This is a genomic window from Streptomyces sp. NPDC048277 (assembly GCF_040652235.1).
In the GTDB taxonomy this organism is placed as follows: Bacteria; Actinomycetota; Actinomycetes; order Streptomycetales; family Streptomycetaceae; genus Streptomyces.
The window spans coordinates 342403-524179 of sequence record NZ_JBEZLQ010000005.1; the positions used below are offsets into that span (position 1 = coordinate 342403).

The following is a 181777-nucleotide window of genomic DNA, read 5'->3' on the forward strand; positions in this document are numbered from 1 at the left end:
GCAGGTGGACCCGGCGGTCCTGGCCGACGTGCGGGCCAAGGGGACCCCGTTCGGGCCGGCCGTGGCCCAGGGCGTGATGTGCGAACCGCCCGCCGGTGTGCCGGAGCTGGGCCCGGTGCTGACGGCGGCACAGAAGCTGGGCGTGGACCTGTTCGCGATCGTCGAGCAGGACATGTACCCCTGCGAGCCGGACAAGCCGCTGCCCATCGCGGTGCGTACGCGAAAGTTCCTGCGGTCCTGCGGCGCCTGAGCCGCTTCCCGGAACCGCGCGGAGAGATCCGCGCGGTTCCGCGCGCCCCGGCGGGTTCGGGAACACCCGCCGGGGCGCGCGCGTTTTGCTGGGTGACGAGTGACGTCCGATACGACGGGGAGGACGCGGGATGACCCACGAGGAGACGGCGGCCGACGTGGTGGCGCGCAAGGAGCGTTTCGGCGCGCTGCCCGAGCGGATACGCCAGGAGGACATGGTCGAGACCCGGCCGGCCGTCCCACACGACCCGGACCGGGACGCCTACGACCCGAACGAGTTCGCGGTCCGCTACGGCCTCTGAGCGCTTCGCTGGAAGTGCCGCGATACGTAGGTGATCGTCTGCGGCGCCGTCGTGGCTGGTCGCGCAGTTCCCCGCGCCCCTTCGGGGCGCTGTCGAGGCGCAGGCCGATGGGAGCCGGACGGCGCAGCGGACGAGGAGGCGCTCGGTGCTGTGCCGGTTGTGTCGGCCCGGCGCCGGGGTGATCTCCCGCAACGCGGGGTCGCGGAAGCGGGCCGCGGGGCGTAGAGCGAAGTCCGGCAGCCGGCGGGTGGACACCTGCCGCCCGCGCTCGCCCGGTCCCTCCCGCAGCACCCGGGTCGGCTCCGCCATCCGCGCGAACTCACCGGCGGCGAGGAACCGCTCGCCCGCCGTGGCGGGCGAGGTCATCGCCCTGAGACGGATGCCGACCGGATCCCGGACGTCCACGACCTCCGGACCGATCCGCGGCACCCCGGGCATCGCCCCGGAGAGCATCCGGGCCACGATCCCGACGGAGCCGGCGGTGTCCGCCGTCAGCACCGGCCCGAACACGGCCCCGGGCAGCACGGTGGCCGGCTCGGTCGGCCCGTCGTACCCCGTACCGTGGCGGATCGACCCCGCGCGCCGTGACGCTGAGGCACGGGCGGTGCGGATCCTCGGGCTGATCGTGGACGGGCTGCGGGCGCGGTGAGGGAATGACCGCGGGGCGGGCCGGGGCCGCGTGCTCGGCCCTCGTCCCGCCCCGCCGCCGTGCGCGGTGTCAGGCTCCGCGCACCTCTGCGATCGTCACCGGACGGTGCTCGTGCAGAGACAGGGTGCAGGCCTCGGCGATCCAGCCGGCCTCCAGGGCGTCCTCGACCGTGCAGGGGGAAGGCCGGGTGCCGGCCACGACCTCGGTGAACGCGGTGAGTTCGGCGCGGTAGGCGGCCGTGAACCGGTCCATGAAGAAGTCGTGCGGGGTGCCCGCCGGGAAGGTCACGCCGGGCTCGACCGAGCGCAGCGGGAGCTTGTCCTCCAGGCCGACGGCGATGGAGTCCTGGAAGCCGTGGATCTCCATGCGGACGTCGTAACCCCGGGCGTTGTGGCGGGAGTTGGAGACCACCGCGATGGTGCCGTCGTCCAGGGTGAGGATCGCGCCGGTGGTGTCGGCGTCGCCCGCCGCCTTGATGTAGTCGGCGCCCCGGTTGCCGCCGACCGCGTACACCTCGGTGACCTCACGGCCGGTCACCCAGCGGATGATGTCGAAGTCGTGCACGGAGCAGTCCCGGAAGATGCCACCGGACACGGCGACATAGGCGGCCGGCGGCGGGGCCGGGTCCAGGGTCGTGGAGCGCACGGTGTGCAGCTTGCCGAGCTCGCCGGCCTGCACGGCTGCGCGGGCGGCCACGAAACCGGCGTCGAAGCGACGGTTGTACCCGATCTGGATCGGCACACCCTTGCCCTGGACGGCCTTGAGGACCTCGACACCGTCATTCATGTGCTTGGCGACGGGCTTCTCGCAGAAGACGGGGATACCGGCCTCGACACCGGCCAGGATCAGGGCGGGGTGGGCGTCCGTGGCGGCGGCCACGACGATGCCGTCCACCCCGGCGGCCAGCAGCGCCTCGGGCGAGTCCACGACCTCCGCCCCGAACTTCTCGGCGGCGGCCTTGGCGGCGTCCGCGAACGGGTCGGTGAAGACGAGCGACTCGACGACGTCGAGCCCGGCGAGGGTCTCGGCGTGAAAGGCACCGATGCGCCCGAGACCAAGAATTCCAATACGCATGGGCGTGTTACTCCTTGATGTGTACGCGCCCCACAGGGGCGCGGGGCTGTGCTGATATGCGGCTACCGCCGCGTGGGCGCGACAAGCCAGGACGCAGCCGCAGACGACTGGCGACCTACCGTGGCAACCCTTCAGTCGAGACCACCCAGAACGTTCTGGTCCCAATCGATCACCGACCCGGTGACCACCCCCGACCGCTCCGACAGCAGGAACACCACGAAGTCGGCGATCTCGTCGGGCTGCCCCAGCTTGCCCATGGGCAGCCTCGCCGCGGCCTCCTCCCGCCAGCCCTCCTCCGCCCCGTGGAACGCCCGCTGCGTCGCGTCCTCCCCCTCCGTCGCCGTCCACCCGATGTTCAGGCCGTTGATCCGGATCCGGTCCCACCGGTGCGCGTGCGCCGCGTTGCGGGTCAGCCCGATCAGGCCGGCCTTCGCGGCGACGTACGGCGCGAGGAACGGCTGCCCGCCGTGCGCGGACGACGTGATGATGTTGACGACCGTGCCCGGCGCCTTGCGCGCGACCATGTCCGCGACCGCCGCCTGCATCGCGAAGAACGGCCCCTTGAGGTTGATCGCGATGTGCTGGTCGAACAGCTCGGGCGTGGTGTCGAGCAGGGTGCCCCGGGAGGTCAGCCCCGCCGAGTTGACCAGGCAGTCGATCCGGCCGTACGCGTCGATCACCTCGGCCGCCGAGGACCTGGCCTGCTCGGCGTCGGAGAGGTCGGCCCGCACGTACATCGCCTTGCCGCCCGCCGCGGACAGCTCGGCCACCAGGGCCTCGCCGGGCTCCGGGCGGCGGCCGGTCACGGCGACCGTGGCGCCCTCACGCGCCGCGGCACGGGCGATCGCGGCCCCGACACCCTGGCTGCCGCCGTTGACGAGGACGACCTTGTCGTCGAGAAGTCCCATGAGATCCAGTGCCCTTCAGCTCTCGCGCCGCGCGGCGGCGGCCCGCAGTTCGTCCCGCAGCACCCGCGGTACCCACCCCTCGCGCAGCGCCCGCCGCAGGAGGTCCGCCTGCGAGGGCGGCGCCATTCCGTCGACCGGCGGGTCGCTGTCGAGGTTCGTCGGGAACGGATAGCCCTCCGCGCTCGCGGCGATGACGTGCTCCAGCCACGCCTCGGACGCCCCCTCCGACCGGCGGCGGCGCAGCACCGGGTAGACCGCGTTGGACAGCGCCTCCCGGTCCACGCTCTCCATGGCCCGGCCGAACGCCGAGGACACCTGGAGCAGGTTGGCCATCCGGCGCACGTCGAGGGTGCGGTTGGTGCCGGCCGCGTGGAACACCGCCGGGTTGAAGAACGCCGCGTCGCCCTTCGCGAGGGGCAGCTGCACGTGCCGGGCCTTGAAGTAGTCCTGGAACTCCGGCCGCCGCCAGGCCAGATAACCCGGCTCGTACGTCTGCGAGTACGGCAGGTACATCGTCGGTCCCGACTCCACCGGCATGTCGCAGTGCGCGACCGCGCCCTGGAGGGTGAGCACGGGGGAGAGACGGTGCACCTGCGCCGGGTAGGCCTCGGCGGTCTCGTCGGAGAGGAAGCCGAGGTGGTAGTCGCGGTGCGCGGTCTGCGCCGCGCCGCCCGGGTTGACCACGTTGACCTGCGAGGTGACCTGGTAGCCGGGGCCCAGCCAGGCACCGGAGACCAGGGCCAGGATGTCGTTGGCGTAGTAGTCGGCGAACGCCTCGGGGTCGTACAGCGCCGCCTTCTCCAGGGCGTTCCACACCCGTTCGTTGGCACCCGGCTTCGCGAAGTGGTCGCCGGCCCGCGCACCCGACTCGTGCTGCTCCGAGATCAGCGCCTCGAACGCCGCCGTGGCCCGGTCGATCACCTTCGGGTCGGGGAACGCGCCCTTGAAGACGACGACGCCGGGGCCGTCGGAGAGGGCGTGCACGAGCTCGGTCCGCACCTCGTGGGGCGCGTCGGCGGAGCGCAGCCGCTCGCTGTCGTAGACGAGGACGTTGTCCTCGACGGCCGAGGCGTACGGGTAGAGGGCCGGGTCGGTGGTCCGCTCGACCAGCGCGCGGAAGGAGTCGAGGTCGCAGTCCTGCTGCGAGAGCCAGGCGCGGCCTTGTTCGGCGGCGAGGGACATCGGTGTCCTTCTTTCGGTCACGGTCACGGTCACCGTCACGGTCGCCGGGCGACACGGATGCGGTCACGGGGCGACGGCCTGCGGGCCGCCGGGTTGCGCGGCTCTGTCATTCTTGTCAGTACAAACCCCTCGAACAACCAGCAGCAGTCCATCAAAAACCCCTCAAGGAGCCAGACCGTGGGCCATCCCTTCCCGATCCGTGAGATCGCACGTCAGGCAGGGCTGAGCGAGGCCACCGTGGACCGGGTGCTGAACGGGCGGGGCGGGGTGCGGGAGAGCACCGAGCGGGAGGTGCGGCAGGCGATCGCGGATCTGGACCGGCAGCGCACCCAGGTCCGGCTGGTGGGCCGCACCTTCATGGTCGACATCGTGATGCAGGCACCCGAGCGGTTCACCACGGCCGTGCGTGGCGCGCTGGAGGCCGAGCTGCCGTCGCTGCACCCCGCGGTGGTGCGATCCCGGTTCCACTTCCGGGAGACCGGGCCGGTGGCGGAGCTGGTGGGGACGCTGGACCGGATCGCCCGCCGGGGTTCGCAGGGGGTGATCCTCAAGGCGCCGGACGTGCCCGAGGTCACGGCCGCCGTCGGGCGCCTGAGATCGGCGGAGATACCCGTCGTCACCCTGGTCACCGACCTGCCCGCCAGCGGCCGGCTCGCCTACGTCGGCAGCGACAACCGGGCCACCGGCGCCACCGCCGCCTATCTGATGGGCCAGTGGCTCGGCGACCGGCCCGGCAATGTCCTCACCAGCCTCAGCAGCGGCTTCTTCCGCAACGAGGAGGAGCGCGAGATGGGCTTCCGCAGCGTCATGCGGGCCACCCACCCCGAGCGCACCCTGGTGGAGATCGCGGAGGGACAGGGGCTGGACGCCACCCAGTACGACCTGGTCCGCGCCGCCCTGGAACGCGATCCGGAGATCCGCGCGGTCTACTCGATCGGCGGCGGCAACATCGCGACCCTGCGCGCCTTCGCCGAACTGGGCCGGGAGTGCGCGGTGTTCATCGCCCACGACCTCGACCACGACAACACCCGCCTGCTGCGCGAGCACCGGCTGTCCGCCGTTCTCCACCACGACCTGCGCCAGGACATGCGCGAGGCCTGCCACCTGGTGATGCGCGCCCAGGGCGCGCTGCCCCCGGCGGGCCCGAGCCTGCCGTCGGCGATCCAGGTGGTCACGCCGTACAACATGCCCACCTCGGCGGGGCGCTGAGCCGGGCCCCGCCCGGGGACCGGTTTCACAGACTGATCGCGTACGCCTTGCGCAGCGTCTCGTGCACCGTCCAGGTCGTACGGTCGCCCGCGCGCAGCACGGCCATGTCCCCGGGGCCCACGGTGAGCGTCGGCCCGCCCTCGACCTCGATCGTCGCCGAGCCGCTGACCACCACGAACAGCTCGTCCGCCTCGGTGTCGGTGACCACGCCCGGGGTGATCTGCCAGATGCCGCGGATGTGCCTGCCGTCGGCCGACTCCCAGACCACCTTCCCGGAGACCTCGGGCGTGCCGGAGACGATCTGCGCCGGGTCGAGCGGGTCGGGTTCGAGCTCGGCGTCGGGGATGTGCAGGGCGAAGCTGTGCGTCGTCATACGGCGACCCTAGCGAGTTCACCGGCCCCCTGGGCGTGGACAAGGTGTGGGGCATCGGGCCTGGTGGGAGGACACTTCGTCGGGCCGTACGGAGTGGCGCCCGGGCCCGGCCGGGGTGATCGTGGAGGGCATGGCTGACATGGCCGACTCCACGGCGACCGTCGACCGGCCGCGCCCGCACGACACCCGCGAGGCCGTCCTGTTCGGCGGGGTCTACGGAGCCGTGCTGGCCTGCTCGATGGTCGCCGCGCTCACCCAGTACGGCCACACCTCCGCCGCCAGCCGCCGCTACGACGCCCTCTGGCTCGTGGTCACCGCCTGCGCCTCCGCCCTGGCCCACGGCTACGCCCACTACATCGCCGAGCGGGGCCCGCACCGCCGCTGGGACGCACTGCGCTCCCTGGCCGACGAGTGGCCGCTGGTCGTGGCCGTCCTGCCCACGGTCTTCCTGCTCGCGGGCGCCGGCTGGGGCTGGTGGCCGCCGAAGGGCGTCGAGTACCCGGCGTTCGTCCTGAACATCGTGATCCTGTTCGGCCTCGGCATCGTCACCGCCCGCTGGGCGGCGCGGAGTTGGTTCGCCACCGTGCTCATCGGCCTGGTGGACGCGCTGCTCGGGGTGATCGTGGTGGTGGCCAACGCGCTCATCAAGTAGATCCGGTTCATTGAACGGTGAACGGGTTTACGATCACTCAAGGTCACTGTTCCTCCGGGCAAGGAGCCGGCATGACAACCGAAGACGCGGTCACCGCGCAAGCCGTCGACAGCCTCCAGGGCACCGGCGACCCCCGGCTGCGCGAACTGCTCACCGCGCTGATCCGCCATCTGCACGCCTTCGCGAGCGAGACCCGGCTGACGCAGCGCGAGTGGGAGAGCGCGATCGCGTTCCTCACCGCGACCGGGCAGACCTGCACGGACACCCGGCAGGAGTTCATCCTGCTCTCCGACGTCCTGGGCCTTTCCATGCTGGTGGAGACGGTCAACGGGCAGAGCGACCCGGACCGTACGGAGTCGACCGTCCTCGGCCCCTTCCACATGACCGAGTCCCCGGTCCGCGCCCTCGGCGACACGATCGACCTGGTCGGCGACGGCGAACCCTGCGTGGTCACCGGTGTCGTCCGCTCCGCCGACGGCACCCCGCTGCCCGGCGCGGTCCTGGACGTCTGGCAGGCCGACCCGCACGGCTTCTACGACGTCCAGCAGCCCGACGTCCAGCCGCCCGGCAACGGCCGCGGCCTGTTCACCGCCGACGAAGAGGGCCGCTTCCGGTTCCGCACCTGTGTGCCCAGCGCCTACCCCATCCCCACCGACGGCCCGGTGGGCGCCCTGCTGAAGGCGACCGACCGGCACCCCTACCGCCCGGCCCACATCCACTTCATCGTCTCCGCCGAGGGACACGCACCGGTCACCACGCACATCTTCGTCGCCGACGGCGCATACCTGGACTCCGACGCGGTGTTCGCGGTCAAGGAAAGCCTGGTCAAGGACTTCACCCCGACCGACGACCCGGTCCTGGCCGGGGAGTTCGGCGTGCCGAACCCGTTCCGGCACGCCCGGTTCGACCTCGTGCTGGAGCGCTCGTGAACCCCTTCGACTTCGTCCACGAGAGCCGTCCCGCCCGGGTGGTCTTCCGGCCCGGCGCCGCGCTCACCGCGACCGCCGAGGAGGCCCGGCACCTGGGTCTGCGGCGGCTGCTGGTGCTCAGCGGCGAGCGGGGCGCGGACACCGCACGGGCGGTCGCCGACTCGCTCGGCCCGGCCTGCGCGGGCCTGCACACCGGGGCCCGGATGCACGTCCCCGCGGAGGTCGCCGACCGGGGGGTGGAGGCGGCCAGGGCGGCGGGCGCCGACGGCTGTGTGGCCGTCGGCGGCGGTTCGGCGATCGGCCTCGGCAAGGCCATCGCGCTGCGCACCGGCCTCCCGCTGATCGCCGTGCCCTCGACCTACGCCGGCTCCGAGATGACCCCGGTCTGGGGCCTGACCGAGCACGGCGCCAAACGCACCGGCCGCGACCCCGTCGTCCTGCCGCGCAGTGTCGTCTACGACCCCGAGCTCACCCTCTCCCTGCCCGTCCCGCTCTCGGTGACCAGCGGGATCAACGCCCTCGCGCACGCCGTCGAGGCGCTGTACGCCCCCGACGGCTCGCCGCTGGTCGCGCTGATGGCCGAGGAGGGCGTACGCGCGATGGCCGGGGCACTCCCGGAGGTCGCCGCCGCACCGGACTCGGTACCGGCCCGCTCCCGCGCCCTGTACGGCGCCTGGCTGTGCGGGTCCTGCCTCGGTGCCACCACCATGGGCCTGCACCACAAGCTGTGCCACGTCCTCGGCGGCACGTTCGGGCTGCGGCACGCCGAGACCCACACGGTCGTCCTGCCGTACGCCCTCGCCTTCAACGCGCCGGCCGCGCGGGAGGCTGCCGCCGGCGTGGCCCGGGCGCTCGGGGCGGACGACGCGCCGGGTGCGCTGCAGCGGCTGGCCGGGCGGCTCGGCGCGCCCCGGTCGCTGGCCGAACTCGGGCTGAAGGAGGGCGACCTGGTGGTGGCCGCGGGGCTGGTGGCGGGGCAGGCGTATGCGAATCCGCGGGCGGTGACGGCTGAGGATGCGATGGGTTTGCTGCGGGCGGCGTACGAGGGCAGGCCTGCTGGTGAGGGGTGAGCTGCGGGCCGGTGGGGGCTGGTCGCGCAGTTCCCCGCGCCCCTATCGGGGCGCTCAGCGCAACGTTCGTACCCCGTCCAGGGCGATCGTCATCACGCGGTTTCGCTGGGTGTCGTCCTCGAAAGCCGTCGCCGCGATGCCCGAGACCATTCTCAGCAGGTCCCCGAACTCCATGTCCGTGCGGGCCACGCCCGCCTTCTGGGCTCTCTCCAGGAGCGGGCCGCCGGCCGCGTACATCGAGTCCCGGCAGGCCGAGAAGATCTCCGACTCGTCGTTGAGGGCCTCGCGGACCGCGCGCTTGGTGACCATGTAGCCGGTGAAGCGGTTCAGCCAGGACGTCAGCGCCTCCCACGGCTCCAGCTCGGACAGCTCCACGGCCGCCGCGCACAGCGCGTTGACCTCGTCCGCGTAGACGCTCTCGAAGAGGTCGCGGCGCGTGGGGAAGTTCCGGTACAGGGTGCCGATCCCGACCCCCGCGCGGCGGGCGACGTCCTCCAGGGAGACATCCGCGCCCCGCTCGGCGAACGCCTCACGGGCGGCCGTGATCAGTGCGTCGTAGTTGCGGGCCGCGTCCTTACGGTGCGGCCGCCGGGACGCGACGATCTCACTGACGGGGAAAGAGCCGACGGCCGTCACTGGTGCCTCCCGGGGGGACAGGGGTGAACCGGAGGGAATACTCGACTTCGGTTGAAGCGGAGGGTTGCCTCCAGTACAGTGGAGGGGTACCTCCACTTTAGCAGTGCGGAGCGGTACCGCCATGGCCGGACGCGACCCTGTGCCCGCCCTCCCGCACGCCCCCCAGACATCTCCTCCGTTCCGACCTGATGCCGGAGAGGCTCCTTCATGCCCCGGAACTCCACCCGCCTCACCTTCGCGGTCCTCGCGACCGGTGCCGGCGTGTTCTCCATGCTCCAGTCGCTGGTCGCGCCGGCCCTGCCGACCGTCCAGCACGCCCTGCACACCTCGCAGTCCACCGCGACCTGGGTGATGACCGCCTATCTGCTGTCCGCCTCGGTCTTCACCCCGATACTCGGCCGCATCGGCGACCTGGTCGGCAAGAAGCGCACCCTCGTCGCGGTCCTGCTGGCCGTCCTGGCCGGCTGTCTGGTCGCCGCGCTCGCGCCGAACATCGGCGTCCTGATCGTCGCCCGGGTCGTCCAGGGCATCGGCGGCGCCCTGTTCCCGCTCTCCTTCGGCATCATCCGGGACGAGTTCACCCCGGCCGAGGTCAGCGGCAGCATCAGCAACCTGTCCGCGGTGATCGCGGCCGGCGGCGGTGTCGGCATCGTGGCCGCCGGCCCGATCGTCTCGGCGCTGGACTACCGCTGGCTGTTCTGGATCCCGGTCGCCGTGGTCGCCGCGACCGTCCTCATCGCCGCCCGCTATGTGCCCGAGTCGCCCAAGAGGGCCGAGGGCAGCGTCAGTTGGCTCGGTGCCGGGCTGCTCTCCGCATGGCTGGTGGCGCTGCTGCTGCCGCTGAGCCAGGCCGGTCAGTGGGGCTGGGGCTCGGCCAAGGTGCTCGGCCTCTTCGGCACCGCCGTCGTGCTGTTCGCCGTCTGGCTGCTGACGGAGGCCCGCTCCGCCAGCCCGCTCATCGACCTGCGCGTGATGCGGCTGCCCGCCGTCTGGACCACCAACGCGGCCGCCCTGCTCTTCGGCGCGGGCATGTACGCGATCTGGTCCTTCCTGCCGGGCTTCGTCCAGACGCCCCGCTCGGCCGGCTACGGCTTCGGTGCCACCGTCACCGAGTCCGGTCTGCTCATGCTGCCGATGCTCATCGCCATGTTCCTCTCGGGCATCCTCGGCGGCCGCCTCGAACCCCGCGTCGGCGCCAAGGCGCAGCTCGCCGCGGGTGCCGCGCTCGGTGCGCTGGCCTGTGGCCTCCTGACCCTCTGGCACGACGAGCGGTGGCAGATCGGTGTCGTCGCGGGCCTGTTCGGCCTCGGCATCGGCCTGGCCTTCGCCTCGATGGCCAACCTCATCGTCGGCAGCGTCCCGCCCGGGCAGACCGGCGCCGCGACCGGTATGAACGCCAACATCCGCACCATCGGCGGCTCCATCGGCGCCGCGCTCACCAGCGTCCTGGTCACCGGCCGGCTGCAGCCCTCCGGACTGCCGTACGCCTCGGGCTACACCCACGCCTGGGCTCTGCTCACACTCTTCTGCCTCACCGCCGCCGGGGCCGCGCTCCTCGTCCCGGTCCGCCGCGCGAACCGTGTCACCGGCCCGGTCGCGGAGCGGTCGGCGGCAGCACCCGTACGCGTACGGTAGTGTTGACCTGCGTGATCACGCGGAAGTCTCCGCGTGACTCCGCAGCGGGACGTGGCGCAGCTTGGTAGCGCACTTGACTGGGGGTCAAGGGGTCGCAGGTTCAAATCCTGTCGTCCCGACTTGTGAAAGTCGCAGGTCAGGGGGCCTGCCGGAGGATTCCGGCAGGCCCCCTGACGCATTCCCCGAATTCTTCTTCTTCGAGACGCCTCGGATATCGCCCTTTCCCCGTGGGTCGTTGAATTCCGCGCAGCCGGCACCGGTGCATGATGGCGACCGAAGATCCGGAATGTCCATCGGTCACGGAACGCCTGTGAAAGAGAGACCGGGATGCACACGCGCTTCCTACGGAGGTGGTCCGCGACCGGATCCGTTCTCGCCGTGCTCGCTCTGGCCCCGGGCTGCGGAGGCGGCGCGCCGGACGATCCGCCCGTCCACGCGTCCCCGGTGTCGTCCAGGTCGGCCCCGGTATCCCCGTCACCGGCTCTCACCGGCCCGGCCACGGCCGGCCTGCGGGACCCGGCGCAGCTGGTCAGCGAGAACGGACTGCTGAGGACGCGCATCGTCGTCGAGCGGAAGAAGGTCGAACTCGCGGGCCACCGGCTGTGGGCCCTGACCTACAACGGTCGATTCATGCCGCCCACGCTGCGCCTCGGGCCGGGCGACCGGATGGAGATCGCGTTCGAGAACCGGCTGGACAGGCAGACGAACCTCCATGTCCACGGAATGCACGTCTCGCCGTCGGGAAGTTCGGACAACATCTTCCTGAGTATCGCCCCGGGCACGACGTACCACTACGCCTACCGGTTCCCCAAGACCCTCGAACCCGGCACCTACTGGTACCACCCGCACGCCCACACGCTCTCCGCGGCACAGACCGGCGGCGGGATGTCCGGCATCATCGTCGTGGACGGACTGGACCGGTACCTTCCGCCCGCTCTGCGCCACATCACCGAACACGTCATCGCGCTCAAGGACTTCCAGATCGTCCGCGACGAGATCAAGACCCAGAACCTGAAGATGGGGGCGCCGACCACCCGCACGGTCAACGGGCAGCTCAACCCGCGCATCACCATCCGGCCCGGTGAGACCCAGCTGTGGCGGCTGGCGAACATCAGCGCCAACATCTTCTACAAGGTGGCCCTGAACGGGCAGAAGTTCCACGTCGTCGCGCAGGACGGCTACCCCGTCAACACGGTCTACCCGGCCGACTCGATCGTCATTCCGGCCGGCGCGCGCTACGACGTACTCGTGCAGGGCGGACCACCGGGAACACGGCTGCTGGAGACACTGCCGTACAACACCGGAAAGGCCGGCAACCAGTTCCCGCGGGCGACGCTCGCCACGGTGCGGTCCGCGGGCCGGCCGATGACCGCCCAGCCCCTGCCGACCACGTTCGCTCCGGCCGACGACCTGGGCACGGCCCGGGTCGCCGCCCGCAAGACGATCACCTACACCGAGAACAAGGCGGGCACCAAGTTCTACATCAACGGCAGGCAGTTCGACCATCATCGCGTCGACTTCCGGGTCAAGCTGAACACCGTCGAGGAATGGACCATCCGCAACAACACCGACGAGGTGCACTCCTTCCATGTGCACACCAATGACTTCCAGGTGATGAGCATCAACGGGAAGCCGCAGCGGAACTACGGCTTCCAGGACACCGTGGACATCCCGCAGCGGGGGAAGATGGTGATCCGGACCCGGTTCCTGGACTACCCGGGCAGAACGGTGCTCCACTGCCACGTCCTCAACCACGAGGACCTGGGCATGATGTCGGTGCTCCAGATCGACAGGTAGCCCCGGACCGGACGTAGCGTGAGTCCGTCAACGTACGTCCGCACCTTGGGAGTCCCCGATGGCCCGCTCCGAAGCCCGCGTCACCACCGACCGCCCCGCCCGCTACGCCAAGCAGCTCGCCTCGCACCTCGGCCGTCGCGCACAGACCAGCTGGGACGAGGAGAGCGGCCTCGGCACCATCGCCTTCGCGAACGGCGGCACCGGCACCCTCACCGCCACCGAGGGCGCGCTGCTGCTCGCCGTGGAGGCCGACGCCGAGCACCTCGACCTCCTGGAGGGCGTCGTGGGCCGGCATCTGGTCCGCTTCGGCACCCGCGACGAACTCCTCGTCACCTGGCACCGCGACAACGGCCGGCCGGGCACCACCCAGCGCAACTCCGAGGACGAGCCGCCCCACTGATCCAGGGCCCGGCCGGACGGCCCCCTAGTCGAACTGGCTCGGCAGCGGTGCCGGGGTCTTGCCGGACAGGACGTCCTTGAGGCGCTGGGCGCCGTTCTGCACGGCGAGCTTCGTGCTGTCGTGGTCGACGCCGGACAGGCCGCCGTTGGTGACCGCCGCCCCGGACGCGCCGACGCGCAGCACCGCGACGTCCAGGGTGGTCGTGGCGGGCTGCCCGTTCGAGGTGCCCTGCACGGTGACCGTGACCGCCTCCAGCGCGTCGTGCACCTTCGGCGGGTTCTTGTACGCGACGACCTGCACCGTGCGGGGGCTGCCGTCCGCGCCGGTGGCCGTGAACTGGTTGCACTTCTCCGGCAGGGCCTTCAGCCAGGCCAGTGTGGCGTTCACGTTGGCCGAGCCGTAGTCACCGACCTGGTACAGCAGCCGGGAGTCCTCCGAGGTGAAGCCGCGCAGCCCGGAGGCGCCGGTGGCGCGGCCGAGAAGGGTGTCGGAGTAGAGCCCGTCGAGCAGCCGCTGGCAGTCGGCGGCATCGGTCTTGGCGGTGAGGAACTGCGCCACGTCGACCTTGCCGACCAGCATCGTGTTGCGCCAGGTCGCGGCGTCCAGGGCGAGCTGCCAGTTGTCCTCGATGTCGGCCGGCGTGATCAGCGCGGCCTGCGCCCCCGCCCCCGTGAGGGCGGGGGTCGCGGACGCGGCGGGGGAGCGCTCGGCGGCGGGTGAGATGGTCACGGCTTCGGGGGTGCCGCTCTCGTCCGCACAGGCCGCCGTGGCGAGCAGGGTCCCCGCCGCCAGGGCCGAGGCGAGAACACGCGCGGGTCGGGACGGACGGGTCATCGCGACTGCCTCCTCGGGAACGCGGTACGTCACTCCGGGGCGGACGCTGGCGCGCCCCTCCACCCGAGGACGTCGGTACGTCCCTCCACGCCACCATCCGGCACGGCCGCCGACCACCCGCACGTGTCATTCGGGTGAGCGCCCGATCCGGGAGCCTCATGCTCCGGGAGCCGTGATCCGTACCCGCCGGCTGCCGCAGCGCGGGCACAGCGCGTCGGCGAGCGGCGACCGTACGGCCCGGCCGGCCTCGTCGACGTACTCCTGGGTGCTCTGCAGCTCCGGGTCGGCGATCGGGTCGGTGAAGAAGACCGCCTGGAAGGTGGCCTCCCAGACCTTGCCGCAGTTCCCGCAGGCGAACGCGAAGGTCTCGGGCACGGCACCGGGCACGGGCCCGGGACCCGGGGGCTCGGTCATCGGCTCCGGCTCCTGTCGTTCGGCCTGCGTCTCCAGCGGACCGCCCCTCCGGGCCGGCGGCAAGTCGGGGCCGGGTGTCCCAGGCGTGGACGCCCTCTTGACGTCGGGCGGAGGCCGATCGACACTCCAGAAGGGAATCCTAGTGAAAAGGTAGGGAAAGATGGGTCGCCTGCGGACGGTCACCGGCAGACAGCGCCGAGAGAGCCGTACCCCCTGCCCGGCCCCCCTGCTCACCTCCCGCCTGCACATCGATCTGCTGCGTGTGTGCAGCGCCATCAGCCGCACGGTCTGAGTGCCCGCTCCACCGCACCGGCCGAGCGCCCACCCATCGACGAACGCTTCCGCCGCGCGTACGTCCGCGCGCCCGTACCCGGGGAGACGCATGTCCATCACTCCGCTCGCCGCCCTTCCGTCCGTCCGTACCGCCCCCGCCTTCCGGGGGCGCATCGGCCGGGACGCGCGCAGCGGCCACTACGCCGTGCCGCGCCGCTACCGGCTCCATCTGGCCACCGCCTGTCCCGACGGCCTCCGCATCGCCGTCGGCCACAGCCTCCTGGCGCTGGACGACTGTTGTCCGGTCACCTTCCTGCCCGCCGTCCCCGACTGTCCCGACGGCAGCCACACGGCGCTGCGCCCGCTGTACGAGGCGAGCGCGCACCGCTACTCGGGACCGGCCCTCGCGCCCGTGCTCAGCGACGACTGGTCCGGCCGGATCGTCAGCACCCACAGCCGCGACATCCTGCGCGACCTGGACCGTCACTTCGGCGACGGTGTCACCCGGCTCCATCCGTGCGGCGCCGAGGCGGAGATCGAGGCCGTCGAGCGGCTGTGCGCGGAGGGCATCGAGCGGTCCGCGCAGCGCGCCGGCCGCGAGGGCGGCGACCCGGCGGCGCTGGACACCCTGCTCGCCACCCTGGGCGAGCTGGAACGCCGGCTGACCGGGATGGAGTTCCTGATCGACGGTCAACTCACCGCCGCCGACGTCGAGTTGTGGGTCGCCCTGGTGCAGCTCGACACCGTGCACCGCAACCACCTGGACGCCTCCGCCGTGCACCGCATCGCCGGCCACCCGGTGCTGTGGGCCTACGCCCGGCGGCTGGCCGCACACCCGGCCTTCGGCGCCCACCTCGACCTCGACGGCATCGCCCGCCGTCACCACGGCCGTTGCCAGGGGCTGGAAGCCGCCGGCGCGGCTGTCCAGATCCTGGACTGGGCCGGTCATGCGGCGGACACTTCCGCAGGTGAGAGCGGCCCGAACCGTTCCGCCAACTGGACAGGCGTTGACATTCGTTCGGGCAGCTGACTTACTTACGGCTCAGAACGGTCAAGAGCGTCAGCATCAAGCCCTGGCTTGCTGACCGGCAACCCTCGCGTCGCGGTGGGGTGCCCCAGGTGACGACCGGACCGGATGACGACGTTCGGTAAGCGCGAGGCCTCCGGGCCACCACAACAATGACAGGTGACGGACATGTACGCAGTTTCCAGGACGGCCCGGCGCCGCCCTCAGAGCTGCGTACAGCCGTACCCGAGCCCGCTCGTCGCCGACCGTGCCGTCGACCTGCTCCGCGTCAACAGCGCCCTGTGTAGCGCGTGTACCGCACCGGGCCGCGCCCGCTGTCAGGTCTGACCGGGCCTTCCGGCCCTTCCCGCCTGTCTCGCCCGCACCCCGCAGCAGTCTCTCCTCGCCGCACGCCGCCTCCCCGGTGTGATCTCTTCCGCCCAGCCCCCGCATCCCGCGCGCCCCCGCGCCCCGTGCCGTGCCCGAACACGGTGCGGCCGCGCCTGCCCGCTCGTGGGAGGCGGGGTGTCCGACTTCGCCGGAGCCCGCCATGAGTGAACCCCCAGGCGCCACCATCGCCGCCCCCGAGGCGCCAGCCGCCGCCGACGAACCGTCAAAACCACTGACAGCACAGCGAGTTCTGCCCCTGCGCAGGCCGGGACGGTGGATCGCCACCGCAGTCGTCCTGGTCCTGGTCGCCCAGTTCGCGCACGGACTGGTGACCAACCCCTTCTACCAGTGGGACCGCTGGGGCTACTGGTTCCTGCGGCCGACCATCCTCGACGGACTGGTCATCACCCTCGAAGTCACCGCCTACAGCGCGGTGTTGGGCCTCCTCGGCGGCGTCCTCCTGGCCCTGGCCCGGCTCTCGGGGAGCCCGGTGCTGCGCGCGGTCAGCTGGACGTACGTCTGGGCGCTGCGCTCCATCCCGCTCATCGTGGTGCTGCTCTTCCTCTACAACTTCAGCGCGCTGTACAAGACATTGAGCGTCGGCGTTCCCTTCGGACCGGCCTTCTTCTCCTTCGACGAGTCGAAGCTCGCCACCGACATGGTCATCGCCGTCATCGGCCTCAGCCTCAACGAGGCGGCCTACGCGGCCGAGGTGGTCCGCGGCGGCATCCTCTCCGTGGACCAGGGCCAGCACGAGGCGGCCGCCGCCCTCGGGCTGCCCAAGGGCTACCAGTTCCGGAAGATAGTCTTCCCGCAGGCCCTCCGGTCGATCATCCCGAACTACGTCAACCAGCTCATCGGCCTGATCAAGAGCACTTCACTGGTGTTCTACGTCTCGCTGCTCGACCTCTTCGGCACCGCGCAGAGCATGGGCTCCACCTACCCCGGCGACATCGTGCCGCTGCTGCTGGTGGTCACCGTCTGGTACCTGATCCTCACCAGCGTCGTCTCCGTGATCCAGTTCTACGTCGAGCGGTACTACGCCCGGGGCGCCACCCGTTCGCTGCCGCCGACGCCCCTGCAGAAACTGCGGGCGGGCCTCATCGATCTGCGCGCCCGCCTCCGCCGGGAGGCCGCCGTATGAGCACCACCGACACCCTGGAGACGGCCCCCGCCTCCCTGGAGATCCACGACGTCCACAAGTGGTACGGCGCCCACCGCGTCCTCGACGGCGTCGATCTGACCGTCCGCCCCGGCGAGGTCACCGTCATCCTCGGCCCGTCCGGCTCCGGCAAGTCCACGCTCCTCAGGGTGATCAACCACCTGGAGAAGCCCGAGATCGGCCATGTCAGCCTGAACGGCGAACCGATCGGGGTGAAGCGCCAGGGCGACCGGCTCAAGGAGCTGAGCGAGCGCGCCATCCTGGCCCAGCGCAGCCGGATCGGCTTCGTCTTCCAGAACTTCAACCTCTTCCCGCACCTGACCGTGCTGGACAACGTGGCGGCCGCGCCCGTCGCCACCGGAAAGCTCGGCAAGCCCGAGGCGCAGCAGCTGGCCAAGGAACTCCTCGAACGCGTGGGCCTCGGCGAACGCGTCGGCGCCTATCCGCGGCAGCTGTCCGGCGGCCAGCAGCAGCGCGTCGCCATCGCCCGCGCCCTCGCCCTGCGCCCGGGCGTCATCCTCTTCGACGAGCCCACCTCCGCCCTGGACCCCGAACTCGTCGGGGAGGTCCTCGCCGTCATCAAGGACCTGGCCACCAGCGGCACCACGCTCGTCATCGTCACCCACGAGATCGGCTTCGCCCGCGAGATCGCCGACCGGGTCGTCTTCATCGACGGCGGAAAGATCGTCGAGCAGGGCCCGCCCTCCGAGGTTCTCGACAAGCCACAGCACGAGCGGACCAGGGACTTCCTCAGCAAGGTCCTCTGAAAGGTCCTGCGACCTTCCCCGCAACGCCCTCACCCTCATCACCGGCACCGACAAGGAACGGCCATGTCTACCCACTTCACCCGACGCAGCCTGATCAGAGGCCTCACCGCGGCCACCGCCGTCGCCTCCCTCGCCACCGGGCTCGCCGCCTGCGGTGGCAACAGCGACGCGGCCACCACCACCGACAGCGCCAAGACCGGGGAGGTCGTCGTCGGCCAGGTCTCCAACGGCGCCGCCACCCAGACCGCCATCAAGGTCTCCGAGGTCAAGTCGATCAGCGCCGAGCTGCCCGACTCCGTCAAGAAGAGCGGCAAGCTCGTCATCGGCGAGGGCGCCCTGCCCGCCGGGTTCCCGCCGCTGGCCTACGTGGGCAGCGACCAGAAGACGCTCACCGGCTCCGAGCCCGACCTCGCCCGGCTGGTCGCCGCGGTCTTCGGCCTCAAGGCCGAGATCAAGAACTTCACCTGGGAGAACATGTTCGTCGGCATCGACAGCGGCAAGGTCGACGTCGCCTTCTCCAACATCACCGACACCGAGGAGCGCAAGAAGAAGTACGAGTTCGCCTCCTACCGGCAGGACAACCTCGCCTTCATCGTGCCGAAGAAGAGCACCTGGAACTTCGACGGCAACTACGAGAACCTCGCCGGCAGGACGATCGCCGTCGGCTCCGGCACCAACCAGGAGAAGATCCTCCTGGAGTGGCAGGCGAAGCTGGCCAAGGAGGGCAAGAAGCTCACCGTCAAGTACTTCCAGGACAGCACCAGCACCTTCCTGGCGCTGAACAGCGGGAAGATCGACGCCTCCTTCGGCCCCAACCCCGGCTTCGCCTACCACAACAAGCAGACCGCCGGCACGCCCAACGCCACCCGCACCGCGGGCACCTACTCCGGCGCCGGCGCCGGCCTGCAGGGCCTGATCGCGGCCACCGCGAAGAAGGACAGCGGCCTCGCCAAGCCCCTCGCGGACGCCATCAACTACCTCATCAAGAACGGCCAGTACGCCGAGTGGCTCAAGGCCTACAACCTCTCCGACGAGGCCGTCGCCAAGTCCGAGGTGAACCCGCCCGGGCTGCCGCTCGACAACTCGTGACCATCCGCACCAGCACGCTCGCCGGCTCAGGAAGGACTCCGCCTCCGTGACCGTCCAGAACGACCTCCGCGGAGGCGGAGCCCCTCTCACCCGCGACACCTCACCGCTCGACAACCCCGTCTGGTCCGCCCTCACCGGCCCGCACGCCCACCTGGCCGAGCGAAGCGAGATGGGGGTCCCCCCGGCCGAAGGCTGGGGGAGGGTCGGCCAGGCTGCCCGCTACCTGGACGACATCTACGCCTACGCGGCCCTCGCCGACGCCACCGATCCGGCCGCCTGGAACGACCTGCACACGCTCGTCGGCCCGGGAACGACCGTGAAGATCAAGCCCGTCGAGCAGCCGCCGGTCGGCTGGGAGGTCATCGGCGGCGGGACGGGCGTCCAGTTCGTGGACACCGCGCTGCGGGCCGAGCCCGACCCCGAGGCGGTACCGCTCGGGCCGGACGACGTGCCCGAGATGCTGGACCTGGTTGCCCGCACCGAACCCGGTCCGTTCCGCACCCGGACCGTCGAGATGGGCAGCTATCTCGGCATCCGGGACCGGGGCCGGCTGATCGCCATGGCGGGGGAGCGTCTGCGGGTGCCCGGCTGGACCGAGATCAGCGCCGTCTGCACCGACCCGGAGCACCGCGGCCGGGGCCTGGCCACCCGGCTGGTCCGCGCGGTCGCCGCAGGCATCCGCGAGCGCGGGGACACCCCGTTCCTGCACGCCGCCCCGGACAACGCGACGGCGATCCGGCTGTACGAGTCGATCGGCTTCACCGAGCGGCTGCGCTCCCGCACCTTGCTGCTCCGCAGCCCGGGAACAACCGACCAGGCCGGGTTGTTGTGAGTCAGGACGAGATGCACGCGGAGCAGGCTGAGGAGGTGCGGGACATGACACGTGTCCTCAACCCGGGCCGCCGTACCGTCCTGCACTCCCGGCCGCACATCGATCTGCTGCGCGTGGCCGGCGCGCTCTGTTGTTCCTGACTTTCCTCCGCCGCGCCCCTCCCTCCGGCGCGCCCTCGTACGGACCTCAGGAAGGCACCACTGTGTCCTCGACTCCCGTTTCCCATCTGCACCTCGCCGTCGCCCTGGACGGCACCGGCTGGCACCCCGCCTCCTGGCGTGAGCCGGTCGCCCGCCCCCGCGACCTGCTCACCGCCGGCTACTGGGCCGACCTGGTCGCCGAGGCCGAGCGCGGCCTCGTCGACTTCGTCACCATCGAGGACGGCCTCGGCCTGCAGTCCTCGCACTACGGTGAGCCGGACGGCCGCACCGACCAGGTCCGCGGCCGCCTCGACGCGGTCCTGATCGCGTCCCGGATCGCGCCCCTGTCCCGCCACATCGGCCTGGTGCCGACCGCGATCGCCACCCACACCGAGCCGTTCCACATCTCCAAGGCGATCGCCACCCTCGACTACGTCAGCACCGGCCGCGCGGGACTGCGGGTCCAGATCTCCGCCCGCCCGCACGAGGCGGACCACTTCGGCCGGCGCACCTTCCCGCCGCTCGACCTGGCGGAACTGCGCACTCCGGCCGGGCAGGAGCGGCTCGCCGAGCACTTCGACGAGGCCGCCGACTACATCGAGGTCGTCCGCCGCCTTTGGGACAGCTGGGAGGACGACGCCGAGATCCGGGACGCCGCCACCGGCCGTTTCATCGACCGCGACAAGCTGCACTACATCGACTTCGAGGGCGGGAAGTTCAGCGTCAAGGGTCCCTCCATCACCCCGCGCCCGCCGCAGGGCCAGCCGCTCGTCACCGCGCTCGGCCACCAGACCGTCCCCTACCGGCTGATCGCCCGCCAGGCCGACGTCGGCTACGTCACCCCGCACGACACCGCCGGCGCCCGCGCGATCCTCGCCGAGATCCGCGCCGAGCAGGAGGCCGCCGGACGGGCCGCCGACACCGTGCACGTCTTCGGCGACCTCGTGGTCCTCCTGGACGACGACGCGACCGCGGCCGAGGCCCGCAAGGACCGCCTCGACGCCCTCGACGGCGGCGCGTACACCGGCGACGCCCGGATCTTCGCCGGGACCGCCGCCCAACTCGCCGACCTGATTGAGGAGTTCGCGGCGGAAGGCCTCACCGGCTTCCGGCTGCGGCCCGCCGTCCTCGGCCACGACCTGCCGCGCATCACCCAGGACCTGGTCCCCGAACTCCAGCGCCGCGGCCGCTTCCGCACCGCCTACGAGGCCGACACCCTGCGCGGCCTGCTCGGGCTCGCCCGCCCCGCCAACCGCTACGCCGCTGCCGCCACCGCCTGAGCCGGAAGGACCGCACCCCGTCATGAGCAAGCCGCTGAAGCAGATCCACCTGGCCGCGCACTTCCCCGGCGTCAACAACACCACCGTGTGGAGCCACCCGGCCGCCGGCAGCCACATCGAGTTCAGCTCCTTCGCGCACTTCGCGAGGACCGCCGAACGCGCCAAGTTCGACTTCCTGTTCCTCGCCGAGGGCCTCCGGCTGCGCGAACAGGGCGGGAAGATATACGACTTGGACGTGGTCGGCCGCCCCGACACCTTCACGATCCTCGCCGCGCTGGCCGCCGTCACCGAGCACCTCGGGCTGACCGGCACCATCAACTCCACCTTCAACGAGCCCTACGAGGTGGCCCGCCAGTTCGCCAGCCTCGACCACCTCTCCGCCGGCCGGGCCGCCTGGAACGTGGTCACCTCCTGGGACGCCTTCACCGGCGAGAACTTCCGTCGCGGCGGCTTCCTCCCCCAGGACGAGCGCTACTCCCGCGCCAAGGAGTTCCTCGCCACCACCAACGAGCTCTTCGACTCCTGGCACGGCGACGAGATCCTCGCCGACCCGGCCACCGGCACCTTCCTGCGGGACGCGGGCGCCGGTTCCTTCGTGCACAAGGGCGCGCAGTTCGACATCCACGGCCAGTTCAACGTGCCGCGCTCCCCGCAGGGCCGCCCGGTGATCTTCCAGGCCGGCGAGTCCGACGAGGGCCGCGAGTTCGCCGCGTCCAGTGCCGACGCGATCTTCAGCCGGTACGCCACCCTCGACGCCGGCCAGGCCTTCTACACGGACGTCAAGTCCCGCCTCGCCAAGTACGGCCGCCGGCCCGACGAGTTGCTGATCCTGCCCGCCGCCAGCTTCGTCCTCGGCGACACCGACGAGGAGGCGGAGGAGATTGCCCACCAGGTGCGCCGCCAGCAGGTCAGCGGGGCGACGGCCCTCAAGCACCTGGAGTTCGTCTGGAACCGGGACCTGTCGTCGTACGACCCGGAGGGCCCGCTGCCCGACGTCGACCCGCTGGTGAGCGAGGACCACATCTCGCGAGGCCGTGCCCAGGTCCGGATGTACCGCGACCCGGTCGCCATCGCCCGCGAGTGGCGGGAGCTGGCCGAGGCCAACAAGTGGTCCATCCGCGACCTGGTGATCAACACCGGCAACCGGCAGACCTTCGTGGGCTCCCCGGCCACCGTCGCCCGCACGATCAACGACTTCGTGCAGGCGGACGTCTCCGACGGCTTCATCCTGGTCCCGCACATCACCCCCGGCGGCCTCGACGGCTTCGCCGACACGGTCGTACCGCTGCTCCAGGAACAGGGCGTGTTCCGCACCGAGTACGAGGGCAGCACCCTGCGCGACCACCTCGGCCTCGCCCACCCGGACGAGCCGCGCACCGAACGGGCCGCGTCGTGAAGTTCCTCGCGATCACCCTGATCGTGCACCGCCCGGACCCGGTCACGGGCGAGCGGAAGTCCACCCACGAGCGGTTCCGCGAGGTCCTCGACAACGCCGTGCTCGCCGAGGAACTGGGCTTCGACGGCTTCGGGGTGGGGGAGCGGCACGAGCGGCCGTTCATCTCCTCCTCCCCGACGGTCGTGCTCAGCCATGTCGCCGCGCTCACCCGGCGCATCCGGCTCTTCACCGCCGTCACCACACTGAGCCTGCTCGACCCGGTCCGGGCGTACGAGGACTACGCGACCCTCGACCACCTCTCCGAGGGCCGCCTCGACCTGATCATCGGCAAGGGCAACGGCGCCGCCCAGCGCGACCTGTTCCACGTCACCCCCGAGGACCAGTGGGACCGCAACGCCGAGAGCTACGAGGTGTTCCGGCAGCTCTGGCGGCAGGACAAGGTCACCGCGGACACGCGTTTCCGCCCGCCGCTGACCGACGCCGAGGTCTGGCCGCGCCCCTACCAGCGGCCGGTCCGGGTCTGGCACGGCAGCGCCACCAGCAAGGAGTCCGTGGACCTCGCGGCCCGCTACGGCGACCCGCTGTTCTCCGCGAACGTCACCAACCCCATAGAGCCGTATGCCGAGTTGATCCGCCACTACCGTGAACGCTGGGAGTACTACGGCCACGACCCGGCGGACATCGCGGTGGGCGCGGGCACCGCCGGCATCCTCGTGGCCCCCACCTCCCAGGAGGCGCTCGCCGCGTACCGCCCGGTCTTCGAGGCCAACCTGGCCTTCTTCAGGAAGGCGGGGCTGCCGGTGGTCTTCGAGACCCTGGAGGACTTCGCCGAGCGCAGCTCCGCGCTGATCGGCAGCCCGCAGCAGGTCATCGACAAGGTGCACCGCTACCACGAGCGGTTCGGGCACACCGTGGTCCATCTGCACGCGGACGCGGGCGGTCTCACCGACACCCAGCACCGCGACTCCCTGGAACTCTTCCAGTCGGCGGTCGCCCCGACCCTGCGCAAGGACATCCCCGACCCGCCCTTCGACTGGGGCCCGGTCCTGCCCGCCGAGGAGGCAAGCCGTGTCTGACATCCCCCTCGGCGTCCTCGACCTCGTCCCGATCTCCTCCGGTTCGACGGCCACCGAGGCCCTGCGCAACTCCGTGGACCTGGCCCGGCAGGCGGAACGGTTCGGCTACGCCCGCCACTGGTTCGCCGAGCACCATCTCAACCCGGGGGTCGCCGGTACGTCACCCGCGGTCGTCCTCGCGCTGACCGCCGCCGCGACCTCCACGATCCGGCTCGGCTCGGGAGCCGTACAACTCGGTCACCGCACGGCCCTGTCCACGGTGGAGGAGTTCGGCCTGCTGGACGCCGTGCACCCGGGCCGCTTCGATCTGGGCCTCGGCCGCTCGGGCGGGCGTCCGCCGGGTGCGAAGGCGACCGCGCCGACGGCGACCCCCGTGGCCGACGGCCGCGCCCCGAACGGCCTCCTGATCCCGCCCCGCTTCTCCTTCGAACGTCTCCTCGGCTCCCCTCGGATCGCCCTGCAGCGCAAGCTGCTCCTGCTCCCCGGCGCCCAGTCCCAGGACTACACCGAGCAGATCGACGACGTCCTCGCCCTGCTGGCCGGCACCTACCGCTCCCCGGAGGGCGTCGAGGCGCATGTCGTGCCGGGCGAGGGGGCCGAGGTCGAGGTGTGGATCCTCGGCAGCAGCGGCGGCCAGAGCGCGGAGACCGCCGGCGCCAGAGGGCTCAGGTTCGCCGCGAACTACCACGTCAGCCCGGCCACCGTCCTGGAGGCCGTGGACGGCTACCGCTCCTTCTTCGAGCCCTCCGAGACGCTCGACAAGCCCTACGTCAGCGTCTCCGCCGACGTCGTCGTCGCCGAGGACGACGCCACCGCCCGCGAACTGGCCACCGGCTACGGGCTCTGGGTGCGCAGCATCCGCACCGCCGAGGGCGCGATCCAGTTCCCGACCCCGGACGAGGCCCGCGCCCACGCCTGGACCGACGAGGACCGCGAACTGGTCCAGGACCGCCTCGACACCCAGTTCGTCGGCTCACCCACCCGCGTCGCCGACCAGCTGGCCCAGCTCCAGGAGGCCACCGGCGCCGACGAGTTGCTGATCACGACGATCACCCACGACCACGCGGACCGAGTCCGCTCCTACGAACTACTGGCCGAGGAGTGGCGCCGCCGCTGAGGTCCCGCCGCCGCGGTCCGCTACCGGTGTGGCCGAGGCACGTATCCCTCCCCCGAAGGTTACGTGCCTCGGCCCCTTCCCCCGGTGCCGGACTGTGTGGTCCGACCTCCGCGTCGCGGCCGTGCCGTTACCAGCACATGACCGCTGTCTCCCCCGACCCCCACGTGGAATGGAGACGAACGCGGACGACATAGCGGCGGCCCTTGACGAGCCTGACCCTGAGTGTGGCGTTGTGCGGGGTGCCCCCGTCGTCGTGGCCGGCGAGGTAGCGCGGTTCCCCGTCGCGCTCCTCGAAGACCACGACGACGGAGTCGCTCTCTCCGAAGGTGCCCACGCTGTAGACGCGGGTCTCCGGCGGCTCCACGGCGAAGTCCCCCTGCTCGCCCGGCCCGAGACTGAGCGGCGCCGAGCGGAACGGCACCAGCGCGGCCGGCGTGCCGGCGGGCGGGTACCAGCGGAGGGCGAACTCCTTGTCCGCCGGGGACAGCGATCCCGGCGGGTACAGGCCGTTGTGGTACTGCTCCGGCTCCAGGATCATCCCCGGGCCGAAGGGGTACTGCATCACGGACTGCGGGTCCCACACCGAGCCGTTGGCCTCGGAGGGGTCCAGTGTGCGCAGGATGTTGAAGTGGGTCTTGTCCCGGCTCCAGTGGTTCGGCGGGCCGAAGAGGTCGGTGTAGACCGCCTCGTCGTCCCAGTGCAGGCCGGCGAACGGACTCTGGTGCTCGTGCCGCATGCCGAGCGCGTGCCCGATCTCGTGCAGCGCCGTCCAGCGCCCGCCGGGCTCCGTCACGTCCCAGCCCAGGTTCATCGTGCGCTCGCCCAGGCCGACCGAGAGCGCGTCCCGGCCGACCGCCGACCAGGAGCCGTCGCCGAGCTGGAAGCCGATCCGCAGTTCGGCCTCGCGCCGGTCGGAGACCTCGGTGAACGTCACCCCGATGCCGAGGTCCCGCCACTGCCGGAAGCCCTCGCGCACCACGTCGCGCTGCTCCTTGGCACCGGTCCACGGCACCCGGCGGGTCTCCCCGGTCCCGGGGACCGGGATCACCGAGGCGTCGGTGTCGGCGTCGAAGAAGTAGTAGTGCAGAACCGTGCCGTTGACCCACATCCGCCGCCCGCCGGTCAGCGCGCCGAGCCGCTCGGCGGCCAGTCCCGGCGGGAACGCCGGGGCCGCCTGCTGCGGAAGCGAGCAGTAGCGTCGGGTCATGCGAACAGACTGCCGTTTCGCCCCGCCGGGCGCCTGAGTCGGAAGCTACTCAAGTCCCCCTGTATCAGAGCTGAGTAACGCGACTCATACTCACGTGACGATTCACGAACAGGACGCGCGAACCCTCGAACTGCCCTGGCCGTTCACCGGCCGGGAGGACGAACTGGAGCTGGTGAGGCGGGCGTCGGTCGCCGGACGGCAGGGCGTCGTGGTGACCGGGCCGGTGGGCAGCGGCAAGACCCGGCTGATCACCGAGGCGGTGCGGGGCACCGACTGCGCCCGGGTGACCGGTACCCCCGAGACCAGTTCCCTCCCGTTCGCGGCGTTCGCGCACCTGCTCCCCGACCGGGCCTCCCTGGTCGGCGCGTTCCAGCAGCTGTCCGGCGTACGGCTCCTCGTCGTCGACGACGCCCACCTTCTCGACGGGGCCTCCGCCGCCCTTGTCCACCAGCTCGCCGTGCACGGCCGTACCCGGCTGGTGGTGGCCGCCGCCGACACGGCTCCGGTGCCCGGCGCGGTCTCCCGGCTGTGGACCGGGGAACTCCTCACCCATCTCGCCCTGGAGCCGCTGCCGTACGACGAGACGGCCCAGCTTCTCGCGGGCAGCGGTCCGGACCCGCTCACCGTGCGCCGGCTGCACCGGGTGTGCCGGGGCGATCTGCGGCTGCTGCGCGATCTGCTGGGCGCGCTGCGCGAGTCCGGCCGGCTGACCCGGGTGCCGGACACCGGCGAGTGGGCGTGGTGCGGCCCGCTGCCGCTCACCGCGACCGTACGGGACCGGATCGCGCCTCTCCTCGACCGGCCGGGCCCCGGCGAGTACGACGCGCTCGAACACCTCGCGTTCGCCGAGCCCCTGCCCCTGCACCTCGACGACGGCCTCGACCTCGGGATACTCGAACGGCTGGAGACGAGCGGCCTGATCCATGTCGACGACCGGGGCGCCGTCCGCCTCGCCCACCCCCTGCACGGCCCCGCGCTGCGCGCCCGCGCGGGCCGGCTCCGGGCCCGGAGGCTGGCCCGCACCCCCGACCAGTGCGAGCCGGCCCTGAAGGACGAGCAAGAGCAACTGGAAGACCGTATCGAGCAGTTGGACGTACGGGAGGCACCGGCCCCGGTGGGGGAGTGGCTGGTTGCGGAAGGCCTGCCCGTACCGGCCGGGTACGCGGCTGTGCGTGCCCGGTACTCGCGGCTTCGGGGGGAGCTGCGAGAGGCGGCGGCATGGGCGGGGGAGGGACTGCGGGCGGCGCCGGGCGACGCCTCCTGCCGTACCGAACTCGCCCGTGCCGCCGCCGAGTCGGGGGAAGGCTCCGTAGTGCGCGAGGACGGGGGTCTTGCGCACTACGGAGCCGTACGGCTCGGCGTGCCCGCGGAGGCCGCGGGGCGGCTGCACGGGGTGCTCGCGCGGCACGCGGAGGCCCTCGCCCGCGGCGACGGACCCGCCCTCGACCGGGCCGCCGAGGCGCTGGCCGGGCGCGGGCTGCTGCTGTTCGCGGCGGAGGCCCACGCCCAGGCCGTCCGCGCCCACCGCGACCCGCGCGCCGCCCGGATGTCCCGCACCCGCGCGGTCGCCCTCGCCCGCCGCTGCCAGGGCGCCCGCACCCCGGCCCTGTCCGGCCTGGTCCTCGGCGAACTCACCGCCCGCCAGCGGCAGATCGTCACCCTCGCCGCCGCGGGCCTCAGCAACCGCCAGATCGCCGAGCAACTGACCCTGTCCGTACGGACGGTGGGCAACCACCTGTACGGCGCGTACACCCGGCTCGGCGCCGGCGACCGGACCGCGCTGCCGTGGCTGGTGGAGCAGCCGGACGAACAGTCGGCGTAGCCGGACCCGCTCAGGCCGCCCCGAACGCGGCGAACGCCCACCCCGTCGCCTGGTGGAGCGCGTCGCCCGGCAGGGCGGCCCGGGCGTCCCGGAGCGACTCCGCCAACGACAGCCCGGCGCCCAGCCCCTTGTGCAGCGCCAGCATCAGCGGCACCACCGCCGCGTCGTTGACGGGTGCGCTGCTCGCCACCACCCCGGCGGTGCCCAGCGGCAGCAACGCCGTGACCAGGCCGAGGAGTTCGTCGGCGCCGACCGAGGCCAGCCGGGCGGTGTCGCAGCTGGACAGGATGATCCGGTACGGGCTGCGGTCGAGGCGTTCGAAGTCGTGCACGATCAGCGGGCCGTCGGCCATGCGCAGGGAGGAGAACAGCGGGCTGTCCGCGCGGAAGGTGCCGTGCGCGGCGATGTGCGCCAGCGCCGCGCCGTCCAACTCGCGCAGGACCCGGGGGACCTGGGCGTCGTCGTGTTCCAGGATCGTGGCCGTCGCGTAGTGTCCGGCCACCTCCGGCACCTCCGCGCCCCCGGTCGCCAGTCCCGGCCCGCGGACCAGCACATGCCGGCCACCCGGCGGCGGCTCGGTCTCCCGGGCCCGCAGCCAGCTCCCCGCCGACGGCGACACACTGAGCACCCGCTCCCGCAGCGAGGGCAGCAGGGCCCAGGTGACCCGGTGCAGCGCCCCCGGCGGCACGATGACGACAGGGCCCGACCCCAGATGGGCGGCGGCCCCGGCAAGGAGCAGCTCCTCCAGGCGCCGTCCCGCGGCCTCCACGACCGCCAGCCGCCCCTCCGCCCCCGGATGCGCGAGCCGCCGCAGCCCGGCCTGGACGTGCTCCGCCTCGTGCACCGCCTCCGCCAGCAGACCCCCCTCGAAGCGCCGCACCCGCCCCTGCCCGCACAGCAGGATGTGCACCCGGCCGTCCAGGACGGCGAGTTCGACCAGGCACGCGTCGCCGAGCCGGTCGAGCAGCCGGGCCGGGGCGAACCGGTCGCCGTCGCCGGGGGCGTCACCCCGGGTGTGGTGGGTGCGGGAGCGGATCTCCCGTTCCAGGCGCCGCTGTTCGCGCTCCAGGGCGGGTACCGGCCGGCCCTCCCGGCGGGCGTCCTCCGCGCGGGAGGCGATCTCCCGGAACGCGGTGAGCGAGCTGAGCAGCGCCGGGTCGGCGGGCGGCCGGGTCGGGGGAGTGGACAGGACCGTGGCCCGCAGACGCTCGCTCCACTCCAGCAGCCGGCGCGGGCCGCCGTGCGCGAGGCTCGCCTGCTGGGCCAGTGCGGCCAGCTCCGCGCCCTGGGCGGTGGCCCGGGCTCGCAACTCCGAGGCGCCCAGGGTCATCCGGTGGTCGTCGAGGACGTCGAGGCCGCGTCGGCACGCCTCCAGGACGCCTCGGCGCGAACCGGCCGCCCGGGCCCGGAGCGCCTGTGCGACCCAGCCGGTCATCCGGGCCAGCGGCGGCCCGACGTGCCTGCTGCGCGCGGCCACCGCGAGATGCCGTTCCGCGTCCGCCGTCCAGCCCAGCGCCAGCGCGATCCGGCCGGCGAGCAGCGAGGCCTCCGGCGCGGCCGGCGCGCCGAAGGACGCCAGCTGGTCGGCGACCGCCGCCGCGTCCTGCACCAGCCGCCCCGACGCGGCCCCGCCCGCCACCCGCGCCTCGATCAGCACCAGCCGCGCGTGCGTCTCCCACCAGCTCCGCCGCTGCCCGGAGAACAGCCGTACGGCGACGGCGGCACGGGCGGTCGCGGTCTGCGCGTCCCCGGTGGACAGCGCCGACCGGGCGGCGGTCAGCAGCAGTTCGGCCTTGCGGGTGGACTGCCCGCCGATCCGGTCCAGGGCCGCGATCGCCGCGTCCGCCTCGGCCAGCGCCTCCGGGGCCAGCCCGGCCGCCATCAGCACCTCGCAGCGCGCGATGTACAGCATGAACGGGGGCGTGCCCAGTTCGTCGTACCGCTCCTTGGCCTCGGCCAGCAGCCGCAGCGCCACCGGGATGTCGCCGGACCGGAACGCGGCCAGGCCCCGGCTCTCCACGGCGACCGCCTTGTCGTGCTCCTGGCCCGTCGTCTCCCACAGCAGCTCCGCCGCCGTGAAGTCCGCGTCCGCCCGGTCCACCGCGCCGAGCGCCAGATGCACCGTGGCCCGCAGGCTCAGCGCCCGCGCGGTCCAGATGACGTCGTCGGCCTGCCGCAGCACCGGTATCGCCCGCCGCAGGTCCTCCAGGGACTCCTTGTGCCGGCCCAGTACCCACCCGGCGAACGCCCGCCGGTACAGCACCCGCGCCCGGGTGTGTCCGTTGCCCCGGGCCACCCCGCGGTCCAGCACGGTCAGCCCCTGCCGCGTGCGCCCCGCGTGCACCAGGGCGACCCCGAGGGTGCCGAGGACGTCCGCCTCCCGCTCCGCCGACTCCGCGCGCGCCGCCCAGGTCCGGGCGCGCCGCAGATGGTCGAGGGCCACGGCCAGGTCCCCGAAGTCCCGCTGCCAGATGCCGATGACCTGGTGCGCGACGGACGCGTCCAGCGGCGACGGATCGGACCGAAGGACATGCTCGGCCCGCGCCAGGGCCTCGCCGGGGGCGGCGAACACCATCGGCAGGAGTTCCGTAACCGAATCGCGTCGCGCAGTCACCCCTCGGATGGTAGTGGCCTGGGCATACATGCCCCACCCGTTTGACGCTGTATCAAGCAACCACCTCGCGACTCTGACTGAAGAACGCCGTTTCTGGGGGAGGAGACAGGCCATGGCACCTCAGCGATTCCACGAGCAGTTCGACCAGATCCAGCGCTCCATGCCGCACGTTCCACTGGCGATGGGGCCGGACGACGCCGCAGAGTTCCTGTACGAGAAGGGGGTGGTCCTCGCCCGCGACGGCGAGGAGGCACGGATCGTCGAGGACACCGTGCGCGCCCACTTCACGGCCACCACCGGCCTGGTGGCCGACCAGGTGCGCAGGGCGAGCCCGGAGACCAACCGCACCGGGGTCACCCGTATCCAGGTCGGCGATCCGAGCCACGGCGACCGTACCGGCGACCACGCCGTCAGGCATGCGCTGCGCGCCCTGCGGGATTCCGAGGCCCGTGCCGGGCGCCGTCTGGTCAGCCGCAACCACGTGGTGTCCACCACGGGGAACGCCAACTCCTGCAACCCCTGCGAGCCGCTTCCCGCCCTGCTCACCCAGACCCCCAACCCCGACGCCGTGGCCGGGAGTTACGACCCCGACACCGCCGTCAGCGTGCTGGTGATGGACACCGGTCTGGTGCACGACTACCGCTCCTACCCCCTCCTCGCCCGCGTCCAGGGAGACCCGCAGCTCTCCGAGACCGACGCCGACGGAATCCTCCAGCAGTACGTCGGCCATGGCACGTTCATCGCCGGACTCATCGCCGCCCTCGCCCCCAACACCGACATCACCGTCACCAACACCCTCAACGACGCGGGCGCCATCCTGGAGTCCGAGTTCGGTGGCAAGCTCTTCGAGGCGATCGACCAGCACGGCTGGCCGGACATCATCAGCCTCTCCGCGGGCACCTCGAACGGCAGCGCCGACGGACTGCTCGCCGTCGAGGCCTTCATGGACGCTCTGCGCGAGCAGTCCACCCTGCTCGTGGCCGCCGCCGGCAACAACGGCAGCGCCACCAACTTCTGGCCCGCCGCCTGCGCCGACCTGGCCGGCTACGAGAACACGGTCCTCTCGGTCGGCGCGCTGCGCAGCGACGGCGAGTACGGCGCCTGCTTCACCAACCACGGCGGCTGGGTCAAGGTCTACGCCCCCGGCGAGCAGCTCATCGGCGTCATGGCCGGCTTCGACGCGCCCGTGCCGTACGTGTACCAGCACACCACCTATGACGCCTGCCGGTTCGGCTTCACCTACGCCTGCACCTGCCAGTACCCGCGCCACACCGGCGTGTTGACCGACACCGGGACGACCGGCCCCGGCAAACCGGACCAAGTGATGTTCGAAGGGTTCGCACAGTGGAGCGGAACGTCGTTCGCCACCCCCATCGTCGCCGGCCTCGTCGCCGACCGGATGACCACGACCAAGGAGGCCGACCCGCGCGTCGCCCGCGCGCAACTCCTGGAGAGCATCACGGAGTACGCCGAGGTGCGCGGCGCGCATGTACCGGCGCTCCGCCCGGCGACCTGGCAGCCGGTCCCCGTCGAATGGCCGGCCACCCTGGCCTGAGGTCCGGAACACCCCCCTCCACGGCGTACGATGACTTGCCGTACACGAGGGGTGGAACCGTGGACCGAGCAGAGGTCGGCGCGCTGGTCCAGTCCGCCGTCGACGGCGACGCGGCGGCCTGGAAGGCGCTCGTGGAAGGGCTGAGCCCACTGGTGTGGTCAGTGGTGCGCGCACACCGGCTCTCCGACGCCGACGGGCACGAGGTGTGCCAGACCGTGTGGTTCCGGTTCGCCCAGCACCTGGGCCGTATCCGGGAGCCCGACAAGGCGGGCTCCTGGCTGGCCAGCACGGCACGCAACGAGTGCCTGAAGGTCATCAGGAGCCAGACCCGGCTGCTGCCGACCGACGACCCGCAGGTCCTGGACCGGGTCAGCGACGACCGTACGCCCGAACAGTCGTTGATCGACGCGGAGGACGCGGCGGCCGAGGCCGAGCAGATCCGCCTGCTGTGGCAGGAGTTCGAGGAACTGGGCGACCGGTGCAGGCAGTTGCTCCGCGTCCTGATGGCCTCGCCACCGCCCAGCTATGTCGAGGTGTCCGGGGCGCTGGGCATCGCGGTGGGCAGCATCGGCCCGCTGCGTCAGCGCTGTCTGCGCCGGCTGCGGGCCCGGCTCGATGCGAGGGGAACGGTGTGAGCGCCATGGACCTGGGCGATGACGAGGGCTTCGACGGCACCGAGTTCGACGCCGACGCACTGGAGGAGGAGCTGCGCCAGGCGGCTGCCGTCCTCGACCCGCTCCCGGCCGGTCTGCTGCAACTGGCCATGGACGCCTACATCCTGCACGACCTGGACGCCCGGGTCGCCGAGCTGACCTTCGACTCCCTGGTCGACGCCATCCCGGTCAGAGGAGCGGAGGACCCGCCCCGGATGCTCACGTTCCAGGCGGGCGGGCTCACCGTGGACGTCGAGGTCACCGGCGACGGACTGCTCGGCCAGGTGCTGCCCCCGCAGTCGGCGCGCATCGAGGTGCTCGGCGGTCCGGCGGTGGCGCACCCGCTCACGGTCGACGGCATGGGCCGTTTCGCCAGCGACACCCCGCCCAGCGGCCCGTTCGCGCTCCGGCTGCGGACCGGCGGTGACGTGATCGTCACGGAGTGGCTGCGGGCCTGAACCCGACTGCCCGGTACGTGCCATGGCACTGCCCCTCACCAGGCGGCGGGCAGGGTCAGCGGTCCCCGGATCATCGTCTTGCGGCGCCACTTCACCTCCTCGGCCGGCACCGCGAGCCGTAGCTCCGGCAGCCGGTCGAGGAGGGTGTCCACCAGCAGCTCGGTCTGCAGCCGGGCGAGGACCGCGCCCGTGCAGTAGTGCGGGCCGTTGCCGAAGGCGAGGTGCGGGTTCGGGTCGCGGTCGGTCACGATGCGGTCCGGGTCGGCGAAGACGGCCGGGTCGCGGTTGGCGGCGAGATAGGAGACGTACACCGGATCGCCGGCCGGGATCCGCGTGCCGTCGCTCAACTCGACGTCCTCCAGGGCGATCCGGGCCAGCCCGACCGTGCTGCGGTGCGGGATCCAGCGCAGCAGCTCGTCGAGGACCGGCCCGCGCTCCACCGGCCGTTCGCGCAGCCACGCCGTCAACTCCGGCCGGGTGAGCATCAGGAACAGCATCTGGCCGCAGTTGTGGGTGACCGCCTCGCCGCCGATCTGCAGCGGACCGGCGAGCCCCACGGCCTCCTCCTCGCCGATCTCGCCCCGGGCCACGGCACCCCCGAGCAGCGAGTACACGTCGTCGCCCGAGCTGCCGGCACGCGCGCGTACCGTCTCGGTGATCCACCCGTACAGGCCCTGCTTGGCCGCGTCGGCGGCCTCGGCTCCGCCCGAGGTGGAGATGATCTGCCGGGTCCAGGCGTGCACCCGCTCCCGGTCGGCGTCCGGCACCCCCATCACCTCGCTGACCACGGTGATCGGGAACGGCTCCAGCACCCGCTCGATCAGGTCCGCGGGCGGGCCGTCCCGTACGACCCCGTCCACCAGCTCGTCGAGGATCTCCTGCGCCCGGGGCCGCAGCCGCTTCATCGCGGCCGTCGTGAAGGCACCGGCGATCGGCTTGCGCAGCCGGTTGTGGTCGGGCTGGTCGGCCCAGGCCAGCGAGCCCGGGCGGGGCCGGAAGTGCGGGGCCAGCCGGGTCACCTGCCGCCGGGTGACCTCGGCACGGCTGAACCTGGGGTCGTTGGTGACGGTCCTGACGTCCTCGTACCGGGTGGCCAGCCACGCCCAGCCCTCCCCGTACGGCAGCCGGATCCGGGTCACCGGCCCCTCCCGCATCAGGGCCGCGAGGACCGGGTCGAACTCCGTCCCCTCCAGATCGACCGCGGGCCAGTCCCGTACGGGCGCCACGGCCTCGCGGACGGGCGCGGCGGGCGTGGGTATGTCCGTCGTCATGGCTCCACCGTCGTACGGCCCTCACCCCGTGTCCTGTGGGAGTGCTCCAGGTGAGGTCAGCGGCCCACGGAGTCCACGAGCCCGGCGAGGGCGGCGGCGAGCCGGCCGAGACCGGGCCCGGCCGGACCACCGGGCTCGGCCATGTACACATCCCGCCGGATCTCCACCATCAGCGCGCTCACCCGCGCGTCCGTCCCGTAGAACTCCAGCGGCACATAGGTCCCGCCGAACGGGCTGTCCAGTTCTGTCTCCCCGCACCCCGCGAACGCCTTCCGCGCCGCCCGGGCCAGCGCGGCCGGGGTGTGGAAGCGGTCCGTGCCCAGACACACCGGCGGCCGCGGCCCCGCCCCGTGCAGCTCGTAGGGCAGCGCCCGGCTCGGATAGGAGTGCACGTCGACCACCACGGCCCGCCCGGTCGCGGCCAGCCGCCCGGCCACCGCCTCCGTCATCGCCCGTGCGTACGGGCGGAAGTACCGCGCCACCAACGGCTCGGGATCCACGTCCTCCTCCCGCAGCACGCCCCGGTGCGTGGTCCGCGTGTACACGGCCCCCATCCCGACGGCGAGCATCTCCTCCCGCTCGTCCGGAAACCGCTCGGGATCGACGACCAGCCGGGACAGCCGGTTGACGAACCGCCAGGGGGTGACCCCGGCGAGCCCTGCCGCCGCCTCCGCGAGCTGTGCCGTGTGCGCGTCCGTGATGTGGTCCAGCTCCCGCTCCAGCGCTTCGTCGTCGAGCACGATGCCCGCCCTGACGTCGGCCGGGATCGTCCGCGCCGCATGCGGTACATGCAGGAGCACGGGCGACTCGGCGGCACCGGGCAGGAGTTCGTACGACGGCTGGGACACGGGCGGCTCCCGGGGGCGTTGTCAGTGGCAGGGTGCAGGATCAAGGTGTCACATCGACGCCGTACGAGGGCGGGGCGGAGCCATGCCGATCAGCAACCCGAAGATGTCCGAGCACGAGTTCCTGGCGGAGCTGTACGAGGACGAGTACTTCCCCGACCACGTGGTGGACCGGGGCAGGGCGATCCTCGTCCGCCTCTGCGAGCGCATCGAGGCGGAGCGCCCCGCCGGCCTGCCCGCCCTGTACGCCCTCACCCACGCGGCGACCGAGGAGTTCAACGCCCTGGAGGCCGAGTTCGAGGCGGCCGGCAGCGAGATCGAGACCGTGGCCCGTGAGGAGATAGGCGGCGACTTCTGGGTGATCGCCCAGGCCTACGGCTTCGCGGACGCGGACGTCGAGGAGCTGATCGCGCCCCGGGAGTGGTGAGCCGTCAGCCGAGCAGTTCCCGCACCAGCGCGCCCACCTGCCCGGTCTCGATCAGGAAGCCGTCGTGCCCGTACGGCGACTCGATCAGCCGGAGCCGGTCGGCCGACGGGATCAGCGCCGCCAGCTCGGACTGCTGGGCCGGTGGATAGAGACGGTCGGAGTCGACCCCCGCCACCAGCGTGCGGGCCGTGATCCGGCCGAGCGCGGCGCGCACCCCGCCCCGGCCGCGGCCGACGTCATGGGCGTTCATCGCCTCGGACAGCACCACGTAACTGCCCGCGTCGAAGCGCCCCACCAGCTTGGCGGCGTGGTGGTCGAGATACGACTCGACCTGGTACCGGCCCCCGGCGAGCGGGTTCTCGGTGCCCTGCGGCGTCCGGCCGAAGCGGACCGCCAGCTCGGGCTCGCTGCGGTAGGTGACATGGGCGATCCGGCGGGCCAGGCCCAGGCCGGTGCGCGGGGCGCGTCCGGTGCCGTGGTAGCCGCCGCCCTGCCAGTCGGGATCGGCGCGGATCGCGGTGAGCTGCGTGTTCGCCCACGCGATCTGCTCCGCGCTCGTCGCCGCCGTCGTGGCGAGCAGCAGCAGCGCGCCGACCCGCTCCGGGTACGACACCGCCCACTCCACGGCCCGCATCCCGCCCATCGAGCCGCCCACGACCAGCGCCCACCGCCCGATGCCCAGGGCGTCCGCCAGCGCGGCCTCGGCGGCGACCTGGTCGCGCTGGGTCAGGAAGGGGAAGGCAGCACCCCAGGGGCCGCGCCCGTCGGCCCGCGGGGAGGCGGGTCCGGTGCTGCCCTGGCAGCCGCCCAGGACGTTCGGGGCGACGACGAACCAGCGGTCGGTGTCCAGCGCACGACCCGGCCCGACCACCCCGTCCCACCAGCCCGGGGCCGGATGCCCGGGCCCGGCGGGCCCGGCCGCATGGCTGTCCCCGGTGAGCGCGTGCAGCACGAGCACGGCGTTGGAGGCGTCCGGGGCGAGCCGGCCCCAGGTCTCGAACGCCAGCCGTACGCCGGGCAGTTCACCGCCGGCCTCCAGCGGCAGCGGCTTCTCCGCCGCGCACCACTGACGGCGACCGGGCGGATCCCCCTCCCGCCAGGCCCCGGTGGCCGGCGGAAGGGGGACCTCCGGACGTGTTACGGCGTTCAGGACGCCGCGCCCTTGGCCGCGCGGAAACCGGCCTCCAGATCGGCCTTGAGGTCGGCGAGGTTCTCGATCCCGACCGACAGCCGCACCAGACCCGGCGCGGTCCCGGTCGCCGCCAGCTGCTCCTCGTCCAGCTGGCTGTGGGTGGTGGACGCCGGGTGGATGATCAGGCTGCGGACGTCACCGATGTTGGCGAGATGGCTGAACAGCTCCACGGCGTCCACGAACCGCTTGCCCGCCTCGATCCCGTCGCGCAGTTCGAAGGAGACGATCGCGCCGGCGCCGTTCGGCAGGTACTTCTGCCCCGCCTCGTACCAGCGGCTGGACGGCAGGCCCGGATAGTGGACGGCGGCGACCTCGTCGCGCTGCTCCAGCCACTCGGCGAGGGCCAAGGCGTTGGCCGAGTGCCGCTCCAGGCGCAGGCTCAGCGTCTCCACGCCCTGCAGCAGCAGGAACGCCGAGTGCGGGGAGAGCGCCGGACCGAGGTCGCGCAGCAGCTGCACCCGCAGCTTGATGGCGAACGCGCCCGGGCCGAGCGCCGGCCAGTAGCGCAGGCCGTGGTAGCTGGGGTCGGGCTCGGTGAAGTCCGGGAAGCGCTCGGAGTGCGCGCCGAAGTCGAAGCTGCCGCCGTCGACGACCACCCCCGCGATCGCCGTCCCGTGCCCGCCGAGGAACTTGGTCGCCGAGTGCACCACGATGTCGGCGCCGTGCCGGAGGGGCCGCAGCAGGTACGGCGTCGGGACCGTGTTGTCCACGATCAGCGGTACGCCCGCCGCGTGGGCCACGTCCGCGACCGCCCGTACGTCGAGGACGTTGCCGCGCGGGTTGCCCAGCGTCTCCGCGAACAGCGCCTTGGTGGTGGGGCGGATCGCCGCCCGCCAGGCCTCGGCGTCGTCGGGGTCGTCCACGAAGGACACCTCGATGCCGAACCTCGGCAGCGTGTGCCGGAACAGGTTGTACGTGCCGCCGTACAGGGACGTGCTGGAGACGATGTGGTCGCCCGCGCCCGCCAGCGTCAGGATCGCCAGGGTCTCCGCGGCCTGCCCGGACGACAGCGCCACCGCCGCGACCCCGCCCTCCAGCGAGGCGATCCGCTGCTCGAAGACGTCCTGGGTGGGGTTGTGGATGCGGGTGTAGATGTTGCCGGGCTCGGCGAGCGAGAACAGGTCGGCGGCGTGCTGCGTGTCCCGGAACACGAACGACGTCGTCTGGTAGATCGGCGTCGCCCGGGCGCCGGTCGTCGGGTCCGGCACGGCCCCGGCGTGGATCTGCCGGGTCTCGAAAGACCAGGCCGGGGCGTCGGACCCGGCGGGCGTCTCCTCGGGCGTGTGACCGGCGGTGACGGAGTCGATGGGCTGGCTCATGGTGCTGCTCCTCGTGCGGGAAGGCAGGACGGCGCGCACGTGCGGGCACGCGTCGGCAGAACGAGGGAGGTGGCGGGGGACGGGCCGGGCGGAGCGTCAGCTCACGGCGGGACACCCCATGGTGGTGACGCGCACGAAGTCCACGTGGCGTCGGCTCACAAGCACCTTCATGCGCCGAGCGAACCACAGCGGATCAGGACGGACCAGGCACCCGGCGCACGTGACATGCAGACTTCACGAACGGGATACACACCGGCGGCCGCGCCGCCGGTGTGCCGGGCCCGGACATGGCTCCGCCCCGGCAGGCGGGGTGCCTGCCGGGGCGGAGACCTCGGGACTCAGAGCGCGGCGAGCGCCGCGTTCCAGGTGGCCGACGGGCGCATGACCGCGTCCGCCTTGGCCTTCTCGGGCTGGTAGTAGCCGCCGATGTCGGCCGGCGAGCCCTGCACGGCGAGCAGCTCGTCGACGATCTGCTGCTCGTCGGCGGCGAGCGACTCGGCGAACGGCGCGAACGCCTTGGCCAGGTCGGCGTCGTCCGTCTGGCGGGCCAGCTCCTGCGCCCAGTACAGCGACAGGAAGAAGTGGCTGCCGCGGTTGTCGATGCCGCCGACGCGACGGGTCGGGGACTTGTCCTCGTTGAGGAAGGTCGCCGTGGCGCGGTCGAGGGTGTCGGCCAGCACCTTGGCGCGGGCGTTGCCGGTGAAGTCGGCGTACTGCTCGAAGGCGGGGACGAGCGCGAAGAACTCGCCGAGGGAGTCCCAGCGCAGGTAGTTCTCCTTGACCAGCTGCTGGACGTGCTTCGGCGCGGAGCCGCCGGCGCCCGTCTCGAACAGGCCGCCGCCCGCCATCAGCGGGACGACCGACAGCATCTTGGCGCTGGTGCCCAGCTCCAGGATCGGGAAGAGGTCGGTCAGGTAGTCACGGAGCACGTTACCGGTGACGGAGATGGTGTTCTCACCGCGGCGGATGCGCTCCACCGACAGCTTGGTCGCCTCGACGGGGGTGAGGATCCGGATGTCCAGGCCCTCGGTGTCGTGCTCCGGCAGGTACTGCTGGACCTTGGCGATCAGCTGCGCGTCGTGCGCGCGGCCCTCGTCCAGCCAGAAGACGGCCGGGTCGCCGGTGGCGCGGGCGCGGGTGACGGCCAGCTTCACCCAGTCCTTGATCGGGGCGTCCTTGGTCTGGCAGGCGCGGAAGATGTCACCGGCGGCGACCGGCTGCTCGATCACGACGTTGCCGGCCGCGTCGACCAGGCGGACCGTGCCCGCGGTGGCGATCTCGAACGTCTTGTCGTGGGAGCCGTACTCCTCGGCCTTCTGCGCCATCAGGCCCACGTTCGGGACGGAGCCCATGGTGGACGGGTCGTAGGCGCCGTTGGCCCGGCAGTCCTCGATCACGGCCTGGTAGACACCGGCGTAGGAGGAGTCCGGGATGACCGCGAGGGTGTCGGCCTCCTGGCCGTCCGGGCCCCACATGTGGCCGGAGGTGCGGATCATGGCCGGCATCGAGGCGTCGACGATGACGTCCGACGGCACGTGCAGGTTGGTGATGCCCTTGTCCGAGTCGACCATGGCGAGGGCCGGGCCCTCGGCGATCTCGGCGTCGAAGGAGGCCTTGATCTCGGCGCCCTCGGGCAGGTTCTCCAGGCCCTTGAGGATGCCGCCCAGACCGTCGTTGGGGGAGAGGCCGGCCGCCTTGAGCGTCTCGCCGTGCTTCGCGAACGTCTTCGGGAAGAAGACGCGCACCACGTGACCGAAGATGATCGGGTCGGAGACCTTCATCATCGTGGCCTTCAGGTGCACGGAGAACAGGACGTCCTCCTGCTTGGCGCGCGCGACCTGCGCGGCCAGGAAGTCGTTGAGCTGCGCGACGTGCAGCACGGAGGCGTCGACGACCTCGCCCGCGAGGACCGGTACGGACTCCTTGAGGACGGTGGTGGTGCCGTCCTCGGCGACCAGCTCGATCTTCAGGGCGCCGGCCTCGGAGATCACCGTGGACTTCTCGGTGGAGCGGAAGTCGTTCTCGCCCATGGTCGCGACGTCGGTCTTGGACTCGGGGGTCCAGGCGCCCATGCGGTGCGGGTGGGTCTTGGCGTAGTTCTTGACCGAGGCGGGGGCGCGGCGGTCCGAGTTGCCCTCGCGCAGGACCGGGTTCACGGCGGAACCCTTGATCTTCTCGTAGCGGGCGCGGATCTCGCGCTCCTCGTCCGACTTCGGGTCGTCCGGGTAGTCCGGCAGCGCGTAGCCCTTGCCCTGGAGCTCGGCGACGGCGGCCTTGAGCTGCGGGATCGACGCCGAGATGTTCGGCAGCTTGACGATGTTGGCCTCGGGCGTCTTGGCCAGGTCGCCCAGCTCGGCGAGCGCGTCCGGGATGCGCTGGTCCTCGTTCAGGTACTCCGGGAAGTGGGCGATGATGCGTCCGGCCAGCGAGATGTCGCGGGTCTCCACGGCGACACCGGCCTGCGAGGCATACGCCTGGATCACCGGCAGGAACGAGTGCGTCGCGAGGGCCGGGGCCTCGTCTGTGTAGGTGTAGATGATGGTCGAGTCAGTCACCGGGTGCTCCGCTCCACGTCTGCAACATTGCTCGACATCAAGATATCTCGTGATCGAACCGGGCTCGACAGGGGTCCGCGACTCGGAAGATCCGATTTTCGGCCTTCGGGAAACCGGATCGGCCGGCCCGGTGGTCCCGGATCAGCGGGCCCGGTGGTCCCGGATCGGCCGGCCCCGTGGTCAGGGCAGGCGAGCGACCGTCGACGGGCGGCCGCACCGACCGCCCGGCCGCGCGAGTGAAGGGATCACGAGATGGCGCACTGGAGTGACGGCCCCGGCGGCCGACCTGCCCGGCACGGCGGCGCCGCCCGCCGATGAGCCCTCGCTCGGTCAGGCCGAACGCGAGCCGGCGGAGGCGCTGCGGGACGCGACCGTTGCCGCCACGGGGTCCCGGCCCTCGCCCGTCCTTTCTCCGCGGGGGAGGAAGGCGGCGACACGAGGTCCGGGGCGACACCGGCCCCGGACCCGGAGACCCTCGGTGACCCCGTCCGCCCGGCCCTGGGCGACCTTCCGCCCAGCCCTCGACGACGGCTACCGGGTCCTCGTCGCTTACGACCTCGACCTCGATCTCGCGTACGCCGGCGCGCCCGCCCGGTCGACGCCGCCGCGAACCCGCGCATCCGCACCACCCGGCACCTGAACGACGTCACCGTATGCGTGACCTGCTCGACCGCCCCACGCTGCACCCGCCGGTGAGGACGCCTTCCGCGATCGTTTCCGGTACCGCACAGCCGCCGTGGCGGCCGCCACCACGACGGCTCGGCCACGCTGTGAGCACGACCTCCAGGTGGTTCTAGTCGGGGACCGGCACATCCTCGGCGGTGCGCTGGTGCGGGATCACCACGGTCCCCTGCTGGAGCGCCACCGTGCGGGCCGGGGCGGGGATGCGGATGCCCTCCTCGCGGTAGCGGCGGTGCAGGCGCTTGATGAACTCGTGCTTGATCCGGAACTGGTCGCTGAACTCGCCGACGCCCAGGATCACCGTGAAGCCGATCCGGGAGTCGCCGAAGGTGTGGAAGCGGATGGCCGGCTCGTGCTCGGGGACCGCGCCGGCGATGTCCCGCATGGTCTCGCCGATGACCTCGGTGGTGACCCGCTCGACATGGTCCAGGTCGCTGTCGTAGCTCACGCCCACCTGCACCAGGATCGTCAACCGCTGCTCGGGACGCGTGTAGTTGGTCATGTTGGCCTTCGCCAGCTCGCCGTTGGGGATGACCACCAGGTTGTTGGAGAGCTGACGGACCGTCGTCTGGCGCCAGTTGATGTCCACGACATAGCCCTCCTCACCGCTGCTCAGCTGGATGTAGTCACCCGGCTGGACGGTCTTGGAGGCGAGGATGTGGATGCCCGCGAAGAGGTTCGCCAGGGTGTCCTGGAGGGCGAGCGCGACCGCCAGACCGCCCACGCCCAGGGCGGTGAGCAGGGGCGCTATGGAGATGCCCAGCGTCTGCAGCACCACCAGGAAGCCGATAGCCAGGACCAGCACCCGGGTGATGTTCACGAAGATCGTGGCCGAACCGGCGACCCCGGAACGGGACTGGGTGACCGACTGGACCAGTCCGGCGATCACCCGCGCCGCCGACACCGTCACCGCGAAGATGAGCAGCACCTGCAGGCACTGGTTGGTGTGGTGCTGGACCGTCTTCGTCAGCGGCAGCACCGCCGCCGCGGCCGACGCGCCGCCCGCGATCGCCGCCCACGGGATCACCGTGCGCAGCGCGTCCACGATGACGTCGTCGCCGCTCCAACGGGTCCGCTTGGCGTGCTTGGCCAGCCAGCGCAGCAGCCCGCGCGACAGAAAGGCCAGCAACAGGCCCGCCGCCAGCGCGATTCCGGCCAGGACCAGGTCATCGACGGTGAGCGCTCGGTTCACCGGGTACCTCCCATTCGAATGTGCAACCGCTCATCCTGCCGTATCCGCAAGCAGGTTCGTACCGGGCCGATCCGGGTGAGCTTGTGCTGCCCCTCGCCACTGCGGCAGGCTGTCGCGAGTGATCGCCAGGGGAGGCTCGATGACAGGTCCGGTGCTCGCCGTCGACCAGGGCACGTCCGGCACCAAGGCCCTGGTGATCTGCCCCGAACGGGGCGTCATCGGCACCGGATTCGCCGCCGTACGGCCCCGGCACCTGCCCGGCGGCCTGGTGGAGACGGACCCCGAGGAGCTGTACGGCTCGGTGCTCGTCGCCGGCCGCCGCGCGCTCGCCGAGGCCGGCGAACCGGTCACCGCCCTTGGCCTGGCCAACCAGGGCGAGACCGTCCTCGCCTGGGACCCCGGCACCGGCCGCCCCCTCACCGCCGCGATCGGCTGGCAGGACCGCCGCGCCGAGACCGTCTGCGCCGAACTCGCCGAACATACCGAGGAGTTACGCGCCCTCACCGGACTCCCGCTCGATCCCTACTTCGCCGCGCCCAAGATGGCCTGGATCCGCCGCCACCTCACCCGCGACGGAGTCGTCACCACCACCGACGCCTGGCTGGTGCACCGGCTCACCGGCGCCTACGTCACCGACGCGGCCACCGCGGGCCGCACCCAGCTCCTCGACCTGGACCGGGTCCAGTGGTCGCCCAGAGCCCTCGACCTCTACGGACTGTCCGCCGAACGCCTCCCCGAGATCGTCGACAACGCCCGGCTCGTCGGTACGACGGACACCTTTGGCCAGCACAACCTCCCGCTCACCGGTCTCGCCGTGGACCAGCAGGCCGCCCTCCTCGCCCAGCGCATCACCGCACCCGGCGGCGCCAAATGCACCTACGGCACCGGGGCGTTCCTGCTCGCCCACACCGGCGACACCCCCCGGCACGGCACCTCCGGCCTGGTCAGCTGTGTCGCCTGGCGCCTCGCCGGGCAGACCGACTACTGCCTGGACGGCCAGGTGTACACGGCCGCCTCCGCCGTCCGCTGGCTCACCGACCTCGGTGTCATCTCCGGGGCCGGAGACCTCGACCGGGTGGGCGGCACCGTCCCCGACGCCGGCGGGGTCACCTTCGTCCCCGCGCTGGCCGGGCTCGCCGCCCCCTGGTGGCGCGGCGACCTGCGCGGCTCGCTCACCGGCCTCGGCCTCGACACCGGCCCCGGGCATCTGGTGCGCGCCCTCTGCGAGGGCCTCGCCGCCCAGGTGGTGGAGCTCGCGGAAGCCGCCGAGACCGACCTCGGCGCCCCGCTCACCGCGCTGCGCGTCGACGGCGGCCTGACCCGCTCGTCCCTGCTCATGCAGACCCAGGCCGACCTCCTGCAACGCCCGGTCGAGGTGTCCACCCTGCCCGACGCCACCGCCCTCGGCGTCGGCGCCCTGGCCCACCTCGGCACCGACCCCGTCGACTTCCTGCCGGACGGCGAACCCTCCGCCGTCTACGAACCCCGCATCTCCGCCGCCGAGGCCGCCGACCGCCTCGGCGTCTTCCGCGCCGCAGTCGGCAAGCTCCTCGAAGGAGCCCCGGTATGACGGTCACCGCCGAAGGACCGCTGCCCTGCGTCCCGTACGACGTGACGGTCGTCGGCGCCGGAGTGGTCGGCAGCGCCGTCGCCCGCGAACTCGCCCGCCACCCCCGCCTCAGGGTCGCCCTGCTGGAGGCCCAGGACGACGTCGGCCAGGGCACCTCGAAGGCCAACACCGCCATCCTGCACACCGGTTTCGACGCCCACCCCGGCACCCTGGAGGCCCGCCTGGTCCGCGAGGGCTCCCGGCTCCTGACCGCGTACGCGGCCGAGTCCGGCATCCCCGTCGAGCCGGTCGGCGCGCTGCTGGTCGCCTGGGACGCGGAGCAACTGGCCGCGCTGCCGGGGCTGGCGGCCAAGGCCGTACGCAACGACTGCCGTGACACCCGCCAGTTGGACGCGGACGAGCTGTACGCACGCGAACCCCACCTCGGCCCCGGCGCGCTCGGCGCCCTGCACGTGCCCGGCGAGAGCATCGTCTGCCCCTGGAGCACCACCCTCGCCTACGCCACCCAGGCGGTCCGCCACGGCGTCGACCTCCACCTCAACTCCCGTGTGACACAGGTGAGTCGACACGAGGGCGTGCACACCCTGACCACCTCGCGCGGACCGCTCCACACCCGCCACCTGGTCAACGCGGCCGGTCTGCACGCCGACACCCTCGACCGGCTCCTCGGCCACCGTGCCTTCACCGTCACCCCCCGCCGGGGCCAGCTGATCGTCTACGACAAGTTCGCCCGCGACCTCGTCCGGCACATCCTGCTGCCGGTCCCCATCGCCCTCGGCAAGGGCGTCCTGGTCGCCCCCACCGTCTACGGCAACGTGCTGCTGGGCCCCACGGCCGAGGACCTGGACGACAAGGCCGCCACACAGTCGACCGCCGAGGGGCTGGCGGTGCTGCGCGAGAAGGGCCGCCGCATCCTGCCCGGACTCGTCGACGAGGAGGTCACCGCCGTCTACGCCGGTCTGCGCGCGGCCACCGAGCACGAGGACTACCGCATCTCCGCCCACCCCGACCAGGCGTATGTCACGGTCGGCGGAATCCGCTCCACGGGCCTCACCGCCTCGCTCGCCGTCGCCGCCCATGTCACCGGACTCCTGCGGGACTCGGGGCTGGACCTGAAGGACCCCGTCGACCTGGAACCGGTCCGCATGCCGAACCTCGGCGAGGCCTTCCCCCGCCCCTATCAGCAGGGCGGTCACGTCATCGTCTGCCACTGCGAGCGCGTGACCCTCGGCGAGATCCGCGACGCACTCGCCGACACGATCCCGCCGCGCAGCCCGGCGGGCCTGCGCCGCCGCACCCGCGCCGGGTCGGGACGCTGCCAGGGCTTCCACTGCGGGGCCGCCGTACGCGACCTGTTCGAGAAGGCCGGGGCCACCGGATGACCGCCGAACGCCGGGTCGACGTCCTCGTCGTCGGTGCCGGTCCCGCGGGTCTCGCGGCCGCCGCCCGGCTCGCCGTCGCCGGGGTCGCCCGGGTGGAGGTGCTGGAGCGGGAACAGCAGGCCGGGGGAGCGCCACGGCACTGCGCCCACGGCGGATTCGGCACGTGGACCAGGCCGTTGCGCGGACCGGCGTACGCCCGCCTGCTCGTCGAGGCGGCCGGGCGCGCCGGAGCGGTGGTCCGTACCGGGGTCACCGTCCTGGACTGGGCCGGCCCGCTCTCCCTCACCACCGTGGGCGAGCGGGGCCCGGAGACGCTCACCGCGCGGGCGGTGGTACTCGCCACCGGCGCCCGTGAACGCCCCCGTACGGCACGGCTGGTCCCGGGCACCCGGCCCGCCGGGGTCTACACCGGGGGAGAACTGCAGCAGGCGGTGCACCGCTACCGGCAGTCGATCGGTACCCGGGCGGTCGTGGTCGGCAGCGAGGACGTGTCGTACGCCGCCGCGCAGACCGTGCGGGCCGGGGGCGCCGAGGTCGTCGCGATGGTCACCGACCGGCCCCGCGCCGCCTGCGCCCGCGCCCTGGACGCCCGGCTCCGCTCCCGCATCCCGCTGCTCACCGGCACGACGGTCACCGAGATCCTCGGACACGGCCGGCTGTCCGGCGTCCGGATCCGGCACGAGGACGGGCGGACGGGGGTGCTCGCCTGCGACACGGTCGTCTTCACCGGGGACTTCGTCGCCGAGAACGAACTCGCCCGCCGGGCCCGGCTGATCCTCACCGACAACGGCTACGACACCTCACACCCCGGCGTCTTCGCCGTCGGCGCCCTGCGGCATCCGGGCCAGGACGCCCGCACCGCCACCCGCGAGGGAACCCGGGCGGCCAGGGCGGTACTGGAGCGGCTGGAGCGGGGCTGACCGGGCGCCCGGTCAGTGCCCTGCCGACATCCGGGACCGTGGCCTGCCCGCGGCCGACTCCGTGCCCTGCCGACGGCGCACCGGAACAGCGCCGGCGACAGGCCGAACTCCGGACCGGTCACGAGGAGCCCGGCCGTGTCGACGCCCACGAACAGCCCGGCCGTGCTGCCATCCCCGAAAACCCCGTCCGTGCCGCCACCCCCACGTGGTGCCCGCCTGTGCCGCCAACCCCGAAGAGCCCGGCCGTATGGCCACCCACGGGGAGCCCGTCGTGCGCGCCGTCGAAGCCGGGCGTCCGCGGAGGGTCAGCCGTCCGTGAAGGCGCCGTGGCGTCCGGAACCCGCCGCGAAACGTGCCGCTCCCTCCAGGCCCTCCGTCAGCACACCCATCCCGTAGCGGATCTCGGCGTTCATCGCCGTCGGCTCGTCGAGCCCCTCCTGTGCCAGCACCGACGCCCGGTCGCTGCGCAGGCAGGCCTGGGGGAAGCCGGCGATGGACGCGGCCAGTTCCTCGGCCGCCTCGCGGGCACGGCCGGTCGGGACGACCCGGTTGGCCAGGCCCATCTCGTACGCCTCGGAAGCCGGGACCGGACGGCCGGTGAGGATCAGGTCCATGGCCCGGCCGGTGCCGATCAGCCGAGGGAGCCGTACCGTGCCCCCGTCGATCAGCGGCACGCCCCAGCGGCGGCAGAAGACGCCGAACACCGCGTCCTCCTCGGCGACCCGCAGATCGCACCACAGGGCCAGCTCCAGGCCCCCTGCCACGGCGTGCCCGGCGATCGCCGCGATCACCGGCTTGGACAGCCGCAGCCGGGTCGGGCCCATCGGGCCGTCCCCGTCCTCCGCCACCCGGTTGCCGCGCTCGCCGCCCATCGCCTTCAGGTCCGCGCCCGCGCAGAACGTGCCGCCCTCACCCCACAGCACCGCCACCCGGGCCTCGTCGTCCGCCTCGAACTCCCGGAAGGCGGCGGCCAGTTCGGCCGCCGCCGGCCCGTCCACCGCGTTGCGCGCCGCGGGCCGGGAGAGGACGACCGTGGTGACGGGACCCTTGCGTTCCAGGCGGACCGGCATACGTCTCCTCGGGATCGGAGGTCAGATGACCTTCAGCCGTACCAGCGCTCCCAGTGTCAACGCTCCCGGCAGCAACGGCACCCACACGGTGATGATCCGGTACGCCAGGACGACGGCCGTGGCCAGCGCCACCGGGCCCCCGGCCGCCACCAGCGCCACGATCAGCGCCGCCTCCACGGAACCCAGGCCGCCCGGCGTGGGGATCAGGGCGACGGCGACCGTGGCCGCCAGATACGCCAGCGCCATGTGCGCGGGCGGCACGGACAGGCCCAGCGCCCGCCCCACCGCCACCAGACCGAGGGCCTGGAGCGCCGGGAAGGCGAGCGAGCCGCCCCACAGCGCCAGCGCGCGGGTCGGACGCGTGTGCACCGACCGGGCCTCGCTCAGGGCGGCCCGCACGAAGCGGAACACGGGCTCGCGCACCCGTCGTACGAGGAACAGCACGGCCACCGCCACGGCCACCAGCGCGCCCGCGACGGCCAGGACCGGTCCGACGTCCCCGGCGGGGAGCAGGCCGTCGAGCCGCAGCGCGTCGGGGAAGGCGACGAACAGCGCGGCCATCAGGCCCACGCGGGCGACCGACTCCGCGAGCAGATACAGCGCGAGCGCGGCCGAGGAGGTCGCGAGCGGCACCCCGCACACGGTCATGAACCGCAGATTGACCGCGCCCGAGCCCAGGCCCGTCGGCAGCAGATGGTTGGCCGAGCCCGCCGCGAGCTGGGTCGCCAGCAGCCGCCAGCGGGGCAGCCGCTGCACCACCGCACCCTGCCGGGTGAAGGCCGCGGCCACCCAGGTCAGACACGTGGCACCGCCCGCCGCCAGCAGCCAGGGCCAGGAGGCGGCGCGCAGATGACCGAAGCCCTCGACGAGGACCGGCCAGTGCTGCACCGCTATCACCGCCACGAGCATGAGCGGGACCAGGGTGAGGATGTGCCGCACGGGGATGCGGCGGGCGAGCCGGGGGAGACGGCCCTCACGGAAGCCGGGGATTCTTTCCGCTGTCACACCCGGAGAGGTTTTCCGCGCCGCCCCAACGGCAGGTGGCGGAAGAGGAGACGCCGGATGACGGTTCGGGAGGCTCATCGGGTCCTTCGTACGGGGGGACGGCGCGCGCACATTGACCTCAACGAACCTTGAGGTTCTACGTTCTCCTTCATGAGTATGGAGACCACCGCCTGGATGCAGCTGCACAGCGTGATGACCGCCCAGCAGGAGCGGCGCCCGTTCGACCGGGCCACGCTGCGCCGCATCGCCGCCTTCGCCCGCCCGCACCGCGCGGGCATAGTCCGTTTCGTCCTGCTGGGGGTGGCCACCGCCCTGCTCGCCGTCGCGACCCCCGTCCTCGCCGGCCATGTCGTCGACGCGATCGTGTCGGGGCACGACACCGGCACCGTCGAACGGCTGTCGCTGCTGATCGCGCTCGTCGCGGTCGCGGAGGCGGCGCTCGGGGTGCTCGGGCGGCGGCTCTCGGCGACGCTCGGGGAGGGACTCATCCTCGACCTGCGAACGGCTGTGTTCGATCATGTGCAGCGCATGCCCGTCGCGTTCTTCACACGTACTCGTACGGGAGCACTGGTCAGTCGTCTCAACAACGACGTCATCGGCGCCCAGCGCGCCTTCGCGGGCACTCTGTCCGGCGTGGTCAGCAACCTGGTCACGCTCGTGCTCACCCTCGCGGTGATGCTCACCCTGTCCTGGCAGATCACCCTGCTCGCGCTGGTGCTGCTGCCGGTGTTCGTGGTGCCCGCCCGCCGGATGGGCGGCCGGATGGCCCGCATGCAGCGCGAGGCCGCCGCGCTCAACGCCGACATGGGCACCCGGATGACCGAGCGGTTCTCCGCCCCCGGCGCCACCCTGATCAAGCTCTTCGGCCGCCCCGAGGAGGAGTCGGCCGAGTTCACCGCACGGGCCGCCCGGGTCCGGGACATCGGCGTACGCACCGCCACCTCCCAGTCCGTGTTCATGACCGCGCTGACCCTGGTCTCCTCGTTGGCCCTCGCCCTGGTCTACGGCCTCGGCGGCTGGTTCGCCCTGCGCGGCACCCTGCAGGCCGGCGCCGTCGTCTCCCTCGCCCTGCTGCTGACCCGCCTCTACGCCCCGCTGACCGCCCTCGCCGGTGCCCGCGTCGAGGTGATGAGCGCCCTGGTCAGCTTCGAGCGCGTCTTCGAAGTACTCGACCTCAAGCCCCTGATCGAGGAGAAACCGGACGCCCGCGAGGTCCCCGAGGGGCCGGTGGCCGTCGAGTTCGACGACGTCCGCTTCGCCTACCCGGCCGCCGACCAGGTCTCCCTCGCCTCCCTCGAAGAGGTCGCCGTCCTCGACTCGCGCGGCGGCGCCGAGGTCCTGCACGGCATCTCCTTCCGCGCCGAACCCGGCCAGACCGTCGCCCTCGTCGGCTCCTCCGGCGCCGGCAAGTCCACCATCGCCCAGCTGCTGCCGCGCCTGTACGACGTCGACGAGGGTGCCGTCCGCATCGGCGGCGCCGACGTCCGCGACCTGACCGCCGGCTCCCTGCGAGCCACCCTCGGCATGGTCACCCAGGACGGCCACCTCTTCCACGACAGCGTCCGCGCCAACCTGTTGCTGGCCCGGCCCGCCGCCACCGACGAGGAGCTGTGGGACGCCCTCGGCCGCGCCCGCCTCGACGAGGTCGTACGGTCGCTGCCCGACGGCCTGGACACGGTGGTCGGCGAGCGCGGCTACCGGCTCTCCGGCGGTGAGCGCCAGCGCATGACCATCGCCCGGCTGCTGCTGGCCCGCCAGCGGGTCGTCATCCTCGACGAGGCCACCGCGCACCTCGACAACACCTCGGAGGCGGCCGTCCAGGAGGCCCTGGCCGAGGCGCTGGAGGGGCGTACGGCCGTGGTGATCGCCCACCGGCTGTCCACGGTGCGGGCCGCCGACCAGATCCTGGTGGTGGAGGCCGGGCGGATCGTGGAGCGCGGTACGCACGAGTCGCTGCTGGCGGCGGAGGGGCGGTATGCGGAGCTGTACCGGACGCAGTTCGCGGAGGTGCGGTCGGTCTGAGGCGGCGGGGGGCGCCGTAGGGGTGCGGGTCGCTTCTGGGCGCGGGTGGGCTGTTGCTGGTCGCGCAGTTCCCCGCGCCCCTGCGGGGCTCTCCTCTTGACGCCGGTGGTCCGGACCTTTAGTTTCACGCCTTAAACAAAGCCTCACGGATGTGACCGTGCTGCATCCCCCCGCGTGAAAGGCCACCCCCCGCAATGGCCAGACCTCTCCCCACGGCTGTCTCCATAGCCGCTCTGACCCTGTCCGCAGGACTGCTCACCGCCGCTCCCGCGCAGGCCGCCACCGGCACCGTCGCCGGCCTCGCCGGCAAGTGCCTGGACGTCGCCGGGGCCGACTCCGCCGACGGCACGGCCGTACAGCTCTACGACTGCAACGGCACCGCGGCCCAGCAGTGGACCGTCGGCAGCGACGGCACCATCAGGGCTCTCGGCAAGTGCCTGGATGTGACCGGCAATTCGACCGCCGACGGCGCGCAGGCCCAGCTGTGGACCTGTACCGGCGGCGCCAACCAGCAGTGGACGGTCACCGCCGCCCACGACATCGTCAACCCGCAGGCGAACAAGTGCCTGGACGCGACCGGCAATTCGTCGGCCAACGGCACCCGCGCGCAGATCTGGACCTGCACGGGCGGCGCCAACCAGAAGTGGACCGCGCCCGCGGCCGGCGGCGGTACCACCCCGTCCGCGCCGATGGCGGTGGCGCCGTACCTCTACAACGGCTGGGGCGACCCGCCGAGCCCCACCACGATCACCAACGCGACCGGCGTGAAGTACTACACGCTCGCGTTCGTCCTCAGCAACGGCTACTGCAACCCGCAGTGGGACGGCAGCCGGGCGCTGACCGGCGGGGTCGACCAGCAGACCGTCACCACCGTGCGCGCCAACGGCGGTGACGTGATCCCCTCCTTCGGCGGCTACAGCGGCAACAAGCTGGAGAGCTCCTGCTCCAGCGCGGGCGAGCTGGCGGCGGCGTACCAGAAGGTCATCGACGCCTATGGCGGGCTCAGCGCCATGGACATCGACCTGGAGGCGGACGCCTACAGCAACGGGGCCGTGCAGCAGCGGGTCGTGGACGCGCTGAAGACCGTGAAGGCGGACAACTCCGGTCTGAAGGTGTACATCACCATCGGCACCGGCCAGAGCGGCCCCGACACCAGCCTCATCAACCGGGCCGCCTCCTCCGGGCTGACCGTCGACGCCTGGGCGATCATGCCGTTCGACTTCGGCGGCGCGGGCCAGAACATGGGCAACCTCACGACCCAGGCGGCCGAGGGGCTCAAGAACGCGCTGAAGTCCGCGTACGGCTACAGCGACGACACGGCCTACCGGGACATGGGCATCTCGTCGATGAACGGCATCACCGACAACAGCGAGACGGTGACCGTGAACGACTTCCGGACCATCCTCGGCTACGCCCAGCAGCACCACCTGGCCCGGCTCACCTTCTGGTCCGCCAACCGCGACCGGCCCTGCACCGGCGGCTCCGCCGACAGCTGCTCCGGCGTGAGCCAGTCGAACTGGGACTACACCCGCGTCTTCGCCGGATACACCGGCTGACCCCCCACTCTTCGGACCACTCTTCGGATCAGGAGAACCCGTGCCTCACCTTCCCCGGCGCCGCAGATCAACGGCCGCCGCGACACTGGCCGTTGTGGCCGCCTCCCTGCTGACCGCGACCGGCGCCTCCGCACCCGCGTCCGCCGCCATCCTGCCCACCGGCAATGTCACCCTGCTCAACGCGGCGAGCGGCAAGTGTGTGGACGCCAAGGCCGCCGCCACCGCCGACGGCACCGTCGTCCAGCAGTACACGTGCAACAACACCACCGCCCAGCAGTGGAGTCTCACCGCCACCAGCGGCGGCTACGTCCGGATCGGCAACGCCAACAACACGAACGAGGTCCTGGACGTCACCGACGTCTCCACGGCCGACAGCGCGCCGGTCCAGCTGTGGACCTACGGCGGCGGCAACAACCAGCAGTGGCTGCCCGTCGACGACGGCGGCGGCGCCTACCACTTCGTCAACCGCAACAGCGGCAAGTGCCTCGACGACCCCGGCGCCTCGACCGCCGACAGCGTGCGGTTCGCGCAGTACACCTGCAACGGCACCGACGCCCAGCGCTTCCAGGTCGTCCCGGTGACCCAGTCGGGCAACCCGGACCTCGGCCCCAACGTGGTCGTCTTCGACCCGTCGATGTCCGCGTCGGCCATCCAGAGCAAGCTGGACTCGATCTTCCAGCAGCAGGAGACCAACCAGTTCGGCTCCCAGCGCTACGCCGTGATGTTCAAGCCGGGCGCCTACAGCGCGGACGTCAACGTCGGCTTCTACACCCAGGTGTTGGGGCTCGGCCTGACCCCGGACGCGGTGTCGGTCAACGGCGCGGTGCACGCCGAGGCCGACTGGTTCCAGGGCAACGCCACCCAGAACTTCTGGCGCGGCGCCGAGAACCTCTCCGTCAACCCGACCGGCGGCAGCGACCGTTGGGCGGTCTCGCAGGCGGCGGCCTACCGGCGGATGCACCTGCGCGGCAACCTCGCGCTGGACGACGGCGGCTGGTCCAGCGGCGGCCTGATCGCCGACAGCCAGATCAACGGGCAGGTCAACTCCGGCAGCCAGCAGCAGTGGCTGACCCGCAACTCGCAGCTCGGCAGCTGGACCGGCGCCAACTGGAACATGGTCTTCGTCGGCAGCTCGGGCGTCCCGGCCACCAGCTTCCCCAGCCCGCCCTACACCACGGTGGCACAGAGCCCGGTGACCCGTGAGAAGCCGTTCCTGTACGTCGACGGCTCCGGCACCTACCAGGTGTTCGTACCGTCCGCCCGCTCCAACTCCACCGGCACCAGCTGGAGTTCGGGATCGGCGGCCGGCACCTCGCTCTCCCTGGACAGCTTCTACGTCGTGAAGCCGGGCGCCACCGCGTCCCAGATCAACGCGGCCCTGACGGCGGGCAAGAACCTGCTGGTCACCCCGGGTGTCTACCACCTCGACCAGACCCTGCAGATCAACCGCGCCGACACCGTGGTCCTCGGCCTCGGCCTCGCCACCTTCGTCCCGGACAACGGCGTCACCGCCATGAAGGTCGCCGACGTCGACGGCGTCCAGATCGCGGGCCTGCTCTTCGACGCCGGCACCAGCAACTCCGCCACCCTGGTGGAGGTCGGCCCGAGCGGCTCCTCGGCCTCGCACGCGGCCGACCCGACCTCGCTGCACGACGTGTACTTCCGGGTCGGCGGCGCGGGTGTCGGCAAGGCGACCACGAGCCTGGTCGTCAACAGCGACAACGTCATCGGCGACCACATGTGGATCTGGCGCGCCGACCACGGCAGCGGAGTCGGCTGGACCAGCAACACCGCCGACACCGGCCTGGTCGTCAACGGCGACAACGTGACCATGTACGGCCTGTTCGTCGAGCACTTCCAGAAGTACCAGACCGTCTGGAACGGCAACGGCGGCCGGACGTACTTCTACCAGAACGAGATGCCGTACGACCCGCCCAGCCAGGCGGCCTGGATGAACGGCTCCACCCAGGGCTACGCGGCCTACAAGGTCGCCGACTCGGTCACCAGCCACCAGGCGTACGGCCTCGGCAGCTACTGCTACTTCAACGTCAACCCGAGCGTGGTCGCGGCGCACGCCATCGAGGCGCCGAACAACGCGAACGTGCGCTTCACCGACATGGTGACGGTCTCCCTCGGCGGCACCGGCACCATCACCCACGTCATCAACAACACCGGAGGCCCGTCGAACGCGTCGACCAACGTGGCGAACCTCGTCTCGTATCCGTGACCGGTGCGTGGGTGCCCCCGGCGGGGCACCCACGCTCGTCACGACGGCGTGTTGTGCCGGGGCTGTGCCGTCCGCGCGGGCGGCCGGTCCTTCGGCTCCTGGTGGTCGTTCCCGGCCCCGTGGCCGCCGCGCAGGGCGGAGGCCACGGCGGAGACCAGGGCCATGCCCGCGGCCACGCCGAACACGATGCCCAGGCCGTGGTGGAACGGGCCGGAGACCAGCTGCGGGAAGAAGGTGTGCCCGGTCAGGACGGACCGCTGGGCGCTGGTCACATGGTCGAGGACTCCCTCCGAGGCCAGCAGGTGCTGGATCGGGTTGTTGCCGAGGAACGTCGCGAACAGCGTGCTCACCGGCGGCAGCGACGCGGCGTGCGCGGCGGAGCCGGCCGGCACCCCGTGCGCCATGAGCCCGCTCTTCAGCGTCTCGGGCAATGAGGACGCCAGTCCCGAGACCATCAGCGAGAAGAACACCCCGATCGACAGCGCCGTACCGGAGTTCTGGAAGGTCGAGCGCATGCCCGAGGCGACGCCCCGGTACTCGGCCGGCACGCTGCCCATGATGGAGGACGTGTTCGGCGCGGAGAACATGCCCTGGCCGAGCCCGTTGACCAGCAGCAGCGCCGCGAACAGCCCGTAGTCGAAGTCGACGGGCAGCGCGAGCAGTCCCAGGAAGGAGAGCATGACGACCACCAGACCAGCGGTGGAGAACAGCCGGGCGCCGAACCTGTCCGACAGATAGCCGGAGACGGGGCCCGCGATGAGGAAGCCGAGGGTGAGCGGGAGCATGAAGATGCCGGCCCACAGCGGGGTGTCCTCGAAGTCGTAGCCGTGCAGCGGCAGCCAGATGCCCTGCAGCCAGATGATGAGCATGAACTGCAGCCCGCCGCGCGCGATCGCGGTCAGCAGGGCGGCGAGGTTGCCCGCGGCGAACGCCCGTACCTTGAACAGAGCCAGGTCGAACATGGGCTCGGCGACGCGCCGCTCGATGACGCAGAAGGCCAGCAGCAGGACCACGCCGCCGATCAGGCCGGTCAGCACCCACGGGTTGCCCCAGCCGGTGGCGCTGCCGCCGTAGGGCTGGATGCCGTAGGTGATGCCCGCCAGCAGGATGCCGGCGCCCGCCGCGAAGGTGAGGTTGCCCAGCCAGTCGATCCGGCCGGGGCGGGCCGCCGAGGTCTCGCGCAGGCTCAGGTACGACCAGACGGTCCCCGTGATGCTGACGGGCACGCTCACCCAGAACACGGCCCGCCAGTCGACGGCGGCGAGCAGACCGCCCGCGAGCAGCCCGAGGAACTGGCCCGCCAGCGCGGTGATCTGGTTGATGCCCAGCGCCGTGCCGCGCTGCCGGGCCGGGAAGGCGTCGGTGAGGATGGCGGCCGAGTTGGCGGTGAGCATGGACCCGCCGAAGGCCTGCACGATCCGCCACAGGATCAGCCACAGCGCCCCCGCTCCCGCCCGGAACGGATCGAGCGACAGCGCGACCGAGGCACAGGCGAAGATCAGGAAGCCGAGGTTGTAGATCCGTACCCGCCCGAACATGTCGCCGAGCCGCCCGAGGACGACGACCAGCACCGCGGACACCAGCAGATAGCCCAGGATCATCCAGAGCAGATAGCCGATGTTGCCGGGCGCGAGCGGATCGAGGCCGATGCCCCGGAAGATCGCCGGCAGCGAGATGATCACGATCGACGCGTCCATCGTGGCGATCAGCACCCCGAGTGTGGTGTTCGACAGCGCGACCCACTTGTAGCCCGGCCCGACGGGAGTGTCCTTGTGGCGGGCCGAGCGCAGGGAGCCGGGCCGCATGCGCGCGCTCACAGCCGCTCCGCCATCCGGTCCAGGAGCGGTACGGCCGCGGCGAGCGTGGACCGCTCCTCGGCGGAGAACCCGTCGAGAACGGCCGCGAGCCGCTGCACCGACTCGGAGCGCCGCTCGGCCAGCATGGCCCGCCCGTCCTCGGTGACGGCCAGGATGCTCCGCCGCCCGTCCGAGGCGTCGGGAGTACGACGGACCAGACCGCGCTGTTCCAGCTGGGCGAGGGTGCTCGCCATGGCCTGGGGCCGCACCCGCTCCAGCTCGGCGAGGGACGTCGGGGAGCCCGGGCCGTCGGCGGCGAGCCGCGACAGCACGGACACCTCCGAGACCGACACATCGCCCACGGCGTGCGCCTGCCGCAGCCGCCGTGTCACCCGCCCCACCGCGAGCCGGAAGTCGGACGCGAGCCGGGTGACGTCGTTCAGATCGCGTATACCGCCGCCATCGGCGGCCATGTCTGCCTTCACAAGTACTAACAGTAGATTTATCAGTCTGAACTGCTCAACCTCTCATAAGTAAATACGGCAATCCCTCCACCTGCCGTTCGCTGATGTCGCCGCGTGCCACCAGGGCCTCGGCGTACAGCGTGCGCACCGACAATGGCGGCGCGGGCGCGGACTACGCGGTGTCCACAGCGACGGCACGGGGCCCGTCGGGTGCACAGCGGGCCCCGGGAGGATTCAGTACCGCATCAGCTCGTGCTGCCATGCGCTCGCGGGCTGGTTGTGCAGGTCGAGGTATGCCTGGGCGAGCACTGCCGGGTCGAAGCGCGCATCGCCGCCGCCGATGTCCCTCGTGATCGTGACGCACGTCGCGTGCACACCCGTTCCCGTCAGCTGGTCGTGGAGCGTGTGCACATACGCGCGCAGTGCGGCCTTGCCGACGGACAGGGACGCGTGGTCCTTGGACGGCGACAGTGCGTAGCCGCCGCCGGTGAACAGCAGGCTCCCGCGGCCGTCACGCAGTTCGGGCAGCACGGCGTCGGCCGCGACCCTGGCGCCCAGGACGTTGACGGCCGTGACATCGGCCCAGTCCCGGTCGTCACCGCCGAGGGGGGAGTCCTTGCGCCGCACGCCGGCGTTGTACACCAGCACGTCGGGAGCGCCCAGTTCGGTGATCGCGCGACGGATCGCGGCGCGCAGGTCGTCGGGGTCGCCGGCGTCCGCGACGTAGCCGCGGACCTCCTGGCCGGCGGAGGCGAACCCGTCGGCGTAGGCGGCCAGCTTCGCCTCGTCGCGGGCGAGCATGGCGACCGGGTGTCCGGCCTGGGCGAATGTGTGCGCGATCGCGAGGCCGATGCCGGGTCCGACACCGACGATCACTGCGGTTCCGAGGGCCATGGTGGTCCTTTCAGCCGTGGTCTTACTGGTCATGGCCTCAAGGCAAGCAAAGCTGCGGCCGGTGCGGCAGGACGTGTCGAAGGGGGTACGGGCAGGCCCTCTTTAACCGCTCCACCTGTGTTTACTGTGGAGGTATGGACCAGCGCAGCCAGATTCAGGAGTTCCTGGCCTCCCGCCGGGCGCGGATCAGCCCCCAGTCGGTCGGGCTGCCCGTGGCCGGACGCAAGCGCCGGGTGCCCGGCCTGCGCCGTGAGGAGGTCGCCGCCCTGGCCGGGCTCAGCGTCGACTACTACATCCGGTTGGAGCGCGGTGCGCTCACCAACGCCTCCGACAGCGTCCTGCAGGCCATCGTCCGGGCGCTGCGACTCGACGCCGCCGAGCAGGCCCACCTGGTCGACCTGGCCCGCGCCTGCCGACCGTCCGCCGCACCCCGTCCCCGCCGCACCTCGCCCACGGCGATCGCTCCCCAGGTGCAGACGGTCCTGGACGCCCTCGTCGGCGTCCCCGCGCTGGTCCGCAACCCCGCCCTCGACATGATCGCCGCCAACTCCCTCGGCCGCGCCCTGTACAGCGTGCTCCACATCGGTGCGCGCACAGCGCCGAACCTCGCCCGGTTCACGTTCCTCGACCCCCGCGCGCGCCAGTTCTGGCGGGACTGGGACGAGGTCGCCGACGACCTCACCGCCCAGCTGCGCGCCGCCGTCGGCGTCAACCCTTCGGACCGCGCTCGCACCGATCTCGTCGGCGAACTCTCCACCCGCAGCGACACCTTCCGCGAGCTCTGGGCCCGGCACGAAGTGCGCGCCCACGGGCGGGGCACCAAACGATTCCAGCACCCGATCGTGGGCGCGCTCGAACTACGCTACGACCTCCTCCACCTCGTCGCCGAACCCGGCCTGACGATGATCACCTACACCGCCGAACCGGGCACGACCTCGCACGACAGCCTGTCGCTCCTCGCCTCCTGGGCGGCAGCTCAAGACGAGGAGGTCGACCAGAGCCGGACCACGTCCTGACGCCGTCGCCGGTCCCGCACCACCCGAACCCACCACTACGACGTGGTGGTGGCCGTGCGGTAGAACTCGGCCGCGGTGACGGTGGCGGGGACGCCGAGTTCGGCGGCGACCGCGGTGATCGCCCTGTCGCCGACGGCCAGATCGGCTTGGCCGTCGATGGTGAAATGCGGTGCGATGAACGTCTTGTAGTGAGCTCGGGCCTCGTCCGTGGTGTGCCCGCCGAGGAACGTCTGGATGTGCCGCACCGTGGTGTCGGGGTCGTTGTGGATGACCTTCAGGGCGCGCCGGTGCGCTCGGAGGACGGCCTGGACCGCGGGGCCGTCCGGGTCGGTGTGGGTGGGGTCGACGGCCAGGCCCACGGTAGGGATCCGGAAGCGGTCTCCCATCCAGGCCAGTACCTCCCAGCCGTGCTCGGCGGCCACCGCCTCCGGTGCCATGGTGCTGCCCACCAGCGCGGCGTCGATGTCGCCGTCGCGCAGTCGGCGCAGGTCCATGCGGTAGTCGCCGGGCGGGCGGACGACGGTCCTGATGTCGCGGTCCGGGTCGAGACCTGCCCTGCGCAGCACGATCCTGGTGAAGCACCCCGGCGCGGTGTGCGGGGCATGCACCGCCAGCCGCCGGCCGGCCAGGTCGGACAGGGAGGTCAGGCCGGAGCGGGCGAGGAACCAGAACAACGGCCGGTGGGTGTTGACGCTGAGCCCGACCCAGGGAGTGCCGTCGGTCAGCCGGGACAGCAGCGCCCGGCCGAGCCCGATGGTGGCGCAGCGGCGCAGCCGCTCCTCGTCCCACGTACAGCCGTCGCGCAGCGCGACGTGGACGCCCTCGTCGGCGTAGAAATCCTCCTGGTCGGCGATGTAGGCGGCCAGTTCCTCGTGCAGGCCCCGCCCGACGTAGGCGAGATCGATCGTGTGCATGAGTGCTTGTCCTTGATCGTGTCACCGCCGTGCGGCCGGGCCCGCTACGGGCACCGTGGCGTCGGCGAGGCGTCAGTACATGGCCATGCCGCCGTTGACGGCGGCCGTGGTGCCCGTCATGAACGCGTTGTCCTCGGCGGCGTAGAAGGCGACCGCCTGGGCGACGTCGGCCGGGTGTGCCAGGCGGCCCAGGGGAGTGGCCGCCACCTGCCGCTGTCTTGTGGCGTCGTCCAGCAGGTCTTCGGTGGTACGGGTCTCCACCGGACCGGGTGCGACGACGTTGACGGTGATGCCCTGTGGGCCCAGTTCGAGGGCGAGGTACCGGGCGAACTGCTCCAGGGCGGCCTTGGACGTGCCCAGCGCGATCATGCCCTCCCGGGGCCGCCGGCTGAGGCCGGTCCCGATGTAGACGATGCGCCCCCAGCCCTGTTCGGTCATGGCGGGCAGGACGGCTTTGGTGACCGTGAAGGCCGCGTGCATCTCGGCGTCGATCTTGCCGCCCAGTTCCTCCCACGTCATGTCCTGGAACGACTTGACCGCGTACGGGATCAGTGCGTTGTGCACGAGCACGTCGACGCCGCCCCATGCGGCCCCGACCCGCTCCACCAGGCTCTCGACGCCCGCCGCCTCGCGTACGTCGGCCTGGACGGCCATGGCCCGGCCACCGGCGGTCTCGATGCCGGCCACCACGTCCTCGGCCGCCTTGGCGCTGCTGAGGTAGTTGACCACCACGCGCATCCCACGTGCGGCCAGAAGGCCTGCGGTGGCCGCACCGATTCCGCTGCTGGCCCCTGTCACCAGTGCCACTCTGCCGGCCGTCCCGGTCATGGGCCCACCTCCTTTTCGTCGTCGCGGGCCGTCGGAATGACCGCCCCGAGCCGTTCGTCGGCGATCGCGGGGCCGGTGGAGCGGATCGCCCCGTCCGGTCCAGTTCGTACGGCAGCCGGGAGGTGAACAGCCGCTCCAGGGCGCCGCGGGTGATCTCACCGAGCAGCTCGGGCGGCGCCGACAGCAGTCCCCGCCGGCGCAGCATCGGATCCCCGCCGCGCCCCGTGACGAGCTGTGCCGCGCCGATCCGCCCGACCTCGGTGCCTGCCGCGACCAGGAACCGCTGGACCCGCACATCGAACGGCTGGCCCTCCGCGTCCCCGGCCGACGTCACCAGTGTGCGCCCCACCGCCGCGAACGGCCGGTCCAGCACGGCGGCCAGCAGGCTGAGCGTGTCCGGGGCGGTGCCGCGCGCGGTGTTCGGCACGCGCCACCAGGCCGCGCCCGCGTGGACCTTGCCCTGCTCGGCGGTGATCAGCGCGGCGATTGCTCCGCGTTCCGTGTTGCGGCAGATCCGAGGGCCGGGGCGCGAAGTGCCCCCTCCCATCGCGACGTGACCAGGATCTCGGTGCGACCTCCCGGCTCCGGTCCATACTCTGACCGCGAATAGTCTGCGAAATTCGACCGGCGACCTGTCAGGAAAATCAGCAAGCGGTCAGTCCAAATCCACCCTCAGCGGCGGCCGTTAGGTGGAGAACGGCCCGTTATAAGCTGAGTGAACAGCCCTTGACCTGCACAAAGCAGGCAGGGAGCGAATTCCGGGAGTTCTGAATGCTTCGTACTCTGTTCAAGTCCAAGATCCATCGAGCCACCGTCACCCAGGCCGACCTGCACTACGTGGGATCGGTGACCATCGACGCCGACCTGCTCGACGCCGCCGATCTGCTCCCCGGCGAGCTGGTCCACATCGTCGACATCACCAACGGCGCCCGGCTGGAGACGTACGTCATCGAGGGCGAGCGGGGCTCGGGTGTCGTCGGGATCAACGGGGCGGCCGCCCATCTCGTCCACCCCGGCGACCTTGTGATCATCATCAGCTACGCTCAGGTCACCGACGCCGAGGCGCGTACGCTTCGGCCGCGGGTCGTGCACGTCGACCACGACAACCGGGTCGTGGCCCTCGGCGCCGACCCCTCCGAGCCGGTACCGGGCTCGGACCAGGAACGCAGCCCGCAGGCCGTGTCGGCCTGACCGGCGGACCAGGAGGGCGACATGAGCGACATCGAGATCCGCGACGACCGGGCGGCGGGCCGCCTGGAGGCGGTCGCCGGCGGCGAGGTCGTCGGTCACGTCGAGTACTTCGTGCTTGAGTCGCCCTCCCCGGCCCTCGTCCCGGTCCACACGATCGTGGAGCCGGAGCACGAGGGGAAGGGCATCGCGGGCTCCCTCGCCCGCGAGCTGTACGCCATCGCCGAGCGCGAGGCCACCCCGGTGGCCCCGCTCTGCCCCTACGTCGTCAGGTGGGCCGAGCGCCACCCCGACGTGGCCCCCACCCCCGACCCCGAGCTGCTGCGCGCGGCGAAGGAGTGGCTGGTGGCCCACCCCGGCCGCTTCTGAGGACACCGATGGCTCTCGCTCTCCTCCACACCTCACCCCTCCACGTCCCGGTCTTCGACGCCCTGCGCGACCAGGACCACCCGGGCGTGGAGCTGCGGCACGTGGTGGCACCGGAACTCCCTGGCCCGGGCCCGCCGGGAGGGCCCCGAGGCGGTGGCAGCGGACGTCACGGCAGCCCTGCGGCGGGCGGCGGCGGACGGTGTACGAGCCGTGCTCTGCACCTGCTCGACGATCGGGGAGGTCGCCGAGCGGGCCGCCGGCGAGCTGGCCGTACCGGTCGTCCGGGGTGACCGCCCGATGGCGGCGGCGGCCGTGGCGGCGGGCCCCCGCATCGCCGTACTGGCGACGGTCGAGAGCACCCTGGCCCCCACCCTGGCCCTGATCGAGGACGAGGCGCACCGCGCCGACCGCGCGATCCGCGCCCGCGCCCATGTGGTGGCCGACGCCTGGGACCGCTTCGAGGCCGGTGACCTCGCGAGCTGCGCCCGTCTGGTCGCGGCCGCGGCGGACGCCGTGACCGACGCCGATGTGATCGTCCTGGCCCAGGCCTCCATGACCCCGGCGCAGTACCTGACGACCACGACCGTCCCGGTCCTGTCCAGCCCGCGCCCGGGCCTCGCGGCGGCGGTCCGCGCCGGCTGACGGCCACCCGGGTGAGTGCGCGGGCGCCGGTCGGGTAGGTGGGGCAGTAGGAACCCAGAGGCGATGTCCAGCCACTGGCCGGAGGACACCATGACGACCCCACACCCCCCGGACCCCTACCCCAGCCCGGTACCCACCCCTCAACCACCCCCGGGCCCCGAACCGACCCCCACCCCATCACCCCCGGGCCCGGCCCCCACCCCACAACCCCCGGACCCCTCACCGTCCCCGATCCCCCCGGGCCCGGAACCAACACCGAACCCCGACCCGGGCCCACCCCTCACCCAACAAAAAACCCGCTGAAAACGCCCCAAAGAGGCGCGGGGAACCGCGCAATTTCCCACGACGCACCCGCACCCGACGGACGTCCTGGGCCCCGCACCGCCAGTGGCGCGGGGAACTGCGCGAAATCCCACGACGCACCCGCACCCGACCGACGGCCCAGGCCCGCACTCTCCGGGGGCGCGGGGAACTGCGCGAAAACCCACGACGCACCGGCACCCGGCCGACGTCCTCAGGCCCGCACCGCCAGGGGCGCGGGGAACTGTGCGAACCCGCAGCTCACCCGCACCTGACCGACGAGCTCAGCAACCGCTACGCCGTGACCTCACTCCGGTCCCCGCCCCACAGCGTGTGGAACGAGCCCTCCCGGTCCGTCCTCCGGTACGTGTGCGCCCCGAAGAAGTCCCGCTGCCCCTGCGTGAGCGCCGCAGGCAACCGCTCGGCCCGCAGCGCGTCGTAGTACGCCAGCGCCGCCGAGAACCCGGGCACCGCCACACCCTGCCGGGTCGCCGCGATGATCACCTCGCGCCAGTCGTCCTGCGCCCCCGCGATCTCCCGCGCGAACGTCTCGTCGGACAGCAGGCTCGGCAGGTCGGCGCGTGCGTCGTACGCCGCGCGGATCCGGTCGAGGAACGCCGCCCGGATGATGCAGCCGCCCCGCCAGATCGACGAGACGGCCCCGAGGTCGATGTTCCAGTCGTACTCGTCGCTGCCCGCCTGGATCTCGTGGAAGCCCTGCGTGTACGACACGATCTTCGACGCGTACAGCGCCTGCTCCACCCGGTCCGCGAACGCCGCCGCCTCCGACTCGGACAGCGCCGCCGGCTTCGGCCCGGCCAGCCCGCGGGACGCCGCCCGCAGATCCGCGTGGCCCGACAGGGACCGCGCGAAGACCGCCTCGGCGATGCCCGACACCGGCACACCCAGGTCGAGCGCGATCTGGACCGTCCAGCGGCCGGTGCCCTTCTGCTCCGCCTGGTCCACCACCACGTCCACGAACGGCTTGCCGGTCGCCGCGTCGACGTGCGCCAGCACCTCCGCCGTGATCTCGATCAGGTACGAGTCGAGCCGGCCCGTGTTCCACGTACGGAAGATGTCCGCGATCTGCGCGGGGGAGTACCCGGCGACATCGCGCAGCAACTGGTACGCCTCGCCGATCAACTGCATGTCGGCGTACTCGATGCCGTTGTGCACCATCTTCACGAAGTGCCCGGCACCGTCGGGGCCCACGTGCGTCACGCAGGGCGCGCCGTCCGCCGCCGCCTTCGCCGAGATCTTCTCCAGCATCGGGCCCAGCGAGTCGTACGACTCCTTCGGCCCGCCCGGCATGATGCTCGGCCCGTGCAGCGCGCCCTCCTCACCGCCGGAGACGCCCATGCCGACGAAGTGGATGCCCTGCTCGCGCAGCGCCTTCTCCCGGCGTCGGGTGTCCGCGAAGTGCGCGTTGCCGCCGTCGATGATCATGTCGCCGGGTTCGAGCAGCGGTGCGAACTCCTCGATCACCGCGTCCGTCGGACCACCGGCCTTGACCATGATGACCAGCCGGCGGGGCCGTTCCAGCGCCTCGACGAACTCCTTGGCGGTCTCGGCCGCGATGAAGTCGCCCTCGTCCCCGAAGTTCTCCACCAGCTCCTGTGTCTTGGACACCGTGCGGTTGTGCAACGCCACCGTGTAGCCGTTGCGTGCGAAGTTCCGGGCGAGGTTGCGGCCCATGACCGCGAGACCCGTGACGCCGATCTGCGCCGAAGTGCTCATACCGCCTGCTCCTCAAAGATGGTCGATCTGTACAACCTGAGCGGGATGCTGCTGCCAACGTCCGCCAGTATTGCCCACGGCCATCCTGACGTGCCGTTCGACCGGCCGCACATCCGCTCCGCGCTCGGCGGGGTTGTACAGGCACATACGGTTCTCGCGGTGCGTTTGGCTCACCGGGGCGGCGGGTTCCTGATCGGGTACCGGCACCCCGGTTCGCCCCGCATCTGATGCTGACGGACCGTCAACTCCAGTCCCTCTGGGAGGTTCAAGGGGCGGCGCGGATGTACGGCGGCGAAAGAGGCGGCTGATTGCCGTCTTGTCATGGCCTGTTCGGGGCGCTTACTTTTGGCCTTCCTGACGCGCGTGGCGAGGGGGGCTTCAGACATGGCCGAACGCGGCCGGCACCGCCGGTACCAGCCGAACAGGATCAACCGCGCCTCGCTCACCGTCACCGCGGGGGGCGCCGGGCTGGCGATCCCGCTCGCCGCCGCCGGGAGCGCCGACGCGGCCTCCGTGTCCACCTGGGACAAGGTCGCCGCCTGCGAGTCCAGCGGCGACTGGGGCATCGACACCGGCAACGGCTTCTACGGCGGGCTCCAGTTCACTCAGTCCACCTGGGAGGCCTACGGCGGCACCGGATACGCGCCGCGCGCCGATCTCGCCACCAAGGACGAGCAGATAGCCGTGGCCGAGAAGGTCCTCGAAGGGCAGGGGCCGGGTGCCTGGCCCGTCTGCTCGGTGCGGGCCGGGCTCACCCGCGGCGGCGACACGCCCGACGTGCACACCGAGAGCACCCGCACCCGCCCGGCCAAGAGCTCCGTACGGGACGTACAGCCGCACACCACGCCGCAGTCGCGGGCCGGCAAGGCCCAGATGTACACGGTCGTGCGCGGCGACACGCTCTCCGGGATCGCCGACGAACACGATGTCAGCGGCGGCTGGCACCGGCTCTACGCGGCCAACCGCGCCACGGTCGGCTCCGACCCCGACCTGATCCTGCCGGGGCAGCGGCTGAGCCTGACCGGCAAGGCCGCGAAGGCCGAGTCGGCGGCGAAGAAGGCCGCCGCGAAGACGAAGGCCAAGGCGAAGACCAAGGAGAAGACCGAGGCGAAGAAGGCCTCCACGCACTCCGGGCACACGCTCGTCGCCCCGGTCGACGCGCCCATCGGCACGCCGTACCACGCGACCGGCTCGCACTGGTCGAAGGGCTACCACACCGGTGTCGACTTCCTCGTGCCCACCGGGACCTCCGTCAAGGCGGTGGAGGCCGGGGAGGTCGTGACCGCGGGCTGGGGCGGCTCGTACGGCTACCAGGTGGTGATCCGGCACGCCGACGGCCGTTACAGCCAGTACGCCCATCTGTCGGCGATCTCCGTGCGGGCCGGGCAGAGCGTGTCCACGGGCCAGCGGATCGGCCGTTCGGGCTCCACCGGGAACGCCACGGGCCCCCACCTGCACTTCGAGATACGGACAGGTCCCGGATTCGGCACGGACATCGATCCGATCGCCTATCTCCGGGCGGGCGGCGTCACGGTCTGACCGCGGATCGCCTTCCGGCGGCGGTGCAGCCTCCGACCGCCGCCCCCTGCCCCGACGAGACGTCAGAATCCCGCCGCCCCACCCCGACCGGAGCGTGGCGCCGGGATCCGACCGTGGCCTCCCGGCGGGGCGTGCCGTCGGGATACTGCCATTACGGCCCGGCGCGGCAGGGAGATCAGATTTTCGCCTCGCGTTCCCGCTCCGGCGAGGTGTGGTTCGGTGTCAGCATCTCGTCGGCACGCCGCCGGCTCGGCGCGGGATCCTGCCGTTTCGGCTCGGCCCGGTGTGGCGTCGGGATCAGATTTTCGCCTCGCGTTCCCGCTCCGGCGAGGTGTGGTTCGGTGTCAGCATCTCGTCGGCACGCCGCCGGCTCGGCGCGGGATCCTGCTGTTTCGGCTCGGCCCGGTGTGGCGTCGGGATCAGATTTTCGCCTCGCGCTCCCGCTCCGGCGAGGTGTGGCCCGGCGTCGGCTTTCCGCCGTCACGCCTCCGGCCCGGCGCCCGGAACCGGACTTCGCGCCCCCCGCTGGGCGAAGCGTGCGGGGCCGGCCTTCGCGCCACGCTCGGCGGAGCGCGAGGGGCCGGCCTCTGTCCTCCGGGGCGGTCCGTCCGGGGTCAGGACTTGACCCTCGTGCGGTGTCGGTCGAGGAGCGGGGCGTGGACGTAGTCGGCTGCAGGTAGCAGTACCTCGGCCATCTCCGCCGCGGACGCGGTCCGTTGCTGGGGCATCTCGATCCGTGCCGGGCGCGCCTCGCCGTCCGTCGCCGCTTCGGCGAGCGCGCCGTCCTCCGCCGCACGGGCCTCCGGCAACCGGACCCCGGCCGCATCCGCATCCGCGTCCGCGAGCCCGGCCTTCGCCAGGCCCGCCTCCGCCAGTTCGACCAGCGCCTCCACCAGCGGCTCGGGCGAGGGCTCGGCCACGGGCCGCTCCGGCACCGGCTCCGGCTCCGCCGGATGCGGCGTGCGTTCCATGCGCTCGGTCGTCAGCAGGATCAGGCCGCCCGCCGCCACCACACCGCAGCCCAGCGCCAGCAGCGTGCCCGTGGCGCCGTAGCGGAACGTCTCGCCGAACATCGTGATGCCGACCGCGGCGGCCAGCACGGGGTTGACCACCGTCAGTGTGGCCAGCGGTGCGGCGAGGCCGCCGCCGCGGTAGGCGGCCTGGGATATGAGGACGCCCGCGACGGCGTAGGCGCCGATCACGCTCAGCCAGAGCACGTCCGCCGTGGCGATCCCGCCGTCCCAGTCGATCGCCACGACCTTGGTGAACACCGAGGACATGCCGAAGGCTATGCCGGACGCGGTGGCGAGCAGCACGCTGCGCACCGCCGGGTGCCGGTGCGCGGCCCGGCCCGCGATCATCAGCGCGACGACCGCCCCGCCGGTGACCAGCGTGACCCCGATCCGCCCGGCGGAGTCGAGGGAGTGCGCGTCGGAGGAGCCGACCAGGGAGAGCAGACCGGCCAGACCCACGGTGGCCATGATCGCGCCCCGCCAGGCGGTGGCCCCCGCCCTGCGGCCCACGAACAGGGCCGCCATGGGCAGCGCGAACACGATGGTGAGCGCGCCCAGAGGCTGGACCAGGCTCAGCGGGCCGTAGGCCAGCGCCACGACGTGCAGCAGGCCGCCGAGGCCGTTGAGCGCCATCGCGCCCCACCAGCTCGGGCGGCGCAGCGGCGCGTACTGCTCGTCGGGGGAGGAGACCGCGACCTGCTCCTGCACGATCGCTCCGCCGGCGTAGGCGACGGCGGAGACGAAGGACAGCAGCACGGACAACGCGAGGGCGCTCATGTACGGCTCCTCTGCGTCGGGCCGGACCTGTTGGTCCCGCGCGGTGATGGGTCGGCTTCCATGACCAACACTCTGCCGTTCCGGGTGCTTCCCGTCGTCGTACCTGAGCACCCAATGCGTCGTACTGCCGATGGAGTACTGAGGGACCCCGATCATCCCCAGGGTGGGTGACGCAGGGTGGAGGAGCAGGCGGCCGGAATCCCAAGAACCCTGGTACTACTGCTGTCCGTGGACCTGGACCCCGAACTCGCCGCGCTCCGCCCGCTCGGCGGCTTCTTCGTCCTGCGGACGGTCCGGTCGACGGCCGGGGATCCCGGGGCGGCGCGGATCGACGAGCTGCCGAGTCTCGAAAAGGCTTACGAAAAGGCCGGATCGGACGCTCCCCGAGATGTTCTGGCCTTCCGCGTGGAGTCGGTGGGGGAGCGTCTGCGTGCTCCCGAACCCCGGGTCGCCGCCTCCATCGCCCAGCAGGCGCTGGCCGCCCGGCTCTGGTCCGTCGCCCTCGGCTGCGCCGTTCGCTACGGCCGCCTGCCCGATCTCGACCCCCGCCTGCTGCGCTGGGACACGGGCGCCACCGCCCCGGACGACCTCTGGCTCACCGAGGTGCGCCCGCTGCCCGGCGGCGCCGACCCGGCCACGGTCGCGGACGCCGTCGTACACGGCCATCTCCAACCCCTGGGGGAGGCCCTGCGGGCCCGCTACGGCATCGCCGCCGGGCTGCTGTGGGGCAACGCGGGCTCCGCGCTGGCCGGAGCCGCCCGGGAACTGGAGCGCTGGGCGCGCGCCAACGGCCGTACCGAGGTGGCCCACCGCACCCGCACTCTCACCGCCGCACTCTTCACGCACCCCCTGCTGAGCGCCACCGGCATCCGCACCGGCCCGTCCTTCCGGCGCCGCAGCTGCTGCCTGTACTACCGCGTTCCCGGCGGCGGGGTCTGCGGTGACTGTTGTTTCACACAACCACCGCGCTCTTCCCCAGGCGCCGCATCTGGGTGACCATGGACCAACCGGGTGTGGAGAGCGAGGGGTTGCGGGTGCGAGTCGGACTGCTGACCCGGGAGTACCCCCCGGACGTCTACGGCGGTGCTGGTGTTCATGTGGAGTTCCTCGCCCGGGAGTTGCGGCCCCTGGTCGACCTGGAGGTGCACTGCTGGGGCGAGGGCCGCGGGGTCGGCGTCGTCCGGCACCGCCCCTGGTCGGCCCTGGACACCGCCAACGACGCGCTGCGCACCTTCTCCGTGGACCTCGCCATGGCCGCGGGTCTGGAGGGGCGCGAACTCGTGCACTCCCACACCTGGTACGCCAACCTCGCCGGCCATGTCGCCAAGATGCTGTACGGCGTCCCGCACGTGGTGACCGCGCACTCGCTGGAGCCACTGCGCCCCTGGAAGGCCGAGCAACTCGGCGGCGGATACGCGCTGTCGAGCTGGGCCGAGCGCAGCGCGATCGAGGCCGCCGACGCCGTGATCGCCGTCTCCGGGGCCATGCGCGAGGACATCCTCGGCTGCTACCCCGCCCTGGACCCGGCGAAGGTCCACGTCGTGCACAACGGCATCGACACCGCCCTCTACCGGCCCGACCGCTCCACCGACGTCCTCGCCCGGATCGGCATCGACCCGGGCCGCCCCTACGTGCTGTTCGTGGGCCGTATCACCCGCCAGAAGGGCGTGCCCCATCTGCTGCGCGCCGTGCGGGACATCGATCCGGCCGCGCAGGTCGTGCTGTGCGCCGGGGCGCCCGACACCCCGGAGATCGACCGGGAGTTCCGCGAGCTCTTCGAGGAGCTGAGCCGGGTCCGCGAGGGCGTGCACTGGATCCCGCAGATGCTGCCGCGCGCGGACGTCATCCAACTCCTCACCCACGCGGCCGTGTTCGCCTGCCCCTCGGTGTACGAGCCGCTCGGCATCGTCAACCTGGAGGCGATGGCCTGCGGCACCCCCGTCGTGGCGTCCCGGGTCGGCGGCATCCCGGAGGTCGTCGAGGACGGCAAGACGGGCCTGCTGGTCGATCTCGACGACGCCTTCGAGGCGGGCCTGACACGGGCGCTGGACACCGTCGTCGGCGACCGGGAGACGGCCCGGCGGATGGGCGAGGCCGGACGGGAGCGGGCCGTGGGGGAGTTCGGCTGGGACGCGGTGGCCCGGCGCACGGTCCGGCTCTACGAGGAGATCCTCAAACAGGCGTGACGGAGAACAAGCAGGCGTGACGGAGAAACGGAGAAGTCGTTCCGGCGAGGAGATCCTCGAACAGGCGTAACTGGCAGGCCGCCTGTTCGACGCGATGCCGGTGCAGGCTTAGCGGGAGTGCTCCGAGGGCAGGCATGGAGCACCAGGGTGAGGGGAGCGGCCATGCGTCGTGGTGGGCCTTCGGTACTCGGGATCGTGCTGGCGGGCGGGGAAGGCAAACGCCTGATGCCGCTGACCGCCGACCGTGCCAAACCAGCTGTGACCTTCGGCGGTACATACCGCCTGGTCGACTTCGTTCTGTCCAACCTCGTCAACGCGGACGTGCTGCGCATCTGCGTGCTGACCCAGTACAAGTCGCACTCGCTGGACCGGCACATCACCACCACCTGGCGGATGTCCAGCCTGCTCGGCAACTACGTCACGCCGGTCCCGGCCCAGCAGCGGCTCGGACCGCGCTGGTACCTGGGCAGCGCCGACGCCCTGCTGCAGTCCCTCAACCTCGTCCACGACGATCAGCCCGACTACGTCGCGGTGTTCGGCGCGGACCACGTCTACCGCATGGACCCGCGGCAGATGCTCCAGCAGCACATCGAGGGCGGCGCCGGGGTCACGGTCGCGGGCATCCGCATCCCGCGCGCCGAGTCCTCGGCGTTCGGCGTGATCGCCCCCGGCTCGGACGGGCAGACGATAGAGACCTTCCTGGAGAAGCCGGCCGACCCGCCGGGGCTGCCGGACGCCCCCGACACCGTCTTCGCCTCCATGGGCAACTACATCTTCACCACCAAGGCCCTCGTCGAGTCCCTGCACCGGGACGCCGAGGACGACGACTCGGTGCACGACATGGGCGGTTCGATCCTGCCCCAGCTCACCGCCCGCGGCGAGGCCCAGCTCTACGACTTCGGCACCAACCACGTGCCCGGCGAGACCACCCGCGACCGCGGCTACTGGCGGGACGTCGGCACCCTCGACGCGTACTACGACGCCCACATGGACCTGATCGCCGAGCGGCCCGCCTTCAACCTCTTCAACCGGCAGTGGCCCATCTACACCCACTCCAACCAGCTCTCCCCGGCCCGCTTCAACGCCGGCGGCATGGCGAGCGAGTCCATCATCAGCGCCGGCTGCCTGATCAGGGGCCAGGTCACCCGGTCCGTGCTGTCCCCGGGCGTACGGGTCGACCCGGGCGCGGTGGTCCAGGGGTCGGTGCTGCACGACAACGTCATCGTGGGGCGCGGCGCGGTGGTGCGCGGCGCGGTCATCGACAAGAACGTCGAGGTCCCGCCCGGCGCGACGATAGGCGTCAACCCGGACCGTGACACGGAGCTCTACACCGTCTCCAAGGCCGGGGTCATCGCCCTCGGGAAGGGCCAGTTGGTCTCGTAGCCCGCCGCGTACCCAGGGCCCGGCGCCGTCCTCGCGCCGGGCCCAACTCGTATGCGACGCGCCGGAAGTGAAAACCGCAATTTGCCGGGCTTTACGGCTTTTCCCCCTCACGATGCAGACAGCGATGCAGACATCGATGTCGATCCCGCGGAGGTCATCCGACATGAGAGGGACCCGGCGCACCCGGCTGTGCCTGGCCGGGGTGCTCACAGCGTCCGCGCTGCTCGGCATCCCCGCGGCACGGGCGGCGGAGCCGACCGACGGCCACCTCACCGACCTGGTGAACCCCTTCATCGGCAGCCAGGACGAGGGCAACACCTTCCCCGGCGCGGCCGTGCCCTTCGGCATGGTGCAGCTCTCCCCGGACACCGGGCACAGCACCGGCTACGACTACTCCCAGCACTCGATCCGCGGCTTCTCCCTGGTCCACCTCTCGGGCGTGGGCTGCGCCATCGGCGGCGACCTGCCCGTGCTGCCGACCACCGGGGACGTCACACAGACGGACTACGCCCGGTACGCCGCCGGGTTCCGTCACGCCGACGAGCAGGCGAGCCCCGGCTACTACCGCGTCGGCCTCGACTCGGGCGTCCGGGCCGAGCTCACCGCGACCGCCCGCACCGGCGTACAGCGCTACACCTTCCCGGCCACCGGCAAGGCGAACGTCCTGCTCAACGCGGCCCAGGCGCTGCACCGGCCGGTCAGCAGCGAGGTCCGGATCCTCGACGACCACACCGTCCGCACGAAGATCACCGGCCATGGCTTCTGCCGCGACAGCGCGCCCTACACCGTCTACACGGTCACCCGCTTCAGCCGCCCCTTCACCGCGTACGGCACCTGGAACGGCGGCGCGCTCACCCCCGGCGCCCGCACCGGAGCCGACGGCGCCTACGTCCGCTTCGACACCACCAGGGACCGTACGGTCGAGGCGACCACCGCCCTGTCGTACGTCGACGCGCACGGCGCCGAGGTCAACCTGCGCGCCGAGGGCGGACGTTCGTTCGACGAGGTGCGGCGGCGGGCCCGGGACGCCTGGGAGCGGCGGCTCGCCGCCGTGCGCGTCCGGGGCGGCGGCGCCACCCTCCGCCGTACGTTCTACTCGTCCCTCTACCGGACCTTCCTCGCGCCCACCGTCGGCGACGACGCCGACGGCCGCTACACCGGCTGGGACCGCCGCGTCCACCGGGCCGAGGGCTTCACCTACTACCAGAACTGGTCCCTCTGGGACACCTACCGCACCCAGGCCCAGCTGCTCGCCCTGCTCGCGCCGCGCGAGGCCCGCGACATGGCCCTCTCGGTCCTCAGGATCGACGAGGAGGGCGGCTGGCTGCCCAAGTGGGGCTACGCCACGGTCGAGACGAACATCATGACCGGCGACCCGGTCACCCCGTTCCTGACCACCGCCTACCAGATGGGCCTGCTCAAGGGGTACGAGGAGCGGGCGTACCGGGCGCTGCGGAAGAACGCCGACGGAGTGCCGCCGGCCGCCAACCCGGGGGTCGGCCGCGAGGCCAACGCCGAGTACCTCGCGAACGGCTTCGCGCCGTACATCAAGGGCCGCCCGCACACCAAGGTGGGCGACTCCGACTACGACCACGGCGCCTCCGTCACCCTGGAGTACGCGCTCGCCGACGCGATGCTCGCCCAGATGGCCCGGGACCTCGGCCATGGCGCGGACGCGGCCCGCTATGCCACCCGGGCGCAGAACTACCGCAACATCTTCGACCCCTCCACCGGCTTCTTCCGCGCCCGCGACGCCTCCGGCGTCTTCACCGGCGACCCCGACCCGGCCCGCGGCATCGGCTTCCACGAGGGCACCGCCTGGCAGTACCAGTGGCTGGTCCCGCAGGACCTGCCCGGCGTGATCTCCCTGATCGGCGGCGAGCGCGCGGCCAACCGGCGGCTCGACTCCTTCTTCGCCTACGACAAGCTGCTCGCCGACCCCGCGGGGACCGCCCGCGATGTGTGGGTGCACGGGAACGCGTACGCCTACTACAACGCGGCCGTCTACAACCCGATGAACGAGCCCGACCTCACCGCGCCGTACACCTACCTCTCCACCGGCGAGCCCTGGAAGACCACCGACGTGGTGCACGCGGCGCTGACCCTGTTCACCGACGGGCCGACCGGGATGACCGGCAACGACGACCTCGGCACCATGTCCGCCTGGAACGTGCTGTCGTCCATCGGCCTCTTCCCGGTCCAGCCGGGATACCGCACCTGGGGACTGTCCACGCCCGTCTTCGACCGGGTCGACGTCCGCCTCGACCGCCACTACTGGCCGAGCGGCGGCTTCACGGTGACCGCACCGGGCACCTCGGCGAGCGACCGGTACGTGCAGTCCTCCCGGCTCAACGGATCGGACTACGGTCGGACCTATCTGACGAACGGTTCACTGCGCTCCCTGCGGTCGCTGGCGTTCACGGTCGGCCCGCGCCCGTCAGAGTGGGGTACGTCACCCGAGGCGGCGCCACCGGCGCTGAGATGACCTCAGCTGTCCCTTGAGTCCCGCCTCTTTCGGAGGAGGCGGGACTTAATCTGCTGTTAACTGAGCGTAGCGTGATCGTACTTGACCGTAATCATGAGTCGGCGTTTGACTGCTGATCCACCCTCCGTCGACGCGAGGCGTCCCCTTTGATGAATGCGACTGACCTGCTCGCCCCTCTTGATCTGGCGTTCTGGAACATCGAGTCCGACCGGCACCCGATGCACCTCGGCGCGCTCGGCGTCTTCTCGGCGCACTCGCCGACCGCCGGCGCCCACGCGGCCGACCTGCTCGCGGCCCGGGCCGCCGCCGTGCCGGGACTGCGCATGCGCATCCGCGACGTCTGGCAGCCGCTCGCCTTCGGCGCCGCCGCCCGCGAGACCGACCCGGACTTCGACCCCCTCAACCATGTGCGGCTGCACGCCCCGACGGCCGACTTCCACACCGTCGCCGGCCGGCTCATGGAACGCCCGCTGGAGCGCGGCCGGCCGCCCTGGGAGGCGCATGTGCTGCCCGGCGAGGACGGTGTCTCCTTCGCGGTGCTGTTCAAGTTCCACCACGCCCTCGCCGACGGTCTGCGCGCCCTCAAGCTGGCCGCGGGTGTCATGGACCCGCTCGACCTGCCCGTGCGCACGCCCCGGTCGATCGAGCCGCCCCGCCCGATGCTGGCCCTGCCGGACGTACGCAAGGTGCCCGAGCTGGTGCGCGGCGCCCTCTCGGACGTGGGCCGCGCCCTCGACATCGGCGCCTCCGTCGCCCTGTCCGCCCTCGGGGTGAGCTCCTCGGCCGCGCTGAAGTCCGAGCCGACCGGCACCCGCAGCATCGCCGGGGTCGACCTCGACATCGATGACGTGCACCGGGTCCGCAAGGCTGTCGGCGGCACCGTCAACGACGTCCTGATCGCCGTCGTCGCCGGCGCGCTGCGCCGCTGGCTGGAGGAGCGCGGCGAGGGCACCGAGGGGGTCGCCCCGCGCGCCCTTATCCCCGTCTCCAAGCGCCGCCCGCGCAGCGTCGCCCCACAGGGCAACCGGCTCTCCGGCTATCTGATACGGCTCCCGGTCGACAACCCCGACCCGCTCGCCCGCCTCGATCGCGTCCGAACGGCGATGGTCCGCAACAAGGACGCCGGCCCCAACCGGGGCGCCGGTGCCGTCGCCCTGCTCGCCGACCACGTGCCGGCGCTCGGGCACCGGCTCGGCGGACCGCTCGTCGGCCAGGCCGCCCGGCTCTGGTTCGACATCCTGGTCACCAGCGTCCCGCTGCCCGGCCTCGGCCTGCGCCTGGGCGGCCACCCCCTCACGGCCGTCTACCCACTGGCCCCGCTCGCGCCCGGCCAGTCCCTCGCGGTCGCCATCTCCACCTACCGCAACCAGGTCCACTACGGCCTGGTCGCGGACGCGGCAGCGGTCCCGGACCTGCACGTGCTCGCCCGCGCGGTGACCGACGAGGTGGACTCACTGATCGCGGTCTGCGACGGGTGACAGAAGACACGTGAGGACGAGCCCAAGGGCTGTCCGGCGGTCGTCCGCGCTCGACGGAGGCGGGCAGGAGGGTCGTCCGACGGCCGTACCAGATCGGCGGCGGTGAGCAGGAGGGTTGTCTGACGGTCGCCCGCGTTCGGTGGCGGTGGATGGGAGGGGGCTGTCCGACGGCCGTCCCTGGTCGGTGGCGGTGGGTAGGTAGGGTTTTCCGGCGGTGGTTCGCGTTCGGTGGCGGCGGGGTCGGGCTGCCTGATGGCCGTCCGCGTTCGGTGCTGGCGGGCCGAAGGGGCGTCTGGCGGCTGTCCGCGGTCTGCGGTCCATGGCGGGGTGGCGGGGTGGCGGGCCGTCTACGTGGCTGTCCGCGTTCGGTGGCGGGCGAAGGGTAGTCGTGCGGTCGTCCGTGATCGGTGGCGGCGGGATCTGCGCTCCCGCGGGCTGGCTCGCCGCAAGCACCCCCCGGACCTGGTGGCGGGGGCTTCTGACGGCCGTTCGTGATCGGTGACGGCGGGCTTTTCGGCACCGCTCGCGATCCGGTATTCGGGCGGGTTTGGTTCTGCGGGCCGGCGATCCGTAAAATTCCCTGCTCGAAAGCGGGCGCGAGTCGGAGCGCCGCTGGTTGACCAGGGAAGCGGCAGCGCGATGACGGTGACACAGGACGGCTCGACGGCCGAGGACGTGGTGGACGCGGTGGTCTACGGCCCCGGCATCGACCCCGAGCGGCTCGCCGTCTGCCTCAGCGTGCTCGAGGAGCTGGACGGGCTGGAGGTCGACCACCCGGACGCCATCGCGGTGCGCCGGGCCACGGCGGGCGTCTACCGCACGGTGAAGCAGCGCCGCAGGCAGGAGCGCCGGGCCGCCAAGACCGCCCACGACAAGGCGGTCACCGAGGCCACCGCGACGGGTTCCGCCCAGCGCATCGACGACGAGACCGAGGGCATCCTGCCGTCGTCCGTCACCGACGCGGGCCAGATCGCGGGGATACTCCAGCGCCCGCGCTCCTGCTACACCTGCAAGACCCGCTATGTCGAGGTCGACTACTTCTACCACCAGCTCTGTCCTGACTGCGCCGGCCTGAACCGCGCCAAGCGCGACGCCCGCGCCGACCTGACCGGCAAGCGCGCCCTGCTCACCGGCGGCCGCGCCAAGATCGGCATGTACATCGCGCTGCGGCTGCTGCGTGACGGCGCGCACACGACGATCACGACAAGGTTCCCCAAGGACGCCATCCGCCGGTTCAAGGCGATGGACGACTCCGCGGACTGGATCCACCGCCTGGAGGTCGTCGGCATCGACCTGCGCGACCCGGCGCAGGCCGTCGCCCTGGCCGAGCGGATGACCGAGGCGGGCCCGCTCGACATCCTGATCAACAACGCGACCCAGACCGTACGCCGGCTGCCCTCCTCCTACGCGGCCCTGGTCGACGGCGAGAGCGCCCCGCTCCCCGCCGGCGAACTCCCCGCCCACCACGTCATCGGCGCCTTCAACTCCGGTGCCGTGGACGGCATAGCCGCGCTGCCCATCGGCACCAGCGGCCTGGACGCGCAGAAGGTCGCCGACCTCGCGCTCGTCGCGGGCAACGCCAGCGTCGCCCGGCACCTCGACGGCACCGCCATCGACGCGGGCGGCCTCGTCCCCGACGTCGTCGACACCAACACCTGGGTGCAGACCATCGACCAGATCTCGCCGGTCGAGCTCCTCGAGACCCAGCTGTGCAACTACACGTCGCCGTTCATCCTGATCAGCGCGCTGCGCCCGGCGATGGCGGACGCCGCGAAGAAGGCCGGCAGCGGCCGGGCGTACGTCGTCAACGTCTCGGCGATGGAAGGCGTCTTCGGCCGCGGCTACAAGGGCGCCGGGCACCCCAACACCAACGCCGCGAAGGCGGCCATGAACATGGTCACGCGGACCAGCGCGACGGAGATGTTCCAGACCGACGGCATCCTCATGACCTCCGTCGACACCGGCTGGATCACCGACGAACGCCCGCACTTCGACAAGCTGCGCCTCGCCGAGGAGGGCTTCCACGCCCCTCTCGACCTCGTCGACGGCGCGGCCCGCGTCTACGACCCGATCGTGCTCGGTGAGCACGGCGAGGACGTCTACGGGGTCTTCCTGAAGGACTACACGCCGGGCAAGTGGTGATCCGGGGTTAATCGCCGGCGGCCCCGGCCGCCGGCGATCTACTCTCACGGCAGTGCTCGGTGCGCCGGTCACGCGTTCTTCGTGGTTCGATCCCATACGGGTCCACACATGGGCCCGTCGCCCGTCGGGGGCAGTCGCGTTGCCGAAGTGATCTCGGGCATCAACGATCGGTGGTCGGGCGCGGGTCGTCGGCGCTGGTCGCCCGGTTCCCCGCACCCCCTCCGGCAGGGAGGCGCGCTGCCTTCACCCTCGTACCGCCATCCACCACCAGGTCTGCTCCCGTCACCCACTCCGCGGCGTCCGAGGCCAGCCACACCACTGCTCCCGCCACGTCCGCCGGCTCCCCGATGCGCCCCATCGGCAGGCCCTCGGCGATCTCCCGTTCCCGCGGCTCCCACATGAACCTCGCCATCTCCGTGCGCACCAGCCCCGGCGACACCGAGTTCACCCGCACCCGGGGTGCCAGTTCCCCCGCCAGCTGCTGGGTCAGATGCAGCAGCGCGGCCTTGCTGGTGCCGTACGCGCCGACGTTCGGGCCGACATGCGCCGCGCCCTCCGTGCAGATGTTGACCACCGAGCCGCCGTGCTCGCGCATCCAGCCCCGCCACGCGCACTGCGTCAGCCGCAGCGGTGCCTCGACGTTCACCGTGAACGCCTCCCGCCAGACCCCGAGGTCGGCGTCCATGAGCGGTCCGTACGGACGGTTCGTCGCCGCGTTGTTGACGAGGATGTCGAGCCGCCCGAACTCGTCGAGCGCCAGCCTGGTCAGCTCCCGGGCGTGCTCCGGCTCGGCCACACTGCCCGGCAGGCCGATCCCGCCCAGCTCCGCGGCCGTACGCCGGACCTCGGCCGCGTCCCGCGCGCTCACGCACACCAGCGCACCGGCCGCCGCGAGCGCCTCGGCGACCGCGCGACCGATCCCGCGCGTGCCGCCGGTGACGACGGCTGCCCTGCCCCTGAGCCCGTACGACGACATCATCGCCGTACCGTCTCATGACGGACCGTCAGTCGACAGCCCCCAGGCGGGAGTTGCGGGCCGCGACCAGTTCGAGCACGGTCCGCCAGTCCTCCAGGACGCCCGCGTCGAAGCCCGCGGTGCGGCTCTCCTCGTCGGCCTGGCGCAGCCGCAGCGCATCGTCGTCGGCGGGGGTGCCGTCCCCGCGCACGAGACGGTAGACACGTTCTCCGAGCAGGTGCCGTACGGCGTGCGCGGCGCCGTCGGCGGGGCCCAGCAGTTCCTCGATGCCGTGCACCAGGCCCGCCACCTGGAGCTCCTTGTCGGCGGGGCGGCTGCGGCGCAGCAGCGCGGCGGTGCGCAGTGCGCGCTGGTGCCGGCAGGCGTACAGCAGATCCATCAGCTCCTCGACGCTGCGCAGCTCCATGCGTCAGTCCTTCCGCGAGACAGCCGTTGTCCTGCGCCATCGGATCATGTCGAGTTTTCGACCCGGCCAACGCAACCTGAACTGCACAGCCTGTGAAGGGGGCGGCGGACCGGCGTATCGAAGATGTGTTCGTTTCTGCCGGCCGAGCGAGGGATTCGTAAAAGGGGCATCATGTTACGAACGGGTGTATTTCCGGGCTGCTGAAGTGCGGAGCGACTCGCGATAGTTACACCTTGTTTGCACTCCCTATCGAGCGGACCGGCGCTCATTTGGTTAATCTGTAGGGGACGGACAGCAGTACGGGGTCCCACCCACACCCACGGTCCGTCCCGGGACAAGCCGGCAGACAGCGGCCTGCTCTCCTGTGAGTTACCGGCGCCACCGCGTCCGAACTGGCCTTCCATCCAGACCCGCGCGGGCGCCGAAGCACCGGAACGCAGACTGTCCGGTACGCCCCGAGGGTGACCGACACATAAGGAGTGCGCGGTGACACCTGAGAAGACGAATCGCGAGCAGCGCCCCAAGGAACGCACGGAGCGCGTGGGCAATCGGCCCGGACAGCTCGGAAACCTCGACGTGTGGGCCCGGTCCGCCCCGATCCGCCTCGCGGGTTACGAGGACGACCTCGCCGAGCCCCATATCCTCCCGAGCGTGGACTGACCGGCCGGTCAGTCCCGTCGCGATCGCCGACGCGCATGGGCGTGCGAGACTCACGCCCATGCTGATCAGAGAAGCCACCGCGGCCGACTGGCCGCAGATCTGGCCCTTCTGGCACCGGATCGTCGCCGCCGCCGAGACGTACGGCTGGGACCCCGACACCCCGGAGGAAGCGGCCCGCGCCCTGTGGATGAGCCCGGCGAAGCGTGTCTACGTCGCCGAGGACCCCTCCGGGGCCATCGTCGGCTCCGCCTATCTGACCCCCAACTACGGGGGTCCCGCGGCCGGTGTCGCCAACGCCGGTTTCATGGTCGATCCCGACCGGGGCGGCCAGGGCATCGGGCGCGCGCTCGCCGAGCACATGCTCGCCGAGGCCCGGGCGCACGGCTACCGGGCGATGGTCTTCAACGCCGTCGTCGAGACCAACCCCGCCGTGGCCCTGTGGACCTCCCTCGGCTTCACGATCCTCGGTACGGTCCCGCAGGCCTTCGACCATCCCAAACACGGGCCGGTCGGCCTGCACATCATGTACCGCGCCCTGTGAGCCCGGCTGTTGTCCCGTATGTCAATAACCGGATAGTCACTCGCTAGGGTGCTGTGCATACCACGGGACTCCAGTGCCACCAAGGCCCGGCTGCTCGACGCCGCCTTCACCGAATTCGCCGCCTACGGCATCGCCGGTGCCCGGGTGGACCGGATCGCCGAGACGGCCGGGGCGAACAAGCGGCTGATCTACGTCTACTTCGGCAACAAGGAACAGCTCTTCGACGAGGTGCTGCAGCGGGCGATGACGGCCGGCGCCGATGCCGTCCCGTTCGACGTCGAGGACCTGCCCGGATACGCCGGCGCGGTCTTCGACCACCTGGTGGCGCGGCCGGACCTGATGCGCCTGCGCCTGTGGAAGCTGCTGGAACGTCCCTCCGTCACCGGACTCGAACAGGACGCGTTCCGGAACAAGGCCGTCCTGGTGGCCGAGGCCCAGCGGCGCGGCGACCTCGATTCGGACATGGCCCCCGGCGACCTCCTGGCCATGGTCCTCGCCGCGGCCCAGGCCTGGTTCTGGGCCGCCGAGGGCGTCGCCCCCAAGGGAGGCGGCGAGTCCTGGCCCGAGGAGCGGCGTGCCCTGCACCGCACGGCGGTCGTCGAGGCGGCCCGTCGGATGACCGCGCCCAAGGGCTAGGCGGGGGATGTGCCCAGGCCGGATCGTCCCTGCCTGGCAAGGGCTCCCTCAAGTGGCCGGACGCGGCACGGCAATTGAGGAACGATCGTTCTTGACCGATCGTTCCTCAACTGTCTACTGTGGCGGTCATGGGCAGGCCGAGAGCATTCGACGAGGACGAAGTGGTGCGTGCCGCCGTGGCTCTGTTCGGCGGACGGGCGTATGACGGCGTGTCCGTTGACGACCTCGTCAACCACCTCGGCGTGCACCGCAACAGCCTCTACAAGACGTTCGGCAGCAAACGCGGCCTCTACCTGATCGCTCTGCGCCGCCATCTCGCCGACGACGTAAGCCCGTTGCTCGACGCCCTCGCCGGCGCATCGGACACCGCGGCCGCGCTGCGGCTCGTCACGTCGGCCGACCTCGACCTGCTTCTCCTCGCGGCGGTCGAACGCGCACCGGTCGACGACGAGGTCGCCGCCGAGGTGAGGACCGCGTTGGCCGCCGTCGACCAGGCCATCGCCGACGCGCTCGGCGTTCCCGCCGACCTGGCCGCCGCCCTCACGGCCGCCGCGCTGGGCCTCGTCCTGCGCGGCAACCCCGACAACGCCGCCACCGCGCTGGCCCGATGCCTCGGCCCTCTCACCTGAAAAGGAAACCGACATGGCGCTGATACGTATCGACGGCGACGACCTCGTCGTCGTGATCGAGGGTCTCGACAAGCTCTGGGCCTTCAAAGGCAGCCTGACCATCCCGCTGGCCAACGTCCGTGGCGCGACCGTCGATCCCGGTATCGCCGGCGAACCCAAGGGAATCCGAGCGCCGGGCTCCCACCTGCCCGGTGTGATCATCGCGGGCACATTCCATCAGGACGGCGAAAAGGTCTTCTGGGACGTCAAGGACCGGTCGAAGGCTCTCGTGATCGAACTCGCCGACGAGCGGTACACGCGCCTGGTTCTCCAGGTCGATGACCCCCGCGCGACCGTCGCCCTGATCGAGAGCACCCTCACCGGAAGGAAGTAGGCCCATGTTCCGCCACTTAGCAGGTGCCGTGATGGCACTGGCCGTCGTCACCGCCGTTCCGGCCGGGGCGACGCCCGCCCTGGTGCCTGCCGCCGACCGCGAGGTCGCCTTCACGGCCGACGGTACGACCGCCTACGGCACCCTGCACGTTCCCGAACATCGCGCCGGGCAACGGCTGCGGGCGGCCCTGCTGCTGCCCGGCAGCGGTCCCACCGACCGCGACGGCAACCAAGCGTCCGGGTCCGCACCGGACACCCTGGCCCAGTTGGCCGATACGCTCGACAAGGACGGAATCGCCACGCTGCGGTTCGACAAGTACGGCACCGGCCGCACCGGGCTCGGCGCCTACCAGAGCCACCCGGAGGACCTCGACTACCCGGCGTTCGTCCGCCAGGCACGGGCCGCCTACGAGGCGTTGCGCGACCAGCCGGAGACCGACCCGCACGCGCTGCTCGTCGTCGGCCACAGCGAGGGCGCGATGACGGCACTGCTGCTGGGCGGCACCGTCCGCCCGCGCCCGGCCGGCCTGGCGCTTCTGCAACCGCAGGCGATCCGGTTCCTGGACCTGGTCGCGCTCCAGCTCAAGGCCCAGATCGCCGAAGCGACCCGGCAGGGCCAGTTCACACCTGAGCAGCAACGCACCGTCGACGCGGCCATTGACGCCGCCGTCACCTCCCTGCGCGCACGCCGACCGGTCGACACCACCGATCTGCCCACCCCGGTCGCCCGGCTCTTCGAGGCGTTCCAAGGACCGAACGCCCGGTTCGTGGAGAGCGACGACGCCGTCTACCCGCCGGACACCGCCGCCGCACTCCGGCCGGGAACCAAGGTGCTGCTGACGTGCGGCACGAACGACGTCCAGGTCCCTTGTGACACGACGAACGCCCTGAAGACCGCCCTGCGTCACGCGCATGCCGGTGGACCGGGCCGAGTGGTGCTGCCCGGAGTGGACCATCTGATGCACGACACCGACCACCCGAGCACGCTGGCGCCGCCCGTGCGCGACGCCCTGCATCGCTTCGCTCGAAGCTGACGCCGTCCCAGGACGCCCCCCGAACTCCGGCGCTCTCAGCGCGAACCCATGCGGTCACAGCCTAGCCGGCCGAGTCCGAGCTCTGGTCGAGCGGTGCCGTCCGCTGCCACGGTCGCAGTGTCTCCAGTTGCTGGGCCACCTCCAGCAGAACCGTCTCCGAACCGGGCCGTCCCACCAGCTGTACGGCGCAGGGGGCGCCGGACGGCAGGGTGCCGAACGGGACCGACATCGCCGGCCAGCCGGTGAGGTTCCAGGGCGGGGTGAGGGGGGAGTAGTTGGTGTTGGCCAGCACATTGCGCAGCCAGCCGCGCTCGTGCCAGGGGGCGGCCTTGGGGGAGCGGCGGGCCAGGGCCGGGGTGAGCAGGACATCGTGCTCGGCGAAGAACGGCGTGAGCCGGGCCCGCAGCCGCTCACGGGAGTCGCCGCCTCGCACCCCGCCGACGAACCGGCGTCCGATGGCCGCGTGCACCCGCGTCCGCCGGGCCAGCAGCGCAGGATCCAGCCCGGCCGCGTCCACCGCCGTACCCGCGGTCCAGTGCTGCAGCGAGGTGACGCCCAGCGACAGCGGATACGGCGGCTCGGCGGGCCGCATCTGATGCCCGGTGCCGGCCAGCAGAGCGGCCGCCTCCCGCACCGCGTTCGTATACGGCTTGGTCACGCCCACCCCGGCCAGCGGACTGCGCACCGAGACCGCGATCCGGTACGTCGACCGCTTCTCCGCGCCCCCGAACTCCGTCTCCGCCAGGACCGAGAGCATCAGCCGGGCGTCCTCGACGCTGGTGGCCAGCGGCCCGTTCTCGGACATGCCGAACCAGTCGCCGTTGCCGATCCCGGCCGGGACCACCCCGAACCCGGGCTTGATGGTGACCAGGCCGCAGTTGGCCGCCGGGATACGCAGCGAGCCCATACCGTCGTTGCCGAGCGCGATCGGCACCAGCCCGGCGGCGACCGCGGCCGCGCTGCCGCCCGAGGAGCCGCCGGCGTTGCGCTCGGTGTCCCACGGGTTGCGGGCGGTGCCGTGCACGCCCTCGGTGGTACCGAAGACACACAGCTCGGGCACGTTCGTCAGCCCGACGACCACCGCGCCCGCCGCCCGCAGCCGCGCCACGGTGACATGGTCGGCGTCGGCGGGTGTGTCCGGGGTGGCGGCCGAACCGTCCCGGTGCGCCTCGCCGCGCACCGCCAGATTGTCCTTGACGGCCAACGGCACCCCCGCAAGGGGGAGTTCGGCGAGATCGGCGCGCGCCGCGACCTCGTCCGCCTCCGCGAGCGCCGCGTCGGCCCGGACCGTGCGGAACGCGCCGATCCGCCCGTCCAGCCGTGCGATCCGCTCCAGATGCTCGGCCACCACCTCCCGGGGAGTGGCCCGCTTCTCGCGTACGGCGGCGGCGATCTCGACGGCGGTCCGGCCGGCCCAGCTGGTCACGGGCGCTCCTAGGGGTGCGGAAAAGAGGCTTACTCGTCGGTACGAAAGGGCACTCTGCCCCGCCGGACGCTTCGCGTCGAGAGGACGGGCCGCGGCGGCCGATGCGGGGCGTGGCCCGGTTCGGTCTCCGGGCTTGACGCCGTCTTCGCAGGTCATCCGACCACTGGCTCAACTCCCGCATGCGCACGCCCCATTGACAGGCCACTGGGCCCGCTCAATCATCAGACATCCGATGAATGGAGCCGCGCATGAGCATGTCTCCTGTTCCAAGACGCCAGGTCCTCGGGGTCGCGGCCGGTGCCGCGGCGGCGGCCGCCCTGTCCCACTCCACGACGGCCGAGGCGCATGCCGCCGAGCCGGCCGGTGCGGGGGCCACGTCTTCCTGGGTTCCCGTGCCCGTTCCGGTCCCCGTAGCGCTCGACTCCCTCTACGACAACGACGGCATCGACACCGCCACCGCCCGCGGCGGAGACTTCGACGGCTCCGGCTACACGTTCCCGGGCGAGGAACTCCCGGCCGGCCGCGTCGAGGTCGACGGCATCCCCTTCGACTTCCCCGCCGCCACGGCGGGCGCCAGGAACAACGTTGTCGCGCTGGGCCAGCGCGTCGACCTCCCCCAGGGCCACTACCTGTCGGCCGTCTTCCTCACCGCGGGCAGCTACGGCAACGCCTCGGGACCGGCGACGGTCCACTACGCCGACGGCTCGACCACGACCGCGGGGCTGAGCGGCGGCGACTGGTACGCGGTGGGCGGCTCCCTGTCCGCGCCGTACCGCTACCGGCCGGACGGCGGCAAGGACGAACACAGCGTCGGGATCGGCACCTCGGAGGTGTGGATCGACCCGCAGCGCGAGGCCGTCGCCCTCACCCTGCCGGTCACCAACCGGGCCGAGGCCGGCAAGGCCGCCCTGCACGTCTTCGCACTCTCCCTCCAACCCGCCGCCCAGGGAAAGGCGTTGGCCCTGCGCGACGCCCGCTCCACCAGCTCCCTGCTGGACGCCACCGGCGCCCAGAGCGTCGAGGCCACCGTCGTCAACGCCGGTACCGTCGCGATCCTGACCGGCGACGCGGTGACCGTACGCGTCGACGTCCCCGGCGCCCGCACCGTCGCACCCGCCCGCGTCCGCCGCCTCGACCCCGGTGAACAGGCCCGCGTCCACGTCGGCATCCGCAACCGCACGGGCACCGCGCCCGGCACCGCGCAGGACGGCAGGGTCAGCGTCCGGAGCCGGGGCAGCGAAGTCGTCGGCGGGCAGCGTACGTTGACGCTCGGCACCGCCGACTACCAGCCCACCGAGACCTCGCTCGGCGGCCACCAGGCGCCGTACTGGTTCAACGACGCCAAGTTCGGCATCTTCATCCACTGGGGCGTCTACTCGGTGCCCGCCTGGGCGCCGGTCGGGGTGCAGTACGCCGAGTGGTACTGGGACCAGATGCAGGACCCCGGCAACCCCACCTACGCCCATCACCGGGACACCTACGGCGAGGACTTCGCCTACGACGACTTCATCCCGCGCTTCACCGCCGAGAAGTTCGACCCGCGCGCCTGGGTGGAGCTGTTCCGGGACGCGGGAGCGCAGTACCACGTCCTGACCTCCAAGCACCACGAGGGCTTCGCCCTGTGGGACACCAAGGTCTCCGACCGCAACGCGGTACAGCTGGGCCCGAAGCGGGACCTGGTCAAGGAGCTGTTCGAGGCGTCCCGGCGCTATGCACCCGAACTCCACCGCGGCCTCTACTTCTCCATGCCCGAGTGGTTCAACCCGGACAGCCCCTGGATGGGCCACGCCCCGCGCAACCCGTACACGCTGGAACCGGTGCCGTACACCGGATACACCGCCGGCAAGGACTATGTGAAGGACTTCCAGGCCCCGCAGCTGCTGGAACTGGTCCACGGCTACGACCCGGAGATCATCTGGTGCGACATCGGCGGCGCGAACGACAGCGTCCATGTCCTCGCCGAGTACTTCAACCACGCCAAGAACCGCGCCTGTCCGGTCGACGTCACCGTCAACGACCGCTCGGGCATCGGCTTCCACGACTACACGACGCCCGAGTACACGACGTACGCCGACACGGTCGTCGCCAAGTGGGAGGCCAGCCGGGGCCTGGACCCCCGCAGCTACGGCTACAACAGCGCGACCCCGGACGACGCCTACATGACCACCGAGGAGGTCGTGCACAGCCTCGTCGACATCGTCTCCAAGAACGGCAACTTCCTGCTCGACATCGGCCCGCGCGCCGACGGCACCATCCCCGGGATCATGCAGACCCGGCTGCGGGAGACGGGCGCCTGGCTCGCGGTCAACGGCGAGGCGATCTACGGCACGACGTACTGGTCCCGGACGGCCGGGCTCGGCGAGGACCTGCGGTTCACGGTCCGCCCGGACAAGGCCTTCTACATCCACTCCCTGACCCGGCCGGGCCCCAGACTCACGGTCGAGGCACCGGTGCCGGTCCGCAGCGGCGACAGGGTGACCATGCTCGGCCACGACCACCCGCTGACCTGGACGGTCAGCAACGGCGCTCTGGTCGTCGACGTACCCGAGGCAGCCCGGCGAAAGGGTGAGCATGTGTGGGTCTTCAAGGTGGAATGGCATGGGTGAGGTACTCGGAAAGCGGCTGCTGCGGCTCTTCGGGCTCGTGGCGGTGCTGACGCTGCTGGTGGCGCCCACCTCCGCCGTCGCACAGGAGCAGCGGCAGACGCCGGTCACCGTGCCCGCGCTGACCGACTGGACGCCGGAACAGGGGAGTTACGCGTTCGGCCCCGGGACGCGTCTCGTCGCCTCCGGCGCGGCCGGGCACAGGGTCGCCGACACCCTCGCCGACGATCTCCACGCGGCCGGACACGGTGCGGTCCCGGTCGTCGGGGGCGCCTCCCGCCCCGGTGACATCGTCATTGACGTCCGCCCGTCGGCCGAGGCCACGCTGGGCACCGAGGGGTACGAACTCCGGTCCGGCAAGCGGCTGTCGGTGACCGGCGCGACCGAGACCGGCGCCTTCTACGGCACCCGCACCCTGCTCCAGCTCCTCGCCCAGGGCGACCGGATCCCGGCCGGACACACGGTCGACGTGCCGCGCTACCGCGAGCGGGGCGTCGGCGTCTGCGCCTGCTACATCCACATCTCCCTGCCCTGGCTGGAGAACCTCGTCCGCGAGATGGCGTACCACAAGCTCAACCAGCTGCTCCTGGAGCTGAAGGTGAAGAGCGACGCCCATCCCGAGGCCGACACCTGGGGCTACTACACCAAGGACGAGATACGCCGGCTGGTCGCCCTCGGCGACCGCTACCACGTGGAGATCATCCCCGAGATCAACTCCCCGGGCCATATGGACCCGTGGATCGAGAACCGGCCCGACCTGCAGCTGACGGACTCCGACGGCAACAAGCAGCCCGCCCGGCTGGACGTCACCCAGCAGGCCGCCTTCGACTACTACACGAGCCTGATGGACGAGTACGCCCAGGTCTTCACCGCGAAGTCCTGGCACATGGGCGCCGACGAGTACATGCTCGGCTCCGACTACGCCAAGTACCCCCAGATGCTGAAGTACGCGCAGGACACGTACGGCCCCGCCGCCACCCCGCAGGACGCGTACGTCGACTTCATCAACCGCGTCCAGGCGTACGCGGCGGGCAAGGGCCGCCGGCTGCGGATCTGGAACGACGGCCTCACCGGCGCCAACACCGTCCCCGTGGCCGCCGGGACGACCGTCGAGCACTGGCTGAACGTGGCCGTGAAGCCGAGTCGGCTCATCGCCCAGGGCTATGAGGTGATGAACGCGTCGTACTCCCTCTACCTCGTCCGGGGCGGCTTCCACAGCGACACCGAGGCGCTCTACGACCAGAGTTGGGACCCCCGCTCCTTCGAGGGCGAGAAACTCGCCTCCGCCACCGGTATCACGGGCGCGAAGATCAGCCTCTGGCCCGACAACGGACGCGGCGAGACGGAGAACGAGGTCGCCACCGAACTCTGGCCCGCCCTGCGCCACATCGCCCAGGCCACCTGGGGCGACCCGCACCCCGACGCCACCTACGCCGAGTTCACGGCACGCGGTACGGCGGTCGGGCACGCACCGGGACGGCGGGACCTGACGACGGTGCCGGTGGCCGACGGGACGTACACCTTCCGCGCGGACGGGGTGTCGTACACCGCCTCCGTGCTCCGCACCGCCGACGGCTACGCGACCCTGCGCGGTGCGGCGGGCTGCCTGGAGATACGCGGCGGCAAGCTCACCCTCAACGTCCCGCTGCAGCCCGGCGTCGAGGCGACCTGGGAGCCGTGCGACGGCGCGAACACCCTGCAGCGCTGGGAGCTGGAGCCCGCGGCCGACGGCTACCACCTGATCAACGCGATCACCCGCATGGCGCTGTCCGTGACGGCCGACGGCCGACTCGTCCAGCACCCGCCGGATCAACTCACCCCCGCCCTCTGGCACCTTTCCTGACCCGAGGAGCAGCCACATGGATCTCTCAAGACGTGTCTTCGTCGCCTCGGCCGCGGCCCTGGCGATGACAACCGGCCTCCCGGCCCTCCCCGCCACCGCCGCGGACACCGACCTCTCCCGCATCCCCGTCGGCCCCGACGACACCCCCGCCGACCTGGTCCGCAAGGCCTCCCAGGTCCGGCCCACCGCACGACAGGTGGCCTGGCAGGGGCTGGAGCGCACCGCCTTCCTGCACTTCGGCGTCAACACGTTCACCGGCCTGGAGTGGGGCACCGGCGACGAGGACCCGAATGTCTTCCAGCCGACCGGCCTCGACACCGACCAGTGGGCCCGCGCCCTGCTCGACGGCGGCTTCCGGCTCGCCATCCTCACCGTCAAACACCACGACGGCTTCGTCCTCTACCCGTCCCGCTACACCAACCACACGGTGGCGGGCAGCAGTTGGCGGGACGGCCGGGGCGACGTCCTGCGCTCCTTCGCGGACTCGATGCGACGGTACGGCCTCAAGGTCGGCGTCTACCTCTCGCCCGCCGACGAGAACCAGTACCTGCACGGCGTCTACGCCAACGGCAGCGCGCGGTCCGCCCGCACGATCCCGACCCTGGTGGACGGCGACAGCCGCGCCCCGTCCCGCTTCTTCACCCTCGACGCCACCGACTACGGCGCCCACATGCTCAACACGCTCTACGAAGTGCTCACCGAGTACGGTCCGGTCGACGAGGTCTGGTTCGACGGCGCCCAGGGCCACATCCCGCCGGACAAGGTGGAGGACTACGACTGGGACAGCTGGTACACGCTGGTCCGCACGCTCGCCCCGGACGCGTCGATCGCGGTCACCGGCCCCGACGTGCGCTGGGTCGGCAACGAGGGCGGCCTCGCCCGCGAGGACGAGTGGAGTGTGCTGCCCGTCAAGGAGAACCAGTACGGCCGCACGGACTGGGCCCTGTCCTACGACACCGCCGACGAGGGCAGCCGGGCCGCGCTGGTCGCCGCGCAGCCGAAGACCGACTACCTGCAGTGGTGGCCGGCCGAGTGCGATGTGTCCATCCGGGACGGCTGGTTCTACCACGCCGGCCAACAGCCCAAGTCGGTCGACGAGTTGACGGAGATCTACTTCGGCTCGGTCGGCCGCAACGCGGTTCTCCTGCTCAACGTCCCCCCGGACACGGACGGTCTGCTGCACGCCACGGACGTGGTCCGGCTGCGGGAGTTCCGCGAGCGGGTGGACCGGGAGCTGCCCGAGGACCTGGCCCGCGGTGCGCGGAAGTCGGTGACACCGGGAGGGGTGACGGTCGACCTGGGCCGGGAACGGGACGTCGACCGGGTCCGGCTGGCGGAGGACATCCGGTACGGGCAGCAGGTGGAGGGGCTCGTGGTGGAGGCGTTCGTGGCGGGCGCGTGGTCCGAGGTGGCCACGGCCGGCACGGTGGGAGCGAGCCGGATCCTGCGGCTCGCGGAGCCGGTACGGGCGCGAAGGTGGCGGGCGCGGGTCACGGCGGCCCGGGCGCAGGTGCGACTGGCCGAGTTCGCGCTGTTCACGTCGGCGGTCTAGGGGCGAGCGGCGGGTGCCGTGCTGCCCCGGACCGTCAGCCGGGGTACCGGTACCCGCACCGCTCGTGCCGAGCCGCCGTCCAGCAGGGCCGTCAGTTCCCGGGCCGCCGTGCGGCCGAACTCCGCGCTGTCCCGGGAGAGCGCCGACAGCCAGGGCTTGACCATGCGGCACAGTGCCGAGTCCTCCCAGGAGACGACCGAGACGTCGTCCGGCACGGAGTAGCCCAGTTCGGCCGCCGCCGCGACCCCGGCCACCGCCATCACGTCGTTGTCGTAGATCAGCGCCGTCGGGGGCGGGGTCGCGCGCAGGACACGGCGGGTGACGGCCGCGCCCTCGGCGTCGGAGTAGTCGGTGGTGACCGAGCGGACCTCGGACAGACCCCGGCCGTCCGCCTCGGTGCGCAGCGTGCGGATACGGCGCTGGGTGTGCGCGAGGCCCGGCAGGCCCGCGATGTGCACGATCCTGCGGTGGCCCAGCGCCGTGAGCTCGTCGACCACCGACGCCATCGCGGCCGCGTCGTCGGCCCACACCGTCGACAGCCCCGGATGGCGATCGTCGGGGGCGCCGCCGATCACCACCGCGGGCAGGCCCAGTTCGTCCAGGAGGTCGGGACGGGGGTCGTCGGCACGGGGGTCCACCACCAGGACGCCGTCGACGCGGTGCTCCGCCCACCAGCGGCGGTAGACCGCGCACTCGTCGGCCACGTCCTCCGCCATCTGGAAGAGCAGGCCGAGATGGCGCTCGGCGAGCACCTCCTGGATGCCGGAGACGAGTTGCAGGAAGAAGGAGTCCACGCCCAGGGAGTGGGCGGGGCGGGCGAGGACGAAGCCGACCGTGGCCGCGCCCTCGCCGGACAGCGCGCGCGCCGCCGTGCTGGGGCGCCAGCCGAGCTGCTCGGCGACCCGGCGGACCCGCGCCCTGGTCGTCTCGGAGACCCCGGGACGGCCGTTGAGCGCGAAGGAGACCGCGCTCTCGGAGACCCCCGCGCGGCGCGCGATGTCCTTCATCGTCGGCCGGGGCGCGGGCGTGCGTTTCTCCGCCAACTCGGTTCCTCATTCGGTCGGGACCATGATCTGCTAATGCGCTTGAGTTCGAACACCCTAAAGCGTATTAGCGATCGGCCGCAATACGTGTGAAGCACCTTGCTGAGCAGGGGTTTTGAGCCACTAATGACTTTAGCTGCGCCGAATCCATTGACGTGGTGCGGAAACGGCGTGCAAGGTCTGGCGCGGCACCTTCGGCCGACCCCGCTGCAAAGGAGCAACGGACCATGCGTATCTCCCGCAGTAAGCCCCGCGGTATGTCCCGCAGAGCCCTCGCCCTCGCCGCTGCCGCCTTCCTCGCCCTGCCGCTGAGCGCCTGCGGGTCCGGGCAGGACGGGGGCGGATCCACCGATGCCTCGGGCAAGGTCGAGGGCGACATCACCTTCCAGACCTGGAACCTGCGCGCGAACTTCAAGTCGTACTTCGACGGCCTGATCGCGGACTTCGAGAAGAAGTACCCGGACACCCATGTGAAGTGGATCGACCAGCCGGCCGAGGGCTACGCCGACAAGATCGGCGCCGACGCGGCCGGCGGCACCCTGCCGGACGTCGTCAACGTCTCCCCGGACCTGGTCGCCCCGCTGGCGAAGGCAGGCCTGGCGATGGACCTCGACAAGGCCGCCGGCAAGTACCGGTCCGAGTACCTGGACGGCGCCTGGGCCAGCCACCGGATACCGGGCATGAGCGGGACGTACGCCTTCCCCTGGTATCTGAACACCGGGCCGCTCTTCTACAACAAGTCCCTCTTCGAGCAGGCCGGACTCGACCCCGACCAGCCGCCGAAGACGTACGACGACCTCTTCACCGACGCCCTGAAGATGGCGAAGCAGAGCGACGGCAAGGTCGCCACCCTCGCCAACGTCCCGACCATCGAGGACTTCGGGCGCTACGGCGTCGAGCTGATGGACAAGCAGGGGACCGGCTTCGCCTTCAACGACGCCAAGGGTGTGCAACTCCTGACGAAGTACAAGGAGTTGTACGACGCCAAGGCCCTCGACCCGCAGGCGCTGACCGCGACCCCCGAGTCCTCGGGCAAGAAGTTCCTCACCGAGGCCGTCGCCATGAACCCCGGCAGCGCCCTCGACCTCGACAACTTCAAGAAGCAGGCGCCCAACCTGTACAAGAACATCGGCATCACCGACCAGATCACCAGCACCGGCCACGTCAACATGTACGTGATGGGTGTGATGGTCAACTCCAGGACCAAGCACACCCCGGCCGCCGTCGCCTTCGCGCACTTCGTGACCGACGCGCAGAACCAGATGTCGTTCGCCAGGAAGGTCGCCATCTTCCCGAGCACCGCCGGCTCCCTCGACGATCCGTACTTCACCAAGGAGGACGGAACCGATGAGACGCGCGTGCGCATCGCCGCCGCCAAGTCGCTGAAGAGCGCGGTCAACTACACGCCCGTCCTGTTCAGCGACCAGATGAAGACCGCGCTGCGCAACGAGGTCGCCAAGGCGCTGCAGGGCAAGGAGAGCCCCAAGACGGCCCTCGACAACGCTGTCAAGGCCTGCGACCAGCTGCTCCAGCAGGAGGGCTGAGGACCCGATGGCCGGCGTGTCTCGCGTGCGGCGCCAACTGCCCACCAGCCCCTGGCTGTTCGCCGCTCCCGGGCTGCTGGTCGTCGGCGCCTTCGTGCTCTACCCGTTCGTCTCGACGGTGGCCAACTCCTTCACGGACCGCCGTACCCTGATCCCCGGCCGCTTCGTCGGCCTCGCCAACTTCCGTGAGCTGATCCACGACGACATGTTCTGGACCGGCCTGCGCAACAGCACGCTGTACATCGTCGGAGTGGTGCCCGCCCTCGTCGTACTGCCGTTGCTGCTCGCCCTGCTGGTGCAGAAGAACATCCCCGGCATCACCTTCTTCCGCTCCGCTTTCTACACCCCGGTCGTCGCCTCGATCGTCGTGGTCGGGCTCATCTGGGTGTGGCTGCTCGACGAACGCGGCCTGGTCAACTCCCTGCTGGAGACCGTCGGGATCGGCCGGATCGGGTTCCTCAGCGACCAGTGGCTGCTTCTGCTGAGCGCGATGGCGGTCACAGTCTGGAAGGGCCTCGGCTACTACATGATCATCTACCTTGCCGCGCTCGCCGACGTCCCGCGCGAACTGCACGAGGCCGCCGCCGTCGACGGCGCCGGAGCGGTACGGCGCTTCCTCACCGTCACCGTGCCCGCCGTCCGCTCCACGATGGTCCTGGTCGCCGCGCTCTCCTCGGTCGCCGCCTTCAAGGTGTTCTCCGAGGTGTACCTGATGGCGGGCCCGAGCGGCGGACCGGCCGGCGAGGACACCACCCTGGTGATGCTCGTCCAGCGCACCGGCACCGGTCTCACCGGCCGGGTCGGCTATGCCTCGGCGCTCTCCGTCGTCGTGTTCGTCGTCACCGTCGCGCTGATGCTGCTCGTGCTGCGCGCCGACCGGAGGGAGCGGGCATGACCGTCGTCGAGGAGCGGGTCCGGACGGTGCCCCCGGCGAAGGAGGCGCGCGTCACCGACGAGCACGGGCGCCGGATCCGGATCGGTGAACTGGTCTGGCGATACGCCCTGTTGCTGCTCGTCCTCGCGCTCACCGTCGGGCCGTTCGTGTGGCAGCTGTCCACCTCGCTCAAGGGCCCGACCGAGGACATCTTCAGCTCCCCGCCCAGCTTCCTGCCCGAGCATCCCACCCTGCACAACTACCAGCGGGTCGCCGACACCATCCCCGTCTGGGACTACGCCCTCAACTCACTGAAGGTCGCGAGCGCGAGCGTGGTGACCAACTGCGTCGGCTCGGCACTCGCCGGATACGCCCTGGCCCGGCTCCGCTACCGGGGCCGCCGGATCGCCGCCCTGGTCTTCATCCTTGCGATGCTCGTGCCGGTGGAGGGCATCATCATCGCCCAGTTCACCACCATGCGGGAACTCGGCCTCAACAACACCCTGATCGGCGTCGTCCTGCCCGGCTCCGTCGGCGCCATGAACGTGCTGCTGATGCGCAACGCCTTCCTCAACCTGCCGTACGAGATCGAGGAGGCGGCCTACGTCGACGGCGCCAACGCCTGGCAGCGCTTCCTGCGGATCGCCCTGCCGTCGGTCCGGGGCACCGTCGCCGTCGTCGCGATCTTCGCCTTCATGGGCGCCTGGGACGACTTCCTGTGGCCGCTCATCGTGCTCAGCGACCCCTCCAAGTTCACGCTCACCATCGGCCTCAACTACCTGCACGGCACCTTCGCCAACGACGAACGCCTCGTCGCCGCCGGCACCGTGATCGCCGTGGCCCCGCTCATCGCCCTGTTCGCCTGCCTCCAGCGGTACTTCTTCCGCGGGGTCGGTGAAGGCGCGGTCAAAGGCTGAACCCCCGTTCCCGCAAGGAGACCGCATGCCTCCTTCCGTGCGCTTCGGCGTCAACTACACCCCCAGCGAAGGGTGGTTCCACCACTGGCTCGACTTCGACCCGGACTCGGTACGCGCCGACCTCGACTCGATCGCCGCGCTCGGCCTGGACCACGTCCGGGTCTTCCCGCTGTGGCCCTACTTCCAGCCCAACCGCACGCTGATCCGCCCGCGCGCCGTCGAACAGCTCGTCGCCCTCGCCGACGCGGCCGCGGAGCGCGGACTGGACGTCAACGTCGACGGTCTGCAGGGCCACTTGAGCAGCTTCGACTTCCTGCCCGCCTGGACCCGCACCTGGCACCGGCGCAACCTGTTCACCGACCCGGAGGTCGTCGAGGGCGAGGCCGCCTATCTGCGCACCCTGGCCGCGGCCCTCGCGGACCGGCCCAACTTCATCGGGATGACGATCGGCAACGAGGTCAACCAGTTCGCCGCCGGCCCCCATCCGGACCCGGACCGGATCACCGCGGAGGAGGCCGGGCGGTGGCTGGTCCGGCTGCTCGCCGCCTGCGCCGAGGGCGCCCCGGACCGGCTCCACCTGCACGCCTCCTACGACGCCGCCTGGTACCAGGACGACCAGCCCTTCACCCCCGCCCACTCGGCCCGCCTCGGCGAAGTCACCGCCGTGCACTCCTGGGTCTTCAACGGCACCGGACAGCGCTACGGCCGCACCTCCCCGCAGACCGAGCAACACGCCGCGTACCTGGTGGAGTTGAGCAAGGCCTGGGCGGATCAGCCGCACCGCCCGGTCTGGCTGCAGGAGGTCGGCGCGCCCGCGCCGCTGATCCCCGCCGAGCACGCGGCCGCCTTCGCCGAGGCGACGATCACCGCCGTACTGGACTGCCCCGATCTGTGGGGCGTCACCTGGTGGTGCTCGCACGACGTCAGCCGGAGCCTCGCCGACTTCCCCGAACTCGAATACGGCCTCGGCCTGTTGACCAACGACCGCAAGCCCAAGGACATCGCGCACGTCCTCGCCGCCGCGTCGCCCGGTACGCCGACCGCACGGAGCACGGCCCTGGTCGTCCCGTCCGACCCGGCCGCGCGCTCCCGGTGCGCCCCCGGCGGGCCCGTCTTCGACGCCTGGTTCCGGCTCGTCGCCGACGGGGTCCGCCCCACCACCGTCCTCGACACCCGCGCGCACGACCAGGCCCATCTGGCCGCGCGCGGCATCACCGAAGTCGTCACTCCCGATCAGGTACTCCCCACCCCACCAGGAGGCACCCGCTCGTGAACCCCAGCAGACGCACCGTCCTCATCGCCGCCACCGCGGCGGCCCTGGCCCGCGCACTCCCGGCGACGGCCGCGACCGAGGCCACGGCGGTCACCCCGCCGTACGCCTCCTACTGGTACCCGGACTCGTTCCCCTCCGGCACCCCGGGCACCGGCATCACCTGGCACAGTCTGAAGACCTGGACGGCGGCCGGTGACGCCGACCTCGCCTTCAACACGGCCTCCGTTCCCCTCGCCGCCCGCTTCACCCCTACTCCCGCCAACACCACCGCCCGCTCCGGGCAGGCCCGCATCCAGTCCCTGGTGTCCTTCGGCCCCACCTCCAGCAACCCCTCCCAGGGCGCGGCCACCGCCGACTACTACGCGCTCACCCACTGGGCCTACCTCGACGAGCTGGTCTTCTGGGGCGGTTCGGCGGGCGAGGGGCTGATCCTCGCGCCGAACGCGCCGATCGTCGACGCGGCCCACCGGCACGGCGTGCCCGTCCTCGGCAACATCTTCCTGCCGCCCACCGCGTACGGCGGCCAGCTGCAGTGGACCCGCGACCTGGTCCAGACGGACTCCACGGGGCACTACCCACTCGCCGCCCAGCTCGTCGCCGTGGCCGCCGCCTACGGCTTCGACGGCTGGTTCGTGAACGCCGAGACCGGCGGCGGCAACACCGCCCTCGGCACCGCCATGCTCGGCTTCGTCACCGAGCTCAAGTCCCTCGCCGCGGCCCAGGGACAGCGCGTGACCTGGTACGACGCGATGACCGTGAACGGCACGGTCAGCTGGCAGGGTGCGCTGAACAGCCTGAACCAGGCCTTCTTCCAGACCGCCGACGACATGTTCGTCGACTTCCGGTGGAGCGCCTCGACGCTCGCCTCCTCGGGCACCAAGGCGGTCCAACTCGGCCGCAGCCGCTACGAGTTGTGGGCCGGTGTCGACGTCGAGTCCAACGGCTCCAACACCTCCGTGAACTGGGACGCGATCGTGCCCGCCGGCTCGGCACACGTCACGTCCATCGGCTTCTACCGGCCCGAGTGGACCCGCAACCACCTGCCCGCGAGCCGTACCCCCGGCGACTTCCACGCCGCCGACGACCGGTTCTGGACCGGGCGGTCGCTGGATCCCTCCCAGCCCGACAGCACGGATCCCTGGCGGGCGCCGGCGGTGTCGGTGGCGGACCGGTCGACGGTGACGGCGGTGCCGTTCGCGAGCGTCTTCAACACGGGGCACGGACTGCGCTGGTACGAGGAGGGGCAGATCACCTCGGACGCGGCCTGGAACCATCTCGGACTGCAGGACCGGCTGCCCGCCCGGCGGTGGGTGGTACGGACGGTGGGCACCAGGCCGACCGTGACCTTCGACTTCGCCGACGCCTGGCGGGGCGGCAGCAGCGTGCTGGTGGCCGGTGACCCGGACCAGCCCGTGGTGCTGGACCTGTACACGACCCGGCTGCCGATCTCGGCCGGGACGGTTGTCGAGCTGACGTACCGGACCGACGCCGGGAGCGTGGACGTCGAGCTCGCCCTCGCCACCGCCGAGCCGGACAGCGCCGGTACGGCACCGCCGTACACCTATCTGCCGGTGGACCCGGGCGACGGCTGGTCGACCGCGACCGTCCCGCTCACCGGCCTCTCCGGCACGATCCACGCCCTCGGCGTCCGCCTCACGGCGACCGCCGGGCCGGTCCAGTGGCGGCTCGGCGGGATCGCCGTACGCGAGGAGGCGAGTACGCCGTCCGCCCCTACCGACCCGCGGATCACCGCATCCGACGGCGGCGACCTGCGCCTCGCCTGGGACGCGGCACCCGGCGCGGTCCGGCACTACACCCTGCACCGCCTGCTCCCCGACGGCACCCGGCGCTTCCTCGGTGCCACCGGCCAGCGGGCCTACTTCCTGACCGGGCTCCAGGCGGAGCAAGGTGAGGACACGGCACGGTTCGAGGTACGCGCCGTAGGGGAGCTGTACACCTCGTCGGACCCCGTGACCGTCACGTACACCTGGTAACCGGTAACGAACAAACGGAGCACCCCACATGCATGACGACCGCAGCCTGGTCGAAGCCCGCCTCCGGCGCGTCCTCGACGAGCGCATCCGTCCCGCCGTGTACCCCGAGTCCGTGCCGCTCGACGTCGCCGTGTGGCACGCGCCCGGCGAGCCCGTGCCGGTCGCCGAAGGGCTCGCGGCCGAGCCCGAGCCGATCGAGGCGGGCACCCGGTGGGGTGCTCCGTGGGGCACCAGCTGGTTCCGGGTGACCGGAACCGTCCCCGGGGAATGGGCCGGGCGGACCGTGGAGGCCCTGCTCGACCTCGGGTTCGACGAGAACATGCCCGGCTTCCAGTGCGAGGGCCTGGTCTACCGGCCCGACGGCACCCCGGTGAAGGGCCTCAACCCGCGCAACCAGTGGGTCCGCGTCGGCACCCCGGTGGCGGGCGGCGAGGAGGTACGGCTGCACATCGAGGCCGCCTCCAACCCCGTCATCCTCGACTACCACCCCTTCCGGCCCACCTGGCTGGGCGACAAGGACACCGCCGGGCACGAGCCCCAGTACACGCTCACCCGGATGGACCTCGCCGTCTTCGACGAGACCGTGTGGCAGCTCGTCATCGACCTGGAGGTGCTCGGCGAGCTGATGGCCGAACTCCCGGCGGACGCGCAGCGCCGCTACGAGATCCTGCGCGCGGTCGAGCGGGCCCTGGACGCCATCGACCTCCAGGACGTCAACGGCACCGCGGAGCAGGCGCGTTCACGGCTCACCGAGGTGCTCGCGGTCGCGGCAGCGCCCTCCGCGCACCGGATCAGCGCCGTCGGGCACGCGCACATCGACTCGGCCTGGCTGTGGCCGCTGCGCGAGACGGTCCGCAAGGTCGCCCGCACCACCGCCAACATGACCGCGCTCATCGAGGACGAGCCCGACTTCGTGTTCGCCATGTCCCAGGCCCAGCAGTGGGCCTGGGTGAAGGAGCACCGGCCCGAGGTGTGGGCGCGGGTGAAGAAGGCGGTCGCGGAGGGGCGGTTCGTGCCGGCCGGCGGGATGTGGGTGGAGTCGGACACCAACATGCCCGGCTCGGAGGCGATGGCCCGTCAGTTCGTGCACGGGAAGCGGTTCTTCCTCGACGAGTTCGGCATCGAGAACGAGGAGGCCTGGCTGCCCGACACCTTCGGCTTCGCGGCGGGCCTGCCCCAGATCATCCGGGCGGCCGGCTCGACGCGGCTGCTCACCCAGAAGATCTCCTGGTCCCAGACGAACAGGTTCCCGCACCACACCTTCCAGTGGGAGGGCATCGACGGCACCCGGATCTTCACCCACTTCCCGCCCGTCGACACCTACAACTGCTCGATGAAGGGCAGCGAACTCGCCCACGCGGCCCGCAACTTCAAGGACAAGGGCCGGGCCCGGCACTCCCTGGCGCCCACCGGCTGGGGCGACGGGGGCGGCGGCACGACCCGGGAGATGGTCGCGAAGGCGGCCCGGGTGCGCGACCTGGAGGGCTCGCCGACGGTCGTCTGGGAGACCCCGGAGAAGTTCTTCGACAAGGCGGTGGCCGAATACCCCGACCCGCCCGTCTGGGTCGGCGAGCTCTACCTCGAACTCCACCGCGCCACCCTCACCAGCCAGGCGAAGACCAAACAGGGCAACCGGCGCAGCGAACACCTCCTGCGGGAGGCCGAGCTGTGGGCGGCGACGGCCGCCGTGCGCGCCGGGTTCCCCTACCCCTACGAGGACTTGGACCGCATCTGGAAGACGGTCCTGCTCCACCAGTTCCACGACATCCTGCCGGGCTCGTCGATCGCCTGGGTGCACCGGGAGGCCCGGGCGACCTACCAGCGGATCGCCGCGGAACTGAACGGGATCATCGACGCGGCGCAGCGGGCACTGGCGGGGGAGGGCGACCGGCCACTGCTGTTCAACTCGGCGCCGCACAGCCGGAACGGTGTGGCGGCCGGGGGCGCCGGAGCCGAGCAGGTGTCCGGCGTCGTGACGGGGTCCGAGCGGCCCGGGGGCGGACACGTCCTCTCCAACGGCCTGCTGCGGATCGAGATCGACGGCCGGGGTCTGGTGGTCTCCGCGTACGACCTGGACGCCGACCGCGAGACGATCGCCCCCGGCACGGCGGCCAACCTGCTCCAGCTCCACCCGGACTTCCCGAACATGTGGGACGCCTGGGACGTCGACGCCTTCTACCGCAACGCGGTCACGGATCTGACGGACATCGACGAGCTGACTCCCGGCGCGGACGGTCGTTCGGTGCGGATCGTCCGGTCCTTCGGCTCCTCCCGCGTCACCCAGGTGCTGTCGCTGCCGCCGGGTGAGTGCCGGCTGCTGATCGACACGGAGGTGGACTGGCACGAGACGGAGAAGTTCCTGAAGCTGGCGTTCCCGCTGGACGTGCACGCCGAACGGTACGCGTCGGAAACCCAGTTCGGGCACTTCCACCGCCCGACCCACACCAACACCTCATGGGAGGCGGCCAAGTTCGAGGCCTGCAACCACCGCTTCGTCCACCTGGAGGAACCGGGCTGGGGCGTGGCGGTCGTCAACGACTCGACGTACGGCCACGACGTCACGCGCGGCGTCCGCACGGACGGCGACCGGGGTGCGACGACCACGGTCCGCGTCTCGCTGCTCCGCGCTCCCCGCTTCCCCGACCCCGAGACCGACCAGGGCATCCACCGCTTCCGGCACGCGCTGGTACCGGGCGCGGGCATCGCGGACGCGGTCCGCGAGGGCTGGCGGATCAACCTGTCGGAGCGCCGGGTGACGGGCGCGCGGGAGGTGGCTCCACTGGTGACGGTCGACAACGAGGCGGTGGTCGTCACGGCCGTGAAACTGGCCGACGACGGCAGCGGCGACGTGGTGATCCGCTTCCACGAGGCCCACGGGGGCAGGGCCCGCGCGACCCTTACGGTGGGTTTCGAGTTCGCGGGGGCCACGCTGACGGACCTACTGGAACGCCCGCTGAGTGAGCAGGCCCCGGACCAGGACGGCGGCCGTATTGCGGTACAACTCCGACCGTTCGAATTGGTAACGCTGCGCATGGCGCCCCGTTAGGGGCGCGGGGAACTGCGCGCTCAGCCCCCACCCACCCGCCGTCGCCACACTGCGCTAGGTCCCGAGCTGTGCGCGCAGCCATTCCTCCACTTCACCGACATGCGCAGCCGCCGCCGAGCGCGCCGCCTCCGGATCCCGGGCCACCAACGCCCGGTGGATCGCGGCATGCTCCCGCCGCGTCCGAGCGAACGCCCCCTCCTCCTGGTACCCCCGCCACACCCGGGCCCGAAAAGTCCGGGACGACAGCCCCTCCAGAATCGCGGCCATCGTGTCGTTCCCCGCCGCCCCCGCGATCACCCGATGGAACGCGAGATCGTGGGCGAGGATCTCCTCGGGATCATCCGTCGCGTTCATCGCCATCAGGTGTTTCTCCACCTCGGCCAGCTGGCCGGCGCTGATCCGCGCGGCGGCCAGCGCCGTCGCCGTCGACTCCAGCACCCGCCGCACCTCGAGGAGTTCCACCAGCCGCGGCCCGCGGGACAGATCGGCGACCACACCGAACGTCTCCAGCAGGTCACCCGCCTCCAGCTGGGTGACGTAGATCCCGGAGCCGTGCCGGGCCTCCAGGACCCCCAGAACCGTCAGCGCGCGGATCGCCTCGCGCATGGAGCTGCGGGAGATACCCAGCTGGGCGGCGAGATCCCGTTCCGTCGGCAGCCGCTGGCCCGGCTCCAGCCGGCCCCCCGCGATCATCGCCTTGATCTGCTCGATGGCGCGCTGCGTCACCGTGCCCTTCTGCGGGGCCGTCTCGTCCACACCGCACCTCCTGTCGCCGGTGAGCGGCAGTCTAACCAGCAAGGTGGTCGGACCACTATGGCTGATTCGATGGAAAAACGCGTCCGCAGGGTGTTGAAAGCGTCGAGTGGTCTGATAAGTATGCGGGCATCTGCTCGAACACGCTCGATGAGGAGCTGCCAGATGCCCGGCAGGACATTGAGGAAGCGGAACAGGTCCCAGATCATCGGCGCCACGGTGCTGGCCGTCGGTGCCTCGCTCGTGCTCGCCGCATGCGGCAGTACCAAGGACACCGGCAGCGACAGCGCCGGCGGTGGCGGCACCGGCAAGGTCGGGGTGATCCTGCCCCTGCTGACCTCGCCGTTCTGGCAGTCGTACAACGACTACGTGCCCAAGATGGCGAAGTCCGAGGGCGTGGACGCGCTGAAGACGGTCAACTCCAACAGCGACCCCTCGCAGCAGATCACCGACATCAACAACGAGCTGAACCAGGGCGTGAAGGGTCTCGTCGTCGCCCCGCTGGACAGCGCCGCCATCGAGGCCGGGCTCGACCAGGCCGAGCGCAAGGGCGTGCCGGTCGTCGCCGTGGACGTGGCGCCCGACAAGGGCAAGGTCGCCATGGTGGTGCGCGCCGACAACGTCGCGTACGGCACCAAGGCCTGCGACTACCTGGGCCAGCACGTGACCAGCGGCAAGGTCGTGCAGATCATGGGCGACCTGGCCTCGGTCAACGGCCGGGACCGCTCGGAGGCGTTCCGCTCCTGCGTGCAGAAGAAGTACCCGAAGCTCAAGGTCCTGGAGATCCCCGCCAAGTGGGAGTCCGACACGGCCGCCTCCCAGCTGGGCACCCTCCTCAACGCCAACCCCGACATCAAGGGCATCTACATGCAGGCCGGCGGTGTCTACCTCGCCCCGACCCTGCAGACCCTGAAGTCCAAGGGCATGCTCAAGACCGCCGGACAGAGCGGGCACATAGTGATCGTCTCCAACGACGGCATCCCGCAGGAGTTCGACGCCATCCGCAAGGGCCAGATCGACGCGACCGTCTCCCAGCCCGCCGACGCCTACGCCAAGTACGGCATGTACTACATCAAGGCGGCGATGGAGGGGAAGACGTTCGAGCCGGGTCCGACCGACCACGACTCCACGATCGTCAAGCTGCCGAGCGGGATCCTGGAGGACCAGCTGCCCGCGCCCCTGGTCACCAAGGACAACGTCGACGACCCCAAGCTCTGGGGCAACACGGTCAAATGATCACGCCACTTGTTGAGGCCCGGGACATCGTCAAGCGGTACGGCCCCACCGTCGCCCTCGCCGACGGCCGGCTCACCGTCCTGCCCGGCGAGTCCCACGCCCTCGTCGGCCGCAACGGCGCCGGCAAGTCCACCCTGGTCAACGTCCTCACCGGCCTCCAGGCCCCGGACGAGGGCACGGTCCGCTTCGACGGCGAACCCGCGCCCCCGCTCGCCGACCGGGACGCCTGGCGGCGCAAGGTGGCCTGCGTCTACCAGAAGCCCACGGTCGTACCGGAGCTGACGGTCGCCGAGAACCTCTTCATCAACCGGCAGCCGGTGCGACGGGGGTTCATCAGCTGGCGGCGACTCCACAGGGAAGCCGCCGCGCTCCTCGACACCTGGGACGTCCATGTCGACCCCGAGGCACGCACCGCGGACCTCAAGGTCGAGGACCGTCAAATGGTGGAGATCGCCCGGGCGTTGAGCTTCGGCGCGCGGTTCATCGTGCTCGACGAACCGACCGCCCAGCTCGACAACCGGGAGATCGAGCGGCTGTTCAGCCGGATGCGGGCCCTCCAGGACTCCGGCGTGACCTTCCTGTTCATCTCGCACCACCTCCAGGAGGTCTACGAGGTCTGCCAGACCGTCACCGTGCTCCGCGACGCCCGCTGGATCACCACCGCCCCCGTCGCCGACCTGCCCAGGGCCGCCCTGGTGGAGGCGATGGCGGGGGAGGCCCTCACCGGGAGCGCACAGCGGGCGCGGGACGCGGTCCCCGGGGACGCGCCCGTCGTCCTGGACGTACGAGGGCTCAGCTCCGAGTCGTACGACCGGATCGATCTCACCGTGCGCAGCGGCGAGGTCGTCGGGCTGGCCGGGACCAGCGGCAGCGGGAAGATCGAACTGGCCGAGACCGTGGCCGGGTTGCGCACCCCGACCGGCGGTACCGCTCATGTGCAGGAGAGGCCGCTGCCGTTCGGCGATGTGCGGGCCGCGCTCCGGGCCGGCGTCGGCTTCGTGCCCCGCGACCGGCACGACCAGGGGCTGGTCTCCGGGATGAGCATCGGCGACAACGCCACCATGACCGTGCTCGACCGGCTGGGCCGCGGCGGGTTCGTCGCCACCGACCGCAAGCGCGGCTTCGCCACCGGGCTGATCGAACGCCTCGACATCCATGCCGAGGGCCCCGAGCAGCCCGTCTCCGACCTGTCCGGGGGCAATGCGCAGAAGGTCGTCATGGCCCGCGCCCTCGCCTCCGAACCCCGGCTGCTCGTCCTGGTCAACCCCACGGCGGGCGTCGACGTGAAGTCCAAGGAGTCGCTGCTGGGCCGCGTGGACAGCGCCCGTGAGGACGGCACCGCCGTACTGGTCGTCTCCGACGAACTGGACGACCTGCGCCGCTGCGACCGCGTCCTCGTCCTCTTCCACGGCCGGATCGTCGCCGAGCACCCGGCCGGCTGGCACGACCACGAGCTGATCGCCTCCATAGAAGGAGTGGACTCCATGCCCGAAGGAGTGGACCATGGCTGAGACCAAGGCCCCGCCGCTCACCCCGGTGCGCTCCCCGGACCCGCGCGCGGCCCGCACCGTCGTGCTCCGCCGGGCCCGTGAACTCGCCCTCGTGCCGGCCCTGTTGCTGCTGATGGTGCTCGGCGCGGTGGTCAACGACTCGTTCCTCACCGAGCGCAACCTGATCTCCATCCTCGGCGCCTCCGCCGCCCTGGCGATGGTGGTGCTCGCCGAGTCGCTGGTCCTGATCACCGGCAAGTTCGACCTCTCCCTGGAGTCGGTCGTCGGCATCGCGCCCGCCGTCGGTGCCCTCCTCGTGCTGCCGTCGGCCGAGTCCGGCTGGGGCACCGGGTTCCCCACCGCACTGGCCATGGTGGCGATCCTGGTCGTCGGCGCGGCAGTCGGCGCCTTCAACGGCATCCTGGTCGTGAAGTTCAAGCTCAACGCGTTCATCGTGACGCTGGCGATGCTGATCGTGCTGCGCGGTGTGCTGGTCGGCGCGACCAAGGGCAAGACCCTGTTCGGGATGCCCGACAGCTTCTTCACCCTGGCCACCACCACCTTCCTCAACGTCCCCCTCTCCGTGTGGCTGGCGGCCGTCTCCTTCGCGGTCACCGGGTTCGTGCTGAAGTACCACCGCGTCGGCCGCGCCCTGTACGCCATCGGCGGCAACGCCGACGCGGCCCGCGCCGCCGGCATCCGCGTCGACCGGGTGATGCTCGGGGTCTTCGTCGTGGCTGGCGTCCTCGCCTCCGTCGGCGGCATCATGCAGACCGGGTACGTGGGCGCGATCAGCGCCAACCAGGGCAACAACATGATCTTCACGGTGTTCGCGGCGGCGGTCATCGGCGGCATCAGCCTGGACGGCGGCAAGGGCACCATGTTCGGCGCCCTGACCGGCGTACTCCTTCTGGGTGTCGTACAGAACCTGCTCACCCTGGCGCAGGTGCCGTCGTTCTGGATCCAGGCCATCTACGGCGGCATCATCCTCGTCGCCCTCATGATCGCCCGTGTCACCACGGGCCGGGCGCAGGACTGACCCCGCGCCCCGCACTCCCCCCGACGGAAAGGCAATCCGTGTCCCCGAGCCCCGGTCCCTCCGCTCGTGTCATCGCGGCCGACACCTACGACATCCGCTTCCCCACCTCGCGCGAGCTCGACGGCTCCGACGCGATGAACCCGGACCCCGACTACTCGGCGGCCTATGTCGTCCTGCGCACCGACGCGGGCGACGGGCACGAGGGGCACGGGTTCACGTTCACCATCGGGCGGGGCAACGACGTCCAGGTCGCCGCGATCGACGCGCTGCGGAACCATGTGCTCGGCCGCCCGGTCGACGAGATCTGCGAGGACCCCGGATCCCTGTACCGGGACCTGATCGGCGACAGCCAGCTGCGCTGGCTCGGCCCCGAGAAGGGCGTGATGCACATGGCGATCGGCGCGGTGATCAACGCCGTCTGGGACCTCGCCGCCCGCCGCGCCGGAAAACCGCTGTGGCAGCTGCTCGCCGACGCCGAACCCGAGTGGATCGTCCGCCAGATCGACTTCCGCTACCTCACCGACGCCCTCACCCCCGAGGACGCCCTCGCCATCCTCCGGCGGGGCCGGGAAGGTGCCGAGGAGCGCCGGGCCCGGCTCCTGGAGCGCGGCTTCCCCGCGTACACCACCTCCGCCGGCTGGCTCGGTTACGACGACGAGAAGCTCACCCGGCTGGCCGCCGAGGCGGTCGCCGACGGCTTCACACAGATCAAGCTGAAGGTCGGCGCCGACCTGGACGACGACATCCGGCGCTGCCGGGTCGCCCGCGCGGTCGTCGGCCCGGACATCCGCATGGCCATCGACGCCAACCAGCGCTGGGACGTCGACGAGGCGATCCGCTGGACCACCGCCCTCGCCGAGTTCGACCCGTACTGGATCGAGGAGCCCACCAGCCCCGACGACATCCTCGGGCACGCGGCGATCCGCCGGGCGGTCGCCCCGGTCAAGGTCGCCACCGGCGAACACGTCCAGAACCGGATCGTCTTCAAGCAACTGCTCCAGGCCGGCGCCCTCGACGTCGTCCAGATCGACGCGGCCCGGGTCGGCGGCGTCAACGAGAACCTCGCCATCCTGCTGCTGGCCGCCAAGTTCGGCGTCCCGGTCTGCCCGCACGCGGGCGGGGTCGGGCTCTGCGAACTCGTCCAGCACCTCTCGATGTTCGACTACCTCGCGGTCGCCGGCACCACCGAGGACCGGGTCATCGAGTACGTCGACCATCTGCACGACCACTTCCTCGACCCGGTGGTGATCCGCGAGGGCCACTACACGGCACCCACCGCACCGGGCTTCTCGGCCGCCATGCGACCGGAGTCCGTCGCGGAGTACACCTATCCGGGCGGCACCTTCTGGGCCGCCGACGCCGAGACGCAGCAGCAGGGCACGCGCACGTCCGACGCGCAGAAGGGACAGGCGGCATGACCGACTTCGAGGGGCTGAAGGCCCTGGTCACCGGAGGGGCCTCCGGGATCGGCCGGGCCACCGCCGAACTCCTCGCCGAGCGCGGCGCGCAGGTCGCCGTCCTCGACCTCGACCCGTCCTCCGTCGAGAAGCCGCTGCTCGGCTTCCGGGCCGACGTCACCGACGACGCGTCCGTACGCACGGCCGTGGCGAGCGCGGTCGAGGCACTGGGCGGCCTCGACGTCCTCGTCAACAACGCGGGCATCGGCGCCCAGGGCACGGTCGAGGACAACGACGACGACGAATGGCGCCGTGTCTTCGACGTCAACGTCCTCGGCATGGTCCGCACCGCCCGCGCCGCCCTCCCGCACCTGCGCCGCTCGGACCACGCGGCCGTCGTCAACACCTGCTCCATCGCCGCCACCGCCGGCCTGCCCCAACGCGCCCTCTACAGCGCCACCAAGGGCGCCGTGTACTCCCTCACCCTCGCCATGGCCGCCGACCATGTCCGCGAGGGCGTGCGCGTCAACTGCGTCAACCCCGGTACGGCGGACACCCCGTGGGTCGGTCGCCTGCTCGACAAGGCCCCCGACCCCGCCGCCGAACGCGCCGCCCTGGAGGCCCGCCAGCCCTCGGGCCGGCTGGTCTCCGCCGCCGAAGTCGCGGGCGCCATCGCCTACTTGGCGAGCCCGCTGTCCGGCGCCACCACCGGTACCTCCCTCGCCGTCGACGGCGGCATGCAGGGCCTGCGGCTGCGGCCGGTGGGCCGGTGAACGCCCTCGGCCGCAGCGGCGTCCGGGTGAGCCCCCTGGGCCTCGGCGCCGCCGTGATCGGCAACCTCTACACCGAAGTCCCCGACGGGCAGGCGCACGACACGGTCACCGCCGCCTGGCAGCAGGGCGTCCGCTACTTCGACACCGCCCCGCACTACGGCCTCGGCCTGTCCGAACGCCGACTGGGCGAGGCGCTGCGCGAGTACGACCGTACGGAGTTCACCCTCTCCACCAAGGTCGGCCGCAGACTGGAGCCGGGACCCGGCGACGGCGACGACCTCGCCAACGGCTTCGCCGTGCCCGACACCCTGCGCCGGGTCTGGGACTTCACCGGCGACGGCATCCGCCGCACCCTGGAGGCCAGCCTGGAGCGGCTCGGCCTCGACCGGATCGACGTCGTCTACCTCCACGACCCCGACGACCACGCCGAACAGGCCTTCCGCGAGGGCTACCCCGCCCTGGAGAAGCTCCGCTCCGAGGGCGTCGTCGGCGCGATCGGCGCCGGTATGAACCAGACCGCGATGCTCACCCGCTTCGTCCGCGAGACCGACGTCGACGTGGTGCTGTGCGCCGGCCGCTACACCCTCCTCGACCAGAGCGCCCTCACCGACCTGCTCCCGGCAGCCGAGGAACGCGGCACGGCGGTGGTGATCGGCGGGGCGTTCAACTCCGGTCTGCTGGCGGACCCGAAGCCGGACGCCACCTACAACTACGCCCAGGCGCCGGAGGAGTTGCTCGCCCGCGCCCTGCGCCTCAAGTCGCTCGCCGAACGGCACGGCACCACACTGCGCGCCGCCGCCCTCGCCTTCTGCGCCGCCCACCCGGCGGTGGCGAGCGTCCTGGTCGGCGCCCGCTCGGCGGCCGAGATCGAGGACGGGGCACGGCAGTTCGCGACCCATGTCCCCGCCGACTTCTGGGCGGAGCTGCAGGCCACCGGGCTCCTGCCGACCGACGCCCCAGTACCCACCGAGGATCCGTCATGAGAGTCGCCCTGCACACCAAGGTCCACCCGGACCGCATCGCCGAGTACGAGGCCGCCCACCGGGAGGTCCCGGTCGAACTCACCGACGCCATCCGGGCCGCCGGCGCCACCTCCTGGACCATCTGGCGCAGCGGCACCGACCTCTTCCACGTCCTGGACTGCGCGGACTACGGCCGTCTCCTGGCCGAACTGGAGAAGCTCCCGGTCAACGTGGCCTGGCAGGCCCGGATGGCCGAGCTTCTCGACGTCGTCCACGACTACTCCGGGGCGGGCGCGGAGGCCGGACTGCCCGTCGTCTGGGAGCTGCCGTGACGGTCGACGCCCACCACCATGTCTGGGACCTCTCGGTACGGGACCAGGACTGGCTCACCGGGCCCGAACTCCAGCCGCTCAGAAGGAACTTCACCGTCGAGGACCTCGAACCCGAGGCACACGCGGCCGGAGTCACCCGCACGGTCCTCGTCCAGACCGTCACCGTCCCCGAGGAGACCCCCGAGTTCCTGGCCCTCGCCGACGCCCACGACCTGATCGCCGGAGTCGTCGGCTGGGCCGATCTCACCCGCCCCGACATCGCCGAAGAACTCGCCCGCCTCCGCGAACTCCCCGGCGGCACCCACCTGAAGGGCATCCGCCACCAGGTCCAGGGCGAACCGGACCCGGAGTGGCTGCTGCGCCCGGACGTCCACCGGGGCCTGGCCGCGGTCGCCGAAGCGGGGCTCGTCTACGACCTGATCGTCCGGCCCCACCAGCTGCCGGCGGCCGTGCGGGCGGCCGAGTCCCACCCCCGGCTCACCTTCGTCCTCGACCACCTGGGCAAGCCCCCCATCGCCTCCGGCGCCCTCGACCCCTGGGCCGGTGCCGTACGCTCCCTCGCCGCCCTCCCCAACACCGTCTGCAAGCTCTCCGGCATGGTCACGGAGGCCGACCCCGCCTCCTGGACGGCCGACGACCTGCGCCCGTACGCGGACACGGTCCTGGACGCCTTCGGCCCGCACCGCCTGATGTTCGGCTCGGACTGGCCGGTGTGCGTCCTGGCCGCGTCCTATGAACAAGTGGCCGACACCGCTGGGGACTTGGTGAAGAAACTGACCGACGACGAGCGTACGGCGGTGTTCGAGACGACCGCGGTACGCGTCTACGGCCTCTGAACCGCCTCCGCCAGCCGCGTCGGCGGCAGGAACTCCCGGACGTAGGTCCGTTTCCAGCACGCGCCCGTCTCCCGGAGCTCCCGCCAACTGGTGTAGCGGTAGCGGAAGAGGCGGGCGCGGACGAAACGCGGGGGCCGATCGGGCGGGAAGGGGGAGCGGCGCAGGAGGCGCAGTGTGTCGCGGTCGTTCTCCAGGAGGCGTTCCACCAGGCCGCCGAACCAGTCACCGGCGTAGGCGGGGGAGAGGGCGGCGAACCACATCAGCCAGTCCAGGCGGAGGTGGTAAGGGGCGAACTGGCGCGGCCAGTACCGGAGATCGCCCGGCTTCCCCTTGAACTCGTACTCCCGCCAGTCCGAGTCCTCGTGCGGTACGGGGTCCAGGGTGCCCTCGACCACCACCTCGTACCGGATCCGGCTGACGCTGCCGAACGCGCCGTAGGTGTTGACCAGGTGGAGCGGGTCGAAGGAGCGGTTCATGACCTGGCGGCGGGAGATCATGTTCAGGACCGGGTGGTAGCTGAGGTAGAGGAGCAGCGCGGCCACGGCGAGGACGACGATCTCGTACCAGAGCGGCGTCGGCGGGGCGGTGGTGTGGTCCGTGGGGAGCTGCAGGGCCGACAGGGCCAGGACGATGGTGATCCAGTTCAGCCAGGAGAAGTTGCCGGAGACCACCAGCCACAGCTGGGTGAGGATCATCAGGGACGCGGCGGCCGTCGCGATCGGCTGCGGGGTGAACAGGAGGACGGGCACCACCAGCTGGGTGAAGTGGTTCGCGGCCACCTCCGCCTTGTGCACCGGCCCCGGGAGGTGGTGGAAGAACCAGCTCAGCGGGCCCGGCATCGGCTGGGTCTCGTGGTGGTAGTGGAGGCAGGTCAGCTTGCGCCAGCAGGCGTCCCCGCGCATCTTGATCAGGCCCGCCCCGAACTCGACCCGGAACAGGATCCAGCGCAGCAGGAAGAGGACGACGACCGGCGGGGCCACCTCGTCGTTGCCCAGGAAGGCGGCCAGGAAGCCCACCTCCAGGAGCAGGGACTCCCAGCCGAACGCGTACCAGGTCTGGCCGACGTTCACGACGGACAGGTACAGCGCCCACGGGATCAGCCACAGCAACATCCCGGCCCAGAGCGGCAGCCGGGAGTCGGCTCCCGCCAGCAGGGCCGCCGAGACCGCGCAGCCCGCCCAGGCGCAGGCCGCGAAGAAGCGGTCCGAGTAGTGCAGGTGGAACAGGCTCGGCGCCCGCCTGAAGGAGACCCGGGCGACGAACCGCGGGATCGGCAGCATCCCGCGCTCGCCCAGCAGGGCCCGGAACTGTAGCGCCGCCACCAGGAACGCGACGAGATACACACCGGCCAGAGCCCGCTGGAAGACCAGCCGGCTCAACCAGTACCCGGGTGCGGTGAACCAGTCCACGGCCGTGCGCTCCTGCCTCTCTCCATGGTGCGGCCCCGGTGTCAGAGAGGGCCTGTCACCCTGTGTACCGCACCCTTCGGCTTGCGTAACCCGAGCGGGTGAAGTGGACAATAAGGGATGAATTGCCCGTGAGGGGTTCCCCTGGCAAGGTGGCCCCATGGCTGATCGGGGAGCGAGCGCTCCGTCACTCCCGGACGACTGGCCCGCCCATCCGGAACACCCGATCCTGGCGCTCAACCGCATGGGCACCTTCGACTGGGACCTGGACTCCGGTCTGTTCCACATGGACGCCCAGGCGTACGAGGTGTTCGACCTGACCCCCGAGGAGTACGACGGGCGCCCGGAATGCCTCGCGATCCGGGTGCCCCCGCCGGAGTCCAGCAGGCTGGACGCGGTGGTGTCCCAGGCCATCAAGGACGGCAGCGAGAACTACGGGGCGTACTTCCGCATCCGCCGCCGCGACGGCACCCCGCGCTGGACCCACACCCAGGGCTACATCCGGCGCGACGCGACGGGCCGCCCGCGCCGGGTCGTCGGGATCGTCCGGGACGCCACCCAGGAACTGGAGGACAGCGAGGCGCGGAACCTGCGGGACGCCCAGGGCCAGGCGCTGCGCCGGCAGACCGACGTCGTCCAGGTGATCACCGCCGCACTCGCGCACGCCCGCAGCGTCCAGGACGTCATCGACGCCCTCATGGACGCCCACGGCATCCCCAACCTGGGCGCGACCAGCCTGGTGATGGGCCTGGTGGAGGCCGGCCGGATCCGGCTGGTCGCGGAGGGACCGGTGGGCAGCTTCGTGCCGGGCACCCGGATCACCCGGATAGAGGAGCCGTACCCGATGGGCGAGGTGGTGCAGACCCTCAGCCCGCGCTTCATCGAGTCGCCGGACGAGTTCGCCGAGCGCTACCCGATACTGTGGCCGCACATCACCGGCCTGCACATCACCTCGGCCGCCTATCTGCCCCTGATCGCCCAGGCCCGCCCGATCGGCGCCATGGGCCTGCTCTACAACGACCGGCTCGGCTTCTCCACCGAGGAACGCGCCGTCCTGGTCGCCCTCGGCAGCAGCATCGCCCAGAGCCTGCAACGGGCCATGCTCTACGAGCAGGAGAAAGACCTCGCCCAGGGCCTCCAGCAGGCCATGCTGCCGCGCACCATCCCCAGCGTGCGCGGCGCCGACGTCGCCGTCCGCTACCGCTCCGCGAGCGCCGGCGGCTCCCTGGGCCGGGACATCGGCGGCGACTGGTACGACCTGATCCCGCTGCCCGGCGGCCGGGTCGGCGCGGTGATCGGCGACGTCCAGGGCCACGACACGCACGCGGCGGCCGTCATGGGCCAGCTGCGCATCGTGCTGCGCGCCTACGCGGCCGAGGGCCACACCCCGGCCACCGTGATGGCCCGCGCCTCCGTCTTCCTGGACGAACTCGACACCGACCGCTTCGCCACCTGCCTGTACGCCGAGGCCGACCTGTCCACGGGGGTCGTCCAGGTGGTCCGGGCCGGGCACATCGACCCGCTGGTCCGCGGCGCCGACGGGAGCTGCCGCCGGATCCCCGTCGAGGGCGGGCTGCCGCTCGGCCTGTCCGCCGAGTTCAAGAGCCTCGAATACCCGGTGTCCACCCTGGAGCTCGACCCGGGCGAGACGCTGCTGCTGTGCACCGACGGGCTCGTCGAGCAGCCCGGCACCGACCTCGGGGTCGGGATACGGGCCCTGGCCGAGCAGGTCGAGGAGGGGCCGGAGGACGTGCGGGGCCTCGCCGACCGGCTGATCGAGATGGCCGAGGAGCGGGGCGGCGACGACGACGTGGCCCTGCTCCTGCTGCGCCGCCGCGGCCCCGACACCGCACAGGCCGTCGGCCGCCTCCAGCAGCATGTGGCCTCCGGCGACCCGGAGGCGCTCGTCCTGGCCCGGCACATGATCCGCGCCGCCGTCCGCGCCTGGGGCGCCGGGGACCGGGCCGACGAGATCGAGCTGGTGGCCGACGAGCTGATCACCAACGCGCTGATGCACACCGAGGGCTCCGCGATCGTCACCCTCAGGGTCCTCACCGGCAGTGACCGCCGGCTCCGCGTCGAGGTCGAGGACTCCTCCAGCGCCCTGCCGCGCCGGCGCGACGCGGGGGAGGACGGGGTCTCCGGACGGGGCCTGCTGCTCGTCGACCAGATCGCCGACCTGTGGGGCGTGGAGGCACGCGGCGGCGGCAAGGCGGTCTGGTGCGAGTTCTGCTTGGGCAGCGCCCCGTAAGGGGCGCGAGGAACTGCGCGACCAGCCCCCACCTCGCCGCAGCCGCAGGACGACCCGAAGCGGCACTCCCGGCGGAGCCGATGGCACCCTGGACGCATGCCCGAACTGCCCGAGGTCGAAGCGCTCAGGGACTTCCTGACCGAGAACCTGGTCGGCCACGAGGTCGTGCGCGTCCTGCCCGTCGCCATCAGCGTCCTGAAGACGTACGACCCTCCCGTCGGCGCCTTCGAGGGCAGCGAGGTCGTCGCCGTGCACCGGCACGGCAAGTTCCTGGACATCGAGGGCGGCGGCGGTCTGCGGTTCGTCACCCATCTGGCCCGCGCGGGCTGGCTCCAGTGGAAGGACCGCCTGCCCGACGGTCCGCCCCGCCCCGGGAAGGGCCCCCTGGCGCTGCGGGTGGCCCTGGAGACCGGCGCGGGCTTCGACCTCACCGAGGCCGGCACCCAGAAGAAGCTCGCGGTGTACGTCGTCCACGACCCGCAGGAGGTCCCCGGCATCGCCCGGCTCGGCCCCGATCCGCTCGCCGCCGACTTCGACGAGGCCCGTCTCGCCGCACTGCTGGGGGACGAGCGGCGGCAGCTCAAGGGCGCCCTGCGCGACCAGAGCCTGATCGCCGGGGTCGGCAACGCCTACAGCGACGAGATCCTGCACGCGGCGCGGATGTCCCCGTTCAAGCTGGCCGCGTCCCTCACCCCCGAGGAGACGCATGTGCTGTACGAGGCGCTGCGGGGGACGCTCACCGAGGCGGTGGAGCGCTCCCACGGCCTGGCGGCGGGGCGGCTCAAGTCCGAGAAGAAGAGCGGGCTGCGGGTCCACGGCCGGACCGGCGAGCCCTGCCCGGTGTGCGGCGACACCATCCGCGAGGTCTCCTTCAGCGACTCCTCGCTGCAGTACTGCCCGACCTGCCAGACCGGCGGCAAGCCGCTCGCGGACCGCCGGATGTCGCGGCTGCTCAAGTAGCCCGCGGTCACTTCGGGTCGAGGGTCACGAGGCGCTGCCCGTCCGCGTTGCGCACCTCGTAGCGATCGATCTCGTCGGGGTGCATCGAGGAGCTGCCCATCATGGTGCTCATCCGGCCGTCGTGGTTGCGCTCGGCCCAGGTGGTGACGACCTGCTCGGAGCCGTCGTCGCCGACCGCGACCAGGCGGCAGGAGCGCGGTCCGTCCGGGTCCTTCACCTTGACCTCGATCTCGGCGCCCGAATCCGTGTCCGCCGCCTTCACCTGCGCCCAGATGCCCGACTGCGCGTCGGTGGCCGCGGTGACCTGCACGGACGGCGTGGCGTCATGGCCGACGTACGTCGCGATGCCGGGGCCGGCGATCGCGAACACCACGGAGGCGGCGAGGCCGTACAGCAGCCTGCGGCGCTTGGCGCGGTGCCGGCTCGCCACCTCGGCGAGCAGTCGGTCCAGCAGCCGGGGACCGGGCTGGGCCATGGGGTGCACGAAGCGCGGCGTGGCCCGGCGGTACAGCATCAACTGCCGTGCCGCGGGACCGAATTCAGTCACGTGCGCCGCGCAACGAGGGCACTCCATGAGGTGGTCCTCGAAGCGGAAGGCCTCCGCCTCGTCCAGCACGCCGAGCGCGTACGCGCCGACGTCGCGATGCCTTTCCAGGGACCTCATGCCGAATCCTCGTGCCGTGGGTGCGGGTGGGGTTACTCACTGCTCCTTGCTCCCACCCGTACGCAGTCGGCAGCCGATTCACTCAAGGCACGTACAGAATCGTAACCAAAGGATTCGGAGCGGCCGGGCCCCCGGATTGGTCCTGAATCAAAAAAGATGGATGGCGAGGTGTCCGAGGGGCAGACCGAGCCGCCACGCGGGGGTCCACACCTTCGGTCCGTCGTCCTCGCCGAACACCGAACCGCCGCCCGGCACCGCGTCCAGGTCGGGCGCCAGGAGCTCGGTCTCCTCCAGCCAGCGCCACGCGGCCGCGGCCAGATCGAGGTCCGGTGCGGGAGCGCCCGACTCCAGCGCCTCGGTGGCCAGCCCTGCCAAACGTTCCCTTACCCAGTCCTGCCACGGCTGGTCGTACGCCGTGAGCGAAAGCCAGGTCTCCAACTGGGACACGACCCGGATGCCCGACAGTTCGCCGTCCGTGTCGGAGAGGAAGATGGTCAGCGCCAGCGCGTCCCGGCCGGCCCGGAACTCGAAGGACGTCGGTGGCATGAGATCGCCGGTGCGCAGCAGCTCGTCGGCGATGTACTCGGCGTACAACCAGGCCATCGGGACCGCCAGTTCCCCGCTCCCGGCCCCGTCCGTGCTCTCTTGACCTCTGTGCAGCATCCCGTCCTGCCTTCCTCCGGTGCGCGCGTGGCCCCGACCCCGGGTCCGTCCCTCTCCCGGCGCGGAACACGGATGAAGACAGCTGATTGCCCAAACATGGTCCTCAGCAAGGCGCTTTACCGAGGTTTGACCTGGCCTACGGTTTCAGCGCAGGTCGGGTGCATAACCCGGTAGCACACGGCGCAGGGCGCGTAGCGCGTAGTACGCGCGGGACTTCACGGTACCGGCTGGAATCCCGAGGGTTTCGGCGGCTTCCGCAACACTCGCCCCGTGGAAATACACCAGCACCAGGACTTCACGGTGTTCCGGGGTGAGAGTCTTCACAGCCTCCCGGACGTCGAGCGTCGCGGCGGCCCGTTCGGCGTGGTCGCCGATCGCCCGGGTGTTCTCCAGGACGGCGTCGTGCACCTCGGGCGGGCGCGCCTGCCGGGCCCGGCGCGCGTCGATGGCGAGCCGCCGGCCGACGGTCAGCAGCCAGGGCAGCACGGAGTCGAAGTCGTCGGCGCGCAGTGCCTCGGGGTGCTGCCAGGCGCGCACCAGGGTCTCCTGGACGAGGTCCTCGGCCCGCTGCCGGTCCCCGTCGCTGAGCCGCAGCAGCAGCGCGAAGAGCGGTCGGCCGTGTTCGCGCTGGAGCGCGGCGAGCTCGTGCTCGGCGGTCGTCGACCCGCGGGGAAGCCCGTGAGGAAGGGTGGTTCCGGCCGTCATGGCCGTATGGCATCGCAGGGCCGGGCCGGGGGACAGGGTGCGCACAGGGATCTGCGGCGGACGGTCGATCGCGTCGGCGAACGGTGCGACGAACGGTCCGTCATACCCCGTACCCGACCCGGATGGGTCAATCGGGACGCCTGAGTTGTTTGCGGTCCGGCTCGCCTTCGTACCCATTGATCTGTAAATCGGACAAGGCTTGCGACTCTGGGGTGCTCCTGATGATCAATCGCCGACGCCAGGCGGCCCTGGCCCTGACCGCCCTCCTCGCCGCCGCGGCCGCCTGCCAGAACTACGAACGGCAGGAGAGCGCCGCCCCACCCGGCCCACCGGCGCCCGCCGTGGCCGCCCCCAGCGGCTTCACCCTCGTCGCCTCCGGTGACGTCCTGCCGCAGAAGTCCGCGATCGACCACGCGAACCTCGACGCGGGCGGCAACGGCTACGACTTCGGCCCGATGCTCGCCGGCGTCGCACCCGTCGTCTCCCGCGCCGATCTGGCCCTCTGCCACCTGGCGACCGTCTCCGGCGCCGACGGCGACCAGACCGGCCTCACCTCGCCGCCGCAGCTCGCCACGGGCCTCGCCGCCATCGGCTACGACGGCTGCTCCACCGCCTCCGACCGCGCCCTCGACGACGGCGCCGCCGGCATCGCGCGCACCCTCGCCGCCCTGGACCAGGTCGGCCTGCGGCACACCGGCACCGCCCGCACCCAGGCCGAGGCCGGCTCCCTCACGCTGCTGAACGCGGGCGGCGCCCGCGTCGCCGACCTCTCCTACACCTTCGACGTCAACGGCAACTCCCTGCCGCCCGGAGAGCCCTGGGCGGTCAACCTCCTCGACGAGAACCGCATCCTCGCCGACGCGCGGGCCGCCCGGAAGGCCGGCGCCGACGTGGTCGTCGTCTCCGCGCACTGGGGCACCGACGGACAGGACGCCCCCGACCAGCAGCAGCTCACCCTCGCCAAGCGGCTCACCGCGGCGCGCACCGGCGGCCGCCCCGACATCGACCTGGTCCTCGGCACCCATGCCCACATTCCGCAGGCCTACGAGAAGGTCAACGGCACCTGGGTGGTCTACAGCCTCGGCGACCAGATCGCCGGCGAGATGAACGACCGCAAGGGCCACCAGGACCCGCGCGGCAACGAGTCCACCCTCGCCCGCTTCACCTTCACCCCGCCCAGCCGCCCGGGCGGCCGCTGGGAGGTCGCCAAGGCCGAGTTCATCCCGCAGCTCTACGATCTCGACGCCGGCCGGGTCGTCGACCTCAACGCGGCCATCGACCAGGGCGCCGACTACACCGCCGTACGCGACGCCATCCGCGACGTCGTGCTCGGCCGCGGGGCCGCCAAGGACGGGCTGGTCATGGGGGAGTAGCCGAGGTCATTCGACGTCGACGTGGTCGAACGTCCTCAGCAGCTGTGTCAGCACCCGCACGCACGCCGTGATCTCGGCGTCGGTCAGATCGCCGCCGACCTGCCGGTTCAGGGCGTGCTCACGGGCGAGGACCGCCGTGATGACGGTCCGGCCCTCGTCGGTGAGCCGGATCAGGGAGGAGCGCTGGTGCGCCGGGTTGGGGGTGACCTCGGCCCAGCCGCGCGCCACCGCGTCGTTCACCGTGCGCTGCACGAACTGCCGGCTCAGCGCCATGATCCGGCCCATCTGAGGCACCGTCATGGGCTCGTACCGGCGCAGCAGATCCAGTACCGAGCGCACGCCGACGGAGGCCCCCTCGATCTGCTCGCCCTGCTCGATCTTGCGGAAGGCGCGCCGGTAGAGCGGGCCGATCAGATCGAACACCTCGGTGATGCGGTCGCCCAGCTCGTCGGGGGCGAGGGGCTTGTCGATGTCGTTCACCCGGCCATCATGCACCCCGGCCAACATGACAACCTGGTTGTCAAAACTCCCCGAAGATGACACCTTGGTTGTCATGAATGGTGCTGCGGACGTCCGCTTCCTCCCGTCCTCCGACGGCGACCTCGCCTACCTCGACACCGGCTCCGGCGATCCCGTGGTCCTGCTCCACTCCGGGTACGTCGACCACCGCTTCTGGCGCGAGCTGGTTCCCGTGCTCGCCGCCGAGTTCCGGGTGATCGCCCCGGACGTGCGCGGCCACGGCTGGTCCGCCAATGCGAGCAGGCCCTTCCGCTGGGCCGACGACCTCGCCGAACTCCTGCGCCACCTGGACGCCGGGCCCGCCGTCCTCGTCGGCCTGTCCATGGGCGGGGTGATCGCCACCGACACCGTGCTGGAACACCCGGAGCTGGTCCGCGCGGTGGTCACCTGCGGCGCCGTCACCGGCGACTTCCAGTACACCGACTGCTGGCACAAGGGCCTCCAGGCCGAGAACGCCCGCGCTCTCGGCGCCGGTGACATCAAGGGCTGGCTCGACGCCTTCCTGCGGGGCGTGGCCGGCGAGCACCGGTCCGTCGCCGACCTCGACCCGGACATCCCGCGCCGACTGCGGGAGATGGCCCTGCACACGATCTCCAAGCACACCCCCGGCGAGCCGGACCACCACGTCCAGGTGACCGACTCCTGGCCCCGGGTGCCGAAGATCGACGTACCGGTCCTCGCGATCAACGGCGGCCTGGAACCCGCCGACCTGCTCGCCGCCGCCGACCGCCTCGCCCGCGAGGTCCCGAACGGCCGCGCCGAGGTCGTCGAAGGGGTCGGCCACTACCCGAACCTGGAGAAGCCCGAGGTCTTCAACCCCCTCCTGCTCGACTTCCTCCGGGCCCTCTAACGCCCGGCCAGCCGCGACCGCTTGTACGAGTAGCCGAAGTAGACCACGCACCCGATCACGAACCAGACCGCGAACCGCACCCAGGTCTGCCACTTCAGGAACGTGATCAGCCACACCGAGAAGACGACACCCAGCGCGGGCACGAACGGCATCCACGGCGTACGGAAGGCGCGCGGGAGCTCCGGCTGCCGGTAGCGCAGCACGATCACCGCCACGCACACCACCACGAACGCCAGCAGGATGCCGATGTTGGTGAGTTCGGCCGCCTCGCCGATCGGCACGAACCCGGCGAGGAGCGCCGACGCCACCCCGACGATCCATGTCACCCGGGTCGGCACGTGCCGCGTCGGGTGCGTCTTCGCGAACCACGCGGGCAGCAGCCCGTCCCGGGACATGGCGAACCACACCCGGGTCACTCCCAGCATGAACGTGAACATGACCGTGAGGATGCCGATGATCGCCCCCACCGCGATCACGTCCGCGAGCCCGCTCAGCCCCACCGACTTGAACGCCGTCGAGAAGCCGCTCTCCGGGTCGATGTCCTTGTAGTTCTGCATACCGGTCAGCACCAGACAGGCCGCCACATACAGCACCATCGAGATCGCCAGCGAGTAGATGATCGCCTTCGGCATGTGCCGCTGCGCGTCCTTCGACTCCTCGGCCGCCGTCGACATCGCGTCGTACCCGAAAACCGCGAAGAACACCGTCGCCGCTCCGGTGAACGCCCCGCTGATGCCGAACGGGAAGAACGGGTGGTAGTTGGCCGTGGTGATGTGGAACATGCCGACGCCGATCACCACCAGCACCACCAGTACCTTCAGCACGACCACGAACGTCTCGAAGCGGGCCGCGCTGCGGATGCCCAGGTTGAGCAGGTAGGCGATCAGGAGGCAGAGCAGCGCGGCGAACAGGTCGACGCGGTGGCCGGCGCCGGTGCCGGGGGCGCCGAGCATCCAGGGCGGCAGATGCGCGCCCATCTCCCCGACCAGGAAACCGAAGTACCCGGAGATGCCGATCGCGACCACCGCCACGATCGCCGTGTACTCCAGGAGCAGGTCCCAGCCGATGAACCAGCCCGCGAACTCGCCGAGCACCGCGTAGCCGTACGTGTACGCCGACCCCGCCTTCGGGATCAGACCGGCGAACTCGGCGTACGACAGCGCGGCGCAGGCGCTCGCCAGACCGGCGATGAGGAACGACACCAGGACGGCGGGACCTGCCGTCTCGTTGGCCACCGTGCCGGCGAGGGTGAAGATGCCCGCGCCGATGATGCCGCCCACACCGATCGCGGTCAGCTGCACCAGCCCCAGCGATCTGTCGAGCCGGGCGCCCTCGGTGACCTCCGTCTCCTCGATGTGTTCGATGGGTTTGCGACGGAGAATTCCTTCACCCGGACGGAGCTTGGCCATGTGCCTCACCTCTTCGCCGATCGCGAACGACTGACGGCCGATCATGATGGCCCAGGGGCGCCACAGACGGAAGACGCCACGCAAGCCCCAGACCCCCTCCGAACCCCCGCCCCACCACACACCCACTCCCGCCCACCCGCCACGCCCGCCTTCAGCCCACCCGCCGGTAGCCCGCGCGTCGCCCGCGTGCCGCCTGCCCGCCCGCGGGTCGGCCGCGTGCCCGTCTGTCGACCGCTTGCTTGCCGCCCGTCTGTCGGCCGCTCGCACGCCTGCCTGCCTTCGGCCCGCGTGTCGGCCGCCCGTCCGAGAGTCGACCGCTCGCGCGCGCGTTGGCCGCGTGCCAGGCCACCCGCGTGTCGATCGCTCGTCCGTGCATCGGTCCTCCGGTCGGGGCAGTGTTCCTCGCCGTGTGGGTCCATGGCGTCGTCGTACAACCAATGGTTGTGGCATCCCATCCCGGAGTTGTTTGATTCGGTGGCCACCTGGCCGTTTTCATGTCCGGGGTCAACGGGAGGTTGTGCATGGGGCGGCGGTTCGGGTGGCTGTGGGCCGCGTACTCGGTGAGTGCGCTGGGCACCTATCTCGCCTTCGACGCGTTCTCGGTGATCGCGGTCATCGCGCTGCACGCCGGCTCCGCCGAGGTCGCGCTGCTCGCGGCGACCGGGCCCGCGGTGGGCGCCGTGGCGGCGGTGCCGCTCGGACCGTGGGTGGAGTTCCGGCTCAAGCGGCCGGTGATGATCGCCATGGACCTGGTCAGGTTCGCCGCACTGCTCACCATCCCCGTCGCCTACGCGCTCGGCGGCCTCGGGCTCGGCCAGATGCTGCTCGTCTCCGCCCTCGTGGCGGCCGCCGACATCACCTTCAACGCGGCCTCCGGCGCCTTCCTGAAGAGCCTCGTCCCGGCCGACCGGCTGCTCGGCGCGAACGCCCGCTTCGAGTCCACCAACTGGACCGCACTGGTCCTCGGACCGCCCCTCGGCGGCGCCGCGATCGGCCTGTTCGGCCCGGTCACCACGGTCGTGGCCAACGCGGTCAGCTTTCTGCTGTCGGCGCTCGGCATCCGGGCCGTCGGCGGCGGCGAGCCCCGCCCCGAGCACCGGAACGCGGAGCGCCTACGGGCCGGCGACCTGCTGGAGGGCTGGCGGTACATCCTCTCCAGCCCGGACCTGCGCCCGCTGTTCCTCAACAACCTCGCGGCCAACGCCCTGATCATGGTCGCCGTCCCGCCACTGGCCGTCCTCATGCTCGGCCCCCTCGGCTTCGCCCCCTGGCAGTACGGCCTCGCCTTCGCCGTGCCCTGCCTCGGCGGCCTCCTGGGCGCCCGGCTGGCCCGTCCGCTCGTCGCCCGCCACGGGCAGCGGCGGGTGCTGCGCACCTCGGGCATCCTGCGCGTCGTCTGGCCCCTCGGACTGGCCTTCGTCCGGCCCGGGCCGCCCGGACTGCTGCTGGTGATGGCCCTGGAGTTCGGGGTGATCACCTGCTCGGGCGTCTACAACCCGGTGTACGTCACCCGCCGCCTGGAGTGCACCCCGGACGACCGGGTCGCCCGTACCCTGTCCGCCTGGTCGATCTCCAGCAAGGCCACCACGGCCACCCTGACGGCCCTGTGGGGCCTGCTGGCAAGCCTCACCGGCCCCCGCACCGCGATCGCCGCCGCAGGCGTCCTGCTCCTGGCGACCCCACCACTGCTCCTGAAGGCACCGGCCAGGGCACTCGCTCCTGAGGGCACCGGCTAGGGCACTACCGTCACCGGCCACCGTCCCGCCTTCACCAGGCGGATCGCCACCGAGCCGATGATCCGGTGCCCGGCCTGTTCGGAGGCGCCCACCACGACCGCGTCCGCCTTCAGCTCGTCCGCCGCCTTCACCAGGCCGTTGTAGGCGTCGCCGCGGAAGGTGTGGAACTCCCAGCGGATCTCGTATATCCCCTTGAGACGCTCGGTGGCGTCCCTGATCTCCGCGATCAGCTGCTCCGCGATCTCGTCGGTCGTCTCCGCCACCGGCGCCCCGAGCGCCGCGCCGGCCGCCAGCACCGGCTGCACGTACACCACGGCCAGCAGCGCGTGCTGCCGCCGCGCCAGACCGCCGGCATAGGAGGCCGCGCGCCACGAGGAGTCCGAGCCGTCCACGCCGACCATGATGACCTTGGGTCCGTCCGTGCCCCGCTCGAACCGGTGTTGTTCCGCCACGGTCCGAGGCTATCGGAACACGCAGCTCCGGAACGCGCCCGGGGCCGCTCGACGGGCGGGCCGGGCAGGCCCTTCCTACAGTCGGAACATGAGTGCCGCCGTGGAGCCCGCCACGGGCAGGGAGCCGGCGGGCCCGATACGCCCGCCCGGCGGCGGGCGACTGACCTGGGTGCCGGAGGCCTTCGGGACCTTCTTCGGCGCCCTCGCCCTGCTGTGCGCCCTGCTCTCCTTCATCGCCCCGCTGCGCGTGCTGCTGCACCCGGTCGTCGACTTCCTCGACGCCGTCGTGGTGCCCGTCAGCCCCAACCTGGCCTACGCCGTCTTCCTGTTCCTCCTCGCCGGCGCCACCGCCGCCCGCAAGAAGGTCGCCTGGTGGCTGGTGGTCAGCTACCTCGGCCTGCTGGTGCTGGCCGACGTCCTGACGGTCGCCTTCGGCTTCGACTGGTACGCGTTCAGCTCACTGCTGGTGTGCGGGCTCGCCCTGGCCCTGCTGATCGTGGCGAGACGGGAGTTCTACGCCGCCTCCCGCCGGGCCGCCCTGCGCAGGGCGCTCGCCGTCCTGCTGATCGGCCTGGTGGTGGCGATCCTGGCCGGCTGGGGCCTGGTCTCGCTCTTCCCCGGCACGCTCCCGCACGGCCAGCACCTCGCCTGGGCGGCCGACCGGGTCTGCGGCGGCCTGGTCTCCATCCACACCTACGCCGGCCGCCCGCCCCGCTTCGTCGCCTTCCTCCTCGGTCTCTTCGGCGCCCTCGCCCTGCTCAACGCCGCCGCCACCCTGTTCCGTTCACAGCGCCTGGAAGCGGCCCTGCACGGCGACGAGGAGGCCCGTATCCGCGCCCTCCTCAAGGCCTACGGCGACCGGGACTCCCTCGGCTACTTCGCCACCCGGCGCGACAAGGCCGTGGTCCTCTCGCCCAGCGGCAAGGCCGCCGTCACCTACCGCGTCGAGGCCGGCGTCTGCCTGGCCAGCGGCGACCCCGTCGGCGACCCGGAGGCCTGGCCGCACGCCATCGCAGCCTGGCTGGACGTGGCCCGCCGGCACGCCTGGGTGCCCGCCGTGATGGGCGCCTCCGAGGACGGCGCCAAGGCCTACGTCCGCTCCGGGCTCGGCGCCCTGCAACTCGGCGACGAGGCCATCCTGCACATCGCCGACTTCGACCTGGGCGGCCGTGACATGCGGGTCACCCGGCAGGCCGTCAACCGCGTCCGGCGCACCGGTGCCACCACCCGCATCCGCCGCCACGCCACCCTCACCGAGGCCGAGATGGAGGAGGTCGTCGACAAGGCCGACGCCTGGCGCGACACCGAGACCGAGCGCGGCTTCTCCATGGCCCTGGACCGGCTCGGCGACCCCGCCGACGGCGACTGCCTCCTGGTCGAGGCCCTGGCCGAGGACGGCCGGCTGCTCGCCCTGCTCTCCTTCGTCCCCTGGGGCGGCGACGGCGTCTCGCTCGACCTGATGCGCCGTGACCGCGCCGCACCCAACGGGGTCATGGAGTTCATGGTCGCCGACCTGTGCACGGCCGCCCCCAAACTGGGCGTCCACCGCATCTCGCTGAACTTCGCGGTCTTCCGCTCGGTCTTCGAGGAGGGCGCCCGCATCGGCGCCGGCCCGGTGCTGCGCCTGTGGCGCCGGCTGCTGCTCTTCTTCTCCCGCTGGTGGCAGCTGGAGGCCCTGTACCGCTCGAACGCCAAGTACCAGCCCGAGTGGTACCCGCGGTTCATCTGCTACGGCGAGACCGCCTCCCTCGCCCGTATCGGCCTCGCCTCCGGAATCGCCGAAGGCTTCGTCTCCGTACCGTCCCTGCGCAAACTCTGGGGAAAGGGGCACCCGAAGGCGGGCCCGCAGCCCGAAGGGCTGCCGTCGCCACCGGTGCCCGGTCTCGAAGGAGGGGACGAGGCCGGGCCCGGCCCACCGGGCACGGGCCTGCCGGACCAGTTCCGGGTGCGCCGGCAGAAGCTGGACCGGCTGCGTGCGGCGGGCGTCGACCCCTACCCGGTGGCGACCGTCCGGCCCACACGCGCCCTCGCCGACGTCCGCGCCGGCGAGACGGTCACCGTCGCCGGGCGGATCATGCTGGTCCGCGACTTCGGGGGCATCGTCTTCGCCGTGCTGCGCGACTGGTCGGGGGACCACCAGCTCGCCCTCACCCGCGAGGGGTCGGGACCCGCCCTGGACCGGTTCACCGCCGACACCGACATCGGCGACCAGATCACCGCCACCGGCCGGGCCGGCGTCAGCGACAAGGGTGAGCCCACCCTCTTCGTCACCGACTGGCAGCTCACCGCGAAGTGCCTGCGCCCGCTGCCCGACAAGTACCGCGGCCTCGCCGACCCCGAGGCCAGGGTCCGCCGCCGCTACCTCGACCTCGCCACCAGCCCCGCCGCCCGTGCCGTGCTGCGCGCCCGCTCCACCGTCGTCCAGGCGCTGCGCCAGGGCCTCCTCGACCGGGGCTACCTGGAGGTCGAGACCCCGATGCTCCAGCAGATCCACGGCGGCGCCAACGCCCGCCCCTTCACCACCCACAGCAACGCCTACGACCTCGACCTCTATCTGCGCATCGCCCCCGAGCTGTACCTGAAGCGGCTGTGCGTCGGTGGTCTGGAGAAGGTCTTCGAACTCGGCCGCACCTTCCGCAACGAGGGCGTCTCCCACAAGCACAACCCCGAGTTCACGATGCTGGAGGCCTACCAGGCGTACGCCGACTACGACGTGATGCTCGACCTCACCCGCGAGCTGATCCAGGGCGCCGCGACCGCCGCCTTCGGCGCGCCGGTCGCCCGCAGGGACGGGCTGGAATACGACATCTCGGGCGACTGGCCGGTCAAGACCGTGTACGGGGCGATCTCCGAGGTGCTGGGGGAGGAGATCGGCCCCGGCAGCGAACTGCTGCGGCTGCACCGGCACTGCGACCGCGTCGGGGTGCCGTACACCGCGGACGACGGGCCGGGTGACGTCGTCCTGGAGATGTACGAGCGCCTGGTCGAGGAGCGGACCGAGCTGCCCACCTTCTACAAGGACTTCCCGACCGACGTCTCCCCGCTCACCCGGCAGCACCGCGCCGACCCGCGGCTCGCCGAGCGCTGGGACCTGGTCGCCTTCGGGACCGAACTCGGCACCGCCTACTCGGAGCTGACCGACCCGGCCGAACAGCGTCGCCGGCTCACCGCCCAGTCGCTGCTCGCCGCCGGCGGGGACCCCGAGGCGATGGAACTCGACGAGGACTTCCTCGACGCCCTCGAGTACGCCATGCCGCCGACCGGCGGGCTCGGCCTCGGCGTCGACCGGCTGGTCATGTTCCTCACCGGCCTGACGATCAGGGAGACGCTGCCGTTCCCGCTGGTCCGCCGCCGCTGAACAGAGCGCCGGAAGGTCGCTGAAACCTTCCGGCTCTGGGCCGTGCGGGTGTTTTCCTCCCGCCGCACCGGTGGCTATGTGGTGCGCCGGAGCCCTGCCGGGCGACTGATGAGTCATGCAGAAGGATCAGTTGTTCACCCGGCGCCGGCTGCTGCTCGCCGGCGCCGCCGCTCTGGGGGCCGCGGGTACCGCGGGAGTCGTGCTGGCGAGCGACGCCGAGGACGCTGCCCGTACCGTCGTACCCGCCGCCGGACCGCCGGCCCGCTCGGCGCTCAAGTCGTCGGCCTTCCGGCTCCAGCCGCTGACCGGATACGGCCCGCCGCCCGCCGCGCCCCGCAAGCTCAAGGTCCGCAAGGAACCCATCATGGAGATCGACGGACGCGGCAGACGCATGATGCTCACCTTCGACGACGGCCCCAACCCGAACTACACCCCGCACATCCTGGACACCCTCGCCAAGTACGACGTGCGGGCGATGTTCTTCCTGTGCGGGGAGTGCATCGTCGTGAACCGGGAGCTGGTCGCGCGGATGGCCGACGAGGGCCATGTCGTGGGCAACCACACCTGGACGCATCCGCTGCTGACCACCATGAACCGCAGTGAGATCCGCGACGAGATGGCGAGCACCAGCGACGCCATCGAGGACACCTACGGCGAGCGCCCCCAGTGGTTCCGCGCCCCCTACGGCGCCTGGAACCGCGCGGCCTTCCAGCTCGGTGCCGAGATGGGCATGGAGCCGATGGCCTGGACCGTCGACAGCACCGACTGGACGACCCCGGGCACCCGCACCATCGTCGACATCGTCGAGAACGGCGCCGCCCCCGGCGTCGTGGTCCTCTCCCACGACGCCGGGGGCGACCGCTCCCAGAGCGTCAAGGCCCTGCGCGAGTACCTGCCCTACCTGCTGGACAACGGCTACCACCTGACCGTCCCGCGCCGCCGTACGTGAACGGGCTTTCGCCCGCCCGGTGGTGGCCTCAGCGGGCCCCGACCAGGCGGGCGAACACCACGACGTTCCCGTCGTAGCCGTTCTGCTTCGAGAAGCCGCCGCCGCAGGTGATGACGCGCAGTTCCGCCGTGCCCTTGGAACCGTAGACCCGGTCGCTCGGGAAACCGGCCTTCGCGAAGACCTCGATTCCGTAGATCTCGAAGATCGCGGTCCTGCCGTCCTTCCGGTCGACCTCGATCTGGTTTCCCTTCTTGAGGGAACCGAGACCGTAGAACACCGCCGGACCCTTGGTGTTGTCGACATGGCCGACGACGACGGAGGTGCCCTTTTCGCCCGGCGAGACGCCCCCGGAGAACCAGCCGGCCAGATTGGGGTCGTCCGGCGGCGGCGCCGCGATCCAGCCGTCCGAGTCCAGGCCCACCGCCATCACGGGCGCGTCGACCCGGATCGCGGGGATCCTGATCCGGTCCGCCGCCGCGAACGGCAGCGCGGGGGCCGCCGTGGCGAAGGTGTCCGGAACCGTGGTACGGCTGTCAGGGGCGGCGGCGGAGGCCGGCTGCGGCGGACCGACGTCGAACTCGCCCGAACCATTCCGAATGAGCGCCAGACCGGTCAGCAGAACAAGCGCTATCACGCCCCAAGGGGCACGCTTTCTCCGGCGCTCCTCCTCCTCGGCCAGTTCGGAAAGTTCGGACGCAGACATTCGCCATCCCCTCTCGACGCGGCTGCCGCCATGTCCGTATCACGCATGGGAAAACGCTAAGTCCCGCGCGCGCGGGCGGCGACGGGGTGACGGGCGAACGGGTGGCCGGAGCCCATTCCGGTGCGCCATCCGAGTTGCCGTTCTCAGGATTTTTCTGACGGTCCGTGACCTGCGGCAATATCCGATTGTGCGCTTTTCTGACGGCGTGTCCGCTCACCAGGACGGACCATTCTCGACATGCGGGCGTGTTCAAGGCATCTGAGGGTCTATTCGGGAGGTGCTTTCTCGCCGATCGACCGGGGACGGTTCCCGGGGCGCCTTCCGCGGAGGAAGAGATGCGAAACTCACGTGTGCTGGCGGCCGCGTGCACAGTGGTCGCCGTTCTCGGAGCCGCCGCCCCCATGGCCGTCGCGGACGGCATGGGCAACGGTGGCGGCCCGGCCAACACCCAGGCCCCGGTCGTCGGAGGGACGGGTGTCGGTGGTGTCGGTGGTGTGGGCGGGGTCGGTGGTGTCGGTGGTGTGGGCGGAGTGGGCGGGGTCGGCGGTGTGGCCGGAGTCGGTGGTGTGGGCGGGGTCGGCGGCGTTGCCGGTGTCGGCGGTGTCGGCGGTGTCGGCGGTGTCGGCGGTGTCGGCGGTGTCGGTGGTTTCGGCGTCGCCCCGGGTGTCGGAGGTGTCGGCGTCCCCGGGATCGCCGTCGTCCCCGGCTTCGGCGTGGGCGGGTTCGGCGGTGACGGGCGGTTCAACAACGGCTTCGGAGGGCGGGGCGGTGAGGGGTTCGGCGGGCGGGGCGGTGAGAGGTTCGGCGGGCGGGACGGTGAGAGGTTCGGCGACGAATTCGGCGGACGCGGGGACGGGCGCTTCGACTTCGGCGAAGGCGCGCGCAACATCGTCGCCCAGCCCAGGACGATCTCGAGCGGTGCCCGGCTCACCGTCACCGTCAACGACTGCCGCAGCGGCGTCATGACCTCCCGCGCCTTCCGGACGACATCGCTGTTCCCGTTCGGCGGGGACATGGCGCGCGGTGTGGCCACCATCGACCGGGACGCCCGCCCGGGGCCGTACGACATCACCGTGCGCTGTGACGGCCGGACCCTGACCCGGCCGAACGCCTTCACCGTGCTCGGCGGGGTGCGCGGTGGGCTCGGCGGCAGCGTGTCCAGTGGGGCCACCCCGACCGACATGGCGATCGGCGGCGGGCTGGTGGGCGCGTCCGTGCTCGCGGGCTGCGGCTTCTGGCTGCGCCGCCGTCACGAGAGGCGGTTCTGACCCCGACGCGCCGAGGCGCACACGTCGTCGACAGGTTCTCGCCCCGGGCCCTCGCGGAACCGGGGCGGGAGCCCGCGAGGTGACCGGTGGCCTGGAGGCGCTCAAGCCCCGTCCCCGCCGGCGTGCCTGCGCACGATGCGGTACGCCGTACCGACCGAGCCCACGACGAGCGCGGCGCCGAGGCCGATCTCCCCGAGGTCGAACCCGCCGAAGCTGCCGCCCGTACCGGCCTGGACACCGTGATTGGGCGGGAGGGGCTGCGGGTTGAGCTCCTGGTGGCTGCCGATACCGCCGTCCGCGCGAGCGTCGGTGCTTGCGTGGGTGCTGTTGCTGTTGCTGTTGCCGTCGGCGGTGCTGTCGTGCGCGCGCCCGTCGGTCCGTCCATCGTTCCGGCCGTCCGTGCGCGTGTCAGCGCGTCCGTCCGTACGGCCGTCGCCCTTTCCGCCGGAACCGCCGTCCGCGACGGCCAGTTCGGTCGACGCGGTCGCCCCGTCGCAGCTGAACGTGACCCGGTAGGAGGCCTGTGACCGCACGTCGCGGTCGACGGTGGCCGTCCCCGAGTCCTGCCCCGGCGGGATCCGTACCGTGTCGAACAGGCCCGAGGTGACCGTCGCGGCGCCCCGGCAGCTGTCGCCGCGGTTCAGGTGCAGGCTCACCCGGCCGCCCGCCGCGACGGTGGACGGCGTGACCCGGAAGCCGAGGGACGCGCTGTCACGGCTGCCGTCGCCCCGGTCGCCGCCGTCGTTCGCGAGGATGGCCGGAGCGGAGAGGGCGAGGGCGCCGAGGCCCAGGAGTGCGGCCGAAGCGACGCGTATCGCGCGCATGTGGTTCCTCCGGTCTCCGAGGAGCGGCTTGCGGACCTGTTCCGCCAGTGCCGGAAACGCACCTCGATGTTCGGAACGCTAGGAACATCCGTACATGCGCGCGAACGCAGTCGTGCGAACGGGGGATTCGGCTGGGCCGCCCGGGTGACGCGACTACGGCACCCGGGGGACACCGACGGCGCGCCGCCGACGTCCCCCGGGCTGGGTACTCGTCAGCCCTAGCCTCCGAGGTGCGGGAAGAGGGCCAGGAAGGGTTGCGACGTCGCTGTGATGCCCCGGCTGTACGGTTCGTCGAAGTCCCAGATCAGGAACAGCATGAAGGCGATGGTCGCGGAGAACAGGCCCGCCAGGATCAGCTCCCGCCGGGTGCGCCTGATCTGCAGCGCGAAGACCATGCCGATGGTGATCACGGCTCCGGTCAGCAGCCCGAACCACACCACGTTCGGCATGGTCGCCCCGGTCGAGTCGGCCCGGGCGCTGCGCGCCTGGTCGACGGCGGCCACCTGGTCCACCAGCGGCTGGTAGGCCTGGGCCTGGAAGTCGGTCTTCGGCTGGTAGTCGGTGACGTCCTGCCGGATCCTGGCGAGCAGATCGGCACCCTGCGGGGTGAGGTGCCCCTTGTCGGCCATCACCTTCCACTCCTTGTCGACGACCTGCCGGGTGTAGTCGTCGACGTCCGCGCGGATCCGGTCGCGGACGTCCGGCGGATACACCCGTACCCGCTCATAGATCTCGTGCAGCGCCTGCGCCTCCGCCTGCACATGGTCCTGGGCGGCGCTGCGGGCCTCCCACACCCCGGCCACGGCCAGGCCGAGGACGATGGCGTAGATGACGCCGATCCACATGGTCATGTACTCGATGACGTCCGGCGTCTCGGAGGGATCCTCGTCCTCCGCCGCCCTCTTGTCGCGTACGAGGGTGATGACGACCACCACGGCGACGGCCGCGAGCATCGCGAGGACGAGAACAAGCCAATCCGGCAACGGAAGCCTCCAGAAATCAGTGGGCCGGCCGTCAGCGCGCGCGGAACGCGGCGACGGCGATGATCGCGGGTACGGCGATGAGCAGGACGTAGGTGACCGGCGAGGTGCGGTTCGGGGCCGCCGCGCCGGTCGACTGGACGTGGTACGGCGGGTAGGTCACCGGGGTCGGCGACGGCCGCGGGGTGGGCTTCGGAGTCGGGGTGGGGGTCGGTGTCGGCGTCGGCCTCGGTTTGGGCCTGGGGGCCGGCGGCGGGGTGGGCGTGGGCCTCGGGGCCGGTGCCCGCCGGGGTGGTGGCGGTGCCGGGGCCGGTGGCGGGGTGGTGTGCGGCGGCCTCGGGGTGGGGGTGGGCCTGGGCTTGGGGGGCGGCTTCGGTGTCGGTGTGGGCGGCGGAGTGGGCGTGGGCGTCGGGGTCGGTGAGGGACAGGGCGGCGGTGTCGGTGCCGGACACGGCGGGGGACTGGGCCAGGAGCCGCCGGCGACGGCCACCGCGTGAACGCCGTCGGGGCCCGTCGAGGCAGAGGCGCAGGCGTCTGCCGACGCCGTGCCGACCGGGCAGCCCACCAGGGTCCACGTCAGCGCCAACAGGGCCAACGCCCTTGAGACGGGCGCACGTCGGATCGCTTCGGGTGCATGCACGACGGAGATCATGAGGCGTCGGGTGCCGTCGCACGCCGGAGTACGGAGGGAATGGCCCGAACGGGCGACATGTGGCGTAAACCGGTTTGAATCACACCGGTCTCCGAATGGCTCGAAGCGTACGCCCGTGCGGGACGGGGTCCTGGGGCGCGGTGTCCGGAAAGAAATTTCTGCGCCCGTTGAACACTCCGGCCCCCGGGATCCGTACCTGGTGTCGTGCGGCGGCGCAGAGGCGCTGCAAAATCCAGGCGATTATGGGGAGTTGACGATGAAGACCTCGTGGAGGAGCGCCTCGCTGGTGGCCACGGCCGCGGGGGTGATGGTGTTCGCGACGGCGTGCGGTTCGAACAACGCGACCACTCCGTCCTCGGCGGCCCAGAACGTCGGTGCCACGGCTCCGGCCGGCATCGGCAGCATCACCAACCCCTCCGCCTCCGCGTCCACCGGCGCGGGCAACGGCTACGGCGCCGACGGCAACCAGGCCTCCAGCTCTCCGGCCACGGTCCAGCCCGCGGGCAAGCTGACCGTGGCCAGCAACCCCGACCTGGGCAAGGTGCTGACCGACGGCAGCGGCCTCACCCTCTACCGTTTCGACGCGGACACCGCCAATCCCCCCAAGTCGAACTGTGACGGCGACTGCGCCACCACCTGGCCGCCGGTGCCCGCCGACGACGCCTCGGCCGGCGACGGCATCGACAAGGCGCTGCTCGGCGAGGTCACCCGCTCCGACGGCACCAAGCAGCTGACGGTCGGCGGCTGGCCGGTCTACCGCTACGCCAAGGACGTCAACGCCGGTGACGTCAACGGCCAGGGCGTGGGCGGCAAGTGGTTCGCGATCGCCCCCACCGGCAAGAAGGCCACGCTGGCCTCCCTGCCCGGTCTGTCCGTGCGCAAGGACGCCAAGCTCGGCGACATCATCGTCGACAAGAACGGCATGACCGTCTACCGCTTCATCAAGGACAAGGCATGGCCCAAGGTCGTCTCGAACTGCACCGGGGCCTGCCTGGTGAAGTGGCCGGCCGTCGCGGAGGTCGCCTCCAGCGACACCAAGGGCGTCGTGAAGAAGGGCCTGATGGGCTTCACCCGGCCCGACAACGGCCAGAAGCAGCAGACGGTCAACTGCTGGCCCATCTACACCTTCTCCGGTGACGCGAAGGCCGGAGACACCAACGGACAGGGCGTCGGCGGCACGTGGTACGCCGTCTCGCCCGAAGGAAAGCTGGTCGGCGCGCCGAACAGTTAGGGATCACCTCCCCAGGGTTGATCGCTCCGCCCAAGTCCACATTCGCGCATCGCGGAAGGGAGGGCAGAGGCCAGCGATAGTCCCGGACGACGAGACACAACGGCGCACGACCGCCCGCCCCCTCCACACCGCACGGAGGGGGCGGGCTCCTTCGTGTCCCGGGGGCTATTGATGCGCCCCGGCTGAAGCGCCCCGTCAGGGGCGCGGGGCTGTATCGATATGCGGCTCCGCCGCGTGGGCGCGAGCAACCACGAAGCACCCGCACCCGACGGAATACCCGAACACCCCCAAACCGAAGGCCGAATTCCCTGCTCCTGACCGGGAACGGACGGTCAATTTCCGTTTCGGCTCGCCCCGTTCGCAGGCGATCAGTAGCCTCTGCTCGAACACCGGATCGCCTAAGCCCTTGGAGAGATACATGGAGCGTCCCGCCTGGGCCCCACGGAGCATCGACATCACGGTGCCGAGCGTTTCCCGTATCTACGACTACTACCTGGGCGGTTCGCACAATTTCGAGGTCGACCGGGAAGCGGCCCGCAAGGCGATGACGTACATGCCGGGCCTGCCGAAGATCATGCAGGCCAACCGCGCCTTCATGCGCCGCGCCGTCCGCTACGCCGTGGGCACCGGCATCGACCAGTTCCTGGACATCGGCTCCGGCATCCCCACCTTCGGCAACGTCCATGAAGTGGCACAGGCCGAGCGCCCCGGCGCGCGCGTGGTGTACGTCGACCACGACCCCGTGGCCGTGGCGCACAGCGGCGCCGTCCTCGACGGCAACGAGGACGCGGACGTCGTGGCGGCCGACCTCCGCAAGCCCCAGGAGATCCTGGCGAGCCCTCAGGTGGAGCGCCTCATCGACTTGAATCGGCCAGTGGCCTTGCTCCTCGTTGCCATACTTCACTTCGTGGAAGACGCGGACGACCCGTACGGGGCAGTGGCACAGCTGCGCGACGCACTCGCGCCCGGCAGCCTCCTTGTTCTCACGCATGCCTCGTACGAGGGAATCCCGCTGCCGGCCGAGCGGGCCGAGGGCGCGGTGGACGTATACAAGGACATTCGCAACCCGCTGATCATGCGCTCACGCGACGAGATCGCAAGGTTCTTCGAGGGGTACGACATGGTGGAACCCGGACTGGTGCCGATGCCGCACTGGCGGCCGGAGTCGGCGCCGGAGGACGAGGATCCGTATGCCTTCTCCGGATTCGCCGGCGTGGGGATCGCGGCGTGATCGCGGAGCCGGACGGCCCGGAGGACAGACTGCGCCGGTTCGCGACGATCTGGAGCCGGGCGGTGTTCCCGGTGACCTCGACGTCCCTGACCCGGCCGGAGTTCGAGGAGCAGCTCCTGCCGCTCGCCCGCCGGCTGAGCGAGGTGCTGCTGGCGCACGGCTTCGACGCCGACGAGGCCCGGCAGGTCGGCGCCGCGCTCATCGACGCGCACTGCACCGACCCGGAGGCGCTCACCCGCTCCCTCGACTGCGTCGACGCGTATCTGGCGCTGTACTGCGGCGCGGACGGCCCCCAGGACGAGCTGCGGATGCGCTCCTCGCGGATCCAGCACGCGATGGCCGCCGGGTTCGCCCAGGCGCTGCGTGAGCGCACGCTGGCCGAGCAGGAGGCCATCGCCCAGGCCGCGTTGCGTGCCCAGGGCGTGGTCGCGCAGGCGCTGCACGCCAGCGAGGCCCGCTTCCGCGCGGTCTTCGAGGGCGCGGCCATAGGCGTCGGCATCGCCGATCTGGAGGGCAACATCCTCCAGGTGAACGGCGCGCTGCTGCGCATGTTCGGCGGCTCCGAGCAGGCCGTGCGCGGCCGCAACGTCAGGGAGTGGACGCATCCCGAGGACGCGCCCCAGACCTGGCGGCTCTACGAGGAGCTGGTGCGCGGCGAACGCGAGCACTACCACGTCGAGAAGGCGTTCAACCGCTCCGACGGAACGGTCCTGTGGACCAACCTGACCGTCTCCCTGCTCCGGGACGCGGACGGCGAGCCGCAGTACCAGCTGGCCCTCATGGAGGACACCACCGAGCGCCGGCTGCTCAACCTCCGGCTGCGCTACGAGGCCACCCACGACGCGCTCACCGGCCTGCCCAACCGCACGCTGTTCTTCGAGCGCCTGGAGAAGGCCCTGTCGGCCGGCGAGGGCCAGCGCTTCGGCCTGTGCTACCTCGACCTGGACGGCTTCAAGACCATCAACGACAGCCTCGGCCACTCGGCCGGCGACCGGCTCCTCGTGGAGGTCGCCGACCGGCTGCAGTCCTGTGCGACCGCACCCGGCGAGATGGTCGCCCGGCTCGGCGGCGACGAGTTCGTGGCGCTGACCACCGGACCGGACACCCAGCGCGAGGTCGACGACCTGGCCGACCGCATCATGAACGCGCTCGTCACCCCGATCAGCATCGACGGCCGCGCACTCATGGTCCGCGGCTCCATCGGCATCGTGGAGGGCCCGGCGGGCGAGCGCACCCCGGCGGAGGTGCTGCGCAGCGCCGACATCACGATGTACCGGGCCAAGTCGGCGGGCGGCAACCGCTCCGAGCTGGCCGACCCGGAGGCGGACGCCCGGGCGATCACCCGCCACGGTCTGACCACGGCGCTGCCCGCCGCCCTGGACCGCAACGAGTTCTTCATCGAGTACCAGCCGCTGGTCCACCTCGGCGACGGCAGTGTCCGCGGCGCCGAGGCCCTGGTCCGCTGGCTGCACCCGCAGCACGGCGTCCTCGGCCCCGACCGCTTCATCCCGCTGGCCGAACACACCGGTCTCATCGTCCCGTTGGGCCGCTGGGTCCTGGAGGAGTCCATCCGCCAGGCCCGCGAGTGGCGGGAACGCTACGGCGACGACACCGCCGCGGGCCCGCTGCGCATCAACGTCAACCTGTCCCCGTGCCAGCTGACCCACCCCGGCCTGGTCCAGGACACGGTGGAGATCCTGGAGCGGACCGGGGTGGCCCCCGAGGCCCTCTGCCTGGAGGTCACCGAGTCGGCGCTGATCGGCGCCGACGACGACCTCCTCAAGCCGCTGCGGCGCCTCGCCGAGATGGGCGTCGACATCGCCCTGGACGACTTCGGCACGGGCTACTCCAACCTCGCCAACCTCCGCCGTCTCCCGGTGAGCATCCTCAAGCTGGACCGCTCGTTCACCCAGAGCATGCAGCAGTTCCCGGCGGACCCGGTCGACCTCAAGATCGTCGAGGGGATCGTCTCGCTGGCCCACAGCCTGGACCTCGCGGTCACGGTCGAGGGCGTGGAGACGGGCGCCCAGGCCGAACAACTCCGCATACTGGGCTGCGACACGGCCCAGGGCTGGTACTACGCCCGCCCCGGCCCACCGGAGAGACTCCACGACCTCGCATTGGTGGACGCGACGGGTTGACCCGCCGACATCACAGGCCGGTGGTGCCGTGCAGGCTGCGGGTGGTTGCTCGCGCAGTTCCCCGCGCCCCTTCAGGGGCGTACACGTGGCGCCCCTGAAGGGGCGCGGGGAACTGCGCGACCGGCCACAACGCACCCGCGGACAACCACGCTCCGTCACCTCTCCAACAGCATCCTCTGCAGCTCCCGCGCGGCCCGAGGCGGAGCCACATCACTCCGGTGAGCCAGCGCGATGGTCCGGTACAGCCCCGGCCGGGCCAACGGAGTGACCCGCAACCCCCGCCCCGACCGCGCCGCCACCATCCGCGGCACCACGGCCACCCCCAGCCCCGCCCGCACGAACCCCAGCACCGCGTCCATCTCGCCCCCCTCCACGGCGAACCCCGGCTCGAACCCAGCGGAGCGACACGCCGCGACGGTCAGCTCCCGCAGGTCGTACCCGTGCCGGAACATCACCAGCCGCTCACCCTCGAGATCGGAGATCTTCACCCCGCCGCGCCCCCGCCCCGGCACCGTCGCCTCGGGCGAGGACACCACCACCAGGTCCTCCCGCAGCAGCTCGACCGTGGTCAGCGCGGGCGACCCCGGCGGCAGCGGCAGCACGATCAGCGCCAGGTCCAGCGCCCCGCGCGCCAGCTCCCGTACGAGATCATGGGACCCGCTCTCCTCGATCAGCAGCTGGATCCCCGGGTAGCGGTCGTGGAACGCCCGCAGCACGTCCGGCAGCAGGCCGGTGCACAGACTCGGCGTCGCCCCCAGCCGCACCCGCCCGCTCCTGAGCTGCACCAGCTCCTGCACCTCGTGCCGCGCGGTGTCCGCGTCCGCGAGGATCCGCCGGGCCAGCGGCAGCAGCGCCTCGCCCGCGTCGGTGAGTGTGATGTTCCCCCGTGCGCGCAGGAAGAGATCCGCCCCCAGCTCCCGTTCCAGCGCCTTGATCTGCTGGGACAGCGACGGCTGGGCGACATGGACCAGCTCGGCGGCCCGGGTGAAGTGGCGGGTCTCCGCCACGGCGACGAAGTACTGAAGTTGCTGGAACTGCATGGTGACACGATAGCTTCTGGCTATCGAATCAAGCCGTACCATGTCTTGGACCGATGGGGCCGTTCGGCCCTACCGTCCTGGGCATGGCTCTGGCAACGCGGACGGACCGACGGCCGTCCATGGCACGCACGATGTGGGACAGCTCCGTCGGCAAGAAGACGGTGATGGCCGTCAGCGGCCTGATCATGCTGCTCTACCTGGTCGTACACATGTACGGGAACCTGAAGATCTACTTCGGGGCGGGCGACTTCAACCACTACGCCCACTGGCTGCGCACCATCGGCGAACCGTTCATGCACTACGAGTGGACGCTCTGGCTCGTCCGGATCGTCCTGGTCGTCGCCGTGGTCGCCCACGCCACGTCCGCCTACCAGCTCAGCCGCCGCGACCTCAGGGCACGCCCCAGCAAGTACGTGCACAAGAAGCCGCGGGCGTCCTACGCCACCCGCACGATGCGCTGGGGCGGGATCATCCTCGCCCTGTTCATCGTCTGGCACATCCTCGACCTGACCACCGGCACCGTGCACTCCGGCGGCTTCCAGGAGGGCCACCCGTACCAGAACGTCGTGGACACCTTCTCCACCTGGTACGGCAACGTCATCTACATCGTCGCGATGCTCGCGCTCGGCCTGCACGTGCGGCACGGCTTCTGGAGCGCCGCCCAGACCCTCGGCGTCGGCAGCCGCACCCGCGACCGCGCCCTGAAGACCGTTGCCAACGTCCTCGCGCTGCTGCTCACGGCCGGATTCATCGCCGTACCCGTGGGCGTCATGACCGGAGTGGTGAGCTGACATGACCGACTACGTGAACTACCCGACCGGCGAAGCCGTCACCGACGGCAAGGCGCCCTCCGGCCCCATCAACGAGCGCTGGGACAAACGCCGTTTCGAGGCCAAGCTGGTCAACCCCGCCAACCGGCGCAAGCACACCGTGATCGTCGTCGGCACCGGCCTGGCCGGCGGCTCCGCCGGCGCCACCCTCGCCGAACAGGGCTACCACGTCGTCCAGTTCTGCTACCAGGACTCCCCGCGCCGTGCCCACTCCATCGCCGCCCAGGGCGGTATCAACGCGGCGAAGAACTACCGCAACGACGGCGACTCCGTCCACCGGCTGTTCTACGACACCGTCAAGGGCGGCGACTTCCGCGCCCGCGAGTCCAACGTGCACCGCCTCGCGCAGATCTCCGTCGAGATCATCGACCAGTGCGTGGCGCAGGGCGTGCCCTTCGCCCGCGAGTACGGCGGTCTGCTCGACACCCGCTCGTTCGGCGGCGTCCAGGTGTCCCGGACCTTCTACGCCCGCGGCCAGACGGGACAGCAACTGCTCCTCGGCGCCTACCAGGCGCTGAGCCGGCAGATCGCCGCCGGGAACGTGGAGATGCATCCGCGTACCGAGATGCTCGACGTGATCGTCGTCGACGGGCGGGCGCGCGGGATCGTGGCCCGGGACCTGATCACCGGGAAGATCGACACGTACTTCGCGGACGCCGTCGTACTCGCCAGCGGTGGCTACGGCAACGTCTTCTACCTGTCGACGAATGCCATGAACTCCAACGCCACCGCGGTCTGGCGGGCGCACCGGCGCGGTGCCTACTTCGCCAACCCGTGCTTCACCCAGATCCACCCCACGTGCATCCCGCGCACCGGCGACCACCAGTCCAAGCTCACCCTGATGAGCGAGTCGCTGCGCAACGACGGCCGGATCTGGGTGCCCAAGGCCAAGGGCGACACCCGGCCGGCGAACCAGATCCCCGAGGACGAGCGCGACTACTACCTGGAGCGCATCTACCCGTCCTTCGGCAACCTGGTCCCGCGCGACATCGCCTCCCGCGCCGCGAAGAACGTCTGCGACGAGGGCCGGGGCGTCGGCCCGGGCGGGCAGGGCGTCTACCTGGACTTCGCCGACGCGATCAACCGGATGGGCCGGAAGGCCGTCGAGGCCAAGTACGGCAACCTCTTCGACATGTACCAGCGGATCACCGACGAGGATCCGTACCGGGTGCCGATGCGGATCTATCCCGCCGTGCACTACACGATGGGCGGACTGTGGGTCGACTACGACCTCCAGACCACCGTCCCCGGCCTGTTCGCGGTCGGCGAGGCGAACTTCTCCGACCACGGCGCCAACCGGCTGGGCGCGAGTGCGCTGATGCAGGGCCTCGCCGACGGCTACTTCGTCCTCCCGGCCACCATCAACGACTACCTCGCCCGCAACCCCCACCAGGAGGCGGTGACGGCCGAACACCCCGTCGTCCAGGAGGTGCTGGCCGAGACCGAGGACAGGCTGAACCTGCTGTTGTCGGTCGACGGCGACCGTACGCCGGACTCGTTTCACCGTGAACTCGGCGAGCTGATGTGGGAGTTCTGCGGCATGGCCCGCACGGACGCGGGACTGCGCAAGGCACTTGAGCGCATCCCGCAGATCCGTGAGGAGTTCTGGCGGCGCATCAAGGTGCCGGGGACCGGCGAGGAGTTCAACCAGTCCCTGGAGAAGGCCAACCGCATCGTCGACTACCTGGAACTCGCCGAGCTGATGTGCCTCGACGCGCTGCACCGCGCCGAGTCCTGCGGCGGCCACTTCCGCGAGGAGTCGCAGACGCCGGACGGCGAAGCGGCCCGCAGGGACGAGGAGTTCTCCTACGCGGCCGCCTGGGAGTTCACCGGTACCGGCGAGGCGCCCACCCTGCACAAGGAAGACCTGGTCTTCGAGTACGTCCACCCCACCCAGCGGAGCTACGCATGAAGCTCACCCTGCGCGTCTGGCGGCAGCGGAACGCCGACGCCGACGGCGCGATGTCCACGTACGAGGTGGACGGCATCTCCTCCGACATGTCCTTCCTGGAGATGCTCGACACGCTCAACGAGGAACTCATCCTGCGCGGTGAGGATCCCGTCGCCTTCGACCACGACTGCCGCGAGGGCATCTGCGGCGCGTGCTCCCTGGTGATCAACGGGGACGCGCACGGGCCCGAGCGGACCACCACCTGCCAGCTGCACATGCGGTCCTTCGAGGACGGCGACACGATCGACATCGAGCCGTGGCGGGCGTCCGCGTTCCCGGTGATCAAGGACCTGGTGGTGGACCGGTCGGCGTTCGACCGGATCATCCAGGCCGGCGGGTACATCACCGCACCGACCGGGGCCGCGCCGGAGGCGCACGCCACGGCGGTGCCGAAGGCCGACGCCGACTTCGCGTTCGAGCACGCGGAGTGCATCGGGTGCGGGGCGTGTGTCGCCGCCTGCCCGAACGGGGCGGCGATGCTGTTCACGTCCGCCAAGGTGAATCACCTGAACGTGCTGCCTCAGGGGGCGCCCGAGCGGGAGACGCGGGTGCTGGACATGGTGGGGCAGATGGATGCGGAGGGGTTCGGGGGGTGCACGCTGACGGGGGAGTGCGCGACTGCTTGCCCCAAGGGGATTCCGCTCGTGTCGATCACCAGCATGAACCGGGAGTGGCTGCGGGCTACCCGGAAGGCGGGGAAGCGGTAGCGCGCGGTTGCGGGGTGCGGGTGCGTGGGGGCTGGTCGCGCAGTTCCCCGCGCCCCTGCCGGGGCGCCGACGTTCGGGGCGTCAAATAAACAAGGTCGTTCGCCGGTACGTGCGGACGGGCGGGGTCGGCGTGGTGCTCGCCGGCCCCGTCTCGCTTTTCTTTACGGCCGTCTGATCATGGTTGCGTTACTCTCGGACGTCCGTGAGTGACCGAAAACGGTCCGACCCCCGGCATTCAGCAGTCGCACATCCACGGGTCCCGCGCATGTCACGCCGAGTCCAGCCTGCCACGGAAGAAAGCAGGTGCAGATTTCCTCAGCTTCCGCTCGGCGCAGGAGACCTCCATGACCGCCATGCCCGCCTCACCCCCCGCTCTCGCCGCCCCAACCGGGGACTCCGGCTATCTGGTGCAGCTCGCCCGTGACGAGGACGACGTCCGGGCCGCACAGAGGCTGCGCTACCAGGTGTTCGCCGGAGAGATGGGCGCCCGGCTCGACGGGCCGCAGCCGGGACTGGACGTGGACGCCTTCGACGCGTACTGCGACCACCTCCTCATCCGCGAAGCCCTCACCGGCGAGGTCGTCGGCACCTACCGGCTGCTGCCGCCCGAGCGCGCCGCGGTCGCCGGCCGCCTCTACTCCGAGGGCGAGTTCGACCTCGGCCCGCTCGCCGACATCCGCTCCGGCCTGGTCGAGGTCGGCCGCTCCTGCGTGCACCCCGCCCACCGCGACGGCGCCGTCATCGGCCTCATATGGGCCGGCATAGCCCGGTACATGGTGGACCGCGGCCACGAGTGGCTGGCCGGCTGCTGCTCGGTCCCGCTCGCCGACGGCGGTGCCCTCGCCGCCGCCACCTGGGACAAGGTGCAGGCCAAGCACCTGGCCCCGGAGGAGTTCCGGGTACGGCCGCTGAACCCCTGGGTGCCCACCGTGCGGGCACCCGAGGGCCGTACCGAGCTGCCTGCCCTGCTGCGCGGCTACATCCGCCTCGGTGCCTGGGTGTGCGGCGAGCCCGCGCACGACCCGGACTTCGGGGTCGCCGACATGTACGTCCTGCTGTCGATGCGCCGCGTCAACGCGCGCTATCTGCGGCACTTCCTCTCGCTCGTCCCGGCCTGATGAGCGTCTGGCTGCCCAGCGCGCCCTGCACCCCGGGCGCGTGCGTGGAACGCGCGGGGTCCCTCGCGGCCGTACCCCGGGCCGTGCTGCGGTTCGCCGCGGTCGTGGTCCTGATGCTGATCGCGATCGCGCTGCTCCCGCTCGGCGGGCGGATCCCCGCCGAGTGGGTGCGGCGGTTCTGCCGGCTGCTCGTGCGGGCCGCCGGGGTCCGGGTCCGGATCACCGGCAGCGCGCCCGGCACCGGCGGAGTGCTCCTGGTCGCCAACCACATCTCCTGGCTGGACATCCCGCTGCTGGCCGCCGTACGGCCCGCGCGGATGCTCGCCAAGAAGGAGATCCGCGAGTGGCCGGTGGCCGGCGCGCTGGTGGCGGGGGCCGGGGTGCTGTTCATCGACCGGGACCGGCTGCGTGCCCTGCCGGCCACGGTCGGCCGGATCGCGGGGGCGCTGCGGGAGGGCGCCGCGGTGGTCGCCTTCCCGGAGGGCAGCACCTGGTGCGGCCGGGCCCAGGGCCGGTTCCGCCGGGCCGTGTTCCAGGCCGCGCTGGACGCCGGCGCGCCCGTGCAGCCGGTGCGGCTGCAGTACCGGCTGGAAGGCGGGACGGCCAGCACCGTGCCGGCCTATGTCGGCGCGGACACGCTGCTGGCCTCCCTCTGGCGAGTGGTGACGACCCGCGGCCTGGTGGCCGAGGTGGAGATACGACCGCTGATAGCGGCCGGCAGCCACCCGGACCGTCGTACCCTCGCCCGCGCCGCCCAGCCGGTGACCCACGAGCCGGCCTGGACGCACGCGGCCCTGGTGAGCCCCGAACGGGCCTCTCAGTGGTCGGTCTCCAAGTGGAGCTTGAGCAGGTCGACCCCGTAGTCGCCGCCGTTGGGCGTGCGGATGATGGTGTGGATGTGCTGCTGGGTCGGCGTGCCGCCCGGGCCGCCCATGCCACCGCCGCCGCCCGGCGAGCCACCGGTCGGCATGCCCGTCGGCTGACCGGTGGGCTGTCCCGTCAGCTGCCCGGTGGGCTGGTTCCCGCCGGTGCCGGTCTTGGTGCCGTAGGCCAGCGGGGACTGGGCGTCGTACTCGATGAGGACGACGGGGCTGTGCACCCGGTAGTAGAAGGCCGAGGTGTCCTTGGTCCCGCCGAGCCAGTAGAAGTACGTCTGGTCCAGGTGCTCCTCCACCTCCTTCATCCTCACCTCGGCGTGCCCGTCGTCCATGTAGCCGACGTAGACCCGGACCAGCGCGAGGAGCTTGTCCCGCTGTGCGGAGGTGAGTTCGGAGCCCGGCAGGCCCTGGTAGGCGAGCTTCAGGTTGTCGGAGCCCGCGCCCGCCTTCATGTCCGTGCCGGACTTGCTCACCTTGGAGTCGATCACCTTGGCGCGCTGGGCCGGGGTGAGGGAGCGGATCAGGGTCAGCCCGGCCCTGGTCTCCGGCTTGAAGAGGGTGATCTTCTCGCCCTTGTAGGTGGCCGAGGTCGGCTCGGAGCCCATGAAGGTCGGGGTCATCACGACCTGGTCGCCGAGGACGAAGTAGTTGATGGCGACATGGTGGCCCTCGTACTGGAAACCCCACGGCTTGCTGGTCGACGGGGTGCCCATGAAGGTGAAGAAGTAGGCGCCCTCGGTGAGGGTCTCCCGGTTGCCGCCGTTGTAGTCGCCCAGGAACTGGTTGAGCTTCATGATGTTGCGGGTCTGGGTGAGACCCTTCGCGGACAGCGCGGCACCGAGCAGCGCGAAGCCCGACTCCCGCTTCTTGTCCGTGATGTCACCCATCCGGACGCCCTTGCGCTCATAGCCGTCGACGTTGCTCCAGGCCAGCCACTCGTCGTCGTCCACGTCGAACGTGCAGGACGTGCGCTCCTTCTGGCTGAGCCCGTCGAGGAACGCCTGCGCCGCCTTGACGACCTTGTCCGTGGAGACGTCCGTGGAGTGGATCGAGTACAGGTCGTCGACGACCTTGCCGTCCGTGGTGACGCCCACGAAGTCCTTGTACTTGACCTCGCTCTGGCCGGGGCCCATGCCACCGGAGCCGCCGGGACCGCCCGAGGGCATGCCGCCGGTCGGGGCGCCGGAGGCCGAACCGGACGCGTTCGAGGAGCCGTTGGAGCAGCCGGTCATGGTCGCCAGCGCGGCGGCACCGCCGGTGAGCAACGCCTTGTTCATGAACCAGCGGCGGGTGCGCTCTGCTTCGGGGGTGCGGGGGTGGTGTCCGTGCATACGCCCAAAATCCAGGGGCAACCTGAAGCGTTTCTGAAGATCATCGGGCGAGGGACCGGGACAGATAGGGTGCCGTGACGCTGCCCGCCGCCCGTGCGACCTCGGCCGGCGGGCCCGTCGCGACGATCCGGCCGCCCCGGTCCCCGCCGCCCGGCCCCAGGTCGATCACCCAGTCCGCGCCCGCCACGACCGTCATGTCGTGCTCGACCACCACGACCGTGTGGCCGGCGTCGACCAGTCCGTGCAACTGCCGCATCAGCACCTCGACATCGGCCGGATGCAGTCCCGTCGTCGGCTCGTCGAGCAGATACAGGGTGTGGCCGCGCCGGCCGCGCTGCAACTCGCTGGCCAGTTTGATCCGCTGGGCCTCACCGCCGGACAACTCCGTGGCGGGCTGCCCCAGTCGCAGATAACCGAGTCCCACGTCCAGCAGCGTGCCCAGGCTGCGGGCCACGGCCGGGGTGTCCGCGAAGAACTCCGCCGCGCCCTCCACGGTCAGATCCAGCACCTGGGCGATGTTCCGTCCCCGGTACGACACTTCGAGCGTCTGCGGGTTGTAGCGCGCCCCGCCGCAGTCCAGGCAGGGCGCGTAGGTGCTCGGCAGGAACAGCAACTCGACGCTGACGAAACCCTCGCCCTGACAGGTCTCGCAGCGCCCTCCGGAGACGTTGAACGAGAACCGGCCCACGCCGTAACCGCGTTCAAGCGCTTGGTCGGTGGCCGCGAACACCTTCCGTACGACGTCGAACAGGCCGGTGTAGGTGGCCAGGTTGGAACGCGGAGTGCGGCCGATCGGTCTCTGGTCGACGGACACCAGGCGGCCCACCCCGTCCAGCTCCTCGGTGATCTCGCCGATCAGCGTCGACTTGCCGGAGCCGGAGACCCCGGTGACGGCGGTGAGGACACCGAGCGGGAACTCGGCGGTGACCGCGCGCAGGTTGTGCCGGGTGACCGGGCCGATCCTCAACGAGCCCCTGGCCGACCGGAGTTCGCGTACCGGGGCGGGTTCCCGGGCGAACAGATAGCGGGCGGTCGCCGACTCCGCGACCGCCGCCAGCCCCGCCACCGGGCCGCTGTGCAGCACCTCGCCGCCGTGCTCCCCGGCGCGCGGACCCACGTCCACCAGCCAGTCGGCGCCGCGCACCACGTCCAGATGGTGCTCCACCACGAACACCGAGTTCCCGGCCGCCTTCAGCCGCTCCAGCACGGTGAGCAGTGCCTCGGTGTCCGCCGGGTGCAGACCCGCCGACGGCTCGTCCAGGACGTAGACGACACCGAACAGCCCGGAGCGCAACTGGGTGGCCAGACGCAGCCGTTGGAGCTCGCCCGCCGAGAGCGTGGGCGTGGCCCGGTCCAGGCTGAGGTAGCCGAGGCCGAGTTCGACGACCGGTGCGATACGGGAGGTGAGGTCCGCGGTGAGGACCCGCGCGGTCTCCGACACGCCCTGGGCGCCGAGCAGTTCGGCCAGTCCGGTCAGCGGCAGCGCGGCCAGTTCGGCGATCGTGCGGCCCGCGAAGGTCACGGCGAGGGCCTCGGGCCGCAGCCTGCTGCCACCGCACACCGGACAGGGTGCGCTGATCAGGAACCGCTCCGCCCTCGCCCGCAGGGTCGGGCTCTTGGTGTCGGAGAAGGTCTTCATCACGTACCGGCGGGCGCTCATGTACGTGCCCTGGTACGGCCGTTGGATGCGGTCCGGGTCCCGGACGGGGTGCACGGTGACCACCGGCTGCTCGTCGGTGAAGAGGATCCACTCGCGCTGCCCGGCGGGGAGTTCGCGCCAGGGGCGGTCGACGTCGTGGCCGAGCGTTTCCAGGATGTTCCGCAGGTTCTTGCCCTGCCAGGCGCCCGGCCAGGCCGCGATCGCGCCCTCGCGGATCGACAGCGAGGGGTCGGGGACCAGTGACTCCTCGGTCGTACGGTGCACCAGGCCCAGGCCGTGGCACTCCTGGCAGGCGCCCGCCGCCGTGTTGGGGGAGAACGCGTCGGAATCGAGGCGCTCCGCGCCCGGCGGATAGTCCCCGGCGCGGGAGAACAGCATGCGCAGGGAGTTGGAGAGGCTGGTGACCGTGCCGACCGAGGAGCGGGAGGTGGGGGCCGAGCGGCGCTGCTGCAGCGAGACCGCCGGCGGCAGCCCGCTGATCTCGCCGACCTTCGGCGCCCCGACCTGATGGATCAGCCGGCGCGCATATGGCGCCACCGACTCGAAGTAGCGCCGCTGCGCCTCGGCGTAGATCGTGCCGAACGCCAGGGACGACTTCCCCGAGCCGGACACACCGGTGAAGACGGCCAGCACGTCCCGGGGGATGTCCACGTCGACACCCTTGAGGTTGTGCTCACGGGCACCACGGACGCGGACGTACGGGTCGTGAGGGCTGTGCATCGGACGGGAACTCCGTGACGGACGACTCGCGGGGCAGGGACAAACCCCGCGATCCTAGCCCGGGCGGCCCCCGGCTACTGCGGAGGGTTGCCCTGGTTCCGCTGTCGGTCGATGTAGTCGTCGGCCTGCTTCTGGGCCGTGTCGACCTGGGACTGGTACTTGTTGCCGGTCCGCTGGTCGATCATGTCCCCGCCCTTTTCGACGCCCTGTTTGGCCTGGTCCTCGTGGCCTTTCAGCATCGCCTTGAGCTTGTCCAGCATGGACATGGCAGCCCTCCTCGTTGGTTGAGGCTTCCTCCCCCAGCGTCACCGGCCGGGGCGCGGTCCGCATCTCGGGGGCGGTACCGGCCGGAGTGCCCGCGTCCGCAGCCCGGCGGGCGTCCCCGTGCGGGCCCGGCGTGCCTGTGCGAGCTTGGAAACCGCGGATTCCCGCCGACCGCAGAAAGGCCCGGCCACATGAGCACTCCCGGTTTCGGATTCGGACGCAGTCCCTTCGAGGAGTTCGACGAGCTGATGTCCCGCTTCTTCGGCGGATCCGGGCCGGGCGCACCGGCCCGCCGCCCGCAGCGCGTCGACATCGGCAGCCTGCTCTCCGAGCGGGCCCGGGAACTGGTCGCCGAGGCGCGGGACCTCGCCGCCGTCGAGGGCAGCGAGGAACTGGACGCCCGGCATCTACTGGCCGCCGCCACCACCCATGACTCCACCCGGCGGCTGCTCACCGAGGCGGGCGCGGACCCCGACCAGCTCCGCGCGCGGCTCACCGCCGGACACGGCGGCGGAGAGAAGACCGAGCCCACCGCCCTCACCCCGGCCGCCAAGCGGGCCCTGCTCGACGCCTACCAGATCTCCCGCGCCGAGGGCGCCTCCTACATCGGCCCCGAGCACCTGCTCCGCGCGCTCGCCGCGAACCCGGAGTCGACGGCCGGGCGGGCGCTCGGCGACAGCGGCTGGGAGCCGACCCGGATGCCCGTCGAGGGCGCGGCGGAACGCAAGAAGCCCAGCACCACGCCGACCATCGACGAGTACGGCCGCGATCTCACCGAGGACGCCAGGGCCGGCCGCCTGGACCCGGTGATCGGCCGGGACGAGGAGGTCGAGCAGACCATCGAGGTGCTCTCCCGGCGCAGCAAGAACAACCCCGTGCTGATCGGCGACCCCGGCGTCGGCAAGACGGCCATCGTCGAGGGCATCGCCCAGCGGATCGTGGCCGGCGACGTGCCCAAGACCCTCGAAGGCAAACGGCTGGTCTCCCTGGACCTCGCCGGGATGGTCGCCGGCACCAAGTACCGGGGCGAGTTCGAGGAACGGCTGAAGAAACTCCTCGACGAGGTCCAGGAGCACGGCGACGAACTCGTGTTGTTCCTCGACGAGTTGCACACCGTGGTGGGGGCCGGGGGCGGTGGCGAAGGAGCCCTCGACGCCGGCAACATCCTCAAACCCGCCCTCGCGCGCGGCGAGTTGCACCTCATCGGTGCGACCACCGTCGACGAGTACCGCAAGCACATCGAGAAGGACGCGGCCCTGGAGCGCCGGTTCGCGCCCATCCTGGTCGGCGAACCCACCGTCGACGACACCATCGAGATCCTGCGCGGCCTGCGCGACCGCTACGAGGCCCACCACCAGGTCCGTATCACCGACGAGGCGGTGGTCGCGGCGGCCGAGCTGTCCGACCGGTACATCACCTCCCGCTTCCTGCCCGACAAGGCGATCGACCTGATGGACCAGGGCGCGGCCCGGGTCCGGCTGCGCTCCAAGACCCCGCCCACCGACACCCGGGACATCGAGGACCGGCTCGCCGCCCTGAACCGGGAGAAGGACCAGGCCGTCGCCGACGAGGAGTACGAGCGCGCCAAGGAACTCCGCGACCGGATCAAGGAGGCCGAGGGCGAGCTGGAACAGGCGGGCACCGCCGAGGAGCAGGCGCCGAAGGTGACCGCCGAGGACATCGCCGAGGTCGTCTCCCGCACCACCGGCATCCCGGTCGCCGAGCTCACCGAGGAGGAGCGGGAGCGGCTGATGAAGCTGGAGGAGCACCTCCACGAGCGGGTCGTCGGCCAGGACGAGGCGATCACCGCCGTCGCCCGCGCGGTCCGCCGCGCCCGCGCCGGCATGAGCGACCCCAACCGCCCCGTCGGCAGCTTCCTCTTCCTCGGCCCGACCGGCGTCGGCAAGACCGAACTGGCCCGCGCCCTGGCCGCCGCCCTGTTCGGCGACGAGACCCGCATGATCCGCCTCGACATGAGCGAGTTCCAGGAGCGCCACACGGTCTCCCGGCTGGTCGGCGCCCCGCCCGGCTACGTCGGCCACGAGGAGGCCGGTCAGCTCACCGAGGCGGTGCGCAGGCAGCCGTACGCCGTGCTGCTCCTGGACGAGGTGGAGAAGGCGCACCCCGACGTCTTCAACACCCTGCTCCAGCTCCTGGACGACGGCCGCCTCACCGACTCCCAGGGGCGCACGGTCGACTTCAAGAACACGGTCGTCATCATGACGTCGAACATCGGCGCCGACCGCATCCTGGCCGCGGGCACCGAGGACTACACCAAGGTCCGCGAGGCGGTCATGCCCGCCCTGCAGCAGCACTTCCGCCCGGAGTTCCTGAACCGCATCGACGAGATCATCGTCTTCCGCGGTCTGGACCGGACCCAACTGCGCCAGATCGTCGACCTGTTGCTGGAACACACCCGGGGCCGGCTGCACGCCCAGGACGTCGGCCTCGAAGTCACCGACACGGCCGCCGAGTTGCTTGCCAACCTCGGCCACGAGCCGGACTTCGGCGCCCGCCCGCTGCGCCGGACCATCCAGCGCGAGGTCGACGACCGCCTCGCCGACCTGCTGCTCTCGGGCCAACTCGTCGCGGGCGACCGGGCGGTGGTGGACGCGGCAGACGGCCAGATCGTGATCCGCTCGGACAAACCCGCGACGGTCTAGGAGTTCACGATCGAGGCCAGCCGCCGGTAGGAGTCCAGCAGGGCCTCGCGGTCGTAGGTGCTGGTGGTGACCAGCACCTCGTCCGCGCCCGTCTCCTTCAGGACCGTGTCCAGTTCGTGCGCCACCTGGTCCTCGGTGCCGGCGATGTGACCGGCGAGGCCGGCCTCGTAGAAGCCGCGTTCCTTCGCGGTCATCGTCCGGGCCTCGACGGCCTCGGCCGACGGCAGCGGCGGGAAGGTGCCGTGGGTGCGGGAGTACGCCATCGACCAGGCCTCCGGGACCAGCAGCCGGTGTGCCGCCTCGGGGGTGCCGGCGACGGCGATCGTGCCCGAGATCACGACGTACGGCTCGGCGGCCCAGGGGGAGGGACGGAAGCGGTCCCGGTAGTGGTCGATGCCGCGCCGCATCTTCTCGCGGCCCCGCAGATCCCCGATGACCATCGGCAGCCCGGCCCGGGCCGCGATGTCCGCGCCCTCGCCCATCGCCAGCACGAACGGCGGTACGCGCAGCCCCTCCGACGGGCGGGCCCGCACCCCGGTCGGCGAGGTGCCCTCGAACCAGCCGAGGAGCTCACCGAGCTGTGCCGCGAAGTCCTCGGCGTCGCCCTTGTCGTGTCCGAGCGCCCTGCGGACGCCGTCGGTGAAGCCCACCGAACGGCCCAGTCCCATGTCGATCCGCCCGGGGTACAGCGACTCCAGCACCCCGAACTGCTCGGCCACCACCAGAGGCCGGTGGTTGGGCAGCATGACACCGCCGGTGCCGACCCGGACGGTCCGGGTCGCGCCGGCCACGGCGGCGGCCAGGACCGTCGGCGCCGACCCGGCGACCCCGGGCACGCCGTGGTGCTCCGACACCCAGAAACGCTGATAACCGAGCGCCTCCGCCTCCCGCGCCAGCGCCACGGTGTCCCGCAGCGCCTCGCCGGGCGCGTGTCCCTCCCGGGTGCGCGAGCGGTCGAGGACGGAGAACCGGGTCCTGGCGATGGTGGCGTTCACAGACGGTTCAACGCTCCGGCGGCCCCGTGATTCCCGCCGTCACACCACGTCGGCGGCGGGCCCCGGACCGGGCACTCTTCGGCGGGCGGATGAACCGGATTTCCGGCGACTAGGGTTGCCGCGTGACAGAGAGCAGCAAGCGTCCGGTCGCCGTGTTCGACATCGACAACACCCTCGCCGACACCGCGCACCGGCAGCGGTTCCTGGAGAGCAGGCCCAGGGACTGGGACGCGTTCTTCGCGGCCGCGCCGCAGGATCCGCCGATCGCCCAGGGCGTCGCGCTGGCCGCGGCGACCGCCGAGGAGTGCGAGATCGTCTATCTCACCGGGCGGCCCGAGCGCTGCCGGCGCGACACGCTGGACTGGCTCGCCGCCCACGGGCTGCCCGAGGGGCGCGTCCACATGCGCCGCAACGCCGACCGCAGACCCGCCCGGCACACCAAGCTGGAGATCCTGCGCCGCCTCGCCGAACGGCGCGAGGTCCGGGTCCTGGTCGATGACGACGAGCTGGTGTGCGACGCCGCCGAACGGGCCGGGTTCACCGTCGTACGGGCCCGCTGGGCCCAGCACTCGGCCGCGCTGGAGCAGGCCCAGGAGGGGGAGGGGCGGACCTGAGACCGACCGCGGGCCTCAGTCCTCGTCCTCGATGCGGAAGCCCACCTTCAGGCCCACCTGGTAGTGCTCGATCCGCCCGTCCTCGATCTGGCCCCTGACCTGCGTCACCTCGAACCAGTCCAGGTTGCGGAGGGTCTGGCCGGCGCGTGCGACACCGTTGCGGATGGCCTGGTCGATCCCCTCGTGCGAGGTGCCGACGATCTCGGTGACCCGGTAGGTGTGGTTCGACATACGGGTGCTCCTCTCCGCCGTGACGGGCGTCACGCGTCACTCCACCGTGCCCCATCCGGAAGCGGAGCGCGAGGTGTCGGTTCCGAACCGCTGACAGCCCTTGACCCTCCGTATTGGTCCATACCAGAATCCCGTACACCCGTACGGGCGCTCTCGCGCTCGTTCCCCCACGCCGGGCCCCTTCCCCTGTCCGCCAGGCAGAACAGGAACCCCGTGAGACGTCGCCGGCCGCTCGCCCTCGTCTGTGTGTCCGCCGCCCTGCTGAGCGCCTGTGGAGTACTGCCGGGCAGTGGCGGTGAGCGGCACACCGTCACGGTGTGGCTGATGCAGAACAGCGCGTCGAAGGACTTCCTGCGCCGGTTCACCGCGGACTTCGAGCGCACCCACGAGGACATCCGCCTCGACATCCGCATCCAGCAGTGGACCGGGATCGTGGACAAGGTCCAGGCGGCGCTGAAGAGCGACTCCGGCGGTGGGCCCGACGTCATCGAGGTCGGCAACACCCAGGTCCCGCAGTACGTGGAGGACGGCCGGCTCACCGACCTCACGCTGGAGTCGATGCGCGACTGGGGCAAGGACCAGTGGCTGCCCGGACTCGCCGAACCGGGCCGGGACGACTCGCGCCAGTACGGCATCCCCTGGTACGCGGCCAACCGGGTCGTCATCTACCGCAAGGACCTCTTCGCGAAGGCCGGCATCACCTCCCCGCCGAAGACCCGGAAGGAGTGGCTGGCCGACACCGAGAAGCTCAACTCCGGTGGGAGACAGGGGATCTACCTCGCCGGACAGGACTGGTACACGCTCTCCGGGTTCGTCTGGGACGAGGGCGGCGACCTCGCCGAGGAGACCGACGCCGGCTGGAAGGGCACGCTGGACAGCCCGGCCGCCCTGCGCGGAATGGACTTCTACCGGCGGCTCCAGGCACTCGGCAAGGGGCCCGTGGACGCCGACGAGGAACACCCGCCCCAGGCCGGGGTGTTCGCGGACGGCAAGGTCGCACAGATCATCGCGGTACCCGGGCTGACCCAGTCCGTCGTGCAGGAGAATCCACAACTCAAGGACAAGATCGGGTACTTCCCGGTGCCCGGGCTGACGGCCGGTCACCCCGGCGCCGTCTTCACCGGCGGCTCCGACCTCGTCGTACCGCAGAACACCGACCGGCCCTACGACGCGACCGCCGTCGTCGGCGCGCTCACCGGCGCCAAGTGGGACACCGAACTCGCCCGCACCATGAACTACGTGCCCAACAAGACCACGCTGGCGAGCGCGGTCGCCGGGGAGGAGGGGGTCGCCGCCATGGCGGCGGGCGCCGCGCGGGGACGGGCGACCCCCCACACCCCGGACTGGCCGGCGGTCGAGGCCGACAACCCGATCAAGGGCTATATGACCGAGGTGCTCGGCGGTGCGGACCCCGCGACCGAGGCCCGCCGCGCCTCCCGGCGCATCACCGAACTCCTCGCACCGGACTTCGGGTGACTCAGCGCGCCATGCTCAGGGACAGCGCGAAGCGGCCCTGCGAGTCGGTCCACCAGTTGGTCAACTCCAGCCCGGCAGCGGCCAGTTCCGCGGTCACGCCGGCCCGCCGGAACTTCGCCGACACCTCGGTGCGCAGTTCCTCGCCGGCCGCGAAGTCCACGGCCAGATCGAGCGCCGGCACCTTCACGGTCTGCACGACACGCGAGCGCAGCCGCATCTCGATCCACTCGTCGGCCGCGTCCCACAGGGCGACGTGGTCGAAGGCGTCCGGGTCGAAGTCGGCGTCCAGCTCCCGGTTGACGACGGCCAGGACGTTCTTGTTGAACTCGGCCGTCACCCCGGCCGCGTCGTCGTACGCCCGGACCAGGACCTCCTCGTCCTTGACCAGGTCGGTGCCGAGCAGCAGCGCGTCGCCGGGTGCGAGGAGCCCCCGGATCGAGGCCAGGAACGCGGCCCGCTCGGCGGGGAGCAGATTGCCGATCGTGCCGCCGAGGAACGCCAGCAGCCGCGGCCCCGGCGTCTCGGGCAGCTCCATCCGGCCGGTGAAGTCGGCGATCAGGGCGTGCACGGTCAGCCCAGGCCGCTCCTCGATGAGCGCCTGCCCGGCCTGTGTCAGCGCGCTCTCGCTGACGTCGACCGGCACGTACACCTGGAGGTCGGTGAGCGCGTCGATGAGCAGGCGGGTCTTCTCGGAGGAGCCCGAGCCCAGCTCCACCAGGGTGCGGGCACCGCTCGCGGCGGCGATCTCACCGGACCGGGCGAGCAGGATCTCCCGCTCGGCCCGGGTCGGGTAGTACTCGGGCAGTTCGGTGATCTCCTCGAAGAGTTCGCTGCCCCGGGCGTCGTAGAACCACTTCGGCGGCAGCGTCTTGGGGGTGGCGGTGAGGCCGCTCAGGACATCGGCGCGCAGCGCGGCGTCCGTCGCGTCCTCGGGGAGGGTGCGGGTGACACGGAGGGGACTCACGTACAGGGCTCCTTCGGGGATGCGGATGCCGGGTCCTCGACGGGGGCGGGCTCGATCGGGGCGAGTACGACGCCCGTGCGGCTCGTGGTGAGCAGGGTGCGGTCGGGGACCTCCCGCCAGTGCGGGTCGTCGTCGTACGGCTCGGAGGCGACGACGGTGCGGCCGGGTTCCGAGAGGTGGAAGAGGCTGTCCCCCCAGGCGGTGGCGGCGATGGTCTCGCCGTCGGTGAGGAGGAGGTTGAGACGGGCGGCCGGTGCGGCCTCGGCCACCTGGAGAACCGTTTCGGCAAGAGCGGGGCCCGGTTCCGTGCCGGTCCGCAGCCGGTGCAGGGCCAGCGCCCAGACGAACGCCGAGTCGGTGCGCGCCTCCATCGACAGCAGCTCGGCCGGGGGCAGCAGGGGGGCGAGGGGGGCCACGGACTGCGGCCAGCCGGGGATCGCCCCGTTGTGGCTGAACAGCCAGCGGCCCGCGGCGAACGGCGCCGCCGCGGCCTCCCCGTCCGCACCCGCCAGGGTCGCGTCCCGTACGGCGGCGAGCAGCGCGCCGGTGCGGACGACCCGGGCCAGGTCGGCGAAGGACGGGTCGGCCCAGATCGGCACCGCCCGCCGGTACCGGGCCGGCTGCGGATCCTCCGGGGCGTACCAACCCACCCCGAAACCGTCGGCGTTGACCGTCCCGTACCGCTGCCGCCGGGGTGCCCACGACTGGCGGTGGAGGGAGTGCCCGGGCTCCACGAGGAGTCGGCCGAGCGGCTCCTCGGGTCCCAGGTAGGCCAGATGACGGCACATCAGGCCGTCTCCGCGGAACGGGCGGTGCGGAAGCCGGAGAAGATCTGCCGCCGGATCGGGTAGTCCCAGTTGCGGAACGTCCCCCGGCAGGCCACCTGGTCCACGGCGAACGAGCCGCCGCGCAGCACCTTGTACTCGGGGCCGAAGAACACCTCCGAGTACTCCTTGTACGGGAAGGCGGCGAACCCGGGATAGGGGAGGAAGTCGCTGGCCGTCCACTCCCAGACGTCGCCGATCAACTGCCGCACGCCCAGCGGCGATTCGCCCTCGGGATAGCTGCCCGCCGGGGCCGGCCGCAGATGCCGCTGGCCCAGGTTGGCGTGGGCCGGGGCCGGGTCGGCGTCGCCCCACGGGTAGCGGCGCGAGCGGTTCTCGCCGGGGTGGTGCCGGGCGGCCTTCTCCCACTCGGCCTCGGTGGGCAGCCGGCGCCCGGCCCAGCGGGCGTAGGCGTCCGCCTCGTACCAGCACACGTGCAGCACCGGCTCCTCGGGCGGGACCACCTCGGTGACCCCGAACCGGCGGCGCAGCCACTGGCCGCCCTCCCGGTGCCAGAACTGCGGGGCGGAGATGGAGTGCTGCCGGATGTGCGCCCAGCCCTCCGGCGTCCACCAGCGCTCGTTCTCGTAGCCGCCGTCCTCGATGAACTCCAGATACCGGCCGATGGTGACCGGGGTGGTGTCGATCCAGTAGGCGGCCACCTCCCGCCGGTGCGCGGGGCGTTCGTTGTCCAGCGCCCAGGGCTCGGTGGAGGTGCCCATCGTGAACGGGCCGCCGGGGACCAGGACTTCGGCCGGGCCGGTGAACGGCGGTGCCGGGTCCGGGTCGGGAGCGGTCAAGACCTGGGGACCCGTGCGGAGCTGATGGGTGATCAGCATCGTCTCGTCGTGCTGCTGTTCGTGCTGCGCGATCATGCCGAAGGCGAAGCCCGCCTCGGTCAGCCGGGTGCCGCTGAACGCCGAGCTCTCCAGCAGGTCGAACGCCCGGCCGCGTACCTCCGCCGCGTACTGCCGGGCCTCGGCGGGCGGCAGCAGCGGCAGCGAGGGCCGCTCGGAACGCGGATGCTCGAAGGCGTCGTACAGCGTGTCGATCTCGGGGCGCATCGGCTCCCGGCCGCCGACGTTGCGCAGCAGCCAGAGCTCCTCCTGGTTGCCGATGTGGGCGAGGTCCCACACCAGTGGGGACATCAGCGGAGAGTGCTGGGCGGTCAGATCGGGCTCCTCGACACAGCTGGTCAGGAGCGTGGTGCGGGCGCGGGCCGTGGTCAGGGATGTCAGCGCCCGGTCACGCAGAGCCTCGATATCGATGTCGGTCTCGGTCTCGGTCATGCGCTGATGTCCTTCCCATGGGCGCGACCGGCCGTGCCGCGCAGTCGGTCCAGCAGGTCGTCGGCCGGGCAGCGGCCCTGGCGGACGTACCGGTCCAGGTACTCGGCCACGGCGGCCACGACCTCGGGGGCCGCGCCGAGCCGGGGCAGGGCCTCCACCGCCGCCGCGAAACAGACGACGGCGGCCTCCTGCAGCTCCGGGTCGCCGAGCCCGGTCCGTGCCGCGTCGAGCCACAGCGGATTGTGCGGGGCGGGCAGCGACAGCGCCCGCTCGGCCAGCGGTTTCACCGTCCGGTACGCGGTCTCGGCGGCCTCCGGGTCGTCGAACAGCGCCGCCGTCACCGCCAGCGGCACGATCCACCCGTCGTCGCCCGGCTGCGCGTCGATCATCCGCAGCTCGAGATGACCGCGCGGCCTGACCGGCGGGAAGAGCGTGGTGAGGTGGTACTCGAGATCCTTCCTGGTGGGCGCACCCGACCGGGTCCAGTCCCGGAAGGTCAGGCCCTCAGGCACCTCCCAGGGACCGCTGTCCCGCCGTACGCACATCACCGGGGCGTCGAGCACATGCCGGGCCCAGGCCATGCGGGGGTCGCCGTCCAGCGGCGGCGCGCCCGCGCGGCCTGCACCGATCTCCATCCACAGCAGCTGCCGGGTGGACAGCCAGCCGGTGGGCCGCCCGCCCACCAGGGGGGAGTTGGCGAAGGCGGCCACCAGCACCGGGCCCAGCTGATGGGCCAGCCACCAGCGGCGGGCGTGCCCCAGCGGGCCGGGCTCCTCGTGGCCGGCGTCCAGGCAGACCTGTACCGAGGCCGAGGTGCACATCATGTGGCGGCCCGCCGTGCCGGTGCGGTCCAGGCACCTCTCCATCGCCTCGTAGCGCGGTTCGCGCAGGAAGCGGCGGGGAGTGTGCCAGGGATCGTGACCGACGCCCACGAGACCGAGGTCCTGCTCTGCGAGGACCGTGCGGACGGCGTCCAGGTCGGCGGAAACGGTGCCGATGCACTCCGTCAGGGAGGCGGCGGGCGGCGAGCTCAGCTCCAGCTGACCGCCGGGTTCGACGGTGAGCGCCGACCCCAGGGGCACCGTGCGCAGTGCGGCGTAGGCCGCTTCGAGTCGTTCGGATGTCACCGGGAGCTGCGGCTGCCGCAGCTCGTGGACCAGCCATTCCACTTCGACCCCGAGGGTGCGGGGCGGGCCGGTCTTGAAGCAGATGCCCTTGACCAGGGCCTCCACCTCGGCCTCGGTGACAGCTGTGCGGTCGTCCGAGAAGTCGGTCTTCACCGACCCGTCGGTACAGTCACCGCTGTCGGATATTGAGTCGGACATGTCGGGATCCTCCTGAGATTCCACCATGCCGCCGGCCCGGCCCCGGATGGTTCCGGGACGGCATCGTCCGTCCCACCCAAGACCTTCGCGTCCATTCGCACAAGGGCGCCCAAGAGGACGTCCTAGATCGGTAACCTCTGCTTCCTAGTATGTTTCCGACCGATTTGGGCCCAGGAAACTCCGTTGCACGGCATCACCAGCATCACCCAGGATGCGTACATGAGCACGACGGGGGCGACCGTGCGGGCCGCGCTCATGGCGTCCACGGGGGTGGCGCCATGAGCGCGCGCCTGCGCGGGATCGCACAGCAGACCGAACAGATCGTGGCGGCGGGGGCCTGCCGGGCGCCCGACGGCCGGGAGGTCCTCCTGGCGGCCGACATCGCGGCCGCGCGGGCCGGGACACGGATGTACGGCCCGGAACCGGTGCCGGTCCCGGAGCTCCCTCCCGTGGACACGATCGCCGAGGTCACCGGCGAGAGCAGCCTGGAGGCCGCCCGCCGACTGGCCGGCGCCCCGGTGGCCGTGCTGAACTTCGCCTCCGCCCTCCCCCAGCTCTCAACTACGTTCGAGCCGGGGGGACCCCCATCCCGGGCGGCGGCTATCTCAACGGCGCCCAGGCGCAGGAGGAGGCCCTCTGCCGCGCCTCCGCCCTCTACACGTGCCTGCGCGAGGTCCCGGAGTACTACGACCACCACCGCGCCCACCGCGACCCGTTCTACTCGGACCGCGTGATCCACTCCCCGGCCGTCCCGGTCTTCCGTGACGACCGCGGCGGGCTCCTCGCCGAGCCCTACCGCGCGGGCTTCCTCACCGCCGCCGCGCCCAACGCGGGCGTGATCCGCCGTACGGCCCCGGAGCGGGCCGCGGAGCTGCCCGGAGCCCTCGCCGTACGGGCCGAACGGGTGCTGGAGGTGGCCGCGGCCCGGGGATACCGTCGGCTGGTCCTCGGCGCCTGGGGCTGCGGGGTCTTCCAGAACGACCCCGCGCAGGTCGCGGGGGCCTTCCGGGGGCTGCTGGGCCCCGGCGGACGGTTCGAGCAGACCTTCGAACACGTGCTGTTCGGGGTCCTGGACCGTACGCCGGGATCGGTGGTCAGGGCAGCCTTCGCCGACGCGTTTCAGGCCTCGGCGACGGGCTGACGCGTCACTTCCAGCCGTAGCGCTCGTGCAGCCGGTTGCGTACGAGGTTGAAGCGGCCCCGGTCGAGGGCGCAGGCCTCCCGGCGCATGCCGTCCTCGTGCAGCCGCAGGACGCGGTCCACGTCCACCCAGGAGTCGCGCCCGGTCCTGTCCCACGGCCCGCTGCCGATCGCCACCCACTCGCGGTCGTTGTCGTGCCGCTTGCTGGACAGCTGCACGGCGAGCAGGGTGCCGGCCGACTCGCGGGCGACGACCAGCACCGGCCGGTCCTTGCCCCGCCCGTCGTTCTCCTCGAAGGGCACCCAGGTCCACACGATCTCGCCGGGATCGGGGTCGCCGTCGTGGGCGGGCGCGTACTCGGTGTGCACCTTGCCGACCTCGCGCGGGTCGGCCTCGGTGGTCGCGGTGGGGCCGTAACGGCCGGGGATGTTCTCGTCGTCGATAAAGGCAGTCACGAGGGCACCCTAAGGGGCCCCGGCCTGCGAGAACAGGCGGGGTCCCGGTACGGTGCGGCGCCGCCTCGGTCAACTCGGCGGTGACATTGCGGCGTTCGATGCGCGGAGGACGACCGGCTTGCGGTACCGGCTCCAACCGGCGCCGCGGGAAGTCCCCACATCACCGGCGCGGGCTGCCGCACCCGTCCCCGTCGCGGGAGTGGACGGCAGGCCGACACGGTGGTGCGCCCCCGGCACCGGAGTTCGGCCGGAGGCGCACCGCCGCGGTCGGCTACTCGCCGTCCTGCTCCACCGGCACCTTCTGCGTCCTCGGGGCCGTTGTCCTGTCGAGGATCGGTGAAGTACCGCTCGGGGCCTGCCCGTTCTGGTTCATCGACGCAAGGAGCTGGCGGGCGAGACCGAGCCCCGTGCCGCCCATGGTGAGCGCCTTGGCGAACATCTCGGCCATCCCGTCGGCGCCGTTGAGCAGCACCATGTTGTCGACGTTGCCGAAGGCGGAGGCACCTGCCTTGACGATCTCCGGCCAGTTCTCGGCGAGTTGCTGGGCGACGACCGCCTCCTGGTTCTCCGCGAGGGCGGTGGCGCGGGCCTTGATGGCCTCCGCCTCGGCGAGGCCCTTCGCCCTGACCGCCTCGGCGTCCGCGAGGCCCTTGGCCTGCGCGGCGGCCGCCTCGGCCTCACCGGTCGCCCGGGTCGCCTCCGCGGTGGCCGCACCCCGGGACTTGGTCGCCTCGGCCTCGGCACCCGCGGCCGTCTTGACCCGGGTCGCCTCGGCCGCGGCCGCCAGCTCCGTCTCCTTCGCCTTGGCCTGGGCCGCCGAGATACGCGCGTCACGCTCGGCCTCGGCCAGCGTCCGCTTCTCGTAGGCGCTGGCGTCGGCCGGTTTGCGGACGTCCGCCTGGAGCTGCTGCTCACGCCGGTGCGCCTCCAGCTCGGCGACCCGGGTCTCCTGGACCACGACCTCCTGGCGGGCGGCCGCGTCGGCGAGCGGACCGGCCTGCCGGGCCTGGGCCGCGGCCTTGTCCCGCTCGGCCTGGTAACCGGCCTGGAGGATCTCGCTGTCCCGGGTGGCCTCCGCCATCCGGGCGAACGACTGCTGCTCCGCCTCGGTGGCGAGACGGTTCGCCTCCGCCTGCGCGATCCGCGCGTCCCGCTGCACGGCCGCCGCGTGCGGCATCGCGAGGTTCTGGATGTACCCCGTCGGATCCTCGATCTCATGGATCTGCAGGGAGTCCACGATGAGCCCCAGCTTCTCCATCTCCGTGCCGCAGGCGGCCCGGGTCTGCCCGGTGAGCTTGTCCCGGTCGCGGATCATGTCCTCGACCGTCAACCCGCCCACGATGGACCGCAGATGACCGGCGAACACGTTGTGCACCCGCTCGGACATCATCTTCTGCTGGTCCAGGAAGCGGCGGCCCGCGTTGGCGATCGACACGAAGTCGTCGCCCACCTTGAAGATGACCACGCCCCGCACCTTGAGCGGAATGCCCTGCTGGGTCACGCAGTCCACCGACAACTCGGTCTCGTTCAGGTCCAGGGACAGTTTGCGCACCGCCTGCACACCCGGCAGCACCAGCGTGCCGCGCCCCGTGACGATGCGGAACCCCATGCCCTCTTCAAGACCCTCGGTCCGGTGCTTCGAACCGGAGATGATGAGCGCCTCGTTCGGCTCGGCCACCCGCCACATCATCTTGAACACACCGATCAACGCGAGTACGGCCAGAACCGCCGCGCCCGCAACGACGCCGACAACCATCGGCATACGCCCCCTTTGCATGGTGCCCTTTCGGCACCGAACGAAGGGAGTGTGCGCCCGCGCAAGGCCGGGGTGAAGACGCTGACGGATCCTTGTTGCAATCTTGACGCACACGCCCCTCACCTGGGGCTATGCCTGCTCAACTGTCGTACGCGGGCGTGACGTAGACCGTCCGCGGCGGCAGGTACTCGACCACCATCACCACCGTGCCCCGCTCGAACCGGCCGGTGCCGTCCGCGGCGTACGCGAGGAAGTGCTCGGCACCCCCGCGGACCCGGACGATCACCTCGCCGACGAGCCCGGGCCCGACCGTTCCGGTGACCCGCCCCATGAGCCCGACCATCGACGCGTCCTGCATGGTCAGAGGGTACGGGCAGGTCAAGCGGGAGGAAAGCCGCCTGCGCCTATGCGGCCGGGGAGCCGGCGGCCACGGCCTGCGGCGGCCAGCGCTCGTGCCAGCGCAGCTCCGCCTCCACCTGGGCGGCGAGCGAGACCAGCAGCGGCTCGCTGTGCGCCGGGCCGAGCAACTGCGCGCCCACCGGCAGCCCGTCCCCGACGAACCCGGCGGGCACGTTCACCCCCGGCCACCCGAGCACGTTCCACGGCCAGGCGTAGGGGCAGGCGGCGGTCATGGCCCGGTCGGTGGCGAACGGGCCCAGGTTCAGCATCGCGCCGATACGGGGCGGGGGAGCGGCGGTGGTCGGCGCGAGGACCACGTCGTACGACGTGAAGAAGCCGCCGATCCTGCGCTGCAGGGCGGCCTCCGCGCGCCGCGCGGCCCGCAGCGGGACCCCGCTCAGCAGCCGGCCCAGGCGGGCCGCCTGCAGGGTGCGCCGGTCGAGGAGCTCGGGGTACGGGGCCTCGTGGACGCGCTCGGCGATCCCGGCCGTGCCGCGCGGGACGAAGGTGAGCCCGATCTGGCCGTAGGGCGGGTCGGCCTCCTCGACGGTGTGCCCCAACGCGGCCAGTTTCTCCGCGAGTTCGAGGAGCCGGGCGCGGATGTCCGGGTGGAGCCGGGCGGGGACCGCGGTGAACGGCGGCTTCAGGGAGAGCGCGATGCGCAGCCGGCCGGGGTCGCGGCCGATCGCCTCGGTGAGGGTCAACCGGGGCGGCTGGTGCAGGTCCTGGGGGTGGTTCCCGCTCGCCGCGTCCAGCAGCAGGACGGCGTCGGCGACCGTGCGGGCGAGGGTGCCGTTGACCGTGATGCCCTGGAAGGACTCGGCGCGTGGCCAGGTGGAGACACGGCCGCGCTGCGGTTTGATGCCGACGAGGTGGGTCCAGGCGGCCGGTATGCGCACGGAGCCGGCGCCGTCCGAGCCGAGCGCGGCCGGCACCAGCCCTGCAGCGACGGCCGCCGCGGACCCGCCGGAGGACCCGCCCGGGGTGTGCCCGAGCTGCCACGGATTACGGGTGTCGCCGAAGGCCGGGCCCTCGGTGAACGGCCACTGCCCCAGCTCGCAGGTGTTGGTCTTGCCGATGACGACCGCCCCGGCCGCACGCAGCCGTCGTACCGCCTCGCCGTCCTCCTTCGCGGGCGGGAAGTCGCCCCGGCAGCCGAAGGCGGTCGGCTCGCCGGCCACATCCGTGTCGTCCTTCACCGCGACCGGCACCCCGAGCAGGGGGCGTCGTACTCCGTCGGCCAACTCGCGGTCGGCGGCGTCCGCTTCGTCGAGCGCGGCCGAACCGCGCACGATCCGGAAGGCGTTGAGGGAACCCTGGGTCGCCTCGATCCGCGCCAGGCACGCCTCGACCAGCTGACGTGACGTCAACTCGCCTGCTGCCAGAGCCCGTACGGACTCGGTGAGGCCTGCGGAACGGTCGTACGGCATGGGGAACCCACCTTCGGCGGCAGCGCGTTTACCGGAGAGTAACGTCGATCCGGCTCCGGCAGGACAGGTTTCGCACAGCCGGCGTCCAGCTGCACCCAAGTCCCGCTCAAAGCATTGACGTGAACCTGCCGCTCCTCTTACGTTCTGACGACTTCTCGAACTCGGTTCGAGATATCGGACGCGCCGCTGTGTCCGCCTCTGTACGAGCCCCCGGAGAGCCGCCGTGACCACACGTCCCCCCACCCCGTCCCGTCGTACCCTGCTCCGCGCGCTGGCCGCCCTGCCCGCGTCGGCCCTGGTCCTGGGCGAACTGCCCGGACTGCTCGGTACGGCCGAGGCCGCCGCCCCCGCGAGCGGTTACGCCACCCGCTACACGATCGTCCCGTTCCTCAACAGCGACGACGGCACGGTCAACGTGTACCAGTCCGACGACGCCACGGACTTCCGCCTCCTCCAGTCCTCCGCCTACACCCCGCCCAGCAACCGCATCCGCGACGCGAGCATCTTCAAGCACACGGACGGCTACTACTACGTCACCTACACCACCCACACCTGGGAGGACGTAAGCACCACCATCGGCTTCGCCCGCAGCTCCGACCGGGTCACCTGGACGTTCCTGTACGACTACACGGTCCCGATCACGAACCTGTCCCGTGCCTGGGCGCCGGAGTGGTTCGTGGACAGCGACGGCAGCGTCAACGTCATCGTGTCCTGCTCGACGACGGACGACGAGTGGATCTTCACGCCGTACATCCTGACGGCGAGCAACTCGGCCCTGACGGCGTGGAGTTCACCGGTCGCCCTGGCCGGCATCGGCTCGAACCACATCGACACGTACATCGTGAAGGTCGGCTCGACGTACCACGCGTTCACGAAGAACGAGACGGCGAAGTACATCGAGTACCTCACGGCCACCAGCCTCACCGGCCCCTACACGATCTCCAGGACCGGCGACTGGGCGGGCTGGGGCAGCTACCGCGAGGGCCCCTCGGTGATCCAGCTCGACAACGGCGGCTGGCGGATCTTCTTCGACGGCTACGGCGACGGCAACTACTACTACAGCGACAGCTACGACACGTTCGCCACGTGGAGTACCCCGACCGCACTCGCGACCCTCTCGGGCACGGCCCGCCACTTCACGGTCATCAAGGAGACGGTGTCGGGCGGCACTTCGGTGACGAAGAACGCGACCCGCTCCTTCCAGTCCGTCAACTACACGACCCGCTACTGGGAGGAAGTGTCCTCCCTCCTCAACCTCCCGGTGGTGACCAGCTCCAGCGCCACGGCCGACAAGACGGCAGCCACCTTCACGGTCGTCGCGGGCCTGGCCGACGCCAACGGCTATTCGATCCGCGACGCGTCGGGCAACTACCTGCGCCACTACAACTTCCGCGGCCGCTTCGACGCGAACGACGGGACGACGACGTTCGCGAAGGACGCCACGTTCATCGCCCGCACGGGCTCGTCCAGCGGCTCGGTGCGCTTCGAGTCGTACAACTACCCGGGCTACTACCTGCGCCACTACAACTACCAGCTACGGGTGGAAATCTCGGACGGCACGGATCTCTTCCGCCAGGACAGCTCGTTCACCCCGGTGACGTCCTGGGCCTGAGCTGGGGCGCCGCTGACCTGGGCGGATGTGTTGACGACGGCGGAGGACTTCCGTCCAGTTCCCGGGAGTTCCCGCTGAGCACAACGGACGACATGGTCCGGCTGACCTCGGAATGCGGACGTCGGTGTGCTGACCGTGCGGCGTGCGGGCCTGGGGGTACGGGCGGGAGAGAGCGGGCAGAGAGCGCACGCGGCCATGGAAGAAGGGGTTCGCAGCCACGGGGGACCCTGGCGTCTCCCCCGGACCGGACCTGCACCGGTCGGCTGTGCCGAGCCGGGCATCCGAGATGCACCAGATCCCCCTTCGCGCCCGGTGCCTCGGACTGCTGGACGTACGTTCAACCCGAGTGATGTGGCAGCGGAACTCCCGTGACGGTGATCGAACCGTTCAGTGCGGGATCTTGGGAGAAGACATGGGCCCACGCGGCTTTCAGGCTCCGAGCCGTTGCCGGGACGGTCTGATCCAGCGTCAGCGTGTCGGAGACGGTGCCGCCGGCCGGTACGGCGATCGGTGCGAGCGGGTGTGCCGTGTAGGTGTTGCCCTGGCCGTCGGTCGCGGTGAAGTTGGAAAAGATCGGCAGGGTCACCGATGCGGCGGCGCTGTCGTGCGCGCTGACCGTCAGACTGACGTTCCCGCCGGCGTTGACGACCTTGACGACGGTCACGGTCAGGGGGCCGTCGGCGGCGGACCACGCGCCGGTGGTCGTCGCGGCGGGGGGCGGTGTGGGGGTCGTCGTCCGGCTTCCGGTCCCGGAGCCGGCCGACTGGCCGAGCCCTTGAGCGAGCCCTTGAGCGATGGATGGTGGTGTAGCCGACTGGTCGTCGCTCTGCCAACCCTCGGCGATGCGCCCGCCCATGGAGGCGAAGCCGATCAGGAAGATGTTCAAGAAGACCAGGCCCGCCAGCATGGGCACGGTGCCTTGCTTGGCGCCGCGTTGGTCCACCACGCAGCGCATCGGGTTCCCCGCGCTGTAGCGGATCCTGACCGGATCGCCGGGGATCAGGAGTTTGTCGACCGCGCTGCGCATCGGTGAGGCGGTGATCAGCTCACCGGTCTGCGTGGTGAAGCGCACCACCGGGCGAATCGTGGTGGAGGAGGAGCTCAACTGCGTGTTCGTGTCGACGTGTTGGGTCACCGTGATGTTGATCCGCACGACCTCGCCGGCCGCGGGCACGCCGCTGTTCAGCAGCTGATTCCGGCGTGCCCACCACAAGAATGCGCCGACGTCGACGGCCAGCAGGCCGGCTAGCGGTAACAACACGAATAGCAACCACATGACTGCCCCTCAACGTCAATCTCTCGAATCGTCAGGAGTCCTACCCTGCGCCGAATCCTGGCGTCAAATTCGATCCTTCAGCCGTAGTCACCCTGTGATTTGCGAATTCCGACCGAAATATGCGCAAGGATCCCGCCGTCTGATTGCAGTCGGCGGCACGTGATCAGGAGTGTGGGGCCCGAGCTCCGGGTTTGTTCCGGTAAACCTTCCGGTATTCCTTCCGGTTCCTCTTCTTGGTGTCACTGTCCGTATCGGTGTTTCGGTGTATGCGGTCAGACCTGTCGACGACCAGGTTTCCCCCACTTGGTGTGGTTTGGGCGTCAGATTATTCTCCATGGAGGTTCGTCGTGGTCGACATCACCGAGATCTACGTCCACTGGTACGCGGGGCGCTCGAAGAGCGTGCTTGCCGCGTCCAGCGGTGTGGACCCTAGGAAGTCCTAGGCCCAATGCCGTTGCCTGGCCCGGCTGATGGTGTAATGCGTGCTCGGGTCGGCCCTGTTCTCGTCGGCGCCGTATCTGGTGAGAGCGTCCGCGCAGTCCCGCCAGGACAGCTCGTTCACCCCGGTGACGTCCTGGGCCTGAGCCGGGTGCCGCCTACCTGGGCGGCACCCGCTCAGCGGGCGGTGGCGAAGTCCTGGGTCCAGTAGCTGTCGGGCTGTGCGAGGCCTACGCCGATCTCCTTGAACGCGCAGTTGAGGATGTTGGCCTTGTGGCCGGGGCTGGCCATCCAGCCCGCCATGACCTCCTCGGGAGAGGCGTAACCGTAGGCCACGTTCTCGCCGTAGGCGCTCCAGGTGTACCCGGCACTGGTGATCCGGTCTCCAGGGGAGGAGCCGTCGGATCCGGTGTGCGACATGTTCTGGTGCAGCGCCATGTCCTCACTGTGTGCCTGCGCGACCTTGGACAGGGTCGTGTTCAGGGTCAGGGCCGAACAGCCGACCTTGCTGCGTTCGGCATTGACGAGTTCCACGATGCGGGCGACGACTCCGGACGCCGTGCTGGTGACCTTCGGGGTGCTCGACGCCTTGGGGGTCGCGGAAGCGGTGGCGGTCGCTGTGGCGGTGGTGGTGGGCCGGACACTGGGCGACGTGGTGGCGCTGGGCTTGGGGGCGGTGGTCCGTGCGGTGCGCCGGGGCGCTGTGGCCTTCGGCCTCGGCGCGGTGGTCTTCGTGGCGCTCGGGGAGGCGCTCGGAGTCCTCGTGGCGCTCGGGGAGGCACTCGGAGCCGTGGCGCTCGCGGAGGCGCTCGGCGCCGCCGATGCCGTCGACGAGGGCTCGCCGGCCTGGCCGGCGTTCCAGGGGCGGCCCCAGTTCGCGTCGGTCCACCAGGCCTTCTTGTTCCACACGTCCTTCGTTGTGCTGTTCTCGGCACTGTTGGACCGGTGTCCGCCGCCGGCGGGCCAGCTGGAACAGGCCATGGCGGCGGACGGTATGCCCACGGTGCCTACGGCGACGGCAGCGATCACTATCCGCCGATAATGCGTGTTCTTACGATGTCTACCCATGCGTAACCCGCTCCTGAGCTGCGGCAGCGTCCTGCGGGTCGTCATTCTTAAGAGGCCTTTACGGGGAGCGCAAAGGGCCTCGGTACTAGCTCGCTTCGTAGGCTCGGACGCCCCTTGTCATGGACGTGGGGTGCGCAGGTCCGCCTCCCGGAGGCTTCGTGAACTTCTGACGCACCGTCAGAATCCCTGCGTGTGCGGACAACGGATGAAGGTGGCTCGCGGGCGGCATGCCGTGGATCCGGACGCGACGCACACGCGCCCCAAGCCGGACAAATCCCATATGTCGCCAGAGCGGCCTCTACTATCCGGCACGCATAGGTCCCGGATGTGCTGTGACGGATGTCACGGAATAGTGCATTCCGGTTCTGACCTGACCTGACCTGGAGGCCAAGGTGAGTGGCGGATCGCTGCGGCGGTCATCCGGTCGTGATGATGAGCTTGCCGCTCTTGGGCGGGCGGTCGCGTTCCAGTTCGGTGAGGGCGGCGATCGCTTCCGCGAGCGGCACCGTGCGGGCGATCGGCAGTCGCAGGGTGCCCTCTCCGGCGCCGCGCGCGATCTCTTCGAGATCCGCCGTGACGGGCTGGGCGATCATCACCGTGTAGGACCCCGACAGGGCGCTTCTCGCGAACTTCGCCGGGGTGGGAACGATGTCGACGACGTGACCGCCGGGCTTCACCAGCGCCCGCGCCGTCTTGGCCGGGAGCGTGCCGGCGGTGTCGAAGACGATGTCGAACCGTCGGCCGAGCGCCGTCGGATCGAAGTCGAAGTCGACGATCGGGGCGATACCGAGGGCGCGCGCGTCCTGTGCGGCGGTGGCACGGCAACTGCCCGCCACCGAGGCGCCGCGCGCGAGGGCGATCTGGGCGGCGGACCGGCCGACGCCGCCGAGGCAGCCGTGGACGAAGACGGCTTGCCCGCCTTGCAGCTTCCCCTTGCCGATCAGGGCCTGGAGGGCGGTGACCCCGACCGTGGGGATCGCTGCGGCGTCCTCGAACGAGAGGTCCGCAGGCTTCTTCGCGACGCTCCTCGCCTCGGCGACGACCATCTCGGCGAACGCTCCCGCCGCCTTGAGCGGCGCCGCGCCGAGCACATGGTCGCCGACACCGAGTCGGGTGACGCCCTCGCCGACCGCCTCGACGACGCCCGCGAAGTCGTGGCCCATCGCGCGCGGGAAGCTCCGGCCGGTCAGCATCTTCATGGCGCCGCCGCGGATCTTCCAGTCCATCGGGTTGGTCGCCGCTGTCCGCACGCGGACCAGGACCTCACCCTTCCCGGGCCGCACCGGCTCGAAGTCCTCCAGCCGCATGACCTCAGGGCCGCCGTACTGGTGGTACTGGATGCGCTTCATCGTCGCCACTGGGGGCCTCCACATGGATGACGTCATCAGGTGACATCACCGTACCATGGTGATGTCACTCGATGACATCACTCTGGTGGGCGGTGTCATCACGTGACGTCACCTAGACTCATGGGCATGGCGAGGTGGGAGCCCGGGGCCGGCGGCCGGTTGAGCGAGGCGGCGCTGGAGCTGTTTCTGGAACGCGGCTTCGAGCAGACGATGGTGGCCGACATCGCCGAACGGGCCGGTGTCACCGCCCGCACCTTCTTCCGTCACTTCGCCGACAAACGCGAGGTTCTCTTCGCCGGGGCGTCCGCGATGGAGGAAATCGCGCTCGCCGCCCTGGAGTCGGCGCCGCCCACCGCTTCGGCTCTGGACGCGATCACGCTCGCGCTCGACGCCGCGGCCGGGATGATCGGCCGCGACCGCGGTTTCACGCAGAAGCGGCAGGCGGTGATCATGGCCAACGCCGAGCTGCGGGAACGTGAGTTGACCAAGCTCGCGTCGATCTCGGCCACCCTGGCCGGCGGTCTGCGACGGCGGGGCGTCGGGGACCTGGACGCGAGTCTGGCCGCCGAGACCGGCGTCGCCGTCTACCGCGTCGCCTTCGAACGATGGGTCAACGCCACCGAGGACGGCGAACTGCGCGACGTCATCCGCACGGCGCTGGCCCAACTGCGCACCCTGGCCCAGTGAGGACTGCCGTCTCGCTGATTCGGCACGTCGGCGGGACCGGCGCCGACCAGGGTGCGGGGCGAAGGCGGGGCACGGGGCTCGAATCCGTCCTGTGAAAGGGGGAGGTCGTTGCCACAATGAGTGGCTCATTGGCGTATCCAGGGAGCTGATCATGCGTAGACCCGCTGTTCTGCTGGCCGTTGCCGTCGCCCTCGGTGTCCCGTTGACCGCACCGGCCGCCACCGCCTCGGCCGATACCGGGACAACCGAAGTGGTCTGCCAGGACTTCTCCGTGTTTCCGCAGTACATCCGCCACATCTACCTCAGTCCGGACCCCCCCCACGGTCGTCAAGGACTTCGACGAGCACCCGGTCAACCTGAGCTGCTACGAGTGGTCGGGCTCGGTTCCGGCCCAGGTCTCGTACTCCATCAGCTACGTCATGAACGGGCTTGACCACCCCGACGGAGAGACGGGCACCCTCACCATGGGGAACGGCTTCGCATGGAGCCCCGTCATGCCGGGCTACGTCTACCGGGCGAGTTTCACGCTGATCTCCTGACGCACCGAACGAACCCGATCCGTCTGGCCGCTACGGCTGCTGGACGCTGTCGAGCAGCTTGGCCGCTGCCGCGTGCAGGCCGGGAGCGGCGATCAGCACATCGGGGCTCTGCGGCACCCAGGGGGCCCCGGAGATCTCGGTGGCGACCCCGCCCGCCTCGGTGGCGAGCAGCACGCCGGCGGCCGTGCCGGGCAGGTCGGGGTCGTACTGGAAGAACACGTCGTGCTGCCCCGACGCCACGGTCAGGATGGGGAAGGTCGTGGGGATGGTGTTGCGGACCAGCAGCGTGTTGTCCAGCATCGTCGTGATGGCCCGGCCGAACCTTGCGTGGACCGCGGGGCTGTTGCCGGCCTGACTGGCGGTCACCATGGCCACCCTCAGATCGTTCTTGGCCGATACCCGCAGCGGATCGCCGTTGAGGTGGGCCCCGGCTCCCTTGACGGCCGTGTAGGTCAGGTCACCGATCGGTTGCCGCACCACCGTCAGCTGTGGCACGCCGTCGCGGACGAGAGTGATCGTCACCGCCCACTCCGGCAGTCCGTAGACGTAGTTCACGCCCCCCTCCGCGCCGTCCACGATCCACCACTCGCCCGGCGGCACGTCGTTGCCGTTCTCGTCCTCGTCGAGCCAGCCGGCGCTCGGCAGCAGTCCGTCCAGCGCCTCACGGACGGCTGCCCGTGAGCCGCCCTCGATGTGCACGGCTACGGCGCGGATGGCGTTCCTGTCCAGTGGCCGCGCGCCCGGATCGAACCCGCCCATCAGGAACTCCGCCCCGCGGTTCGCGGCCTTGACCACCGCAGGCAACAAATCAGCGTATTCAGTCATCGCAGTTCTTCCTTTGTCGGGAGGCGGCGCCTCTGGAAAACCTCCTTATCAGTGAACGGCTTTGCCGGTCGTGAATCAAATGCGTTTCCGTTAATCGACGATTTACCGGGGTGCATGTGTGTGCTGGTGGGGGCGGTCGTCGACGATTGCGCCGAGGTAAATCGTCGAGTGCAGAGCGTGCAATTGAAAGGCCCCTGTGTGTGCCATAGCTTGATGTGAAAAGCCTGGCGCATTCGGGGGGAATGATGAATTCAACGTCCACGTCCACATCAACGTCCGCGTCCGTCGCCGTTCCTGAGGACGCCGGTCTGCTGGAATCGGTCACGGACGCCGTCCGCAGGACCGGCACCGCGCTGTCGCTCCGGTACTCGACCGAGGCCCGTCCGGGAGACCGCGGCGCGTTGTCCGACGCTCTCGGCGAGAACGAGAGGTCCGCTGCCGGCTCTCTGCGTGCGGCACTCACCGCGGCGCGGCCGGCAGCCGCCTGGGTCGGCGAGGAGCAGGAGTTCTCGCCCCTGCCGCCGGGCGAGTGGTGGGCGGCCGACGCCGTCGAGGGCAATGTCAACCTGGTGCACGGACTCCCGGAATGGTCGGTGAACGCGACCCTGATCCGGGACAACGAGCCTGTCCTCACAGTGGTGCACCAACCGGTCGGCGATCTCACCTACACGGCCGCACGAGAAGGCGGTGCCTTCGTGAACGGCGCGCGGCTGCGCGTGTCCGCCAAAGCCGACCTGAGCCTCGCGATAGCGACCACCGGTCAGGCCGAGGCGGGCCAGCGCGACACGTACCGGCTCATCGGCGCGTCGATCACCGCGATGCTGGAGCACGCACTGCTCGTGCGCGCGACGGTGCCCACGACGTTTCCGATGCTGCGTGTCGCCACCGGCCATGAAGACCTGTTCTGGCAGTACCAGCCGTCACTTCCCGGAGTCGCCGCCGGTGTCCTGCTCATCACGGAAGCAGGCGGCGTGGTCACCGACCTCGGGGGTGACCCATGGCGTCCCGGCAGCCCCGGCATCCTCGCCGGTGCGCCCGGTGCGCACGCCGGGGCTCTGAAGGTGCTGGCCGCCCTCCACTGACCCTCTCGTTCACGCCACCTCGGCCGGGGGAGCAGCCGCGGCCGGGACCTCACCGATCAGGAAGGACCATCATGAAGCTGACCATACTGGGGGCGACCGGTGCCACGGGCCGGGAACTGACCCGGCAGGCGCTGGAGCGCGGCCACGACGTCACCGCCGTCGCACGCCGGCCCGAACGCATCGACGTGCCCGACTCCGACCGCCTGACCCGAGTCCAGGCCGACGTTCTCGACGCCGAGACGATCAGCCGCGCGCTCAAAGGTGCCGGGGTCATCCTGTCCGGCCTCGGGATCGCGGACAAGGAGGCCCCGGGTGTGCTGACGGCCGGTGCACGGGCGGCCGTCGAGTCCGGAGCCGACCACGTCGTCTGGCTGGCGGCCTTCGGCACCGGTGACTCCGCACGACGCGCGGGTGCACTGACCCGTGGGTTGCTGAGCACGTTCATGAAGAGCGAGATGGGAGACAGGGTCACGGCAGATGCCACGGTGCTCGGCTTCGGAGGCACCGTCTTCCACGCCGGGCCGATGTCCGACGGGCCGTTGCGCCCGACCAGGCGCACGGTGCCGCTGGACAAGGCGCCGCGCCGCGTGTTTCCCGCGCGGATCAGCCGGGCGACGGTCGCCGCGGCCATGCTCGACGAAGCGGAGAGCCCCCGACACCGGGGACACATCGCAATCCCCCTGGAACGTTGAGGCTTCAGTCGCTTCAGTCGCTTCAGTCGCTTCAGTCGGTCCCGTCAGACGGCAGCGGCGAGGGCGTCTCGCAGCGCTGCCCCGCACTCTTCCCGTAGCCAGCCGTGCGCCGGGTCCTCGTCGTAGCGGCTGTGCCAGGACAGCACCACCGCCGCTGAGGGCAGTTCGAGGTCGAGCGCATGGGAGCGGAGTCCGAGGTCCGCAACGGCGCGGGCGCTCATCGAGGCCGCCACGACCACGACCGTGTCGCTGTGCGCCACCGTCTGCAGGGCGATCGCGGTGGTCGGCACGACCGACACCACCCGGCGCTCCAGCCCACGCTCGGCCAGGCGGTCGTCCAGGCCGTCTCGGAGCCGCCCACGGCGCGAGATGATGAGGTGATCGGCGGCGGCGAACCGTTCGATGTCGAACTCCTCCGCGAGTACATGACCGGCGCGGAAGACGGCGACGAGACGGTCGTGGCCGACGACCTCGTGGCTCACCCCGGGGCTGGCGGGCTTCGCGGCCCCGACGTCGAGGTCCGCGTGACCGCGGACCAGGTCCGCGGTGTCCGTCGCCGGTTCGGCGAGGAAGCGCAGGCTCACTCCGGGGGCGTCGGCCAGGCCGGCGAGCAGTCGCCGGGACAGTTCGCCCAGCAGCGCGTCGTGACCCTGGATCGTGAACGTGCGCCGCAGGTTCGGCAGGTCCAGCGTGCGGGCCGGTGACAGCAGTTCTCCGGCCCGCTGCACCATGGCCCGCACCTCGTCGCGGATGGCCAGGGCGCGGGGCGTCGGCGTCATCGTCCGTCCGGTGCGCACCAGGATCTCGTCGCCGGTCGCCTTCCGGATCCGGGTGAGTGTCCGGCTCATCGCAGGAGACGACAGGTGCAGCCTGTCGGCGGCTGCCTGGACGCTGTTCTCTTCCAACAGCGCGTCCAGCGCGGTCAGCAGGTTCAGGTCCACTGGGTCACGCCGCCAGGGGAAGTGGTGTTGCGCTGAAGGTCCCATCCGGGGCGCCCAGGGGCCCGTAGCCACCGCCGAGACTCGGCCCCACCGTGCCGACGGTGCCGACGGCTCCGGTCACGCCGGACGGCACCGCGCGCTCGGGTGACGTCCGCGCCCGCAGTAACCCGGTCTGCCCTGCCGGCACAGCACCGCTCGACCCGCTCACGGTCCCTCCCCATTGCCGCGAAGCCTTCTACGGTGAGGAGAGTAACCGTGAACGAGATCGCCGAGGCCGCCCGGGTCGCGCCGACCACAGATGGTCCTACGACCGGGCTGAGCGAGGGCTCGTGAGCCAGGCCCGGACGGCGCTGCGCCAGGTCGGCCGACGTCACCGAGGCAGTGTGTCCGAGGGGTTGCAGAAACGCTCGGGGGATCGGAATCGGTCGGGTTGTCGGTCACAGTGGACGTACCCGGTCGAGCGGGGAAGCCGTGGCGGGGGAGGTAGGCCGATGACGGGACCCGGTCCGTTCGAGCTGGAAGCCGTCGTGGTGGGGCAGCCGAAGCGGTCACGGTGGCGCAGATACACGGGCCCGGCCCTGGCCGTGTCCACGGTGGAGGGGACTCCGCTCGCCCAGCTCACCCACACCGACGACACGTACTTTCTTCTGACCGCGATGTCAGGCGAGTTCGTCGTCCGCATCGAGCGTTCCGTGACGAGCCAGGTCGGGCGGGTGGGGTTCCACTTCACCGACGCCGCGGACCGGGAGGTCGGCACCGCAGGAGCCCATGGCATCGTCAAGACCCGGCAGTTGAGCCTTCGGACGGAGCAGGGACGTCAACTCCTCCTCACCCGGCGGAGCCACATCTCCGTCGAATGGGTCCTCACGGAGACCGATCCCGAACGGAGCCCGGCGCCGGAGACGCTCGGCCGGGTCACGGTGAGTACCGTCGACGCGTGGCTCGGGCTGCAGCGGTACGTCGTCGAAACGGCCCCCCGTCTGGACGCCTCGGAACGACGGACCGTCGTCCTCTCGGTCATCTGCCTGCACCTGCTTCGCCGGCCTCCTGGCGAAAGGACCACACCCGCCTGAGTCCGCGCGCTGTGCGCCTGAGTGGCGTTCGGAGTCGGCCAGGCGGTACGTCTAGGAACGGCGGGCGCGGTAGAGGCCTCTCCCGGTCCGCTGGATACGAGAGGCGCCGACAAGGCGATCGAGTGTGCTGCGAACCCCGTTGATGCTTCCGCTGTCGGAGTCCCGGCCCAGAGCGGCGGCGACGTCACGGGCCCGTACATCGACATCGCCGGCTGTGGCGAAGTACTCCATGACCTGCTCGGTGAGGTGGCCGTACTGCTTCTGCCCGTCCGCGGTGTCACCAGCGGGAGCAGGACGACCCGCGCTCTCGCCCTTGCTGTGCGGCTTCTTCGCCCGGGGCGCAGGCGTCTGGGGCGCGGGCGTCGTCGTGATGTGCGCGGGCTCGGCGGAATCGGTGTCGGCGGTGTCGGCGGTGTCGGTCTGCGGGACGACGGGCTTCGGACCCGGGGCCTGTACGGCGGCAGCCGGGGCACGCATCAAGGACTCGAAGGCACTGAGGGCCCGCTGCACCGAGCCGAGATGTGCCACGACCGCGGCAAGTTCCCTTTCCAGCGCCTGTTTCTGGATCTGCAGGCGGGCCAAATCCTCTTGGAGGCCTTCGGCGGTGACCTCGATGTCGTGAGCCGAGTGGGTTGCGGAGACCATGAGTTCCTCTCATCCTGTACCCCTCCGACATCATACGCACTGGTCCACACGGAGAGTGGGGCAGTTCTCCCGCGCCGGCCCGGTGTGAGTCCGGGGACGTGTGTTCAACCGTGTGCCACTCCCGAAGCGATGGGTGGGGGATCGCGCGGACCTCCGGTCGGCCGACCCAGCCGAATCACTAGATCGTGCGATGCGCCTCAGGAGCGCGATGGGTCACTCTGGCCGGTCGGGTCCGTCCGGGCGTGGTGCCCACCGCACGGGCGGCGGGGTGGGGAGCGTCCCGGTGCGACTGCCGTTCATGGTGTGTCGGACGTCGCGTCACACTTTCCGACCCCCGCCGGTCAATGGTTCGAGCAGCCGTCGGCGGAATCAACGGAATCACCAGATCATGCGATGCGTCGCGGTGACGTTATGACTGAGTATGGCCTGGTTGGCGAAGAATGCATCTTATTGCGTGAAGAAAAGTGCATCTGTTGATCCCGCCACGTGACAGCCGTATCCGGAGGAACGAGGACCGCAGGACCATGTATCTCGAGTCGTCCCCTATGACGAGTGACCTTGACGAGGCTGTTTCTGTCTTTGTGCAGCATCGGGCGCGTCTGTTCGGGATCGCCTACCGTGTGCTGGGCAGTGTGGTCGAGGCCGAGGACGTGGTCCAGGAGGTGTGGCTGCGCTGGCAGAAGACCGACCGTTCCGTGGTGGTGAGCCCGGTGGCGTTCCTGTCGAGTGCGACGACCCGTCTGGCGATCAATGTGGCGCAGTCGGCGCGGGTGCGCAGGGAGACCTACATCGGGCCGTGGCTGCCCGAGCCCGTCGACACGGGTGCGGATCCGGAGGTGGGCGCACAGCGGGCGGAGGCTGTGGAGTTCGCCCTGCTGCTGGTGCTGGAGAAGCTGGGTCCTGCCGAGCGGGCCGCGTACGTCCTGCGTGAGGCGTTCGACTACGCCTATCCCGAGATCGCGGGGATGCTGGGGCTCAGTGTCGTCAACGTGCGGAAGATCGTCAGCCGTGCGCGCCGGCATCTGGCGGACGAGCAGCGCGAGAGCGTGGGCACGGCGGAGCACCGGCGCCTTCTGGACGCCTTCGTCTCGGCGGCCCGGACGGGGGATGTGGCTTCGCTGGAGAGTCTGCTGACCGCTGATGCCGTCAGTCTGTCCGACGGCAACGGCCTGCGGGGCTGTGCGCGTGTGCCGGTGGCGGGCCGTGCCCGTATCGCCAGGATGTCGACGTATCCGCGGCTGTGGCGGGAGGCGGAGTCCCGGCTGGTCGACGCCAACGGCCTGACGGGCGTGACGATCCACCAGGACGGTCGGCCCACGGCGTTCCTGACGATCGCCGCCTCCGGGGAAGGCATCCACCAGGTGATGTGGGTGTTCAACCCGAGCAAGATCGCCGCGTTCCTCGGCTCCCGCTCCCGCTACGCGACTGCTCCCGGTCTTGCACCGACCGGTGGATGAGCCACGCGCCCGGACTCCTCCACCGGGCTCTGGCCGGCACACGGTAGGCGATCACACCGTGTGCCGGTGTGCGACCGACCCCGCCGGGTGAGCGCGCCGGTCAAGGGGGTGCCGGCGCTGACGGCATCCACGGCCTGCGGCATGCTTGCCCCATGCGCAGCACGGACCCCACCGGCGACCTGGACCCCGGGCGCGGTAGCCAGGGTGGGACCAGGCTGCGCCTGCGGGGACGGGACCCCGAGATCGCGGCTGTCCGCGAGGCCCTGTCGGCCGTACGCGGCGGACGCGGCGCCTGCGTGGTCGTGGAGGGCGTGCCCGGCGCCGGCAAGAGCCGGTTGCTCGCGGAGCTGGACGAGCGGGCGCATCGGTGCGGGTTCGAGGTGGTCTCCATCCGGGCCGACGAGTTCGACCAGTACGCGGCGGGAGCCGCCCTGCAGTCCGCCCTGCGGTCCTCCGACGAGTCCTACCCGACCGTCGCGGGCACGGGCGACCAGCGGCTCCGGCTGCTGGACAGCATCACGGACGCTCTGGAGGACCTGGCTCAGCGCGCTCCGGTGCTGGTGCTCGTGGACGACGCGCAGTGGGCGGATCCCGCCACGCTCTTCGCGCTGCGCACCCTGCCCGGACGACTGGCCGCCTCGCGGATCCTGTGGGTGCTCGCGGTGCGGTCGGACACCGAGCGGCCGACCGTCGCCAGGGTCAGGGAGGACCTCGAACGCCTCGGAGCCCGATGGCTGACCCTCGGCCCCCTGCCACAGCGGGAACTGGAGCACATCGCGGCCGACGTGCTCGGGTCGGCGCCGCCACCGGCCCTGGCCAGGCTGCTGCGAGGCGTCGCGGGCAATCCGTTCCTGGCGATCGAACTGGTGCGCTCCTTCGGTGACACGGACGCCGGCAAAGCGGAGGCGGGCGCGCCCGGCCGCCTGTACCAGGACATCCCCGTCGGGTTCCGACTGAGTGTCGCCACCCGTCTGGAGCAGCTTCCGGAGGACGCCAAGCGCCTGCTCCAGATCGGCTCTGTCCTCGGCCGCGCATTCGACTTCGGCACGGCCGCCCACATGCTCGGCAGACCGGCCGGCAGCCTGCTGTCCGGTGTGGAGGCCGCCCTGAACGCCGGCCTGCTCACGGCCGACGGCCCGCGACTCGCCTTCCGCCACGACCTCATGCGGCAGGCCGTGCACGAGAACCTGCCGCTGCCCGTGCGGAGCACTCTGCACCGGGAGGCCGCCGAGAGTCTGCGCGCCACCGGGGCACGATCGGCGGAGGTGGCCTGGCACGTCGTCATGGCGGGCGGCCCGGTCGACGACGACGCCGTGACCACGCTGCACCACGCCGTACGCGAACTGTCGTCCACGGCTCCCGACGCGGCCGCGGACTTCGCCCAGCGGATCGCCGGCCTGCTGCCCCCGCGCGACCGGCGTCGCGTCAGCCTGCTGACCGACGCCGCCGAGTACCTCGGCCGGACCCGCCGGGTCCACGAGGCGCTCGATCTGGTCGACACCGCACTGTCGGGTGGCCTCGAACCGCCGCAGGAGGCGAACCTGCGCCTGGTGGCCGCGGAGATCCACCAGGCCGCGGGCGACGACGCCGCCGCCATGACACACCTCCAGCAGGCCCTGGACCTCCCCGCGCTGCCGTCCCACCTGCGTGTCCTGCTGCTGAAGACCTGGGCGACGGGCCATGTGTACCTCGGGAACATCACCGCCGCCGAGCAGACGGACCCCGCGCTGGTCGAGGCCTCCTACCGCAGCCATGACCCGGCCGTCGTCGTCAGTGCCATGGTGTTCCAGTCGCAGACGTCCTTCTTCCGCGGGCGCCTGACCCGAGCCCTGGAGCTCGCCGAGGCGGCCACCGCACGGGCCCACGCCGAGCCCACCGTCCCCTATCTGCGGCCCCCGAGAATTCCGGCGCTGTGGCTGGCCACGGTGCTGACCGCCACCGACCGCCTCGCGGACACCGAGCGGATCCTGCACGAGGGACAGCACGAGGCGGAGGCCCTGGGCCTTGGCTGGTCCCTTCCCCAGTGGCACGCCCGCCGCGCCTGTGTCCTGCTCGAACAGGGCACGCTGGACGACGCGGCCGTGGAGGCCGAGGCGAGTCTGGCGGTGGCGGACGAACTCGAGATCACCCAGCCGAACCCGCAGGCCCGCTCCGTACTGGCCCTGGTGGAGACCAGACGCGGTGACCTCGCCAGGGCAAGGGACCATCTCCGCGCCGCCGAAGCCGGCTCCGGCACGGACACCCCGCGGTACGGCCTCTGGGTGTCGCTCGCGCGCGCGTGCCTCGCGGACGCGGAGGGCAGGGACGCGGCAGCCGCGGCAGCCCTCAAGGGCTGTTTCGAAGACGGCGAGCCCGCGCGGCTGCTCGTCCTGTCGCCGTCCCACTGGCCCGCGATCGTGCGTATCGCGCTGCGCGGTGCGGAGCCGTCGGTCGCGCGGGCCGTGTCGGGCGCCCTGCGCACCCTGACCGCCCGGGACGACAGCCAGGAGGTCATCCGGGCCGTCCGCGCCCACGTGGACGGGCTGCTCGACCGCGACCCCCGCGCACTCACGTCCGCCGTCACCGGCTACCGGAACACCGGCAGACGACTGGTCCTGGCCGCGGCGTACGAGGACCTCGGCGAAGTCATGGCCGCATCGGTCGATACGGCGTCGGCGATCCCCCACTTCGAAGAAGCGAGCCGGCTGGCGTGGGCCTCGGGAGCCCTGCGCGATCACGAACGGATCGGGCGGCGGCTACGGCAACTCGGCGTGCGCGTGGGCGCCTCGGGGCGGGACTCCGTCAGCCCCCCGGGGTGGGGGAGCCTGACCGAGTCCGAGCGGAAGCTGATCCCGCTCGTCGCCGACGGTCTCACCAACCGGGCCGTCGCCGACCGGCTCCATGTGTCCGTGCACACCGTCAACACTCACATGAGACACATCTTCACCAAGCTCGGCATCAACACCCGCGTCGAACTGACCCGGCTGGCCGTCGAACGCGGCGATATCGCCGGCGGAGCCGAGTGAGCGCAGTTCACAGAGCTTCAGGGGCCCCTGGTCGAACCCCGGACTCCGGGTCCGTCGCGGTCCTGCTCCGCCGGATGATCTCCTGGACGTGCCACTCGACCTCCGCCGGATCCAGGCCGAGCGCCCTGCCCATGTGCTCTGCCCAGACCTCCGCGCGGATGTTGGTCTCGAAAACCAGATCGGCTCGAACGTTCTCCCTTGCGGCTTGCCGGTTCTGGCTCACCATCACGAACGTGGACAGGAAGATGGCCTCCAGACTCACGATCATGGTGAGCAGCCCGAACGGGTAGGGGTCGAAGTCCGCTGCCCGGCCGAACAGGCCGAGGTTGAGGGCGATCCACACCACGAACCAGACGGCATGGACGTAGACGAACCCCATCGTGCCCGCGAACGCGGTGATCGCGTCCGCGAACCGGTCCTGCGACGTGCGCATCCTGGCGAGCACCAGCTGCTCGTGGCGCGTGTGGTGAGGGCCGCGGTGACGGCTGCCGTCGGGAGCGGAACTCCGCCGGATACCACTCACACGAAAGCGCTCTGTCCCGTGATGGACTTGCCGACGATGAGGGTTTGCATCTGGCGGGTGCCCTCGTAGGAGTAGAGGGCCTCGGCATCGGCGAAGAACCGTGCGACGTCGTAGTCGAGGACGATGCCGTTGCCGCCGAAGATCTCGCGGCTGGACGCGACGACCTCCCGCATCCGGGACGTGGTGAACGCCTTCGCCAGCGCCGAGTGGTCGTCGCGGAAGACTCCCTGGTCCTGCAGCCTGGCGAGCTGTACCAGCATGCCCCAGGAGGCTGTGATGTCGCCCAGGCTCTTCACCAGCAGGTCCTGCACCATCTGGAACCCGGCGATCGGACGGCCGAACTGCCGGCGCTCCTTGGCGTAGGCGAGCGCGAGCTCATAGGCGCCGATCATGACGCCCAGAGCCTGCCAGGCGACTCCGCTGCGTGTGAAGCGCAGGATCTCCGCGACGTCCCGGAAGGAGTTGATGTTCTGGAGGCGGTTCGCCTCCGGCACCCGTACGTCGGTCAGGGTGATCTCCGCGTTCTGTACGATCCTCAGCGCGATCTTGCCCTCGATCTTCACCGGCACGAAGCCGGGGGTGCCCTTCTCGACGACGAAGCCCTTGACCTGGTTGTCGTCGACGTCCCGCGCCCACACCACGACGTGGTCGGCGAAGGTGGCGTTGCCTATCCACCTCTTCGCGCCGTTGAGGATCCAGGTGTCGCCCCGGAGCTCGGCGGTGGTCCGCATGCCACCGGAGACGTCGGAGCCGCCCAGCGGCTCGGTCATGGCGAAGGCGCCGATCTTCTCCATCGAGGCCATGGCGGGCAGCCACCTCTCGCGCTGCTCCTGGTCGCCGCCGGTGTAGATGGAGTAGAAGCTGAGGCCGTTGTGGACGCCGAAGAAGGTGGCGACCGAGGCGTCGACGCGACTCATCTCCATCGCGAGCATGCCGCCGAGCAGGTGACTGGCGGCAGGCAGGTGCTCGCCGTACCCCTCGTAGGCCAGGGCGGTCAGCCCGCTCGCGCGGAACTTCTCGATCAACTCCACGGGGAACTCGCCCTTGTCCCAGTACCCGTTGACCATCGGCTTGACCTCGTCACCCAGGAAGGCACGGGCCCTGAGCAGTATGTGGCGTTCGTCCTCCGGGAGCAGCGTCTCGTAGCGGTAGAAGTCGGCGCCCAGCAGATCGTCCGGCGGTGCAAGGGGAGTGGTGGTCACGTCAGTTGTCCTTTCGGTGGCAGACATGGCGAACGCGGCAGAGGTGGTCCGCGTCTCGGCGGATCTCGTATTCCGGGCTTACGGACCCGGCCTGAGGGCAACGCCCAGCAGTTCTTCGAGCCGCGTCGTGGACTGCGCTGCGCCGCGGTGCAGGACCGTGGCCATGCCCAGGGCCTCGGCGGGCGGCAGGTTCTCCGCGTTGTCGTCGACGAAGACGCATTCCTCGCCGGGCACTTCGAGCATCTTGAGGATGAGCTCATACACGGCCGGCTCCGGTTTGCGCAGGCCTTGTCGCGCGGAAATGAGCGCCGCGTCGAAGGCCGCGTCGATGTCGAAGCCCCGATACATGTCCCACGGCGTCAGGCCCATGCTGTTGGACAACAGGCCGACCTTCAGACCGGAGGCGCGGACCCGGGCCACCAACGACACCATCGGTTCGTCGAGGCGGGAATCCGCGAAGATCCGGCCCAGAAGATTGGTGCCGTCGATGCCCAGCACCCGGCCCACGCGACGGTTCCAATCGTTCTGAGTGGACCTGCCGCGTTCGAGGTCGTGCGTGAGCTCGACCATCGCCGGGTCCATGTACCAGGCCCGTTCCACGGCCCCTTCGGACAGGCCTTCCCGGGCTTCGAAGCCACGCACCGCATCATCGAGCGACGTCGTGAGCACACCGCCGAAGTCGACTATGAGACATGTTCTCGGCACAGTCTTCCGAACCTCTTTCCCACACCATCTGGTTGCCGTCGTTGGCGGTGTCCCGCTGTTCAGTGCGGTTGCTTGTCGGCGATCGCCCGGTACTCCTGGGCGGTCGGCTTGGGGATCTGCGAGCCTTCGCCGTAGAAGGCGCGGCTGAACCTGATACGCAGGCGCCGAGCAAGGCCGGCGTCTGCGCAGCCGGTCGAACCGGGCGCGATCGCGGTGTACTGCTCGTGCTGGGTCAGGAGGTGGAGTTCCTCCTGGCTGAGCGGCTCGTGCATCTCGACGAACTCGCCGTGGGGCAGTCGTTTGACGACGCCGGTCTCGCGGCCGTGCAACACCTTGTCGCGATCTCGGAGTTGCAGACCGAGGGCCCACCGCTTCGCCACGCCGAAGGCCGCGAGCGGGACGACGAAGAGGCCGATGCGGACCGCCCAGGTCACGGATTCCACGGAGAGGTGGAAGCGGGTGGCGATGATGTCGTTCGCGGCGCCGATCAGCGCCACCAGATAGAAACCGATCCAGGCGACGCCGAGTGCCGTCCGTACGGGGCGGTTGCG

The 181777-nt window shown here is 71.5% G+C and carries 156 protein-coding genes, 1 tRNA gene, 5 pseudogenes and 1 riboswitch (1 of these 163 cut by a window edge); of the genes and pseudogenes, 98 read left to right on the forward strand and 64 right to left on the reverse strand.

Annotated elements, in window-relative coordinates; all coding sequences use genetic code 11:
• The 3 genes from AB0D85_RS14445 to AB0D85_RS14455 form a co-directional block, all read left to right on the forward strand.
• Nucleotides 1–250 carry the final stretch of a sugar phosphate isomerase/epimerase gene (locus AB0D85_RS14445; protein WP_362318850.1) on the forward strand. It extends 653 nt beyond the left edge of the window, so the window shows 250 of its 903 coding nt (coding positions 654–903); its start codon lies beyond the left edge, outside the window; its stop codon occupies nucleotides 248–250.
• A 130-nt stretch (nucleotides 251–380) separates the two neighbouring features.
• Nucleotides 381–551 (forward strand): hypothetical protein, encoded by a 171-nt coding sequence (locus AB0D85_RS14450; protein ID WP_362318853.1) that lies wholly within the window; start codon nucleotides 381–383, stop codon nucleotides 549–551.
• A 379-nt stretch (nucleotides 552–930) separates the two neighbouring features.
• Nucleotides 931–1200, forward strand: coding sequence for a hypothetical protein (locus tag AB0D85_RS14455; RefSeq protein WP_362318856.1), 270 nt, complete (start codon nucleotides 931–933; stop codon nucleotides 1198–1200).
• Nucleotides 1201–1269: 69 nt separating this feature from the next.
• On the opposite strand, the gene AB0D85_RS14460 is transcribed toward AB0D85_RS14455, so the two are convergent.
• The 3 genes from AB0D85_RS14460 to AB0D85_RS14470 form a co-directional block, all read right to left on the reverse strand.
• Entirely contained in the window at nucleotides 1270–2274 is a 1005-nt protein-coding gene (locus AB0D85_RS14460; RefSeq protein WP_362318860.1) for a Gfo/Idh/MocA family oxidoreductase, read from the reverse strand.
• A 131-nt stretch (nucleotides 2275–2405) separates the two neighbouring features.
• A complete protein-coding gene (locus tag AB0D85_RS14465) occupies nucleotides 2406–3182 on the reverse strand; it encodes an SDR family oxidoreductase (RefSeq protein ID WP_362318864.1) in 777 nt (258 codons plus the stop codon).
• Nucleotides 3183–3197: 15 nt separating this feature from the next.
• On the reverse strand, nucleotides 3198–4364 hold the full coding sequence (locus AB0D85_RS14470) for a phytanoyl-CoA dioxygenase family protein (protein ID WP_362318867.1): 1167 nt from the start codon (nucleotides 4362–4364) through the stop codon (nucleotides 3198–3200).
• A gap of 177 nt (nucleotides 4365–4541) precedes the next feature.
• Here AB0D85_RS14470 and AB0D85_RS14475 point away from each other — a divergent pair, with 177 nt between their 5' ends.
• Entirely contained in the window at nucleotides 4542–5573 is a 1032-nt protein-coding gene (locus AB0D85_RS14475) for a LacI family DNA-binding transcriptional regulator (RefSeq protein WP_362318869.1), read from the forward strand.
• Between the two features lie 25 nt (nucleotides 5574–5598).
• Here the strand turns inward: AB0D85_RS14475 and AB0D85_RS14480 are convergent, their stop codons facing one another.
• Nucleotides 5599–5946 (reverse strand): cupin domain-containing protein, encoded by a 348-nt coding sequence (locus tag AB0D85_RS14480; RefSeq protein WP_362318872.1) that lies wholly within the window; start codon nucleotides 5944–5946, stop codon nucleotides 5599–5601.
• A gap of 139 nt (nucleotides 5947–6085) precedes the next feature.
• On the opposite strand from AB0D85_RS14480, the gene AB0D85_RS14485 reads away from it, so the two are divergent.
• The 3 genes from AB0D85_RS14485 (at nucleotide 6086) to AB0D85_RS14495 (ending at nucleotide 8597) form a co-directional block, all read left to right on the forward strand.
• Nucleotides 6086–6598, forward strand: coding sequence for a hypothetical protein (locus AB0D85_RS14485; RefSeq protein ID WP_362319272.1), 513 nt, complete (start codon nucleotides 6086–6088; stop codon nucleotides 6596–6598).
• Between the two features lie 71 nt (nucleotides 6599–6669).
• Complete coding sequence (locus tag AB0D85_RS14490; RefSeq protein WP_362318874.1) at nucleotides 6670–7527, forward strand: dioxygenase; 858 nt, start codon at nucleotides 6670–6672, stop codon at nucleotides 7525–7527.
• On the forward strand, nucleotides 7524–8597 hold the full coding sequence (locus AB0D85_RS14495; protein WP_362318877.1) for a maleylacetate reductase: 1074 nt from the start codon (nucleotides 7524–7526) through the stop codon (nucleotides 8595–8597). The genes AB0D85_RS14490 and AB0D85_RS14495 overlap by 4 nt, the downstream gene beginning before the upstream one ends.
• 54 nt (nucleotides 8598–8651) lie before the next feature.
• On the opposite strand, the gene AB0D85_RS14500 is transcribed toward AB0D85_RS14495, so the two are convergent.
• Nucleotides 8652–9233 (reverse strand): helix-turn-helix domain-containing protein, encoded by a 582-nt coding sequence (locus AB0D85_RS14500; RefSeq protein ID WP_362318880.1) that lies wholly within the window; start codon nucleotides 9231–9233, stop codon nucleotides 8652–8654.
• 207 nt (nucleotides 9234–9440) lie between these two features.
• Here AB0D85_RS14500 and AB0D85_RS14505 point away from each other — a divergent pair, with 207 nt between their 5' ends.
• The 4 genes from AB0D85_RS14505 (at nucleotide 9441) to AB0D85_RS14520 (ending at nucleotide 13065) form a co-directional block, all read left to right on the forward strand.
• The gene (locus tag AB0D85_RS14505) at nucleotides 9441–10868 is read left to right on the forward strand and encodes an MFS transporter (RefSeq protein ID WP_362318883.1); all 1428 of its coding nucleotides are present in this window, start codon (nucleotides 9441–9443) and stop codon (nucleotides 10866–10868) included.
• 45 nt (nucleotides 10869–10913) lie between these two features.
• Nucleotides 10914–10987 (forward strand) — tRNA-Pro (locus AB0D85_RS14510).
• A gap of 208 nt (nucleotides 10988–11195) precedes the next feature.
• Nucleotides 11196–12665 (forward strand): multicopper oxidase family protein, encoded by a 1470-nt coding sequence (locus AB0D85_RS14515; RefSeq protein ID WP_362318886.1) that lies wholly within the window; start codon nucleotides 11196–11198, stop codon nucleotides 12663–12665.
• 58 nt (nucleotides 12666–12723) lie between these two features.
• Nucleotides 12724–13065: a DUF2218 domain-containing protein gene (locus AB0D85_RS14520; protein WP_362318888.1), complete on the forward strand. Its 342-nt coding sequence runs from the start codon at nucleotides 12724–12726 to the stop codon at nucleotides 13063–13065.
• A gap of 24 nt (nucleotides 13066–13089) precedes the next feature.
• Here the strand turns inward: AB0D85_RS14520 and AB0D85_RS14525 are convergent, their stop codons facing one another.
• Together AB0D85_RS14525 and AB0D85_RS14530 are read right to left on the reverse strand one after the other, a co-directional pair.
• On the reverse strand, nucleotides 13090–13899 hold the full coding sequence (locus AB0D85_RS14525) for a hypothetical protein (RefSeq protein ID WP_362318891.1): 810 nt from the start codon (nucleotides 13897–13899) through the stop codon (nucleotides 13090–13092).
• Nucleotides 13900–14055: 156 nt separating this feature from the next.
• Complete coding sequence (locus AB0D85_RS14530) at nucleotides 14056–14313, reverse strand: hypothetical protein (RefSeq protein WP_362318893.1); 258 nt, start codon at nucleotides 14311–14313, stop codon at nucleotides 14056–14058.
• A gap of 160 nt (nucleotides 14314–14473) precedes the next feature.
• Here AB0D85_RS14530 and AB0D85_RS14535 point away from each other — a divergent pair, with 160 nt between their 5' ends.
• The 11 genes from AB0D85_RS14535 to AB0D85_RS14585 all read left to right on the forward strand — a co-directional run bounded on the left by AB0D85_RS14535 (nucleotide 14474) and on the right by AB0D85_RS14585 (nucleotide 24841).
• Complete coding sequence (locus tag AB0D85_RS14535; RefSeq protein ID WP_362318896.1) at nucleotides 14474–14605, forward strand: putative leader peptide; 132 nt, start codon at nucleotides 14474–14476, stop codon at nucleotides 14603–14605.
• 90 nt (nucleotides 14606–14695) lie between these two features.
• Nucleotides 14696–15616, forward strand: a complete 921-nt coding sequence (locus tag AB0D85_RS14540; protein ID WP_362318898.1) for a glutathione S-transferase C-terminal domain-containing protein — start codon at nucleotides 14696–14698, stop codon at nucleotides 15614–15616.
• 19 nt (nucleotides 15617–15635) lie between these two features.
• Nucleotides 15636–15747: riboswitch (SAM riboswitch) on the forward strand.
• A 395-nt stretch (nucleotides 15748–16142) separates the two neighbouring features.
• The gene (locus AB0D85_RS14545; protein ID WP_362318901.1) at nucleotides 16143–17126 is read left to right on the forward strand and encodes an amino acid ABC transporter permease; all 984 of its coding nucleotides are present in this window, start codon (nucleotides 16143–16145) and stop codon (nucleotides 17124–17126) included.
• On the forward strand, nucleotides 17123–17911 hold the full coding sequence (locus AB0D85_RS14550; protein ID WP_362318904.1) for an amino acid ABC transporter ATP-binding protein: 789 nt from the start codon (nucleotides 17123–17125) through the stop codon (nucleotides 17909–17911). The genes AB0D85_RS14545 and AB0D85_RS14550 overlap by 4 nt, the downstream gene beginning before the upstream one ends.
• Before the next feature lie 63 nt (nucleotides 17912–17974).
• Nucleotides 17975–19000 carry a transporter substrate-binding domain-containing protein gene (locus AB0D85_RS14555; RefSeq protein ID WP_362318907.1) on the forward strand — a complete coding sequence of 342 codons (1026 nt, stop codon included), beginning with the start codon at nucleotides 17975–17977 and terminating at the stop codon, nucleotides 18998–19000.
• Nucleotides 19001–19046: 46 nt separating this feature from the next.
• Complete coding sequence (locus AB0D85_RS14560; protein WP_362318910.1) at nucleotides 19047–19832, forward strand: GNAT family N-acetyltransferase; 786 nt, start codon at nucleotides 19047–19049, stop codon at nucleotides 19830–19832.
• 44 nt (nucleotides 19833–19876) lie between these two features.
• The gene (locus tag AB0D85_RS14565; RefSeq protein WP_362318913.1) at nucleotides 19877–19972 is read left to right on the forward strand and encodes a putative leader peptide; all 96 of its coding nucleotides are present in this window, start codon (nucleotides 19877–19879) and stop codon (nucleotides 19970–19972) included.
• A 62-nt stretch (nucleotides 19973–20034) separates the two neighbouring features.
• Nucleotides 20035–21252, forward strand: a complete 1218-nt coding sequence (locus AB0D85_RS14570; RefSeq protein ID WP_362318916.1) for an LLM class flavin-dependent oxidoreductase — start codon at nucleotides 20035–20037, stop codon at nucleotides 21250–21252.
• A 22-nt stretch (nucleotides 21253–21274) separates the two neighbouring features.
• The gene (locus tag AB0D85_RS14575) at nucleotides 21275–22648 is read left to right on the forward strand and encodes an NtaA/DmoA family FMN-dependent monooxygenase (protein ID WP_362318919.1); all 1374 of its coding nucleotides are present in this window, start codon (nucleotides 21275–21277) and stop codon (nucleotides 22646–22648) included.
• Nucleotides 22645–23724, forward strand: coding sequence for an LLM class flavin-dependent oxidoreductase (locus tag AB0D85_RS14580; protein WP_362318922.1), 1080 nt, complete (start codon nucleotides 22645–22647; stop codon nucleotides 23722–23724). The genes AB0D85_RS14575 and AB0D85_RS14580 overlap by 4 nt, the downstream gene beginning before the upstream one ends.
• Entirely contained in the window at nucleotides 23717–24841 is a 1125-nt protein-coding gene (locus AB0D85_RS14585; RefSeq protein WP_362318925.1) for an LLM class flavin-dependent oxidoreductase, read from the forward strand. Before AB0D85_RS14580 ends, AB0D85_RS14585 begins: the two co-directional genes overlap by 8 nt.
• 127 nt (nucleotides 24842–24968) lie before the next feature.
• On the opposite strand, the gene AB0D85_RS14590 is transcribed toward AB0D85_RS14585, so the two are convergent.
• The gene (locus AB0D85_RS14590) at nucleotides 24969–26048 is read right to left on the reverse strand and encodes a M12 family metallopeptidase (RefSeq protein ID WP_362318928.1); all 1080 of its coding nucleotides are present in this window, start codon (nucleotides 26046–26048) and stop codon (nucleotides 24969–24971) included.
• A 94-nt stretch (nucleotides 26049–26142) separates the two neighbouring features.
• Here AB0D85_RS14590 and AB0D85_RS14595 point away from each other — a divergent pair, with 94 nt between their 5' ends.
• Nucleotides 26143–27870, forward strand: coding sequence for a LuxR C-terminal-related transcriptional regulator (locus AB0D85_RS14595; protein ID WP_362318930.1), 1728 nt, complete (start codon nucleotides 26143–26145; stop codon nucleotides 27868–27870).
• A gap of 10 nt (nucleotides 27871–27880) precedes the next feature.
• Here AB0D85_RS14595 and AB0D85_RS14600 read toward each other — a convergent pair whose 3' ends face one another.
• Nucleotides 27881–30445 (reverse strand): CHAT domain-containing tetratricopeptide repeat protein, encoded by a 2565-nt coding sequence (locus AB0D85_RS14600; RefSeq protein ID WP_362319275.1) that lies wholly within the window; start codon nucleotides 30443–30445, stop codon nucleotides 27881–27883.
• A 151-nt stretch (nucleotides 30446–30596) separates the two neighbouring features.
• On the opposite strand from AB0D85_RS14600, the gene AB0D85_RS14605 reads away from it, so the two are divergent.
• Genes AB0D85_RS14605 through AB0D85_RS14615 form a run of 3 tightly spaced genes read left to right on the forward strand, consistent with a single transcriptional unit; the run spans nucleotide 30597 to nucleotide 33150 of the window.
• A complete protein-coding gene (locus AB0D85_RS14605; protein ID WP_362318933.1) occupies nucleotides 30597–32039 on the forward strand; it encodes a S8/S53 family peptidase in 1443 nt (480 codons plus the stop codon).
• Nucleotides 32018–32674, forward strand: a complete 657-nt coding sequence (locus tag AB0D85_RS14610) for a sigma-70 family RNA polymerase sigma factor (protein ID WP_362318936.1) — start codon at nucleotides 32018–32020, stop codon at nucleotides 32672–32674. The genes AB0D85_RS14605 and AB0D85_RS14610 overlap by 22 nt, the downstream gene beginning before the upstream one ends.
• Nucleotides 32675–32679: 5 nt before the next feature.
• Nucleotides 32680–33150 (forward strand): hypothetical protein, encoded by a 471-nt coding sequence (locus AB0D85_RS14615; RefSeq protein WP_362319277.1) that lies wholly within the window; start codon nucleotides 32680–32682, stop codon nucleotides 33148–33150.
• A 35-nt stretch (nucleotides 33151–33185) separates the two neighbouring features.
• Here the strand turns inward: AB0D85_RS14615 and AB0D85_RS14620 are convergent, their stop codons facing one another.
• Both AB0D85_RS14620 and AB0D85_RS14625 read right to left on the reverse strand, forming a co-directional pair.
• Complete coding sequence (locus AB0D85_RS14620) at nucleotides 33186–34421, reverse strand: cytochrome P450 (RefSeq protein ID WP_362318939.1); 1236 nt, start codon at nucleotides 34419–34421, stop codon at nucleotides 33186–33188.
• Between the two features lie 56 nt (nucleotides 34422–34477).
• Entirely contained in the window at nucleotides 34478–35269 is a 792-nt protein-coding gene (locus AB0D85_RS14625; protein ID WP_362318942.1) for an N-formylglutamate amidohydrolase, read from the reverse strand.
• 82 nt (nucleotides 35270–35351) lie between these two features.
• Here AB0D85_RS14625 and AB0D85_RS14630 point away from each other — a divergent pair, with 82 nt between their 5' ends.
• A complete protein-coding gene (locus tag AB0D85_RS14630) occupies nucleotides 35352–35693 on the forward strand; it encodes a DUF5713 family protein (RefSeq protein WP_362318944.1) in 342 nt (113 codons plus the stop codon).
• A gap of 4 nt (nucleotides 35694–35697) precedes the next feature.
• Here AB0D85_RS14630 and AB0D85_RS14635 read toward each other — a convergent pair whose 3' ends face one another.
• The 3 genes from AB0D85_RS14635 to AB0D85_RS14645 all read right to left on the reverse strand — a co-directional run bounded on the left by AB0D85_RS14635 (nucleotide 35698) and on the right by AB0D85_RS14645 (nucleotide 40759).
• Nucleotides 35698–36843 (reverse strand): homoserine O-acetyltransferase, encoded by a 1146-nt coding sequence (locus tag AB0D85_RS14635; RefSeq protein WP_362319280.1) that lies wholly within the window; start codon nucleotides 36841–36843, stop codon nucleotides 35698–35700.
• Nucleotides 36840–38204 (reverse strand): bifunctional o-acetylhomoserine/o-acetylserine sulfhydrylase, encoded by a 1365-nt coding sequence (locus AB0D85_RS14640; RefSeq protein WP_362318947.1) that lies wholly within the window; start codon nucleotides 38202–38204, stop codon nucleotides 36840–36842. Before AB0D85_RS14640 ends, AB0D85_RS14635 begins: the two co-directional genes overlap by 4 nt.
• Before the next feature lie 338 nt (nucleotides 38205–38542).
• Nucleotides 38543–40759, reverse strand: coding sequence for an NADP-dependent isocitrate dehydrogenase (locus AB0D85_RS14645; RefSeq protein ID WP_362318950.1), 2217 nt, complete (start codon nucleotides 40757–40759; stop codon nucleotides 38543–38545).
• 478 nt (nucleotides 40760–41237) lie between these two features.
• Here AB0D85_RS14645 and AB0D85_RS14650 point away from each other — a divergent pair, with 478 nt between their 5' ends.
• Nucleotides 41238–41399, forward strand: coding sequence for a hypothetical protein (locus tag AB0D85_RS14650; RefSeq protein WP_362318952.1), 162 nt, complete (start codon nucleotides 41238–41240; stop codon nucleotides 41397–41399).
• 153 nt (nucleotides 41400–41552) lie between these two features.
• Here the strand turns inward: AB0D85_RS14650 and AB0D85_RS14655 are convergent, their stop codons facing one another.
• Nucleotides 41553–42632, reverse strand: a complete 1080-nt coding sequence (locus AB0D85_RS14655) for a mechanosensitive ion channel family protein (RefSeq protein ID WP_362318954.1) — start codon at nucleotides 42630–42632, stop codon at nucleotides 41553–41555.
• 139 nt (nucleotides 42633–42771) lie between these two features.
• Here AB0D85_RS14655 and AB0D85_RS14660 point away from each other — a divergent pair, with 139 nt between their 5' ends.
• The 3 genes and pseudogenes from AB0D85_RS14660 to AB0D85_RS14670 form a co-directional block, all read left to right on the forward strand.
• The gene (locus tag AB0D85_RS14660) at nucleotides 42772–44202 is read left to right on the forward strand and encodes an FGGY family carbohydrate kinase (RefSeq protein WP_362318957.1); all 1431 of its coding nucleotides are present in this window, start codon (nucleotides 42772–42774) and stop codon (nucleotides 44200–44202) included.
• Nucleotides 44199–45584: an NAD(P)/FAD-dependent oxidoreductase gene (locus AB0D85_RS14665; protein WP_362318960.1), complete on the forward strand. Its 1386-nt coding sequence runs from the start codon at nucleotides 44199–44201 to the stop codon at nucleotides 45582–45584. The genes AB0D85_RS14660 and AB0D85_RS14665 overlap by 4 nt, the downstream gene beginning before the upstream one ends.
• A pseudogene (locus tag AB0D85_RS14670) lies at nucleotides 45581–46480 on the forward strand (FAD-dependent oxidoreductase); the annotation flags it as partial. The gene AB0D85_RS14665 and the pseudogene AB0D85_RS14670, both read left to right, overlap by 4 nt.
• 329 nt (nucleotides 46481–46809) lie before the next feature.
• Here the strand turns inward: AB0D85_RS14670 and AB0D85_RS14675 are convergent.
• Nucleotides 46810–47574 (reverse strand): crotonase/enoyl-CoA hydratase family protein, encoded by a 765-nt coding sequence (locus tag AB0D85_RS14675; protein WP_362318963.1) that lies wholly within the window; start codon nucleotides 47572–47574, stop codon nucleotides 46810–46812.
• 21 nt (nucleotides 47575–47595) lie between these two features.
• Nucleotides 47596–48483, reverse strand: a complete 888-nt coding sequence (locus AB0D85_RS14680; protein WP_362319283.1) for a lysylphosphatidylglycerol synthase transmembrane domain-containing protein — start codon at nucleotides 48481–48483, stop codon at nucleotides 47596–47598.
• 252 nt (nucleotides 48484–48735) lie between these two features.
• On the opposite strand from AB0D85_RS14680, the gene AB0D85_RS14685 reads away from it, so the two are divergent.
• The 3 genes from AB0D85_RS14685 (at nucleotide 48736) to AB0D85_RS14695 (ending at nucleotide 54384) form a co-directional block, all read left to right on the forward strand.
• Nucleotides 48736–50601, forward strand: a complete 1866-nt coding sequence (locus AB0D85_RS14685) for an ABC transporter ATP-binding protein (RefSeq protein ID WP_362319286.1) — start codon at nucleotides 48736–48738, stop codon at nucleotides 50599–50601.
• Between the two features lie 194 nt (nucleotides 50602–50795).
• Nucleotides 50796–52157, forward strand: a complete 1362-nt coding sequence (locus tag AB0D85_RS14690; protein ID WP_362318965.1) for a ricin-type beta-trefoil lectin domain protein — start codon at nucleotides 50796–50798, stop codon at nucleotides 52155–52157.
• A 40-nt stretch (nucleotides 52158–52197) separates the two neighbouring features.
• Nucleotides 52198–54384, forward strand: coding sequence for an RICIN domain-containing protein (locus tag AB0D85_RS14695; RefSeq protein WP_362318968.1), 2187 nt, complete (start codon nucleotides 52198–52200; stop codon nucleotides 54382–54384).
• A gap of 38 nt (nucleotides 54385–54422) precedes the next feature.
• Here the strand turns inward: AB0D85_RS14695 and AB0D85_RS14700 are convergent, their stop codons facing one another.
• The 3 genes from AB0D85_RS14700 to AB0D85_RS14710 form a co-directional block, all read right to left on the reverse strand.
• Complete coding sequence (locus AB0D85_RS14700; RefSeq protein ID WP_362319289.1) at nucleotides 54423–56189, reverse strand: MFS transporter; 1767 nt, start codon at nucleotides 56187–56189, stop codon at nucleotides 54423–54425.
• Nucleotides 56190–56197: 8 nt separating this feature from the next.
• Nucleotides 56198–56653, reverse strand: a complete 456-nt coding sequence (locus tag AB0D85_RS14705; protein ID WP_362318970.1) for a MarR family transcriptional regulator — start codon at nucleotides 56651–56653, stop codon at nucleotides 56198–56200.
• Nucleotides 56654–56878: 225 nt separating this feature from the next.
• Nucleotides 56879–57571, reverse strand: a complete 693-nt coding sequence (locus tag AB0D85_RS14710) for an SDR family NAD(P)-dependent oxidoreductase (protein WP_362318973.1) — start codon at nucleotides 57569–57571, stop codon at nucleotides 56879–56881.
• Nucleotides 57572–57672: 101 nt separating this feature from the next.
• Between AB0D85_RS14710 and AB0D85_RS14715 the strand changes: the two genes are divergently transcribed.
• Nucleotides 57673–58554 (forward strand): helix-turn-helix domain-containing protein, encoded by an 882-nt coding sequence (locus tag AB0D85_RS14715; protein WP_362318976.1) that lies wholly within the window; start codon nucleotides 57673–57675, stop codon nucleotides 58552–58554.
• Nucleotides 58555–58589: 35 nt separating this feature from the next.
• On the opposite strand, the gene AB0D85_RS14720 is transcribed toward AB0D85_RS14715, so the two are convergent.
• Both AB0D85_RS14720 and AB0D85_RS14725 read right to left on the reverse strand, forming a co-directional pair.
• On the reverse strand, nucleotides 58590–59468 hold the full coding sequence (locus AB0D85_RS14720; RefSeq protein WP_362318979.1) for an ABC transporter substrate-binding protein: 879 nt from the start codon (nucleotides 59466–59468) through the stop codon (nucleotides 58590–58592).
• 72 nt (nucleotides 59469–59540) lie between these two features.
• Complete coding sequence (locus AB0D85_RS14725; RefSeq protein WP_362318982.1) at nucleotides 59541–60296, reverse strand: SDR family oxidoreductase; 756 nt, start codon at nucleotides 60294–60296, stop codon at nucleotides 59541–59543.
• A 771-nt stretch (nucleotides 60297–61067) separates the two neighbouring features.
• On the opposite strand from AB0D85_RS14725, the gene panD reads away from it, so the two are divergent.
• The 3 genes and pseudogenes from panD to AB0D85_RS14740 all read left to right on the forward strand — a co-directional run bounded on the left by panD (nucleotide 61068) and on the right by AB0D85_RS14740 (nucleotide 62495).
• Nucleotides 61068–61487, forward strand: a complete 420-nt coding sequence (gene panD, locus AB0D85_RS14730) for an aspartate 1-decarboxylase (protein ID WP_351489859.1) — start codon at nucleotides 61068–61070, stop codon at nucleotides 61485–61487.
• 21 nt (nucleotides 61488–61508) lie between these two features.
• Nucleotides 61509–61853, forward strand: a complete 345-nt coding sequence (locus tag AB0D85_RS14735) for a GNAT family N-acetyltransferase (protein ID WP_362318986.1) — start codon at nucleotides 61509–61511, stop codon at nucleotides 61851–61853.
• An 8-nt stretch (nucleotides 61854–61861) separates the two neighbouring features.
• A pseudogene (locus tag AB0D85_RS14740) lies at nucleotides 61862–62495 on the forward strand (aspartate/glutamate racemase family protein).
• 594 nt (nucleotides 62496–63089) lie between these two features.
• Here AB0D85_RS14740 and gndA read toward each other — a convergent pair.
• Complete coding sequence (gene gndA, locus AB0D85_RS14745) at nucleotides 63090–64532, reverse strand: NADP-dependent phosphogluconate dehydrogenase (RefSeq protein WP_362318988.1); 1443 nt, start codon at nucleotides 64530–64532, stop codon at nucleotides 63090–63092.
• Between the two features lie 18 nt (nucleotides 64533–64550).
• Here gndA and AB0D85_RS14750 point away from each other — a divergent pair, with 18 nt between their 5' ends.
• A complete protein-coding gene (locus tag AB0D85_RS14750) occupies nucleotides 64551–64760 on the forward strand; it encodes a hypothetical protein (protein ID WP_362318991.1) in 210 nt (69 codons plus the stop codon).
• 156 nt (nucleotides 64761–64916) lie between these two features.
• Nucleotides 64917–66071 (forward strand): transglycosylase family protein, encoded by a 1155-nt coding sequence (locus tag AB0D85_RS14755; RefSeq protein ID WP_362318994.1) that lies wholly within the window; start codon nucleotides 64917–64919, stop codon nucleotides 66069–66071.
• A 614-nt stretch (nucleotides 66072–66685) separates the two neighbouring features.
• Here the strand turns inward: AB0D85_RS14755 and AB0D85_RS14760 are convergent.
• A complete protein-coding gene (locus AB0D85_RS14760; RefSeq protein ID WP_362318997.1) occupies nucleotides 66686–67861 on the reverse strand; it encodes a DMT family transporter in 1176 nt (391 codons plus the stop codon).
• Between the two features lie 228 nt (nucleotides 67862–68089).
• Here AB0D85_RS14760 and AB0D85_RS14765 point away from each other — a divergent pair, with 228 nt between their 5' ends.
• The 6 genes from AB0D85_RS14765 (at nucleotide 68090) to AB0D85_RS14790 (ending at nucleotide 77535) form a co-directional block, all read left to right on the forward strand.
• Nucleotides 68090–68857, forward strand: coding sequence for a (2Fe-2S)-binding protein (locus tag AB0D85_RS14765; RefSeq protein WP_362319292.1), 768 nt, complete (start codon nucleotides 68090–68092; stop codon nucleotides 68855–68857).
• A gap of 38 nt (nucleotides 68858–68895) precedes the next feature.
• A complete protein-coding gene (glgA, locus tag AB0D85_RS14770; protein ID WP_362319295.1) occupies nucleotides 68896–70047 on the forward strand; it encodes a glycogen synthase in 1152 nt (383 codons plus the stop codon).
• Between the two features lie 162 nt (nucleotides 70048–70209).
• Nucleotides 70210–71430 carry a glucose-1-phosphate adenylyltransferase gene (gene glgC, locus AB0D85_RS14775; RefSeq protein ID WP_362318999.1) on the forward strand — a complete coding sequence of 407 codons (1221 nt, stop codon included), beginning with the start codon at nucleotides 70210–70212 and terminating at the stop codon, nucleotides 71428–71430.
• Between the two features lie 163 nt (nucleotides 71431–71593).
• A complete protein-coding gene (locus AB0D85_RS14780) occupies nucleotides 71594–73915 on the forward strand; it encodes a GH92 family glycosyl hydrolase (protein ID WP_362319002.1) in 2322 nt (773 codons plus the stop codon).
• Nucleotides 73916–74064: 149 nt separating this feature from the next.
• Nucleotides 74065–75393 (forward strand): wax ester/triacylglycerol synthase family O-acyltransferase, encoded by a 1329-nt coding sequence (locus AB0D85_RS14785; RefSeq protein WP_362319004.1) that lies wholly within the window; start codon nucleotides 74065–74067, stop codon nucleotides 75391–75393.
• A gap of 639 nt (nucleotides 75394–76032) precedes the next feature.
• Nucleotides 76033–77535 carry an SDR family NAD(P)-dependent oxidoreductase gene (locus tag AB0D85_RS14790; RefSeq protein WP_362319007.1) on the forward strand — a complete coding sequence of 501 codons (1503 nt, stop codon included), beginning with the start codon at nucleotides 76033–76035 and terminating at the stop codon, nucleotides 77533–77535.
• A gap of 160 nt (nucleotides 77536–77695) precedes the next feature.
• On the opposite strand, the gene AB0D85_RS14795 is transcribed toward AB0D85_RS14790, so the two are convergent.
• Nucleotides 77696–78514, reverse strand: a complete 819-nt coding sequence (locus AB0D85_RS14795; protein ID WP_362319009.1) for an SDR family oxidoreductase — start codon at nucleotides 78512–78514, stop codon at nucleotides 77696–77698.
• A gap of 25 nt (nucleotides 78515–78539) precedes the next feature.
• Nucleotides 78540–78917, reverse strand: a complete 378-nt coding sequence (locus AB0D85_RS14800; protein WP_362319011.1) for a hypothetical protein — start codon at nucleotides 78915–78917, stop codon at nucleotides 78540–78542.
• 486 nt (nucleotides 78918–79403) lie between these two features.
• Here AB0D85_RS14800 and AB0D85_RS14805 point away from each other — a divergent pair, with 486 nt between their 5' ends.
• From AB0D85_RS14805 to AB0D85_RS14830, 6 genes are all read left to right on the forward strand, one after another.
• On the forward strand, nucleotides 79404–79577 hold the full coding sequence (locus AB0D85_RS14805; RefSeq protein ID WP_362319014.1) for a hypothetical protein: 174 nt from the start codon (nucleotides 79404–79406) through the stop codon (nucleotides 79575–79577).
• A 58-nt stretch (nucleotides 79578–79635) separates the two neighbouring features.
• Nucleotides 79636–80118, forward strand: coding sequence for a GNAT family N-acetyltransferase (locus tag AB0D85_RS14810; protein WP_362319016.1), 483 nt, complete (start codon nucleotides 79636–79638; stop codon nucleotides 80116–80118).
• A gap of 48 nt (nucleotides 80119–80166) precedes the next feature.
• A complete protein-coding gene (locus tag AB0D85_RS14815; protein ID WP_362319018.1) occupies nucleotides 80167–80754 on the forward strand; it encodes a TetR family transcriptional regulator in 588 nt (195 codons plus the stop codon).
• A gap of 128 nt (nucleotides 80755–80882) precedes the next feature.
• Nucleotides 80883–81383 carry a TetR/AcrR family transcriptional regulator gene (locus tag AB0D85_RS14820; protein WP_362319019.1) on the forward strand — a complete coding sequence of 167 codons (501 nt, stop codon included), beginning with the start codon at nucleotides 80883–80885 and terminating at the stop codon, nucleotides 81381–81383.
• A gap of 13 nt (nucleotides 81384–81396) precedes the next feature.
• Nucleotides 81397–81756 carry a hypothetical protein gene (locus AB0D85_RS14825; protein ID WP_362319022.1) on the forward strand — a complete coding sequence of 120 codons (360 nt, stop codon included), beginning with the start codon at nucleotides 81397–81399 and terminating at the stop codon, nucleotides 81754–81756.
• A gap of 4 nt (nucleotides 81757–81760) precedes the next feature.
• The gene (locus tag AB0D85_RS14830) at nucleotides 81761–82789 is read left to right on the forward strand and encodes an alpha/beta fold hydrolase (RefSeq protein ID WP_362319025.1); all 1029 of its coding nucleotides are present in this window, start codon (nucleotides 81761–81763) and stop codon (nucleotides 82787–82789) included.
• A gap of 61 nt (nucleotides 82790–82850) precedes the next feature.
• On the opposite strand, the gene AB0D85_RS14835 is transcribed toward AB0D85_RS14830, so the two are convergent.
• Nucleotides 82851–84215, reverse strand: a complete 1365-nt coding sequence (locus AB0D85_RS14835) for an amidase family protein (protein ID WP_362319027.1) — start codon at nucleotides 84213–84215, stop codon at nucleotides 82851–82853.
• Nucleotides 84216–84469: 254 nt separating this feature from the next.
• On the opposite strand from AB0D85_RS14835, the gene AB0D85_RS14840 reads away from it, so the two are divergent.
• The 3 genes from AB0D85_RS14840 to AB0D85_RS14850 are packed head-to-tail and all read left to right on the forward strand — an operon-like array spanning nucleotide 84470 to nucleotide 90213.
• A complete protein-coding gene (locus tag AB0D85_RS14840; protein ID WP_362319297.1) occupies nucleotides 84470–86821 on the forward strand; it encodes an alpha-L-fucosidase in 2352 nt (783 codons plus the stop codon).
• Entirely contained in the window at nucleotides 86814–88661 is a 1848-nt protein-coding gene (locus AB0D85_RS14845) for a family 20 glycosylhydrolase (RefSeq protein ID WP_362319030.1), read from the forward strand. Before AB0D85_RS14840 ends, AB0D85_RS14845 begins: the two co-directional genes overlap by 8 nt.
• A gap of 16 nt (nucleotides 88662–88677) precedes the next feature.
• Entirely contained in the window at nucleotides 88678–90213 is a 1536-nt protein-coding gene (locus tag AB0D85_RS14850) for an alpha-L-fucosidase (RefSeq protein ID WP_362319032.1), read from the forward strand.
• Here the strand turns inward: AB0D85_RS14850 and AB0D85_RS14855 are convergent.
• On the reverse strand, nucleotides 90210–91220 hold the full coding sequence (locus tag AB0D85_RS14855; protein WP_362319299.1) for a LacI family DNA-binding transcriptional regulator: 1011 nt from the start codon (nucleotides 91218–91220) through the stop codon (nucleotides 90210–90212). The two genes, AB0D85_RS14850 and AB0D85_RS14855, sit on opposite strands and share 4 nt — an antisense overlap.
• Before the next feature lie 263 nt (nucleotides 91221–91483).
• Here AB0D85_RS14855 and AB0D85_RS14860 point away from each other — a divergent pair, with 263 nt between their 5' ends.
• From AB0D85_RS14860 to AB0D85_RS14885, 6 genes are read left to right on the forward strand one after another with little or no spacing between them, the layout of a single operon-like run.
• Nucleotides 91484–92800: a sugar ABC transporter substrate-binding protein gene (locus AB0D85_RS14860; RefSeq protein WP_362319035.1), complete on the forward strand. Its 1317-nt coding sequence runs from the start codon at nucleotides 91484–91486 to the stop codon at nucleotides 92798–92800.
• A 7-nt stretch (nucleotides 92801–92807) separates the two neighbouring features.
• Nucleotides 92808–93695: a sugar ABC transporter permease gene (locus AB0D85_RS14865; protein WP_362319038.1), complete on the forward strand. Its 888-nt coding sequence runs from the start codon at nucleotides 92808–92810 to the stop codon at nucleotides 93693–93695.
• Nucleotides 93692–94591: a carbohydrate ABC transporter permease gene (locus tag AB0D85_RS14870; RefSeq protein WP_362319040.1), complete on the forward strand. Its 900-nt coding sequence runs from the start codon at nucleotides 93692–93694 to the stop codon at nucleotides 94589–94591. Before AB0D85_RS14865 ends, AB0D85_RS14870 begins: the two co-directional genes overlap by 4 nt.
• Before the next feature lie 25 nt (nucleotides 94592–94616).
• The gene (locus AB0D85_RS14875; protein ID WP_362319043.1) at nucleotides 94617–95864 is read left to right on the forward strand and encodes a glycosyl hydrolase; all 1248 of its coding nucleotides are present in this window, start codon (nucleotides 94617–94619) and stop codon (nucleotides 95862–95864) included.
• Nucleotides 95861–97858 (forward strand): endo-beta-N-acetylglucosaminidase, encoded by a 1998-nt coding sequence (locus AB0D85_RS14880; RefSeq protein WP_362319046.1) that lies wholly within the window; start codon nucleotides 95861–95863, stop codon nucleotides 97856–97858. The genes AB0D85_RS14875 and AB0D85_RS14880 overlap by 4 nt, the downstream gene beginning before the upstream one ends.
• A 28-nt stretch (nucleotides 97859–97886) precedes the next feature.
• A complete protein-coding gene (locus tag AB0D85_RS14885; protein ID WP_362319049.1) occupies nucleotides 97887–100904 on the forward strand; it encodes a glycoside hydrolase family 38 C-terminal domain-containing protein in 3018 nt (1005 codons plus the stop codon).
• 54 nt (nucleotides 100905–100958) lie between these two features.
• On the opposite strand, the gene AB0D85_RS14890 is transcribed toward AB0D85_RS14885, so the two are convergent.
• The gene (locus AB0D85_RS14890; RefSeq protein ID WP_362319051.1) at nucleotides 100959–101660 is read right to left on the reverse strand and encodes a FadR/GntR family transcriptional regulator; all 702 of its coding nucleotides are present in this window, start codon (nucleotides 101658–101660) and stop codon (nucleotides 100959–100961) included.
• A gap of 162 nt (nucleotides 101661–101822) precedes the next feature.
• Here AB0D85_RS14890 and AB0D85_RS14895 point away from each other — a divergent pair, with 162 nt between their 5' ends.
• The 8 genes from AB0D85_RS14895 to AB0D85_RS14930 are packed head-to-tail and all read left to right on the forward strand — an operon-like array spanning nucleotide 101823 to nucleotide 109722.
• Complete coding sequence (locus AB0D85_RS14895) at nucleotides 101823–102893, forward strand: sugar ABC transporter substrate-binding protein (protein WP_362319054.1); 1071 nt, start codon at nucleotides 101823–101825, stop codon at nucleotides 102891–102893.
• A complete protein-coding gene (locus tag AB0D85_RS14900; protein ID WP_362319057.1) occupies nucleotides 102890–104404 on the forward strand; it encodes a sugar ABC transporter ATP-binding protein in 1515 nt (504 codons plus the stop codon). Before AB0D85_RS14895 ends, AB0D85_RS14900 begins: the two co-directional genes overlap by 4 nt.
• Nucleotides 104397–105422, forward strand: coding sequence for an ABC transporter permease (locus AB0D85_RS14905; protein WP_362319060.1), 1026 nt, complete (start codon nucleotides 104397–104399; stop codon nucleotides 105420–105422). Before AB0D85_RS14900 ends, AB0D85_RS14905 begins: the two co-directional genes overlap by 8 nt.
• Nucleotides 105423–105460: 38 nt before the next feature.
• Nucleotides 105461–106840 (forward strand): L-fuconate dehydratase, encoded by a 1380-nt coding sequence (locus AB0D85_RS14910; RefSeq protein ID WP_362319063.1) that lies wholly within the window; start codon nucleotides 105461–105463, stop codon nucleotides 106838–106840.
• A complete protein-coding gene (locus AB0D85_RS14915) occupies nucleotides 106837–107592 on the forward strand; it encodes an SDR family oxidoreductase (protein WP_362319066.1) in 756 nt (251 codons plus the stop codon). Before AB0D85_RS14910 ends, AB0D85_RS14915 begins: the two co-directional genes overlap by 4 nt.
• Nucleotides 107589–108575, forward strand: coding sequence for an aldo/keto reductase (locus AB0D85_RS14920; RefSeq protein WP_362319069.1), 987 nt, complete (start codon nucleotides 107589–107591; stop codon nucleotides 108573–108575). Before AB0D85_RS14915 ends, AB0D85_RS14920 begins: the two co-directional genes overlap by 4 nt.
• Nucleotides 108572–108886, forward strand: coding sequence for an L-rhamnose mutarotase (locus AB0D85_RS14925; protein ID WP_362319071.1), 315 nt, complete (start codon nucleotides 108572–108574; stop codon nucleotides 108884–108886). The genes AB0D85_RS14920 and AB0D85_RS14925 overlap by 4 nt, the downstream gene beginning before the upstream one ends.
• Nucleotides 108883–109722 (forward strand): amidohydrolase family protein, encoded by an 840-nt coding sequence (locus tag AB0D85_RS14930; RefSeq protein ID WP_362319073.1) that lies wholly within the window; start codon nucleotides 108883–108885, stop codon nucleotides 109720–109722. The genes AB0D85_RS14925 and AB0D85_RS14930 overlap by 4 nt, the downstream gene beginning before the upstream one ends.
• On the opposite strand, the gene AB0D85_RS14935 is transcribed toward AB0D85_RS14930, so the two are convergent.
• Nucleotides 109710–111131, reverse strand: a complete 1422-nt coding sequence (locus tag AB0D85_RS14935; protein ID WP_362319075.1) for a lipase maturation factor family protein — start codon at nucleotides 111129–111131, stop codon at nucleotides 109710–109712. The genes AB0D85_RS14930 and AB0D85_RS14935 overlap by 13 nt on opposite strands.
• Nucleotides 111132–111288: 157 nt before the next feature.
• Here AB0D85_RS14935 and AB0D85_RS14940 point away from each other — a divergent pair, with 157 nt between their 5' ends.
• Both AB0D85_RS14940 and AB0D85_RS14945 read left to right on the forward strand, forming a co-directional pair.
• On the forward strand, nucleotides 111289–113379 hold the full coding sequence (locus AB0D85_RS14940) for a SpoIIE family protein phosphatase (RefSeq protein ID WP_362319078.1): 2091 nt from the start codon (nucleotides 111289–111291) through the stop codon (nucleotides 113377–113379).
• Nucleotides 113380–113475: 96 nt separating this feature from the next.
• Entirely contained in the window at nucleotides 113476–114339 is an 864-nt protein-coding gene (locus AB0D85_RS14945; RefSeq protein ID WP_362319081.1) for a DNA-formamidopyrimidine glycosylase family protein, read from the forward strand.
• Between the two features lie 7 nt (nucleotides 114340–114346).
• On the opposite strand, the gene AB0D85_RS14950 is transcribed toward AB0D85_RS14945, so the two are convergent.
• From AB0D85_RS14950 to AB0D85_RS14960, 3 genes are all read right to left on the reverse strand, one after another.
• Entirely contained in the window at nucleotides 114347–115003 is a 657-nt protein-coding gene (locus AB0D85_RS14950; RefSeq protein ID WP_362319084.1) for a zf-HC2 domain-containing protein, read from the reverse strand.
• 147 nt (nucleotides 115004–115150) lie between these two features.
• Nucleotides 115151–115666 carry a hypothetical protein gene (locus tag AB0D85_RS14955; protein WP_362319087.1) on the reverse strand — a complete coding sequence of 172 codons (516 nt, stop codon included), beginning with the start codon at nucleotides 115664–115666 and terminating at the stop codon, nucleotides 115151–115153.
• A 144-nt stretch (nucleotides 115667–115810) separates the two neighbouring features.
• Entirely contained in the window at nucleotides 115811–116371 is a 561-nt protein-coding gene (locus AB0D85_RS14960; RefSeq protein ID WP_362319090.1) for a sigma-70 family RNA polymerase sigma factor, read from the reverse strand.
• A 221-nt stretch (nucleotides 116372–116592) separates the two neighbouring features.
• On the opposite strand from AB0D85_RS14960, the gene AB0D85_RS14965 reads away from it, so the two are divergent.
• Entirely contained in the window at nucleotides 116593–117744 is a 1152-nt protein-coding gene (locus AB0D85_RS14965) for a CapA family protein (RefSeq protein ID WP_362319092.1), read from the forward strand.
• A 6-nt stretch (nucleotides 117745–117750) separates the two neighbouring features.
• Here the strand turns inward: AB0D85_RS14965 and AB0D85_RS14970 are convergent, their stop codons facing one another.
• Nucleotides 117751–118224 carry a MarR family transcriptional regulator gene (locus AB0D85_RS14970; RefSeq protein ID WP_362319095.1) on the reverse strand — a complete coding sequence of 158 codons (474 nt, stop codon included), beginning with the start codon at nucleotides 118222–118224 and terminating at the stop codon, nucleotides 117751–117753.
• 73 nt (nucleotides 118225–118297) lie between these two features.
• Here AB0D85_RS14970 and AB0D85_RS14975 point away from each other — a divergent pair, with 73 nt between their 5' ends.
• Nucleotides 118298–119113 (forward strand): alpha/beta hydrolase, encoded by an 816-nt coding sequence (locus AB0D85_RS14975; protein ID WP_362319097.1) that lies wholly within the window; start codon nucleotides 118298–118300, stop codon nucleotides 119111–119113.
• On the opposite strand, the gene AB0D85_RS14980 is transcribed toward AB0D85_RS14975, so the two are convergent.
• Nucleotides 119110–120522 carry an amino acid permease gene (locus tag AB0D85_RS14980; protein WP_362319100.1) on the reverse strand — a complete coding sequence of 471 codons (1413 nt, stop codon included), beginning with the start codon at nucleotides 120520–120522 and terminating at the stop codon, nucleotides 119110–119112. The genes AB0D85_RS14975 and AB0D85_RS14980 overlap by 4 nt on opposite strands.
• A 521-nt stretch (nucleotides 120523–121043) precedes the next feature.
• Here AB0D85_RS14980 and AB0D85_RS14985 point away from each other — a divergent pair.
• On the forward strand, nucleotides 121044–122258 hold the full coding sequence (locus AB0D85_RS14985) for an MFS transporter (RefSeq protein ID WP_362319103.1): 1215 nt from the start codon (nucleotides 121044–121046) through the stop codon (nucleotides 122256–122258).
• On the opposite strand, the gene AB0D85_RS14990 is transcribed toward AB0D85_RS14985, so the two are convergent.
• Nucleotides 122255–122659 carry a universal stress protein gene (locus tag AB0D85_RS14990; protein WP_362319301.1) on the reverse strand — a complete coding sequence of 135 codons (405 nt, stop codon included), beginning with the start codon at nucleotides 122657–122659 and terminating at the stop codon, nucleotides 122255–122257. The genes AB0D85_RS14985 and AB0D85_RS14990 overlap by 4 nt on opposite strands.
• A 139-nt stretch (nucleotides 122660–122798) precedes the next feature.
• Between AB0D85_RS14990 and lysX the strand changes: the two genes are divergently transcribed.
• Nucleotides 122799–126068 carry a bifunctional lysylphosphatidylglycerol synthetase/lysine--tRNA ligase LysX gene (lysX, locus tag AB0D85_RS14995; protein WP_362319105.1) on the forward strand — a complete coding sequence of 1090 codons (3270 nt, stop codon included), beginning with the start codon at nucleotides 122799–122801 and terminating at the stop codon, nucleotides 126066–126068.
• Nucleotides 126069–126183: 115 nt separating this feature from the next.
• Complete coding sequence (locus AB0D85_RS15000; protein ID WP_362319108.1) at nucleotides 126184–127017, forward strand: polysaccharide deacetylase family protein; 834 nt, start codon at nucleotides 126184–126186, stop codon at nucleotides 127015–127017.
• A gap of 28 nt (nucleotides 127018–127045) precedes the next feature.
• On the opposite strand, the gene AB0D85_RS15005 is transcribed toward AB0D85_RS15000, so the two are convergent.
• Entirely contained in the window at nucleotides 127046–127720 is a 675-nt protein-coding gene (locus tag AB0D85_RS15005) for a class F sortase (RefSeq protein WP_362319110.1), read from the reverse strand.
• Between the two features lie 884 nt (nucleotides 127721–128604).
• On the opposite strand from AB0D85_RS15005, the pseudogene AB0D85_RS15010 reads away from it, so the two are divergent.
• Nucleotides 128605–128988 (forward strand): annotated as a pseudogene (locus AB0D85_RS15010) (hypothetical protein); the annotation flags it as partial.
• Between the two features lie 101 nt (nucleotides 128989–129089).
• On the opposite strand, the gene AB0D85_RS15015 reads toward AB0D85_RS15010, so the two are convergent.
• The 3 genes from AB0D85_RS15015 to AB0D85_RS15025 form a co-directional block, all read right to left on the reverse strand.
• Nucleotides 129090–129812 carry a hypothetical protein gene (locus tag AB0D85_RS15015; RefSeq protein WP_362319113.1) on the reverse strand — a complete coding sequence of 241 codons (723 nt, stop codon included), beginning with the start codon at nucleotides 129810–129812 and terminating at the stop codon, nucleotides 129090–129092.
• Nucleotides 129813–130030: 218 nt separating this feature from the next.
• The gene (locus tag AB0D85_RS15020; RefSeq protein ID WP_362319115.1) at nucleotides 130031–130795 is read right to left on the reverse strand and encodes a DUF4239 domain-containing protein; all 765 of its coding nucleotides are present in this window, start codon (nucleotides 130793–130795) and stop codon (nucleotides 130031–130033) included.
• A 31-nt stretch (nucleotides 130796–130826) separates the two neighbouring features.
• A complete protein-coding gene (locus AB0D85_RS15025; RefSeq protein WP_256216080.1) occupies nucleotides 130827–130955 on the reverse strand; it encodes a hypothetical protein in 129 nt (42 codons plus the stop codon).
• A gap of 40 nt (nucleotides 130956–130995) precedes the next feature.
• Between AB0D85_RS15025 and AB0D85_RS15030 the strand changes: the two genes are divergently transcribed.
• From AB0D85_RS15030 to AB0D85_RS15045, 4 genes are all read left to right on the forward strand, one after another.
• Nucleotides 130996–131289: a hypothetical protein gene (locus AB0D85_RS15030; RefSeq protein WP_362319119.1), complete on the forward strand. Its 294-nt coding sequence runs from the start codon at nucleotides 130996–130998 to the stop codon at nucleotides 131287–131289.
• Nucleotides 131290–131700: 411 nt separating this feature from the next.
• Nucleotides 131701–132675 carry an SCO0930 family lipoprotein gene (locus tag AB0D85_RS15035; RefSeq protein ID WP_362319122.1) on the forward strand — a complete coding sequence of 325 codons (975 nt, stop codon included), beginning with the start codon at nucleotides 131701–131703 and terminating at the stop codon, nucleotides 132673–132675.
• A gap of 418 nt (nucleotides 132676–133093) precedes the next feature.
• Complete coding sequence (locus tag AB0D85_RS15040; RefSeq protein ID WP_362319125.1) at nucleotides 133094–133906, forward strand: SAM-dependent methyltransferase; 813 nt, start codon at nucleotides 133094–133096, stop codon at nucleotides 133904–133906.
• Nucleotides 133903–136047, forward strand: a complete 2145-nt coding sequence (locus AB0D85_RS15045; protein WP_362319128.1) for an EAL domain-containing protein — start codon at nucleotides 133903–133905, stop codon at nucleotides 136045–136047. Before AB0D85_RS15040 ends, AB0D85_RS15045 begins: the two co-directional genes overlap by 4 nt.
• A gap of 155 nt (nucleotides 136048–136202) precedes the next feature.
• Here the strand turns inward: AB0D85_RS15045 and AB0D85_RS15050 are convergent, their stop codons facing one another.
• Nucleotides 136203–137087, reverse strand: a complete 885-nt coding sequence (locus AB0D85_RS15050; protein WP_362319131.1) for a LysR family transcriptional regulator — start codon at nucleotides 137085–137087, stop codon at nucleotides 136203–136205.
• A 119-nt stretch (nucleotides 137088–137206) separates the two neighbouring features.
• On the opposite strand from AB0D85_RS15050, the gene AB0D85_RS15055 reads away from it, so the two are divergent.
• From AB0D85_RS15055 to AB0D85_RS15075, 5 genes are all read left to right on the forward strand, one after another.
• Entirely contained in the window at nucleotides 137207–137878 is a 672-nt protein-coding gene (locus AB0D85_RS15055; protein ID WP_362319303.1) for a succinate dehydrogenase, read from the forward strand.
• A 1-nt stretch (nucleotide 137879) separates the two neighbouring features.
• Complete coding sequence (locus tag AB0D85_RS15060; RefSeq protein ID WP_362319134.1) at nucleotides 137880–139829, forward strand: fumarate reductase/succinate dehydrogenase flavoprotein subunit; 1950 nt, start codon at nucleotides 137880–137882, stop codon at nucleotides 139827–139829.
• The gene (locus AB0D85_RS15065) at nucleotides 139826–140575 is read left to right on the forward strand and encodes a succinate dehydrogenase/fumarate reductase iron-sulfur subunit (protein WP_362319137.1); all 750 of its coding nucleotides are present in this window, start codon (nucleotides 139826–139828) and stop codon (nucleotides 140573–140575) included. Before AB0D85_RS15060 ends, AB0D85_RS15065 begins: the two co-directional genes overlap by 4 nt.
• A 353-nt stretch (nucleotides 140576–140928) precedes the next feature.
• Nucleotides 140929–141693 (forward strand): GNAT family N-acyltransferase, encoded by a 765-nt coding sequence (locus tag AB0D85_RS15070; protein WP_362319306.1) that lies wholly within the window; start codon nucleotides 140929–140931, stop codon nucleotides 141691–141693.
• On the forward strand, nucleotides 141693–142556 hold the full coding sequence (locus tag AB0D85_RS15075) for a lysophospholipid acyltransferase family protein (protein ID WP_362319140.1): 864 nt from the start codon (nucleotides 141693–141695) through the stop codon (nucleotides 142554–142556). Before AB0D85_RS15070 ends, AB0D85_RS15075 begins: the two co-directional genes overlap by 1 nt.
• Here AB0D85_RS15075 and AB0D85_RS15080 read toward each other — a convergent pair.
• From AB0D85_RS15080 to AB0D85_RS15090, 3 genes are all read right to left on the reverse strand, one after another.
• Entirely contained in the window at nucleotides 142511–143902 is a 1392-nt protein-coding gene (locus AB0D85_RS15080; protein ID WP_362319144.1) for a DUF3500 domain-containing protein, read from the reverse strand. The two genes, AB0D85_RS15075 and AB0D85_RS15080, sit on opposite strands and share 46 nt — an antisense overlap.
• Nucleotides 143903–143942: 40 nt before the next feature.
• Entirely contained in the window at nucleotides 143943–146282 is a 2340-nt protein-coding gene (locus tag AB0D85_RS15085) for an excinuclease ABC subunit UvrA (RefSeq protein WP_362319147.1), read from the reverse strand.
• 74 nt (nucleotides 146283–146356) lie between these two features.
• Nucleotides 146357–146548 (reverse strand): antitoxin, encoded by a 192-nt coding sequence (locus tag AB0D85_RS15090; protein WP_362319150.1) that lies wholly within the window; start codon nucleotides 146546–146548, stop codon nucleotides 146357–146359.
• A gap of 189 nt (nucleotides 146549–146737) precedes the next feature.
• Here AB0D85_RS15090 and AB0D85_RS15095 point away from each other — a divergent pair, with 189 nt between their 5' ends.
• Nucleotides 146738–149209, forward strand: a complete 2472-nt coding sequence (locus tag AB0D85_RS15095) for an AAA family ATPase (protein ID WP_362319153.1) — start codon at nucleotides 146738–146740, stop codon at nucleotides 149207–149209.
• Here AB0D85_RS15095 and AB0D85_RS15100 read toward each other — a convergent pair.
• Complete coding sequence (locus tag AB0D85_RS15100) at nucleotides 149206–150204, reverse strand: LLM class flavin-dependent oxidoreductase (protein ID WP_362319156.1); 999 nt, start codon at nucleotides 150202–150204, stop codon at nucleotides 149206–149208. The genes AB0D85_RS15095 and AB0D85_RS15100 overlap by 4 nt on opposite strands.
• Nucleotides 150205–150326: 122 nt before the next feature.
• Here AB0D85_RS15100 and AB0D85_RS15105 point away from each other — a divergent pair, with 122 nt between their 5' ends.
• Nucleotides 150327–150818: an HAD family acid phosphatase gene (locus AB0D85_RS15105; protein WP_362319159.1), complete on the forward strand. Its 492-nt coding sequence runs from the start codon at nucleotides 150327–150329 to the stop codon at nucleotides 150816–150818.
• A gap of 15 nt (nucleotides 150819–150833) precedes the next feature.
• On the opposite strand, the gene AB0D85_RS15110 is transcribed toward AB0D85_RS15105, so the two are convergent.
• Nucleotides 150834–151049, reverse strand: a complete 216-nt coding sequence (locus tag AB0D85_RS15110) for a dodecin (RefSeq protein ID WP_362319162.1) — start codon at nucleotides 151047–151049, stop codon at nucleotides 150834–150836.
• Nucleotides 151050–151262: 213 nt separating this feature from the next.
• Here AB0D85_RS15110 and AB0D85_RS15115 point away from each other — a divergent pair, with 213 nt between their 5' ends.
• The gene (locus AB0D85_RS15115) at nucleotides 151263–152525 is read left to right on the forward strand and encodes an extracellular solute-binding protein (protein ID WP_362319164.1); all 1263 of its coding nucleotides are present in this window, start codon (nucleotides 151263–151265) and stop codon (nucleotides 152523–152525) included.
• A gap of 1 nt (nucleotide 152526) precedes the next feature.
• On the opposite strand, the gene egtD is transcribed toward AB0D85_RS15115, so the two are convergent.
• From egtD to egtA, 4 genes are read right to left on the reverse strand one after another with little or no spacing between them, the layout of a single operon-like run.
• A complete protein-coding gene (egtD, locus tag AB0D85_RS15120; RefSeq protein ID WP_362319167.1) occupies nucleotides 152527–153489 on the reverse strand; it encodes an L-histidine N(alpha)-methyltransferase in 963 nt (320 codons plus the stop codon).
• Nucleotides 153486–154277: an ergothioneine biosynthesis protein EgtC gene (egtC, locus tag AB0D85_RS15125; protein ID WP_362319170.1), complete on the reverse strand. Its 792-nt coding sequence runs from the start codon at nucleotides 154275–154277 to the stop codon at nucleotides 153486–153488. The genes egtD and egtC overlap by 4 nt, the downstream gene beginning before the upstream one ends.
• Complete coding sequence (egtB, locus tag AB0D85_RS15130; protein ID WP_362319173.1) at nucleotides 154277–155602, reverse strand: ergothioneine biosynthesis protein EgtB; 1326 nt, start codon at nucleotides 155600–155602, stop codon at nucleotides 154277–154279. Before egtB ends, egtC begins: the two co-directional genes overlap by 1 nt.
• Nucleotides 155599–156927: an ergothioneine biosynthesis glutamate--cysteine ligase EgtA gene (gene egtA / locus AB0D85_RS15135; protein ID WP_362319176.1), complete on the reverse strand. Its 1329-nt coding sequence runs from the start codon at nucleotides 156925–156927 to the stop codon at nucleotides 155599–155601. Before egtA ends, egtB begins: the two co-directional genes overlap by 4 nt.
• Before the next feature lie 278 nt (nucleotides 156928–157205).
• Here egtA and AB0D85_RS15140 point away from each other — a divergent pair.
• A pseudogene (locus AB0D85_RS15140) lies at nucleotides 157206–158068 on the forward strand (TIGR02452 family protein).
• 4 nt (nucleotides 158069–158072) lie between these two features.
• On the opposite strand, the gene AB0D85_RS15145 reads toward AB0D85_RS15140, so the two are convergent.
• The 4 genes from AB0D85_RS15145 to AB0D85_RS15160 all read right to left on the reverse strand — a co-directional run bounded on the left by AB0D85_RS15145 (nucleotide 158073) and on the right by AB0D85_RS15160 (nucleotide 162107).
• Nucleotides 158073–158522 carry a type II toxin-antitoxin system PemK/MazF family toxin gene (locus AB0D85_RS15145; RefSeq protein ID WP_362319179.1) on the reverse strand — a complete coding sequence of 150 codons (450 nt, stop codon included), beginning with the start codon at nucleotides 158520–158522 and terminating at the stop codon, nucleotides 158073–158075.
• 271 nt (nucleotides 158523–158793) lie between these two features.
• The gene (locus AB0D85_RS15150; protein WP_362319182.1) at nucleotides 158794–160284 is read right to left on the reverse strand and encodes an SPFH domain-containing protein; all 1491 of its coding nucleotides are present in this window, start codon (nucleotides 160282–160284) and stop codon (nucleotides 158794–158796) included.
• Nucleotides 160285–160417: 133 nt separating this feature from the next.
• Nucleotides 160418–160636 (reverse strand): hypothetical protein, encoded by a 219-nt coding sequence (locus AB0D85_RS15155; protein WP_362319185.1) that lies wholly within the window; start codon nucleotides 160634–160636, stop codon nucleotides 160418–160420.
• Nucleotides 160637–160682: 46 nt separating this feature from the next.
• Nucleotides 160683–162107: an amidase gene (locus tag AB0D85_RS15160; RefSeq protein WP_362319188.1), complete on the reverse strand. Its 1425-nt coding sequence runs from the start codon at nucleotides 162105–162107 to the stop codon at nucleotides 160683–160685.
• 223 nt (nucleotides 162108–162330) lie between these two features.
• On the opposite strand from AB0D85_RS15160, the gene AB0D85_RS15165 reads away from it, so the two are divergent.
• The gene (locus AB0D85_RS15165; RefSeq protein ID WP_362319191.1) at nucleotides 162331–163719 is read left to right on the forward strand and encodes a glycoside hydrolase family 43 protein; all 1389 of its coding nucleotides are present in this window, start codon (nucleotides 162331–162333) and stop codon (nucleotides 163717–163719) included.
• A gap of 337 nt (nucleotides 163720–164056) precedes the next feature.
• On the opposite strand, the gene AB0D85_RS15170 is transcribed toward AB0D85_RS15165, so the two are convergent.
• The gene (locus AB0D85_RS15170) at nucleotides 164057–164980 is read right to left on the reverse strand and encodes a DUF3592 domain-containing protein (RefSeq protein WP_362319309.1); all 924 of its coding nucleotides are present in this window, start codon (nucleotides 164978–164980) and stop codon (nucleotides 164057–164059) included.
• Between the two features lie 630 nt (nucleotides 164981–165610).
• Nucleotides 165611–165967, reverse strand: coding sequence for a CAP domain-containing protein (locus AB0D85_RS15175; RefSeq protein WP_362319194.1), 357 nt, complete (start codon nucleotides 165965–165967; stop codon nucleotides 165611–165613).
• A 1-nt stretch (nucleotide 165968) separates the two neighbouring features.
• Between AB0D85_RS15175 and AB0D85_RS15180 the strand changes: the two genes are divergently transcribed.
• Nucleotides 165969–166475, forward strand: coding sequence for a hypothetical protein (locus AB0D85_RS15180; RefSeq protein WP_362319197.1), 507 nt, complete (start codon nucleotides 165969–165971; stop codon nucleotides 166473–166475).
• Nucleotides 166476–166917: 442 nt separating this feature from the next.
• Here the strand turns inward: AB0D85_RS15180 and AB0D85_RS15185 are convergent, their stop codons facing one another.
• The gene (locus tag AB0D85_RS15185) at nucleotides 166918–167850 is read right to left on the reverse strand and encodes an NADP-dependent oxidoreductase (RefSeq protein WP_362319312.1); all 933 of its coding nucleotides are present in this window, start codon (nucleotides 167848–167850) and stop codon (nucleotides 166918–166920) included.
• Between the two features lie 126 nt (nucleotides 167851–167976).
• On the opposite strand from AB0D85_RS15185, the gene AB0D85_RS15190 reads away from it, so the two are divergent.
• Nucleotides 167977–168537, forward strand: a complete 561-nt coding sequence (locus AB0D85_RS15190; RefSeq protein WP_362319200.1) for a TetR family transcriptional regulator — start codon at nucleotides 167977–167979, stop codon at nucleotides 168535–168537.
• Between the two features lie 569 nt (nucleotides 168538–169106).
• Here AB0D85_RS15190 and AB0D85_RS15195 read toward each other — a convergent pair.
• Nucleotides 169107–169901, reverse strand: a complete 795-nt coding sequence (locus AB0D85_RS15195) for an inositol monophosphatase family protein (protein WP_362319203.1) — start codon at nucleotides 169899–169901, stop codon at nucleotides 169107–169109.
• 245 nt (nucleotides 169902–170146) lie between these two features.
• Here AB0D85_RS15195 and AB0D85_RS15200 point away from each other — a divergent pair, with 245 nt between their 5' ends.
• Together AB0D85_RS15200 and AB0D85_RS15205 are read left to right on the forward strand one after the other, a co-directional pair.
• On the forward strand, nucleotides 170147–170983 hold the full coding sequence (locus AB0D85_RS15200; RefSeq protein ID WP_362319206.1) for an inositol monophosphatase family protein: 837 nt from the start codon (nucleotides 170147–170149) through the stop codon (nucleotides 170981–170983).
• A 71-nt stretch (nucleotides 170984–171054) separates the two neighbouring features.
• Nucleotides 171055–171675, forward strand: coding sequence for an NAD(P)H-binding protein (locus tag AB0D85_RS15205; protein WP_362319209.1), 621 nt, complete (start codon nucleotides 171055–171057; stop codon nucleotides 171673–171675).
• A gap of 44 nt (nucleotides 171676–171719) precedes the next feature.
• Here AB0D85_RS15205 and AB0D85_RS15210 read toward each other — a convergent pair whose 3' ends face one another.
• Nucleotides 171720–172616 carry a LysR family transcriptional regulator gene (locus tag AB0D85_RS15210; protein ID WP_362319212.1) on the reverse strand — a complete coding sequence of 299 codons (897 nt, stop codon included), beginning with the start codon at nucleotides 172614–172616 and terminating at the stop codon, nucleotides 171720–171722.
• A gap of 491 nt (nucleotides 172617–173107) precedes the next feature.
• Here AB0D85_RS15210 and AB0D85_RS15215 point away from each other — a divergent pair, with 491 nt between their 5' ends.
• Nucleotides 173108–173689, forward strand: a complete 582-nt coding sequence (locus tag AB0D85_RS15215) for a hypothetical protein (protein ID WP_362319215.1) — start codon at nucleotides 173108–173110, stop codon at nucleotides 173687–173689.
• Nucleotides 173690–173740: 51 nt separating this feature from the next.
• On the opposite strand, the gene AB0D85_RS15220 is transcribed toward AB0D85_RS15215, so the two are convergent.
• Entirely contained in the window at nucleotides 173741–174334 is a 594-nt protein-coding gene (locus tag AB0D85_RS15220; RefSeq protein WP_362319218.1) for a hypothetical protein, read from the reverse strand.
• A gap of 545 nt (nucleotides 174335–174879) precedes the next feature.
• On the opposite strand from AB0D85_RS15220, the gene AB0D85_RS15225 reads away from it, so the two are divergent.
• Both AB0D85_RS15225 and AB0D85_RS15230 read left to right on the forward strand, forming a co-directional pair.
• Nucleotides 174880–175791 carry a sigma-70 family RNA polymerase sigma factor gene (locus AB0D85_RS15225; protein WP_362319221.1) on the forward strand — a complete coding sequence of 304 codons (912 nt, stop codon included), beginning with the start codon at nucleotides 174880–174882 and terminating at the stop codon, nucleotides 175789–175791.
• 152 nt (nucleotides 175792–175943) lie between these two features.
• Nucleotides 175944–178796, forward strand: a complete 2853-nt coding sequence (locus AB0D85_RS15230) for an AAA family ATPase (RefSeq protein ID WP_362319224.1) — start codon at nucleotides 175944–175946, stop codon at nucleotides 178794–178796.
• A 7-nt stretch (nucleotides 178797–178803) separates the two neighbouring features.
• On the opposite strand, the gene AB0D85_RS15235 is transcribed toward AB0D85_RS15230, so the two are convergent.
• The 4 genes and pseudogenes from AB0D85_RS15235 to AB0D85_RS15250 all read right to left on the reverse strand — a co-directional run.
• Complete coding sequence (locus tag AB0D85_RS15235; RefSeq protein WP_362319227.1) at nucleotides 178804–179229, reverse strand: DUF1003 domain-containing protein; 426 nt, start codon at nucleotides 179227–179229, stop codon at nucleotides 178804–178806.
• An 86-nt stretch (nucleotides 179230–179315) separates the two neighbouring features.
• The gene (locus AB0D85_RS15240) at nucleotides 179316–180521 is read right to left on the reverse strand and encodes an acyl-CoA dehydrogenase family protein (RefSeq protein ID WP_362319230.1); all 1206 of its coding nucleotides are present in this window, start codon (nucleotides 180519–180521) and stop codon (nucleotides 179316–179318) included.
• 78 nt (nucleotides 180522–180599) lie between these two features.
• Nucleotides 180600–181226, reverse strand: coding sequence for an HAD family phosphatase (locus AB0D85_RS15245; protein ID WP_362319233.1), 627 nt, complete (start codon nucleotides 181224–181226; stop codon nucleotides 180600–180602).
• 59 nt (nucleotides 181227–181285) lie between these two features.
• A pseudogene (locus tag AB0D85_RS15250) lies at nucleotides 181286–181777 on the reverse strand (ubiquinol-cytochrome c reductase cytochrome b subunit); the annotation flags it as partial.

Coding starts and splice junctions, on each gene's coding strand:
- AB0D85_RS14790 (WP_362319007.1), top strand. CDS start 76,033: ATGACGGTGACACAGGACGGCTCGACGGCCGAGGACGTGGTGGACGCG.
- AB0D85_RS14755 (WP_362318994.1), top strand. CDS start 64,917: ATGGCCGAACGCGGCCGGCACCGCCGGTACCAGCCGAACAGGATCAAC.
- AB0D85_RS14615 (WP_362319277.1), top strand. CDS start 32,680: ATGGACCTGGGCGATGACGAGGGCTTCGACGGCACCGAGTTCGACGCC.
- AB0D85_RS14565 (WP_362318913.1), top strand. CDS start 19,877: ATGACACGTGTCCTCAACCCGGGCCGCCGTACCGTCCTGCACTCCCGG.
- AB0D85_RS14610 (WP_362318936.1), top strand. CDS start 32,018: ATGGCCGGCCACCCTGGCCTGAGGTCCGGAACACCCCCCTCCACGGCG.
- AB0D85_RS15005 (WP_362319110.1), bottom strand. CDS start 127,720: ATGTCTGCGTCCGAACTTTCCGAACTGGCCGAGGAGGAGGAGCGCCGG.
- AB0D85_RS15015 (WP_362319113.1), bottom strand. CDS start 129,812: ATGCGCGCGATACGCGTCGCTTCGGCCGCACTCCTGGGCCTCGGCGCC.
- AB0D85_RS14540 (WP_362318898.1), top strand. CDS start 14,696: ATGTCCATCACTCCGCTCGCCGCCCTTCCGTCCGTCCGTACCGCCCCC.
- AB0D85_RS14555 (WP_362318907.1), top strand. CDS start 17,975: ATGTCTACCCACTTCACCCGACGCAGCCTGATCAGAGGCCTCACCGCG.
- AB0D85_RS14520 (WP_362318888.1), top strand. CDS start 12,724: ATGGCCCGCTCCGAAGCCCGCGTCACCACCGACCGCCCCGCCCGCTAC.
- gndA (WP_362318988.1), bottom strand. CDS start 64,532: ATGAGCACTTCGGCGCAGATCGGCGTCACGGGTCTCGCGGTCATGGGC.
- AB0D85_RS14660 (WP_362318957.1), top strand. CDS start 42,772: ATGACAGGTCCGGTGCTCGCCGTCGACCAGGGCACGTCCGGCACCAAG.
- AB0D85_RS14915 (WP_362319066.1), top strand. CDS start 106,837: ATGACCGACTTCGAGGGGCTGAAGGCCCTGGTCACCGGAGGGGCCTCC.
- AB0D85_RS15220 (WP_362319218.1), bottom strand. CDS start 174,334: ATGGTCTCCGCAACCCACTCGGCTCACGACATCGAGGTCACCGCCGAA.
- AB0D85_RS14820 (WP_362319019.1), top strand. CDS start 80,883: ATGGGCAGGCCGAGAGCATTCGACGAGGACGAAGTGGTGCGTGCCGCC.
- AB0D85_RS15085 (WP_362319147.1), bottom strand. CDS start 146,282: ATGCACAGCCCTCACGACCCGTACGTCCGCGTCCGTGGTGCCCGTGAG.
- AB0D85_RS14485 (WP_362319272.1), top strand. CDS start 6,086: ATGGCCGACTCCACGGCGACCGTCGACCGGCCGCGCCCGCACGACACC.
- AB0D85_RS14865 (WP_362319038.1), top strand. CDS start 92,808: ATGGCCGGCGTGTCTCGCGTGCGGCGCCAACTGCCCACCAGCCCCTGG.
- AB0D85_RS14840 (WP_362319297.1), top strand. CDS start 84,470: ATGTCTCCTGTTCCAAGACGCCAGGTCCTCGGGGTCGCGGCCGGTGCC.
- AB0D85_RS14825 (WP_362319022.1), top strand. CDS start 81,397: ATGGCGCTGATACGTATCGACGGCGACGACCTCGTCGTCGTGATCGAG.
- AB0D85_RS14465 (WP_362318864.1), bottom strand. CDS start 3,182: ATGGGACTTCTCGACGACAAGGTCGTCCTCGTCAACGGCGGCAGCCAG.
- AB0D85_RS14785 (WP_362319004.1), top strand. CDS start 74,065: ATGAATGCGACTGACCTGCTCGCCCCTCTTGATCTGGCGTTCTGGAAC.
- AB0D85_RS15195 (WP_362319203.1), bottom strand. CDS start 169,901: ATGACTGAATACGCTGATTTGTTGCCTGCGGTGGTCAAGGCCGCGAAC.
- AB0D85_RS15235 (WP_362319227.1), bottom strand. CDS start 179,229: ATGCGCACGTCGCAGGACCGGTTCGCGGACGCGATCACCGCGTTCGCG.
- AB0D85_RS14515 (WP_362318886.1), top strand. CDS start 11,196: ATGCACACGCGCTTCCTACGGAGGTGGTCCGCGACCGGATCCGTTCTC.
- AB0D85_RS14975 (WP_362319097.1), top strand. CDS start 118,298: ATGAATGGTGCTGCGGACGTCCGCTTCCTCCCGTCCTCCGACGGCGAC.
- AB0D85_RS15215 (WP_362319215.1), top strand. CDS start 173,108: ATGACGGGACCCGGTCCGTTCGAGCTGGAAGCCGTCGTGGTGGGGCAG.
- AB0D85_RS14900 (WP_362319057.1), top strand. CDS start 102,890: ATGATCACGCCACTTGTTGAGGCCCGGGACATCGTCAAGCGGTACGGC.
- AB0D85_RS14505 (WP_362318883.1), top strand. CDS start 9,441: ATGCCCCGGAACTCCACCCGCCTCACCTTCGCGGTCCTCGCGACCGGT.
- AB0D85_RS14830 (WP_362319025.1), top strand. CDS start 81,761: ATGTTCCGCCACTTAGCAGGTGCCGTGATGGCACTGGCCGTCGTCACC.
- egtA (WP_362319176.1), bottom strand. CDS start 156,927: ATGTCCGACTCAATATCCGACAGCGGTGACTGTACCGACGGGTCGGTG.
- AB0D85_RS14860 (WP_362319035.1), top strand. CDS start 91,484: ATGCGTATCTCCCGCAGTAAGCCCCGCGGTATGTCCCGCAGAGCCCTC.
- AB0D85_RS14845 (WP_362319030.1), top strand. CDS start 86,814: ATGGGTGAGGTACTCGGAAAGCGGCTGCTGCGGCTCTTCGGGCTCGTG.
- AB0D85_RS14810 (WP_362319016.1), top strand. CDS start 79,636: ATGCTGATCAGAGAAGCCACCGCGGCCGACTGGCCGCAGATCTGGCCC.
- panD (WP_351489859.1), top strand. CDS start 61,068: ATGCTTCGTACTCTGTTCAAGTCCAAGATCCATCGAGCCACCGTCACC.
- AB0D85_RS14985 (WP_362319103.1), top strand. CDS start 121,044: ATGGGGCGGCGGTTCGGGTGGCTGTGGGCCGCGTACTCGGTGAGTGCG.
- AB0D85_RS15060 (WP_362319134.1), top strand. CDS start 137,880: ATGACCGACTACGTGAACTACCCGACCGGCGAAGCCGTCACCGACGGC.
- AB0D85_RS15225 (WP_362319221.1), top strand. CDS start 174,880: ATGACGAGTGACCTTGACGAGGCTGTTTCTGTCTTTGTGCAGCATCGG.
- egtC (WP_362319170.1), bottom strand. CDS start 154,277: ATGTGCCGTCATCTGGCCTACCTGGGACCCGAGGAGCCGCTCGGCCGA.
- AB0D85_RS14905 (WP_362319060.1), top strand. CDS start 104,397: ATGGCTGAGACCAAGGCCCCGCCGCTCACCCCGGTGCGCTCCCCGGAC.
- AB0D85_RS14680 (WP_362319283.1), bottom strand. CDS start 48,483: ATGCTCGTGGCGGTGATAGCGGTGCAGCACTGGCCGGTCCTCGTCGAG.
- AB0D85_RS14455 (WP_362318856.1), top strand. CDS start 931: ATGCCGACCGGATCCCGGACGTCCACGACCTCCGGACCGATCCGCGGC.
- AB0D85_RS14700 (WP_362319289.1), bottom strand. CDS start 56,189: ATGCGGCCCGGCTCCCTGCGCTCGGCCCGCCACAAGGACACTCCCGTC.
- AB0D85_RS14945 (WP_362319081.1), top strand. CDS start 113,476: ATGCCCGAACTGCCCGAGGTCGAAGCGCTCAGGGACTTCCTGACCGAG.
- AB0D85_RS14950 (WP_362319084.1), bottom strand. CDS start 115,003: ATGAGGTCCCTGGAAAGGCATCGCGACGTCGGCGCGTACGCGCTCGGC.
- AB0D85_RS14490 (WP_362318874.1), top strand. CDS start 6,670: ATGACAACCGAAGACGCGGTCACCGCGCAAGCCGTCGACAGCCTCCAG.
- AB0D85_RS15090 (WP_362319150.1), bottom strand. CDS start 146,548: ATGTCCATGCTGGACAAGCTCAAGGCGATGCTGAAAGGCCACGAGGAC.
- AB0D85_RS14710 (WP_362318973.1), bottom strand. CDS start 57,571: ATGACCAGTAAGACCACGGCTGAAAGGACCACCATGGCCCTCGGAACC.
- AB0D85_RS14640 (WP_362318947.1), bottom strand. CDS start 38,204: ATGAGCCAGCCCATCGACTCCGTCACCGCCGGTCACACGCCCGAGGAG.
- AB0D85_RS15160 (WP_362319188.1), bottom strand. CDS start 162,107: ATGCCGTACGACCGTTCCGCAGGCCTCACCGAGTCCGTACGGGCTCTG.
- AB0D85_RS15080 (WP_362319144.1), bottom strand. CDS start 143,902: ATGCACGGACACCACCCCCGCACCCCCGAAGCAGAGCGCACCCGCCGC.
- AB0D85_RS14940 (WP_362319078.1), top strand. CDS start 111,289: ATGGCTGATCGGGGAGCGAGCGCTCCGTCACTCCCGGACGACTGGCCC.
- AB0D85_RS15200 (WP_362319206.1), top strand. CDS start 170,147: ATGAATTCAACGTCCACGTCCACATCAACGTCCGCGTCCGTCGCCGTT.
- AB0D85_RS14460 (WP_362318860.1), bottom strand. CDS start 2,274: ATGCGTATTGGAATTCTTGGTCTCGGGCGCATCGGTGCCTTTCACGCC.
- AB0D85_RS14760 (WP_362318997.1), bottom strand. CDS start 67,861: ATGAGCGCCCTCGCGTTGTCCGTGCTGCTGTCCTTCGTCTCCGCCGTC.
- AB0D85_RS15000 (WP_362319108.1), top strand. CDS start 126,184: ATGCAGAAGGATCAGTTGTTCACCCGGCGCCGGCTGCTGCTCGCCGGC.
- AB0D85_RS14925 (WP_362319071.1), top strand. CDS start 108,572: ATGAGAGTCGCCCTGCACACCAAGGTCCACCCGGACCGCATCGCCGAG.
- AB0D85_RS15055 (WP_362319303.1), top strand. CDS start 137,207: ATGGCACGCACGATGTGGGACAGCTCCGTCGGCAAGAAGACGGTGATG.
- AB0D85_RS15150 (WP_362319182.1), bottom strand. CDS start 160,284: ATGCCGATGGTTGTCGGCGTCGTTGCGGGCGCGGCGGTTCTGGCCGTA.
- AB0D85_RS14955 (WP_362319087.1), bottom strand. CDS start 115,666: ATGCTGCACAGAGGTCAAGAGAGCACGGACGGGGCCGGGAGCGGGGAA.
- AB0D85_RS15205 (WP_362319209.1), top strand. CDS start 171,055: ATGAAGCTGACCATACTGGGGGCGACCGGTGCCACGGGCCGGGAACTG.
- AB0D85_RS14450 (WP_362318853.1), top strand. CDS start 381: ATGACCCACGAGGAGACGGCGGCCGACGTGGTGGCGCGCAAGGAGCGT.
- AB0D85_RS14630 (WP_362318944.1), top strand. CDS start 35,352: ATGCCGATCAGCAACCCGAAGATGTCCGAGCACGAGTTCCTGGCGGAG.
- AB0D85_RS15035 (WP_362319122.1), top strand. CDS start 131,701: ATGAAGACCTCGTGGAGGAGCGCCTCGCTGGTGGCCACGGCCGCGGGG.
- AB0D85_RS14795 (WP_362319009.1), bottom strand. CDS start 78,514: ATGATGTCGTCGTACGGGCTCAGGGGCAGGGCAGCCGTCGTCACCGGC.
- AB0D85_RS14620 (WP_362318939.1), bottom strand. CDS start 34,421: ATGACGACGGACATACCCACGCCCGCCGCGCCCGTCCGCGAGGCCGTG.
- AB0D85_RS14855 (WP_362319299.1), bottom strand. CDS start 91,220: ATGAAGGACATCGCGCGCCGCGCGGGGGTCTCCGAGAGCGCGGTCTCC.
- AB0D85_RS15095 (WP_362319153.1), top strand. CDS start 146,738: ATGAGCACTCCCGGTTTCGGATTCGGACGCAGTCCCTTCGAGGAGTTC.
- AB0D85_RS14590 (WP_362318928.1), bottom strand. CDS start 26,048: ATGACCCGACGCTACTGCTCGCTTCCGCAGCAGGCGGCCCCGGCGTTC.
- AB0D85_RS14535 (WP_362318896.1), top strand. CDS start 14,474: ATGGGTCGCCTGCGGACGGTCACCGGCAGACAGCGCCGAGAGAGCCGT.
- AB0D85_RS14545 (WP_362318901.1), top strand. CDS start 16,143: ATGAGTGAACCCCCAGGCGCCACCATCGCCGCCCCCGAGGCGCCAGCC.
- AB0D85_RS15040 (WP_362319125.1), top strand. CDS start 133,094: ATGGAGCGTCCCGCCTGGGCCCCACGGAGCATCGACATCACGGTGCCG.
- AB0D85_RS14600 (WP_362319275.1), bottom strand. CDS start 30,445: ATGGTGTTCGCCGCCCCCGGCGAGGCCCTGGCGCGGGCCGAGCATGTC.
- AB0D85_RS15065 (WP_362319137.1), top strand. CDS start 139,826: ATGAAGCTCACCCTGCGCGTCTGGCGGCAGCGGAACGCCGACGCCGAC.
- egtB (WP_362319173.1), bottom strand. CDS start 155,602: ATGACCGAGACCGAGACCGACATCGATATCGAGGCTCTGCGTGACCGG.
- AB0D85_RS14480 (WP_362318872.1), bottom strand. CDS start 5,946: ATGACGACGCACAGCTTCGCCCTGCACATCCCCGACGCCGAGCTCGAA.
- lysX (WP_362319105.1), top strand. CDS start 122,799: ATGAGTGCCGCCGTGGAGCCCGCCACGGGCAGGGAGCCGGCGGGCCCG.
- AB0D85_RS14675 (WP_362318963.1), bottom strand. CDS start 47,574: ATGCCGGTCCGCCTGGAACGCAAGGGTCCCGTCACCACGGTCGTCCTC.
- AB0D85_RS15180 (WP_362319197.1), top strand. CDS start 165,969: ATGCGGGCGACGACTCCGGACGCCGTGCTGGTGACCTTCGGGGTGCTC.
- AB0D85_RS15155 (WP_362319185.1), bottom strand. CDS start 160,636: ATGCAGGACGCGTCGATGGTCGGGCTCATGGGGCGGGTCACCGGAACG.
- AB0D85_RS15110 (WP_362319162.1), bottom strand. CDS start 151,049: ATGTCGAACCACACCTACCGGGTCACCGAGATCGTCGGCACCTCGCAC.
- AB0D85_RS14965 (WP_362319092.1), top strand. CDS start 116,593: ATGATCAATCGCCGACGCCAGGCGGCCCTGGCCCTGACCGCCCTCCTC.
- AB0D85_RS15185 (WP_362319312.1), bottom strand. CDS start 167,850: ATGAAGCGCATCCAGTACCACCAGTACGGCGGCCCTGAGGTCATGCGG.
- AB0D85_RS14725 (WP_362318982.1), bottom strand. CDS start 60,296: ATGACCGGGACGGCCGGCAGAGTGGCACTGGTGACAGGGGCCAGCAGC.
- AB0D85_RS15070 (WP_362319306.1), top strand. CDS start 140,929: ATGCCCGCCTCACCCCCCGCTCTCGCCGCCCCAACCGGGGACTCCGGC.
- AB0D85_RS14525 (WP_362318891.1), bottom strand. CDS start 13,899: ATGACCCGTCCGTCCCGACCCGCGCGTGTTCTCGCCTCGGCCCTGGCG.
- AB0D85_RS15190 (WP_362319200.1), top strand. CDS start 167,977: ATGGCGAGGTGGGAGCCCGGGGCCGGCGGCCGGTTGAGCGAGGCGGCG.
- AB0D85_RS14550 (WP_362318904.1), top strand. CDS start 17,123: ATGAGCACCACCGACACCCTGGAGACGGCCCCCGCCTCCCTGGAGATC.
- AB0D85_RS15050 (WP_362319131.1), bottom strand. CDS start 137,087: ATGCAGTTCCAGCAACTTCAGTACTTCGTCGCCGTGGCGGAGACCCGC.
- AB0D85_RS14870 (WP_362319040.1), top strand. CDS start 93,692: ATGACCGTCGTCGAGGAGCGGGTCCGGACGGTGCCCCCGGCGAAGGAG.
- AB0D85_RS14470 (WP_362318867.1), bottom strand. CDS start 4,364: ATGTCCCTCGCCGCCGAACAAGGCCGCGCCTGGCTCTCGCAGCAGGAC.
- AB0D85_RS14895 (WP_362319054.1), top strand. CDS start 101,823: ATGCCCGGCAGGACATTGAGGAAGCGGAACAGGTCCCAGATCATCGGC.
- glgC (WP_362318999.1), top strand. CDS start 70,210: ATGCGTCGTGGTGGGCCTTCGGTACTCGGGATCGTGCTGGCGGGCGGG.
- AB0D85_RS14705 (WP_362318970.1), bottom strand. CDS start 56,653: ATGGCCGCCGATGGCGGCGGTATACGCGATCTGAACGACGTCACCCGG.
- AB0D85_RS14715 (WP_362318976.1), top strand. CDS start 57,673: ATGGACCAGCGCAGCCAGATTCAGGAGTTCCTGGCCTCCCGCCGGGCG.
- AB0D85_RS14605 (WP_362318933.1), top strand. CDS start 30,597: ATGGCACCTCAGCGATTCCACGAGCAGTTCGACCAGATCCAGCGCTCC.
- AB0D85_RS14885 (WP_362319049.1), top strand. CDS start 97,887: ATGCATGACGACCGCAGCCTGGTCGAAGCCCGCCTCCGGCGCGTCCTC.
- AB0D85_RS14960 (WP_362319090.1), bottom strand. CDS start 116,371: ATGACGGCCGGAACCACCCTTCCTCACGGGCTTCCCCGCGGGTCGACG.
- AB0D85_RS14685 (WP_362319286.1), top strand. CDS start 48,736: ATGGAGACCACCGCCTGGATGCAGCTGCACAGCGTGATGACCGCCCAG.
- AB0D85_RS14575 (WP_362318919.1), top strand. CDS start 21,275: ATGAGCAAGCCGCTGAAGCAGATCCACCTGGCCGCGCACTTCCCCGGC.
- AB0D85_RS14665 (WP_362318960.1), top strand. CDS start 44,199: ATGACGGTCACCGCCGAAGGACCGCTGCCCTGCGTCCCGTACGACGTG.
- AB0D85_RS14980 (WP_362319100.1), bottom strand. CDS start 120,522: ATGGCCAAGCTCCGTCCGGGTGAAGGAATTCTCCGTCGCAAACCCATC.
- AB0D85_RS15230 (WP_362319224.1), top strand. CDS start 175,944: ATGCGCAGCACGGACCCCACCGGCGACCTGGACCCCGGGCGCGGTAGC.
- AB0D85_RS14780 (WP_362319002.1), top strand. CDS start 71,594: ATGAGAGGGACCCGGCGCACCCGGCTGTGCCTGGCCGGGGTGCTCACA.
- AB0D85_RS14990 (WP_362319301.1), bottom strand. CDS start 122,659: ATGGTCGGCGTGGACGGCTCGGACTCCTCGTGGCGCGCGGCCTCCTAT.
- AB0D85_RS14875 (WP_362319043.1), top strand. CDS start 94,617: ATGCCTCCTTCCGTGCGCTTCGGCGTCAACTACACCCCCAGCGAAGGG.
- AB0D85_RS14850 (WP_362319032.1), top strand. CDS start 88,678: ATGGATCTCTCAAGACGTGTCTTCGTCGCCTCGGCCGCGGCCCTGGCG.
- AB0D85_RS14800 (WP_362319011.1), bottom strand. CDS start 78,917: ATGGAGCTGCGCAGCGTCGAGGAGCTGATGGATCTGCTGTACGCCTGC.
- AB0D85_RS14735 (WP_362318986.1), top strand. CDS start 61,509: ATGAGCGACATCGAGATCCGCGACGACCGGGCGGCGGGCCGCCTGGAG.
- AB0D85_RS14690 (WP_362318965.1), top strand. CDS start 50,796: ATGGCCAGACCTCTCCCCACGGCTGTCTCCATAGCCGCTCTGACCCTG.
- AB0D85_RS14720 (WP_362318979.1), bottom strand. CDS start 59,468: ATGCACACGATCGATCTCGCCTACGTCGGGCGGGGCCTGCACGAGGAA.
- AB0D85_RS15075 (WP_362319140.1), top strand. CDS start 141,693: ATGAGCGTCTGGCTGCCCAGCGCGCCCTGCACCCCGGGCGCGTGCGTG.
- AB0D85_RS14750 (WP_362318991.1), top strand. CDS start 64,551: ATGGTCGATCTGTACAACCTGAGCGGGATGCTGCTGCCAACGTCCGCC.
- AB0D85_RS14530 (WP_362318893.1), bottom strand. CDS start 14,313: ATGACCGAGCCCCCGGGTCCCGGGCCCGTGCCCGGTGCCGTGCCCGAG.